At 48.2% G+C, this 230,686-nt stretch carries 210 protein-coding genes, 3 tRNA genes, 1 pseudogene, 3 riboswitches and 1 other annotated feature; of the genes and pseudogenes, 117 read left to right on the top strand and 97 right to left on the bottom strand.

Features of this window, described 5'->3' with window-relative positions; genetic code table 11:
* Positions 1 to 570: 570 nt before the first annotated feature.
* Positions 571 to 738 carry a hypothetical protein gene (locus tag AXX12_RS19250; protein ID WP_156478611.1) on the bottom strand — a complete coding sequence of 56 codons (168 nt, stop codon included), beginning with the start codon at positions 736 to 738 and terminating at the stop codon, positions 571 to 573.
* 436 nt (positions 739 to 1,174) lie between these two features.
* On the opposite strand from AXX12_RS19250, the gene AXX12_RS07580 reads away from it, so the two are divergent.
* From AXX12_RS07580 to AXX12_RS07590, 3 genes are all read left to right on the top strand, one after another.
* Positions 1,175 to 1,250: transfer RNA gene (locus AXX12_RS07580), tRNA-Val, on the top strand.
* Positions 1,251 to 1,263: 13 nt separating this feature from the next.
* Positions 1,264 to 1,340 (top strand) — tRNA-Asp (locus AXX12_RS07585).
* Positions 1,341 to 1,349: 9 nt separating this feature from the next.
* Positions 1,350 to 1,424 (top strand) — tRNA-Cys (locus AXX12_RS07590).
* 318 nt (positions 1,425 to 1,742) lie between these two features.
* Here AXX12_RS07590 and AXX12_RS07595 read toward each other — a convergent pair.
* Positions 1,743 to 2,093 carry an ASCH domain-containing protein gene (locus AXX12_RS07595; RefSeq protein WP_066240481.1) on the bottom strand — a complete coding sequence of 117 codons (351 nt, stop codon included), beginning with the start codon at positions 2,091 to 2,093 and terminating at the stop codon, positions 1,743 to 1,745.
* Positions 2,094 to 2,408: 315 nt separating this feature from the next.
* Between AXX12_RS07595 and AXX12_RS07600 the strand changes: the two genes are divergently transcribed.
* On the top strand, positions 2,409 to 2,912 hold the full coding sequence (locus AXX12_RS07600; protein ID WP_197470675.1) for a QueT transporter family protein: 504 nt from the start codon (positions 2,409 to 2,411) through the stop codon (positions 2,910 to 2,912).
* Positions 2,913 to 2,931: 19 nt separating this feature from the next.
* Positions 2,932 to 3,429 carry a preQ(1) synthase gene (gene queF, locus AXX12_RS07605; RefSeq protein WP_066240484.1) on the top strand — a complete coding sequence of 166 codons (498 nt, stop codon included), beginning with the start codon at positions 2,932 to 2,934 and terminating at the stop codon, positions 3,427 to 3,429.
* A 228-nt stretch (positions 3,430 to 3,657) separates the two neighbouring features.
* On the opposite strand, the gene aroH (AXX12_RS07610) is transcribed toward queF, so the two are convergent.
* Entirely contained in the window at positions 3,658 to 4,023 is a 366-nt protein-coding gene (gene aroH / locus AXX12_RS07610) for a chorismate mutase (protein ID WP_066240486.1), read from the bottom strand.
* 125 nt (positions 4,024 to 4,148) lie between these two features.
* On the opposite strand from aroH (AXX12_RS07610), the gene AXX12_RS07615 reads away from it, so the two are divergent.
* A complete protein-coding gene (locus AXX12_RS07615) occupies positions 4,149 to 5,969 on the top strand; it encodes a CAP domain-containing protein (protein WP_066240489.1) in 1,821 nt (606 codons plus the stop codon).
* Positions 5,970 to 6,198: 229 nt separating this feature from the next.
* Here the strand turns inward: AXX12_RS07615 and AXX12_RS07620 are convergent, their stop codons facing one another.
* Positions 6,199 to 6,621 carry a GlcG/HbpS family heme-binding protein gene (locus AXX12_RS07620; RefSeq protein ID WP_066240491.1) on the bottom strand — a complete coding sequence of 141 codons (423 nt, stop codon included), beginning with the start codon at positions 6,619 to 6,621 and terminating at the stop codon, positions 6,199 to 6,201.
* Positions 6,622 to 6,940: 319 nt separating this feature from the next.
* Here AXX12_RS07620 and serC point away from each other — a divergent pair, with 319 nt between their 5' ends.
* Together serC and AXX12_RS07630 are read left to right on the top strand one after the other, a co-directional pair.
* Positions 6,941 to 8,029, top strand: a complete 1,089-nt coding sequence (serC, locus tag AXX12_RS07625) for a 3-phosphoserine/phosphohydroxythreonine transaminase (RefSeq protein WP_066240495.1) — start codon at positions 6,941 to 6,943, stop codon at positions 8,027 to 8,029.
* Between the two features lie 167 nt (positions 8,030 to 8,196).
* Positions 8,197 to 8,796, top strand: a complete 600-nt coding sequence (locus tag AXX12_RS07630; protein WP_066240498.1) for a DsbA family oxidoreductase — start codon at positions 8,197 to 8,199, stop codon at positions 8,794 to 8,796.
* A 46-nt stretch (positions 8,797 to 8,842) separates the two neighbouring features.
* Here the strand turns inward: AXX12_RS07630 and AXX12_RS07635 are convergent, their stop codons facing one another.
* The 11 genes from AXX12_RS07635 to AXX12_RS07685 form a co-directional block, all read right to left on the bottom strand.
* Positions 8,843 to 9,673, bottom strand: coding sequence for an SDH family Clp fold serine proteinase (locus AXX12_RS07635; protein WP_231881840.1), 831 nt, complete (start codon positions 9,671 to 9,673; stop codon positions 8,843 to 8,845).
* Between the two features lie 238 nt (positions 9,674 to 9,911).
* The gene (locus AXX12_RS07640) at positions 9,912 to 10,913 is read right to left on the bottom strand and encodes an NAD(P)H-dependent amine dehydrogenase family protein (protein ID WP_066240501.1); all 1,002 of its coding nucleotides are present in this window, start codon (positions 10,911 to 10,913) and stop codon (positions 9,912 to 9,914) included.
* A gap of 222 nt (positions 10,914 to 11,135) precedes the next feature.
* Positions 11,136 to 11,459, bottom strand: a complete 324-nt coding sequence (locus AXX12_RS07645; RefSeq protein WP_066240504.1) for a DUF3870 domain-containing protein — start codon at positions 11,457 to 11,459, stop codon at positions 11,136 to 11,138.
* Between the two features lie 246 nt (positions 11,460 to 11,705).
* The gene (locus AXX12_RS07650) at positions 11,706 to 12,932 is read right to left on the bottom strand and encodes a sodium/glutamate symporter (protein WP_066240508.1); all 1,227 of its coding nucleotides are present in this window, start codon (positions 12,930 to 12,932) and stop codon (positions 11,706 to 11,708) included.
* 319 nt (positions 12,933 to 13,251) lie between these two features.
* Entirely contained in the window at positions 13,252 to 14,562 is a 1,311-nt protein-coding gene (locus AXX12_RS07655) for a sensor histidine kinase (RefSeq protein WP_066240512.1), read from the bottom strand.
* Between the two features lies 1 nt (position 14,563).
* Entirely contained in the window at positions 14,564 to 15,250 is a 687-nt protein-coding gene (locus AXX12_RS07660) for a response regulator transcription factor (protein WP_066240514.1), read from the bottom strand.
* Positions 15,251 to 15,277: 27 nt separating this feature from the next.
* Complete coding sequence (locus tag AXX12_RS07665) at positions 15,278 to 15,643, bottom strand: diacylglycerol kinase (RefSeq protein WP_066240517.1); 366 nt, start codon at positions 15,641 to 15,643, stop codon at positions 15,278 to 15,280.
* The gene (locus tag AXX12_RS07670) at positions 15,612 to 16,322 is read right to left on the bottom strand and encodes a phosphatase PAP2 family protein (RefSeq protein WP_066240521.1); all 711 of its coding nucleotides are present in this window, start codon (positions 16,320 to 16,322) and stop codon (positions 15,612 to 15,614) included. Before AXX12_RS07670 ends, AXX12_RS07665 begins: the two co-directional genes overlap by 32 nt.
* 222 nt (positions 16,323 to 16,544) lie before the next feature.
* Complete coding sequence (locus AXX12_RS07675; RefSeq protein ID WP_197470676.1) at positions 16,545 to 18,476, bottom strand: LTA synthase family protein; 1,932 nt, start codon at positions 18,474 to 18,476, stop codon at positions 16,545 to 16,547.
* A 324-nt stretch (positions 18,477 to 18,800) separates the two neighbouring features.
* Positions 18,801 to 19,679 carry an alpha/beta hydrolase gene (locus AXX12_RS07680; protein ID WP_066240524.1) on the bottom strand — a complete coding sequence of 293 codons (879 nt, stop codon included), beginning with the start codon at positions 19,677 to 19,679 and terminating at the stop codon, positions 18,801 to 18,803.
* 22 nt (positions 19,680 to 19,701) lie between these two features.
* The gene (locus tag AXX12_RS07685) at positions 19,702 to 19,986 is read right to left on the bottom strand and encodes a hypothetical protein (protein WP_066240526.1); all 285 of its coding nucleotides are present in this window, start codon (positions 19,984 to 19,986) and stop codon (positions 19,702 to 19,704) included.
* Positions 19,987 to 20,208: 222 nt separating this feature from the next.
* Here AXX12_RS07685 and AXX12_RS07690 point away from each other — a divergent pair, with 222 nt between their 5' ends.
* Positions 20,209 to 20,676: a universal stress protein gene (locus tag AXX12_RS07690; protein WP_066240529.1), complete on the top strand. Its 468-nt coding sequence runs from the start codon at positions 20,209 to 20,211 to the stop codon at positions 20,674 to 20,676.
* A 92-nt stretch (positions 20,677 to 20,768) separates the two neighbouring features.
* On the opposite strand, the gene AXX12_RS07695 is transcribed toward AXX12_RS07690, so the two are convergent.
* Positions 20,769 to 22,172 carry an FAD-binding oxidoreductase gene (locus AXX12_RS07695; RefSeq protein WP_066240532.1) on the bottom strand — a complete coding sequence of 468 codons (1,404 nt, stop codon included), beginning with the start codon at positions 22,170 to 22,172 and terminating at the stop codon, positions 20,769 to 20,771.
* A gap of 334 nt (positions 22,173 to 22,506) precedes the next feature.
* Between AXX12_RS07695 and AXX12_RS07700 the strand changes: the two genes are divergently transcribed.
* Entirely contained in the window at positions 22,507 to 23,187 is a 681-nt protein-coding gene (locus AXX12_RS07700; protein ID WP_066240533.1) for a heparan-alpha-glucosaminide N-acetyltransferase, read from the top strand.
* Positions 23,188 to 23,388: 201 nt separating this feature from the next.
* Here the strand turns inward: AXX12_RS07700 and AXX12_RS07705 are convergent, their stop codons facing one another.
* From AXX12_RS07705 to AXX12_RS07730, 6 genes are all read right to left on the bottom strand, one after another.
* On the bottom strand, positions 23,389 to 24,057 hold the full coding sequence (locus AXX12_RS07705; RefSeq protein ID WP_066240535.1) for an MgtC/SapB family protein: 669 nt from the start codon (positions 24,055 to 24,057) through the stop codon (positions 23,389 to 23,391).
* The gene (gene phoU, locus AXX12_RS07710; RefSeq protein WP_066240538.1) at positions 24,050 to 24,730 is read right to left on the bottom strand and encodes a phosphate signaling complex protein PhoU; all 681 of its coding nucleotides are present in this window, start codon (positions 24,728 to 24,730) and stop codon (positions 24,050 to 24,052) included. The genes AXX12_RS07705 and phoU overlap by 8 nt, the downstream gene beginning before the upstream one ends.
* A gap of 23 nt (positions 24,731 to 24,753) precedes the next feature.
* Positions 24,754 to 25,830 carry an ABC transporter ATP-binding protein gene (locus tag AXX12_RS07715; protein ID WP_066240541.1) on the bottom strand — a complete coding sequence of 359 codons (1,077 nt, stop codon included), beginning with the start codon at positions 25,828 to 25,830 and terminating at the stop codon, positions 24,754 to 24,756.
* Positions 25,831 to 25,850: 20 nt separating this feature from the next.
* Positions 25,851 to 27,497, bottom strand: coding sequence for an ABC transporter permease (locus AXX12_RS07720; RefSeq protein ID WP_066242939.1), 1,647 nt, complete (start codon positions 27,495 to 27,497; stop codon positions 25,851 to 25,853).
* A gap of 262 nt (positions 27,498 to 27,759) precedes the next feature.
* Positions 27,760 to 28,791, bottom strand: a complete 1,032-nt coding sequence (locus tag AXX12_RS07725) for an ABC transporter substrate-binding protein (protein ID WP_066240544.1) — start codon at positions 28,789 to 28,791, stop codon at positions 27,760 to 27,762.
* 115 nt (positions 28,792 to 28,906) lie between these two features.
* Positions 28,907 to 30,283: an aminotransferase-like domain-containing protein gene (locus AXX12_RS07730; RefSeq protein ID WP_066240547.1), complete on the bottom strand. Its 1,377-nt coding sequence runs from the start codon at positions 30,281 to 30,283 to the stop codon at positions 28,907 to 28,909.
* 114 nt (positions 30,284 to 30,397) lie between these two features.
* On the opposite strand from AXX12_RS07730, the gene AXX12_RS07735 reads away from it, so the two are divergent.
* Positions 30,398 to 31,579 (top strand): MFS transporter, encoded by a 1,182-nt coding sequence (locus tag AXX12_RS07735; protein WP_066240550.1) that lies wholly within the window; start codon positions 30,398 to 30,400, stop codon positions 31,577 to 31,579.
* A 14-nt stretch (positions 31,580 to 31,593) separates the two neighbouring features.
* On the opposite strand, the gene AXX12_RS07740 is transcribed toward AXX12_RS07735, so the two are convergent.
* The 19 genes from AXX12_RS07740 to AXX12_RS07830 form a co-directional block, all read right to left on the bottom strand.
* Positions 31,594 to 32,271 (bottom strand): response regulator, encoded by a 678-nt coding sequence (locus AXX12_RS07740; RefSeq protein WP_066240551.1) that lies wholly within the window; start codon positions 32,269 to 32,271, stop codon positions 31,594 to 31,596.
* 2 nt (positions 32,272 to 32,273) lie between these two features.
* Positions 32,274 to 33,686, bottom strand: coding sequence for a HAMP domain-containing sensor histidine kinase (locus AXX12_RS07745; protein WP_066240554.1), 1,413 nt, complete (start codon positions 33,684 to 33,686; stop codon positions 32,274 to 32,276).
* Positions 33,683 to 34,642, bottom strand: coding sequence for a substrate-binding domain-containing protein (locus AXX12_RS07750; RefSeq protein ID WP_066240557.1), 960 nt, complete (start codon positions 34,640 to 34,642; stop codon positions 33,683 to 33,685). Before AXX12_RS07750 ends, AXX12_RS07745 begins: the two co-directional genes overlap by 4 nt.
* A gap of 212 nt (positions 34,643 to 34,854) precedes the next feature.
* On the bottom strand, positions 34,855 to 35,286 hold the full coding sequence (locus AXX12_RS07755; protein WP_066240559.1) for a tripartite tricarboxylate transporter TctB family protein: 432 nt from the start codon (positions 35,284 to 35,286) through the stop codon (positions 34,855 to 34,857).
* A gap of 40 nt (positions 35,287 to 35,326) precedes the next feature.
* Positions 35,327 to 36,316 (bottom strand): Bug family tripartite tricarboxylate transporter substrate binding protein, encoded by a 990-nt coding sequence (locus AXX12_RS07760; protein WP_066240562.1) that lies wholly within the window; start codon positions 36,314 to 36,316, stop codon positions 35,327 to 35,329.
* Between the two features lie 353 nt (positions 36,317 to 36,669).
* Positions 36,670 to 38,193, bottom strand: coding sequence for a tripartite tricarboxylate transporter permease (locus AXX12_RS07765; protein ID WP_066240565.1), 1,524 nt, complete (start codon positions 38,191 to 38,193; stop codon positions 36,670 to 36,672).
* A 124-nt stretch (positions 38,194 to 38,317) separates the two neighbouring features.
* Complete coding sequence (locus tag AXX12_RS07770) at positions 38,318 to 39,466, bottom strand: mandelate racemase/muconate lactonizing enzyme family protein (protein WP_066240568.1); 1,149 nt, start codon at positions 39,464 to 39,466, stop codon at positions 38,318 to 38,320.
* A 73-nt stretch (positions 39,467 to 39,539) separates the two neighbouring features.
* Positions 39,540 to 39,971 (bottom strand): tripartite tricarboxylate transporter TctB family protein, encoded by a 432-nt coding sequence (locus AXX12_RS07775; RefSeq protein ID WP_066240571.1) that lies wholly within the window; start codon positions 39,969 to 39,971, stop codon positions 39,540 to 39,542.
* Between the two features lie 25 nt (positions 39,972 to 39,996).
* On the bottom strand, positions 39,997 to 40,977 hold the full coding sequence (locus tag AXX12_RS07780; RefSeq protein ID WP_066240574.1) for a tripartite tricarboxylate transporter substrate binding protein: 981 nt from the start codon (positions 40,975 to 40,977) through the stop codon (positions 39,997 to 39,999).
* 60 nt (positions 40,978 to 41,037) lie between these two features.
* Positions 41,038 to 42,555: a tripartite tricarboxylate transporter permease gene (locus AXX12_RS07785; protein WP_066240576.1), complete on the bottom strand. Its 1,518-nt coding sequence runs from the start codon at positions 42,553 to 42,555 to the stop codon at positions 41,038 to 41,040.
* A gap of 50 nt (positions 42,556 to 42,605) precedes the next feature.
* A complete protein-coding gene (locus tag AXX12_RS07790) occupies positions 42,606 to 43,559 on the bottom strand; it encodes a 2-hydroxyacid dehydrogenase (RefSeq protein ID WP_066240578.1) in 954 nt (317 codons plus the stop codon).
* A gap of 24 nt (positions 43,560 to 43,583) precedes the next feature.
* Positions 43,584 to 44,360 (bottom strand): HpcH/HpaI aldolase family protein, encoded by a 777-nt coding sequence (locus AXX12_RS07795; protein ID WP_066240581.1) that lies wholly within the window; start codon positions 44,358 to 44,360, stop codon positions 43,584 to 43,586.
* Positions 44,361 to 44,372: 12 nt separating this feature from the next.
* Complete coding sequence (locus AXX12_RS07800) at positions 44,373 to 45,275, bottom strand: dihydrodipicolinate synthase family protein (RefSeq protein ID WP_074431347.1); 903 nt, start codon at positions 45,273 to 45,275, stop codon at positions 44,373 to 44,375.
* Positions 45,276 to 45,287: 12 nt separating this feature from the next.
* Positions 45,288 to 46,007 carry a FadR/GntR family transcriptional regulator gene (locus AXX12_RS07805; RefSeq protein ID WP_066240583.1) on the bottom strand — a complete coding sequence of 240 codons (720 nt, stop codon included), beginning with the start codon at positions 46,005 to 46,007 and terminating at the stop codon, positions 45,288 to 45,290.
* Between the two features lie 252 nt (positions 46,008 to 46,259).
* Positions 46,260 to 46,910 carry an amino acid ABC transporter permease gene (locus AXX12_RS07810; RefSeq protein WP_066240588.1) on the bottom strand — a complete coding sequence of 217 codons (651 nt, stop codon included), beginning with the start codon at positions 46,908 to 46,910 and terminating at the stop codon, positions 46,260 to 46,262.
* Positions 46,907 to 47,578, bottom strand: a complete 672-nt coding sequence (locus tag AXX12_RS07815; RefSeq protein WP_066240590.1) for an amino acid ABC transporter permease — start codon at positions 47,576 to 47,578, stop codon at positions 46,907 to 46,909. Before AXX12_RS07815 ends, AXX12_RS07810 begins: the two co-directional genes overlap by 4 nt.
* On the bottom strand, positions 47,579 to 48,391 hold the full coding sequence (locus tag AXX12_RS07820; protein ID WP_066240593.1) for a transporter substrate-binding domain-containing protein: 813 nt from the start codon (positions 48,389 to 48,391) through the stop codon (positions 47,579 to 47,581).
* A gap of 37 nt (positions 48,392 to 48,428) precedes the next feature.
* Positions 48,429 to 49,154, bottom strand: a complete 726-nt coding sequence (locus AXX12_RS07825; protein WP_066240597.1) for an amino acid ABC transporter ATP-binding protein — start codon at positions 49,152 to 49,154, stop codon at positions 48,429 to 48,431.
* Positions 49,155 to 49,471: 317 nt separating this feature from the next.
* Positions 49,472 to 49,912, bottom strand: coding sequence for a hypothetical protein (locus AXX12_RS07830; RefSeq protein WP_066240599.1), 441 nt, complete (start codon positions 49,910 to 49,912; stop codon positions 49,472 to 49,474).
* Positions 49,913 to 50,096: 184 nt separating this feature from the next.
* Between AXX12_RS07830 and AXX12_RS07835 the strand changes: the two genes are divergently transcribed.
* Positions 50,097 to 51,428, top strand: coding sequence for an MFS transporter (locus AXX12_RS07835; protein ID WP_066240601.1), 1,332 nt, complete (start codon positions 50,097 to 50,099; stop codon positions 51,426 to 51,428).
* Positions 51,429 to 51,452: 24 nt separating this feature from the next.
* Here AXX12_RS07835 and AXX12_RS07840 read toward each other — a convergent pair whose 3' ends face one another.
* Positions 51,453 to 52,394: a DMT family transporter gene (locus tag AXX12_RS07840; protein ID WP_066240604.1), complete on the bottom strand. Its 942-nt coding sequence runs from the start codon at positions 52,392 to 52,394 to the stop codon at positions 51,453 to 51,455.
* Positions 52,395 to 52,634: 240 nt separating this feature from the next.
* Positions 52,635 to 53,282 (bottom strand): phosphoribosyltransferase, encoded by a 648-nt coding sequence (locus AXX12_RS07845; RefSeq protein ID WP_066240607.1) that lies wholly within the window; start codon positions 53,280 to 53,282, stop codon positions 52,635 to 52,637.
* 221 nt (positions 53,283 to 53,503) lie between these two features.
* Between AXX12_RS07845 and AXX12_RS07850 the strand changes: the two genes are divergently transcribed.
* The 14 genes from AXX12_RS07850 (at position 53,504) to AXX12_RS07915 (ending at position 70,682) form a co-directional block, all read left to right on the top strand.
* Positions 53,504 to 54,517, top strand: coding sequence for a TRAP transporter substrate-binding protein (locus AXX12_RS07850; RefSeq protein WP_066240610.1), 1,014 nt, complete (start codon positions 53,504 to 53,506; stop codon positions 54,515 to 54,517).
* Positions 54,518 to 54,851: 334 nt separating this feature from the next.
* The gene (gene dgoD, locus AXX12_RS07855; protein ID WP_066240612.1) at positions 54,852 to 56,000 is read left to right on the top strand and encodes a galactonate dehydratase; all 1,149 of its coding nucleotides are present in this window, start codon (positions 54,852 to 54,854) and stop codon (positions 55,998 to 56,000) included.
* On the top strand, positions 55,994 to 57,853 hold the full coding sequence (locus tag AXX12_RS07860) for a sensor histidine kinase (protein ID WP_066240614.1): 1,860 nt from the start codon (positions 55,994 to 55,996) through the stop codon (positions 57,851 to 57,853). Before dgoD ends, AXX12_RS07860 begins: the two co-directional genes overlap by 7 nt.
* On the top strand, positions 57,850 to 58,602 hold the full coding sequence (locus AXX12_RS07865) for a response regulator transcription factor (protein ID WP_066240618.1): 753 nt from the start codon (positions 57,850 to 57,852) through the stop codon (positions 58,600 to 58,602). Before AXX12_RS07860 ends, AXX12_RS07865 begins: the two co-directional genes overlap by 4 nt.
* A 20-nt stretch (positions 58,603 to 58,622) precedes the next feature.
* On the top strand, positions 58,623 to 58,856 hold the full coding sequence (locus tag AXX12_RS07870) for a DUF2164 domain-containing protein (RefSeq protein ID WP_066240620.1): 234 nt from the start codon (positions 58,623 to 58,625) through the stop codon (positions 58,854 to 58,856).
* Positions 58,857 to 58,932: 76 nt separating this feature from the next.
* The gene (locus AXX12_RS07875) at positions 58,933 to 60,786 is read left to right on the top strand and encodes a sigma 54-interacting transcriptional regulator (RefSeq protein WP_066240622.1); all 1,854 of its coding nucleotides are present in this window, start codon (positions 58,933 to 58,935) and stop codon (positions 60,784 to 60,786) included.
* 266 nt (positions 60,787 to 61,052) lie between these two features.
* On the top strand, positions 61,053 to 62,072 hold the full coding sequence (locus tag AXX12_RS07880) for a C4-dicarboxylate TRAP transporter substrate-binding protein (RefSeq protein WP_082816763.1): 1,020 nt from the start codon (positions 61,053 to 61,055) through the stop codon (positions 62,070 to 62,072).
* Between the two features lie 65 nt (positions 62,073 to 62,137).
* Positions 62,138 to 62,623 (top strand): TRAP transporter small permease, encoded by a 486-nt coding sequence (locus AXX12_RS07885; protein WP_082816764.1) that lies wholly within the window; start codon positions 62,138 to 62,140, stop codon positions 62,621 to 62,623.
* A 1-nt stretch (position 62,624) separates the two neighbouring features.
* On the top strand, positions 62,625 to 63,905 hold the full coding sequence (locus AXX12_RS07890) for a TRAP transporter large permease (protein ID WP_066240624.1): 1,281 nt from the start codon (positions 62,625 to 62,627) through the stop codon (positions 63,903 to 63,905).
* A gap of 21 nt (positions 63,906 to 63,926) precedes the next feature.
* Positions 63,927 to 64,940, top strand: coding sequence for a zinc-binding alcohol dehydrogenase family protein (locus tag AXX12_RS07895; RefSeq protein WP_066240627.1), 1,014 nt, complete (start codon positions 63,927 to 63,929; stop codon positions 64,938 to 64,940).
* A gap of 190 nt (positions 64,941 to 65,130) precedes the next feature.
* The gene (locus AXX12_RS07900; protein ID WP_066240631.1) at positions 65,131 to 66,660 is read left to right on the top strand and encodes a tagaturonate reductase; all 1,530 of its coding nucleotides are present in this window, start codon (positions 65,131 to 65,133) and stop codon (positions 66,658 to 66,660) included.
* A gap of 1 nt (position 66,661) precedes the next feature.
* Positions 66,662 to 68,146 carry a UxaA family hydrolase gene (locus AXX12_RS07905; protein ID WP_066240637.1) on the top strand — a complete coding sequence of 495 codons (1,485 nt, stop codon included), beginning with the start codon at positions 66,662 to 66,664 and terminating at the stop codon, positions 68,144 to 68,146.
* Between the two features lie 13 nt (positions 68,147 to 68,159).
* Positions 68,160 to 69,719, top strand: coding sequence for a tagaturonate epimerase family protein (locus AXX12_RS07910; RefSeq protein WP_066240640.1), 1,560 nt, complete (start codon positions 68,160 to 68,162; stop codon positions 69,717 to 69,719).
* A gap of 144 nt (positions 69,720 to 69,863) precedes the next feature.
* Positions 69,864 to 70,682 carry a PHP domain-containing protein gene (locus AXX12_RS07915; RefSeq protein ID WP_066240642.1) on the top strand — a complete coding sequence of 273 codons (819 nt, stop codon included), beginning with the start codon at positions 69,864 to 69,866 and terminating at the stop codon, positions 70,680 to 70,682.
* 120 nt (positions 70,683 to 70,802) lie between these two features.
* Here the strand turns inward: AXX12_RS07915 and AXX12_RS07920 are convergent, their stop codons facing one another.
* Entirely contained in the window at positions 70,803 to 71,834 is a 1,032-nt protein-coding gene (locus tag AXX12_RS07920; protein ID WP_066240646.1) for a zinc-dependent alcohol dehydrogenase, read from the bottom strand.
* Positions 71,835 to 71,991: 157 nt separating this feature from the next.
* Positions 71,992 to 72,087, bottom strand: coding sequence for a hypothetical protein (locus AXX12_RS20145; protein WP_407922263.1), 96 nt, complete (start codon positions 72,085 to 72,087; stop codon positions 71,992 to 71,994).
* Positions 72,088 to 72,231: 144 nt separating this feature from the next.
* Here AXX12_RS20145 and AXX12_RS07925 point away from each other — a divergent pair, with 144 nt between their 5' ends.
* From AXX12_RS07925 to AXX12_RS07980, 12 genes are all read left to right on the top strand, one after another.
* The gene (locus tag AXX12_RS07925) at positions 72,232 to 73,383 is read left to right on the top strand and encodes an ABC transporter substrate-binding protein (RefSeq protein WP_066240648.1); all 1,152 of its coding nucleotides are present in this window, start codon (positions 72,232 to 72,234) and stop codon (positions 73,381 to 73,383) included.
* Between the two features lie 102 nt (positions 73,384 to 73,485).
* Positions 73,486 to 74,352 (top strand): branched-chain amino acid ABC transporter permease, encoded by an 867-nt coding sequence (locus tag AXX12_RS07930; protein ID WP_066240650.1) that lies wholly within the window; start codon positions 73,486 to 73,488, stop codon positions 74,350 to 74,352.
* A gap of 9 nt (positions 74,353 to 74,361) precedes the next feature.
* A complete protein-coding gene (locus tag AXX12_RS07935; RefSeq protein WP_066240652.1) occupies positions 74,362 to 75,348 on the top strand; it encodes a branched-chain amino acid ABC transporter permease in 987 nt (328 codons plus the stop codon).
* A complete protein-coding gene (locus AXX12_RS07940; RefSeq protein WP_197470705.1) occupies positions 75,287 to 76,057 on the top strand; it encodes an ABC transporter ATP-binding protein in 771 nt (256 codons plus the stop codon). Before AXX12_RS07935 ends, AXX12_RS07940 begins: the two co-directional genes overlap by 62 nt.
* Positions 76,050 to 76,775 (top strand): ABC transporter ATP-binding protein, encoded by a 726-nt coding sequence (locus AXX12_RS07945; protein ID WP_066240658.1) that lies wholly within the window; start codon positions 76,050 to 76,052, stop codon positions 76,773 to 76,775. Before AXX12_RS07940 ends, AXX12_RS07945 begins: the two co-directional genes overlap by 8 nt.
* A 46-nt stretch (positions 76,776 to 76,821) precedes the next feature.
* A complete protein-coding gene (locus AXX12_RS07950) occupies positions 76,822 to 77,505 on the top strand; it encodes a GntR family transcriptional regulator (protein ID WP_066240661.1) in 684 nt (227 codons plus the stop codon).
* A gap of 26 nt (positions 77,506 to 77,531) precedes the next feature.
* The gene (locus AXX12_RS07955) at positions 77,532 to 78,572 is read left to right on the top strand and encodes a zinc-binding dehydrogenase (RefSeq protein WP_066240663.1); all 1,041 of its coding nucleotides are present in this window, start codon (positions 77,532 to 77,534) and stop codon (positions 78,570 to 78,572) included.
* 17 nt (positions 78,573 to 78,589) lie between these two features.
* Complete coding sequence (locus tag AXX12_RS07960) at positions 78,590 to 79,423, top strand: transketolase (RefSeq protein WP_066240665.1); 834 nt, start codon at positions 78,590 to 78,592, stop codon at positions 79,421 to 79,423.
* Complete coding sequence (locus tag AXX12_RS07965) at positions 79,423 to 80,358, top strand: transketolase family protein (RefSeq protein WP_066240667.1); 936 nt, start codon at positions 79,423 to 79,425, stop codon at positions 80,356 to 80,358. The genes AXX12_RS07960 and AXX12_RS07965 overlap by 1 nt, the downstream gene beginning before the upstream one ends.
* A 188-nt stretch (positions 80,359 to 80,546) precedes the next feature.
* Positions 80,547 to 81,767 (top strand): 6-phosphofructokinase, encoded by a 1,221-nt coding sequence (locus AXX12_RS07970; RefSeq protein ID WP_066240670.1) that lies wholly within the window; start codon positions 80,547 to 80,549, stop codon positions 81,765 to 81,767.
* A 259-nt stretch (positions 81,768 to 82,026) separates the two neighbouring features.
* Positions 82,027 to 82,947, top strand: coding sequence for a hydroxymethylglutaryl-CoA lyase (locus AXX12_RS07975; protein ID WP_066240674.1), 921 nt, complete (start codon positions 82,027 to 82,029; stop codon positions 82,945 to 82,947).
* Between the two features lie 29 nt (positions 82,948 to 82,976).
* Complete coding sequence (locus tag AXX12_RS07980) at positions 82,977 to 84,377, top strand: anion permease (protein WP_066240677.1); 1,401 nt, start codon at positions 82,977 to 82,979, stop codon at positions 84,375 to 84,377.
* 400 nt (positions 84,378 to 84,777) lie between these two features.
* On the opposite strand, the gene AXX12_RS07985 is transcribed toward AXX12_RS07980, so the two are convergent.
* Positions 84,778 to 85,974: a CaiB/BaiF CoA transferase family protein gene (locus AXX12_RS07985; RefSeq protein WP_066240680.1), complete on the bottom strand. Its 1,197-nt coding sequence runs from the start codon at positions 85,972 to 85,974 to the stop codon at positions 84,778 to 84,780.
* 151 nt (positions 85,975 to 86,125) lie between these two features.
* Between AXX12_RS07985 and AXX12_RS07990 the strand changes: the two genes are divergently transcribed.
* The 8 genes from AXX12_RS07990 (at position 86,126) to AXX12_RS08025 (ending at position 95,476) form a co-directional block, all read left to right on the top strand.
* Positions 86,126 to 87,994 carry a sigma 54-interacting transcriptional regulator gene (locus tag AXX12_RS07990; RefSeq protein ID WP_066240683.1) on the top strand — a complete coding sequence of 623 codons (1,869 nt, stop codon included), beginning with the start codon at positions 86,126 to 86,128 and terminating at the stop codon, positions 87,992 to 87,994.
* A 225-nt stretch (positions 87,995 to 88,219) separates the two neighbouring features.
* The gene (locus tag AXX12_RS07995; RefSeq protein ID WP_066240686.1) at positions 88,220 to 89,221 is read left to right on the top strand and encodes a 2-hydroxyacid dehydrogenase; all 1,002 of its coding nucleotides are present in this window, start codon (positions 88,220 to 88,222) and stop codon (positions 89,219 to 89,221) included.
* 87 nt (positions 89,222 to 89,308) lie between these two features.
* Positions 89,309 to 90,196 carry a DMT family transporter gene (locus AXX12_RS08000; RefSeq protein WP_066240690.1) on the top strand — a complete coding sequence of 296 codons (888 nt, stop codon included), beginning with the start codon at positions 89,309 to 89,311 and terminating at the stop codon, positions 90,194 to 90,196.
* A gap of 44 nt (positions 90,197 to 90,240) precedes the next feature.
* On the top strand, positions 90,241 to 91,194 hold the full coding sequence (locus AXX12_RS08005) for an aldo/keto reductase family protein (RefSeq protein ID WP_066240694.1): 954 nt from the start codon (positions 90,241 to 90,243) through the stop codon (positions 91,192 to 91,194).
* 146 nt (positions 91,195 to 91,340) lie between these two features.
* On the top strand, positions 91,341 to 91,853 hold the full coding sequence (mobB, locus tag AXX12_RS08010; protein ID WP_066240697.1) for a molybdopterin-guanine dinucleotide biosynthesis protein B: 513 nt from the start codon (positions 91,341 to 91,343) through the stop codon (positions 91,851 to 91,853).
* 111 nt (positions 91,854 to 91,964) lie between these two features.
* The gene (gene pfkA, locus AXX12_RS08015) at positions 91,965 to 92,927 is read left to right on the top strand and encodes a 6-phosphofructokinase (RefSeq protein WP_066240700.1); all 963 of its coding nucleotides are present in this window, start codon (positions 91,965 to 91,967) and stop codon (positions 92,925 to 92,927) included.
* Between the two features lie 256 nt (positions 92,928 to 93,183).
* A complete protein-coding gene (locus AXX12_RS08020) occupies positions 93,184 to 94,158 on the top strand; it encodes an MBL fold metallo-hydrolase (RefSeq protein ID WP_066240703.1) in 975 nt (324 codons plus the stop codon).
* A 106-nt stretch (positions 94,159 to 94,264) separates the two neighbouring features.
* Entirely contained in the window at positions 94,265 to 95,476 is a 1,212-nt protein-coding gene (locus AXX12_RS08025; protein ID WP_066240705.1) for a hypothetical protein, read from the top strand.
* 151 nt (positions 95,477 to 95,627) lie between these two features.
* Here the strand turns inward: AXX12_RS08025 and AXX12_RS08030 are convergent, their stop codons facing one another.
* Positions 95,628 to 97,040, bottom strand: coding sequence for a dihydroorotase (locus AXX12_RS08030; protein WP_066240706.1), 1,413 nt, complete (start codon positions 97,038 to 97,040; stop codon positions 95,628 to 95,630).
* Positions 97,041 to 97,333: 293 nt separating this feature from the next.
* Here AXX12_RS08030 and AXX12_RS08035 point away from each other — a divergent pair, with 293 nt between their 5' ends.
* Both AXX12_RS08035 and AXX12_RS08040 read left to right on the top strand, forming a co-directional pair.
* Positions 97,334 to 98,575 (top strand): DUF445 domain-containing protein, encoded by a 1,242-nt coding sequence (locus AXX12_RS08035; protein WP_066240709.1) that lies wholly within the window; start codon positions 97,334 to 97,336, stop codon positions 98,573 to 98,575.
* Between the two features lie 9 nt (positions 98,576 to 98,584).
* Entirely contained in the window at positions 98,585 to 99,889 is a 1,305-nt protein-coding gene (locus AXX12_RS08040) for a DUF445 domain-containing protein (protein WP_066240712.1), read from the top strand.
* A 454-nt stretch (positions 99,890 to 100,343) separates the two neighbouring features.
* Here the strand turns inward: AXX12_RS08040 and AXX12_RS08045 are convergent, their stop codons facing one another.
* Positions 100,344 to 101,804, bottom strand: a complete 1,461-nt coding sequence (locus AXX12_RS08045) for a hypothetical protein (protein ID WP_066240715.1) — start codon at positions 101,802 to 101,804, stop codon at positions 100,344 to 100,346.
* Between the two features lie 178 nt (positions 101,805 to 101,982).
* Between AXX12_RS08045 and AXX12_RS08050 the strand changes: the two genes are divergently transcribed.
* Positions 101,983 to 102,564, top strand: a complete 582-nt coding sequence (locus AXX12_RS08050; RefSeq protein ID WP_082816767.1) for a PAS domain-containing protein — start codon at positions 101,983 to 101,985, stop codon at positions 102,562 to 102,564.
* A 268-nt stretch (positions 102,565 to 102,832) separates the two neighbouring features.
* Here the strand turns inward: AXX12_RS08050 and AXX12_RS08060 are convergent, their stop codons facing one another.
* A complete protein-coding gene (locus tag AXX12_RS08060) occupies positions 102,833 to 104,218 on the bottom strand; it encodes a PhoH family protein (protein ID WP_066240723.1) in 1,386 nt (461 codons plus the stop codon).
* A gap of 396 nt (positions 104,219 to 104,614) precedes the next feature.
* Here AXX12_RS08060 and AXX12_RS08065 point away from each other — a divergent pair, with 396 nt between their 5' ends.
* From AXX12_RS08065 to AXX12_RS08125, 12 genes are all read left to right on the top strand, one after another.
* The gene (locus tag AXX12_RS08065) at positions 104,615 to 105,307 is read left to right on the top strand and encodes an NAD(P)-binding domain-containing protein (protein WP_066240726.1); all 693 of its coding nucleotides are present in this window, start codon (positions 104,615 to 104,617) and stop codon (positions 105,305 to 105,307) included.
* Positions 105,308 to 105,699: 392 nt separating this feature from the next.
* Positions 105,700 to 106,548: a pyridoxamine kinase gene (locus AXX12_RS08070; protein ID WP_066240729.1), complete on the top strand. Its 849-nt coding sequence runs from the start codon at positions 105,700 to 105,702 to the stop codon at positions 106,546 to 106,548.
* A gap of 129 nt (positions 106,549 to 106,677) precedes the next feature.
* Positions 106,678 to 107,199, top strand: a complete 522-nt coding sequence (locus tag AXX12_RS08075) for an ECF transporter S component (protein ID WP_066240734.1) — start codon at positions 106,678 to 106,680, stop codon at positions 107,197 to 107,199.
* A gap of 908 nt (positions 107,200 to 108,107) precedes the next feature.
* Positions 108,108 to 108,194, top strand: a complete 87-nt coding sequence (kdpF, locus tag AXX12_RS20150) for a K(+)-transporting ATPase subunit F (RefSeq protein ID WP_066240739.1) — start codon at positions 108,108 to 108,110, stop codon at positions 108,192 to 108,194.
* 1 nt (position 108,195) lies between these two features.
* Positions 108,196 to 109,902 (top strand): potassium-transporting ATPase subunit KdpA, encoded by a 1,707-nt coding sequence (kdpA, locus tag AXX12_RS08090; protein WP_066240742.1) that lies wholly within the window; start codon positions 108,196 to 108,198, stop codon positions 109,900 to 109,902.
* A 15-nt stretch (positions 109,903 to 109,917) separates the two neighbouring features.
* Positions 109,918 to 111,948: a potassium-transporting ATPase subunit KdpB gene (gene kdpB / locus AXX12_RS08095; protein ID WP_066240745.1), complete on the top strand. Its 2,031-nt coding sequence runs from the start codon at positions 109,918 to 109,920 to the stop codon at positions 111,946 to 111,948.
* A 64-nt stretch (positions 111,949 to 112,012) separates the two neighbouring features.
* Positions 112,013 to 112,588, top strand: coding sequence for a potassium-transporting ATPase subunit KdpC (gene kdpC, locus AXX12_RS08100; protein ID WP_066240748.1), 576 nt, complete (start codon positions 112,013 to 112,015; stop codon positions 112,586 to 112,588).
* Between the two features lie 29 nt (positions 112,589 to 112,617).
* Positions 112,618 to 114,657, top strand: coding sequence for a sensor histidine kinase (locus AXX12_RS08105; RefSeq protein WP_066240751.1), 2,040 nt, complete (start codon positions 112,618 to 112,620; stop codon positions 114,655 to 114,657).
* A gap of 24 nt (positions 114,658 to 114,681) precedes the next feature.
* Positions 114,682 to 115,368, top strand: coding sequence for a response regulator transcription factor (locus tag AXX12_RS08110; protein ID WP_066240754.1), 687 nt, complete (start codon positions 114,682 to 114,684; stop codon positions 115,366 to 115,368).
* Positions 115,369 to 115,708: 340 nt separating this feature from the next.
* A complete protein-coding gene (locus tag AXX12_RS08115) occupies positions 115,709 to 118,459 on the top strand; it encodes a sensor histidine kinase (RefSeq protein WP_066240756.1) in 2,751 nt (916 codons plus the stop codon).
* The gene (locus AXX12_RS08120) at positions 118,452 to 119,141 is read left to right on the top strand and encodes a response regulator (RefSeq protein WP_066240758.1); all 690 of its coding nucleotides are present in this window, start codon (positions 118,452 to 118,454) and stop codon (positions 119,139 to 119,141) included. Before AXX12_RS08115 ends, AXX12_RS08120 begins: the two co-directional genes overlap by 8 nt.
* Positions 119,142 to 119,554: 413 nt before the next feature.
* Positions 119,555 to 121,015: a glycosyl hydrolase family 18 protein gene (locus AXX12_RS08125; RefSeq protein ID WP_231881877.1), complete on the top strand. Its 1,461-nt coding sequence runs from the start codon at positions 119,555 to 119,557 to the stop codon at positions 121,013 to 121,015.
* Between the two features lie 188 nt (positions 121,016 to 121,203).
* On the opposite strand, the gene AXX12_RS08130 is transcribed toward AXX12_RS08125, so the two are convergent.
* Positions 121,204 to 122,571: an NAD(P)-dependent oxidoreductase gene (locus AXX12_RS08130; RefSeq protein WP_066240764.1), complete on the bottom strand. Its 1,368-nt coding sequence runs from the start codon at positions 122,569 to 122,571 to the stop codon at positions 121,204 to 121,206.
* Between the two features lie 247 nt (positions 122,572 to 122,818).
* Between AXX12_RS08130 and AXX12_RS08135 the strand changes: the two genes are divergently transcribed.
* From AXX12_RS08135 to AXX12_RS08150, 4 genes are all read left to right on the top strand, one after another.
* A complete protein-coding gene (locus AXX12_RS08135; RefSeq protein ID WP_066240766.1) occupies positions 122,819 to 124,117 on the top strand; it encodes a hexokinase family protein in 1,299 nt (432 codons plus the stop codon).
* A 36-nt stretch (positions 124,118 to 124,153) separates the two neighbouring features.
* Positions 124,154 to 125,146, top strand: coding sequence for a metallophosphoesterase family protein (locus AXX12_RS08140; protein ID WP_066240769.1), 993 nt, complete (start codon positions 124,154 to 124,156; stop codon positions 125,144 to 125,146).
* A gap of 67 nt (positions 125,147 to 125,213) precedes the next feature.
* Positions 125,214 to 126,599 (top strand): CCA tRNA nucleotidyltransferase, encoded by a 1,386-nt coding sequence (locus tag AXX12_RS08145; RefSeq protein ID WP_066240772.1) that lies wholly within the window; start codon positions 125,214 to 125,216, stop codon positions 126,597 to 126,599.
* 219 nt (positions 126,600 to 126,818) lie between these two features.
* Positions 126,819 to 128,576, top strand: a complete 1,758-nt coding sequence (locus AXX12_RS08150) for a glycoside hydrolase family 3 protein (RefSeq protein WP_066240775.1) — start codon at positions 126,819 to 126,821, stop codon at positions 128,574 to 128,576.
* Positions 128,577 to 128,829: 253 nt separating this feature from the next.
* Here the strand turns inward: AXX12_RS08150 and pbp4b are convergent, their stop codons facing one another.
* Complete coding sequence (gene pbp4b / locus AXX12_RS08155) at positions 128,830 to 130,467, bottom strand: penicillin binding protein PBP4B (RefSeq protein WP_066240778.1); 1,638 nt, start codon at positions 130,465 to 130,467, stop codon at positions 128,830 to 128,832.
* Positions 130,468 to 130,803: 336 nt separating this feature from the next.
* Between pbp4b and AXX12_RS08160 the strand changes: the two genes are divergently transcribed.
* The 5 genes from AXX12_RS08160 to AXX12_RS08180 all read left to right on the top strand — a co-directional run bounded on the left by AXX12_RS08160 (position 130,804) and on the right by AXX12_RS08180 (position 137,784).
* A complete protein-coding gene (locus tag AXX12_RS08160) occupies positions 130,804 to 132,699 on the top strand; it encodes a sigma 54-interacting transcriptional regulator (RefSeq protein WP_066240781.1) in 1,896 nt (631 codons plus the stop codon).
* A gap of 216 nt (positions 132,700 to 132,915) precedes the next feature.
* Entirely contained in the window at positions 132,916 to 133,902 is a 987-nt protein-coding gene (locus AXX12_RS08165) for a zinc-dependent alcohol dehydrogenase (protein WP_066240784.1), read from the top strand.
* A 17-nt stretch (positions 133,903 to 133,919) separates the two neighbouring features.
* The gene (locus tag AXX12_RS08170) at positions 133,920 to 135,188 is read left to right on the top strand and encodes an SLC13 family permease (RefSeq protein ID WP_066240787.1); all 1,269 of its coding nucleotides are present in this window, start codon (positions 133,920 to 133,922) and stop codon (positions 135,186 to 135,188) included.
* Between the two features lie 491 nt (positions 135,189 to 135,679).
* The gene (locus tag AXX12_RS08175; RefSeq protein ID WP_066240791.1) at positions 135,680 to 136,138 is read left to right on the top strand and encodes a DoxX family protein; all 459 of its coding nucleotides are present in this window, start codon (positions 135,680 to 135,682) and stop codon (positions 136,136 to 136,138) included.
* A 230-nt stretch (positions 136,139 to 136,368) separates the two neighbouring features.
* Complete coding sequence (locus tag AXX12_RS08180; RefSeq protein ID WP_066240794.1) at positions 136,369 to 137,784, top strand: two-component system sensor histidine kinase NtrB; 1,416 nt, start codon at positions 136,369 to 136,371, stop codon at positions 137,782 to 137,784.
* A gap of 84 nt (positions 137,785 to 137,868) precedes the next feature.
* Here AXX12_RS08180 and AXX12_RS08185 read toward each other — a convergent pair whose 3' ends face one another.
* On the bottom strand, positions 137,869 to 139,557 hold the full coding sequence (locus AXX12_RS08185; RefSeq protein WP_066240797.1) for a methyl-accepting chemotaxis protein: 1,689 nt from the start codon (positions 139,555 to 139,557) through the stop codon (positions 137,869 to 137,871).
* A gap of 202 nt (positions 139,558 to 139,759) precedes the next feature.
* Here AXX12_RS08185 and AXX12_RS08190 point away from each other — a divergent pair, with 202 nt between their 5' ends.
* The 3 genes from AXX12_RS08190 (at position 139,760) to AXX12_RS08200 (ending at position 142,097) form a co-directional block, all read left to right on the top strand.
* Entirely contained in the window at positions 139,760 to 140,398 is a 639-nt protein-coding gene (locus tag AXX12_RS08190; protein ID WP_066240799.1) for a YigZ family protein, read from the top strand.
* A gap of 77 nt (positions 140,399 to 140,475) precedes the next feature.
* Positions 140,476 to 140,560: riboswitch (cyclic di-GMP riboswitch) on the top strand.
* Between the two features lie 53 nt (positions 140,561 to 140,613).
* Positions 140,614 to 141,513, top strand: a complete 900-nt coding sequence (locus AXX12_RS08195; protein WP_066240802.1) for a GGDEF domain-containing protein — start codon at positions 140,614 to 140,616, stop codon at positions 141,511 to 141,513.
* A gap of 38 nt (positions 141,514 to 141,551) precedes the next feature.
* Positions 141,552 to 142,097 carry a 3'-5' exonuclease gene (locus AXX12_RS08200; protein WP_066240805.1) on the top strand — a complete coding sequence of 182 codons (546 nt, stop codon included), beginning with the start codon at positions 141,552 to 141,554 and terminating at the stop codon, positions 142,095 to 142,097.
* Positions 142,098 to 142,157: 60 nt separating this feature from the next.
* Here AXX12_RS08200 and AXX12_RS08205 read toward each other — a convergent pair whose 3' ends face one another.
* Complete coding sequence (locus tag AXX12_RS08205; RefSeq protein ID WP_066240808.1) at positions 142,158 to 142,799, bottom strand: sigma-70 family RNA polymerase sigma factor; 642 nt, start codon at positions 142,797 to 142,799, stop codon at positions 142,158 to 142,160.
* Between the two features lie 340 nt (positions 142,800 to 143,139).
* Between AXX12_RS08205 and AXX12_RS08210 the strand changes: the two genes are divergently transcribed.
* The 3 genes from AXX12_RS08210 to AXX12_RS08220 all read left to right on the top strand — a co-directional run bounded on the left by AXX12_RS08210 (position 143,140) and on the right by AXX12_RS08220 (position 145,003).
* Entirely contained in the window at positions 143,140 to 143,820 is a 681-nt protein-coding gene (locus AXX12_RS08210) for an epoxyqueuosine reductase (RefSeq protein WP_066240810.1), read from the top strand.
* 43 nt (positions 143,821 to 143,863) lie between these two features.
* Complete coding sequence (locus tag AXX12_RS08215) at positions 143,864 to 144,598, top strand: MBL fold metallo-hydrolase (RefSeq protein WP_066240813.1); 735 nt, start codon at positions 143,864 to 143,866, stop codon at positions 144,596 to 144,598.
* Positions 144,599 to 144,697: 99 nt separating this feature from the next.
* Positions 144,698 to 145,003 carry a hypothetical protein gene (locus tag AXX12_RS08220; RefSeq protein WP_066240816.1) on the top strand — a complete coding sequence of 102 codons (306 nt, stop codon included), beginning with the start codon at positions 144,698 to 144,700 and terminating at the stop codon, positions 145,001 to 145,003.
* 338 nt (positions 145,004 to 145,341) lie between these two features.
* On the opposite strand, the gene AXX12_RS08225 is transcribed toward AXX12_RS08220, so the two are convergent.
* Together AXX12_RS08225 and AXX12_RS08230 are read right to left on the bottom strand one after the other, a co-directional pair.
* On the bottom strand, positions 145,342 to 145,833 hold the full coding sequence (locus AXX12_RS08225) for a metallophosphoesterase family protein (RefSeq protein ID WP_066240817.1): 492 nt from the start codon (positions 145,831 to 145,833) through the stop codon (positions 145,342 to 145,344).
* A 34-nt stretch (positions 145,834 to 145,867) separates the two neighbouring features.
* Positions 145,868 to 146,347, bottom strand: a complete 480-nt coding sequence (locus AXX12_RS08230; protein ID WP_156478612.1) for a hypothetical protein — start codon at positions 146,345 to 146,347, stop codon at positions 145,868 to 145,870.
* Between the two features lie 253 nt (positions 146,348 to 146,600).
* Here AXX12_RS08230 and AXX12_RS08235 point away from each other — a divergent pair, with 253 nt between their 5' ends.
* The 3 genes from AXX12_RS08235 (at position 146,601) to trpB (ending at position 148,894) form a co-directional block, all read left to right on the top strand.
* Positions 146,601 to 146,885 carry a putative quinol monooxygenase gene (locus AXX12_RS08235; protein ID WP_066240822.1) on the top strand — a complete coding sequence of 95 codons (285 nt, stop codon included), beginning with the start codon at positions 146,601 to 146,603 and terminating at the stop codon, positions 146,883 to 146,885.
* A 157-nt stretch (positions 146,886 to 147,042) separates the two neighbouring features.
* Positions 147,043 to 147,171 carry a hypothetical protein gene (locus AXX12_RS20155; protein WP_407922264.1) on the top strand — a complete coding sequence of 43 codons (129 nt, stop codon included), beginning with the start codon at positions 147,043 to 147,045 and terminating at the stop codon, positions 147,169 to 147,171.
* Positions 147,172 to 147,214: 43 nt separating this feature from the next.
* Positions 147,215 to 147,475 (top strand) — a binding site (T-box leader).
* Between the two features lie 234 nt (positions 147,476 to 147,709).
* Positions 147,710 to 148,894: a tryptophan synthase subunit beta gene (trpB, locus tag AXX12_RS08240; RefSeq protein WP_066240825.1), complete on the top strand. Its 1,185-nt coding sequence runs from the start codon at positions 147,710 to 147,712 to the stop codon at positions 148,892 to 148,894.
* A 318-nt stretch (positions 148,895 to 149,212) separates the two neighbouring features.
* Here trpB and AXX12_RS08245 read toward each other — a convergent pair whose 3' ends face one another.
* The 3 genes from AXX12_RS08245 to AXX12_RS08255 all read right to left on the bottom strand — a co-directional run bounded on the left by AXX12_RS08245 (position 149,213) and on the right by AXX12_RS08255 (position 152,724).
* Positions 149,213 to 150,400, bottom strand: coding sequence for a hypothetical protein (locus AXX12_RS08245; RefSeq protein ID WP_066240826.1), 1,188 nt, complete (start codon positions 150,398 to 150,400; stop codon positions 149,213 to 149,215).
* Positions 150,401 to 150,769: 369 nt separating this feature from the next.
* Positions 150,770 to 151,468: a hypothetical protein gene (locus AXX12_RS08250; protein ID WP_066240829.1), complete on the bottom strand. Its 699-nt coding sequence runs from the start codon at positions 151,466 to 151,468 to the stop codon at positions 150,770 to 150,772.
* On the bottom strand, positions 151,465 to 152,724 hold the full coding sequence (locus tag AXX12_RS08255) for a hypothetical protein (protein ID WP_066240833.1): 1,260 nt from the start codon (positions 152,722 to 152,724) through the stop codon (positions 151,465 to 151,467). The genes AXX12_RS08250 and AXX12_RS08255 overlap by 4 nt, the downstream gene beginning before the upstream one ends.
* Before the next feature lie 589 nt (positions 152,725 to 153,313).
* Between AXX12_RS08255 and AXX12_RS08260 the strand changes: the two genes are divergently transcribed.
* The 9 genes from AXX12_RS08260 (at position 153,314) to AXX12_RS08300 (ending at position 163,742) form a co-directional block, all read left to right on the top strand.
* Positions 153,314 to 154,678, top strand: coding sequence for a sigma-54 interaction domain-containing protein (locus tag AXX12_RS08260; protein ID WP_066240836.1), 1,365 nt, complete (start codon positions 153,314 to 153,316; stop codon positions 154,676 to 154,678).
* 413 nt (positions 154,679 to 155,091) lie between these two features.
* Positions 155,092 to 155,847 carry a CoA transferase subunit A gene (locus AXX12_RS08265; RefSeq protein ID WP_066240839.1) on the top strand — a complete coding sequence of 252 codons (756 nt, stop codon included), beginning with the start codon at positions 155,092 to 155,094 and terminating at the stop codon, positions 155,845 to 155,847.
* Positions 155,848 to 156,046: 199 nt separating this feature from the next.
* Entirely contained in the window at positions 156,047 to 156,706 is a 660-nt protein-coding gene (locus AXX12_RS08270; RefSeq protein ID WP_066240843.1) for a 3-oxoacid CoA-transferase subunit B, read from the top strand.
* Between the two features lie 63 nt (positions 156,707 to 156,769).
* Entirely contained in the window at positions 156,770 to 157,924 is a 1,155-nt protein-coding gene (locus AXX12_RS08275; protein ID WP_066240845.1) for an acyl-CoA dehydrogenase family protein, read from the top strand.
* 21 nt (positions 157,925 to 157,945) lie between these two features.
* A complete protein-coding gene (locus AXX12_RS08280) occupies positions 157,946 to 159,193 on the top strand; it encodes a hypothetical protein (protein WP_066240849.1) in 1,248 nt (415 codons plus the stop codon).
* Positions 159,194 to 159,594: 401 nt separating this feature from the next.
* Positions 159,595 to 160,668, top strand: a complete 1,074-nt coding sequence (locus tag AXX12_RS08285) for a type II asparaginase (RefSeq protein ID WP_066240851.1) — start codon at positions 159,595 to 159,597, stop codon at positions 160,666 to 160,668.
* Positions 160,669 to 160,988: 320 nt separating this feature from the next.
* The gene (locus tag AXX12_RS08290) at positions 160,989 to 161,723 is read left to right on the top strand and encodes a FadR/GntR family transcriptional regulator (RefSeq protein WP_066240855.1); all 735 of its coding nucleotides are present in this window, start codon (positions 160,989 to 160,991) and stop codon (positions 161,721 to 161,723) included.
* 109 nt (positions 161,724 to 161,832) lie between these two features.
* Positions 161,833 to 162,465 carry a class II aldolase/adducin family protein gene (locus tag AXX12_RS08295; RefSeq protein WP_197470677.1) on the top strand — a complete coding sequence of 211 codons (633 nt, stop codon included), beginning with the start codon at positions 161,833 to 161,835 and terminating at the stop codon, positions 162,463 to 162,465.
* Positions 162,459 to 163,742: a four-carbon acid sugar kinase family protein gene (locus AXX12_RS08300; protein WP_066240859.1), complete on the top strand. Its 1,284-nt coding sequence runs from the start codon at positions 162,459 to 162,461 to the stop codon at positions 163,740 to 163,742. Before AXX12_RS08295 ends, AXX12_RS08300 begins: the two co-directional genes overlap by 7 nt.
* 178 nt (positions 163,743 to 163,920) lie before the next feature.
* Here the strand turns inward: AXX12_RS08300 and AXX12_RS08305 are convergent, their stop codons facing one another.
* The gene (locus AXX12_RS08305; protein ID WP_082816771.1) at positions 163,921 to 164,817 is read right to left on the bottom strand and encodes a hypothetical protein; all 897 of its coding nucleotides are present in this window, start codon (positions 164,815 to 164,817) and stop codon (positions 163,921 to 163,923) included.
* Positions 164,818 to 165,030: 213 nt separating this feature from the next.
* Here AXX12_RS08305 and AXX12_RS08310 point away from each other — a divergent pair, with 213 nt between their 5' ends.
* Together AXX12_RS08310 and AXX12_RS08315 are read left to right on the top strand one after the other, a co-directional pair.
* Positions 165,031 to 165,585, top strand: coding sequence for a GDSL-type esterase/lipase family protein (locus AXX12_RS08310; protein ID WP_066240862.1), 555 nt, complete (start codon positions 165,031 to 165,033; stop codon positions 165,583 to 165,585).
* A gap of 260 nt (positions 165,586 to 165,845) precedes the next feature.
* Positions 165,846 to 166,715 carry a DMT family transporter gene (locus tag AXX12_RS08315; RefSeq protein WP_066240864.1) on the top strand — a complete coding sequence of 290 codons (870 nt, stop codon included), beginning with the start codon at positions 165,846 to 165,848 and terminating at the stop codon, positions 166,713 to 166,715.
* A gap of 379 nt (positions 166,716 to 167,094) precedes the next feature.
* Here the strand turns inward: AXX12_RS08315 and AXX12_RS08320 are convergent, their stop codons facing one another.
* The gene (locus AXX12_RS08320; RefSeq protein ID WP_066240866.1) at positions 167,095 to 168,036 is read right to left on the bottom strand and encodes a helix-turn-helix transcriptional regulator; all 942 of its coding nucleotides are present in this window, start codon (positions 168,034 to 168,036) and stop codon (positions 167,095 to 167,097) included.
* A 94-nt stretch (positions 168,037 to 168,130) separates the two neighbouring features.
* Here AXX12_RS08320 and AXX12_RS08325 point away from each other — a divergent pair, with 94 nt between their 5' ends.
* Together AXX12_RS08325 and AXX12_RS08330 are read left to right on the top strand one after the other, a co-directional pair.
* A complete protein-coding gene (locus AXX12_RS08325) occupies positions 168,131 to 168,550 on the top strand; it encodes a pyridoxamine 5'-phosphate oxidase family protein (RefSeq protein ID WP_066240868.1) in 420 nt (139 codons plus the stop codon).
* A 521-nt stretch (positions 168,551 to 169,071) separates the two neighbouring features.
* Positions 169,072 to 169,713, top strand: coding sequence for a DJ-1/PfpI family protein (locus AXX12_RS08330; protein WP_066240870.1), 642 nt, complete (start codon positions 169,072 to 169,074; stop codon positions 169,711 to 169,713).
* Positions 169,714 to 170,159: 446 nt separating this feature from the next.
* Here the strand turns inward: AXX12_RS08330 and AXX12_RS08335 are convergent, their stop codons facing one another.
* Positions 170,160 to 171,374, bottom strand: a complete 1,215-nt coding sequence (locus tag AXX12_RS08335; RefSeq protein WP_066240872.1) for a DUF401 family protein — start codon at positions 171,372 to 171,374, stop codon at positions 170,160 to 170,162.
* A gap of 149 nt (positions 171,375 to 171,523) precedes the next feature.
* Between AXX12_RS08335 and AXX12_RS08340 the strand changes: the two genes are divergently transcribed.
* On the top strand, positions 171,524 to 172,057 hold the full coding sequence (locus AXX12_RS08340) for a hypothetical protein (RefSeq protein WP_066240875.1): 534 nt from the start codon (positions 171,524 to 171,526) through the stop codon (positions 172,055 to 172,057).
* A gap of 156 nt (positions 172,058 to 172,213) precedes the next feature.
* On the opposite strand, the gene AXX12_RS08345 is transcribed toward AXX12_RS08340, so the two are convergent.
* Positions 172,214 to 172,822 carry a hypothetical protein gene (locus AXX12_RS08345; RefSeq protein WP_066240878.1) on the bottom strand — a complete coding sequence of 203 codons (609 nt, stop codon included), beginning with the start codon at positions 172,820 to 172,822 and terminating at the stop codon, positions 172,214 to 172,216.
* Positions 172,823 to 173,114: 292 nt separating this feature from the next.
* Between AXX12_RS08345 and AXX12_RS08350 the strand changes: the two genes are divergently transcribed.
* Both AXX12_RS08350 and AXX12_RS08355 read left to right on the top strand, forming a co-directional pair.
* A complete protein-coding gene (locus AXX12_RS08350) occupies positions 173,115 to 174,077 on the top strand; it encodes a sugar kinase (RefSeq protein ID WP_066240880.1) in 963 nt (320 codons plus the stop codon).
* A gap of 43 nt (positions 174,078 to 174,120) precedes the next feature.
* On the top strand, positions 174,121 to 174,507 hold the full coding sequence (locus AXX12_RS08355) for a VOC family protein (RefSeq protein WP_066240883.1): 387 nt from the start codon (positions 174,121 to 174,123) through the stop codon (positions 174,505 to 174,507).
* Between the two features lie 264 nt (positions 174,508 to 174,771).
* On the opposite strand, the gene dapF is transcribed toward AXX12_RS08355, so the two are convergent.
* From dapF to AXX12_RS08370, 3 genes are all read right to left on the bottom strand, one after another.
* Positions 174,772 to 175,638, bottom strand: coding sequence for a diaminopimelate epimerase (dapF, locus tag AXX12_RS08360; protein ID WP_066240886.1), 867 nt, complete (start codon positions 175,636 to 175,638; stop codon positions 174,772 to 174,774).
* A 199-nt stretch (positions 175,639 to 175,837) separates the two neighbouring features.
* Positions 175,838 to 176,539, bottom strand: a complete 702-nt coding sequence (locus AXX12_RS08365; RefSeq protein WP_066240888.1) for an LrgB family protein — start codon at positions 176,537 to 176,539, stop codon at positions 175,838 to 175,840.
* A complete protein-coding gene (locus AXX12_RS08370; RefSeq protein WP_231881843.1) occupies positions 176,533 to 176,913 on the bottom strand; it encodes a CidA/LrgA family holin-like protein in 381 nt (126 codons plus the stop codon). The genes AXX12_RS08365 and AXX12_RS08370 overlap by 7 nt, the downstream gene beginning before the upstream one ends.
* Positions 176,914 to 177,009: 96 nt before the next feature.
* Between AXX12_RS08370 and AXX12_RS08375 the strand changes: the two genes are divergently transcribed.
* Complete coding sequence (locus tag AXX12_RS08375; protein ID WP_066240890.1) at positions 177,010 to 177,900, top strand: LysR family transcriptional regulator; 891 nt, start codon at positions 177,010 to 177,012, stop codon at positions 177,898 to 177,900.
* Positions 177,901 to 177,989: 89 nt separating this feature from the next.
* Here the strand turns inward: AXX12_RS08375 and AXX12_RS20005 are convergent, their stop codons facing one another.
* The 3 genes from AXX12_RS20005 to AXX12_RS08385 form a co-directional block, all read right to left on the bottom strand.
* Positions 177,990 to 178,112, bottom strand: a complete 123-nt coding sequence (locus tag AXX12_RS20005) for a hypothetical protein (RefSeq protein WP_269448395.1) — start codon at positions 178,110 to 178,112, stop codon at positions 177,990 to 177,992.
* Positions 178,113 to 178,593: 481 nt separating this feature from the next.
* On the bottom strand, positions 178,594 to 179,823 hold the full coding sequence (locus tag AXX12_RS08380; RefSeq protein WP_066240891.1) for a multidrug effflux MFS transporter: 1,230 nt from the start codon (positions 179,821 to 179,823) through the stop codon (positions 178,594 to 178,596).
* A 70-nt stretch (positions 179,824 to 179,893) separates the two neighbouring features.
* Complete coding sequence (locus AXX12_RS08385) at positions 179,894 to 180,295, bottom strand: helix-turn-helix domain-containing protein (protein ID WP_066240893.1); 402 nt, start codon at positions 180,293 to 180,295, stop codon at positions 179,894 to 179,896.
* A gap of 161 nt (positions 180,296 to 180,456) precedes the next feature.
* On the opposite strand from AXX12_RS08385, the gene AXX12_RS08390 reads away from it, so the two are divergent.
* Both AXX12_RS08390 and AXX12_RS08395 read left to right on the top strand, forming a co-directional pair.
* A complete protein-coding gene (locus tag AXX12_RS08390) occupies positions 180,457 to 181,221 on the top strand; it encodes an ATP-binding protein (RefSeq protein WP_066240895.1) in 765 nt (254 codons plus the stop codon).
* Entirely contained in the window at positions 181,211 to 181,906 is a 696-nt protein-coding gene (locus tag AXX12_RS08395; protein WP_066240897.1) for a GGDEF domain-containing protein, read from the top strand. The genes AXX12_RS08390 and AXX12_RS08395 overlap by 11 nt, the downstream gene beginning before the upstream one ends.
* A 333-nt stretch (positions 181,907 to 182,239) precedes the next feature.
* Here the strand turns inward: AXX12_RS08395 and AXX12_RS08400 are convergent, their stop codons facing one another.
* The 4 genes from AXX12_RS08400 to AXX12_RS08415 form a co-directional block, all read right to left on the bottom strand.
* Positions 182,240 to 183,061, bottom strand: a complete 822-nt coding sequence (locus tag AXX12_RS08400) for a ZIP family metal transporter (protein WP_066240899.1) — start codon at positions 183,059 to 183,061, stop codon at positions 182,240 to 182,242.
* A gap of 427 nt (positions 183,062 to 183,488) precedes the next feature.
* A complete protein-coding gene (locus AXX12_RS08405; RefSeq protein ID WP_066240902.1) occupies positions 183,489 to 184,805 on the bottom strand; it encodes a lipase family protein in 1,317 nt (438 codons plus the stop codon).
* A 238-nt stretch (positions 184,806 to 185,043) separates the two neighbouring features.
* Positions 185,044 to 186,894 (bottom strand): ATP-dependent zinc metalloprotease FtsH, encoded by a 1,851-nt coding sequence (ftsH, locus tag AXX12_RS08410; protein WP_066240904.1) that lies wholly within the window; start codon positions 186,892 to 186,894, stop codon positions 185,044 to 185,046.
* A 16-nt stretch (positions 186,895 to 186,910) separates the two neighbouring features.
* Complete coding sequence (locus AXX12_RS08415) at positions 186,911 to 187,363, bottom strand: MarR family winged helix-turn-helix transcriptional regulator (RefSeq protein ID WP_066240906.1); 453 nt, start codon at positions 187,361 to 187,363, stop codon at positions 186,911 to 186,913.
* Positions 187,364 to 187,596: 233 nt separating this feature from the next.
* On the opposite strand from AXX12_RS08415, the gene AXX12_RS08420 reads away from it, so the two are divergent.
* The gene (locus AXX12_RS08420; RefSeq protein ID WP_066240909.1) at positions 187,597 to 189,906 is read left to right on the top strand and encodes a PAS domain S-box protein; all 2,310 of its coding nucleotides are present in this window, start codon (positions 187,597 to 187,599) and stop codon (positions 189,904 to 189,906) included.
* Positions 189,907 to 190,076: 170 nt separating this feature from the next.
* Here AXX12_RS08420 and ytaF read toward each other — a convergent pair whose 3' ends face one another.
* Positions 190,077 to 190,703: a sporulation membrane protein YtaF gene (gene ytaF, locus AXX12_RS08425; protein ID WP_231881844.1), complete on the bottom strand. Its 627-nt coding sequence runs from the start codon at positions 190,701 to 190,703 to the stop codon at positions 190,077 to 190,079.
* 152 nt (positions 190,704 to 190,855) lie between these two features.
* On the opposite strand from ytaF, the gene AXX12_RS08430 reads away from it, so the two are divergent.
* Positions 190,856 to 191,347, top strand: coding sequence for a superoxide dismutase family protein (locus AXX12_RS08430; protein ID WP_066240912.1), 492 nt, complete (start codon positions 190,856 to 190,858; stop codon positions 191,345 to 191,347).
* Between the two features lie 94 nt (positions 191,348 to 191,441).
* Here the strand turns inward: AXX12_RS08430 and AXX12_RS08435 are convergent, their stop codons facing one another.
* The 12 genes from AXX12_RS08435 to AXX12_RS08485 all read right to left on the bottom strand — a co-directional run bounded on the left by AXX12_RS08435 (position 191,442) and on the right by AXX12_RS08485 (position 203,988).
* Positions 191,442 to 192,890 carry a sodium:solute symporter family protein gene (locus AXX12_RS08435; protein WP_066240914.1) on the bottom strand — a complete coding sequence of 483 codons (1,449 nt, stop codon included), beginning with the start codon at positions 192,888 to 192,890 and terminating at the stop codon, positions 191,442 to 191,444.
* A gap of 73 nt (positions 192,891 to 192,963) precedes the next feature.
* A complete protein-coding gene (locus AXX12_RS08440; RefSeq protein WP_066240917.1) occupies positions 192,964 to 194,142 on the bottom strand; it encodes an NAD(P)/FAD-dependent oxidoreductase in 1,179 nt (392 codons plus the stop codon).
* Positions 194,139 to 194,423: a (2Fe-2S)-binding protein gene (locus tag AXX12_RS08445; RefSeq protein ID WP_066240920.1), complete on the bottom strand. Its 285-nt coding sequence runs from the start codon at positions 194,421 to 194,423 to the stop codon at positions 194,139 to 194,141. The genes AXX12_RS08440 and AXX12_RS08445 overlap by 4 nt, the downstream gene beginning before the upstream one ends.
* Positions 194,416 to 194,928, bottom strand: a complete 513-nt coding sequence (locus AXX12_RS08450; RefSeq protein ID WP_066240923.1) for an NADH-quinone oxidoreductase subunit I — start codon at positions 194,926 to 194,928, stop codon at positions 194,416 to 194,418. The genes AXX12_RS08445 and AXX12_RS08450 overlap by 8 nt, the downstream gene beginning before the upstream one ends.
* Positions 194,918 to 196,018, bottom strand: coding sequence for an NAD(P)/FAD-dependent oxidoreductase (locus AXX12_RS08455; RefSeq protein ID WP_066240926.1), 1,101 nt, complete (start codon positions 196,016 to 196,018; stop codon positions 194,918 to 194,920). Before AXX12_RS08455 ends, AXX12_RS08450 begins: the two co-directional genes overlap by 11 nt.
* Before the next feature lie 2 nt (positions 196,019 to 196,020).
* On the bottom strand, positions 196,021 to 196,329 hold the full coding sequence (locus tag AXX12_RS08460) for a (2Fe-2S)-binding protein (protein ID WP_066240929.1): 309 nt from the start codon (positions 196,327 to 196,329) through the stop codon (positions 196,021 to 196,023).
* A gap of 68 nt (positions 196,330 to 196,397) precedes the next feature.
* Positions 196,398 to 196,553: a hypothetical protein gene (locus AXX12_RS19260; protein ID WP_156478613.1), complete on the bottom strand. Its 156-nt coding sequence runs from the start codon at positions 196,551 to 196,553 to the stop codon at positions 196,398 to 196,400.
* Positions 196,554 to 196,719: 166 nt separating this feature from the next.
* A complete protein-coding gene (locus AXX12_RS08465) occupies positions 196,720 to 198,138 on the bottom strand; it encodes a short-chain fatty acid transporter (RefSeq protein WP_066240932.1) in 1,419 nt (472 codons plus the stop codon).
* Positions 198,139 to 198,324: 186 nt separating this feature from the next.
* The gene (locus tag AXX12_RS08470; RefSeq protein WP_066240934.1) at positions 198,325 to 199,698 is read right to left on the bottom strand and encodes a sigma 54-interacting transcriptional regulator; all 1,374 of its coding nucleotides are present in this window, start codon (positions 199,696 to 199,698) and stop codon (positions 198,325 to 198,327) included.
* Positions 199,692 to 201,539, bottom strand: a complete 1,848-nt coding sequence (gene atoS / locus AXX12_RS08475; protein WP_066240939.1) for a two-component system sensor histidine kinase AtoS — start codon at positions 201,537 to 201,539, stop codon at positions 199,692 to 199,694. Before atoS ends, AXX12_RS08470 begins: the two co-directional genes overlap by 7 nt.
* 17 nt (positions 201,540 to 201,556) lie before the next feature.
* Positions 201,557 to 203,626 (bottom strand): DNA topoisomerase III, encoded by a 2,070-nt coding sequence (locus tag AXX12_RS08480; protein WP_066240942.1) that lies wholly within the window; start codon positions 203,624 to 203,626, stop codon positions 201,557 to 201,559.
* On the bottom strand, positions 203,623 to 203,988 hold the full coding sequence (locus AXX12_RS08485) for a winged helix-turn-helix transcriptional regulator (RefSeq protein ID WP_066240944.1): 366 nt from the start codon (positions 203,986 to 203,988) through the stop codon (positions 203,623 to 203,625). Before AXX12_RS08485 ends, AXX12_RS08480 begins: the two co-directional genes overlap by 4 nt.
* A gap of 115 nt (positions 203,989 to 204,103) precedes the next feature.
* Here AXX12_RS08485 and AXX12_RS08490 point away from each other — a divergent pair, with 115 nt between their 5' ends.
* Together AXX12_RS08490 and AXX12_RS08495 are read left to right on the top strand one after the other, a co-directional pair.
* Entirely contained in the window at positions 204,104 to 204,760 is a 657-nt protein-coding gene (locus AXX12_RS08490; RefSeq protein WP_066240947.1) for a flavodoxin family protein, read from the top strand.
* Between the two features lie 356 nt (positions 204,761 to 205,116).
* The gene (locus AXX12_RS08495) at positions 205,117 to 206,040 is read left to right on the top strand and encodes a DUF6612 family protein (protein ID WP_066240950.1); all 924 of its coding nucleotides are present in this window, start codon (positions 205,117 to 205,119) and stop codon (positions 206,038 to 206,040) included.
* Between the two features lie 214 nt (positions 206,041 to 206,254).
* Here AXX12_RS08495 and AXX12_RS08500 read toward each other — a convergent pair whose 3' ends face one another.
* From AXX12_RS08500 to thiM, 3 genes are all read right to left on the bottom strand, one after another.
* Positions 206,255 to 206,953 (bottom strand): SIMPL domain-containing protein, encoded by a 699-nt coding sequence (locus AXX12_RS08500; RefSeq protein ID WP_066240954.1) that lies wholly within the window; start codon positions 206,951 to 206,953, stop codon positions 206,255 to 206,257.
* A 138-nt stretch (positions 206,954 to 207,091) separates the two neighbouring features.
* A complete protein-coding gene (thiE, locus tag AXX12_RS08505) occupies positions 207,092 to 207,730 on the bottom strand; it encodes a thiamine phosphate synthase (RefSeq protein WP_066240957.1) in 639 nt (212 codons plus the stop codon).
* On the bottom strand, positions 207,720 to 208,532 hold the full coding sequence (gene thiM / locus AXX12_RS08510) for a hydroxyethylthiazole kinase (RefSeq protein WP_066242954.1): 813 nt from the start codon (positions 208,530 to 208,532) through the stop codon (positions 207,720 to 207,722). Before thiM ends, thiE begins: the two co-directional genes overlap by 11 nt.
* A 74-nt stretch (positions 208,533 to 208,606) precedes the next feature.
* Positions 208,607 to 208,719: riboswitch (TPP riboswitch) on the bottom strand.
* Positions 208,720 to 208,893: 174 nt separating this feature from the next.
* Between thiM and AXX12_RS08515 the strand changes: the two genes are divergently transcribed.
* A complete protein-coding gene (locus AXX12_RS08515) occupies positions 208,894 to 209,454 on the top strand; it encodes a DNA-3-methyladenine glycosylase I (RefSeq protein WP_066242957.1) in 561 nt (186 codons plus the stop codon).
* A 118-nt stretch (positions 209,455 to 209,572) separates the two neighbouring features.
* Here the strand turns inward: AXX12_RS08515 and AXX12_RS08520 are convergent, their stop codons facing one another.
* Positions 209,573 to 211,138 (bottom strand): ABC transporter substrate-binding protein, encoded by a 1,566-nt coding sequence (locus AXX12_RS08520; RefSeq protein ID WP_066240960.1) that lies wholly within the window; start codon positions 211,136 to 211,138, stop codon positions 209,573 to 209,575.
* 43 nt (positions 211,139 to 211,181) lie between these two features.
* Positions 211,182 to 212,357 carry a M20 metallopeptidase family protein gene (locus AXX12_RS08525; protein WP_082816773.1) on the bottom strand — a complete coding sequence of 392 codons (1,176 nt, stop codon included), beginning with the start codon at positions 212,355 to 212,357 and terminating at the stop codon, positions 211,182 to 211,184.
* Positions 212,358 to 212,636: 279 nt separating this feature from the next.
* Here AXX12_RS08525 and AXX12_RS08530 point away from each other — a divergent pair, with 279 nt between their 5' ends.
* From AXX12_RS08530 to AXX12_RS08535, 3 genes and pseudogenes are all read left to right on the top strand, one after another.
* The gene (locus AXX12_RS08530) at positions 212,637 to 213,308 is read left to right on the top strand and encodes a TVP38/TMEM64 family protein (RefSeq protein WP_066240966.1); all 672 of its coding nucleotides are present in this window, start codon (positions 212,637 to 212,639) and stop codon (positions 213,306 to 213,308) included.
* A gap of 248 nt (positions 213,309 to 213,556) precedes the next feature.
* Positions 213,557 to 213,664: pseudogene (locus AXX12_RS20280) on the top strand (VOC family protein); the annotation flags it as partial.
* 232 nt (positions 213,665 to 213,896) lie between these two features.
* Positions 213,897 to 214,757: an RNA polymerase sigma factor gene (locus tag AXX12_RS08535; protein ID WP_197470679.1), complete on the top strand. Its 861-nt coding sequence runs from the start codon at positions 213,897 to 213,899 to the stop codon at positions 214,755 to 214,757.
* 64 nt (positions 214,758 to 214,821) lie between these two features.
* Here the strand turns inward: AXX12_RS08535 and AXX12_RS08540 are convergent, their stop codons facing one another.
* Positions 214,822 to 215,625: a 4Fe-4S binding protein gene (locus AXX12_RS08540; protein WP_066240971.1), complete on the bottom strand. Its 804-nt coding sequence runs from the start codon at positions 215,623 to 215,625 to the stop codon at positions 214,822 to 214,824.
* 140 nt (positions 215,626 to 215,765) lie between these two features.
* Here AXX12_RS08540 and AXX12_RS08545 point away from each other — a divergent pair, with 140 nt between their 5' ends.
* On the top strand, positions 215,766 to 216,521 hold the full coding sequence (locus AXX12_RS08545; RefSeq protein WP_066240974.1) for an AAA family ATPase: 756 nt from the start codon (positions 215,766 to 215,768) through the stop codon (positions 216,519 to 216,521).
* A 129-nt stretch (positions 216,522 to 216,650) separates the two neighbouring features.
* Here the strand turns inward: AXX12_RS08545 and AXX12_RS19270 are convergent, their stop codons facing one another.
* From AXX12_RS19270 to AXX12_RS08555, 3 genes are all read right to left on the bottom strand, one after another.
* Positions 216,651 to 217,010 carry a hypothetical protein gene (locus tag AXX12_RS19270; protein WP_156478614.1) on the bottom strand — a complete coding sequence of 120 codons (360 nt, stop codon included), beginning with the start codon at positions 217,008 to 217,010 and terminating at the stop codon, positions 216,651 to 216,653.
* Positions 216,958 to 217,599: an NAD(P)-dependent oxidoreductase gene (locus AXX12_RS08550; RefSeq protein WP_197470680.1), complete on the bottom strand. Its 642-nt coding sequence runs from the start codon at positions 217,597 to 217,599 to the stop codon at positions 216,958 to 216,960. The genes AXX12_RS19270 and AXX12_RS08550 overlap by 53 nt, the downstream gene beginning before the upstream one ends.
* A 68-nt stretch (positions 217,600 to 217,667) precedes the next feature.
* Positions 217,668 to 218,270, bottom strand: a complete 603-nt coding sequence (locus tag AXX12_RS08555) for a nitroreductase family protein (RefSeq protein WP_066240977.1) — start codon at positions 218,268 to 218,270, stop codon at positions 217,668 to 217,670.
* Positions 218,271 to 218,470: 200 nt separating this feature from the next.
* Between AXX12_RS08555 and AXX12_RS08560 the strand changes: the two genes are divergently transcribed.
* On the top strand, positions 218,471 to 218,815 hold the full coding sequence (locus tag AXX12_RS08560) for a winged helix-turn-helix transcriptional regulator (RefSeq protein ID WP_066240980.1): 345 nt from the start codon (positions 218,471 to 218,473) through the stop codon (positions 218,813 to 218,815).
* Between the two features lie 231 nt (positions 218,816 to 219,046).
* On the opposite strand, the gene AXX12_RS08565 is transcribed toward AXX12_RS08560, so the two are convergent.
* Together AXX12_RS08565 and AXX12_RS08570 are read right to left on the bottom strand one after the other, a co-directional pair.
* Positions 219,047 to 219,751 carry a Bax inhibitor-1/YccA family protein gene (locus tag AXX12_RS08565; protein ID WP_066240983.1) on the bottom strand — a complete coding sequence of 235 codons (705 nt, stop codon included), beginning with the start codon at positions 219,749 to 219,751 and terminating at the stop codon, positions 219,047 to 219,049.
* A 105-nt stretch (positions 219,752 to 219,856) separates the two neighbouring features.
* A complete protein-coding gene (locus tag AXX12_RS08570; protein ID WP_066240984.1) occupies positions 219,857 to 221,026 on the bottom strand; it encodes an amidohydrolase in 1,170 nt (389 codons plus the stop codon).
* Between the two features lie 363 nt (positions 221,027 to 221,389).
* Between AXX12_RS08570 and AXX12_RS08575 the strand changes: the two genes are divergently transcribed.
* The 6 genes from AXX12_RS08575 to AXX12_RS08600 all read left to right on the top strand — a co-directional run bounded on the left by AXX12_RS08575 (position 221,390) and on the right by AXX12_RS08600 (position 225,728).
* Positions 221,390 to 221,989, top strand: a complete 600-nt coding sequence (locus AXX12_RS08575) for a DedA family protein (RefSeq protein WP_066240987.1) — start codon at positions 221,390 to 221,392, stop codon at positions 221,987 to 221,989.
* Positions 221,990 to 222,484: 495 nt separating this feature from the next.
* Entirely contained in the window at positions 222,485 to 222,949 is a 465-nt protein-coding gene (locus tag AXX12_RS08580) for a pyridoxamine 5'-phosphate oxidase family protein (RefSeq protein WP_066240991.1), read from the top strand.
* 181 nt (positions 222,950 to 223,130) lie between these two features.
* On the top strand, positions 223,131 to 223,499 hold the full coding sequence (locus AXX12_RS08585) for a cupin domain-containing protein (protein WP_066240994.1): 369 nt from the start codon (positions 223,131 to 223,133) through the stop codon (positions 223,497 to 223,499).
* 47 nt (positions 223,500 to 223,546) lie between these two features.
* The gene (locus AXX12_RS08590) at positions 223,547 to 224,371 is read left to right on the top strand and encodes a nitroreductase family protein (RefSeq protein WP_231881845.1); all 825 of its coding nucleotides are present in this window, start codon (positions 223,547 to 223,549) and stop codon (positions 224,369 to 224,371) included.
* 173 nt (positions 224,372 to 224,544) lie between these two features.
* Positions 224,545 to 224,889 carry a CGGC domain-containing protein gene (locus AXX12_RS08595; RefSeq protein WP_066240997.1) on the top strand — a complete coding sequence of 115 codons (345 nt, stop codon included), beginning with the start codon at positions 224,545 to 224,547 and terminating at the stop codon, positions 224,887 to 224,889.
* Positions 224,890 to 225,054: 165 nt separating this feature from the next.
* Positions 225,055 to 225,155: riboswitch (THF riboswitch) on the top strand.
* Between the two features lie 57 nt (positions 225,156 to 225,212).
* Complete coding sequence (locus AXX12_RS08600) at positions 225,213 to 225,728, top strand: folate family ECF transporter S component (protein ID WP_066241000.1); 516 nt, start codon at positions 225,213 to 225,215, stop codon at positions 225,726 to 225,728.
* A 449-nt stretch (positions 225,729 to 226,177) separates the two neighbouring features.
* Here AXX12_RS08600 and AXX12_RS08605 read toward each other — a convergent pair whose 3' ends face one another.
* Entirely contained in the window at positions 226,178 to 227,080 is a 903-nt protein-coding gene (locus AXX12_RS08605) for a LysR family transcriptional regulator (protein WP_066241003.1), read from the bottom strand.
* Between the two features lie 220 nt (positions 227,081 to 227,300).
* On the opposite strand from AXX12_RS08605, the gene AXX12_RS08610 reads away from it, so the two are divergent.
* From AXX12_RS08610 to aroH (AXX12_RS08620), 3 genes are read left to right on the top strand one after another with little or no spacing between them, the layout of a single operon-like run.
* On the top strand, positions 227,301 to 228,563 hold the full coding sequence (locus tag AXX12_RS08610; RefSeq protein WP_231881846.1) for an FAD-dependent oxidoreductase: 1,263 nt from the start codon (positions 227,301 to 227,303) through the stop codon (positions 228,561 to 228,563).
* 26 nt (positions 228,564 to 228,589) lie between these two features.
* Positions 228,590 to 229,816, top strand: coding sequence for an MFS transporter (locus AXX12_RS08615; protein ID WP_066241008.1), 1,227 nt, complete (start codon positions 228,590 to 228,592; stop codon positions 229,814 to 229,816).
* A gap of 32 nt (positions 229,817 to 229,848) precedes the next feature.
* Positions 229,849 to 230,220 carry a chorismate mutase gene (aroH, locus tag AXX12_RS08620; protein ID WP_066241010.1) on the top strand — a complete coding sequence of 124 codons (372 nt, stop codon included), beginning with the start codon at positions 229,849 to 229,851 and terminating at the stop codon, positions 230,218 to 230,220.
* Positions 230,221 to 230,686 lie beyond the last annotated feature (466 nt).

The raw sequence follows: 230,686 nt of genomic DNA on the forward strand, positions 1-230,686 counted from the left end.
GGATAGGTAGTCGCAGGTTTAGAAAAGCACTCACTGAAAAGTGAGTGCTTTTCGTTTTTGTATTTTACCCCTTGGCTCTCGTCATACGTCATAGTGCCAGCTGTCCTGTCAGTAGTCAGAACACAGGCGATCCAAAGCCTTATGCTGTAAGGATCGGTAGTTATTTGCGGTGGCGGCACGGGCAGGCATTAGCCCGCTTGACAGTACACCCTAACCTCCGCTAGGGCTAATGTCTGGCCCGGGCCAAATTTAATCATGCGAGAGTTAAGGATTGTAAAATGAAGGATTCTTTTACGATAGAGTTCAGAAGAGGAAATCAGTGTAACCCATATTGTCTCTGCGCCGTGAGGGTGGTAGCGGCAAATAAGAAAGCCGCTTATAAAGCGGCTCCTGGCCGTTGATAAACGCCCATCTGCGTTGTTAGACCCGCCGCCCCATTACTAGCGTACCCTTTAGTACGCGTCACTGCTGGGTCGATGGGTCTGCCTAGCATCTGGGCTATTTCTAAACGGCCTAGGAATAGGGTTTCTCTGCAACCTGAAGCCGCTTATAAAGCGGCTTTGTGGGAGATTACATTTTATTGTGCTTAAATTTGGCGCTAGCCTCTTCGGAAGCCTGATCGATTTTTGAGTTAAATTCATCAAGTATTTCATTAGTATCAGAGAAATTTACACCTCTTAGTGCTGCTGAAGCTTTATCGGTAGCAGTGTCTAATGTTTGTTTGGCTTGGTCGGACATTAGCATACACCTCCTAGATTGAATGGTGTTAGTGTTAACGCTTGATTAAGATTTATGCGGCGAATACAAAATTAGTGGGTTTGAGAATAATGTTCGCGCCGTCACAGGGGAAACTGACCCATGAAGGAGGTGTTCAATATGAAGCTCAATTTTAGAAAAACCTAGCGATACAGACCGAGTCATTCGAGTGGCCATCGGAGCAGCATTGATTTAGTCGGCAACATTTCAATATATTTCCACCTAAGAAGGGAGTACTAGCAATGTAGTCTCGACACCTCTTTTCCCAACATGTGAGTCGATAAAATTCGGCTCACTCCCGCACTCTGCAGTGTGCGTAGTGTTACCTTAAAAGTCTCCGCTTTTTAACATTATATGGATCATTGACAATCGCTATATTCTCATGATATAATAAATGCCTATCAAAGAGATATATTATGGGCGATTAGCTCAGCCGGGAGAGCGCCTGCCTTACAAGCAGGATGTCGGCGGTTCGATCCCGTCATCGCCCACCAGTTCTTCTTTCGCGGCCCTGTGGTGTAGCGGTCTAACATGCCGCCCTGTCACGGCGGAGATCGACGGTTCAAATCCGTTCAGGGTCGCCATTTATTTATGGCGACGTAGCCAAGTGGTAAGGCAGAGGCCTGCAAAGCCTCTATTCCCTAGTTCGAATCTAGGTGTCGCCTCCAACTGTATTAAATAACCCCCATCATTCACTGATGGGGGTTATTTTTTTAACGAAACAAATTTTATAAATTTTCTGAAGCGGTAACGCCTTGTGCCGTAAGGCTTGGTAGCTATTCCGCGGCAGGGTTTTACCAGGCATTAACCCTGTTCCGACGGTACACCCCTTAGCCTCCGCTAAGGCTAGCCTGGCTAAGGGTGTTCTGAAGCAGGGCGGGCAAGGGCGGGCTGATGTATTTGCCGATAAACATTAAATTTATTTGTCTTATATGCCAAAAAGCTGACACAGGCTGTTTGCCCAGGTCAGCTTCTCAAACAAGACTTTATGCGTCAACTATTTCTGAAAAGTAGATCACACTTACCTTATCGTTTAGAGTAATCGCTTTGCCATAGAGATGCTCAAAAAAACGAATTAACTCCTCTGGTGATTTAATGTCAGGATTCTGATGCGCCAGATCCTCAGCGGTGAGTTGGTTGAAGTGCTTAACCGATACTTTATCAATAATCGCTGTATACAGTTTTCGTCTTGGAGTATGCTTTTTCCCGAAAGTAATCCAGACAATGGAGTTTTCCGGAAATGCGCTGCTGACATCTCCCAACCGGACTGTACAATTTTTGGCCCGTGAGACTAGCATTTGCTCATGATGCTCAGATTGGAAGTTCAATGCGAACATAGTTTCCCTCCTTTACAGTAAATGCTGCAGGCAACGTGGCGTCTATCGTTAGTTTACAGTAAAATTGCTGCTATTTAAAGCGAAATTTCAGGAACTATTGGCTATAGGGCGTGTTCCGTTTAATCATGCTTCGCCTGTTCCTTGAAGCCTGAGTAAATATGTGATATAATACAATATAATTCAATAAGACAGTTCGTAACCATCCTGTCTATAAACAAAACTACGGGCATGCTGATAATAGAGGCTTATTTCTCTGTTGCGGCAGACGTGGGGCAGGTATGCTCCTTTTTGTTGCCCAAAACGTGGAGGAATGAAATGAATTCAGCAATGGCGGCTCAGAGACTTAAGACGATGACAATATCGCGGCAAATTGCGATTTCCGGCCTGGTGGCCGCAGTCTATATCGCAGTAATGATGCTTACTCAAGGTTTTGCTTTCGGGCAGTATCAGATTCGGATTGCGACCTCTCTGTATGCGCTTAGTGCGATTTATCCATTCTTGATTATTCCGCTGGCGGTAAGCAATTTGCTGAGTAATCTGTTGATGGGCGGATTGGGTTTGCCTGATATTATTGGTGGAGGAATAGTTGGACTACTGACAGCCTCGCTGGTGTATCTGGTGCCCCGCTGGCAGTTAAATGATTGGTTGATTGCTTTGCCAATTATCTTTTGCCCTGGTCTATTAGTTCCGGTTTGGTTATCTTATCTGATTCCTGTTCCGTATGAGGTTTTGGCAGTGAGCTTGCTTATTGGTCAGATAATCCCGGGAATCACGGGTGTTATTCTAGTCAAACAACTGCGCAACAAACTAGTAGGTTGAAGTAAAGGGGGAGAACACAATGCAAGGCAGAACTAAAGCAGAGCTTGCAGGAATCTCACTGCTTGGCAATCAGGCGATTGACTATAAATTCGGCTATGATCCGGCAGTGCTGGAGTCATTTGCGAACAAACATCCTGGCAACGATTATTTTGTCAAATTTAACTGTCCGGAGTTTACCAGCTTGTGTCCTATGACTGGTCAGCCGGACTTTGCGACAATTTACATTTCTTATGTGCCAGATAAACTACTGGTTGAAAGTAAATCATTGAAGTTGTACCTGTTTAGCTTCCGCAACCATGGAGACTTCCATGAAGACTGTGTTAACAAAATTATGAAGGATTTAGTGGAACTGCTAGATCCGAAATATATCGAGGTGTGGGGCAAGTTCACGCCGCGTGGCGGCATTTCGATTGACCCATATTGCAACTACGGCAAAGAGGGTACGAAGTGGCAGGCGGCGGCAGAGAAACGGCTGATGTATCACGATATGTATCCAGAAATAATCAATAATCGGTAGAAAAAGAGTCGCCATTTTCGCTGCTGCGAGAGTGGCGGCTTTTCTCTTAAAGCGTTTAAAAAGCACAGTTGTGAGGCCTCCGAAGCCTTGTAGCGCAAAGAACGGAACACTAGCGCCACTAAGGACAACGGCTTGTGTCGCTGGTGTAGCGTTAGTACCGCTCGTGTTCATCGCACTTTGATACACTGCGGTATCGCCAAGATTGCGCAACGGTTTTTCGTATGATTACTACTCCTGCGTTGCTAAGTCTGGCCGCAGTCTGGCTGCGCCGTACAAATAGGCATGTTGGATCGCTGCTTGCGGCGCATCTGTATTTAAAAGAATCAGCACCCTGATGCAAAGCGGCACGCCGTCTGGATTGTCGATTTCCTGGGTTCCAAACAGCGGCACGCTATCCCAGCCGATGCGGCGAGCGGCTGCGGCGGGAAAGGCGGCTGGCAGATCGGGGGTTGAGGCAAAGATCACTGCTCCAATGTCCTCAGTCTTAATATTATTGCTGTTAACCAATTCGGTCAATAACTCAGCCGTGCGGCTGAGGATTTGTTCACGGTCATTCTGCTCGACTGTGATTGCTCCTCTGACTCCTCGCAGCATGGTCTCACTCCTTTGGGCTTAAAGCTTGGTATTATTATCTCGGTCTTATTAAGGTTTTTCTCACTGACAGGAAAAATTAGATAAAAGGAGAATATACTAGGACGTAGTAGCGGAGGTTAACGCATATGAAACGCAAAAGATTTTCTGCCGTGGTTTGCGGCTTACTGATAGCAGGTTTTTTGTTAGGGGCTTGCGCGCCGGCTGTGGCCACCCCTGGCCGGGAGGCTGTCGTTGGCAATCCGACCTATGAAGACCCGCTGACGCCTGCTGATGGCAGTAATATTAGCGAGCGCAGGCCGTCAATTAGCTGGACAGTGCAGCCGAATGGACAGGAGATTGCGTCTTTTCGCATGCATCTCGACGGTCAAGCTGTGAAGCCGGTTCGCACGGTTCGCGGCTCTGCAGTAGTTTTTGCGTACAAACCGGAGCGAGAGTTACTTCCGGGCATTCATACAGCAAGCGTAACCATTACGTTTGACGGTTATCAACCATTGACTCTCACTAGCCGATTTACGATTGTTAGCAATCCGGTTAAGCCTTTTGCCGGTAAAGATTCGACTCAACTGCAGCTTATGGAAGCGGAGGCAGTCAGTCATCTCAATAGTATTCGCAAGACACTGGCGATTTCAGATCTTAGCACTAATCCTAGTCTGACCGCAGCGGCCCAATCTCATAGCAACTTTCTGCAGATCAATCATCTGGTTGGTCATTATCAAAATGAGCGCTATCCTGGCTTCACCGGCATTACCCCTCAGGACAGAGCGGCTTTCTTTGGCTATAGTGGAGTAGCGACAGAAGGGATCGACTATGGTATTTCCTCGCCACGAATGAGTATTGAGGGTCTGATCGATGCGCCGTATCATCGCTTGGGGCTGATTAACCCTAATGACAGAGAAGTTGGGGCCGGGTTTTCTCTGCAGTCCTATAACATGGTTATTAATGCTGGTAATTCCGACGACCGCAATGATGACCGGGCTATGCGATATCCCTATGCCGGGCAAACTGACGCCAAGTCTTCCTGGTTTGTCGCCGAATCGCCAAATCCGCTTGCCAGCTACCACAAAGACCGCATGTATGTCGGTTATCCGGTCAGTCTGAGTTTTCATGACACCAAGACACGAGAGTTGCGGTTGCTTGCTGCTTCATTTAAAGACAGCGCAGGCAACGATATCTCGCATTATGTTGTAGACTCTAGTCGTGAAAGCGAGTCTAAAAAATACATCTTCTTGATTCCGCAGTTGCCGCTTAAGTCAGGTGAAACCTATCAGATCAAGATTGAAGCTCAACGCATCCTAACAGATGGTAGCATCAAACCAATTTACGAAGCGTGGTCCTTTACGACCCGTGCCACAGTGGCTATTGATTACCTGGGTCTCGTTAATCTAGAGGGAGTCGAGAATCTCCAACTAAAGCTAAGAAATGGCGATATTGAGGATGTAAGCTATCTGCTGATCCGGGACGGCGAAATTGTCCGTAAATACAATGCTGAGCAAGGCTTCTCCTGGACGAATGCTGGTCCGTTGAGCCCAGGGAGATACCGTCTGCAGCTAGCATCGCCTTCGCTATCACCTGATTTAATCGAGTATACAGTGGAAATTCAGGAATCCAGCGGTAAGCGGCGAAGTGTGACCGTAGTCGACCAGGCCAACTTGGGACCAATTCCCGCCGTGCGAGCAGGACTAATGCGGCTAGCTGGCCGTGACCATATAGAGCTTTTCTGGCAAAGCGGCAAACCAGCAGGTGTCAGTTATGTCCTTAAGCGCGGCGGCGAAGTATGGCGTAGCTATTCAGCAGACCGCTACTATTCCCAACGCGGCCCGAGCCTGCCGGATGGTGACTATCTGCTTGAAATCAGCAAATCCGGCGCACCTGAACTCAGTCAGTATATCCTCAGCCTGTATACAGACAACGGCGAACGCCGAGTTTTGCTGACGCCGGTGAAGTGAATCGCATGTTATTGTGAGCAGCAATCTTCTTCGTTTTTTAATACCTCTGCAAGGGCGTTCAGAAGGGTTCAGATGTTGTTGCCTATGAGGTTAGGGATTTTTTGAAGTAAGCAAGCTGAATAGCATCACTAGGCAGCCCTGAAAACCCAGCAGCGACGCGTACTGGAATGTACGCTAGCAATGGATTTTCGGGGCTAACAACGCAGATGGGCCCCGGACTTGAAGAGCCCTAGTTCACGGGCTGCATTAAGACGCGCAATATCCTCGCCGCCACATCATCTGCCATCGCCTGATCCTGCTCTGAGGGACGTCCACTAATGCCAATCGAACCGATAATCTCACCTTCTTTGTTCACTAATGGTGCAGCACCAGGCAAAGGTGTGAGATCAGGGTCGCAGAAGTAGCGGATATCGAGATGTTCGCGTTTGATACGGGCGAGAAAGTCGGCCGTCCTTGCTTGCATTCTTGCTGCAGTATAGGCTTTGTGACGAGCTAGATGTCCTGTGCGCACCGCCGCACCATCCATTTTTAGAAAACCGGCTAATGAGCCATCCTTGTCGCAAACTGCGACAGACACAGGTGCACCACCATCTTGCTTTGCCTCATCAAGGATTTGATTGAGAATACGGTAAACGATATCGGTTGTCAACATAAAAATGCCCCTCTCTTATCAAGCCTGTGGTGGCAATTCGGCAATTCGGCGCGATTCTCCTGCTGACTAATGAAAACAGTGACAGTGGTCTTCAGGAGACGGGAATGTAATTTGAAGAGAATGGTGCGTTAACCACAGAGTACGCAGAGTTCACAGAGGGACCACAGAGGGCTACTATGTTATACTACATTAATGTAAGATGATATGTCCTCCGTAGCAAAACGCAATTCCGCTCTTAAGGTATTTGCAATTGATAAATCTAGCCAGACAAGGTAGAATAAAGACAATACTATGTAATATATACGGGGAGGCGAGCGCATTGACTGAGCGCGTTTTCAATTTTAATCCTGGACCGGCCACACTGCCGCTAGAGGTTCTCGAACAGGCGCAGCGGGAATTGTTATCCTATCAGAATACAGGAATGTCTATTCTGGAAATGAGTCATCGCTCCAAACCTTATGAGGCAATTCACCAGGAGGCGGAAGCCAGCCTTAAGGAAATGCTGGGAGTGGGTGAGAACTACCGGGTACTGTTCCTGCAGGGAGGTGCAAGTAGCCAGTTTTCAATGATTCCGATGAACTTTTTGACAGTGGGCCGTACGGCTGACTATATCGTAACCGGTGTCTTCGCCGAAAAGGCATGGCAGGAGGCTAAGCTGATCGGCAATACTCATGTTGCTGCCAGCACTGCAGATGTGAATTACCGCCGTATTCCCGCCTTATCGGAGATTGCGCTAAGCGATAATCCGGTGTATGTACATATGACGAGCAATAATACGATTTACGGAACACAATGGCAGGCTTTCCCGGATACAGGCGATGTCCCGCTAGTAGTCGATATGTCTTCAGACATTTTATCCTATCCAGTTGACGGGAATAAGTTTGCTTTGATTTATGCTGGCGCCCAAAAGAACCTGGGGACAGCGGGGGCGACCATCGTCGTTATCCGCAAGGACCTGCTCGAGACCTGCCCGAAACAGCTACCAACCATGCTGAGGTATGACATTCATGCCAAGAATGATTCACTGTACAATACCCCGCCCGGCTTTTCCGTGTACCTTGCCAATCTGAGCCTGCAATGGCTCAAGCGACAAGGTGGTCCGGCTGGCATTGAACGTCACAACCAAGCCAAGGCGGCTTTGGTCTATGACGCGATTGACAACAGTGGCGGCTTCTATCGCGGCCATGCGGAGAAAGATAGCCGGTCGTTGATGAATATCACTTTCCGCCTGCCTAGTGAGGACCTGGAAGCGACGTTTGCCAAAGAAGCAGGCGCGGTTGGTCTTGTCGGCTTGAAAGGCCATCGCTTAGTTGGTGGTATGCGAGCCTCGATCTACAATGCGATGAGTAAGGCTGGCTGCCAGGCACTGGCAGAGTTTATGGCAGAGTTTCAAAGGAAAAACGGCTAGCTTTGCTATCCTAAACGTATAATTTTTCGTGCCCTCTTTACTATTTCGTGACCTTCGTGGAATGGTTAAGAGTCAGATAAAGCAAGGTCGGTAGTGATTGCCGCGAAAACGCGAAAGGCGCTATGCGCCTGCGCGAAGGGAACGTAAAAACGAAGCGGGGGAGAGATATGGCTAAAGCATTACAGATCGTGTTCGATTTTTCTTGTCCGTATTGCTATATCACGTGGAATTACATAAAAAAGTTGAGGCAAAAGCTGACGTTTGAGGATGAGTGGTTGACATGGAATATCCACCCTGAGGTAGGTCCGGAGGGAAAGGACATTACCGAGGTTGTGCCTAATTTCGACAGAGAAAGCCGCCGGGAGAAACTCAATGGCCTGGGAGCTCCTGTCGGGGTGGCGCCTGGCGGAATGACGTTTGTACCTGATACTCGACTGCCCTTGCAGGCTGTGGAGTTCGCCGCCGCCCACGGACGGGCTAGGGATTGGTGCGACGCGGTATTCGCAGCTAATTTTGAACAAGGCAGAAATATTGGCGACAAAGCGGTGTTGTTTGACATTGCGATCCAACTGGGGCTGCCGGTCGCAGAGCTTGATCAGGCGTTAGCGTCATGTCAATATGCCGCTATTTTGGCGGAGCATGACCGACGGTTCACTGAACTGCAGGTTGAATGGGTACCCACCATCTTTTCCGGTGACAAGAAAATCCTTGAAGGCGCATTTACCTATGAAGAAGCGGAGAAAGTTATTCGGGATACAGTTAAATAATATAAGGCCCTTGCGCCAACTCAGCGGCGTCAAGGGCCTTCTCTCATTATGGAGTTCGTTTGCTATAAGGGAGCGGTATATACTGAACTGATGGACGCTGTTGTGCGGGCTGGGGATAAAGCTCCATTAGCTCGTATACTTCGAGCGGCATTTCATTGCAAATGGTTGGCAGTCCCATCTCGCGCAGTTTTTCACAGGTAATCGGATAATCGTGAGTCCAGCGGCCTTCCGATAGGGTGCGAGCCAACGCATCTGCTTTTTCTTCAGACAGTTTGTCAAGAAGCAGGGATTTAACAAATTCTTGAACCTGACGGAGAGCCTTTTCAGCCATGTCGGCCAGAATCAGGGTGTTATCATCAACTCGGTTGATTGATTTCTGCTGCACTGCCTTGAGAATAGATGCTGCGGGGTATTGTCCGAGTTGGGGATCAACCGGCCCAAGCACTGCGTTCGGGTCGAGTACGATTTCGTCTGCGGCCAGAGCGATCATGGTGCCACCAGACATCGCATAATGCGGTACAAATACAGTAATTTTAGCCGGATGTTGCTGCAGGGCTCTGGCTATCTGTTCTGAGGCAAGGACTAAGCCACCCGGAGTGTGTAAAATCAAATCGAGCGGCATGTCATCCGGGGTTAAGCGAATCGCGCGTAATATGTGCTCAGAATCTTCCACATTAATATAGCGGCTTAGCGGAATACCAAGCAGGCTGATTGCCTCCTGGCGGTGGATAAGGCTGATTACACGTGATTGTCGCTGCTGCTCAATCTTTCGCAAGAGAGACAATCGTCTGGTCGCGATGCTCCGCTGCTGGAGCATCGGAGTGACTGTAAATAACAGAAATACTATCCATAGTATATCTGTTATGCTAATGTTCAATGCCAGCACCTCCTTGTCCCTTAACGACATATTCCCCCCAAGAGCAGCGAATTCCTGCCAAGGAATGGGGTTAGTTTCGTAAGCATCAAAAACAAGCAACGCGTCAAAATAGAGGAGAAGATCGCCGCACTGCGCTCGCGATGACATTTTTCGCATGTCATTTCGAAGGCAGTAAAGCAATCCTCTCCCGATTTTCTTGCTAAGTAGTTTAGTATTGTTTTTGGCCAAGGCAACTGATTTATGCGAAGCAGGCAATCGGTTCAATATCCGCCATCGTCCGCAGACCGGGGCGTGCGTTAATCGTAACCGGGATGCTGTTAATCAGTATCGCGCAGGTGGCAACATCGCCATTGACACCGCCTTTTATGCAACTATCGATTGCCGGTGATCCATCGATAATAATACGGTCCTTGGTTTCCGGTTCGCCAATCGCGGCGCGGAAGACCATGCGGATAACCTCATTGTCGCCGACTAAGCCTCTGCCGATTTGCTGAACTCCCAAAGCCATGCCTGCTTTGATGTCAAGGTACTCGGTTTTTACGTCATGCCTGGCGACAATTGGCGATATGTTGTCTTCTGTGGCGTTAAGCTTCCAGCCGCGTTTGGCGGCGATAAGATGGATTGACTCAGTCAAGCCGACATGGCGCAGAGTGCCTTCGGCGATTTTTTGATCGAATTCAGCTAGTGTCAGGCCGGCACCAATCTTTTTCTGGAACGGAATACGGCGGAAGGTCGCATCTTGGATACGTTCAACCGTGATTTTGTTGACATGGCGGCAGACGCCAGTAAGAGCCATTGGCAAAAAGTCCATTAAGAAGCCGGGGTTGACACCGGTGGACAGAACAGAGACATTATGCTGTTTCGCTAAGGCGTCTACTCGTTTCGCAATTTCAGGCTGAGTCAACCAGGGGTAACTCAGTTCTTCACAGGATGACACAATGTTGACGCCATATGGCAAAATAGCAGTCAACTGGCTTTCCACTTTCACCAGACTGGAGGCGGTGGTCAGCAGAACAACATCAATATTGCCGTGGCTGAGGACGCTGTGCAAATCAGCAGTCACGGTTACCCCGAGCGGCGCTAAGCCTGCCAGCACGCCAACGTCCTGGCCGACTTTAGCCGGATCAAGATCAACGGCACCTACGATCTCAAAAGCCTGAGGCCTTTCTGCCAGGTAAATGGTTGATTTGTTGCCGATCGGGCCTAAACCCATTTGTACGACTCTGATTTTCCGTTCCATTATTCAATCACCTCTTTATAAAATTCCCTTTTTGGGTATGATACGTTAATTAAAGAAAAAAGATCAAGACCACAGTACGATGTACTGAACCTTGATCTCATCTATCTCGGTAGCTGAAGGTTTTTCAGTTACCAATAAATAAGAGGGTATGTAGTTGACGCTATTATGGCAACAGCCTGTCGATTGTTCAGCAAAATAGTATCCGCTCATTTTGTTGCGACTTCATAGCTTTTTAGCAATCGAATAACGATTGTGTGCATCCTTTAGCGCCACGATCAGTGCTTTCTGCAACAGGCCAAAGAAGCGGGCGCGGATTTCGGAGGTAATGGATTCAAGGTCTGTCTCTATATTCCGGTTGACAATTAGCGAGCAAATGAAATCCTCGGTCATTGGTCTGGCGGTATTACAAGCTGCACTAATTATCATGTCATTGGTTTTGTCGACAATCAAGCTTAGGAAAAATAGGTCATACTGGCTGGCCACAGGGTCATCCTTACTGGGTCTAGCTACTCCGGTAACAAAGATAGTGCTTTTTTTGTACTCCATTGCCCCACTCCCTATGTCGCTTCCCTTACTTCAGGCAAAGAGACCGTGAATGTGCTCTGTTACAGCAACTCTACCCCTGCTCGGCAGGTCATATGCATTCGGTGGCAACACTCAAAATTCCGTGTGTAAGTTTTTTCGCTATGACTGCCAGAATTCTGCCTGCAGGGCAATGTAGCGAGACAGTAATTTCCCTTACCTGGAGCATAATGAGCAGAATAATAATTTCCGTATTTATTTCCTTTTCTCTTAGCGGAACATATTACCCATTGTTGTGATAATAATCGCGTTAGTGAAGTCAATCAAGAAGGCTCCGACGATGGACACAATCAGCCAGGATTTTGGCGCCAGCCCGTGTTTCTGGCTAAGTGTCTGCATATTGGCCAGAGCATTTGGCGTTGCTCCCATGCCAAAACCGACTAGGCCTACAGACAACATCATGGCTTCGTAATCGCGACCCATGATGAAATAAAAGCAAAGCCAACAGAAGATCAGCATCAACAGACATTGCGCAACTAAAATGATCAGCAACGGTATGGCTAGGTTCACAAGTTCCCACAGCTTTAAGCCATTGATTGCCATAGTCAAATAGAGGCCAAGCGAGATATCTGAAATAATCTCAAGGGCGTTCACGTTAATCTCAAACTTTTTACTGATATCCCCAATATTGCGGATGACGGCAGCCGTAATCATTCCACCGATGTACAGCGGTAATGTAATGCCATTGCTGACTAATACGTAACTGACCACAGTCCCGAGGCCCATAGCCGCCAGCACGTATGCAAGCGTGCTCATCAGGACAGGTCCGTTGGTGACTGCTTCTGTTTCCTGAAAAGCGGCGGCAGACGCATCAAGCTCCACGCCCTGTGATTTGGGGGTGATGATATGGTAACGCCTGATTAGTCTTTCGCCAAATGGACCGCCCATGAGACTGCCGGCGACCATGCCAAACGTGGCGCAGGCAATGGCAGCAGCGGTCGCTCCTGTCAGTCCCCAGCTTTCAAACAATGGACCGAAGGCACCGCCTGTTCCGAGCCCTCCCATTAAGGTGACAGCCCCTGCGATTATGCCGAATAAGGAGTGGATACCTGTTAACTGTGCTAAAAAAATGCCGAGGAAGTTCTGTAAAATACCTAGAAAACTAGCAAGTCCTAAAAAGATGACAAGTGGCAGACCGCCGCGCTTTACCAGTGTTATGCTCGCGCCCATTCCCATTGTGGTAAAGAACATAATCATCAGGTTAGTCTGCATAGTGCTATCCAGGTCAATGCCAATTACTCCCTGCATACGGAGGAAAGTCGCGATGCTGGCAAATAGCAGGCCGCCAACAACCGGGGCAGGGATACTATGCTTGACGAGGAACGGCACCCGCTTGCGGATGACGACGCCTAAGTAATAGACAACGATCGCTAGCGCAACACTTTGGACTAGGCCTAATTTTAGAATCAGCATGCCGTTTAATGTTTTGAACTCCATAGAACACCCTCCTTTACTAATGCAGTAGCTTCACTTGTGTACGAATTTTACTTCTTTTTGTTCTTTCCTCTCCTTTTTTGTATTTTTCTACAAAGCATCATTAAGCTTTGCAGTACATCACAAATCAATCGTAAAATTAAAAGACCAAGAATAATGTGAGAAATTCACACCCATCTTGGTCTTATCTATTTTGGTAAAATGAAGGTCATTCATAACCAATAAATAAGACTATATTTAATGCAATTAAAGTGTAGCACTTTTGACGGAATATTCAATAGTTTCAAACTTTGTATTTTGTATTTTTGCCACGTTTAATAGCTTAGCGCTCCTGCTTGTTGTTTAAAGATCCCTGAGGTAAGATGACGGTGAATTTACTGCCGCTTCCCATGGTGCTTTCCACGCCAATGGTTCCTTGATGGGCTTCGACAATCCATTTGGCGATAGACAATCCCAGTCCCGTGCCGCCTGTTTCGCGCGAACGGGCTTTATCCACTCGATAAAACCGCTCAAAAATACGCAGTTGGTCTTCCAGGGCAATCCCTGCACCGGTGTCATGGACAACGATTTTTACCTGGTGGTGTGAAGCTGTTGCGATCTGTAGATTGACGCTGCCGCCGCTAGGAGTATGCTTTAACGCATTATCCAGCAAGATCAGCAATAGCTGCTCAATCCGTTCGCGATCTGCCTGCAGTACGGTGCGCCCTTCAGTAGTTACCTTTATGGTAATACCGTTTTTCTTAGCTAAGGGGTCTAGCATTCTGGCAATTTGCTGTGCCATGGTATCAAGCTCTAAGGGTTCTTTGATGATCGGGGCAGCGCCTGCGTCGCCTCTGGCGAGAGTCAGCAATCCGCCCACAATTTTCGACATGCGCAGGACTTCATCTTTCATGTCGGCTAGTACTTGTTGCGAAAAAGGTGAGAGTCGGTCTTCTTCGTTCTCCTCAAGGGTTTCAACTGAAGCCAGCATCACACTGAGTGGAGTCCGTAATTCGTGTGAGGCATCGGCGACAAATTCGCGTTGCCGGTTAAACGCCACAACTATGGCTTTCATCGCCCGGGATGTCAGCAGGTGCCCCAATCCGGATGCGGCGACGAGAAATACCAGACATAGCGCTAACATGACGAAGAAGAGTGTTTTTAAGACTTCATAGTAGCTGGTAATATCTATCCCTACATAGACAGCGCCCAGTGTTTCTATTCCGCTCTGAATGGGTTGCCTTGCGATCATGATATAGTAGGTTTGATCATCAGATAGGCTAATTTTTTCCAATTGCGCCTTCCCGGGAGGCTGATTCCACTTCTGAATCACGTCAGAAATCGATGTTTGGAGAGCGGATGGCGGTTTGGCGGTATTGACTAGCCGGCCGGAATTGTCATACGCGTAGAAGAATATTGAACCGCTGAATTCTTCCGAAGTTACTGTCGGTAAAGAGCCCTGTTTTTGCGCCTGAAGGAGAATTTCGGCGTGCTCGTGCGCTTCTTCTTCAGCAAACAGGAGTACTTGCTGTTGTTGTTGCGAGTAAATCACCCAGGTTAAAGCGGCGTAGCTGATGACAAAGAAAGAAAGCATGAACAGAATTAGTATGGCTGTATAAAATATCGTCAGACGGTTACGAATTTGTGAAAACATATTAGGCCTCCGTTGGCTCTAGACTTAGTCGATAGCCTACACCCCGGACATTGGTGATGGTTACTCCATCTGCTGGTAAGTTTAGCTTCTTACGCAGCAGATGAACATATGCGTCCAGAGTATTTGAAGAAACTTCTGTTTCGAGGCCCCAGACCCGGTCAAGTATCACCTCACGCGGCACGACGACGCCGCGGTTGCGCACCAACAAATCAAATAATTGGAATTCCCGTCCTGTCAGTTGAATTTCCTGGTTTTGGCGCATAACTTGGCGGGTAGCCTGGTTGATAACAAAACTCCCGACGGTTACTGTTTCTTCACGAACGGTTGTCAGACTGCGTCGCGATAAGGCACGCAGGCGCGCCAACAATTCAGCGAATTCAAACGGCTTAACTACATAATCATCAGCGCCTGTGTCTAATCCCAAGACCCGGTCGCCGATAGAGTCCTTTGCTGTTAACATCAAAATAGCGCCTTGATAGCCATTTTGGCGCAGACGGCCGCAGGCTGACAGTCCTGATTCCACCGGCATCATCCAGTCCATCATCACGACATCATAGGAACCGTGGATGGCATAGTCGTATGCGGCTTCACCATTTAACACCCAATCGACCTGGATGTTGTTTTTTAGTAACATGTGTTTAACAAGGTTTCCCAAGCGGTAGTCATCTTCAGCCAGCAGCACCCGCATGGTTATCCCCCTTTCAAATCGCGCCTACTATCGGTAGAAAACATAAAACAGAGTGCAGACCCAGATCAAAGTTGTTAATGTGATGGTTAAGAAAACGACCGAACTGCCAAGGTCTTTCGCTTGTTTGGCCAGCGGGTGAAGATCCACGGTGACTAGATCGACCGTACGCTCAATCGCACTATTAACAGCTTCTGCAATTAGCGGCAAAAATAACGATAGCCGGAGTATTACCATACAGACGTAAGGCAAATCAATAATAGACAGACTAATCTGCAGCAGGGTAATAACAACTACTTCCAGACGGAAGGAGCTCTCATGCCTAAGCATATCAGCTAAGCCTGCCAGGGCGTAACTGGTGTTCTTACACAGAGTGTAATTCGGTTTTGTTCGCATCTTCTTCACACCCCGCCAATCGATATATTATCAGGATAATTAGCCAGGCTCCCAACATAGTCACAACAGTGTGACTGAGAAAGTGAGCTCCTTTGAACATTTGATACAACCCCATAGCCCAGCCAAGGCCAAAGCCAAATAACCAGCCGATGAGCCGATGTTGCTTTTGACGGAAAAAGAAGTACAAGGCCATCAGCGCGAAGCCACCTGATGCATGTCCTGCGGGAAAGCCGCGCCCCCTGTCTGTTTGGTGAAAGTCCGGCGGGTATGATTCAAATACTTTCACATACGGCTTATCGCCGCTATAGCGTGCTAGTTGGTCAGGAGTATACACATTAGTGTAACTTTTTAGACCGGCGATTAGCAGCGGCACGAACGACATCGCCAACAGCAGTACGAGCAACCTGCGGCGGTGCGGACGCAGCTTCGCTGAACGGAAAGAAGCGATGTAACTAATGAGCAATCCTATTCCCATCAATACCAGCGCACCCTTGGGGCCATCATATAAGAGAAACCGCCATACGGGATCTTTCGCGTCAACCAGCCAGCGATGGGCCGGCTCTAAGAAAAGTCGGTCTTGCAGTAGTAAGTCGATGTTCGTTAATTCAAAAAGGGCAAGAGCCGCCAGCAACAACCCAAAGGTGGCCAGAATCTGGCGGGTTACCATGGTTCGATTCATTGTGCCACTCTCCCGTAGATTGGTTTTACGTCCTCGAAGAGGAGCGGGGTTACGTTTACCACGAAGGACACGGAGGATACATGGAGGAACACGAAGGGTACAAATATCTATTCTGTCAGCTTTGCTGATCCTAATTAAAGCCCTTCGTGGCCTCTTTATCTCTCCGTGGCCTCCGTAGAACAGTAATTCCTCAGAGATCGTCGAAAAGCGTTTTTTTACGCTCTAGTATTGATGTCGTTTAAAGAGATCATAGGCAGTCTGATAATATGCAGTCGCTAGGTCTCCTGATTGCGGGTCAACTGGGGTGGTAATTTGCTTGTCTGTTTTCGGATCATAACTGAAGCCAGATAGCTTTTTGCCCATGCCAAGCACAGTCAGTTGATTGTTCTGTAAGATGGCAACATTGTAGTTGTGATTAAACACAACCGTGTTTGGGTTGTTGCTCGGGGAAAGCACGTCATGTCCATAGAAGGGGGCGTGGTACGGCAATCCTAACATACCAAGAACAGTGGGAGCGATGTCGATCTGGCTGGTAAGTGTCTCTACTTTGCCAGGAGCGATCTTGCCCGGTGCGTAGATGAGTAGCGGAATTTCATAACTCTTAACGGGAATTTGCTCCCGTCCATACACTCGCGCGCCATGATCGGCCACGATGACAAACAGGGTATTGTTAAACCAGGAGTGATTCTTGCTTTGGTCGATGAACTTTCCAATGGCATAGTCTGCATAGCGGATGCCTGCGTTTCGGCCGCCGCCTGTGGCAGGAATACCGGGAATGCCTTCTGGGAAGGTATACGGCTTATGGTTTGAAGTTGACATTATAATCGAGAAGAAAGGCTTACCGCTGGTGGCGGCAGTATCAAAGTACTTCTGTGCATGATTGAACAAGTCTTCATCCGAGACGCCCCAGATATTGGCGAAGCTTGGCTGCGGAATCTCATTGCGGTCGCTGATGGCGAAGCCGTTCGACTGGAAGAAGTAATTCATGTTGTCAAAATAGCCGTAGCCACCATAGAGGAAGCTGGCTTGGTAGCCATTTTCGGCCATGACCTTGCCCCAACTGGTCATGTTTTCGTTGCCTGGTCGTTTGACGACAGACTCGCTGGGGATTGGGGGAAGTGATAGAGAGATGGCTTCCAGGCCGCGAACGGTGCGCGTGCCTGAGGCGTATACATTGGTAAACAGCAGGCCCTCTTTGCTCAGACGGTCGAAGTTTGGCGTCAAGCCACGTGTATCGCCTAAGGCACCCACAAATTCACTGCCAAAGGATTCTTCGACAATGACAACCACGTTCATTTTGCCGAGGCCATCCTTGGCCGGAAAGGTCCGTTCCAAACTGTCTGGTTTATTGGCGGTGAATTGGCCGCCGCTATTTTTTAAATGCTCCTGAATCAGCGCATAAGCGCGCTGCGAATCGATCATCCGGTAGTGGACGTCATAGTTAATCTCGTTAGTGCGAAATGCCCTAAAAAAGCTGGTAATGCCATTAGCGGCTAACTCATTCGTAACCCGGTTGGAAAACAGGGCAAGACTATCTGCCGAAACGCCGACAGAGATGATCACCAGCAAAACAAGATGAGCTGAAAGCAATTTGGCGCGTTGGCCAAACTTGGCAGCGCCCGACAGATTACGGCGAATTCTTGGCCAGAGGCCTTTAAGGATGCCGAGCGAAAGAACGAAGGTAGCCAGCATTACCCGAACCACCGGATAGGTTTCCCAAATGTTAACCAGCACTTCGGTCGGATAGATCAGGTAATCAACTGCGACCAGATTAAATCGGGAATCAAATTCTTCAAAGAAGAAAAACTCGGACACACATAGGTATAACAAACCGAAAATGACAGCAAATAAGGTAAAGACAATAAAGCGTCGGTTTGCCTTAGAGTCAAACCATTTTGTCGGCAACAGGGCTAAATAGAGAGCAGCCGGGAATGTTACATAAACCAAAGCTGTCAAGTCGTTGAGTAGCCCCAAGCCGAGAATAGTTGGCAGATGCCAAACGGGAACTCCTCCTGCTATGCCAAAGCTACCCCAGAGAATAAGCCGCAAGACTGCCGACAACATCAGAAAAAGCGCCGATATGGCAGTAATCGGAGCATATCTGCCTAACGCTGGGTTCTGCGTCCAAAGCCAAAGTTTATTTATATTACTCAAGTGAAAAACCCCTTCCTTCGCTAGTACATGTACAAGATTACAGCTGGATTCTGAAAAAAGTCTGAAAGAATGGAAGGGAGAGAAACAGTAATTTTTGGCTTCGGTAAAGAGGACTGGATTCAGATGGAGCTTTAACTCCATTCTGAATCCTAGTCGCACTTATCCAGGGACTTTGCCGCTCTTAGAGTGAGGCTCGAAATCTGTGATTTCGTTAAGCCGAAGACTCCCTTTAGGGACTCCCACTTAACAGAAGATGGGAGACTTAGGGAGCTTGGTATCGGGTGAACGGGAAAAACAGCAAAGAGCCACGCCCTATGCTATAGGTTAATCTTCAAAGACTCGGCACAGTTGAGTATGAATCAGTCGCTCTGCTTCCTCGGCCGCTTGTCTTGGTCCAAAGTGGGTGAAGGCGTGTATACAGCCGATAAACATTTTGCAAATCGTTTTTACCCCTGCATCAGTTAGCCGTTTCGCATATTGCTCAGCCTCTGGCCGCAACGGGTCGAGCTCTGCAGTGATGACCAGCGCTGCGGGCAGACTGGCGAGATTTTCGGCCAAAAGCGGTGAGACCAGCGGATTTAGAGCGTCATCTTGAGTTCGCAAGTAACAGTCGTTGAACAAGGCTCGCAACCTGGGGGTGAGGATTTTGTCTGCCGGTTGTGAAAAGGGATCAACCGACATATCGAGCGCCGGGTAGTTTAATACTTGATAGCAAAAGGAAAACTCTTGGCGAGAACGCGCTAAGAGGCAAAGGCCTGCTGCTAAATTACCGCCGGCGCTTTGTCCGCCGACAGCAATTCGCTGCGGGTTTATCCTGAGTGTTGCTGCATTATCGTGCAGATATTTTACCACAGCATAGCTTTCTTCAAGTGCAATCGGAAACTTGTGCTCAGGCGCTAGTCGATAATCGATATTGACAACCAGACAGGGAACAGCACTCGCCAGGCGGCGGCACCAGATGTCGTCGTCTTCAGCGCTGCCCATCATAAAGCCGCCGCCATGCAAATTCACAAAGACGGGGACCGGCTCGTTTTGCTCGCAAGAGATATATGTAAAAACTCGCGTCTCGCCGATACAGGTCGGAATCAAATGCTCGGAAAAATGCCTGACAGGAACAAAGTCTGTGATTTTTTGTTGCCCGGCGGCAAAGTTTTTTCTTGCCTGTACGGCGATTTTTGCTAATTGCTGTGGCGTTTTTGTCATAACGGCCTCCTTGCAAAAATAACTACTGGCTGACAATGCGGATATAACTCACGCCAAAAGTTTCTTGCATCAGTGGCAGATAACGGCTCATCAGTATCGAGCGATTCATTTCTCTTCTAGTGATCAGCAACAGCTGATCATCGACTTTGCGCAAAGAGCTTAGGGAATTGATGTATTTTTCAAAGTCAGCGTTGCCCATTGCCTGGCGCAATGCAGCCAGCGGCTCAACTAAGTGTGGGGCCTCTGCTGCAATCCGATCAGTTAGCGGAGTAAAGGGAATAGAGTATCGCGTATTATCGGTGGACATGTGCATCACTCCATTTACATAGTAAGGTGTATATTGAAGTCCTTTGTATAGTCTTCTATAAGTATAGCATATTTTACTCTCTATTCTAGCTTGGCGAATCGGGCAAAGGTCGGACAGGTATTGAAGGGCTTTCTCAGGATTGCAGGAGAATTACAGGCCTCCGCCGAATTTCTACAATAAGAGCCAAAAGATCCTAAAGAATTTATATGCGGAGGGATTTTCATGAAAAAAGATATTCTCGTTCCGTTCGATGGATCAAAGAATGCCCTTGAGGCGCTGCATCTGGCAATCAGCCTGGCCAAACTGTTCCAGGAAAAGCTGATTATCCTAAACGTTCAGCCAGATCTTCAGACTCCTAATGTTAAGCGCTTTTTTAGCGAAAAGGATGTTCGGCAATATCAGGAACAGATGTATAACGAGACAATCGCCCCAATTAAACAAGAATTAGACAACGCTGGCGTAGAATATGAAACGAAATTGCTGATTGGCAATGCCAAGGAACAAATAATTCAGCAGGCCGCTCCCGTTGAGTCTGCACAGCAAGGTTGTTCGACGGTAGGAGTGCGGATGATTGTTATGGGCTCTCGCGGCATGAGTCCTGTTATCGGCGGGATTTTAGGTAGTGTCAGCTATGGCGTACTGCAGGCTGCTCCTTGTCCTGTGACCATTGTTCCCTACGCATGCGAGTAATTGTGTAGACACTTCGAGCGTCCTAGAGGATGGGACACTCATGGAAAAGGACCTTACCTGTTGTTTTACAGGCAAGGTCCTTTTTGCAGGCTCTATTCTCTATCGAAAAGCTTATCAGGATTCAAAATCCAATTGGGGTCAAGTGCCTTCTTAATTGACCGCATCATATCCAGCTCAACCGGATCGGTATAGGTTTGCATCAAGTCTTTTTTCTTGTAGCCGATACCATGCTCACCTGACAGCTTACCACCCAGCGGATAGATAAAGTCGAAAATTTCGTGTTGGATTTTGTGGAGAGTATTGATCCACTGCTCCTCAGGGACATTGCCTTGCAAAATTGAGAGGTGAATGTTGCCATCGCCGGCGTGGCTGACGGTGCGAGCGGCGGCACCGTATTTCTCGCAGACTCCTGCCATGCGGTGCATAGCCTCAGGCATTTTGTCGATTGGAACAACAATATCTTCATTGGAGTGGATCAAGGTTTCATGACGGACAGCTTCAGCGAAGGATTTACGCGCCTTCCAGATCTTCGCTGAGTCATTTAGCATCAACAAGGTTGTTGCGCCATTGTCGGTACAGAGTTCATCCAACTGAACTGCGATGTCTTCCAGTTTTTCTTCATCATCTGCTTCGATTTGGATAATTAAGTAGTTACCATCATCATGCGGCAATTTCTCATTGATAAAGGCTTCAGAGCATTTGATAGCCACTGTATCCATAAACTCGACAGTTGTCGGGGTAATACCAGCTTTGGCCATAATGCCGATAAAGGCAATGGCTGTATCCGTATTAGGGAAGACGGCCAAGAAGTCAGCAAAGTGCTGCGGCAGCGGCACTAACTTCAACGTCACCTTGGTGATGATGCCAAGAGTTCCTTCTGAACCGATAATTAATTGATCCAGGCTGTAGCCGGTCGAGCTTTTATTCAGACGAGCGCCCAGGTTTGTGATGTCACCCTTGGGAGTAACCACTTCTACTGAATACACCTGATGGCGAGTTGTACCGTATTTAACTGCTTTGTTGCCGCCAGCATTTGTGGCGACATTGCCGCCGATGAAGCAGCTATCGCCGCTGCAGGGATCGCCGGCATAGAGCAGGCCGTGCTTCTTAGCGGTTTGTTGCACATCTTCCGTACGGGCGCCAGCCTCGGCAATCATATACATGCTGGCAGCGTTGACTTCGAGAATTTTATTCATTTTCTCGGTGCTAAGAACGATGCCGCCAAAATTCGGGACAGCACCACAGGCGAGACCAGTACCAGCACCGCGCGGCGTGACCGGAATCAGTTCGCGGTTGGCTAGTTTAACAACAGCGGCAACCTGTTCAGTGGTTTCCGGAAACACGACAACCTCTGGCATATGGTGATAGCGGCTTTCGGTCACTTCGTCATGACTATACGTATAAAGCTTGTCAGGATCAACAGTGACGTTTTTTTCGCCAAGCAGGGATTTTAACTCATCAAGAATTGATGAGGTTACAGGATTGTAAACAGACATGAGAAAACCTCCTCTAAACAATCGGCTTAAGGTATAAAGTATACAATTCGTCAACCAGGGAGAGAATCCCTTCATGTGGGCAGGACTTTGCGATGAGCAATTCAACGAATAACATTGTATAATAAGACTAGTACCTTGACCGTGTTAGAAGTTAGCTTTAGGTCGAGGCAAAACGGCAAAAGACAAGGAAGCACCGACGACGTATACTAGAAGGGGTCTGCTAGGAGGTGCTGACGCCGTATTTTGTTGTTTTGACCGTCATCAAGCCTAATTTATAATGCGGTCAAGGTACTAACGCAAACGATAACTACTGCAGAGATAGGGTGAGTTTGACATGAAACAGCGGATTTGGGAGATTGACTATTTCCGGGGAATAGCGATTATATTGATGGTGATTTTTCATCTCATTGTTGATATGAGAGATTTCCATGGCTATTCTTTCGAATATCAATCAGGTTTCTGGTATTATGAAGGCAAGCTGTCTGCCATTCTATTTATTTATATTGCCGGGATCAGTAGTACGTTCAACCAGCGGTCAACTCACCATGGAATAAAACTGCTCGCCGCCGCTATGTTGGTCAGTGGTGCAACATATTTGTTTAGTCCCGCGATCTATGTGCGTTTTGGAATATTGCATTTGTTAAGCTTGTCCATTTTACTGAGTCCTATTCTGATGAGACTGCCGTCTACTATACTAGGCGCCCTAGCGGCGGCTTTGCTGTTATTGCCCCGCTTGCTGGACCAACTTACAAATGATTCGGGTCTTCTGCTGCCGTTAGGAGTGACGCCAGCGACGTTTGTATCAATGGATTATTATCCCTTAGTTCCATGGTTGGCGGTATTTGTCCTCGGGTTGTTGACCGGGAGGCATGTTTACCGAGACCAACAGTCGATTTTGCCAGCGATGACAGGAGCGAATACTCTCAGCAAGTTAGGAAGGAACTCGCTGTTCATCTATTTGATTCATCAACCGCTAATGCTGGCATTGTTAGCTTTGGTTCTAGGAAGGACATAAAAGAGGGGAGAACGTTGGCGAAGTGCCGGGTTCTCCCCTTTTTTGCATAAGGCTGACTGGCCCAAGCCTGCCCTTCCTCGCAAGTAACCTTGTTAACTTGTAGACATACTGTTAATGAGATTTGGTCTTGCAGATAGCAAAAATGAAGTGATCGTCATCAATAGACCATTAATAACGGTACAAGCTGATTTTTCTAGACAACTAATCGAACTCCTGTGTAACCGAAATAACGCCTTCAACCTTTGACAGCTCAGCGATGACTGTTGTCAGGTCGCGGCAGTTCTTCATGTCGAGGATAATAGGGATGCCAATACCGCCGTTCTCCTGTTCCTCGATCTTAATTTGGGTGATGCGAATGCCGAGTGCGCCGAGGCGCGAGCCGATGCGGCCTACTTGTCCGGGTCGGTCGTCAGTATGGATGTAGAGGAGTATCTCTGAGGAGCGGTGGTGCAGCCACTTTTCAAGCTTGGGCAACCATTGCAACACGATTACAACTAAGATCGCTGTCGCCATGGCTCCAACCATCATGCCTACGCCAACAGCTAGACCAACACTGGCAACCACCCAGAGGCTGGCGGCTGTGGTTAGTCCGCGGATGGTTGGTCCTTCTTTGATAATCGCACCAGCACCGAGGAAACCGATGCCGCTAACAACTTGAGCTGCCAGACGCGCCGGGTCGGCATTGGTAAGTCCCTGCACGCCAGCATAGAGATTAACTGAAAGAATGGCGACCAGACAGGAGCCGAGACTAACGAGAATATGGGTTTTTAGTCCAGCCGGCTTGCCGCTATGTTCTCGTTCAAAGCCGATGATGCCGCCGAGGAGGACTGATGTGACTAAACGAATGATAATTGTTGCATCATCAATCATCGAAGAGGCCCTCCGGCAATGGTTTTACTTTGAAGGGTTTGCCGCTGGCAATATAATAGACCAGCTCAGCAATATTGGTGGCCCGATCGGCCATTCGCTCGATGTAGCGAACAGCGATATGATAGTCGAGGACAAGCTCCTGTGCCCAAGGGTTGATAGAAAGAATACAGAGAATGTCGCGGAAAACCTGCCGGTTACACTGATCAACCAGGCAGTCGCTGGCGTCAATCTTGGAGGCTGCCTCTGCATCTAACGACTGATAGGCACTGATCGCAGCCTGCAGCATGCCGACTGTTTCCCGTCGCATGGTGCCTACGACATCGGCTAAGCTGCTTGTAGGCTCAGTCGCCTGACGAGTAAATTTTCTTTGCACCAATTTTGCGATCTGGTTAGCATAGTCGCAGATCCGCTCCAGTTCATTAGCTATTTTTTGACTTGCGGCTAAGAAATTAACTTCCTCGCGGCTACGCTGTTGTTCAGACAGTAAATCAAGACAGCGTTCATTGATTACATAATACATGGCATCAACAGTTTTCTCGATGTCGCGAGCCTCAGCAGCAAGAGTGATATCTTCCTTAACTAGCGCGTCAGTCGCTTTTTCCACTGCTTTGGTTGTCTTCTCGCCCATGCGTAAAATGGCTTGATGTACCCAGGTGAAGCTAGGATCGTGCACAGTAATGTCCCCCTTTCAATAGACTACCGCTGGACGATATGTAGACTGCGTTCATCTAAACGCAGGTATACATCCGCGCCGACGGGATAGACTGAGCCTAACGCCGGGTTGGAGTCAACGACTAGTAGGCTCTTGTCTTGTACGCGTATTTTATAATCCTGATAGGCACCCATGAATACTGAAGACTCGACTTTAGCCGGAATTTGGCCGCTGTCAGCAATGGACAAGGCCTCTGGTCGGGCAACTAAGTGAACTTTCTGCCTAGCCTCCAGTGTAAGGTCGGTCGGCAGTGAGAACAAAGTGTCAAGGCATTTCACTGTCGCATGGCTACCGGATACGGCCATGACTTCGCCATCTAAGATGTTAGCTAGGCCGATAAAATCAGCGACAAAGCGACTAGCTGGTTTTTTATAAATCTCGTGGGGAGTGCCAACTTGCTCAACAAGACCGTGGTTCATGATGATGATGCGGTCAGACATACTCATAGCCTCAGCTTGGTCGTGGGTGACATAAATGCTGGTGATCCCAAATCGCCGTTGGATGTTGCGAATTTCAGCCCGCATGTGTACCCTCAGTTTAGCATCGAGGTTTGATAGCGGCTCATCAAACAGCAGTACAGCGGGCTCCATTACCAGTGAACGCGCTAATGCAATGCGTTGTTGTTGGCCGCCTGACAGTTGGTTTGGTGCCCGGTTTTCATAGCCGGTTAGTCCGACGATCTCGAGGATGCCGCAAACCTTGCTTTTGATTTCCTGGGTGGACAGTTTCTTAATTTTTAGACCATAGGCGATGTTCTCAAATACGTTGAGGTGAGGAAATAACGCGTAGCTTTGAAACACCATCGCCGTGTCTCGTTTGTCAGGTGTCAGGCTGTTTACCCTGTCTTCGCCAATAAAGATGTCGCCTTTAGTTGGGGTCTCAAAGCCGGCGATCATGCGCAGAATAGTGGTCTTGCCGCAACCGGACGGTCCCAGTAATGTCATAAACTCTCCTGGCTGGATGTCGATCGAGACATTATCGACCGCACGGACAGGTTTGCCACCGGTGCCCTCAAAAACCTTTTCTATGTTCTTTATGCTGACGCTCTTTGAAATACTCATCAGATGGGCCTCCTTGACTTCTACATATCCAGACTGGTTGTTGTCCCCATTTTACTTAGCAGAAACTTCAAGATACCGGTTACAACCAGCACGATGATGATTAAAACTGTGGAATAGGCGGCAGCGACGCCAAGACGGCCAACATCGACTTGAGACATGATGGCGACTGTCAGTAGGTTGTAGCTAGCTGATACCAGGAAGATGACCGCGCTCACAGCTGTCATGCTGCGAACAAAGCTGTAAATCAGGCCGCTAAAGAAGGCGCTCTTGATCAAGGGGATGGTGACCGAAGTAAAGACTTTGAAGGTATTCGCACCTAAATCTTGAGCCGCTTCTTCGATCGCAGGATCGATCTGCTGCAGCGAGGCGACGCCAGCGCGGATACCGACAGGCATGTTGCGAAAGATGAAGGAAAAGATGATGATGGCGGCTGTTCCGGTTAGTACTAGCGGGGGGTCATTGTAGGCAAGGACATAGCCCATGCCGATGACGGTTCCGGGAATCGCCATAGACAACAATGAAGTAAACTCGATCATGCCCCGCCCGATAAAGCGTTTACGGGTAATCAAAAAGGCGATGATCATGCCAAGTATACCGGTAAGAGGCATGGATAACAGTGAAAGATAGGTAGTATCAATGATCGGCTTCATTCCTAGTGCCCAAATATATTGGTAATGCTTGAGTGTCGGGGTGAAATCAATGCCCCAGAGATTGACGAACGAGCCGTAAGGTATCAAGATGTACAGAATGACGATAAACAGACTGATCAAGAAACAAGGGGTGCCAACCGTCAGCCTGACAATGAAATCTTCGTTCAACTGGCGTTGGCGGGAGGGCTTGCCAGTTACAGTGACATAGCTACCTGAGCCTACCCAGTATTTTTGCAAGACAAACATGAATACTGAGATCGAGAGCAATACAGTGGCCAGAGCGGTGCCGCCCTTAATATCATAGTTGCCCATAGCCTGCAGATACACCTGGGCAGCCAGAGTCGTGAAATTGCCGCCAATAACCATGGCATTGCCGAAGTCGGCGACTGTCTGGATGAATACTAACAAGAAGCTGTTGGCGATACCAGGCTTTAACAAGGGAAAAACAACGGTTTTGAAAATATGCCAGCGTGAGGCGCCCATATTGCGAGCAGCTTCTTCAAGCGCTGGATCGATCTGGCGCAATAGGCCGGCCAACACTAAATAGGCAGTTGGGAAAAAGGTTAAGATCTGTACGATCGATAAGCCAAGAAACCCATAAATATCTGCATCTTTGATGCCAAGCAGGGTGTGAGTGACAAAGCCGCGCTGACCGAACAGCATGATAAATGACATCGATAAGGCAAATGGCGGAGAGACGATTGGTAGGATGGCGAGCAGATTAAATAGTTTCTTGGCGCGGATTTTAATAAACGCGTCTGTATAGGCAAACAAAAAGCCGATCGCAGTCGATACTAAGCTGACAAACAAGCCGTTGTACATGGTGTTTCCCAGTACACGAATATTTTCGCTACGGCGGAATGCATCTTGGTAATAGCGGAGCGTGGGAGCGCCCTGGTCGGTCAGGAAGCCTTCTTTGAGCACTTCATATAATGGCCAGACAATAAATAGGAGCAGCGATATGAGGACAGTAATGATGGTGGCTAGTAGTATTGGGTCGCGCGCGATTTTTTTCATATCGTCAATTTGCGGTTGGATTAGTGACACGTTGTATCGCCTCCTAGGCAGGACGACCGCGGCGCGTCGCCGCGGTCGTCCTGCTGATGAGAAACCAATTAACGAGGTTGAGGACGTGGGTTCGTATAACCGCAGAGTACACAGAGGGTACGTCGAGTACGCCGAGGATGCTGAGAGTTACGATATTTTATAAAAGTAATCGCAACCCTCTACGGGCGCCCTCCGCGTACTCTGCGTACTCTGCGGTTCGGCAACTCTGTTCTTATTTCTTAACTGCTTGGCTCCACTTTTCAACTAGCTTAGTGCGGTTGTTTCCAGCCCAACTGAGGTCATAGTTGATCAGTTTGACGTCTTTGATTTCAGCAGCTTGCTTCGGTGCCGCTGCTTCCGGGTTAGTTAGGAATTGGTAGGAGCCGGCAGCTTGACCAAGCTCTTGCCCCTTTTTAGTCAAAATCCAGTCGATGAACTTCTTGGCTGCTTCTTGGTCAGGGCCGCCTTTAACCATGGCGACTGCGCCGGTTTCATAGCCGGTGCCTTCAGATGGAGCGGACAGCACAAGGTCTTTCATGCCTTCTTCACGATATTTAATGCCGTCATGCAGGAAAGTGATGCCGACGGTGGCTTCACCTGTGCCGACCATACGACCAGGGGCGGTGCCCGATTTCGGGTAGGTCTTAATTTGTTGGTCGAGCTGTTTCATATAAGCGAGTCCTTTTTCTTCGCCCATGAGTTGAACGATAGTGGCTAACATCGTGTAAGCAGTGCCGGAAGAACCAGGGTTAGCCATTGTGATTTGGCCTTTGAATTCAGGTTTTAGAAGGTCCTGCCAACTTTGTGGCAGACTGACTTTCTTTTCGTCAAGCAATTTCTTGTTGGAAACAAAGCCGAGGTATCCGACATAAATACCAGTCCAGTAGCCTTCGGCATCTTTGAACTTGGCTGGAATCATAGCTGCGTTCGAAGAAACGTATTTGTCTAGCAGGCCGTCTGCTTTGGCTTGGATGAAGCCATCAGCCGGGCCACCCCACCAGATAGAGGCCTTGGGTGAGTTTTTCTCGGCTTTCAGCCGGCCGAGGATTTCGCCTGAACTCATACGAACAGCGGAGACTTTGATGCCAGTGTCTTTTTCAAATTCTTTCACTGTCATAACCATGTGATCTTCCATCAGGCCGCAGTAAAGAGTGAGCTGAAGTTGTTTCTTGGCCTCTTCCTTGGCGCCGCCGCAGCCAGCCGCCAGACCAGCTAACATGACAATCGACAAGACGAGCGCAATCAGTTTTTTACTCCGGGACATGAAAACGCCTCCTTGATATTTAGTTGATACTATTTCAGCATCAGTATGGCATATCCAGAAAGTTCTGCCAATCAGAGGAAAACTGATTTCATTGTAGGATTTTATCTGACAAGTTTTACGATTGGAGAACGACCGGGGGCATATTTTGCCGCAGAGCAGATAGCTCCCTGTATATTTCCGGCATTCCCCTGTTAATATCGGCCACGCTTGTTCGTGCTACGCTAAGACGGATGCCTTTTTTATAATAGTGACTGTCAATGAAGCATTCAATTCCGGGAGTAACCAGGATGTTTCTTTTTTTCAAATTTTCAACGAGCTGTGCTTCATTGATGCAGTCAGGCAGTTGCAGATAGCAGTAAAATCCACTCTCGCCTCCTACCCATTCCGCTCCGTACTTTGCTGCATCGGTAAAATGTGTTTTAAGGCATTCAAGCCGTGCCGATAAATCCCTTTTAATGGACGAGATATGCTTTTTCAACAAATTGCTGCGTATGTAGATTTCTAACGTTGCTTGTGATACCAGAGACGGTGAGAAATAAGAGTTGTAATATGAATACCTAGCATATTCAGTAAAGATGGGTAATAGAAACGATGGAACGACAGTGATGCCTACCCGGATCCAGGGTATTATTTTAATCAAACTTTTCAAGTAAATATGATGCTTATGATCGCCGTAAGAGTATATCGGGTCTCCGTGGTCACCAAACAGGATATCGCCGAAATAATCATCCTCTACAATATATACATCGTATTTCTCCGCCAGTTGTGCAATGGATTTTCGTTGTTGCTTCGGGTAGCAAGTACCCAGCGGGTTATGGCTGTTGGGGACTGTGTAAAAAAATTTAATCTTTTCCTTTTTGAAAAGATCCTCAAGAAAATCCAGGTCGATTCCAGCCGGTCCCCGCGGTATGCCGAGGATCTTAGTGCCGCTACTTTTTAAAAATTGGTTATAGTACCTAAATGTAGGTTGCTCGATCAAGATGATTTCTTTCTTATTCGGAAAGGGCATATTGTTTAAAATGTTGAGAGCCTGCTGAACGCCAAGATTGACAAAGATATTCTCAGGAGTAGTGAATACTTGGTAATCTGCAAGGTATTTCGGCAACAGCTTTCTTAAAGAAGGAACACCGTAGAGCTCATGCCAATCAGAGCTATTGGTATTGCATATGTCAATCGCCCGGTCAAGGCAGTGTTTCAGGTCGGGCGTGTAGATAGTGTCCAACAATGGGTTGCCACGAGAAAAATCGATTATCATCGTCTCCGGCTGCTCTAGCCTAAGGCGGTGCCCTAGAATATAACACCCACTCTGTGGAACCGAATAAACTAAGTGTTTGCTCTTTAGGGTTTCATACGCCTTCACCACCGTATTTTTACTCACGCCATAGGTCGCAGACAATTCACGGACAGACGGCAGTTTTTCGCGCGGTTGAAATCTGCCTTCCCGTATTGATCGCTCGATCGCAGCAGCAATCCGTTCGTATGCTTTCTCCACCTTGTTTCAACCCCTAACTGTATTGGTACAGATTAAGTATAACACAATTGTCGATACGCTTTCCCAACGCTATAATAAATGTAATCCAGGTTTGCGCTTAGGGGGTAAGCGAAAGTGGCGAATCCGCAATTCGTACTTAATACGTCTCATATAATCATTGACGGCTTATTTGAGAGTATACCGATACTTCTTTCCTTTATCGCCATTTCCTTTGGGGCCGGCGAAAAGGAAATCGGTATTATTATCTCGCTCGCAATTATGGGAAGTACTCTTTTGGGCCTGTCTACAATATTCTTTTCCCGGTACTTTGGCTTGCTGCGCACATTAAGCCTTGTAATTGTATTATATGGTATTGGATTTTTCGCTAATGCTTTTTCCCGGAATATTTATTTTGCAGGATTTTGCTTCATTATCGCCATTGCAGGTCATAGTGTATTTCACAACACTGCATTTGCCTATCTTACATCAAACTCCGACAGACAGTCGTTGGGAAAGGCTATGGGGAATTTCACAGCGATCGGCGATATTGGCAGAGTTCCCTTTGCTTCCCTGGCAGGTTTTATTGTCGCAATTTCTGTATTTGGATTCCCTGGCTGGCGGATTGCTTGTTTAACATATGGCCTGGGAGCAATACTGTTCGCAGGTTATCTGCTTTTTACCTCTTTTACCATAAAAGAGACAGATTATCGGGGATTTTTGTCAACAACAAGGATAAAGCGGAATTTTCCTTCCTTTGCTCTGTTACGCAACCGTCAATACGCACTGGCAATAAGTGCGAGCATACTTGATGGCTTTAGCAGCGACCAGATATTTACTTTTTTACCTTATCTACTTTTTGCGAAAGGTATTGATCCAAAAATCATCGGAACGTTTGCACTTGCCTTCACATTGGGATGCTTTCTGGGAAAGGTACTATGCGGCAGAACGATTGATTTATTTGGTGCGCGGAATGTGTTCGTTGCAGCGGAAACTGTTATGGCGATACTGCTTGTGTCTCTTGTTCTGGGACAACAAGTGCTTATGATTGCCGGAACATCGCTTCTGCTTGGTGTTGTAACAAAAGGGACAGTTCCTATTGTTCAAACCATTATTACGGAAACGGTTAGGGAAAAGCACTGCTATGACGATATTTTTGCCATTAGCTCCTTCTTTCGTGGAGTTACCAGTATGATGACTCCTCTGCTTTTTGGCTTTATTGCTTCCTCACTCGGTGTAAATTGGATTTATGGTATCATGGCTGTCGCTGCTGCATCTGCTGTCATACCAGTACTCATCATGAATACGCGCTCAATATGATGCAGACTCTGTGGCTAACGTACTCGGCGTTCTGCTTCATTCGCCAACAATCCATGCTTTAATGCATAGCTCACTAACTCCGTCCGTTTGCTAAAGCCGAGCTTCTCCATCATTCGTGTTTTATAGGTATCTACTGTTTTGACGCTGAGCGTCAGCATGGCCGCGGCATCGCTGATTGAATGGCCGCGTGCCAGCAGTTTTAGCACTTCGCGTTCACGCGTACTCAAGACGACATAAGGATCATCAGCCGGTTCCTGTCCATGGCTGTCTGTCAACAGGCTGGTAAGCAAACACTGCAGGTGATTCGGACTGAGGAACCGCTTACCTTGCCTGACGCAGTTGATGGCTTCAAACAGCTCGGTATCGACGGCTCCCTTTTGCACAAATCCCATCGCGCCTGCTTGCATGACTTCGCGTACATAATTCTCATCCTCATGCATGCTCAATACGATCGCACGGATAGCCAAACCACGGCTTTTGATTTCGCGAATGCATTCCATCCCGTCCATATTGGGCATAGATAAATCCAACACGATGATATCAGCGGGAGTTGCTTCCATGATGTGAAGAGCCTCCAGGCCATCGGAAGCTTCGCCGACGACCTTCAGGCCGGGACGGCTTTCAAGCAGCATTTTCAGGCCTGATCGTAGCAGGATATGGTCATCGGCTAAAATAATTCTCACAGTTTGCATAGTCATTCCTCCCTAGGATTGGGGACGACAACAGTGATAACAGTTCCCTTCTGAGGTGCTGAACTGATGGTAAGTGTACCGCCCAATAGCGCGGCCCGTTCTCGCATACCATATAAGCCCAGGCGATTATCTTTTCGCGTATGGTCAAGAGATTTGACAATAAAGCCTTTGCCATCATCACTGATGATCAGCTCAATGTGATTTTCTCTGATGTCTATCGTGATTTCAACACTTTGGGCGTCGGCATGTCTGATGATATTTGTCAGACCTTCCTGGAGGATCCGGTATAGAGCCATGGCGGTCGGCCCATGCACGCGGCCGTCGATTGCGGTAAAAGATACTAGGATGCCGTGGCGCTGCTCAAATTGAGTCAGGTATTTGCGGACAGCTGGGAGCAGGCCTAGATCATCAAGCACTGGCGGCCGGAGTTCGACAGCTAGATCGCGAATATCGCGCAGTGTGTTGGCGGCGAGATCTCTCGCTCCCAACAGAATTTCGCGTTGTTGGGCATCGGTGGTTCGGTCTGCAAGCATTCGCATTGACACCAGCAGCGAGGTCAGAGCCTGACCGGTTTCGTCATGCAATTCACGGGAGATCCGTTTGCGTTCATCTTCTTGGGCGGAAAGAACCTTGTTAAGTAGGACTTTGCGCAGCCGCTCTTTACGAGCAAGCTCAGTCAGTAGCCTATCCCTCTCAACATTGGTGCGTGATAGACTCTGCGCCATCTGGCCGAACGCCTTTGCCAACAGTCCGACCTCGTCGTGGCTGCGAGCAGGAACCTGAACATTGAGTTGACCACGGCTAATTTGGTCGGCGCTGAGAGCCAATTGAGTGATCGGGCTGGCAATGCGCGAGGCCAAGTTGGCGGCTAGGAGCGCAGCCAGTAAGCAGACTGCTAAGGTAGCCAAAATTAGGTTTCTGAGGTGGGCGGCGATCTGGCCACGCATCGGATCTTCGAGCAGACCAACGCGAACATAGCCGACTTCGCCTTGCTCAATCGGAGCCAGGATGTCTCGCACCATCCCTTCGCTGGTATTCAGTCTGACAATGCTAACACTTGATCCGATGCCAGGATTGGCTTGCATGAGCCCGCGCGGTACGCCCTGGCTAAAGGTGTGGGCTAGTACACCCTGCTTTGCGTCTTGTACAACTACATAGGAGACATCAGTGTTGTTTTTACGGGTTTCGCTGATTAGTTCATGCAGTGAGTAGCGGCTATCAGTTAGTACATGGTCGGCGCTGAGTGAAGCGATATGACGGGTGACCTCCATGCCCCGCTGGTCAAGCTGTTGGCCGGTCAAATCATATAACGAATTCCACAGCAGTAATCCTAATAAAATCCCCAGCAGAGCCAGCATCGAAAGGGCGAGCAGCAAGATTTTGTGATACAGCGTCAGACGGGAGAAGTTCTTCAACTGTCTCGCCTCACTTCTCGCAGCATGGCGCGGATCCCATCGTATAGTTCAGGCTGAGGCGGCAAAAATCGATCAATATGCAGACCACCCAAGACTACAGCTACGGAATCTTCTTCATGCATGGAAAGAAATAATTGTCGCAAAGTGGTTTTCTGCTCTGTGCTCAAACCACGACGAACTACCACCGGCTCGGTGCCTGCCGCCTCAGATACGCCGATAATTTTGATCGCGTCAATCAGCTCCGGACTGCGCAGTTGAGTATATTCGTACACGAGGCTGTTGACAATCGCCCCGGCAGCGACATTGTTGGCAACTGCCCGCAACGATTTATCATGACTATAGGTGAATGTATATGAATGAAAAAAGGAGTCAGGAGTCTGGTGCATTTTTTCCAGTGTATACGCCAGCGCAATATAGCCAGAGTAGCTCAGCGGATCAGAAAAAGCAAAGGTTTTTCCGCGTAAGTCAGCCAGAGATTCGGCAGCACTAACACGGGGCACAATGATATAACCCCGGTAATAGGGCAAGCCGTTGCGTTGTTGCATTGCCAGTAGCTCAATCTCATTTTGACCAGACAGAGAAGCATAGGCGCCGCTAGAGAAAAATGCCAGGTCAGCCCCGCCCTTAGCTAGCAGGACTCCGACCTCAGCATAGCTTTGCCGCTGAATAAGAACTACAGGCCTCTCCAAACGGCGGCTAATATAATCGGCGATTTGCCGGTAATATACGATCGAATCCTTGGGCGAAAGCACAGAAGAGATGGCAAGCCGCAGCGGCTTTGGTCCGGATGCCGGACTAACCGCTGGGTCAGCATCTTCAACTTTGTTGAAATCAATATAGGGACCTGGGGTCTGGCGCATCTCGACAAAGGTAATCGCAGCGATGCCAATCACGAAAAGTAGGCTGATAACCAGACGGCGAAAAACGGCAGCGCGGCGCGATCGGAGGTTGTTCATGGTTAGTCTCCTGCCAAATGCTTGATATTTCAGTATTCGCTATCAGCGGTTTGTTTTCCTACCTGTTAGCCTGCTCCTTCCCTGTCTGAGCAAGACGATGCGAGCCTCAGTGCTCAACCCTATGAACCAACGCAAAGCCGGACTCAGCGTTCGACAGTAAAAGGCCCCCAGTATTGAAGTACTTCAATACTGGGGGCCTTTTTTGTGAGAAACTATGGTAATGGTACATTCAGCAGGACCGCAAATAGATAATACAGCGCGCCAGTAGTGACAAATGAGCTGATAACTACTTTTTTCCACCAGTAACTGATGCTGTCTGCAATGACGATGCCTGCTATTGTCAAGAAAACCGGCGTTGTCGTCAGGAAGCCAATGTGCGGCAGTAATGCGACATAGATAACCATGGCGACCATGATAACAACTAGTGGCTTTGATGGCAGGTCAGGAACAGTCTCTCCCTTTTTGCCAAGCACTGCGAACAGCAGGATGCCGACCGAAAACGCCGCCAGCAGCCCGGCCACCAGTTTCGGGAAAAAGGCTGGGCCGAGAGTGTCCGCAGCCACGGGAAACGTGCTGGCTTCCAGGTATACATATGCCGCCAGTAGTAGCAGCAAGATGGCGGTAGTGATATTTACCTTGCGCATGATCTAACCTCCATTACTTTGCATGCTGACAGGGAAAGTCTTACTTCTTCTTGGTCAGGCCGGCTTTTTCCATCAGCGGTTGGAACATCTTGGTTTGCTCATCCATGTATTGTTGCATTTGGCTGTTGCTCATATAGCCCCTGCCAAAGTTGCCTTTTTCCATAAACTCAACAAATTTAGGGTCTTCAATTGCCTTTTTGAATGCGTCATGCAGAGTTTTTACGACATCATCCGGAGTTTTCCCAGGGACGGCTAGGCCGCGCCAGGTACTGATGCTGACATCGACTCCCTTTTCTTTGGCAGTCGGTACATCAGGGAAGCCTTTTAGTCGCTCTGTTGCATGAACGCCTAACATGCGGAGTTTGCCGGCTTTGACGTGTTGGCTGACTTCAGCGGCGCTGACGGTGACAGCATCAATGTGGCCGCCTAAGAGATCCGTGATAGCAGGGCCAGCGCCACCAGGGAACGGAATCAGGTTAAACTTGACGCCGGCTTTATCTTGCAGACCGAGAGCGGCTAAATGCCAAATCGCGCCAGGAGCATTGGCACCGACTTTCAGCATGCCGGGGTTGTCTTTGGCTGCTTTTATGAAGTCTTCATAGGTTTTATACGGGCTGTCAGCACGGACAGTCAGAGCAGACGCGTCTGAATTGGCGAGAATGACAGCTTTGAAGTCACTCGGCTTCCAGGGAACCATGCCCTGAATCGGGTTCATGACCACTTCGACGGCAGTCATGGTGACCGTGTAGCCATCTGCCGCAGCGTTAAGGCCTTCTGTCATGCCAGTAGCGCCATTGGCGCCGACTTTATTGACAACTGTGACCGATTGGCCGAGGATAGGTTCAGCCGATTTGGCGAGCGCGCGGGCAACTGCGTCGGTACCGCCGCCGGCGGCAAACGGAACGATAATGGTTACCGGTTTGGTCGGGAACTTGGGAGCTTCGGCTTTCTTCTGGTCACCGCAACCAACTACGGCCAGAGCCACCAGGGAGAGGATCACAAATCGGAATAGGAACTTACGAGAGTTCATGCAGGATACCTCCGTTCAGTGGATTATTTTAGACTGACCTTACGATCAGGCAGCCTCACGGCGGTGGCTCGGCGGCGATAAGCGGCGCCTAGCTGTGTTGGCTTTGCCCTGCAATCCTCAACGTACATTCCATGTACGCCTCCGGTTGCAGTGCTGCAGCCGCCTTGCTATGCTTGCTTCTCGCCACCTCGCGCTCGGTGGCGATGAGAGGCGCCTAAGTTGTGTTGGCTTTGCGCTGTAATCATCAGCGTACATTCCATGTACGCCTCCGGTTGCAGCACTGTAGGCGCCTTGCTATGCTTGCTTCGCCACCTCACGTTCGGTGGCGATGAGCGGCGGCCGAATCACGGAATTTACGCTTCTTCTTTTGGCAGATCGACGCCAAGCTTTTTAGCCATGCGGTTTTGATACCATTCCTGGGCCCAAGGCCAAACCAGCGTAATGAGGCCAAGACTCAGCAGGACCAATGAAATCGGGCGAGTAAAGAAGACACTGGCATCCATGTGGTTCATCAATAGTGAGCGACGCAGGTTTTCTTCTGCCATTGGCCCCAGCAGCACGCCTAAAATCAGCGGTGCGGTGGGCAGGGCGGCTTTTTTCATTAGATAGCCGATAATTCCGAATACGACAACCGTATATGCAGGCATAATCGTGCCTTCTGACGCATATGTGCCGATTACACACAGGGTTAAGATGGTTGGCCAAAGGATGGGTTTGGGGACGGTGGTCATTTTAGCGAAGAAGCGGGCGCCGAACAGGCCGATCGGCAGTACCCAAAGGTTTGAGATGATTAGTCCGAGGAACAAGCCGTAAACAATCTCGGGATGCTCAGTAAACAGCATCGGGCCAGGGCGTAATCCCTGCAAGATAAGCGCTCCCATCATGATCGCGGTAACCGGGTCACCGGGCACACCCAGTGTTAACATTGGCACCAAATCGCCGCCGACCACTGAGTTGTTGCCTGCTTCTGAAGCCGTCAAACCCTCGAGCGATCCATGACCAAATTCTTCCGGTTTCTTTGACCAGAGTTTGGCTTGGGCCCAGGAAACAAAGGATGCGATATTCGCGCCAGCGGCAGGCATGATGCCAATAAACACGCCAAAGATGCAGCCGATGATCGTGGGTTTAATCATTTGCCTGACTTCGCTCATAGTTAAGGACATGCTATTGATTTCAAATTTGGTGAAAGTCTTTTGTTTGCGATTGCTGTTGTCAATTTGGTACAATACTTCCGCCAAGGCGGCTGTACCGACCATAACCGCTAGAAATGAGATTCCTCCTATTAAGTCAGTGCTGTCAAAGGTAAAACGGGCAAAGCCTGTCATCGGGTCCATACCGATAACCGCCAACAGCAGCCCAATCATGCCGGATGCGAAAGCCTTTAGAACCGAGCCTTCAGCTAAACTGGAGATGACGGCTAGACCGAAAACGGCGACTGCGAAGTACTCTGGAGCGCTGAAACGCAACGCAAATGTAGCCAGCGGCGGAGCTACCGTCATTAATACAAGAACGCCAAAAATGCCGGCGACGACTGATGCGATGCAAGCAATTGAAATTGCTTTGCCGGCGTGACCTTTTTGCGCCATCGGGTAGCCGTCAAAGGTGGTGCTAACAGCTGAGGGAGTGCCAGGTGTCGCCAACAGAATGGCAGGTATCGCTCCGCCAAACATGGCTCCGACGTAGATGCCGGATAATAGCAGCAGTGCGCTGACCGGAGGTATGCCAAATGTCAGTGGCAACAGTAGTGCGACAGCCATGGTGGCACTAAGCCCAGGCAAGCAAGAGACCAAGACGCCGGCCAGAGCGCCTAGGAGAATCATTAACTGTACGTCAAATGAGGAAATAGCCTGTAACCCTAAAAACCAATTGTCGAACATCCTGACGACCCCCATAAAAAGATAATTGCAAAAATTCAGTTATCTAACAAAATATTCTGCTTCTGCCAGCGAAATCCTGCTGTGTCCAATAATAAAAATCCCGCGCAACAGCGCGGGATTTTTATTATTTATTTGTTTGCCGTTTTTCCCAACCTTGACGGAATAGCGGCAGCCAGTTGCCTGGTTGATAGGGGTGTTTGAGAATCTCTTCAATGTTTAGATCAGTTCCCAGTCCTGGACTGTCTGGCGGGACGATATATCCGTTATCAATATGCATCGGATTTGTAAGAATCTCTTTTTCCCAAGGCTCATTAAATTCATCAAAGATCTCATGCAGAAAGAAGTTTGGTGTCGCCATGTTAAGATGCGCACAGACGATAGAGCAGATCGGCCCTTGGGCGCTGTGAGGCGCGATGACGCCATTGGCGGCATGGACCATGCCGGCCACTTGCTTCGAAGCAGAAATGCCCAAGAATTGCGGTTCGAGCTGGATGATGTGCACGGCATCATGTTTGAGCAGCTCCATGAACTGCTCGCGGCAATAATAGTCTTCGCCGCAGGCGATAGGAACCGGGCTACGTTTAGCGACTTCCACCATAGCGGAAATGCGCTGCGGCGGGACGGGTGCTTCAAACCAGGTTGGGCGATAAGGCACCATTTTTTCCGCAAACTGTAATGCTGTATGTACGCTGAAACGGTTGTGACCTTCGATCAGCAGATCAGTGTCGTCGCCGACAGCTTCGCGGACAGCCTTAATGATTTCGATTGCCAGATGAAAGTCTTTTGGCTCTACTGTACGCCAGGCGTCGCCAAACGGGTCAAACTTTAGAGCGGTGTAGCCTTTCTCTTTGACGATTTTTGCTTTTTCCGCAAAGCTCTCTGGCGTGCGCGGCCCACGATACCAGCCGTTTGCGTAGATGCGCAGTTTATCATGGCACTTGCCGCCAAGCAGTTTATAGAGAGGCTGGCCGGTGACTTTGCCCATGATGTCCCAGCAGGCGGTTTCAATTGCAGCTAAGGCCGAGCCCTGGATTTGTCCGCCGTCAGAGAAGACATCACGGAACAGGCGCAGCGACATGACTTCTACATCAAACGGGTCCATGCCGATGACAACGTGGCTAAGCTCATGAATAGCAGCTTCCACAGTCTTAGCAAAGCCGTTGAGCGTTCCTTCGCCGATGCCATGGATGCCTTCGTCGGTATGTACCTTGACAAACAACCAATTTTTCCAAGGGTTTCCGGCGATGAATGTTTCTATCTTCGTGATTTTCATCTGAGAGCCTCCTTGATTATATTGATAGTTGAAATAAAGGACCTGGCCTGCGCCAAGTCCTTTATTGATATTGTTAGGGCAAGGGAACGTTCAACAGCACAGAAAATACTGTATAGAGAACGCCAGTGGTCGCAACGCCACTGATCACAATCGCTTTCCAGCCTTGTTTTATGTCTTCGCTGATGACCGCGCCGCAGGCAATGAGAAATAGCGGCGTGGATATCAGGAATCCAACGAGTGGCAGAATCACCATATATACTCCGGTGACTGCGAAGATTTCCAGCAGTGATTTCCTGGGCCGTGACGGTGCGTCTTCGGATTTCTTCTTCAACAAAGCTGTAATCAGCTGCCAGCCTGCGAATGCTGCCAGCAGTCCGGCGATCAGTGTCGGGAAGAAGCCAGGCCCGAGAGTGCCGGCTCCCTGCGGAAAGCTGCCAGCCGTTACGATAACGTAAGCAGCTAGAGCGATGAGGATGACAGCAGAGATAATGTCAAGTTTACGCAACGGCTATACCCTCCTGAGTGAAGACTTATTTCTTCAGCAAGCCAGCCTGTTCGATCAGCGGTTTGAACATAGCGTCTTGTTGAACGATGTATTTTGACAGCTCATCAGCAGATTTGTAGCCAATGCCGAAGCCGCCTTTATTCATGAATTCGACAAATTTCGGATCTTCCATGCCCTTCTTGAACGTGTCATGGAGAACTTTAACGACTGCGTCAGGCGTTTGTTTAGGGACCAAGAGGGCACGCCAAGTAGCGATCTCGACAGCGACACCTTTTTCTTTGGCAGTAGGAACGTCTTTGAATTCTGGCAGGCGTTCAGGGGTCATAACAGCCAGGATGCGAACTTTGCCAGCTTTGACGTGTTGAGCAACTTCGGCGGCGCTGACGGTGATGGCGTCGACGTGGTTGCCAAGCAAATCGGTGATGGCGGGAGCTGCGCCGCCTGCGTACGGCAGGATGTTTGTTTTGATACCGGCTTTGTCTTGCAGACTAAGAGCCGCCAAATGCCAGATAGTTCCGGGAGCGCTGGCGCCGACTTTTAGCGTGCCGGGTTTCTCTTTGGCTGCTTTGATGAAGTCTTCCAGAGTTTTGTAGGGGCTCTCGGCAGGAACCGATAGAGCAGCAGCGTCAAGGTTTACCATCATAACTGGCTTGAAGTCTGTAGCTTTCCAAGGAACGTTGCCCATCAGCGGATGCAGCACAACTTCAACCGGTGCAAAGGTAACAGTATAGCCGTCTGGCTTAGCATTTAAGCCTTCAGTTAGACCAAGCGCATTGCCGGCGCCCGGTTTGTTGACAATAGTGACAGCTTGACCAAATAGGGGCTCGGTAGCTTTGCCGAGGGCGCGAGCTATGGCGTCTGTGCCGCCGCCTGCTGCTGTGGGAGAGATGATGGTGACAGGCTTGGTGGGGAATTTCGCCTCTTGTTTTTTGTCGCCGCCGCAGCCGCTCATGACAACGAGTGTGAACAGTGCTACAAGCAGCAGGGCCAGGTTTCTTTTTGACATGATTTCTCCTCCTCATACTTTTGTGTATATTGTGATCCCTTTGAACGGGACGGACACCGATTACTCAAGCGGACCTTCAATACCCAGCTTCTCAGCAGTGCGCTTTTGATACCAGTCCTGGAACCAGGGCCATACGAGAGTGAGCGCCGCGACCAGTAGCAGGCAAAGTGATATTGGGCGGGTAAAGAAAATGGTAGCATCCATATTTGATGACATAAGAGCCCGGCGCAAGTTTTCTTCCGCCATCGGTCCGAGCAGAATGCCAAGAATAAGCGGCGCAGTCGGCAGCTTTACTTTCTTCATCGCATAGCCGATCAAGCCGAACAAACCGAGGGTATATACGGCGGCCATATTCGATTCAGCGGCATATGAGCCAAGTACGCACAGCGCCAGAATCGTAGGCCAGAGGATTTCTTTACGAACCGAGCTCATCTTTGCGAAGAAACGGGCGCCAAACAGTCCGATTGGCAGGACCCAGATATTTGAAATAATCAATCCAAGGAATAGACCGTAGACGATATCAGGATGCTCGGTGAACAGCATCGGTCCGGGCCGCAAGCCTTGAAGAATCAGTGCGCCCATCATTACCGCAGTTACCGGGTCGCCGGGGATGCCTAAGGTCAGCATCGGAACCAGGTCGCCGCCAATAACGGAATTGTTGCCTGCTTCAGAGGCTGTCAGTCCTTCAATGGAGCCTTTGCCAAACTCCTCCGGGTGCTTTGACCACATTTTAGCCTGCGCCCAGGAAACAAAGGAAGCGATATTCGCTCCGGCCGCCGGCATGATGCCAATAATAACGCCTAAAACGCAGCCAATAATGGTTGGCTTAACCATTTGCCTGAGCTCCTGTTTAGTTACATGCATGTTGTCAATCGTGTATTTAACATTTGTCTGTTTGGTTTCGGTATCAATTTGATACAGTACTTCCGCCAGAGCGGCGGTACCGACCATGACTGCGAGGAAGGAGACGCCGCCGAGAAGCTCGGGAATGCCATAGGTGAACCGGGCAAAGCTGGTAATGGGGTCCATGCCGATTACCGCGAGCAAGAGTCCAAGCATGCCGGAGGCAAATGCTTTAACAACCGATCCTTCCGATAAGCTGGAGATGACAGCCAGACCAAATACAGCAACGGCGAAGTATTCGGGTGCGCTGAACTTGAGCGCAAACGCTGCAATCGGCGGTGCAATGAGAGTAAGCACCAGGACACCGAATATACCCGCTACTACTGATGCAATACAGGCTACACTGATGGCTTTGCCCGCTTTGCCGCTTTTTGCCATTGGATAACCGTCAAAGGTTGTGCTGACCGCTGACGGCGTGCCCGGCGTCGATAGCAGAATCGCCGGAATGGCGCCGCCGAACATCGCGCCTACATAGATACCGGATAAGAGTAAGAGGGCGCTGACAGGACCCATGCCAAATGTGAGCGGGAGCAGTAGAGCAACTGCCATGACCGCGCTGAGCCCAGGCAGGGAGGAAACAAGAATTCCAGCCAGCACGCCCAGCAGAGCCATGATTTGCACCTCAAAAGATGCAATTGCCTGTAGGCCCAGCCATAGGTTTTGAGTATCTACCATGGATTAGAAACACCTCCGTTTAAAGTAGTGTGTTGTTGGTTTGTTTTAGTTTATGGGTTGACGCAAAACCGGAGGGGTTTATTTTCAAGCCCGTTAATCAGGTTTTCAGCCGCAATCAGCGCCATGGCGGTTCGTGTTTCCACCGTTGAACTTCCCATATGGGACGTAATGACGACATTGTCGAGTGTCAGAATAGGATGGTCTGCCGGTATCGGCTCAGGATCAAAGACATCGAGGGAGGCAAAGGCAATCTTCCGGGTTTTAAGAGCTTCAATCAGAGCTGCGCTGTCGACAATCGGTCCCCGTGCCATATTGATCAAAATAGCGCTTGATTTCATCAACGCGAATTTTTCTTTTGAGATCAGATGTTTCGTTTCCGGCGTTAACGCTACATGCAGACTGATAAAATCAGATTCGGAGAGGAGTTTATCAAGCGGCATAAATTCGCAGTCGGACACAGTTTTCGGCATGGGGTCAAAGTAGGCGATGCGCATGCCGAACGCTCGTGCCCGTGCTGCCACTGCTTGACCGATCTGTCCGAAGCCTACGATACCGAGGGCCTTGCCTTTTACATCAGTTCCCAACATAAAGGTGGGAATATTATACTTCCATTCGCCGGAGCGGACAAAATTCCAGCCTTCACAAAACCGTCTGGCGGCAGTGAGAATATGGGTCATGGCAAGATCGGCTGTTGCATCAGTCAGTACGCCGGGAGTATTGCCGACCGGGATGCCGCGTTTGCTGCAGGCGGCAATATCAATATTGTCATAACCGACTGCTGGCTGGCTGACTACTTTCAGCTTGGGCGCGGCGTCCAGTAAAGCCTGATCAACCCGTTCGCCCACGCAGAACAGCCCATCGCAATCCTTTACCCAGTCTATTAGGGTTGCTGCATCAATTGGTGCATCCTGCTCCCAGACACGAACCTCGCATTTCGAGCGGATCAGCTCCATGGCAGGCGGCATCACCGGTCTGGTCATCACGACACGAAATCGTTTTGTCATTTATTATTATCCCCTAACTATTCGCTAAGATTCGATCTTGGCCACCGAATTGACTAATTGCGCGCAAGCCTCGTAATATAAGCCAACGTCGACCGAATACGACAAGTACTGAACACCAGCTTTTTTCCAGCGCTCCACCGCGGCAAGTGTGTCGGTAAAGGTGCCGACGACGACGCCTTTCTCTTTGCACTTAGCGCAAATTTTCTCCATTTCAGCGATGACAAGCGGATGGTCGACCTGTCCCGCGACACCGAGTGACTGCGAGAGGTCATATGGTCCGATAAAGAGGATATCGATACCCGGTACAGAGATGATCTCTTCGAGGTTATCAATAGCCTTTTTACCCTCTAACTGAAGAATAATTAAAGTCTCGTTTGACTCCCGGAAGTATACCTGCCGGTCTGCGCTTGAATAGCCTGCAGCTCTAACAAAGCGGCAAACGCCCCGATCGCCGCAGGGGGCAAACTTGGTTAGTTTCAGAACCTCTTCAACTTGTTCTTTCGAGTCAATTTGCGGAATCTGTACTCCGGCTGCACCGATATCTAGAGCGCGGGAGATGTCTGACGGCGTCTCGAACGGCACACGGACAAGAGGCAGGATGCCGGCAATCTCGGCAGACCGGATCAGGTTTTGCAGTGACAGGATGTTGTTTGGGCCATGTTCGAGGTCAAGGATGATGAAGTCAAACCCGGCATGACCGGAAGCCTCAACGAACGCCGGATCGCTAGTCTTGGAGAACGGGCCCAGAACATATTCGCCTTTGGCCAGTTTCTGTTTGAAAGCTTGCAGGTTACGGTTCATAACGATTCCCTCCTATTTATTGTACTTGCAGGGGAGTGTGAATTGCCGCAGGAATTCCATAATGGATTCCTCGTCTTCGTTTGATAGTGGATATGACGGACGGCGGCAGTAGTCACCGTCAATAATACCCCGCTTGCGTAGAACAGTTTTTTCAACTTGGATGATGTATTCGCAGTCCTGCATCCAGCGTGTAATGTAGTTCAGCAAGCGCTTATGATTCTGCCGGGCCTCTGGTTTCCCAGCGACATAATCATGGTAAATGGAAAGATATATTTCAGCAAAGGAGCAGCCTGGCATAACTCCTTTGCCGCCAATATCAAGAACCTCCAACATGTATAAGCCGGCGTAGCCGACCAAAACGGTCGCTTCCGGCCGACGGGCAAGAAGTTGGCTGATATAATCTATCGGCGGGTTAGCCTCAATTTTAAACATAGCCCGCGGAAATTGGTCATAAATGGCGACGAGTTCTTCCACAGCAATACCGACTTTGGTTTCCGCCGGTGCGTATTGAATGAGGACTGGAATATTTACAGCCGCGAGAACGGCGAGGATATGCTCTTTAACTGCCCGTATCGGCGGGTTCAGGAAGTATGGCGGCAGTACCATCAGGCAGTCTGCCCCAAGCTTTTCATAGTGCTTTGCCCGTTTTACTGCAACCTCTAAACTATGATCGGTTACAGAGATCATGCTGAATACGTCTGACGCTTTTGTTCGGGCAACAAAACGCTCAGCCAGTTCCTGCTTTTCCACATCAGTCAGCTTGTGAAACTCGCTGGCAATGCCGAAGAGCGTTAAGCCATGCACACCACTTGCGATCAGATGACCCAGCAATCGGTCAAAACCAATGAAATCGACCTCGCCGCTATCGGTAAAGGGCATGGCAATGACTGGACAAACTCCTTTGATTTGCTTCAAAGATTTTCCCCCTTAGCCATCTTTATTATCCTTCACACTCTGATATGCGTCGAGTTGTCCGATGAAACAGTTCATCATTTTCCGTACATTTTCAGCAGCTTGTTCAGGAGAGCGCGCCTTAATCGCTTCAAGGATCTGACCATGATAGTCAAAGCCGATTTCCGGTCCCATGGCTTTAATCATATCTGTGTAATGCATGTATAAGATATCTTTAAGGATTGTCATTACATCAACCAGCATCTGGTTGTGTGAGGCTTTCGCTATTGAAAGATGAAATGTAAAGTCGGCGGCAATATACTCGGCAAGATCGTCGCAATGAATGAGAACATTCATTCTCGAGTATGCTGCCTCGATTTGTTCGATCTCATTCATTGTTGCTCTCTCAGCGGCGAGCATTGCGCACTCAATTTCGATGCCGCGTCTGAGTTCAGATACATCCCGGTCATCCCGGTAGGTGAGAAGCATGGTGGGGATAAGCGAACGAAAGTAATGAGCAGGTGACGTCTTAAGTACAAATGTCCCTTCGCCCACACGTGCATCAAGCAATCCCAGTGCAATCAACTTTTGTAGCGCAGCCCGAATGGATACCCTGCTGACCGTAAATGAGGCTGCTAGTTCATTCTCTGATGGAATTTTTTCTCCTGGCAGCCACTGTCGATTTACGATAAAGCGGAGAATTTGATCAAAGGCTTGGTCGGTAACCGACTGTTTTTTAATTGGTTGAATTTCCATTTACCCTCCGACCGCCCGTATGCCGAGCGGAAGCTTCATGCGAAATAAGTGGCGCCATATCCTAAGAAATTGTCAGGAGTTGCGGTTGTATGTAATATTGTAATACAATCCGACATTTACGATTATTCAACACAACCTGTAGTATTCCTGCTAAATTGTTGTGTGAAGAAAAAAATATTCTTCATACAGAGTAAGTAAACCATAATAAAACACTAAGCTCCCGGCACGCCGGGAGCTTAGTGTTTTAGAGCTTCAATAGCTTTTTAGAATCAGCGATTTCTGATGTTGGCGTGCGTACAACGACAGGCCGTAATTCATCAGGAAGTAGATTAACGCGATCATCCCAAATAGGGTGAAGACTTGTGCGGAGGAACCGTATTTTCCCATGATAATCATGCCTTTGCCTGTTAGGTCTTCGATGCCGACCGCCCAAACGAATGAGGTATCTTTGATAATGGTGGTGAATTGGGACGCCAAAGGAGGAATCATGTTCCGCAGCGCTTGGGGTAAAATGATGTGTCGAAGTATCTGAAGATAGGTGAAGCCTTGCGATACAGCAGCTTCCCATTGACCTCTAGGAATCGAGTTTAGTCCGCCACGAATTATTTCGGCGATAACGGCAGATGTAAAGAGCGTCATCGCGCTAATTCCAGCGATCAGCGGGTCGAGCGGCGTCATAAAGCGGACTCCAAGGATAAACAGCAGGAGCGGCGTGTTCCGAACCGCCTCAATGTAGACAGCGGCGACAGTCGACAGCAGGCGTTTCTTTGAATAACGAGCTACCCCGAGTGCCATGCCAAACAGCATGCTTAACAGAATGGAGGCGACGGCGATATACAGAGTCGTTAACAGTCCTTGCAGCAAAAAACTAAATATCTCTGGCTTAAAGAGTTCTTGCATCATAGCGCCACCTCCGACTTGCGCTCCAGCTTGCGCGCATAGGTGGCCAGCGGCAAGCAAAGACTGAGATAAAGCAGGCCGGTGACGATATAAGCGGGACCGTAATACAAGTTGTTGCTGGACCAGGAGTCCGCATGGTACATCAACTCGCCGCCGGCAACCATCGCCAAGACGGAGGTGTTCTTAATCAAGGCCACTGCCTGGTTTGTCAGCGGCGGGTAGACGATCCGTTTGGCTTGCGGCAAGATGATGTGGCGCATTGCCCGCCAGTATGTGAAACCTTGCGACGCGGCGGCTTCCTTCTGACCGCGCGGTACGGCTTCGATACCGGCCCGGACAACTTCCGCGATATAGGCGCCATGGTAAACGCCGACTCCTAGAACGCCTACGATGAACACCGGCAGCATGACCCCCAGATGCGGCAGGCCGTGGAACAGGAAGAATACCTGGATGACGAGCGGCGTATTCTGAATGCACTCTACATATATCCGGTTGATAACCCGGAACGGTTTGTATTCCACTGTGCCTAATACGCCAAAGAGGATGCCGAGTGCAAGTGAGAGGACCAAGCCACAGACTGACAGGAGGATGGTTACGGCAAACCCCTCCGCGAAAACTGGCCATTCCTGGAACAGGGACTCCCACTTAAACCAGGCGAAGGGACCAGGCATTTACTTGAGACCCCACTTTTGAATCAGTTTATCCAGTTCACCTGACTTCTTCATGTCGCTGATGGTGGTGTTGACAAGTTTGGCCAGGGCTTCGTTGGATTTTTTCGAGGCAACGCCGTATTCCTGCGGGCTAAAGCGGTCGGAGAGAATGACAGTGCTGTCGTCAAGATAGCCAAAGAGGATGGCGGCGTCGACAGAAAACGCATCGACCCGGCCGGAGTCAAGCGCAGCCTTGATTTCCGGGTAGGTGCCGAATTCGAGGAAGCTGACCTTCGCGCCTAATTTATCGGCTGCGTCCTGAACTGCTTTCTTCGAGGTTGCGCTTTGGGCTACGCCGATTTTCTTGCCATTGAGGTCTGCAAGGCTTTTGGCGCCGGTGGCTTTCTTAACCATCAGAGCCACGCCGTCAGTAAAGTACGGATCGGAGAAGTTGTAGCTTTTCTTGCGCTCCTCAGTAATTGTGAATGTGGCAATAACTAGGTCGATTTCACCATTGTCAAGCAGCGGGCCACGAGTCTTGGCGGTGACGCCTTGTACATCGATTTTATTTTCGTCACCGAGTACCTTTTTCGCGATTGCTTTTGCTAAATCAATTTCCATACCTTCGGTTTTATTGGTTTTTGGATCTTTGAAGCCAAATTTTGGAACGTCGACTTTGACGCCGACCTTTAGAACGCCACGGTCCTTGATTGCTTTGATATCGGCAGGTGCGCCGGTATCTTTGGCGGCCGGTGCCGGCGTTGAACCGCAGCCAGCGGCGAAAAAAGCTGTGAGAACTAAGAGACCAGCCATACGAATGAGACCTTTTTTCATAAATAAGTCCTCCTTAATTTTTGCGTTATATAGGTGCTTAACGTAATATCCTGCTTAAGAACAATTTTGTCCGTTCGTGAGTCGGATTGGTAAAGAAATGCTCTGGCGATCCCTCTTCCAGTATCTGACCACCGTCCATAAAAACAACCCGGTCGGCGACTTGGCGGGCAAAGCCCATTTCGTGAGTGACGACAATCATTGTAATGCCCTCCTGAGCCAGGCTGATCATTACGTCAAGCACCTCTTGAATCATCTCAGGGTCAAGCGCCGAGGTCGGTTCGTCAAACAGCATGATTTGCGGCTTCATATTCAGCGCCCGGGCGATAGCCACCCGCTGCTGCTGTCCACCAGACAACTGGGCGGGATAGGCGGCTGCCTTATCTCGCAAGCCTACCCGCTCAAGGAAGACGAGGCCGGACTCTTCCGCCTCCGCTTTGGCGACGCCTTTAATCAGGATAGGAGCGAGAGTCACATTTTCGAGAACGGTTTTGTGCGGATAAAGGTTAAATTGCTGGAATACCATTGCCACCGATTCGCGGATTTTGGTGACAGGAGCGTTGGGAGCGGTGATGTCGATGCCGTTCACGGTAACCGAGCCTGAAGTTGGCTTCTCCAGTAGATTGACGCAGCGGATCAGTGTACTTTTGCCAGAGCCGCTGGGGCCAATCACAACTACTTTTTCGCCGGCGGCGACGGAAAGGCTGACATCCTTTAGAACATGAAGTTTCCCAAAATGCTTATTGATGCCTTTTAACTGTATCACGTAGCGATGTCTGCCTCCTTTCAATGAAGACAACAAAAAACCGCCCAGCTAAGCCGATAGGCTATAGCAGTGCGGCGTCATTGTCGCGTATGTTTCCTGCAGGATGTTTATATATTACATTCATCAGCTGAGTTTGTCAATATGATAATAAATATGTAATATGTAAAGGTGCTCTAAGGACTCCACAAAAAAAGATCACCGCGCTACACTCGCGTTGCGAATGTAGTGAAGCAATCTTCTCTACGGCTCATTTGCACCCGTATGTGTCACTCGCGGCGATCGCTAACGAACATTCTGCATCCCAGAGGGGCTATCGACTAATTTCCGCTGAACAACAGGCTCAGCAATACGATACCGCCCAATGTGTTCATCATTCTCTTGTGACGATCATTCTCGCGTTCTTGACGTTCATGCCATTCGTGATAGGATTCATAGTCATAACGTTGCATTTCACGCTCATGCCAGGCTCGTTCAGCTCGGATACGCTCACGGCGCTCCTGCTCTCTATCGTGACGATACTGCCTCGATATCCGTTCTTGTTCCTGGCGATATTGCTCTTCGCGTTGTTGTTGCGCCCGCCGAAACCGCTCCTGGCGGTGTTTCTGCTCTTGTTGATGCTGCCTCTCAAGGCGTTGATGTTCCCGTTGCTCTTGTCTATAGTCATTCCGCGGTGATGCTTCGAGAGTAGCCACGCCCATGCCTACCTGAAGGATACCGATCATCGAATACACGATCACATTCTTCACGATCTTATTCATGGATAACCCCTCCTTTATTTACTAACCTAATTATAGATTGGAAATATGACAAAATTGTGACTGCAAAGTCAGATTTTATCAAGTTTAAAAATGAAATTTCAGTAAATAAAAAAAGGACATCCGGTCAGGTTTTGCCGAATGTAACCAAAGACTATATTAACTATTGCAGGGAATGGGAGACGCGATGGAAGCCAATACAAGTACTTTGTCTGCAACTTTAACAGAAAAACCAACCCGGGCCCGTTATCTTATTCTGCTTCTGGTTTGCTTGATGACTGCTGCCAACTTCATTGGCCGAACCAATCTTGCTGTGGCGGCGCCATATATGCAACAAGAGCTTGGCATAACGCCCGCAATGATGGGCATTGTTTTTTCGGCGTTTAACTGGACGTATACTCTCATGCAACTTCCCGGTGGTTGGATTGTCGACCGTTTTGGTTCAAGAAAAATCTATAGTGCAACGATGTTTCTCTGGTCATCGTTTATCGGCCTGATTGGTTTAGTTTCAAATGTAACTGCTTTGGTGGTTTGCCGACTGAGTCTGGGAATTTGCGGCGCACCGACCTATATTGCGAATAGCCGGATTGTGACTGCGTGGTTTCCAGCCAAAGAACGCGGCCTAGCGATTGGCGCTTATATAGGTTCGCAGCATATTGGCTTGGCGTTCCTGACACCGCTGATTACTTGGCTGATTGTTGCTTTTAGCTGGCGATATGTTTTTTATATTACCGGCATCCTCGGTGTCGGCTTGGCGGTAATTTGGTATTTGGTTTATCGGGAACCAGCCAACTATTGTCGGATCAATGCCCTGGAATTAACACACATTTGTGATGGTGAAGCCTTGAACGATTCAACCAGTGAAAGCCAATTCAGTGGTAAAGATATCAGACAGATGTTGAAGCATCGTCAGTTATGGGGAATGTTTATCGGCCATTTCGCCATGAACTCTACCTTGTATTTTTTTATTACCTGGTTTCCGTCTTATTTAGTTAACGCCAAAGGTCTTACACTAATTGCCGCTGGCTTTTATGCCGCAGCCCCTTTTTTAGCCGCTATGGCTGGCGTAACCCTTGGCGGCAAGTGGTCAGACTGGATGCTCTCACGCGGCTATTCACTGGGAATGGCCCGCAAAATGCCAATGGCTGTTGGCCTGTCGTTTTCTTGCTGTATTATGCTGGCCAATTACACTAGTGACATTTGGTTAATCATCTTGATTATGTCAGTGGGATTTTTCGGTCAAGGCATAGGTACTTCCTGCGGTTGGGCGCTATTGTCTGATATTGTCCCCAAGCAATTGATCGGCATTTCCAGCGGCATCTACAATTTTGCTGCCAATCTTGGCGGCTGTATTACTCCGCTGGTTATCGGCTTTATCGTACAGAACACTCAATCGTACGAATTGGGGTTGGCATTCGTATCGTTTATCGCATTATTGGGGGTGCTGGCATACGTGTTCGTGATGGGGCGGCCTTATCGAATGGAGTTAAGGCAAGACAGTATCATAGGGAGTGAATGACATATATATGGCCCATCTCAAATGCTATTTCTCCGTTTCCTCTGTGTACTCTGTGGTAAAGGTAGCTTCGTTGCTTCCTGCGGGTACCCTTGCCTGATCAAGCTGCGGCAAAAGCATACCGGCCAGCATCAGTGCACAGCCCAGCAGTCCCCGCAGGCTCATGTCTTCCTGTAACAGCAGCCAGCCGCCTATAGCGGCAAAAATGGTTTCCATACTGAGGATAATTGCGGCATGAGTAGGTTTGGCGTTTTTCTGACCAACAACTTGTAGAGTGTAAGCGATACCGACAGAGGCAACGCCGCCGTAAAAAAGGGGGATCGCCGCCTGTCGGAGTGCTTCAAGTGTAATGCTCTCGAAGGCGAGGGCGACTCCTAAACTGAGAACTGAGCAGATAATAAATTGGATACAAGAAAGCTGCAAAACATTAACACGGCGTGAGAAGTGATCGATAATCAGGATATGCAAGGCCCAAAAAATGGCCCCAGCCAAAGCCAGGGAATCGCCATATGCAACTGAGAACTGCTCAGTAACGCTCAATAGATAGACGCCGCAGGCTGCGAGAAGGGCGCCTGCCCATGTACTTCCGGAAATCACGTGTTTAAAAAACAGGCCCATTAGAGGAACTAGAATAAGATAAAGACTGGTTAAAAAGGCGGCCTTCCCGGCAGTCGTATAGACTAAAGCGACTTGTTGCAAAGAAGCGCCGACGAATAGGACAGTCCCGGCAAGCACTCCCGGCAGAAGTGCTGATTGCTGTGGTTGAGGGACAGCAGCTGACTTTTGTCGGCTATGATATTCGTAGAGTAGCAGCGGTGTCAGGGACAAGCTGCCGAGAGCGAAGCGGACGCCGTTAAACGTAAACGGACCGATATATTCCATCCCTACGCGTTGCGCCACAAACGCAAATCCCCAAATCGCCGCTGTGAGCAGCAGCAACAGATTGGCCGTATATTCTTGCTGTTTCACTAGGTTCTCCTTCCATCGCATCAAAAGGCATGAAGCCGTCGCCAACGTCGACGGCTTCATGCCTTGCGTTATTAGCTGGGATATTTCAAGTGCAAGAGCGTATAGTTGACCATAAGTGTTTGAATTGATTAATAGAGTATTCTAAGGCATTTTCTATATTTCCTCCTAACCCGCGAAATTTATGAGAAGGCCTCCCAGCGTATTCTACAGGGAGGCCATTGCTGTTGTTCAATTTGTCTATTAGTATCCGAAGGCCTTGTTGTGGGAATCACGAAGGATTTTAATGACTTCCGATTCGGCGGTCTGTTCAAATTGCTGATAATACATTCCTACTGCAATGAAATCTGCAGGCTGTAATGGACAGATAAGGTCATCAATCTCACTACTCAATGACTCTGCAACGTCTAAAGGAGCCACAGGGACTGCAACTGCAAGATAGGAGGGGGCCTGCGACCGAAGCCAGTGAATGGCCGCTCGAATTGTATACCCTGTTGCTATGCCATCGTCAATGATCACGGTGGGCCTTCCCTTTACATGAGGCAGCTCTAAACTATTGGTATAAGCGGAGAGACGACGCTGAATTTCCTTAGATTCGGCTTCAATCCAGTATGCGAGCTCTTTTTCGGAGAGCTTGAGTCGGAAGACCATATCGTCATCTAAGATAGCGCTTCCGTCAGGCATGACGGCGCCAATGGCCACCTCGGCATTTCGCGGATGGCCAATCTTTCTTGTTACAAGAACATCAATGGGAACATGCAGAGCTTTTGCTACTGGGGCTGCCACTACAACACCGCCCCTCGGAACAGCCAGTAGGCAAGGATTCTTGAAGTTGTAATTAGCCAAGAGCTGGCACAAAATTTCTCCTGCGTGGGTACGGTTGTTGTACATGAGAATCCCTGCTTTCATCATAGCCAGTAGTTTCTGGTCTTGATTATAATATCCGGTGATAAAGCATTGTATTTTGTTTTGTTTATTAAATTGAAAAACCTAAAAAAAACGCAAAAATTTCTATAAAATAAGGGGTTACTCAATTTTCAGAATAAAGGTAAACTAGTGATGATAGAACAAATTGTCCAGAATCGGTAATTAAAAAACGGGAGGTAGAATTAATGTCTAAGCGTTTATTGGTTGCATTGATGATTCTTGCGCTGGCCGGCACTCTGGTGGCTGGTTGCGGTGGCAAGAAAGACGCCAAACCTGGTGAGCAGAAGGCTGCCCCAAAGCTTACTTTCCGTCTGGCAGAAACGCATCCGCCTGAGCATCCGACTGCTCAAACAGACAAAGAGTTTGCTAAACTGGTTTCCGAACGTTCGCAAGGCCGCATTAAAATCGATGTATTCGCTGGAGCGCAGTTGGGTGAAGAAAAAGCCGCCATTGAGCAAGTACAATTAGGGGCAATTGAGTTTACCCGTGTTAGTTCCGGTCCTTTGGCTGAGTTCAACAAACAGCTCGGCGTATTCTCCTTACCTTATATTTTCAATTCTGACGACCATATGTGGAAATACCTCAATGGCCCTGGCGGCGAGAAACTGCTAAAAGGCATTGAGTCCTCCAAATTCATCGGTCTGGCTTACTACACTGGCGGCTCGCGTAACTTCTACGCCAAAAAGCCGATCACTAAACTCGAAGATCTCAAAGGCATGAAAATCCGCGTTATCCAAAACAAAATCAACATGGACATGGTCCAAGCTCTAGGTGCTAGCGCCACGCCGATGCCTTGGGGCGAAGTATTCAGCGGTTTGCAAACCGGCGTTATCGACGCAGCTGAGAACAACTGGCCAAGCTTCCTGTCCTCTAACCACTACCAAGTGGCAAAATACTGGATTTCTGACGCTCACCAACGCGTTCCTGAAGTCTTAATGATGAGCAAGGTTGCTTGGGATAAGCTATCTGACGACGACAAGAAATTGATCAAACAAGCTGCTGCCGACTCAGTAAAAATCCAGCGCGAACTCTGGGCTAAATCAGAAAAAGAAGCTGAAGCCAAAGTCCGCGCCGCTGGCGTAACAGTAGTCGATGTCAAAGATCTGAAACCTTGGCAAGATGCTGTTAAACCGGTTATTGATAAGTATGGCACAGAATATAAAGAGACTTTAGCTGAGATTGCCGCTGCTGGCAAATAACCTCATATGACAGAGGCGCCGCACCTCCGAGCGGGGGTGCGGCGCCTTTTGGTTTAACTAACAGAGATTATAAGTTTTGGGGCTTCAAGCCTTGGAGCGCAAGAGCGGAGCACTGCGGCACAAAATGCACGAGCGTCATTACACGATAATCAATAATAATAAAGGATCTTTTGCTTCGCTAGTGTACCGCTAGTGCCGCTTGTGTTCGCCGTACGGTTATATCCCAGTCACACAAGGACCGCCATAGCGGTTTTTGTATCTATGGAAGGATTTGTGGTAATTTTGGAGAAACTAAACCCCAAATGCTAAGTACATTGACTGGGAGGTCGCATTCATGAAAATTACCAGCTATGAAACGTTTATTGTACCGCCACGCTGGCTGTTTTTAAAGATCATAACCGATGAGGGGATTGTCGGCTGGGGCGAACCGGTTATTGAGGGCAAGGCGCGGACTGTACAGACTGCTGTCGATGAACTGATGGAATATCTGATCGGCAAAGACCCGATGCAGATCGAGGACCACTGGCAGGTTATGTATCGCGGTGGCTTCTATCGTGGCGGCCCGATTCTGATGAGTGCAATCGCCGGGATTGACCAGGCGCTTTGGGATATCAAAGGCAAGTACTTCAACGCTCCGGTTCACCAACTGTTGGGTGGCGCCTGCCGGGATAGCATCAGAGTATACTCCTGGATTGGCGGTGACCATCCCAGTGATGTCGGCCGTGCTGCCAAAGCGGTAGTGGATGTCGGCTTTACAGCCGTCAAGATGAACGGCACCAATGAACTGCAGTATGTCGACTCCTATCGCGAGATCGATGCCGCCGTGGCCCGGATTGCCGAGGTGCGCGCCGCAGTTGGCCCGGATATCGGCATCGGCGTGGATTTCCATGGACGGGTACACAAGCCGATGGCAAAAATCCTCGCTAAGGAGCTAGAACCATATCGTCCGATGTTCATTGAAGAACCTGTTTTGCCGGAGAACAACGAGGCATTGCGAGAAATCGCCGCTCATACCAATATTCCGATCGCGATTGGTGAACGTATGTTTTCACGTTGGGATTTCAAAAAAGCCTTGTCTGACGGCTATATCGATATTATCCAGCCTGACCTTAGTCATGCGGGCGGCATCACCGAGTGCAAGAAAATCGCTGCCATGGCTGAGGCCTATGACGTGGCACTGGCACCGCACTGTCCGCTGGGGCCGATTGCGCTGGCTGCCTGTCTGCAGCTTGACGCGACTTGCCATAATGCTATCATCCAAGAACAAAGCTTGGGAATACATTATAATCAAGGAACCGATTTGTTGGATTATCTTACTGACAAATCAGTATTCTCCTATCAAACCGGCTCTGTTGCTATACCGCAGGGGCCTGGCCTTGGCATCACCGTCAACGAAGAGCATGTACGGAAGATGGCTGCCGAGGGTCATAATTGGCGGAATCCTGTTTGGAGACATCCTGACGGGACTGTTGCTGAATGGTAAATCCTTTCGGGCGGCTGCTCAGCCGGCTGCCTAATTTTTTGCGGCAAGCCTGGTTGGCTCGTCAGTCAATAGGTGTCAAACTGTTTATCTTTGCGGCGATTCTCATTCTGGTCCCTTTGACTATTGTCGGCGCTATATCGTATCACCGCTCAGCGGTTGAACTTGAAAATGAGGCGCGCGACTATAGCAGCCAAGTGACCGAGCAGGTAGAATCTCATGTTGAATACTATATTCGCGATTTTGAGATCAATGCGTTGAAAATCATGAATCATCCAGATATGCTGCAGTTTTTGCGCATGACCAATCAGGAGCAAATTGAACAATCGAACATTCGCCAGAGTGTCGAACGGGTATTAAAGAATGCTGCCTACTCGCGCTCGGATATCTCGAACATCACCATTGTTCTCGATAAAATGCAGGTCATTGACTGCTATGGGACAAAAAGTCCCTATCCGGCGAGCGAGCTAATAAATGAATACTGGTATCATTCGGTACCGGTTAACGCAGTTCCTATCATGGTTAGCCGCGTCATTTCCTGGCCTGACCACAAAGAGCCGGTATTGTCCTTGGTCAAGCGGGTCCATAGCCCGAATACGCTCGAACCGATTGGGCTGCTGATCATTGATATTAACTTTCGACGGATTCAGGATATTGCTCAGGGTGTCAACGTTTGGCGCAATGGTCAGTTCTTTATTCTTGACAGCCAAGGGCATTATGTCTATCATCGCAACGAAGCTCTGTTAGGTCAGCCAGCTGCGCTTTCTTATCTCAGCCAATTGTATGAGGAGCCAGAGGGCTCATTTGTTGGCGGTAATGCCTCCAGTTTGACGACCTTCAGCTATTCGTATTATCTTAATTGGAAGTTTGTGACCGCTATTCCTTACCGGGAGATTAGCAATAGGGCGGCTCAGGTGGGCCGGACTACGGCAGTTACCGCTGTCGGCGCGTTGGGGCTTGCTTATCTTTTGGGCCTTGCTTTTGCTCGAACCATTGTCAGACCACTCAGGCGATTGCAACGCTACATGAAAAATGTGGAGGTTGGGCACTTTAACGAGAAGATTGTGGTTGAGTCTGAGGATGAGATTGGTGAGCTGACTCGAGGCTTCAATCGGATGACTGAGCGACTTTCCGCCTTAATGGAAGAGGTTTACTTCTCAAAACTGCGGGAGACAGAATCGATGTTGCGGCAAAAGGAAATGGAGCTAAAGGTGCTGCAAGCTCAGGTCGACCCGCATTTTCTTACCAATTCACTCGAAACCATCCGCGGTATGGCACTGGCAGGAGGCAATGAGACGGTCGCGTCCATGGCCGCATCGCTCGGTACTCTGTTGCGTTATAATTTGCGCAACACGGCGCCGACGGCAACACTGCGGGAAGAAGTGCATTTTTGCCAGGTCTATCTACAAATCCAAGAATATCGTTTTGAAAAGCAATGCGAATGCCGTTATATCATTCCTGATTGGGCATTGGAACTGCCGATTGTGAAATTTTCTTTACAGCCACTGGTGGAGAATTGTCTGTTGCATGGCCGTTGGGAAGATGGGAGGCCGCTTGCTATTACCATCGCGGCTAGCGGCCAAGAACAGGATTTTGTCATTGAAGTCATTGACAATGGAGTAGGCATTGCGGCTGACAAGCTGAAAGAACTGCGGGTTTCACTGCAAAATGCCGATCCAGGACCGGAAGTTGGCAGTATCGGCTTGCGCAATTTACATCGACGGATTATTAACTTGTTTGGCGACAGCTATGGGCTTAGCCTGGAAAGTGAGCCTGGAGTAGGGACAACAGTAACTATCCGGTTGCCCGTCGTTAGGCGGCAACTTAGGCCAGCTATGCAGGGGGACGGTATATGAGCTACAATATTTTGCTAGTTGATGACGAACGCTGGGTCCGAGCCGCCCTTAAGTGGACGATTGAACAGACAGGGCTTTCATTCCGTGTCGTTCATGAATGCGCAAATGGCCGGGAAGCGCTTGATTGGCTAAAGCAGAACCCTGTAGATCTAGTGATAACCGATATACGCATGCCAGTGATGGATGGACTGACGCTGGCTAAAGAAATCAAAGCCTATCGTAACCAACCGATTGATGTAATCATTATCAGTGTGCATGATGATTTTTCTCTAGTGCAGCAGGCCCTGCGCCAAGGAGTAACCGATTACCTGTTAAAGCCTGTCGAGATAGATCAGCTTTGCACCTGCTTAACAAATTGGCTTGATAAGCGCAATCCCCCTGCTATGCTAACAAAGGAAGCCCAGGATTCCCCTATGACCAAGGCACTTGCGTTCATCGCCTCAAGAATGCCAGGCGATGTCACGTTAGCCGAAACGGCGAAACATGTTCATGTCAATTCCTGTTATCTTAGTCAATTATTCAAACAACAAACTGGCGTGAACTTTGTCGACTATGTGGCAGACCTGCGAATCCGAGCGGCTAAAAAGTTGCTGACAACAACCACGTTGCGCGTCGCGGATATTGCTGAACGGCTGTGTTTCGCCGATATTTCCTATTTCAGCACCCAGTTTAAGAAGCACACCGGTTGTACGCCAACCGAGTACCGGGGCAAAAATCAGGTGCCGGTTAGGCAAGAACGTTATGAGTAATTTTAACACAGGAGTAGTATATGGAGATTGTTCAGCTTAGCCGTGGAATGAAGCAGGATGTAATTGAACAGATAAAACGTTATTTTGCCGCCGAAAGAGACGAAGCTATCAGTGACTTCCAGGCGGAGAATCTCCTCAATTTTATTCTGGCTACAATTGGTCCGGCGATCTATAATCAAGCGATTGAAGACGCTTATACAGTGATGAATGAAAAAACTGAGGAGCTCTTTGGACTGCAGAAGCGGAGCCGCTAAGTGTATTATGTGGCGACGGCAATTACTGACCCAGGCGCCGCTCTGCGGCAGATTGCTGTAATGGAGGAAAGTGTCAATGACGTCCATTTTGTTCCTGGCGCCCTATCATAGCATGGCGGAATTGGCTGCCAGTACAGCCCGCCAATTAGGCGCTAATATATACATTGAGGTTGCCAAGGATACAGAAGCCAAGGCGGCTGTTGCGAAACACCCTAATGTCGGAGTGATTATTAGTCGCGGCGGCTTGGCGGAGGAAATCAAGTCAACGACAGGTGCGGGTGTTAGCACCGTCGAAGTCACTATGTCGATTAATGATTTGTTGAGTATTGTCAGCAAGCTGTCTGGTTTGGGCTTACGCCGAATCGGTATTGTCAGCCGGGCCAATCTGTTTGACGGTATTATCGGCGATTTCAATATTTCGGGAACTGACCTCTTTATCCGCTCCTGTCGGGATGAGCAAGAGATTGAGAAAACCGTGCGTTTCCTCCACCGGCAAGGAATCGAGGCAGTTATCGGCTGCCGAGCCGCTTATGAAACGGCGAAATTCTGCGGCATTGTGGCCGAATTTCTCGAATCAAGCGCAGTTTCCATCAAAAAAGCGATGGAAGAAGCGTTGCGGATTGTAGAGGCGACAGAACGGGACAAACTGCAGACCGCCCAACTCAAGGCGATTATTGACAACATCGAAGAAGGCGTCATTGCTGTCGATGACAGTGGAGAAGTCCGTTTCTATAACCATGCCGCCAGACGGATTTGCGCTCCGACGGGCAAGGGTTTGTCTGGCGAGCAGATTAGCGAACTGCTGCGCTATCGCAACCAGGAAAAGATTATTCCGATTAACGGCACTAGTGTGATTGCTAAGGTTATCCCGTTAGCGCTGAGTAAAAACAAGGGCGACGTCGTAACCTTTCAAGAAGTGAGCAGTATCCAGGCGGTAGAGCGAAAGATTCGCTTTTCTTCCTATGAGAAAGGCCTCTACGCAAAATTCACTTTTTCGGATATTATTGGCCAATCTGATAGCATGAAAAAGATGATTGGCAAGGCAAAGACCTTTAGCCAATATGATTCCAATCTATTAATCTATGGCGAGACCGGAACTGGTAAAGAAGTATTAGCCCAGAGTGTTCACAATAACAGCCCCAGAAGCAAAGGCCCATTCGTATCTGTCAACACAGCGTCGATCCCGCCTAGTTTGCTGGAAAGCGAACTGTTCGGCTATGTCGAAGGCGCTTTCACCGGCGCACGCAAGGGGGGCAAGCTGGGACTGTTTGAGTTGGCGCATGGAGGCACTATCTTTCTCGATGAGATTGGCGAACTGTCGCCAGAGATTCAAAGCCGGCTACTGCGGGTTTTGCAGGAAAAAGAGATCATGCGTATTGGTGACGACCGGATTATTCCGATCGATGTACGAGTTATCTCAGCGACGAATCGCGACTTATTAGAGTTGGTCAGAGAGGGAAAGTTCCGTCAGGATCTATTTTACCGGGTGCATGTGTTGGGTGTGAGGGTACCGCCACTGCGTGAGCGGACTGAGGATATTCCACTGATCTTTGAACACTATCTGACTCGTTTCACCAAAATGGCTAAGATGCATAAAAGCAAACGGTTTACATTGACACCTACCGCCATCAAAGCGCTTGATAGCTATCCCTGGCCAGGTAATATCCGCCAGTTGCGCAATGTAGCGGAAGTGATGGCCTGTAATTTGTCAGAGGGTGAGCTGATCGACCAGCAACAGATTATGGAGGTACTGGGAGAGCAGGAAACGCGGGTGGATGGTGGACGCTCGATCACGATTCGGGAGACGAATGATCTAAAGCAGATGGAAGCAGAGATCGTCCAGCAGCTATTGGCCCGTTGGGGGGCTGACGAGGTGTGCCGCCGACTCAACATCAGCAAGGTTACACTGTGGCGGAAAACAAAAGTATAATTTCAAATTTGAAAAACAAAATTTCATATTTGAAATAAAGTGAACAAAAAATTGCTTAGTCCAGGTCTATAAGGAGATTGCCGCGTCGTTTCGCTCCTCGCAATGACAGTCCGAAAAGGCTGTCATTGCGAGCGTAGCGCGGCGATCTTCTTTTTAAACAGACGTGCGTTGCTGATATTATTTCCCTGATAAGCCCAACTTGGCACACCTCTTGCATTATAGGAACCTTGATTTACAGTTTCGATAATATACGAGGAGGACGGAGAATGAATAAGAAATGGTTACTGATCGCTGTGGCTGTCGTTGTGATGGCTTCGCTGGTTCTCAGCGGCTGTGGCAGCAGCAAGCAAGACTCCAAGCTTAAGGCAGACGAGAAAATCGTCATTAAAATTGCCTATGGCAACAACGTGGGCGAGCCTAATGACAAAGCAGTCCGCGAGTGGGGCCGTCTGATGAAGGAAAAGAGCAACGGCAAAGTTGAGTTTCAGTACTTCCCAAGTTCTCAGCTGGGTTCCCAAAAAGACGTTACCGAGCAATTGACAATCGGCGCTAACGTCATCACCATCTCTGATGGCGGCTTCCTAATGGACTATGTGCCAGCATTTGGCGTCACCTACCTGCCCTACATCTATGACAATAAGGAACAGCTCTATAAACTGGTAGACAGCGATCTGTTCAAAGATCTGTCGAAACAGCTCGAAACTAAAGGTCTTTACATCGTCCATAGCAAATGGATCTATGGCAATCGCCACATTATCGCTACTAAACCTGTTACCAAACCGGAAGACCTGAAAGGCTTGAAAATCCGCGTTCCCAACATTCGTCTTTCCACCGAAATGATGAATTCGATGGGTGCTGTCGCTACTCCGATGCCGTTGGCTGAGGCGTATCCGGGAATCATGCAAGGTATCATCAATGGCGCCGAAAATCCGATTCCGGTTCATTTTGGCGGCAAGATGCATGAAGGTGCAAAATTCCTTAATCTGACCCATCACCAAGTCAATCTGTCTTCCTGGATCGCAGGTAAAAAGTTTATTGACAAACTGCCGGCTGATATCGTGAAAATGCTGAAGGAAACTGGCGAAGAAGCTGGCCGCTTCCTTGAGAAAGAAAACGAAAAGGCTGACAAAGAAGCTCTTGAAAAAATGAAAGCTGCCGGCGTAAAGGTTGTTGAAGTAGACCGCGCCGCATTCAAAGAAGTCATGAAGGATTTCCCGAAAAAGTTTAGCAAAGAGTTCCCGCCTGAGTTGATGGAAAAAGTATATTCCATTATTGGCAGCAAGTAATTAAAGTGCAATCAAACTCCGGCCCCGGTTTCATAACCGGGGCCGGAGTGCAAAGGAAGTGGAAAGTGTTGAAATTACTGCGTAATTTAGATGATATCGTTGGCATGTTTCTGATGGCATTTATCATACTGTTGGCTTGCGCCAATGTATTCATGCGCTATGTGGTTGGTAACCCCTGGGGCTGGGTTGAGGAAGTCACGATTTTCATCTTCGTGTGGCTGACCATGATTGGCGCGGCTTCGGTGATTAAAGCAGAAGGACACTGCAGCATCGACGTGTTAGCCAGAAAGCTGCCGCCAAAGGCCCGGCGCGTCCTGGATACGTTTGTTGACTTGTGTGTCATCGTCACTCTACTGCTGATGATATACTACGGAACAGAACTGACACTGTCAGCCGGCGGAAAAATCACTCCGATGCTAGGCATTCCCTATACCTATATCGATGCCGCAATTCCCGTATCCAGCCTGATCATGCTGTCCTACTACCTAAGGATTGCCTGGGATAACATCACCGGCAAAGGCCCAAATTCACAAACAGAGGAGTCACAATAATATGGCCATTTTAGCAGCAGCATTGATCATGTTGGCGTTGTTTGGCATCAATGTACCGGTAGCCTTTGCCATTACACTGTCAACGTTCGCCTACTTCTTTATTGCCAACGACCTATCGCCGGTTTTTGTTATTCAGCGCATGATTGGTGGCGCAGATAATGTGCCACTGCTGGCGATTCCTTTCTTCATGATGTTAGGATCAATATTAAACTATACCGGGATTACCACCCGCCTGTTAAAGCTGTCAGAACTATTATCAGGCCATTTGCGCGGTGGCTTGGCTCAGACTAACGTCGTGCTGGGCGCACTGATTGGCGGCCCCTCTGGCGCCGGTTTGGCTGATGCGGCGATGATCTGCAAGGTCCTGGTGCCGGAGATGGTGAAAAACGGCTATAGCCGCCCCTTCGCCGCAGCGCTAACCTCGGCCTCTGCTCTCTTAGGCCCGATTCTGCCGCCAGGCATTGGCCTCATCATCTACGGATTTGTCTCAGACACCTCTATTGGCAAACTGTTTCTGGGTGGTATGGGACCCGGGGTACTGCTGACCATTTTATTGATGGTCACGGTTGACTATATAGCCAAAAAACGCGGCTACAAGCCGACGCGCGATAAAAAACCTAGTATGAAGGAAGTCGTGGTGGCAACCAAAGACGCGGTCTGGGGCCTGATGTTGATGGTCATTATCCTGGGCGGTATTCGCTACGGAATATTCACCCCGACTGAAGCAGGCGCAGTCACTGTTATCTACTCGCTGATTGTCGGTATTGCCTATCGGGAAACAAAGTGGGCAGATATTAAACTGGCGCTGTTAGAGTCGGCGCGTGCGAATGGATCGATCATGCTGATTTTGATGGCTTCGGCCGGCTTTGCCTGGATTTTGACCTGGGAAGGCGTGGCTTCTGACGTCACTGGCATGATGACTGGTCTGACAACCAGCCCGGCTCTGTTCTTACTGATTATCAACGTATTCTTGCTGGTTGTCGGTATGTTCCTCGACGGCAATGCCGCGATTGTCGTGCTGACCCCGCTCCTGATGCCGACTGTACACGCCATGGGCATTGATCCAGTTCACTTTGGCATTACGATGATCTTTAACCTGTCGATCGGCGCCATTACGCCGCCGTTTGGCACGACTATGTTCTTGACCTGCAATTTATCCGGCGTCAAGCTTGATGACTATATGAAAGAAATTTGGCCGTTCTATGTAGCACTGCTGGTTGCATTGGCGGTTACGACTTATTATCCGCCGCTGTCATTGATATTGGCAGAACTCGTGAACTGATCAATTAAAGGGAGTTTAATGATGAAAGCAATTTGTCTACAGTCGCCTGGCGATATCCGGGTGGCACAAATACCTGATCCTGAGCAGAAGCAGGACCGGATTATCATCAAAGCGAAAAGCGTGGGCATCTGCGGCTCTGATATCGGCGCCTATCGCGGCGTGAATCCGTTGGTTAGCTATCCCCGTATTATCGGTCATGAAATTGCCGGTGAAGTGGTTGGCATCCCGGCTGACGAGAAAACATTTTCAGTCGGTGACCGGGTTATACTGGAACCATACGTCTATTGCGGGCATTGCTATCCCTGCAGCATCGGCCACACGAACTGCTGTGAGAATCTGACTGTGCTGGGAGTACACATCGATGGCGGTATGTCAGAGTATTTCTCCCATCCCCGGCAGCTCATACACAAGGTTCCTGATAACATTCCTTGGGCGCACGTTCCGATGGCTGAGCCACTCGGAATTTCGATGCATGCCGTCAACCGACCGCAGCTACAACAGGGTGAGCATGTTGTGATTACCGGCAGCGGCCCGATCGGACTGCTCGCGGCGCAAATGGCACTGACGATGGGCGCGATTCCGATCATGGTCGATTTGGTGGAGGAACGCTTGGCATTCGCGCGCAGCCTTGGCGTTGAGCATACTGTAAATCTTGCTGCTGTTGATGCAGTGGAAGCGATTAAGCAAATTACCGGTGGCCGGATGGCTGAGGTTGTCGTGGAAGCGTCAGGTTCGGAGAAAGCGATTCGCAGTGCTATTGATTATGTGTCTTATGCAGGCCGAATCTCGCTGGTAGGCTGGCCCAAGAATGAAGTGGCGCTGCCGACTGCTCTGTTTACGAAGAAAGAGCTTACCATCGTCGGCTCGCGCAATGCAGTGGGCACATTCCCGGCTTGCCTGCAACTGATTGCAGATAAGAAGGTCAATGTCGAACCGATCATTACAAAAGTGGTTTCTTTTGATGAAATTCCCGCCGCAGTAAAGGAACTTTCCGAGCATCCAGAGAAATATCTCAAAGTAATTGGAATGTTTTAGTAACTGAGAAAACTGCTATGTGTTTGAGGAGTCAGGGAATCGGAGAACGTTAACCGCAGAGTACGCGGAGGATATCGCAGAGGGTTATTGTTTTTTATAATAACTTGGCCTCTGCGTACTCTGCGGTAAAACGCAGCTTCGCCTCCCTGGACTGGGGATCTATATACTTAATATGGAGGAGGCTAAACTCATGACTAAACTTAGCAAAAGCATGCTCGCCTCGTATACGCCGCCTGCTGACCTGTCTGTATGGAACGATTCGGCCCAGTTGCCGGAGAAAGTGCTGCAGTTTGGTGAAGGCGGTTTTTTGCGCGCCTTTGTTGATTGGATGTTCCATCAGCTAAACAAACAGGGACTGTTTAATGGCCGCGTGGTTGTTGTTCAGCCCATTGCCCAGGGACTGGTCGACAAACTGAATGAGCAGGACGGACTATATACTCTTATCCTGCGCGGCCTGGAGAATGGCAAGCCGACAGAAAGAAACGAGATCATCAGCTCGATTAGCCGGGGTATTAATCCCTATACAGATTGGCAGGCTTATTTGGCTTGTGCCGAAAACCCCGACATGGAATTTATTGTTTCCAACACCACAGAAGCAGGCATTGCTTTTGATCCGAAGGACTCGATGGACAATACGCCGCCAGTATCATTTCCCGGCAAGCTGACTGCATTCCTCTACCACCGTTTCCGCCATTTTAACGGCGACGCTAAACGGGGCATGGCCATGCTACCCTGCGAATTGATTGATCGCAACGGCGATAACTTGAAAAAGACGGTTCTGCAGACCGCTGCCAACTGGGGCCTGCCACAAGAGTTCACAAACTGGGTTGAACAGCATAACACCTTCGCTAACACTTTGGTTGACCGGGTAGTTACCGGTTATCCACGTGACGAGGTTAATGAAATCCAAGCCAAGCTTGGCTATGAGGATGCACTCTTAGATACCGGCGAGCTGTTTCATCTCTGGGTTATCGAAGCGCCGCAAGAGTTAGCAGAGCGGCTTCCGTTCACCAAAGTCGGGCTTGACGTAATCTGGACTGACAATATGGCGCCATATCGTACCCGTAAAGTCCGCATTTTGAATGGCGCGCATACCGGTTCCATCCCTGCCGCCTTCCTCTATGGACTGGAAACGGTAGGGGAAATGATGGATCATCCCGTTTTGGGTAAGTATGTTCGCAGTTTGATCAGCGATGAACTGGTTCCTTCCATCAACCTCGACAGACAGATGCTGACCGCCTTTGCCGACGATGTGGTGGAGCGGTTTAAAAACCCGTATATCAAGCATTACCTGTTGAGCATACTCTTGAACTCTTCTTCCAAATTTAAGACCCGCAACCTGCCGTCCCTGCTTGAATACTATCAGCTAAACGGCAAACTGCCTGAAAAACTGACGTTCTCGTTGGCGGCGCTGATCTCGGTATACCGTCATGGTGTCGTTGACGGAATGCGGATGCAGGCTCGCCGCGACAAAGGTGAGTTTGTCATGCAAGACGACCTGCCGGTGCTGGAATTCTTCGTCAAAACCTGGTCTGTATTTGATGGCAGTAAGGAGTCAGCGCAAACTGTTGCCAAACAAGTGCTAGCAAATACCGCCATCTGGGCGCAAGATTTGAATACAGTTCCTGGTCTGACTGATAAAGTTGCAGCCTATCTGTGGCAGATTGACTCTCTGGGCATGCAATCCACACTAGAAAAGTTGGTTGAGGCAGGTAATTAGCATGAAACTGATACACATCCATGATCGCGATAATGTCGCGGTTCTGCTAGAGCCGATTGTAAAAGGTCAGACAGCCGAGATCAGCGGACAGATGGTGACGGCGACAGAAGATATCGATAAAGGCCATAAAATTGCTCTCACTGCGATTGCTAAAGGGGAGAATATCATTAAATACGGCTTCCCAATCGGCCATGCCACTGTTGATATCGCAGCCGGCCAATGGGTCCATACTCATGTGATCGCCACAAATCTTGGCGACATCCTGGAATATCAATACCAGCCTGACGTCAAGCAGGATATCCCTGCTGTCTGCGCAGGCAAGACCTTCCCCGGCTACCGCCGCCCAGATGGACGGGTCGGCACCCGCAATGAGGTCTGGATCATCCCGACGGTTAGTTGTGTGAATCGCAATATCCAACTGATCGCCAAAGCGGTGACTGCTCGCTACGCGGATGCCGCCATTGATGGCATTTACGAATTCACTCATCCCTATGGCTGTTCGCAAATGGGTGAAGACCAACTAACCACTCAGACTATTCTCGCCAATTTGGTTAACCATCCTAATGCCGGGGCTGTACTGGTCGTTGGTTTAGGCTGTGAAAATAACCATATCGCCGAGTTTCAGAAAATAATAGGTAAGTGGGACCCCGAGCGGGTTAAATTCCTCGTTGCCCAAGAGGTCGAGGATGAGATTGAGGCCGGAGTCGAACTAATCGGCGAGCTCATCACGTATGCTTCCAGCTTCAAACGGGAAGAATGTCCGGTAGCTGAACTGGTCGTTGGGCTCAAATGCGGCGGTTCGGACGGATTTTCCGGCATTACTGGCAATCCGTTGGTAGGCTACTTCTCTGACCGGCTGATTGCCTGCGGCGGTTCAAGCGTGCTGACAGAAGTGCCGGAGATGTTCGGCGCGGAGACCATCTTGATGAATCGCGCCACCGGACAGGACGTCTTTGATAAAACAGTCGATCTGATTAATGGCTTTAAACACTACTTCACATCCCACAATCAAGTTGTCTATGATAATCCGTCACCAGGCAATAAGAAGGGCGGTATTTCGACACTGGAGGAGAAATCGCTAGGCTGCACCCAAAAAGGCGGCGTCAGCCCGGTTGTCGATGTTCTGCCCTATGCTGGTACGGTCAGTCAGAAAGGGCTGAACTTGCTGAGCGGACCGGGTAACGATATGGTGGCTTGCACAGTGCTTGCCGCCGCTGGTTGCCAAATTATCCTGTTTACCACGGGCAGGGGTACGCCGCTGGGAACAGCAGCGCCGTGCATAAAGGTTGCCACAAATAGTGATTTGTTTGCTCATAAAGCTAATTGGATGGATTTTGATGCCGGTCGTTTATTGGTTGAACCGCGCGCCAAGGTCGTTGACGAATTCTTCGACTACGTGCTGGCTGTAGCCAGTGGCCAACGTACCAAATCTGAGGAAATGGGCTTTCGCGAAATCGCGATTTTCAAAAACGGGGTAACACTGTAAGGAGGGCAAAATCATGCATCCTGACTGCAAGGCCATCTGTGAGTACATCCTCAGCTCCAAGGAAATTGACACAGTGAAGTATAGCAAGCATATGCGTTCTTTTGGCGAAGGTGCTTGCCACCTGTATGCCGATTCGGTACATGCCTCAAATGGCTGTGTGCTGTTTATCGCTAAAACGCTTGGCGAGAAATTCCTCTGGGTCATTGAGAAAGAAGCTGGGGCTGACAGTAGCGAATTTGAGGGAAGAGTCATGACTGTTGCTGGGAGGAATGTGCGCAAGGCGCCGCTTTCCCACGCCAACGCAGTAGTCATTCGGCGTTGGTTCCCCTTTGCCCGTCCGACCGCGTTCGGCAGAGAGGGAGTAAGCATCGGGCTTGGTGACCGGCTGGGTATTGCCGGTCCGGGACATCTGCGGATTATTCGCAAAACTAAAGCACGCCCCGTCCTAGCGCAACAGTCGATTCGTGAACTCAACCTTACGAATCGTACCTATGAGGATGTGCTAGACAGTGCGACCTGGGCAGTTTTTCAGGAAGGCTATCATCTTGGCTTTGGCGCAGACGGCGATCATTTAAAGACTGCTGCCGAAGTCAAGCAAGCCCTTGACCTTGAATTCTCGATGATTACTCTTGACTGTTCGGAGAAGATTGATAATCGGGTCGCAACCATGACCAAAAGTCAAATCGCCGCCGCTTATTGGGCATTGCCAAAGGAACTGCGCGATGAGCTGGAGCCGCTGTATCTTGACAAAGGCTTTCAGGTTGGTGGCCAGGAATTGTTTTTTGATTCGACTACTCTGCGCGAGATCGTCCTGATTTATAGTAAGGCGATGGACTTTATCCGCCATATCTATTTTGACGTGGTCAAGCCCTATAATCGCGAGATTGATTTCGAAGTATCGATTGATGAGACCATGACTCCAACTACTCCGGAAGCGCATTATTTTGTCGCCGCCGAACTGCAGCGCCATGGTATTGTTGCTTCCAGTATGGCACCGCGCTTTTGCGGCGAGTTTCAAAAGGCGATTGATTACATTGGCGATATTGCGCAGTTTAAGCGAGAGTTCATCTTGCACTCAGCGATTGCTGACCAATTTGGCTACCGCTTAAGTATCCATTCTGGCAGTGATAAGTTCAGCGTTTACCCGATCATCGGCGAGATCACCGGTGGGCGGGTGCATGTGAAGACAGCTGGCACTAACTGGTTGGAAGCACTGAAAGTGATTGCATCAAAAAAACCGGCTTTGTTCCGGGAAATCTATGCTTTTGCGTTAGAGCACTTTGCCGAGGCTACCGTATACTATCATGTTACTACCGATTTGGGCAAAGCACCGGATGCGACAGTCATGCCAGATACTGACTTGAAGAAGGTCCTGCAACAAGCAGACGGCAGGCAGGTGCTCCACATCACCTATGGCTTGGTGCTGACAGCCAAGAACCCTGACGGCTCCTATCGCTTCCGCGACACCATCTATAAAGCACTTGACGTGGAAGAAGAGGCTTACGCAGACACCTTGTTCCTACATATCCAGAAACATCTGCTGAAGCTAGGCATGGAAGTCTTCCGCGCTTAAATAACAGTAATACTGCAGACTCGCGCCCGAGTGGCGCGAGTTTCTTTCGTCGAGGAGGATATGGCAGGAAAATACAGAATAAGTTCATTATATTTGGCCGCATTGAGGCAGACTAGGTAATATCACTTATCGTTGAGGTCAAACATGATTGTTGATTTACACATTCACACAACTGCGTCAGACGGCTCCTGGACACCAGCCGAACTGATCGAACAAGTCCGATTAGCAGGTATTGGGCTATTTGCTGTAACTGATCATGATAGTGTGGGAAGTCTCGCGGCGACGGCGCGACTGGCCCGGGAAGCTGGGCTGTCGTTTATTCCAGGAGTCGAGATCTGCTCTACGGTACGTGACCGGAATTTTCATATCCTTGGTTATGGAATAGACCATCAGTCTAAGCCGCTCGAGGGCCTGCTTAGGCATAATACAGAGCTGATGGAACAGGCGGATGAAGACAGTATCCACAAGCTGATTGCTCAGGGGTTGCCAATCAATTATGCAGAATACCACGACTACCGGCACAATCCGGCCAGAGGTGGCTGGAAATCGCTCAGCTACCTGACCGACAAGGGGCTGTGCGCTGATGTGAAAGAGTTTTTTAGCAAGCTATTTACCGCTGAACGCGGTATTGTCTTCCCAACTTTCCCCTCGCCTCAAGCAGTAATCGCTACTATCCACGCGGCGGGCGGCAAGGCTGTATTGGCCCACCCAGGCAGTGACTTCCATGGGACGATGCTTGAGGAGACGCTGGATTCTTTTGCAGAGGAAGCGATTGACGGGGTGGAATGCTTTCATCCCAGCCAAGACGACGCCACAAGCTTGCGGGCGCTTCGATGGTGTGAGCGGCATGGGCTGTTAATTACCGGCGGTTCAGATTGTCATGGTGTCTTTGTGCCGGAGCGGCGGCTGGGTCGCCCGGTATTACACATGGAAAGGTTAAAATTAGAGAGTCTCTTAGTATGAGAATGCGCAAACTCACATCACGGTCACGTGTGTAAGTTTGCGCATTCTTTGTTGCAAGTTCCCTTTTTTGCGGCTGTTGCCTGTTCGTCGGCGCATCTATGCCTCTGGCTTATTCGTCAGTCAATCGCGGACTTTTATTAGTACCTTCATGACCGTATTGCTATTTTCATCTATATATTGGTAGGCGGCGGGATAGTCCTGCAGGCCAAAATAGGCACTAATCAGGTCGCCGATCTTAACCTTTCCGGCATTGAGCAGAGAGATAGCTTCCGCGTAGTCTTCGCTCACATAATTCATCGCGCCAATGATATTGATCTCACGGCGCTGCGTCAACCCAAGCTCGACGGGAACTTTATCATAGAAGTTTCCGACGGTGACGATATTCGTGCCGCGTCGTGCAGACTTGACCGACTGGTCCATTGTACCGGTTGTAGCTGCGCAATCCAAAATTACATCGGCCCGGTCACGCCCATAATGAGTGACAATAGCGGTTTCTAAATCTTCAGTGGCGGTATTGACGATATGATCAATGCCGCATTTTTTTGCAATATCTAGCCGAAAAGGGTTAATATCGGTAATCATGACAGAGCGCGCTCCCATGCCCTTCGCCGCTTGGCCTACCAGGTTGCCAATCGGTCCAGCGCCAAGAATCAGTATATTCCCGTCATGATACCTTTGCCCCAATCTGATAGAGTGAACGGCAACAGCCAGCGGCTCGATCATTGCGCCAGCGTCATAATCCAGCCCGTCAGGCAGACGATGAAGCTTAGACGCATCTGTCAAGAAGTATTCTGATGCCATTCCGGTAGTTCCGCCGAGGACGCCGATGACTTTGTAGTCTTCGCAAAGATTGTAACGACCTTCGCGGCATAGCCGGCACTCTCCGCAATAAAGCTGCGGACGCAGCGTTACCCGATCACCAATGCAAACGTTTGTTACGTCCGGCCCGGTTTGTACTACCAAGCCTGATCCTTCATGTCCCTGCACAAGTGGGAACACTGCATATTTGTGTCGACCATGATAAACGTGGATATCCGAACCGCAAACGCCAATTCGTTTCACTTCAACCAACACTTGTCCCGCTTCTGGTATTGGAATCGGCGCCTCCCTGTATTCGATATTTCTTGGACCGCCTAGCACTGCGTGCAGCATACCTACCCCTCCTGTTTGCGGGATTTTCCTAAACTTCCAAATAATACCTTCTTAGCGCTGCATCAAATTCCTGCCTATGAAATGATCAGAAATAATAAATTTCAAGAAAATAACAAAATTGTATTATTTATGAAGGACTTTTTTCCTTTTAATGGAATTAAACCAGTGTGTTCAACTGGTATACAGCTAGCATACAACATTCGTTGCAAACTCGACTGGCAAGTAACCGTGCTATTGTTGCAAGGGACGTTATTTATGGCGTCGCATGGCAAACACCGAAAGCTATTCGTTCAATGATCTACAACTAGAAATATTCGGGCGCGGATTATAGAAAGGAGGAGAGAACAGAGGCTTGGTGTCACGTCTTATGGGCTAATTCAGAGAGGAGAGTGTGGATATGAAAAGGTTTTTGACTGTTATACTCGTTGTGACTATGATTGGTTCGTTACTGGTTGGTTGCGGGTCTTCGGAGAAAGCTACGACAGATGACAAGAATAAGCCGATTAGGATTGGCGTGGTCTCTTCATTGACTGGTGAACGGGCATTACATGGTCAATATACTAGAAATGGCATTCAATTGGCTGTTGAGGAAATTAACGCTCAGGGCGGGATCAATGGACGTAAACTGGAAGCAGTCTTTGAGGATGACAACGGCAATGACGCTGGCGCCGTCAATGCCTTTAACAAACTGTCAGGCAGCAATGTCGCAGTTGCTATTGGGCCTATCTTCAGCACAATGAATCTGGCTATGTCTCCTGGTATTAAAAAGGCTGAGATCCCCACTCTGGTTATCGGTAGCAGCAATGATATCGGCAATCAGAAAAATCCCTGGATGTTCCAAGCTCGTACTAATGACGCCATTTCAGCGACTGCTATTGCTAAATATGCCGCCAATCAGTTGAAACTGAAAAAAATCGCTATCATGCATGATACGGACAACTTTGCATCCGGTGCAGCTGCGGTAGCGAAAAAGGCACTCGAAGACTTGAACCTTCCGCCGGTTCTGATCGTGGCCTATAATTCAGGCGATAAAGACTTCACGCCGCAATTGGCGAAGATCAAAGCTTCCGGCGCTGACGGTATTCTTGCCTGGTCACAACAGACAGAAGCAGGATTAATCATGAAACAGAAAAAGGCCCTCGATTTGAATATACCTTTAATTGGTTCCAACTCGTATGTTACTAAGATCGCAATCGATTTGGCAAAAGAAAATGCCGAAGACGTATACTCGGTTGCTGACTATGTAACTTCAACCCCTATACCGAAAGGCCAAGAATTTGCCAAAAAATACAAAGAAAAATACAAGATTGATTCAGAGTTTAACGCAGCCATGACCTATGATGCACTGTACCTGGCAGCGGAAGCGCTGAAAAAAGCGGGTTCCACCGAGAAGGAAGCGGTTAAAAAAGCCATGTCCTCCATTAAGGATTTTGTTGGCGTTTCAACAACCTTTACTTTTGACGAGAACAATCGCGGCGGCACAGGTGTATGGATTGTTCAGACCAAGAAGGGCAACCCCGTAGTTATCGAGGCGGTAAAAGGACGCTAACACATAAGGCGATCTGGCGAGAAGTACTATAAAGTGCAGATGAGCTAGAATGATTGGGGAGCAGGAAACATCTTGCTCCCCTCCCAAGGGGGGAATATGTAGATGGTTTGGCAATTGATCATTGCCAGTTTAGCGATGGGAATTGTTTATGGAATGGTCGCGATGGGCATGGTGCTGATATGGCGGGCGGTTGGGGTAGTCAACTTTGCTCAGGGTGAATTTCTGATGCTCGGCGCCTTTGCCGCATACACGTTGACCCTGCAGCTCGGATTGCCTCAGGGCGCCGCGTTGGCGACCTGTGCGTTACTCATGGGGTTGGTCGGAGTTGTTTATCACTTTATTACCTATTGGCCACTGCGGAAATCCTGGGATATCACGGTCATCATCAGTACGATCGGCGCGTCAATTGCTTTAAAAGAAGTTGCCACCCTTGTCTGGGGTCCGGCGCCCCTGGCAGTGGATCCAATTGTGCACGGCATTGCAAAACTCGGTGAGGCGGCGATTGAGTGGCAATTCATCGTAACCATCGGAGTAGCCGCTCTCTTGATGGCTGCAATCTTTATACTGCTTGAACGGACGTATCTGGGACATATCCTGCAGGCAACCGCTCAGGACCAGTATGCGGCGGCTATGATTGGTATTCCGGTAGTATTGGCTACGGGGTTAACCTTTGCTATCAGCGCACTGATAACGGGAGTTGGAGGAATGCTGCTGGCTCCTTTATTCTTTGTTACAACAACGATGGGCGGCATCACGGGGTTAAAGGCATTTGCCGCAGTAATTATTGGCGGATTTGGCAGCGTTCAAGGCGCAATTATTGGCGGGTTACTAATTGGTTTTGTCGATACTTTCGCAGGAGCGTACATTTCCACGACATACCGTGACGCGATTGTATTTTTATGTTTGATTTTGGCTCTGGTCGTTCGCCCGCAAGGAATATTCGGCGAGAAGATCGCTGAAAAGGTATAGGTGGTCACGATGATGGCAAACAAGAAAGCGTTTTGGATAATCACCATACTAGCGGCTGTTTTAGCAATAACTATTCCGCTGACCGCTTCGAATTATATGCTGCGGGTTGTAAACATGACCATGATTACCTATATTTGTGTGCTGAGTATGTTCGTTGTTTTCGGCATGGCTGGGCAAATTTCATTTGCCCAAGCGGGTTTTTGGGGTGTAGGAGCATATATTACGGCAATCTTGACGACCAAGCTTGGGGTAAGTCCGCTGCTCGCGCTCATAGCCAGCGGGGCCGGCGCCGCCATAGTTGCCTTTATTATGGGCTTAGCTCTATTCCGCCTGCAAGGGCATTATTTCGGCTTCTCCACCATCGGATTAGTTATGATCCTGAACGGAGTTTTTCAAAACTGGAAACCGGTAACTGGCGGCGCCGATGGAATCGGCAATATTCCGGCCTTCAGTATTGGCTCTTTTGAACTTAGCTCAGAAACAAGCAGTTTCTTCTTAATTTTTGTCGTTTCAGTTACTATCAGCATAGTAACGCAGAAACTTCATCGTTCTGCTCTCGGGCGATCCTTCATGGCAATACGGGATAACGAAATTGCTGCAAAGTGCATGGGAGTGAATAGTTACCGGAATAAAATCATCGCTTTCACGATTGCGGCTTCGTATTGCGGAATCGCCGGGTCGCTGTTCGCGTTTTTGGCTAGCTACATCAGCGCGACCACTTTTAACTTTGCACAATCTTCGCTGTATCTCGTTATGTTGATGCTGGGTGGCTACAATTACCTAGCAGGGCCAATGATCGGAACTGCACTGCTGATGTTACTGCCTGAGTGGTTCCGACCTCTACAGGAGTATATCATGCTAATTTACGGAGTAGGCGTAATGCTGCTGATGGTGGTAATGCCTGAGGGACTTATCGGGGGAGGTAAGAAGCTGTATGCAATCATGCAAAGCAAACGAGGCTGGGCAACTACTCAAGCCAAGAATGACATTAGATAGGGTGTGCAAACGTTTCGGCGGTGTTGTTGCTGCGAATGAAGTATCCTTTTCTCTTAGTCCGCGAGAAGTGCATGGATTAATTGGGCCGAATGGTTCCGGGAAAACGACTGTGCTTAATCTGATTAGCGGTGTCACAGAGATGGACTCGGGGAATATTTGGCTGGACGGGCAGCTAATTAGCAAGCAGCCATGTCATGTAAGGGCCAGAGGAGGTGTATCCAGAACATTTCAGCATCCCCGGCTTTTGAAGCGCTGCGATATACAGACTAATCTTTATCTAGGTATTGATTTGGCGAATATGAAGCAAAAGTCTATGACAAGTTGCGGATACACCCTTAGTGAATTGCTTGACGCTGCAGGACTTAGCATCAACATGAACGACTCAATTACCACATTATCGTATGGGCAGCAAAAGTTGTTTGAAATTGTTAGAGCAATTTTGTCTCACCCCAAAGTGATTCTTTTGGATGAGCCTGCCGCTGGCCTGAATAGTAAAGAGATGGAGCGAGTAGTAGCACTAATTGATTGTGCAGTCAAAGGTGATGCAGCGGTTTTGTTGGTAGAACACTCGATGGATTTAGTCATGAGCCTTTGCAACGGCATTACCGTACTGAATTTCGGCCGTCCAATTGCTGAAGGCCAACCAGAGGAAATTCAGAGTAATGAGGCTGTTATTGAGGCGTATCTGGGGAGGGGCCGAAGTGCTTAAGATTAATAATCTGTATGCGCATTACGGGAATATCGAAGCTCTGCACGGAGTTTCCCTTGAAGTTGGCAACAAAGATATTGTAGCGCTGATCGGCAGTAACGGAGCGGGAAAGACGACGCTACTCAGAGCTATATCAAGCTTGGTGACTAGGAATGGCGAAATCTGTTATAACGGTGAAAATATCGAGAAGCAAAGTCCTAGATATATTGCCAAAGCCGGCTTGCTGCACGTTCCCGAAGGACGGCATGTTTTTCCGGGACTTACCGTACAGCAGAACTTGGAGGTGGGAAGTGTCTCCTGGCGTGGCATAAAAAATGCGTCTGTCGCAGAAGATCTTGAAAGAGTATTTTCGTTGTTTCCCCGGCTCGAAGAGCGGCGAAAGCAGTACGCGTGGAGCCTCAGCGGCGGCGAACAGCAGATGTTGGCTATCGGCAGAGCGATTATGGGACGTCCCAAACTGTTGATGTTAGATGAGCCTTCAATGGGATTGGCGCCGAAAGTGATTGATGAGCTGTTTGTGAAAATTCTTGAAATCAATTCGATGGGGGTGCCGATATTGCTGGTAGAGCAGAATGCACTTTTGGCGATGGAAGTGTCGCAAAAAGTGTACATTCTGGAAGGTGGCCGAATTGTGCTGCAAGGGGACTCTAAAGATATAATCAATGATGCTCGGGTTAAAGAAGCATACCTTGGCAAATTGAAGGAAAAGGTCGTATAGATTGGTTAATCTTAACGGTTGTTACGACTTTGCTGGCAGGTGAAGCATGGATTTGCTGAAAGTGAAGGAGAGCCTGAAAGAAAGGGCCTACCGAATAATTCATAAAAACATTATCAGCTGTACCTGGCCGCCAGGCAGTCTGTTGAATGAGAAAGAGCTGGCTAGCACAGTGGCAGTCAGCCGCACGCCAGTCCGGGAGGCGCTAAACCGGCTTGAACAGGAAAATTTGGTGAGAATCGTATCTCAAAGAGGGGTATTTGTTTCAGAAATAACAGTAAAGACAATCAACGATGTGTATCAAGTCAGAGAAATTTTGGAACCGTTCATTGTGCGATTGGTCACCCCTATTATTGATGTAGAGGAATTAGCCAGGTTTGATCAACTGTTTGAGTCTTGCTTAACAAGCGATTATGATCAACTGACCAGTCTGGACGATGAATTTCACCAGATGATCATTGCTGCCTGCGACAATTCCTACCTCATACAAATGATGAACAACATTTATGCGCAAAACGAGCGGATTCGCATTCTGTCGACCCGATTGCCTTGCCGCATGGAGGAGACCATCGCCGAGCATAGAGAGATTATTGCAGCGATGATGATTCGCGATGCAGATAAAGCGGCCCAGGCCATGCAGATACATATTGCGAAGTCTCGTTATGCGGCATTCCGGCTTAGTACGGGGAGATCTGGCTCAGATTATATGAGCGGCGCGCGGCTGTCGTTGTAATCTCTATTTAGAAAGGAGGGTGTCAAGTGAAGGGATTAGTCAAATATGCAAAGGGGCCCGGCAACATGGAAGTTCGCGACGTGGCCGAGTCTAAGGCGGGTCCCGGTCAGGTAAAAATCGAAGTTAAAGCAGCCGGCATCTGCGGATCGGATTTGCATATCTTCCATGATGATATTGCCGGTATTCCCATTAATCCGCCGGTCGTCACCGGACATGAGTTCACTGGCGTCATTGTGGAAGTTGGCGAGGGGGTAACCCAGTGGAAAGTCGGCGAACGAGTCACTTCAGAAACAGCTGTAAGCTTTTGTGGAGACTGTATGCACTGCCGGACTGGACGCTATAATCTATGCAACAACCGCCGCACGCTGGGCTATTGGTATAACGGGGCCTTCACTAGTTACACTGTTGTACCGAAGGAAAGAATCCACAAACTGCCTGACGCTATTGATTTTATTGCCGGAGCACTGGCAGAGCCTCTAGCCTGTGTAACTCATGCTGTCCTTGAATTGACCACGATCATTACTGGTGATGTTGTGCTTGTTAGCGGTCCGGGCTCGATTGGTATGCTAGCCTTACAAGTTGCCAAGGCGCAGGGGGCCATTGTAGTTGTTAGCGGCACGAACATTGACCGCGAACGCTTGGCGATGGCCAAAAAATTGGGCGCTGACTATACCGTGGACGTAACGGAGCAAGATTTGGCCGCTCTGATCAATGAACTGACATGCGGCAAAGGCGCTGACGTGACCCTCGAATGTTCAGGCGCGGCGAGAGCGGCTAACGATGCGCTGGTTCTTACCCGGAAGTTCGGCCACTATACTCAGATTGGACTGTTTGGCAAACCCATTCAAATTGACTTTGAGAAGATCTGCTTTCGCGAGTTGAAGGTGACTGGCTCGCTTGGCTCTACCTGGACGTCTTGGGAAAAGGCCATCCAGCTTATGGCCTCAGGCAAAGTCAATACACGTGACTTGGTCTCTCACGTCATGCCGATAACGGAATGGGAGAAAGCGTTCAAGATGTTTGAGGATAAAGAAGGCTATAAACTAGTTCTTACCCCAGTTGAATAAAAATAGGAGGCGGCATTATGGCTCTTGACGAAAAAACTGTTGCCGAACTGCGAGGTATCTGCGCAGAAATGCGCAAAACGATTATTCAGACCCTACACGGTGTGCAGACCGGACATCCGGGCGGTTCGCTGTCTGCCGTTGAAATTCTTACCACTCTCTACTTTAGGCATATGCAGGTGGACTGCAAAGACGCGCAATGTGCCGACCGTGACCGGTTCATTGCATCAAAAGGACACTGCGCACCCGCTCTTTACACCACGCTTTGTGAAAAGGGCTTTCTTGACAAAGCGGAGTTGGCGAATTTGCGGCAGCTTGGCTGTAAGCTGCAAGGACATCCAGACATGAAAAAGACACCTGGCGTTGATTTATCGACAGGCTCGCTGGGGCTTGGTTTATCGGCCGGCATTGGGATGGCTCTGTCCGCCCGGCTTAACGATCAAAATTACCGTACTTATGTGCTATTGGGAGACGGTGAACTGCAAGAAGGGCAGATTTGGGAAGCCGCGATGGCAGCGGCCAAGTTTAAACTAGATCATTTAACTGCAATTGTAGACAATAATGGCGTGCAACTAGATGGTACGGTGGAAGAAATTATGTCGCTGGGCTCGCTCAAGCAGAAGTTTGCGGCATTTGGCTGGCATGTCATTGAAGCTGATGGGCACGACCTTGACTCTCTTGATGCCGCGTTTATCGAGGCGAAGTCATTCCAAGGCGCTCCGAGTGTGATTTTGGCTAGAACCGTGAAGGGAAAAGGAGTTTCCTTCATGGAAGGAAAGAATGAATGGCATGGCAAGGCAATTAATGACCAGCAGTTTGCTCAGGCTATGCGGGACTTGGAGGTGGCGCAATAATGAAAGCGATGCGAGAAGCGTATGGTGAGGCGCTGGTAGAGCTTGGCCGCTCTAACCCCGATGTTGTTGTGCTGGATGCCGATGTCGCCAGTTCAACCCGTTCGATTCTGTTTAAAAACGCGTTCCCTGAGCGATTCTTCAATATTGGTATCGCTGAAGGCAATATGGTGGGGATAGCTGCTGGCTTAGCAGCGACTGGCAAGATTGCTTTCGTCAATACGTTTGCGCTGTTTTTTGCCCTGCGAGCGGCAGATCCGATTCGTAGCTTGGTTGCTTATAATCAGCTTAACGTGAAGATCGCCGGCGCATATGGCGGTTTCTCTGATTCCTATGATGGCGCCAGCCACCAGTCAGTTGAAGATGTGTCGATTATGCGATCAATTCCCAACCTGACGGTTGTCGTTCCGTCAGATGAGCACTCAACCCGGAAGGCTACGCTTGCGGCTGCGGCGTTGAAAGGACCGGTCTATCTGCGTCTTAGCCGGGCTGAAGTTCCGCCTGTTCACTCTCCGGGTATGAATTTCGAGATTGGCAAGGGAATCGTGGTTCGGACCGGAAAGGACGTCACCATTGTTGCTAACGGCTATATGGTGACAAAGGCTCTTGAAGCGGCGACCCTGCTTGCCGAAACAGGCATAGAGGCGGAAGTCATTGATATGCATACCGTTAAGCCGCTTGATGAACAGTTGCTGCTGGCGTCAGCGTCAAAGACCGGAGCTGTAGTAACGGTTGAGGAAAATACAATATATGGCGGACTGGGTTCTGCTGTAGCAGAAGTGCTGGCAAAGACCTCACCCGTGCCGCTAGAGATCGTCGGTATTAAGGACGTATTTGGCGAATCTGGTAGTTATGAGGGTATATTGAGCAAGCACGGACTAGATAAAGACGCCGTGGCAGAGGCAGTGCAAAAGGTTCTGAATCGAAAATTGAAATAGCAATCGCGGAACTTAAAGTCACGGTCATCGCCGTGACTTTAAGTTTATTTTCTAACGTATCCAAGTAGGAAATTCAAGAAATTTTCTTGAATAATAACAGTAGCCTTGGTATGTTTGATAATACTCAAAAATCTTAGCATGGTTAGATTGCCGAGAGGATAAAAAAATCCTAGGAGGAACGGACAAATATGTCACTAACAGGCAAAGTACTGATTGCGCAAGGGGGAGGCCCGACGGCGGTCATCAATCAAACATTGGTTGGCATCGTATTAGAAGCGCGAAAATACCCCCAGGTGACCAAAGTCTATGGCGCAGTCAAAGGTGTGGAAGGTATTGTAAGCGAGGAGTTTCTCGACCTAACTCAGGAAACAACGCACAATCTGGAACAAGTGGCTCTTACACCTTCATCAGCGCTGTTATCTACCCGGGTAAAGCCGGACAGCAAATATTGCCACGAAATTTTTAAAGTGTTAAAAGCCCACGATGTTAGGTATTTCTTCTATATTGGAGGCAATGATTCGGCTGACACTGTGCGGATCGTGAACGAAGAGGCTAAGCTGGCAAATTACGAAATGCGGGCAATTCACGTGCCGAAGACCATTGATAATGATCTGGTGATCAATGACCATACTCCAGGCTACGGATCAGCGGCGCGGTTTGTAGCGCAAGCCTTTATGGGCGCTAATCTTGACGTTCGGGCACTTTCCGGGATCTATATCGGTGTCGTCATGGGACGCAATGCCGGGTTCCTTACAGCAGCCTCGGTGATTGCTCAAAAATATCCGGAAGATGGACCTCATCTGATTTACCTGCCAGAGCGGGAGTTTAGCATTGACAAGTTTCTAAATGACGTTAAGCAGATTTATGATCGAACAGGAGTCTGTGTTGTGGCTCTTTCGGAAGGCATAAGGGATACCAGCGGCACGCCGATCGTAGCATCTTTGCTTAAGGATATTGAAGTCGATGCTCATGGTAACAGCACTCTTTCAGGCACAGGAGCTCTCGGTGACTTACTAACCAAGGAAATAAAAGAAAAGTTGAAGATATCTAGAGTCCGCTGCGATACTTTTGGTTATCTGCAACGCTCCTTTATGGGATGCGTTTCTGATGTCGATCAGCACGAGGCCAGGGAAGTCGGTGAGCGGGCGGTACAGATTGCCCTTTGGAAAAATGTCGATGGCTCGGTAGCTATTGAGCGTACTGGCTATTACTCGGTTGATTACCGCCTAGTAGAATTGGCAGAGGTAGCGGGAAAAACCAAATTAATGCCAGACGAGTTCATCAACACTGCAGGTAATCATGTCACCGATGCGTTTAAGTATTACGTTCGGCCATTACTAGGGTCTGGACTACCGTCGCCTTCTCTGCTCAGGGCACCAAAAGTCCCTAAATTGTTGCGGAACGATTAATCAAGTAATTTCCCAGAATGTTAATAATTTCGGTTTTCAGTTGCTCGCGCATTTTAGCGCGAGCATTTTTTTGTCCCATGATAGGGACGATTCGTCCTGGAAGCGGGACGTAAAAGGGGCGTATCAGATGTTTACAGAGGGCTGAAGCCATATACGTTGGATATAGCTAAGTACCGGGATGGGCGAGTGGACTACAGAACTAATCATGGCACATTTTTTGCATAATTCAAAAATTAAGGATTGTATAGGAGGTTGGACCATGGAACTTACAGCCAAAAGAATCGAAGTCACTGAGGTAGGCCCAAGAGATGGATTTCAAAATGTAAAGACATTTATTCCTACTCAAGACAAGGTTGAGATTATTAAAGGGCTAATTGAATCAGGCATAAAGAGTCTGGAGCTAACTTCGTTCGTTTCGCCCAAGGCGATTCCGCAATTAGCCGATTCGACTGCTGTCTGTCAGTCAATACTTGAACAGTACGGCGGCAGGATCAAGGCTAGTGCGCTAGTGCCGAATCTAAAAGGGGCGCAAGCAGCCTGGGACGCGGGAATCCGTGAGGTGGCCTGTGTTGTGTCGGTTACACCTGAGCATAATAAAGCGAATATCAACCGTACACATGATGAGTCGCTGGCTGAGATTGCGAAAATGGTAGAAGGCCTGCCAGGCATGAAGGTTCGGGTGGATTTGGCTACCGCGCTTGCCTGTCCATTTACCGGCTGGGTTTTGCCTGACGCAGTGGCCGCGCTGGCGAAGAAGGTTACGGCGCTAGGTATCAATAAACTGGTGTTGGCTGATACCATCGGGGTGGCAACACCTGACAGGGTGCACGCATTAGCTGTCCGGATGCAAAGAGATTTCCCTGATGTGAGCTTTTCGCTGCACCTCCACGATACCCGCGGCATGGGTCTGGCCAATACGTTGGCTGGAGTAATGGCCGGGATAACGACATTTGAGACCTCAGTTGGCGGGCTCGGCGGATGCCCGTTCGCGCCAGGCGCGGCTGGCAATACCGCGACAGAAGACATGGTTAGCATGTTCAATGAAATGGGTATTGAAACTGGGGTAGACATGGAGAAACTGCTGCAGGTGGTTGGCGTGGTTGGCAATAAAGTGGATGCGCCGTTGTCGAGTCACATGGCAAAAGCAAAAATCTACGATTGCTTCCAACGTGCGCGATAAGATCACAAGCAAAAAAGGGAGTGATACTGATGAACAAGATCAAGGCATTTGTGGCGATTTTTATCATCGGCGCGGCAATCTGGCTGATACCGGTACCGGCCGGTCTTAAGCCGCAGGCCTGGCAACTTTTGGCCATCTTTGTGGCCACCATCGCCGGGATCATTATGCAACCACTGCCGATGGGCGCAATGGCTATAATCGGCATTACGGTGGCTGCGATGACCAACACGCTAACTGTTCCGCAAGCGTTGTCTGCCTTCGCCGATGCTACGATCTGGCTGATTGTCTGTGCCTTTTTGTTCGCCCGTAGTTTTATCAAGACTGGACTAGGCAGTCGGATCGCGTATCTGCTGATGCGAGCAATCGGCGACAGTACACTAAAGCTGGGCTACGTGTTGGCGATCAGCGATTTAATTCTTGCGCCTGCCACACCGTCGAATACGGCCAGAGGCGGCGGTGTTTTATATCCGATTGTCCGCAGTTTGTGTTCGGCGTTTGATTCTGAGCCTGGTCCTACGGCTCGCCGGATTGGCGGCTATTTGATGACAACCCAGTTCCAGGTAAATGTCATTACCTCAGCGATGTTCATGACAGCGATGGCGGCAAATCCGCTGGTGGCGGTATTGGCGAAGAAGACGGCAAATATTGATATTAGCTGGGGGACGTGGGCGCTGGCTGCTTCGGTTCCTGGTTTAATTGCACTTGCTCTGACGCCATATTTGCTATATAAATTATATCCGCCGGAGTTGCAGCACACGCCGGAAGCGAAGCAGCTTGCAGCCAGGGAATTGGAGAAGCGCGGTAGTCTGAGCAAAGCTGAAAAAGTTGTCTTGGGTGTATTTATCGCAGCACTGCTGCTCTGGAGCACTTCCAGCTTTACGAAATTGAACGCGACACTGGTTGCGCTGATGGGTGTATGCGTACTGTTAATAACAGAAGTATTGACTTGGCAGGACATACTCGATGACAAGGGACCTTGGGATACCCTGATTTGGATGGGTGGACTTGTCGGTATGGCCAGTTTTCTCAATTCTTTGGGCTTTATTCCCTGGTTTGCCAAGACAGTTAGCGCTAACCTGGCCGGAGTTTCCTGGATACCCGCACTGACTACCTTATATGTTGTCTATATGTATGCCCACTATGGTTTTGCCAGCCTGACCGCACACGTGACAGCCATGTATCCCGCTTTCTTAGCGGTGGCAGTCTCAACTGGCGCGCCTCCTTACTTAACCGCTCTTGGTCTGGGATTCATATCAAATCTTTGCGGCGGTTTGACCCACTATTCGACAGGTACTGCGCCTATCTATTTCGGGGCAGGCTATGTTGATCAAAAGGCCTGGTGGCGACTGGGCTTTATGGCATCGGTGGTGAATATGATTATTTGGATAGGGATAGGCGGCATGTGGTGGAAAGTCCTCGGCCTCTGGTAAAAAGGCGCTGATATACCCCATCTGCGTTGCACCCGTAAAGGGTATGCCGCCAACTCTAAGGCACTAAAGTGCCAAGAGTTGCGCAATCAGCCCTGTTCCCCTTACAGTGACGCGTACTTCCAGTACGCGTCACTGTAAGGGGAACAGGGCTGCCTAGCATCTGGGGCATCTCAGCGCGTTTTTACGGCTTTGTTGTGTGAAGCTTGTCAATAGGATGGTGACGGACGGGGAGGCTCGTTCAGCGGGGCTGAACATCGGGATTGAACTGGCATGGATGAATCGTTGACTTGCTGGAGCGAAAGAACAGGGAAGATTGCTTCACTGCGTTCGCAATGACACGGTCTGCATCGCGAGCGCAGCGCGGCGATCTTCCCTACCTCTGCTGCTTGGCTGGCTTCTTTTAAATTACGCCTTCAGCTTTCAATGCTGCAATCTCTTCCTGACTCATATTGAGCATTGAACTAAGGACTTCCTCGTTATGCTGCCCCAAGTCAGGCGACGGGGTGCGGATAGACGGCTTGGTATCAGACAGTTTAATATGCGAGCCGGTGAGGGTGGTTGGGCCGGCTTTCGGATGCTCGACATTGACGAACATTTCCCGCGCTCCGGCGATATGTGGATCGTGGGCAACTTGCTCAATCGTGTAAATGGGAGCAGCGGGTATGCCTGCTGCTAAGAGTTCATCAACGATCTCGCTGACATTTTTGGTCATGGTCCATTCTTCGACAATCTTCTTCACTGCAACGTGATTCTTCACGCGATCGCGAGTGCGGGTATAGTCTGGATGTGTACTTAGCTCAGGACGCCCAATGTGTTTGCAGAAAAGTGTCCAAAGCTTGTCGTTGCCGCCGCCGATGATAACCAAGTCGTCCTTTGCCTGGAAGGAGTCGTATGGATATACCGACTCATAGCGGTTGCCGATGCGCTGCGGCAGCCGTTTTTCAGTGAAATAGATCATGTTGATGATTTCAAGGCTTGCTACGGCTGAATCGACGAGTGCCACGTCCACAACTTGGCCCAAGCCAGTATATGTGCGGTTGTGAATCGCGGCTAGGATGCCAATGGTGACTGACAATCCGCCGAGAACGTCGCCCATGGCGGTGCCGCTGCGGGTCGGATGGCCGCCCGGCCAGCCGGTAGTGCTCATTAAACCACTCATGGCCTGGCTGATGATGTCATAGCCGGGGCGTTTGGTATAAGGGCCGTATTGGCCAAATCCGGAGACGGCAGCGTAAATGATGCGGGGATTGACTTCTTTTAGTACATCATACCCCAGGCCCAACTTCACCATAGTTCCCGGACGGTAATTTTCCAGCACAACATCAGCTTGTTTAACCAATGATTTAAATATTTCTTTGCCTTTTGGCGATTTGAGATTGAGAGTTATGCCTTTCTTATTGCGGTTGAGGTTCATGTAGTAAGCGCTTTCACCGTTTTGAAACGGACCAAGTTGGCGCTCATCGGCGCCCTTGCCAGCTTCTTCGATTTTTATGACGTTTGCGCCCATGTCGGCCAACATCATGCTACAAAAGGGACCAGCTAAGACACGCGTAAGATCGAGAACAGTAATACCCTCCATAGCTCCTAAACGTTGCATCGTTATCCCCTCCAACTTATTGTTGACTAATAACAATGCAATTTTCATGCCGACTGAAAGAACTTTTTGCGGCGATGGAACTGGAGGATATTAAAAAAATGTATGGAATATTGCATACATTGGTAAATGATCGATGGAAGAAGGACGACGTATGAGTCGAATTGTGGTGTTATCACCGTTTCGAGATATGGGTTCGATGACAGAGGCATTGGCTAAGGAAATGGGCATCCAGGTTGAGGTATATGAGGGTTGGATGGATAATGCGTGCGAGGTCATCGATAAGCTGGCAGGGCCTGAGATTGATGTCTTTATTAGCCGGGGCGGCACGGCGGATGCCATTTCTCGCCGCTACGACGCTCCAGTAATTAAGGCGGATTCCGGCCTGTATGACATCATGGAGTGTTTTGATGAGGCTCGCAAAATTAGTCGCAAGATTGCTATTACCTTGTTTGGCAAGCACCTCACCGGCCTACCGCTATTGGAAAGAACCATGGATATAAAAATTACGGAGATCGTCTTTCCTAATTTAGATTATGTAAAGAATAGAATTGAATCTTTGGCTGCTGAGGGCGACTATTGCATCGTTGGTGGCGGTCCGTCTGTGCAGATTGCCAAAAGCTTTGGCTTGCCGGCCGTATTTCTGCGTACAGGAGAGAATACAGTTCGCGATGCACTGCAGCGGGCGGTGGAGGTCGCAGACCTGCGAAGGGAGGAAAAGCGTAAGTCGCACCGTTTGAAAGCTATTCTGGACTCTGTATATGATGGCATAATCGCCGTAGATTCTATGGAAAACATCGAGATTATTAACCCGGCGGCAGGGAGAATTCTTGGCTGTGAGACTGCGAACGCTGTCGGCAAAAAGGTAAATCAAGTAATTCCCAACTCGCGCTTAAATGAAGTCATAAAAACCGGCAACATGGAAATTGGTGAGTTCCAGGATGTTGGCAATTTGCGGATTGTTACGAACCGGGTTCCTGTTAAGGTCGGATCCAAGGTTCTGGGAGCTGTTGCCACATTTCAGGATGTGTCGCGAGTGGTCAAAGTCGAGCAACGCCTGCGGCGAGAGATGACAAAAAGCCAGTTTAAGGCGAAGTATCGGTTGGATGATATCATTGGACAGTCACCTGCTTTAGCTGAAACCAAGCTGATGGCAAAGAGTTTTGCCAATTCGGATTTGACGGTTTTAATCTATGGTCCGTCCGGCTGTGGCAAGGAAATGTTTGCTCAAGGCCTTCACAATGCCAGCGCCAGGCGCAGTAAACCATTCGTCGCCATTAATTGCGCGGCTTTGCCGCCGTCTTTGCTGGAAAGCGAGTTGTTTGGGCATGACGAGGGTGCGTTTACCGGCGCTAAACGCAAAGGTAAATTGGGGCTATTTGAGTTAGCGCATGACGGAACCGTTTTTCTTGATGAAGTCGAAGCATTGCCGATCGAACTACAAGGCCGATTGCTGCGGGTCCTGCAAGAGAGGGAAGTTTTACGGGTGGGTGGTGAGACCATCATTCCTGTAAATATTCGGGTCGTTGCAGCGACTAATCAAGAACCGCATGGCTTGGTCGCCGCCAACAAAATGCGAGAGGATTTATATTATCGTCTGAATGTGCTATATCTTGAACTTCCTAGCTTGCATGACCGCCAGGAAGATATTCCTCTGCTTTGCAAAAGCTTTCTGGCGGGGAGTGGTTTCGACCAGGTGGAATCAGTATTAGATGCAATGATGCCGCTGCTCATTCGTTACGCGTGGCCGGGTAATGTTCGGGAATTGCAAAATTTTTGTCAACGTTTGTTGTTCTATAAAGATAACTATTTGATTGACCGGGACATTGAAAAGTTAGTCCGCAAGATTGCGCCAAGTGTGCTTTCAAAGGCGAATGTCTCGACCGATCTTAACGCCCGCGTGGAGGCTTTTGAAGCTCAGATCATCCGCCATGCAGTGAAGGAAACGGGTAGCATCCGTAAAGCAGCAGAAAAGTTGGGCGTGGGTAAGTCAACCGTAGCTAGGAAATTGAAAAATCCATGAACAAGTCAAAATTCGTCCCTGTAATGGGACGGATGGTTTCTTGAACGGGACAATACAATTATCAACCTATCGAACATCGAACCTCGACCCAGCGGGTAAGACCGCCTCAGCGATTCTTAGCACTACTACTACCGATAGGTCTCATATGTAACGATGGGTTTTCTGCTTGGCATGCTTCTTGCTCGGGATCTTTGATACTTATATTAAAATTAGGAGGTATCCCCTATGTCGAAACGTTGGAACGTCTATGTAACCCGCATGCTGCCCCAACCGGCCATTGATCTGCTAAAGGAGTATTGCGATGTCGAGATCAACCCGGATGACCAGGTGCTTAGTCACGAAGAACTGCTGACGAAGGTCAAAGGCAGAGATGCAGTTCTATGTCTGCTGACAGACACGATTGATGATGAAGTATTCGCCGCAGCCGGATCGCAATGCAAACTATTTGCCAACTATGCTGTCGGTTTTAATAACGTGGATGTTGAAGCCGCAACCAAACGCGGCGTCATGATCAGTAACACACCGGATGTGTTGACAGATGCGACTGCTGACTTAGCCTGGACGCTGCTGTTTTCAGTCGCCCGTCGCGTCGTTGAGTCTGACAAGTATCTGCGGGACGGCAAATTCCAGGGCTGGGGACCGATGCTGCTGTTAGGGCGGGATATTACCGGCAAGACGCTGGGCGTTATCGGCACAGGCCGCATTGGCGGCAACTTTGCCAAGAAAGCCAAAGGCTTTGAGATGAAGATTCTTTATAATGATGTCACGCCTAACCCCCAATTCGAAGCCGAAACCGGCGGTGTATATGTCGATAAAGAGACGTTATTAAAAACAGCTGATTTCATTTCGGTTCATGTACCGCTGCTACCATCAACCCGTCATTTGATCAGCACCAATGAATTCAAACTGATGAAACCGACGGCAATTCTGATTAACACTTCGCGTGGTCCGGTGGTGGATGAAAAGGCGTTAGTTTATGCGCTTCAGACCAATGAAATCTGGGGGGCCGGACTGGATGTTTTCGAAAATGAACCAGCGGTTGAGCCCAGGCTACTCGAATGTGAGAATGCCGTGCTGCTGCCACACGTTGCCAGCGCCACGATTGACACCCGAACCAACATGGGGCTAATCGCGGTACGCAACATTTTGGCGGCGATGCAAGGGGCGGTCCCGCCGACATTAGTGAATATAGAGGTTCTGAGAGCGAAGGAAAGCAACAAGGCTTAAGGAATTCTTCTCTAACTCATCGGCAGGAGTAATTGTTTTTGGCGCGAATACTCATAGAATTACATGCCGCAAGGAGAGAAGTCGTAGATGCTTAACCTATTGCTGAAGCATGCCGGGTCGGAACGCCGACTGGCTGTCTTCTTGATGATGGCTACCAATTTGTTATGGAGTTCAGGCGGGCTGCTGATTAAAGGGGTCGATTGGAATCCGGTTGCCATTGCCGGGGCGCGCAGCGCGGTCGCGGCTCTGGTCATATGGCTGGCGTTTCGCGGTCAGCGTCTATCCTGGTCAAAGGCGCAAATCGGCGGCGCGGTTGCCTATGCGGCCACAGTGATCCTATTTGTCAGCGCAACTAAGATGACAACTGCGGCCAACGCTATTTTACTACAATATACAATGCCGATTTATGTTGCACTGTTTGGCGCTTGGGTCTTGAACGAAAAGCCGACAGCAGCCGACTGGGCGACTATTGGCGTGATTGCTGGCGGAATGGGTTTGTTTTTCCTGGACCAATTGTCAGCAGGCGGATTGATGGGCAATATCTACGGTGCGGCCAGTGGCGCGACACTGGCAGTTTTTTGCCTTTGTATGCGAAAACAGAAAGATGCCTCTCCGTTCGGTACGGTGCTTTTGGGCAACGTGTTGACAACGCTGATTGGACTTCCCTTCATGCTGGATTCGTCTCCAGGTTCAGAGGGCTTGATCAACCTTGCCCTGCTTGGTGTGTTTCAGCTGGGATTGGCGTATGTCTGTTATTCTGTAGCCATTAAACATGTGACTGCTCTGGAAACGGCATTGATCGGCGCGATTGAGCCGGTACTCAACCCAATCTGGGTGTTCTTGGTATTAGGTGAGAGGCCTGGAATGTGGGCGATGATCGGTGGCAGTATTATTCTGGTGGCGGTGACTATCCGCTGTATCAAGACAACGGCGGATCAGCCTATGGTGGAAGCTAAGCAAGCGGCAGTAGACTAAACAGGGCCAATTACATAATTACAAAAGAGATTGGGGGGAGATCGATGAAATATCGTAAAGTAGGCCGTACCGGCTTGAATGTGAGTGTCCTAAGCCTTGGCAGTTGGCTGACCTATGGCAATACTACTGATAGCGAAACCGCGACCGCGGTCATTCATGCCGCCTATGCAGCAGGCATCAACTCGTTTGATACTGCCAACGTCTATGCCAGAGGCGAAGCCGAAAAAGTGGTTGGCCAGGCGCTGGCCGCCTATCCGCGTGAGTCGTACGTCTTGGCGACCAAAGCATTTTGGCCGATGGGTGAAGGAGTTAATGATAAAGGCCTTTCCCGCAAACACGTATTTGAACAGGTTCACGCCAGCCTGCGTCGTCTGGGTACAGACTATGTGGATATTTTCTATTGCCATCGCTTTGATCCCCAGACACCAATTTATGAAACACTGCGTACGATCGATGATTTAATCCGGCAGGGGAAAATTCTCTATGCCGGAGTCAGCGAGTGGACAGCTACGCAAATCACTGAAGCGCTTGGTTTGGCGGATAAGTATCTACTGGATCGGATTGTTGTTAATCAGCCAGCCTATAACATGCTCAGTCGCTACATTGAAGATGAGGTCGTCCCAACTTGTGAAAAGCACGGTTTGAGTCAGATCGTCTTCTCGCCGCTGGCCCAGGGCATGCTGACAGGTAAATACCAAAAAGATCAACCTGCCCCCCACGGCAGCCGCGCGTCTGACCCGCGCACAGCGCCGTTTGTCGAGCGATACTTTACCGAAGCCAACTTCGCCAAAGTGGAGAAATTAAAGACTTTGGCAGGCGAGCTCAGCCTGCCGTTATCTAATCTCAGTTTGGCCTGGGTGTTGGCTCAGCCCAATATTACCTCAGCGATTATCGGCGCGAGTCGTCCGGAACAAGTGTTGGAGAATGTTAAGGCAGCTGATGTGAGACTGAGTCAAGATGTGGTTGAAGAAATCGAAGATATATTGGACGGAGAATAGAAGGAACACCGAGTTGCGTTTTACCATAGAGTACACAGAGGGATCGATGTTTAGATTAATGTCATTAGAGAAAACGGCATCCTCTATGGGTACCCTCTGTATACTCTGCGGTTGAGGTGGCTACTATTTTTTGCCAGGAGGACGCCATGATTCCCGTCATTTCCTTTGTTGGTTATTCTAACAGCGGCAAAACTACAGTTTTGACTCAGGTTGTGCGTGAGCTGAAGTCGCGCGGCTATCGAATCGCGGTGATTAAGCATGACGCGCATGGCTTTGACATTGATGTTCCTGGCAAAGACACCGCAAAGCATGCTGAGGCTGGCGCGGATATTGTCTGTATTAGCTCAGCGAATAAGCTAGCCTATATCGAAGCCCGGCAGGCAGAAATACCGCTTGATGAAGTGATTCATCGTATCCAGGACGTTGATGTGATTTTCACAGAAGGCTATAAGCGAGAGAACAAGCCAAAGGTTGAGGTGTTCCGCTTGGCGGCGGGCCAGCCTCCATTAGGGCCTAGTCCAGATTTATTGGCAACAATATCTGATACACCCTTATATCCAGATGTACGGCATTTTTGTCCAGAACAAATTTCTCTGCTGGCCGATTTTCTAGAAGTCAGCTTTCTGCAAGTTAACAAAGATATGTCTGACAACGAATAGAATTATCAGCTGATATTTAAGTGTGTCAGGCAGGATATTTGTTATATTTCCGGAATTAACTCTATAACGATGTGATCGGCATATAGTTACAGTTATAGAGGAGGACTTATATTGCAAAAGATTGGCGTTTTAACAAGCGGTGGTGACGCACCTGGCATGAATGCTGCAGTGCGGGCCGTCGTTAGGAAGGCTATCTATCACGGGGTAGAGGTGGTGGGGATTAAGCGCGGCTTTGCTGGCTTTATCGAAGGTGATATGGCGCCGATGAACCGCAGTTCGGTAGCTGATATCATTCAAAGAGGCGGCACGGTTCTACGCACTTCTCGGTCTGAAGAATTCCGCACTCCGGAAGGACGAGCGCTTGCGTTTGAGAATGTAGAACGCTATGGCTTGCAAGGCTTGGTTGTCATTGGTGGTGACGGCTCATTCCGGGGAGCGAAATTGTTTGCCGAGGAATACGACATTCCGGTTATTGTGATCCCTGGAACGATTGATAATGATATTAATGGCACAGATTACTCCATCGGCTTTGACACTGCAGTCAATACCGCAGTTGGCGCAATTGATAAAATTCGCGATACTGCAACCTCGCATGAGAGAACTTTCGTGATCGAGGTCATGGGGCGTGATTCAGGCTTTATCGCTCTGTCAGCCGGTCTCGCTGGCGGCGCGGAGACGGTAATTATCCCTGAACAGCCGGTTGATGTTGACGTTATCTGTAAGAAAGTCAGCAAAGGCTTTAAGCAGGGTAAGCTTCATTCCATTATCGTTGTGGCTGAAGGTGCAATCAGGGGTATTGAATTAGCGAAACAGATTAAGCTGCAGACCGGCTTTGAATGCAAGCCGACTATTCTCGGTCACTTACTCAGAGGTGGCAGTCCGACTGTGTTTGATCGTGATTTAGCCAGTCGTATGGGCGCGAAAGCTGTAGAACTGCTCTTAAGCAAGGTCAGTTGCCAAATGGTTGGCACGCTCAGAGGCGATATCATCGGCGTTGACTTTTGTGAAGTGATTTCGGTAAAGAAACCTATCGATTTGGAGATGTATCGATTGGTGGATATATTAGCAATCTAGTCCGTCGTTGCTTTGGGCATGAAATAATTCACAGGCAATACGAAAAAGGTAGACTGGCTGAGGAAGATCGCTACGTCACTTCGTTCCTCGCGATGACACATAATTGTTTGTCATCGCGAGCGAAGCGCGGCGATCTTCCTTGCTTTTACGGCCAGACTGCAGCAATCTTCCTACGAAAATTCACACAGTTTTTCAATTTCCTGGACAATGTGCTACAATATATTTAATAGTCTTGACAGCATGTGGAGGGGAAACTGTGGTTGATGAAATAGTAACAGGCATATATCGAATCGAAGTTCCTTTGCCGAAGAATCCCTTGAAGTATATTAACTCGTATCTGGTAAGGGGAACCGAGCGGTGTTTGCTAGTCGATACTGGTCTTAACCGGCCGGAGTGCCTGGAGGCGCTGCGTAACGGCTTGGCTGAGCTAAACGTGGATATGAATCAGACCGATATTTTTATTACTCACATGCATGCCGATCACTCCGGTTTAGTCGGCGTGTTGAAAAATACTGGCAACCGCGCCTATGCCAGCGCTCTAGATGGCAATGTCATTAACCATTTCGGTCGTGAACATTGGGACCGTTTGGCAACTTGCGCTAAGCATCAGGGCTTTGATCCCGATCTACTGGAAACAGCAATTACCCGCCACCCGGGATTCCGTGGCGGCAACAAGGATATGATCGACTTCCACTTCGTCAGTGACGGCGATGTGTTAGAATACGGCGATTTTCAATTTAGTTGCATTGCTGCTCCTGGTCATACTGCCGGCCATATCTGCCTGTATGAGCCTAATCAACGAATATTGTTTGCTGGAGATAATATCTTAAATGATATCACCCCCAATATTACCGCTTGGGCTGAGCATGAAAATCCATTGGCTGAATATCACGCCAGTCTAGATAAGTTGGAAAAGCTTGCTATCGACCTCGTTTTGCCAGCTCACCGGACGCAGATTGCTGATTGGCGCGCCCGCGTTGCTGAACTTAAACACCACCATGAACTACGGTTGGCTGAAGTTGAGACCATCCTGCGCCAGGGAGAATTTAGCGCCTACCAAGTGGCGGCGAGGATGAGCTGGGACATTCGCTGCAATTCGTTTGACGAGTTTCCTGTACCGCAAAAATGGTTTGCCACCGGTGAGGCGATCGCCCATATTCGTTACCTAGAGGAAGCCGGACGGGTACGTCGGACGGTCAATGATCCGATAGCTTTTTTTAAGGCAGTATAAGTCTCAGGAGGAACGAGGCTGAGTTTTACCGCAGAGGTTAACGTACCTCGATCCCACAATAGTAATGGTTTCTTTGACGCCTGACAGGTAGGACGGAGGGCTATGTATGCGTGAATTTTTACAAGGTTTGCGTTTGCTGGGGCAGAAGCTAAGAGGCGGAACACCTGAGCAGCGTACAGATATTTGGCCTGCGCCACATCGGTCATTTCGACTGGATATCGAGGGCGGCCGACTGACCGTTGCGGAAAAGGCGGTTAATGCCTGGTTGCGTCAGGAATTTCTCAGACATCAATTTATTCGCTATGTATCTGTCGAATTTGAGGATAACAACCGGATTAACGTGCAGATTATTAGCCGCTACTATGTGCAGATGATTATTGAAGCAGAGTTAAGCGATGCCTGGCATGATCACAGTACTTCGACCCTGCAGTTGAAATGGAAAACTGTCCGGTTTCTGCGGATGCCGCTGCTGCCGGATTTTATAACCGAGAAGCTAACTTATTACTTGTTAAATATCATCGGCTTTTTGATGAATCCTGTAGCTGTCAGACCGGGAATCGAACTGCGGATGGACGGAGGCAGTTTGCGGATTGACTTTTCCCGCTATTGGGATACTTGCCGTCGTCGTGAAGTATATTCGTTATTTCATGATGAAACCGGGGCGCCGCGCCCTAGTGAATTTTTTGTCATTGCTGCCGGCACAGACAAGGGGTTTATCACGCTCCATTTGCATCCTCTATCGTCCGAGGCGAAGTCTATCATCCACTCAGATTATGGACACAAGGAACCGGAGCGCTACCGACGAGCTATCTATCGCCTGCAGTGGGCAGATGCGTTATTTTTGTCCGGCATCGCGTTAGGCGTGTCGGCTATCGTTGTTCTGCTGCGGGATTATTTCGACATAGACGGTCTGACGTTTAGCTTTTCACGTTACTTTTTTCTGTCACTGATCATTATCGGCATCAGTCTGATGCTCGTCAACATTCCGCGCTGGCTGTATCAATTCTTTACCGGCAAAACGGTCAATAAGCTACAGTCAGCCAGTGAAAATATTATGTACCGCATGGAACGCTACAAGCGGGACATTGAGCTTGAGATGCGTGATTTGATCCGTCACTATGGCAAGATTGGAAACCAGACTGATTTTGAGGGGCGGCAAGAAATGGAACGCTTGCTGCTAAAAGCAGGACGCCAGCGATTCCTTGCCTGGCGCATGGAACGCACCATGGAAAGCCTGAACCGCTGGCGTAAACTGAAGTATGGGCTGGCGTATGTTATTACGATTGTGAGCGAGTATATCGCCTTCCGCTGGCTCTAGGGCGGCAGACCGTTGATAAAGCACCATCTGCGTTGTTAGCCCTGCGGGAGCGCGCTTGCCGTACCTTCGAATGTACTGTCTGCACGCGCTTCCTCGGGCTGCCTAGCATCTGGTACTTTCTGAACGGTCTGCTGGGCAGACTTACGTTAGGCTACTGCCGGCCTTGGTAGAAACCGCTTTTTGCCAAGTCGACGATGACTGGCGTCAGGCCTCGGGCGTGGACGGCGTCTGCGCCGGTGGTGGTGGTGATGATTTTGCTGCCTTGGCCGGAGACGTAACCGGCATGCATGATGACTTTGCCGCCGGCGATAGCAGTGCGAGGTTTTTGACGTTCGAGATCAAGGATGCTGATATCGGCGTCAGCGCCTGGAGTGAAGTGCCCTTTGTTTCCAAGACCCAAAATGCGAGCTGGGTTGGTGCTAGTTTTGGTGACGAATTCAGCCAAAGTCAGAGCCTGCAATTTAACTAGGGAAAGACCTAGTTCTACGATGACGTTGCGCGGTATGCCGCCGCCGTCAGTACTGATGGCGTCTACGATAAACCCGCCGGTTTTACGCTTGGCCGCCGCTAGGCAAAATCGCGGTTCGGCCGGGTTGACCGGGAAACTGACAGCCGCGTCAGTGTTTTGTTTTCGCCAATAGTCACAGCCTGCTTGCCCGACTGCCAGTGTCATGGCCCCGCCGGCAGGGAGATTGATGTGGGCCCAACCGGCCAGGATTGCGTCTTCCATGCCTTGCTCAGTGGCTGGGAAGCCACCGGTTAATAGACAGCGCTTGGTGACTAGGCTTTCCGGCTCACCGCCGCTGCATTTGGCGTTAGTGCCATTAAACGGAGAAATATAGGCTTCAGAAATAATCCGCGGATTGGACTCCAGAGCGCGGATGGCTTCTTCGGTTTCAGTCATAGCAGGACGGATTGAGCCCCGGCAGTAGCTGTTGACATGGGCCAGATGCAATGACTGACCTGCCGCTAACTCAATGGCCTCTAAGCAGCCTTCGATCGTGGAACCGGTTTGGTTAGTCCCGGCATGGAAGGCAATATAGGCATGTTGCTGGTTGGCGACAGTGATGGCCCGTGCCGTTGCCTCTGGAGTTAGCGGATAGTGACCGCCCAAGAGTTTCAGTCCGATGGCGCCTTGACGTAATGATGATCCCAACAGTGAGTCCAACTCAGCCATGTTCGGATTATCGCTTTTTACCGTATGCCCGGGTCGAACTGCATTCAAACTGGCAATTGTCAGACCTGCACCGTAGTCACGTGCAATATCAAGCACGCTGTCAACCGGGCCAGACATATCGAGAGCGGTCGTAACTCCGGCCAGTGCTAACATCTTATGAGCATAGCGACCACCCAGCCAGGATGACATATGGGTATGCAGGTCGATGATGCCAGGCATTACGCAATAGCCGCGCGCATCAGATAGCTCGTCTGCTAAGGTTGGATCAAGCTGGGGTGATACTTCAGCAATCAGTCCATCTTTAATACCAATGTCAAAATACCCTTCACGTTGGTTAAATGGGTCGACCACGAACCCGCCGCTGATAATCAGGTCAAAGCTGCTCATCGTTTCGCTTCCTTTCGTTCGATAGTTGTTACTTTATTATAGCAAGCCTAAGCCGGCTGTGGAAAGCGAAAGCGACGAAGATACGCTTTACCGCAGAGTACGCAGAGTAAACAGAGGGCAGCTGAGGGCTACGGTTTATATAATAATTATATAGTTCGCATATTCGCAACCCTCCGTGAACCCTCTGCGATCTCTGCGTACTCTGCGGTTCGGCCCCCCGTCTATCTCAAGATTCCCGCAGCGTTTTTTTCTTAACATCATGGCTACACTACCATGGAAAGGGTGGTGAGAACTTGTCTGGCAAAAACCGCTATCTGGCAACTGGGACGCTTGGCGTTACCAGTTTGTTGTATTTTGCTGCTTTGCCGTTCGCGGGCTCGTTTACCGGCGGCCTGGCTGTCAGTACATTCGGCGCGGCAATGGTTGGCGGGCTGGCAGACTGGTTCGCGGTAAGCGCCTTATTTCGCAAGCCGCTAGGCATTCCCTGGCGGACGGCAGTGATTCCGCGCAACCGGGAACGGCTGTTTTCCATGATTGTGGAAATGGTGCAAGATGAATTGTTGGCAAAAGATAATATTAAACGCAAGATTGAGGAACACGATATACCTCGCGTTGTTTTGAGCTATCTTGATGAGCGCGGTGGCGCCAAAACCGTTAAACGAATGGTACATAAACTGCTAAGTGATATACTTGATAAAGTTGATCCCCAAGAGGTAGGGCGGTTTATTGCTAAATTTGTCCGGCAGGACGCTGGCGTTATTCAGCTGTCGCCACTGCTGCGCAGTATTGGTGAATGGACAGTGCAAACCGGCTATGACCAAAAGATTATTAGCTTTGTCGCAGTTGAATTGGGCAACATCGCTGCAACAGCAGAATTCCGCGGCTTACTTGCAGAATTCTTGGAAAGGGCTTTGTCGCGTTACGAGGCAGACAGACGCAGGCGTAAACTCTTTAACCATATTGCCAGGCTCTCACCTGACAATATGGCCGTTTTTGTCCAGCAACGATTAGTTGCCTGGTTGGCAGACATGAAACAGGCAGACCATCCTGTACAGATAGCTCTGCGTCAACGCCTTTGCCGCTATCTACGGCGGCTGGAACTGGAACCGCAGGCAGCGCAAGAATGGGAGAACTACAAAAATGATCTGCTGGCTGAGCTCGATATTGTCGGCCTAATGCAAAGGTCTTTAGATTGGCTGCTGCGTCAGGTGGGCGAGCATCCGCAGCAGATGGCTCAATGGTTTCGGCAGGCTGATCACTGGGTTGATCAACTGTTGATAGATTTTCAGGCTGATTCTGTTCAACAGCAGAAAGTAAGTGACATAGTCAAACAGGCATTACTGAATTTCATTGATGCGCATCACGATAAAATTGGCGATTTGGTACGTGAGCGTCTGGCACAGCTCTCTGATGCTGAACTGGTAGCGTTCATCGAAGACAAAGTTGGCGAAGACCTGCAGATTATCAGGGTCAATGGTTCAATTATCGGCGGATTTACTGGCAGCATGCTGTACTGCCTGACATTTTGGCTATAGGTGATGGGTATGAATCGGCAAAAAGCGGATAAAGCGCTCGCAATCGCCTTTACCTTGTTTGTGACTGCGGTGGCTGTGCGTTGGTTTTACCGTGAGGCCGTCTGGTCTCAGGCATTATTTCGCATGGCGGAAGCTGCGCTGGTTGGAGGGGTGGCTGACTGGTTTGCGGTGACAGCATTGTTTCAAAGACCGCTGGGAGTTGCGTTTCATACGGCGATTATTCCCCGCAACCGGGAAAAAATTGTTAGAGCGATGTCCTATATGGTACAAGAGGAATTCCTCAGCCGTCAGTCTATTCAACGCCATTTGCAAAAGATCCGACTGGTCTCGCTGCTTATCAACTGGATGGAAAGCGGTGGGAAACAGGTAGTTTTTCGTCTGCTGACTCGAGGGCTGGCTGCTTGGCTGCGAAATGCGGATAGGTCCCGACTGGTGAGCACTCTGGCTAAAGTCACCCAAAATCGCCTGCGGGCAATCAAGTTTCACTGCTATGCGACTGTTCTGGGGCGCTGGCTGATTCATTCTGGCAAGGCCGATTTCTTTTTTAATCTAGTGTTGACAGAAGCAAAACAGGTAGCTGTCCGACCTTCGCTACGACAGGAGATTTATCGCTTTCTCAATAATGCTACTCACCAGGCGACTGGCGAAAGCACGCTCGGACGGCTATTTGGCACGTTTCTGCGAACCTTTGACTTTATTAATCTCGACGAGGCGGCAGATGCGCTTTATCAGCGGTTGTTGTCTGAATTAGAGGCACTGGAGCAGACGCATCACCCGCTTAGAGTGTGGCTTAACGAACGACTGGTGCAGTCGTTGAATGAATTAGAGCACAACCCAGAGTGGCAACAAACTCTCGAACAATGGAAAACCGGCTTAGTCGATCGAATTCCGCTTGAGGATATCTTGCGGCCGTTAGTTGATGGCTTGCTCGGATCGGCTACCGAGCAGAATCTGGGCAGCATTGATGAATCACATACGCTGATTGCCGGTGTGTTGCGATTCGCGGATAGGTACTGGGTAGCTTTGCGCCAGGATACCGCGCTACAAGATTGGCTTGAACGTCATTTGCAAGAAGCCGCTTCCGAGGTGGTGCTAAGTGAGCACAGCTTGATTGGCGAATTAGTCGGGCAAGCGATGGGGACGTTATCTGACGAGGAATTAAATGTATTTATTGAGGACAAGGTGGGCGAAGACTTGGCCTGGATTAGGATCAATGGTTCGGTTGTCGGCGCCTTGGCCGGTCTAGTAGTATTCTTTGTTGGTCAGTATGTATACCTACCCTATATCTGGCCGTTACTAGTGGGCGGGCGTTGATAAGGGCCCATCTGCGTTGGCACCCGCAAGGGGTATGCCGCCAACACCATTGAACAGGACGTTCAGGTGCCGCGTAGGCCATGGACGGCCGAGAACGGCGAAGGCGCTAAAGCGCCAAGAGTTGCGCAATAGTCCCACCGATCCATTGCTAGCGTACCCGCTAGTACGCGTTGCGGCTGGACCAGCGGGCCTGCCTAGTGATGCTATTCTGCCATGTTGCATCAAACGTCTAATCAGTCTCATAGGCAACAACACCTGAACCCTTCTAAACGCCCTTGGAGACGACTCAACGGATAGGATGGGGGACACAATGAAGCGTGTAATGATTGGATTGGTTATTATCGTGGTATCCTGCTGCGAGGCGCTAGATATGGCGATGAAGTGGCTGACGGACAGGTTTCCTAAGCATAGATAAAGTCCCCTCTACAAAGTGCAGAGGGGACTTTACCTATACTTAGCGACCTTTTACGTTTGCATACGGTTCGTTAAGATACGCCTGTGTCTTCTCTAAGGGCAAAGACAGGTACCGATATTCCGGATCTTGGCCGCTTTCCTGATCATACAGCACGATATCCTCGTTGGTGATATACATGCCAATCCAGTCGCCTAAGACCGGGCTATCAACTATACCGGCTTGCTTGGCCGCAGCGGCGATGAGCGAGTTGATAGCGCGGTGAGACTGGCGGTCGGAGCGGAACAGCTTGTCCACAGAGAGCATATCACGGCTTTTCAGATCGATGTTGACCGCTTCGAGAACGGGGGATGGGTTATTCGCCTGGTTTTGGCTGCTGTCTTTAAAAATGACACTGAGGATTTCTGTATCGTTCCTCGTGACTTCATACTCGACGACAATAGGGTTGTCGCCAGTGCCCTGATTGACTAACTTGCGAGCGGCAGTCTCTAATGCCTGATTGACATAATGGCGTGTGCTCAGGTCAGATATGTCTTCAAACTGCGGGTAAGATACACTAGCGTACTGAGATTTCATTTGCTTGGACACAGATGATTGAGAGGCTAGAACGCTAGCCGGCGGATTTTCTTGGCTTAGTTCGAACAATATGCTAGCTACTTCCAGCTGTTGCAATGTCCAATCTTGGTTACTGCTATATTGCCAATAAGAATAAATATGAGCCACTACATCGGTATTATCAATGCCGATAATCCTCTGGATTCCTTTGAGCTCATATACGCCATCGCGGTTCAGATCGACAGCCTCAAGGCTGCTGTAAGGGTATGCGTGAGGCGTGATGGAATTTAACAGTTTGCCATCTTCACGATAGACGCCGTTTTCAATATAGCGAGACTTAGCGTCTGTGATATCGACGCGGGTTTTGCGGCCCGTATCGTCATTGACCAGCTCTACCTGAAAGCCATCTAGGAAACGTCCGCTAAACGCGGTGCCGGTGTTGTCTTTACTGCTAAACAGAACTGAGGGGACAAAGTCAGGAAAAGCGGCAATGGTGTGGTTGATGCTGGCGCCACTGGGGGCAGTAACCATCACGTCCTTCACTTTATCGCCGTTAAAGTCGCCGATAAATAGGTTGCTTTCATCACCTGAGACGTCAGATAGACCGGCGGCGGCAAAACGGCCAGACTTGCCGTCGCGGACGATGATGTCAATATTGCGGGCGAAGCGATCCTCCACCGCTGTCTTAATTCCTACCAGCAGCACGGCGTCGGGGATGCTATCGCCGGTCACCTCATCACTGGCTGCAGCCAGCAGATATATATTATTGGCTAACCCTAGCTGTCGCCGAGCGTCATCCATCCATTCAGTGGCATCAGACGTGGATCGTATTTTTTGGATATCAATTTGTGCATGACTGACTGGTTCTTGACCAGACCAGGCAGCAACTAGTAAGGCAATAAGTAAGGCAATAAGTGCGCTCACAGTAACTTTTTGCTTGTGATTCATGATTGACGCTCCTTTCCGGGCAGACCCTTAGTCTTTTCATTAAGATAAACGCCAGTGAGGTCTAAAAGTAACGGGCTGTGGCCAAGCAATTTTTTGGAAGAATTGACAGAATTCGATAAACTATTAACAGAAAAAAGTGTATACTGGTGATATCGCAAGAAAAAGGTAGGAGATTTTTGTGCAGGATTTGTTGAAGCGGCATGATTTATTTAGAACACTGTTTCAGGTTATGCCTACATCAGTTATTCTAGTTAACATTGAGGGGCGAGTTATTGCCATTAATTCCGCCGGACAAAAGTTCTTTCAGATCGGTGACAGCGAAGCCTACCTGCGGCCTGGCGGTGAAGCTCTTCGCTGTGTGAATGCCGCGAACCCGGGAGACTGTGGACAAACTACCTTTTGTCAGGACTGTATTCTCCGCAAATCTGTCAAACTGGCTTTCGAGGGGCAGGAGATTTCCCGGAATAAAGGCAGTTTCCTTGCGTGGCATAATGGACAACCTGTCAGGCTGGATATTCTGGTGACGGCAACGCGACTGGAGTATCAAGGTCACAACCTCGCCTTGGTCATTGTTGAAGAAATATCAAATATCACCCAATTACAGGGGCTGCTACCTATCTGCTGCTCCTGCCATCGCATTCGTAACCAAGAGGGTAACTGGACTCGGCTCGAGACGTTCATCGAGAAACACTCAGAGGCAGACTTCACCCATGACCTGTGTCCTGTATGCTCAGAAAAGGCCAAGCAGGCTGCGCGCTGAATAATTACAACAAGCCGAAGTCGATTGACTCCGGCTTGTTTGTTTTAAGCTATCCCAATTTATAAGATTTTGAGGCAGAAAGATATAATAAAACTAGGGACGATAGCATTAGCCGCGAAAACACGAAGGGCGCTATGCGCCTGCGCAAAGGGTAGGTCGTCTTTTACAAATAAAAAATGTTTACCGTCTATAATGGCGCTTGTGGCGTTCGTGCGGCTTGTGCTATACGTACCTAACTTACTAAAAATTGCCGTATTTTTCTGCGTTATCACAACCGCATCGCCGCTTCTGCTGCCAGTGGCGAGCGTTCGCATTCTTCTGGCAGCATTGTCACTTGAAAACACAGCTTACTACCCATCATCTTCTCGCCGGCGTAGCTTAGGCCATTTGACTGGCTGTCTAGCAAGGGATTGTCGATCTGGGCAGGATCGCCCATCATAATAATCTTAGTTCCCAGTCCTGAACGAGTCAGAACGGCTTTGGCCTGGCGGGGGGTGGAGTTTTGCATTTCATCAAAGATGACCCAATACTTCTGCAACGAACGGCCCCGCTGGTAGGCAAGTGCTTCTGTCTGAATGATCCGCTTTTCAAACAACATGTTGACGGTATCTTCTGCTTGAGCGACTTCCTTTTCCTCAACCAGGGAGTTTCCTGACATCAACGTAAACAAGTTGTCTTTGATCGAACGCATGTAGGGTTCGAGTTTTTCCGCCTCGCTGCCTGGCAGGAATCCGATGCCTTCATCCAGCATAGCATGGGGGCGGCAAATCAGCAGATGATGATACTCCCTAGGCCTGATCTCCATGTATTTGTAGAGACCGACAGCTAACGAATAAAAGGTCTTAGCCGTGCCAGCAGGACCTTTGATAATAACCATCGGTGCTTCTTCTGCGCTCAGCATCAGGCATTCTTGCATAAAGATCTGGCCGACATTGCGTGGTGTGACTCCGAACGGATTGCGGTTTCGATAGCGCAAATGAATGACCTTTTGTCCATCAAAGCGCCCTAAGGCGGTATGACGGTCGTTGTCAGTCGAGCGAATGACAAGAAACTGATTGGTCACTAGTGATGCGGCGGTTACGAGGCCGGCTGACTCATCATACGAGCACAACTTCTCTGGGGCCAGCCAGTTAGCTTCATCTTTGTGAAATTGGTTAATTACCTCACTAGAGGTATATACCGTCGCTCGACCCGTATATTGCTGATCAATTTTGGCGACTTTATCGTTGCGGAAGTCCTCGGCCTGGATTCTTAATATGGTCGCTTTAACCCGCATATTGGTGTCACGGGAAACCAATATGGTTTGGTGGCCAGACTCCAGTAGTCCTTTACAAACCTGGAGAATCCGGTTGTCAGCCTTTTCTCGTTCCCAATGGGGCGGCATTTCGGTATTCATATGATTGGATTCGAGCCGTAAGATTCCGCCTAATTGGTTGATATCGACTCCCTCGAGCAGGTTCCCCTGCAATCGCAGTTCATCGATTAATCTGCTGACCTGGCGGCTATTCGCGCCACGCTCAGTGGCTTCTTTTTTAAACCGATCGAGTTCTTCAATCACTACTTCGGGAATCACTACCATGTGCTCGCTGAAGGCAAAGATAGAACTGGGTGAATAGAGCAGAACATTGGTATCTAGCACATAACATTTGGCCATGTAGAATCCCCCTTAGCTATGCTTTTTTAACTAAATGATAAACGGCGCTTCATCCATGCACAGCAGGCGCTTTTTCGCAAAGCTCTGCGATGCACGGCGAAACGCCGGCGGGGCTGCAAGTTTGATTTTCATTGAAATCCCCCTTCGTAAATTGACGTTCATGCTACTGCGTCGTAACAAATGGATTGCAGTACACCTTCCTATCTTTACTTCTGGTTAAAGTTCTTCCTATTCTATTATATAAAATGCCGCAGAAGGTGTGATTATGCGCACTTTAAATTGACGTTAACTATACATATTTCTTACACTTGACGGTCGTTGGAAATAGGCTTAGCATATTCTACAGAGGGAAAGTAACCCTTTTTGTGGATAAGATCGTTGAAAGGTGGATCACTGATGCGTATTGGTATCATAGGCATTGGACGAATGGGTCGGGTTTTAGCCGTAAAGCTGGCAGAAGTGGCTGAACTGACTCTTTATGATGTAAACACAGATCGGCTGGCAAAGGTCGCTGCCGCTACCGGCGCGAAGGTTGGCGCAAGTTTGGAAGAAGCAGCATTGGGTGACGCAGTTATTCTTGCCTTGCCTGATCGGGAAGTGATTGATTGTCTAAAGGATTTTAACCAAATTCGCCGCAGCCCAATTACCGTGATTAATGTGGCGACAAATGTAGCACAGTCGGTTCTTGAACATACGGCAGCGCCGCATGTCCACTGTATTAGCGCCAAATTTATCAGTCAAGCAGGCGAGATGGCTGCAGGCGCGCGACCGGTCATCATTGTCCATGATACTCCAGAAGAGCTGGTGCCTCTGGCCACAGAAATCTTTTCCCATGTCGGCGATGTGCTGACAGGAAATTCAGACGTGGTCACCACGATTAATACCGTTGCCGCCGAAAAGGCAATTGAAGCCGCTGTTCTGATTGAGGAGAGCCTGCGCATGAAAGGCTTTTCTAACCCTGCCATCGCCAAAAGCGCCGTCGGTCAAGTTGCAGCAGGCATCGTCAAAGCGTATGCCACGGATAATCTGGGGCCGTTTGCACGTGAAATCGTATACTCTGTGAAAAAGAAACTCCACCCTGGACGCTGATAAGGGCCCATCTGCGTTGTTAGCCGCCCAACCCCCTTGCTAGCGTACCCTTTGTACGCGTCGCGGCGGGGGATTGTGCGGCTGCCTAGCATCTGAACCCTTCTCAGCGTCCAGGGCTCTGCGGTGTTTGGCTGAGCAGAAGCAGGAAAAGTAGTTTGCGGGGCGAATAATACTTATTTTATATCACATTCTGTAAATGAAGAGGCTGTTAGAAAATGTCCAGATGCTAGGAACAGCGAGGCTTGTGCCGCGCCGCGTACATAAGGTACGCAAGCAAACGTAATCGTGATTGCGCAACTCTTGGCGCTTTGGCGCGGTAGAGTTGGCGGCATACCCCTTGCGGGTACAACGCAGATGGGCGTTTTGTAACAGCCTCTAAGAAGGGAATTGCTATGATCCCGAAGATGCCAAGAGTAGCGGCGGTGCATGATCTATCTTGTGTCGGACGCTGCTCATTAACCGTTATTATGCCGATTCTTTCCTGTATGGGAATCCAGGTATGCCCACTGCCGACTGCTGTGCTGAGCACACATTTGGGCGGCTTTTCTGATGTTGCCTTTTGCGACTTTACCGATCATATGCCCCAATTTTTCGTCCAATGGCAAAAAGAAAAGATTGACTTTGACTGTATATATACCGGCTTTCTTGCTTCTGAGCCTCAGATTGATGTCGTTTCCGGCTTTATTGATGCATTTTCCCATAATAAACCGCTGGTTCTGGTTGACCCTGTTATGGGCGATCATGGCAAGCTGTATTCTGTTTATACGCCAACTATGCAAGAACAGATGAAGAAGCTGATTCAGAAGGCTGATGTTATTACTCCGAATTATACAGAAGCCTCTTTCCTGCTGGGAGAACCTTACTGTGAACAGATTGACGATGTTGCTCAACTGCGGAGTTGGCTGGTCCGGTTGGCTGGATTTGGTCCGTCGCGAGTTGTCATAACCGGCGTGCAGACAAACGGCGAGATCCTGAACATCGGTTATGAACGTGCGAGTGACAGCTTTTGTGAAGTTGCTAATGAGTTTATTCCTGTCAGATATCCAGGAACTGGCGACATCTTTGCCAGTGTGCTGGCTGGATCACTATTGAGAGGATACGGTTTGCCGCAAGCCATGCGGCAGGCAGTAGACTTTGTATCACTTTGTATTCAGGCTACATTTCAGGCACAGACTCCTGTCAGAGAAGGCGTTTTGCTGGAAGCCGTGTTGCCAAAACTTTGCCTAAACGAGGCACGTTAACCGCAGAGTACTTGTTATTTAATATTGTCCCTCCGAACCCTCTGTGTCCACTCTGCGACCTCTGTGCACTCTGTGGTAAAACGTAGGCGCGCAATTAATCTCTGACTCATTAAAAGGAAGGTGTAACCTATGGAAAATAAACGTCAGTTTAATATCCGGGATATAGTGACAATTGGGGTGTTGGCGGCAATGTGTACGATTGCCACGTCGATTAAAGTACCGTTTGGCGTTGGCGCGATGGTGCATTTGGGGACCGGCTTTGTATTCACCACCGGCATTGTCTTTGGTGGGCTGTACGCTGGGCTGGCGGCTGCCATTGGTTCTGCTTTCTTTGACCTCTTGATGGGTTTTTCTCCGTACACGCTATGGTCTTTTGTCATCAAAGGAATTGCAGGCTTGATTGTCGGGGTAATTGCCAAGGGCTTTTGGCCTGAGGCTAAGCCTGACCGCTGGCTAGTTCGGGCGGTCGTTGGCTGCACCGCAGCCGCGGCCTGGACCTTAGGCGGTTACATCGTGGCTTGGTCGCAGGTAACAGGCAGTATGGCTGTTGCCCTGTCGAATATTCCTAGTTCGCTGATGACGTCAACGGCTGGGTTTTTGGTGGCGATGGTACTAGCCCCCAAACTCCGCAAAGTTATCCCTGGGCGCTGATATACCCCATCTGCGTTGGCACCCGTAAAGGTGATGCCCCAACTTCATTGAACAGGGCGATCAGGTGCCGCGAGGGCCATGGCCGTTCGAGAGCGGCGAAGGCGCTGGCAGCGCCAAGAGTTGCGCAATCAGCCCCGCGATCCCTGCCGCGCCGCCTACGATGCGCGGCAGGGATCGCGGGGCTGATTGCATCACTCTGCTACCGAACTTCATAGGCGAAAAACATCTGCAACGCAGAGAAGGGTTTTATCATGGTAATGGTAAGCCACATCTGCAAAAAAATTGCTAATAAAAAAGACGAGGGTATGGCTCATGGGGTTAGTTGCTCACGAAAGTGAGTTAACTCGGCTCTGAAGCGCCGCCCTCGTTTTCTGTTTTTCGTAGCATTGACCGGGATGATGCCGTCCGTTATGAAGTGGCTCTGTTGGTAGACGTAATGGTGGATAACAAGTCTCGAACTCAAGCACGAGTGGGCAACAGTTTTGGACACGAGCGATACGGAATGCATTGCAACCATTGAAACTGCTTACGCATTTTAAGCAGTAAACGATATTTATGTCGTAGTTATTCCCTGGAGGCATCGGAGCTTAGCCTGTAAAGGTGATGTACCCTCGGAGCGTAGCATACGCCTAGTTAAGGGCTCCGCTAAAAATCTCGCTAAGCCTTAAATTGAAAGGCTTAATGAAAATCAATATTTCTGGATGTGATTAGTAAGACTTGTATTATAAGTTTTATGGTAACCAAATAAGACAGATAATTTTTTCTCCGTCAACTCCCAAATAGCGGTGGCGTAAATGTAATCATTTTGACACTTTCTTTACAATGCCGAAGATATCCCGTACACCATCTTTATTCCAATGTAAGCTACACTATATGTAGTTTCCAATGAGACACTAGGAGGGCAATATATGACTGAATTATTGATAGCCGGAGCTATTACAGTCTTTCTGTTAATTTATTTAATTTATGCGTTAATGAAACCGGAGGAATTTTAACATGATTAGCGATTTGTTTTTGTTTGTCCTATTCCTGACGGTGCTCTTTATTTTGGCATGGCCGCTCGGGAAATATATGGCTAGCGTATTTTCCTTGGAAAAAACAGTAGTTGATCCTTTCTTTAAACCAATAGAAAAAGTAATCTACCGGCTAACCGGTGTGAACGAAACCGAAGAAATGAACTGGCGGCAGTATGCCTGGTCGGTGATGTGGTTTAATTTGTTTGGCATACTGACAGTGTATCTGATTCAGGTAATGCAAAATCTCTTGCCATTCAACCCGGAAAGCATGCCGGACGTAGATCCCTGGCATCTGGCTTTTAATACGGCTGTGAGTTTTGTGACCAATACCAACTGGCAGGCGTATGGCGGCGAATCCACCATGAGTTACTTTACTCAGATGGCGGCATTATCGGTGCAAAACTTTTTGTCGGCCGCTACCGGTATTGCCGTAGCAGTCGCGTTAATCCGGGGCCTTACGCGTAAGACGGCGAAAACAATTGGCAACTTCTGGGTGGACTTGGTGCGGAGCACGCTCTGGGTGTTGTTGCCACTCTCTATCGTCTTTACTCTCGTTTTGGTACAGCAGGGTGTTCTCCAGAACCTATCGCCCTATGTTACGGTGGAAACTCTGGAAGGAGTGGAGCAGAAACTGGCCATGGGACCAGTGGCATCGCAGGAAGCGATCAAGCTGCTCGGGACAAATGGCGGCGGATTCTTTAACGCAAACTCTGCCCACCCCTTTGAAAACCCCACGCCGCTGACAAATTTTCTACAATGTATTAGCATATTGCTCATTCCGACCGGACTAGTCTTTACCTTTGGCCGCATGGTCCGTGACCGGCGTCAGGGTATCGCCATTGTTACTGCCATGACCTTGCTCTTTGTGCTTATGCTGGGTATGAACTATTACAGTGAACTCTATGGCAACCCCATTTTGGGCGATCTGGGGCTTAGCGGGCCGACGGCAATGGAAGGCAAGGAAGTGCGGTTCGGTATCGCCGGGTCCAGTCTGTTTGCCACCATAACCACGGCAGCGTCCTGCGGCGCTGTTAACTCAATGCATGACAGCTTTACACCGCTTGGCGGACTCGTGCCTATGTTGCAGATGATGCTGGGCGAAGTCGTTTTCGGCGGCGTCGGCGCAGGCTTTTACGGCATGATGATGTACGCGGTCATGACGGTGTTCATTGTCGGCCTCATGGTGGGCCGTACGCCGGAATACCTTGGCAAAAAAATTGAAGCCTGGGAAATGAAAATGGCCACCATCGCGATACTCGTTCCTGCGGTAACCATTCTGATCTTAAGTGGTGTCGCAGCTGTTATCGAAGCTGGCACATCGTCCATCGCCAACCCCGGACCGCACGGCTTGAGTGAAATTCTCTATGCATTCGCCTCCGGCGCGGGCAATAACGGCAGCGCTTTTGGCGGACTTTCGGCAAATACGCTGTTCTATAATGTAACCATGTCTGCCGCCATGTTTATTGGCCGCTTTGGTATTATCATTCCGGTGCTGGCCATAGCTGGCTCCATGGCGGAGAAGAAAATAGCGCCTCCGGGACCAGGAACGTTCCCGACAACAGGCTGGCTGTTCGCCGTACTTTTGGCGCTCGTCGTCTTAATCGTTGGCGCACTTACCTTCCTGCCAGCGCTGGCGTTGGGGCCAATTGTCGAGCAATTACTCATGCTTCAAGGCATTACGTTTTAAAAGGAGAGTCAAGATATGAGCACTCGCAGCAGTTTTAACCGCGAAATTCTGGGGGAAGCCATTCGTGATGCATTTCGCAAGCTCAACCCCAAGACGCAAGTCCGTAATCCAGTTATGTTTATCGTCTATATTGGCGCGTTTCTGACCACCGGTCTATTGGCCAGGGACCTAATTAGCGGCAACGCATCCAACAATTTCTTTACTCTGCAGATTACACTTTGGCTGTGGTTTACCGTCTTGTTCGCCAATTTTGCCGAGGCGGTGGCCGAAGGGCGAGGCAAAGCACAAGCCCAGGCTTTACGAAGCGCCCGCACCAAAACAAAAGCGAATAAGGTCGTTAACGGCAGCGTTAAACAGGTAGACGCCGCAGAACTCAGGAAAGGCGACGTGGTTCGTGTGCAGGCAGGCGAGTTCATTCCCGGTGACGGCGAAGTTATCGATGGCATGGCCTCAGTGGACGAAAGCGCCGTTACCGGTGAATCTGCTCCTGTTATCCGCGAGTCAGGCGGCGATCGGTCGTCAGTCACCGGCGGTACGCGGGTGCTGTCCGACTGGATTAAGGTGCGCATCACCGCCAACCCTGGCGAAACCTTTCTTGATAAGATGATCAGCCTCGTGGAAGGGGCGAAGCGGCAGAAAACACCGAATGAGATTGCTCTCACCATTTTGCTTGTTGGTCTTACCATCATCTTTTTAGTGGCTGTCGTTACCATTGAACCCTTTGCCATCTATTCCGGCACGCTTGTTACGGTCGCTACGTTAATTTCTCTTCTGGTCTGTCTCATTCCAACCACCATCGGCGGCCTCTTATCCTCTATCGGTATAGCCGGGATGGACCGTCTCTTACAACGTAACGTGCTGGCCATGTCCGGCCGGGCGGTAGAGGCAGCAGGCGACGTAAATGTGCTGTTGCTTGACAAAACCGGTACTATCACCTTAGGCAACCGCATGGCGACCGAGTTTATCCCCGCGCCTGATATAAGCGAATCCCAGCTTGCCGATGCGGCCCAACTGGCGTCGCTGGCTGATGAAACGCCTGAAGGGCGGAGCGTTGTCGTGCTGGCTAAAGAAAAATATAATATCCGGGAGCGCGACCTGCACGCCATCGATGCGGACTTTGTGCCATTTACCGCTCAGACCCGCATGAGCGGTGTCAACATGAAAGGGCAAGAAATCCGTAAAGGCGCCATTGATGCCATTCGAAAATATGTAGATCGGCAAGGCGGCATGTTTCCCGAAAAAGTCAAGGCAGCCTGTGAAACGATTGCCAAGGCTGGAGGCACGCCGCTGGTCGTAGCCCAAGGTTCACAGGTGCTTGGGGTTATCTATTTAAAAGACATTGTCAAAGGCGGCATTAAAGAACGATTCCGCGAACTAAGACAAATGGGAATTAAGACGGTCATGATTACGGGCGACAATCCGTTGACCGCCGCCGCTATTGCCGCTGAGGCTGGCGTGGATGATTTCCTCGCCGAAGCCACACCGGAGGCCAAGCTGGCGCTTATCCGCGAGTACCAGGACAAAGGAATGCTGGTTGCCATGACTGGTGACGGTACCAATGATGCGCCGGCGCTCGCTCAAGCCGACGTGGGAGTAGCTATGAACAGCGGCACTCAGGCGGCGAAAGAGGCCGGCAATATGGTGGATCTTGACTCGAATCCAACCAAACTGATTGCGGTTGTGGAAATTGGCAAACAGCTATTAATGACGCGCGGCTCGCTGACGACGTTTAGCATCGCTAATGATGTGGCTAAATACTTTGCGATTCTTCCCGCCATGTTCGCGGGCACATACCCGGTGCTCAACACCTTTAATATCATGGGCCTGGCAACGCCGGAAAGCGCTATCTTAAGCGCTGTGATCTTTAACGCGATCATCATTGTTGCCCTAATACCATTGGCCCTCAGAGGCGTGAAATACCAGCCCCTTGGCGCAGACGTAATTTTGCGGCGCAACCTATTCATATACGGCCTTGGCGGGCTCGTCGTCCCGTTCATCGGGATTAAACTCATCGATATGCTGATTGTTGCTCTCGGGCTAGTGTAGGTCGATTCTATGAAAAAACATCTGGCGTCCTGATGTTACTATAAGAAAGGAAGTCAAAAAATTGATGTTACGACAAATGATAAATTCTTTCCTCATGTTAATGGTATTGACCATTATTATAGGGTTAGCCTATCCATTGGCTGTGACCGGGGTGGCGCAGGCGCTGTTTCCTCATCAGGCCAATGGGTCGCTAATCAGCAAAGATGGTAAACCGATAGGATCAGAGCTAATCGGGCAGAATTTTGCCAACTCCGGCTATTTCCACAGTCGCCCTTCAGCGGCTGGCAAGGATGGCTATGACGCATCGAGTTCGTCCGGCTCCAACCTCGGGCCGACCAATAAAAAATTAGTGGATACCACGTCTGATACTATAAAAAAAGTGCGGGAAGAAAATGGGCTAGATGAAAAAGGGCTGGTTCCTGCTGATTTAGTGCTGGCGTCAGGCAGCGGCCTTGATCCGCATATTTCTCCGGCAGCTGCTTATCTGCAGGTGGAACGGGTAGCTAAAGAACGCGGCCTTTCAGTCGAACAAATAAAGAAAACTGTTGACAGTTATGTGAAAGGCCGTCAGTTTGGAGTGTTTGGTGAACCACGCGTCAATGTGCTAAAACTTAATCTGGCTCTTGATGCTGTAAAGTAAAGGCATAGACCGGCGACAGGGGGGAGGATATGGCGGAAACTAAAGAAGAAAAGCGCCTGAATCCTGATGAACTCTTAGAGCAGATTGCCAAAGAATCTCAGGGAAAACTAACGGTATTTTTAGGTGCGGCAGCCGGGGTAGGTAAAACCTTCACTATGCTGGAAGCTGCCCATAACAAACTGAAGGATGGCGTCGATGTCGTCATCGGCTGGATTGAGACGCATGGCCGCCAGGAGACCGAGCAGATGGTAGTAGGGTTGCCGCGCATTGAACCTCTGATGATAGATTACCGGGGAAAAAGCCTGGCGGAGATGAATATTGACGCCATCTTGGCTCGCAAACCCGAACTGGTACTGGTTGATGAATTGGCGCATACCAATATTCCAGGCTCACGCCATGTGAGGCGCTTTCAGGATGTGGAGGAAATCCTGTATGCTGGCATTGATGTGTATACCACACTCAATGTCCAGCATATTGAAAGCCTTAACGACGTCGTGGCCCAAATAACCGGCGTTATTGTCAGGGAGACGGTTCCAGACCATATGGTCGAGCAGGCGGATACCGTCCAACTTATCGATATTCCGCCGCAAGACCTGATTAAACGTTTAAAGGAAGGCAAGGTCTATGTACCGGGGCAAGCCGAGCAGGCTTTGCGAAAGTTTTTTCGTCCCGGCAACATCAGCGCTCTCCGGGAACTGGCTCTTCGCTTTACCGCCAACCGGGTGGACAAAGACGTAAACCAATACATGCGAGCTCATCGCATCGAAGGGCCGTGGCCTGCCGCCGGACGTGTCATGGTCTGCGTGAGCGGCAGCCCCTTCTCCGCCCAACTCATCCGGGCGGCGCGGCGGCTGGCCGGCGGACTTCATGCGGACTGTTTAGCCGTACACATCGAAGCGGCTAAACGGCGGTTTCCCATGGGCGACAAAGAGCGTGACCGGGTGGCGCGCAACATGCAATTGGCGGAAGAACTCGGGGCCAAAACGCTGACCGTGGTTGGCAATGAGCTCACGCAAGAAATACTTGAGGTGGCCCGCGCTCACAATGTGACAGCCATCGTCATTGGAAAACCGCGCCACAGCCGCCTTTGGGAACTGTGGCATGGCTCGGTAGTAGATAAACTTATTCGGCAGAGCGGCGGCATCAACGTATATGTCATTCAGGGCATAGAAGAACCGGAACAGGTTTCTGCCATCAAGGCCGCGAACCCCATAGCCAGCCCTGAGCCATGGCATCACTATGCGGTGGGGCTTATCATGACGGCTCTGATAACACTGGCCAGTCTGCTCTTAAAGAATAGGATTGAGCTTGTCAATATCGTCCTGCTTTACCAGTTGCCGGTGACGCTGAGCGCCTACTGGTGGGGGCGCTGGCCTTCCTATTTCACCGCGTTATGCAGCGTCATTACTTTTGATTTTTTCTTTATTGCGCCGACACTGAACTTTGCCGTGGATGACATCCGCTATCTATGGAGTTTTGTCACCTTTTTAATTGTGGCCTTTGTTATTGGCGGGCGGACTGAGCTTCTCCGGCATGAGGCGCTGGAGGCCAGACAGAGGGAAAAAAGTACCCGCGCCTTATATGAATTTAGCCGTGAGATTGCTGCCGTCAGCGACCTGCAGGTTATTGCCGCCGGTATGGCGAGGCAGGCGTCAGAAACGCTGGATCGGGAAGTAGTCATCCTGCTTCCTGACAATGGCGGCAAATTGGTCCTCAGGGGTGAGCATAACCTTAAAACAACTGGACCAGCCAATGTTCTGGGGCAGCCGCTGCTTGACTCGGCTGAGGCTGCTGTTGCCTCCTGGGTCTATGAACACGGGCAGAGCGCCGGACGTTCCACCGAGACCCTGCCTGGGGCGAAATATTTGTATATTCCTCTTAAAGCCCATGAAACTGTGGTAGGTGTATTTGGTATACAAGTGATTGCTAAGAACGTTACTCCCGAGCAGCGGCGGCTCATGGACGCCTGGATTGGCTTGGCTGCCATTGCGGTGGAACGGGTAAAATTAGCCGAACAGACCCGCGAGGCTACGCGGCAGCCGAGCTGTGCCTGTATAAGAAGTGAGTAGCTGCGGCTGAAAGAGGTGATAGCTTTGTCTGGCAAGGGACCGCAGGTTCTCGTAATCAATCAGGAGCCGCGGGAGTGGAAACTGCTAACAAGAATTTTTGCGGCTAACAACTATCAGAGTGAAATAGCCCGAAATGGTGCTGAAGGTATCCAGTATGCAGCAACGCATAGACCAAACATCATTATCTTGGATTTGTGCCTGCCGGATATGGATGGACTTGAAGTTATCCGCCGCATTCGGCAAGAGTCGAATGTACCGGTGATGATGCTGAGCGAGAGAAACAAAGATGGAGACAAGGTTGCATCGCTAGATGCCGGGGCGGATGACTATTTAACCAAACCTTTTAGCGCCGATGAATTGATGGCTAGAATACGTGCACTCTTAAGGCGGGTTGTCGTGATTGACAGTAGACCGATCGTTACGTGTGGTGACCTATCAGTCGACTTGGTGCGCCGCTACGTGACGGTAGGCGATAAATCAGTGTTCCTTACACCCAAAGAATATCTTGTTTTGAGTGCCTTAGCACAGCATCCTGGCAAGGTCGTTGCCCGGCAACAGCTGAATGCAGTCCTTCGGGAAGATCGAACTGATGATGGCCATTACCTACGAGTCTATATATCTAAGCTACGCCAAAAACTTGGTGATAAAAAGAACCAGCCACGCTATATTATCACCGAAAGCGGTGTTGGCTATCGGCTGGGATACCAATAAATAATTGGCGAGCTGATCATGGTCATAAAAGCCGAACGAGTTTAACGATTGGGGCGCAAAATTGTTACGGCGAAAGGAGAGGGAATATGAGTGGCTCAGAGGTTCTTACAGTAGCCATAGGTATGTTCTTTTTTGGGTTTACTCTAGGATTGATGCTGTACCCGAGGATTATTCGGAGATAGTTATAACTATGAATTGAGTACTGTACTAGCCGATTTGGTAACAGTCTCTGATAGCGGATTACTGTTCGGTGAATTGCGCGTCAACGTATTGGAAACTGAATCTAGCGCTGGATGCCTTAAAACGTTAAAGGTGACAGCAAAAGTGTTAGGAGTGCGAAATGCAAAACAATAAGAGACAAAAACAACGCCCAGACCCTGATGCGCTTTTAGAGAAAATAAATAGGTCATCAAAGGGTAAGCTCACTGTTTTTCTCGGCGCTGCAGCAGGAGTGGGAAAAACATTTACGATGCTGGAGTCGGCTCATGAACGTCGCCGCGAGGGCGTGGATATAGTAATCGGATGGGTGGAAACCCATGGCCGTCAAGAAACAGAAAATTTAGTCGCCGGCTTGGAGATAATCCTAGCCAAAACGTTACAGTATCGTAATAAAGAACTGCAGGAAATGGATATTGACGCTATTATCGCCCGTGACCCCGAACTGGTACTGATCGACGAGCTAGCTCACACTAACGTATCTGGTTCACGTCACGTGCGACGGTTTCAGGACGTAGACGAGCTATTAAAAGCCGGTATAAACGTTTATACCACTTTGAATATACAGCATGTTGAGAGCCTCAACGATGTAGTGGCTCAAATTACCGGCATTGTGGTCAAAGAGACTGTACCTGACTATATCATTGAGCAGGCGGATAGTGTTCAACTCATCGATATTCCGCCCGAGGACCTCATCAAGCGCCTCAAGGAAGGCAAAGTATATGTTCCTGGGCAGGCAGAACAGGCACTGCAACGATTTTTCCGGCCAGGCAACATTAACGCGCTCAGGGAACTGTCCCTACGCTTCACCGCCAGCCGAGTCGACAAAGATCTTAATGAGTACATGCGAGATCACAACATTAATAAGCCTTGGCCGGCGGCGGGAAGGGTCATGGTATGCGTTAGCGCCAGCCCGTTTTCGACACAGTTAATCCGGGCAGCCCGGCGATTATCTGCCGGGCTGCAAGCTGAGTGGCTGGCGGTTCATATTGAAACAGCCAGACGTTTCGCCGCTGGAGATGCAGAACGGGATCGAATCGTCCGCAATATGCGTCTGGCGGAGGAATTAGGCGCTAAAACGCTTAGCGCTAGTGCCTCGGATTTAGCATCGGAAATACTGGAGTTAGCCCACGTTCACAACGTTACGTCGATTGTCGTTGGCAAACCCCGGCATGGCCGGTTGTGGGAACTTTTTCACGGATCAGTTGTCGACAAGCTGATCCGGCGCAGCGGCGGTGTCAATATTTATGTGATTCAAGCCAATGAAGAACAGGTGCAGGTGTCTAACATCGCCACTGAGCCAGCCGGTAAAAGGGCAATTTGGCTACCCTATGGCGGCAGCTTTCTAATGGTAGCGGTGGTGACGCTTTTCAGTTGGGCTCTCAGAGGGGGAATAGAGAATAGTAATATCTCCTTGCTTTATCAACTGCCGGTTGTGTTCAGCGCCTTTTGGTGGGGTCGGTGGCCGTCGTATTTTACAGGTATCTGCAGTGTGCTGGCTTTTGATTTCTTGTTCATTCCGCCGATATTTACTTTTTCCGTGGATGACATACGGTATCTATGGAGTTTTCTCACTTTCCTCATTGTGGCTTTCGTGATTGGTGGGAGAACGGAACTATTACGGTATGAAGCGGTCACGGCCAGATTGCGGGAGAAAAATACCCACGCCTTATTCGATTTCAGTCGCGAGATTGCTGCGGCAATCGATTTGGACAGCATTGTTCGGGAGCTAGGCAGCCAAATCGCCGATGCCCTTAACCGAGGAATAGTGGTTTTATTGCCAGATGAAAATGAAAAATTGGTAGTCTGGGCGCAACATGAACCTGGCGTGGAAAGCCGCCAGGAATCAGGCGACTATAAAAACACCTCGTTAATCGACAATGACGAAACAGCAGTTGCTACGTGGGTTTATCAGCACAAGCAGGTAGCGGGACGGTCAACCGACACGCTGCCTGGCGCACAATACTTATATTTTCCGTTGCAAACAAGAGACAATGTAGTCGGCGTACTCGGAATTTGCATCATTGAAAAATTAATTACACCTGAGCAACGTCGTCTTATGGACGCGTGGGCTGGCTTGGCCGCCATTGCAATTGAACGGGTTAAACTTACTAGAAAAGCGAGAGAGGCCGCTTTATTATTGGAATCAGACCGCCTGCACACTGCTTTGTTTAACTCCATTTCCCATGAACTGCGCACGCCTATGTCTTCGATTATCGGCTCTGCAACGACATTATTGGAATCGGAAGCTATGTACTCCGCGGAGGAACGCCGGGAGCTCATCGAGAACATCAAAGTAAGCTCTACCCGGATGAACCTGACTCTTATCAATCTACTAGACACAGCCAGACTTGAAAGCGGCATGATGCGTTTAAAAGTTGATTGGTGTGATATCGAGGATATTATTGGATCAGCGTTAAGAAATCTCACTGAGCAGATCAAAGACAGAGCTCTGGATATAATAATTCCAGATGATACACCTCTATTGCGCGGCGATTGTGTACTACTGGGACAGGTGATTATCAATTTGGTGGATAACGCCGCAAAATATTCTCCACAGGGTAGTAGTATAGAAATTAGGGGAAGTCGTGATAAGAATAGTCTACAGGTATCTGTAGGCGACCGAGGCATTGGAATACCTGAAGCCGATTTACCCCGTATATTCGAAAAGTTTTATCGAATACAGTTTGGCGAAAATACTATTCCCGGAACTGGTCTTGGCTTATCCATTTGTAAGTCTATAATTGAAGCGCATGACGGTAAAATATGGGCCGAGAATCGTAGCGGCGGCGGTGCTAAAATTAGCTTTAGTGTTCCACTTACTGGCAACAAAAATGATTTTGCGTTGACTGAAGGTGAAAGAGCTTATGACTGAAAAGGGAATGCGAATCCTGATTATCGAAGACGATCCTCAAATTCGCAAACTACTTAAAGTGTCATTGCGAGTATATGGCTATGATATCGACGAAGCTGTTACCGGCCGAGACGGTATTAACCGCGCCGCCATTTTTATTCCCGATTTAATTATATTAGATCTTGGCCTGCCAGACATCGACGGCAAGGAGGTTGTTCAGCAGATAAGGGAATGGTCCCAAATGCCGATCATTATTCTTACTGCTCGCGATCAAGAACAGGAAAAAGTTCAGACTCTTGATTCCGGTGCTGATGACTATATTACCAAGCCGTTCGGGGTAAGCGAACTTATGGCTCGAATGCGGGTTTCTCTTAGACGGGCATCCCATACCGAAAAAGAACTAATTCTTACATGTGGGGACTTAAAGGTAGATATTACGCAGCGACGGGTTACCGTGGGCGGGTGGGAAGTAAAGCTGACACCGACTGAATATAACATTTTGAAAGAACTAATTCAACATGCTGGAAAGGTGCTTACTCACAAACAGTTATTAGGCGCGATTTGGGGCAAATATCATATTGAGGATACCCATTATATCCGTTTATTCATTAGTCAACTGCGTCACAAGATTGAAGAAAATCCGACTCAGCCACGTTATATTATCAGTGAGCCAGGAGTAGGGTATAGGTTGATGTGTAAATGATATAAGTGGTGTGATGCTTTGTTGATGAGATAATTGACTCAAGTTTCGCAGTAGCTCAGAAACATGGGGACAGGGACATTGTTTATTTGCTAGTCCCCTTATCGTCAGTACCGATTATGTTAGTCTTATCAGATGGTACTTCCGCAGCGCCACAGTCTCAGCCCGATCCTTTCTCCAATTTACTCGACTCTATACTCAGCATGGATAGATCGTTGGATAAACTAAAGATAAAATAACCTGCAAGTATGAGGAATGCTTGCAGGATTTTTGTAGTTTGCCCGACATGGGCAGTAACTTGGATTCACCAGAATCCGGCAACAGGATTTTAACGAACGAATATGGAATGTAACTATAGGCTGTCTCATAGAAATAAATATGTACGAAACGTTACAGGAGGGTTTGTGTTGAAACGAATGGTGTTCTTGCTCCTGCTGCTTATTATTGGATTGGCTGAGCCGGGAATGGCCAGCTCTACCGACGATATGCAATATGTTGAGGTATATGTCCGGCAGAAGGATGGTGCGACCGAGATCGTGTCCAGCGGTAGAATCAGTCAGACACAGATCCTTGTGCCTGCGTTTATTTTCCCTACCCATATTGCGCCAGGGACGTCCTCATTTGACGAAAAATCGGGGCGGCTTAAGCTTGCGGTCAGTAAACCGGATTGGCAGCTGGAGACTGCGAAACTTGACGCCAATCTGAAAAGCGGTGTCACCCTGAATTTCTTGGCGACCCTTCACGAAAATGAGTATTTCGTCAACATTAAAAATATGGAGAAGATACTTGGGATCCGGCTCCGCCATGACCAGGAGGCAGGGCGGTTGTACATTGAGCGGGGGGCCAGCTTCGCCGATAAGCAGCTTAATAAAGTGCGTCCTGCGTGGTCGCCGAAAGGCAAATTGAATCTGGTCTGGGACTACATTCCGCGTTTTTCACCTGACTTGACGAAACAGGCGACGATTAGCGGCTTAGATGTCATTTCCCCTACTTGGTTCTCGATCTCCGCTGATGGGCGGTTGCTGATCAACAATGCGAACCTAAAGTATGTGCAGGACGCGCATGCCAAGGGATATAAGGTTTGGCCACTATTTAAAAATGGTGATTTTGATCCAGACCTGACTAAGGAGTTTCTTGCCAGCGAGACGATGCAGGACCTAATTATCAGCCAATTGCTGGTTTATACTGCGCTTTATGATCTTGACGGCATCAACATTGACTTTGAAGATGTTTATGAAGAGGATCGCGATCGCCTAACTGGTTTCGTTAAGCGTTTGGCTGACGCGTTGCGCGAGCAGAATGTCATCAGTTCGGTGGATGTCACTGTCCCCGGTCCGTCGCCCAATTGGTCCAAGTGCTATGATCGAAAGGGTTTAGCACAGGCGGTAGATTATGTCATGGTCATGACCTATGATGAGCATTGGGGTGCAAGCCCGGTGGCAGGTCCGGTATCCTCACTGGGGTGGGTTGACCGCAATCTGGACTTGATCATTAACAACTATATTCCCCGGGAAAAGTTAGTTATGGGTATCCCATTTTATACGCGAGAATGGCGCGAGACGATTGACGAGCACGGTAAAGTAAAGGTACGCTCCAAAGCATACGGAATGGATGACATCCAGAAAACACTAGAAGAGCATAATCTAAAGCCAATTTGGCTTGATGATAAGGGGCTTTTCTATACCGAGTATAAAAAGGATGGTAGTCTGTATCGGATTTGGCTGGAGGACGAAAAGTCCATCGCCAAGAAAGCCGCCTTGGTAAAGAAATATGACCTGGCCGGTGCCGCCTCCTGGCGCAAGGGCTTCGAAGCACCGCATATCTGGCCGGTACTGGAGAAGGAATTAAAAGCAAAACCAAAGGTAAGCAAAAAATAACAAAATCCCCGGCCAATCACATTGATTGCCGGGGATTTACATTATAACCATTTCATATCCCGCAGACCGTCTAGAAGGCCCCAGATGCTAGGCGGCCCCGTGAGCCCAGCAGTGACGCGTACTGGAAAGTACGCTAGCCATGGGTTCACGGGGCCAACAACGCAGATGGGGTGTTATAGGCGGTCTGCTCAGCAATCTTCGAGGAGTTTTTTCGCCTCAATATATACTGCCATCCCTGCAGCAACCTTCTTGGCTTCTTTCATCGCCAGTACCACTGTGGCAGGTTCATGGACGACGTCGCCGCCTGCAAAGACGCCTTTGCGGGTGGTCATTCCATAGGGACGGTCTTTTGTGATGACATAGCCATAAGGGTTGACCTCGATGCCAGTAGTGGTGGATACGATGCGAGCTGCTGGTCGTTGCCCGATTGCTAACACGATTTTATCAACTGGCAGAGTGCCATGTTCGCCGCTCGGGCAAAGCTTGCCTTCGCTGTTGACTTGCATGACTTCAAAGTCAAGTTCGGTAACACGGTCTTGACCACGAAAATCCACCGGGCTGGCCAACCAGAGAAAGTTCACTCCCTCAGCGGCTGCTTGCTCATATTCTGACTGCAGAGCAGTCATATCTTGTTGTGTGCGGCGGTAGACTACAGTAACACTCCTGGCGCCAAGGCGGAGTGCTGTCCGCGCCGCATCCATAGCTACGTTGCCAGCGCCGATGACGGCCACCCGATCGCCATGGGCGATGGGAACCTCGCGACGGTCAAACTCACCGCTGTTGGCGAAGTTGACCATGCTGAGAAGATAGGTAGCCTGAATAACGCCAGGCAAATCGTTGCCTGGGACATCTAGGGTTTTGGGTAAAGCAGTACCTGTGCCGATAAAAATGGCGTCATACTCTTGAGCAAACAACTCATCCACTGTGATGTCAGGACCAACAAGCACTCCTGTTCGCACTTCAACTCCCAGATGCGTTATTTTCTCAATCTCACGGCGAACCACCTCTCGACTGAGGCGGAATGCGGGAATGCCATACATCAAGACTCCGCCGGCTTCGGGCTGCGCCTCAAATATCGTGACCGCAAAGCCTTGTTTGGCCAGATCGCCCGCCACTGTCAGGCCGGCGGGACCGGAGCCGATTACAGCGACTTTTCCTTTGTAGGCCTGCGCGTCAGGTGAGGCTGTGACTCCCATTTCGGCGGCAAAGTCGGCGATAAAGCGTTCTAACTTGCCAATGCGTACCCCGCAGCTTTTCTTCGTCAAAATGCAATGGGCTTCACATTGCTTTTCATGCGGACAGACGCGGCCGCAGACTGCAGGCAAGCTGCTGCGTTGAGCGATGATCGCGCTGGCTTCGCCAATGTTGCCTTGAGCTAAGGCCTGAATGAAGCGGGGAATGTCATTTTCAATTGGACAGCCGATGCGACAAAGCGGTTTGGGGCAGTTTAAGCAACGTCTAGCCTCGGCAATAGCTTCGCGGACGGTGAGGCCCTGATCGACTTCATCAAAATCCCAGGACTCACCATCAAAGTCAGTTTTCTTATCAATTAACATTTGTAATCATCCTTTACAAATACAGGTTGATGGGTGGAGCTACGTTTTACCGCAGAGTGCACAGAGGTCGCAGAGTGAACACAGAGGGTTCTCTTCCAGAGGACTGGCGTAGTATATTCTCTTCATCATACAGCACCTGCTTTGTAATGGCAACAGATTCGTCTTTTTCCGCACTGTTGCGAATCTTCTTGCAGGAATCAGGCTGGATAAGGGGAAGATATGTTGCAAGGGGATTGGAGGGATATAGATGAATGAAATGTTCCGGGCAATCGCCACCCTATATGGTCAGTTTTCTATTTCAGCAGCCGAGTTAGATGCTGTTGCCGACCGCTTTGCAGTGGAAATGGAAAGCGGTCTGATGGGTTTGCCCTCGCGGCTAAAAATGTTACCTTCCTTTATTGATGCTCCAAGCGGCCAGGAGACAGGTGAGTATTTGGCTTTGGACTTTGGCGGCACTAATCTTCGCCTGCTTGCTGTTCTGCTTGAGGGTAACCGCAAAGCCCGGGTGCTGCGGCAGAAGTCCTGGCCGCTGCATGACCCAGAGTCTGGCGTAGATCTGGCTGCAAGCAGCATGAGTGGCGATGCGCTGTTTGACTCGATTGCTTCAGCCATCGGCGAATTCGCGCCAACTGGCGAATGGCAGCTTGGTCATACCTTTTCGTTTCCCTGTCGCCAAGTTACCGCCAATAAGGCTGAACTCATTCGTTGGACAAAAGAAGTGCGTACAGCTGGCGTCGAAGGCAAAGATATCACCAGTTTGTTGACTGATGCCTTAGCCAGTCGCGGGCTTAACCGTATAAAGCCTGTGGTTGTGATTAATGATACGGTGGGGGCCTATCTGACGGCAGCCTATGCAGGGGAAGGGGTAGTCGCCGGAGCAATTTGCGGTACTGGTCACAATGTGGCCTACCTCGAACCAGAAGCGCATGGCGGGCGGATGGTTATCAATATGGAGTCAGGTAACTTTGACCCCGGTATGGGGACAGCCTTTGATGCTGCACTGGATAAAAGCAGTGAAAAACCTGGTGAGCAATTGCTTGAGAAGCAAGTGTCTGGCCGCTACCTCGGCGAATTATTCCGGTTGGTTTTGATCAGTCTAAGTAATGCTAAAATTCTGCAGTTTAATTCAGACCGTATCAGCCAGCCGTATTCGCTGCCAACCGAGATGATGAGCTCCTTGCTGACGGATGAAAGCTCGGCTTTGCTGCGAATCGGCGATTTTTGCCGAGATCTGCTGGAACTGGAGACTGCACTTGCAGAGCGCCGGGTAGTCAAGACCACCGCGGTGCTCATTGTCACCCGGTCGGCCCGATTGACAGCAGCCGCCTTGTTGGGGGTTCTGCGTCGGCTTGATCCTTCGATGACTGCCAGACAGATGATTGCCGTCGATGGCTCCTTATATGAAAGAATGCCTGGTTACCGGGAGACAATAGAAAGGGCGCTGGTCCGTCATTTGCCATTAGCTGCTGCTCGCACTTGTCTGGTCAAGGACGGATCAGGCATCGGCGCGGCTGTAGCGGCAGCGATTAGTTCGTCGCGGCGTTAGGCGCTGCGCTTGGCTGGTGAAAAGGAGGCTAGATGTATGAAAAGCAGAGTCTGGGCGCTCTGTGTAGTTGGAATCATAGTCTTGACGACGGCAGCGTTCCTGCTGCTGCCTGACTTGAGCGGACGCCGGAGCGTCTCCATAGAAGGACGTGCCTATTCGCATATTGCGCTACTGTCAGACCTGCATCTTCCCGGCAACCAGCGAGACGCAAAGACGCGAGTGATTGAGAATCTCAATAGCTGGAATGATCTCAATGCTGTTGCCGTGTTAGGCGATACGGTGCAAACCCGGGGAACAACGGCAGAATATGCCTATGCAAAAAGCTTCTTTAGCCAACTTAAAGCGCCGGTCTTCGCTATAACGGGCAATCATGACTTCATCTATGACGATCAACTAGGTCCGAGTGGCAAAAACCGCAAAGCGCTGCCTGAGCAGCGCCGAGAGAAGCTGCTGCGTTTTCGCCAACTTTTTTCTCTGGAAGACCACTTTTATAGCAAGAAGCTGCAAGGCTATTTGCTGGTTTTCCTATCAGCCGATGATCTCGACAGCGCATATCTAGCCTCTCTGTCAAAGGGACAGCTCGACTGGCTGAAACAAACTCTGACGATTAATCGCAACTTGCCTACTCTTATCTTTTTTCACGCTCCGCTACAGAACACCTACTCAGGCAATGGTAACAATGTCGGCAAACAGGACTTTTGCGCTCAGCCGTCGGTAGTGATCGCTGAGATGCTCCAAGCTAACCCACAGGTTTTTCTCTGGGTATCCGGTCATATCCATCTGGCGCCCTCGCATCGGTCGAATAACTCACCAGAAAACCTGTATCAAGGCAGGGTGCTGAATGTTCATAATCCAGATCTGAATGGGTCAAGCTATCTAACATCAGACGATGTGCAGGTCTCCCGTCACCAAGGCTTGGCAACCAATTCGCTGTTTTTATACCCCGATCGGGTAGTCATACGTATGTATGATCATAACGCTCAGGCCTGGCTGCCGGGCGAGCGAGTCATCCCAGCGCCAAAGCTCTAAGAGGGGATGAGGTAGATCAGTACATTGCAGATTTGAGGCGATTTCTATATTACAAGCAAAACAAATTATGAAGGCGCTGCTCGACAGCGGATATCAAGCATATATCGTCGGCGGCGCGGTGCGCGACTATGTCCTTGGTAAGCCTGCAACCGATATCGACATTGCGACAAATGCCTTACCGGAAAGCATCCGCGAAGTGGCTAGCGCATACAACTGGAAGATCGTTGAGGTCGGCGCAGCGTTCGGCGTCATGGTTATTATCATTGGTCAAGACAGTTATGAAGTGACTACCTATCGCAGTGAAATCTATGGCGACGACAGCCACCGACCAGCTAGCGTGACGTACTGTACTAGTCTAGCTGATGACCTTTCGCGCCGTGATTTTACGATAAATGCGTTAGCCATGGATATCGACGGTCAGATTGTCGATCAATTTGGCGGTTTGCGTGATATCGAGAAGAAATTCATCCGAACCGTTGGTACCCCCCGACTCCGCTTTGCTGAGGACGGCTTGCGCATGTTTCGCGCTGCCCGTTTCGCTGGCCAGCTTGGGTTTGCTATTGAGCCAGAAACGCTTAGCGCCATATCGGCTTGTCTAGCGAGGGTTAGCGGATTATCGGTCGAACGGGTGAAAAGTGAAATCGAGAAGACCCTGCTATCTGACCATCCTGACAAGGGGCTGACAGTGATGCTGCAGTCTGGCCTGCTTGATTGTACTTGTCGCTCACGGGAGAATGGGCAAGATATCTCTGTTCCCATTTTGCCAGAGCTGCGGCATCTTGATGGATTGCCACAAAACCCGGCCTATCATTACTTTGACGGTTGGGGCCATACGCTGGCAGTTGTTTGCGAAGCGCCGCGCCAACTGACTCTGCGTTGGGCGGCACTTTTGCATGATGTCGGCAAAGGCTGGCAAGGAGTCCGGATTATCAATAAAAAGGGGAATTACTCTGATCCTGGCCATGATGCTAAAGGCGCTGAATTGGCTCGCGACATTCTAGAACGCCTCAAGTTACCTCCAAACGAGGTAAAGCGGATTGCTTGGCTGATTCGTCGGCATATGCAAATGCCTGAGCCGGACTACAAAGCCGTGCTGAAATGGCTGCGACGGTTGTCTCAACAGTTTTCCCGAGCAGAAATTATGCAGCAGGCCATTAGCCAACTGCTTCAATTGCACTGGGCTGACCGGGTGGGCGGCCATGTCGATCCAGGAGTCGAGGACTGGCGGGAAGTCAATGCGTTGACCACAAAGATTCTCGATGAAGTCCCATTTTATCCTAGTCAACTGGCAATAACCGGCGGCGATATCGCCAAAACGCTGGGAACTGGCGAACAGGTACGCCTGTTTCAAATCGACCTGCTAACCCGCGTCCAGTCCGGCCAGCTAGTAAATAACCGTGAGAACTTAATAGAGGCGTTGGCGGCGCGGGCGAGGCGGCAGGAGCCGCGATAGGTCGCGTGTTACCGCAGAGTTCATAGAGGGCTTGACGAGTACATCGAGGTACCGTTTAGCGCAAAGCCCGCAAAGCGCGCAAGCGCCGCAAAGCAAAGGCAGAATTATCCCTTCGCGCGCTTTGCGTTCACTTTAACCGTTCTTTGCGCTATGTTCCCTGTTCACCAAAAACCGCCGCAGTGGCTTCCCTTATTTAACTTCACGAGAGGCGGAACATTAATGTGTATAGTGAAGCGTATTGCGCTACTATTTGCGGTTTTTCTGGCAATAGCCGTCTCTTCTCCGGTTGCCGAGGCGCGCGATGTCGATGGCCTGCTGCGCTCCATGACACTGGAAGAAAAGATCGGGCAAATGCTGTTTCCAGCCTTCCGCACTGAGGAAGGCCGTGCTGTTACGGAGATAACGCTCCAGGTGTCGCAAGCTCTGCGTCAGTATCATGTCGGCGGGGTTGTTTTGTTTCGGGAAAATCTCGTCACCGCTGACCAGACTATTCGACTGATTGGCGATTTACAGACTGTAGCAGGAATTGAGCTGCCGCTGTTTATCGGTATCGACCAAGAAGGCGGCAGAGTAACCCGTCTGCCCTATGGAACTGTCATGCCAGGAAATATGGCTCTGGGGGCGACTGGCAACCCTGAAAATGCCTTCTTGGCTGCCAAGGCAATTGGCGAGGAACTGGCCGAACTGGGTTTCAACCTCAACTTTGCGCCAGTGCTGGATATTAACAGTAATCCTGACAATCCAGTGATTGGAGTGCGCTCGTTTGGCGAAGATCCTGATTCAGTCGCAGCCATGGGCAAGGCCTTTATCCATGGCTTACACGCTGCCGGTATCGCAGCGGCAGTCAAACATTTCCCGGGACATGGTGATACCAGTGTGGATTCCCATCTCGGCTTACCGACACTGCCATATAGCGTTAAGCAATTAGAGGACCGTGAGTTGAAACCATTTCAGCTAGCACTGAGCGAGTCGCCTGATATGATCATGACTGCCCATATCGCGCTCCCGGAAATCGAGTCAGCCACGGTTAGGTCTGCCAAGGACGGCACCGCCGTTTATTTGCCAGCCACACTTTCCCAGCCTGTTCTGACCGGACTATTGCGACAGAGGCTGGGCTATAATGGAATTATCATCACCGATGCGTTAAACATGAAGTCAATCACCGAGCATTTTGGGGCTGGCGAAGCTGCTGTGCGGGCAGTTCAGGCAGGAGCGGACATCTTACTGATGCCAGACCTCGAGAAAAGCCATGCCGCCTTGGTGACAGCCGTCCAGCAATCTGAAATAGCCGAAGCCCGGATTGACCAGTCGGTTCGCCGTATTCTGGCTGTGAAGAAAAAGCAGGGCTTGTTTGCTGGTGTAAAGCGGAAAGTACAGCCAGAGGCAAAAAAACAGCGCGCTGCTCTGGAAGCCCGTTTAGCGGGGCAAGCAGTCACGCTATTAAAAAATGACGCTAAAGTGCTTCCCTTTGCGTTGCAGCCGAATCGTCGGGTCTTATTGCTGGCGTCCAAGGCTGAGCAGCTTGCCGCTATGCGCCAGGAGGCTGAAAGAATCCTCCAGTCAGCCGGATTACCTGCCGAATCAATTGTCGCGCTTGAATACCAGAGAAAAGTCAGCGCGGTTCACCAGACCGCCCTGGCCGCGGCAGATCAGATTATCCTGGTGACTGAGAGCGCAGACGCTGCTGGACGCGATCCGGTCAGGTCGTCAATCGCGGCAACTGCCGCTTCTCTCGCCAGCCTGGCGGCCAAAGCAGGCAAACCGCTTGTTGTCATGGCGATTCGTAATCCGTATGATATTATGTATTTGCAGGCAGCTCCGGCATTCCTAACCGTATACGCCCCGGTCGCGCCAAACATAGCCGCTGGATTGAAGGTGATATTTGGCCTGGCCGAGCCGCAAGGGAAATTGCCTGTGACGATTCCGGGGAAGAATGGAAGTGTTCTATACCCGCGGGGATTTGGAATAGGGTACTGAGAAACACACCCCGACGCTACGCGCCACCCCTCTGCGAAGGGGAATTTTACCCCAAGATTTAGCCGTCTTTTTTAAAAACTTCCTACCAAGGCGTTCAGAGGTGTTTCGCAATATTCTCCGTGGTTCGTCGCAGATGGCCCCTGGGCGTTCAGAGGCCCCAGATGCTAGGCAGCCCGAGGAAGCGTGCGCGGACAGTACGTTCGAAGGTACGGCAAGCGCGCTCCCGCAGGGCTAACAACGCAGATGGGGCCTATCAACGCTCAGGGGGATTTTCCAGAAATGCCTCATATATCAGCGCCATTATACTCCCATACTTACCTGTCTCAAACTTTGCCGTCGTAAATCGGTCCCGGTCCTCCGCTGACACAGGCGCGTGGATCTTATTTGTCAAAAGTATAACGACTAAATCATGCTTAGGATCAATTAGAGTCACTGTGCCGGTCCAGCCGGTGTGGCCGATCGTCTGCTCACTGGCGTAGGGGCCGAACTCCCAAATGTTATTCTTGTCCCAGCCCAGACCGTAGTGTAGGTCCTGATCACTTGGTTTGGTGAATTGCTGCAGGGTAGCGAAGTTACACAGACGATAACTGCCATAGCCACCACCATTTAATAAGGTCTGGCCGAGTACGGCCAGATCATATGCCTGTGAGAACAGACCGGCGTGGCCAGATACACCACCGAGAGAGTAAAAAGCCTTTTCGTCATGGACTTCACCTTTCAGAGTGTGTCGCCTTATACCAGGGAAATTGACGCGGCCATCGCGGCTGTTACCCAAACGCTCGGTAGCAGCAAACCGATCAGGACGAAAGCCTTTGGCTATTGGATTATACAGTATATGATTCAGACCAAGCGGCTGATAAATTTCAGTTTCGACATAGCTATCAAGCGAATGACCGCTGACTGCTTCAATGACAAAACCGAGAATAATGTAATCGGTATCACTGTACACTGTCTTTTCCCCTGGTCGATAGGCAAGAGGAATTTTCGGCAGCAGGGCGCGGGTTACGGCTTGATCGCGTGAGTACAGTCCTTTTTCTTTTTGTTTTGGGTCGAAGAAATGCACCTCTGGCGCAAAGCCGGCCGAATGGGTGATGACTTGTCTGAGAGTAATGGCTTCTCGTCCGTCGCCGCGAAAGTCGCTAATGTACTTTGCGACCGGGTCGTCAATTTGCACCCTGCCTTCGCTGACTAGCTTTTGCAGCGCCAAATTCACTGCAAACATCTTCGTATTTGAAGCCAGGTCGAACAGGGTATCAACTGTCATTGGCGGCGGATTAGGCAACAGCCTGTCACCGTCATATTTCTGCTGGTAACCGTATGCCTTCTGTTTAACGATTTGGCCGTTTTTGGCGATTAGGAGCACAGCGCCTGGGAAGCCTTCGGCTATTTCCTTGTTAATCAGGGAGTCTACTTTGGCCAGCTTTTCCGCAGAAAAGCCAACCTTCGTCGGTTCGCCCCAAATCAGTTCCGGATACGGGATCCTGACGTTGACATGTGCGCTGGCCGGGGTGACATTGAGTACCTTCAGTGTATTGATGCCGTCAACAGTATACTCGCCAATGTCGATTGTCGCGCAGCCGTCTGGCTGACCAAGGGCAGTTTTAGCCTTGACTTGATAGCCATTGACATAGATATCGGCGCTGGTCGCTCCTGCGTTTTCAATGATAAGAGAGCCACGGCCGCGGTAGCCTTTAAACGTCTGTCGGCTGCGTGCGAGGACGCGCGAAGTAGGCTCCGGCTCAGGGAACAAAGCAGGATTCTGTCCGGCAGCCAGAGTGGAGTTAAGCGGTAAGGCGTGAGCGATCTTTGGCTCGGCAAAGAGGGGGGCATAAACTAACAACGATGTAGTATAAAGTGCGAGCAACGTGCGGGTGGCACAGCGAATAAACATCTACAAAACCTCCACCATCTTTTCACCTTTAATCAAGTGTAACAAGATTTTACCAATGACTCAATAGAGAAATATTTCGCAACCTATTCAGTATATTATTGTCAACAGAATCTGTCCGGACCTATACTATAAAACGTAGGCGCCATATATCCGATATGGCCGCAGCTGGAGCGAACTCAGCCGTTAGGCGACACGTAGAACGCTAATCAAACGCTGGTTTTGGCAGAAATGCCTGACCGGCGTTTTTGCTTTCAGGAGGAATATAAAAGTTACGGTTGAATTCTAACTACAATATAGAATTGCTTTGTACAAGCACTGGCGAAGGTGAGGAATTCCATGATTCGGATCGCGCTGATCGCTCCTTACGAAACTCTAAAGAAGCTAGCTGATGACACGTTTGCCGATTACCCGGATAAAGATGTTACATTGACTACGATTTATGCTATCGGTGTGAAAGTCGTACCATCACTGCAGCTGGATTGCGATGCGATTATTGCCCGTGGTGCTACGGCGGCGGCAATTCGACAGATATATCGTGATATTCCGGTCATCGATTTGCAAGTAACCGGCTATGACATCATCCGGGCTGTCTATCGCTGCCGACAAGATCACGGCGCCGGCAAAGTCGCGATTATCGGCTCAGGCAATATGATTTATGGTGTTCAGAGTATCCTCGACGTGTTAGGTGAGGATATTTGCTGTTATACGATTAGCAAAGAAGACGACGCGGAATTTTGTGTGCTTCAGGCCAGGCACAGCGGTGTAGAAGCTGTGATTGGCGGTGCTATGACAGTAGAAATTGCTAAGCGCCTTGGTCTAAAAACCGTTTTGATCCAATCCGGTCAAGAGGCTGTACTGCAGGCCATCGATGAAGCGGTTCGCACTACCCGAGTCGCCCTGCAGGAGAGGGCTCACGCCGAACGCTTTAAGGCCATCATGGATTATGCCTATGAGGGCATCATCGCGGTTGATGGTGAGGGATGTATTACCGTATTTAATAAATCAGCGCAAAGGGCGACCGGAGTGCCGCGTCAGATTGCCCTCGGCAAACACATCCAGGGAGTTCTGCCAGATATTCGTCTTTCCCGTGTCCTAACCAGCGGTGAGGAAGAAATAGGAGAACTCCAAAGTATTAATGGCGTTATGGTCGCTGAAAACCTCATCCCGATCAAGATAAAAAATAAAGTAGTTGGTGCGGTGGCTACGTTTCAAAATGTCGACAAATTGCAGGAGCTAGAGGGAAACATCCGCAAAAAGATTCATCAGAAAGGACTGACGGCGAAGTATACCTTTCAAGACTTTATTGGCGATAGTCAAGAAATTCGCGATACAATCGAGATTGCCCGTCAGTTCAGTCAGGTTGAATCCAACATTCTAATTACCGGTGAGACTGGCACTGGCAAAGAACTGTTGGCGCAGAGCGTCCATAACGCCAGTGACCGCCGCAAGGGACCGTTTGTAGCGGTAAACTGCGCCGCGCTGCCAGAGAGCCTTTTGGAGAGTGAACTTTTTGGCTATGTCGAAGGCGCCTTCACCGGTGCGGCGAAAGGCGGTAAGGCTGGTCTGTTTGAATTAGCGCATCAAGGAACGATTTTCCTTGATGAAGTCTCAGAGATTCCCTACCGATTGCAAGGGCGGTTGCTGAGGGTCTTGCAGGAACGAGAAATCATGCGACTGGGCCATGATCGGGTGATTCCAGTCGATGTTCGTGTTGTTTCTGCTACCAACAAAAATTTGAAGCAATTAACCCGTCAGGGTTCATTCCGTCAAGATTTGCTGTATCGCCTTGACGTATTAGGCATTTTTATTCCGCCTTTGCGAAAGAGGCGAGAAGATATCCTCATTCTCTTTTTCCGGTATTTGGCGATAAATAATGATAAATTCGATAAGCAGGCGCAGCGCCTAACGCCCGAGGCAAAGAAGTTACTGCTTGATTATGACTGGCCTGGCAATGTCCGTGAATTAAGCAATGTCTGTGAGCGGATCGTCGTTTTGTCTGCCGGGCGCACTATCGATGTTTCAGATATCAGACGGGTGTTAGCAGTGGACGAGAGCTTGCCTGAACATGAAGAGCAGCAACCGCGCAGGCTGAACCAGGCCACTAATCTGCGTGAGGAGGAGCGACTAAGCGTCCGCAATGCACTAGCTGCTACCAGGGGCAATAAAACAAAGGCGGCCAACTTGTTGGGCATTAGTCGTACTACACTATGGCGGAGAATTCGCGAACTGTAACAAAACTAAGTTTCAATACTGAACATATGTGAAACGATGAGACGGGTAAAAATGAAACATTCTGCGAATTGAAAATAATATGAAATATGAGCCCTTGCGTGTCTGGCCTTAAGGCAGCAGCCGCAGGGGCTTTCTTTTTGGCATGAATTGTGCATGGTTTAATTGTCTGAACCATCGCATAGTTCCTATGTAAAGATGAATGAAGGAGGCAGTATTATGTCAATTATCACACGGGCCGCCCTGCTTAAAGCTCCCTATGACATTGATCTCGTCGAACGTGAGCTAGTATGCGGCGAAGATGAAGTCATTGTCAAAAATCACCTCATCGGTATCTGCGGATCAGATAAAAGCTTTTATCGCGGCCAGATGCCACCTAAGACGGCTGAATTCCGCCAAGACCCTAAATTCCCGTTCTACCTAGGTCATGAAAGCGGCGGGGTTATTGTCGAAGTCGGTTCAAAGGTCATCGACTACAAAGTAGGCGATAAAGTAATTGCATTCGGTTGGAACAACAACTACGCAGACTACTTCCTGTCAAAGACTTGGCAATTGCAGCCCGTCCCTGAAGGAATGGATATGGACTTGGCCAGCTTGGGAGAACCGATTGCTTGCGGTATGTACTCTGGCATGAACTCTGGCGTGCAGATGGGCGATGTAGTCGTAGTCATGGGTGGCGGCTTTGCCGGCCAAATTATCGCCCAGTGCGCTAAGAAAAAAGGCGCCTCGACTGTCGTAGTCGCTGACGTACTTGACGGTAAACTAGAACTGGCAAAGAAGCTGGGGGCAGACGTTACCGTCAATCTCAAGAAGCAAGACGCCATGGAAGTGGTCATGGGGCTGACTGACGGACTTGGGGCTGATGTCGTGGTTGAGGCGGCTGGCTCGGAGAGCTCGTTCAACATGGCCTCTGAGATCATTAAGCACAATGGCAAGTTTGTTTTCTATAGTTGGGTCACACAGCCGATTACGCTAAATATCAGCCGTTGGCATGATGACGGAATCGAGTTTGTCAATACTTGTCTGGTCCATCACAGCTGGCGTGAGCGGTATGTCTGGACTCCTGCTACACTAAAACCAGTCGTCAAGGGCTTGGTTGATATCAAATCCTTGATCACCAACGAATTCAAGCTTAGCGACATCAAAGCCGCATTCGAGCTAGCCGATAAAGACGACACCGCTATTAAGATTGTCCTTAGACCATAATTGAGGAGGGAGAAACTATGTCATTGGCACTTATCTCGGTTATTAGTCTAATTGTCGCCATTGTAATCAGTTGCATATCCACGCTAAATATTGGCACACTTGCCTTTGGGATGGCACTTGTTATTGGACACTATATTGGCGGTATTAAAATTGACGATCTGATTAAAGGTTATCCGACCAGCCTTCTGGTCATGCTCGCAGGGACCACGTTCCTGTTCTCTATCGCTCAGGTAAATGGCACGCTCGAAAAAGTCGCGAAATACGCGATTAAGGCGGTAAAAGGCAACACAGCTTTGCTGCCTATCGTCTTGTTCTTCGTAGCATTGATCATGGGTGCTGCCGGTCCTGGACCGACTGTTGCGGCCGCACTCATGGCACCCACTGTCATGCTGCTGGCCAAGGAGATGGAAGTTAATCCACTACTGCTAGCGATTGTTGTCGGTAACGGTGGCCACGCAGGCGGCATGTCGCCAATTGCGGTTGGCGGCGTCATTACCACTGGCTTGACTACCAAGCTCGGTCTGACTGGAGTCAGCGCCCTTATCTGGTATAACAATGTCCTGATTCACTTCGTCGGGGCTATATTGGCGTATTTCTGGTTTGGCGGCCACAAGCTGTGGAAGAGCCAAAGCGCGGCCCATAAGCAGATGCTAGCTGCTATCCCTATCGAGCCTTTCAGCCGCGACCAATGGATTACCCTCACCGGTCTGCTCACCTACATTTGCGGTGTGGTATTCTTTAAAATGGACATCGGTATGGGGGCGTTCTTGATTGGTACTATCCTCACTCTGCTGCGGGTTGTCAATGAGGAAAAAGCCATTAAAGGCATGCCATGGGGCGCTATTTTGATGGTCACCGGCGTTACGGTTCTGATCAGTATGATGAGCAAAGTCGGCGGCATTGACCTATTCGCCGGCCTAATCGCCAAACTGTCAACCACAGGCACGATTACCATTGTTACCGGTACGATTGCTGGCGTTATCTCCGCCTTTGCCAGCACCACCGGCGTTATCCTGACTACCTTTATCCCTATGGCTCCGGCGCTGTTGCAGAAAGTCGGCGCTCCGCCGACCGAACTAATCCCCCTCATATCGACAATTGTCGCCACCGGCTTCATTGTCGATATGAGTCCGCTCTCTACCAGCGGCGCCATTTATTTGGCCAATGCCCATGAATCGCAGGATAAATCGAAACTATTCCGCGATATGCTGGCCTGGGGTCTGTCGATGTCTGTAGTCGGTGCGTTGCTGTGTTGGCTGTTCTTCTCAGTCCTTCGAGTTCCCTGAGACAAGTGAAGTGATTGTCTATTCAGAATAATTCTTGAAACTAAGGTTTGAGTGTGCTATCATAGTGATATATCTTAGATCGTATTTCCTTTTACCTACGCCGCCTTGTCCTAAAAGGGATGAAGGTGTAGCGTAAACCGCTTAAGCTTATTCGAAATTCGTCTGGCTATTTGCTTGATGATGGGGTAAGCTGAGTTTACTCGAAGGAGAAAGGAGCATGGTTTATGAGAGTTGCTATGACGGCTTCATCCACCCGGGATGAAATGGAATATGACAAAGATCTAATTGTAAAAAAGCAGTTGCCTGGGGAACTTTGCAACTGCTTTTTGTGATGCAATTAAAAGTATAGCAGGGGGTTCCGAGGGCAACTCTACGTTTAACTGCAATAGTCACAAGGCGGCCCTCCGATGGATCCGCGAGCCTTAGTGAAATAGGGTTCACTAGTAAGTGGAATTATCCTTTGAAATTATTCTTGAGGGAGATGTTGAAACATGAAATCAGCACTAACAGCATTGGCAAAATTTCTATCTACTTATCGTGACCTGGGTCTTCTCGTATTCAGACTTGTGCTTGGCGGCATGTTTATGTGGCATGGCTGGCCAAAAATTGTCGGCGGACCGGCGGGATGGGAGAAGCTAGGGCAAGCTATGGGCACATTTGGAATTACGTTTGCTCCGACATTCTGGGGTTTTATGGCGAGCTTTTCTGAATTCGGCGGGGGTCTAATGGTTGCCCTGGGACTGTTTTATCGGATTGGCGCTTTGCTATTATTTTTCACCATGTTTACCGCTTTTAACACCCAGATGGTTGGAGGGAAAGGTTTGTCTAAAGCTTCCCAATCGCTTGAAGATGGATTCAGTTTCCTCGCAGCCGCTTTCATCGGGCCTGGCAAGTATAGTTTAGACTACCTCTTCCAACTCGAGGAGACTGAGAAACGCGGACCTAGGTAAAAGAACGCTTTTTTGCCTTGTGCTACACGTATCTCGCCTTGCTAAAAGACCGCCGCTCACGCGTGCGGTCTTTTCTTTTGCTTTTTTGTCGGTTTGTGTCAGTAAATGTTTATCAAGTTCTTGCAGGGATTTTGGAATTTTTACATAAATATGCAATTTATGGTCATTGCTATTGCTGACAGCTTTGATCGTAGAGTACAGAAATTTCTATATCTAGAGGAGTGTTTTGGTTGTTTAGAGGTAGCCTGATAAAAAGAATTTACAGTGCTTTAAGTCTCATTTTATTGCTGCCCTTTCTGGGCTTCGGTATATACTCGGCTCATAGGGAAAAAGAATATAATCTTCTGGTCAAGGCAGACGAGATGAGTAGAATTGCCAACGTAGACTGGATTCTCCTTTCGTTGATGATATGGTTTGTGCTGATGTTGATAATCGCTTACTTTTTTCAGAGAGTTAACTTGTCGATCGCACACCTGGCATGCCAAATATCACAAATAGATGACGATCAGAAATCATTAGCAGATCTACCTCAGTTTATTCCTGTCCTTGATGCTATTCGCAACAAATACTGGGGAGAAGTGCAAAGGCTTAAGCGACTGAAAGACGCTTGTCCGGTTGCTGCAGTTGTAGTTGATAAACACGGGATGATCACAGCGCATAATGATATGTATGCTACTATCATCGAACGACATGTAGGCAAATGCCAGAAACTAATAGGCATGTCGCTGCGACAACTAATGAACTCGGTGGGAATTCCTGAGGAGGAACTAATCTTCCCCCGTGTACTTCAGGGAGAAAGCAATGTAGAAAGTCATCAGAAACTGGTGGGCGCAGAATGGATCACACGCGGCAGGCCTTTAATTGATGAAGACACAGGTGAAATTCTGGGGGCAGTCATATCAGTAACCGACATTACGGAAAGAGAGAACTTCCGACGGGAAATGGGGAGGCAGGAGCGGCTCAACGTAGTCGGTGAGATGGCCGCAAGCGTCGCCCATGAAATTCGTAATCCGATGACTGTGGTGAGAGGTAATCTGCAGCTCATGGCCTTGAAATCTGACGATAAGAATCGTTATAGCCTAATGATTGACGAGTTAGACCGAGCAAACGATATCATTGAAGACTTTCTCTCTCTGGCCAGAAACAGGCCAGTCCCGAAATCTCTTTGCGATATTAACCAGATCATATCTCGTCTTCAACCATTACTCTATTCCGAGACTGTGGCAAGAGGAGGCGTCCTAGAATTAGACCTAGAGGAGAATTTGCCCGATCTACTGCTCAGTGAAAAGGAAATCAAACAACTGATCTTACATCTGTTTCGAAACGCTAATGATGCCATCGAGGATGACGGCCGGCTGATCCTTCGGACACAGAGGGTTGGCAGCTTTATTGAACTGCAGGTTCAAGACAACGGCTGCGGTATTTCAGAAGATTGCTTAAACAAACTGACTGAGCCTTTCTACACGACTAAAAGTAATGGCACTGGACTTGGTCTGGCCATCTGTCGCAGCATAGTCGAGCAGCACAATGCTGCGCTTAGCATTGATTCACTTGAGGGCGTTGGTACAACCGTCACTATTCGATTCCATTCGTCCAATCGAATTAGTCTCGTAAATTTAGCCGAATGCCCCTCGAAAGCATGCTGACACGCACGAATAGCTGACAAGCGAAAAGGAAAAGAGGGCGTCTCAAAAGCAGTACTGCTTTTGAGACGCCCTCTTAAAATAACTTTATACCCGGAACTTACTGATGATCTCGTTCAATTCAGTGGCCATGTGGGCTAAGGATTGGCTGGATGAGGCAATTTCTTGCATCGAAGCTGACTGCTCCTCGGCAGCAGCTGAGATCGTTTGCGCATTGCCGGCGATTTCAGCAGATCCGGTTCTAGAGCTGTCTGCTGCATGTAGAACATTGTCACTAGAGGCAGACAGTTCCTCAGCGGCGGCGCTGATCTCTTGGATTTGGTTGTTCAGCGATTGGACCATTGTCGCGATTTGGCTAAATTGGGTGCCGGTTGAAGCAATAACTTCAGTTCCTCTAGCTACTTCGTTAGTTCCCTGTTCCATTGTCGTGACGGCCGAGCACGTCTCGTTCTGGATATCTCTAACGATAACTGTAATTTTCTGCGCCGCTTCGTGTGATTGCTCAGCTAATTTCCGCACTTCGTCGGCAACCACGGCAAAGCCGCGTCCCTGCTCACCGGCTCGAGCGGCTTCAATCGCTGCGTTGAGTGCCAGCAAATTTGTCTGTCCGGCAATGCCGCTGATTACGTCGACAATCTCGCCGATTTGCTGTGAGCTTGCCCCGAGGGATTGAACAACTTGTGCTGACTCAGCAACGCATTTGCTGATCGATTGCATTTGGTTTGTAGCCTGACGGACCGCATCGTTGCCGGCATCAGCCGCCCGGGCCGTTTCGCCAGATTTCATCGAAACATTATTGGCATTGGCTGCAACATGATTGATTGCTGAAGCCATTTCGCGCACCACGGATACGGACTGTTCGGCACCGCTTAGTTGGCTGGCAGCACCGCTGGCTATCTGGGAAATCGTCTCAGCCACCTGATTGGACGCTTGTGCTGATTGATCCGCGCTGGCGGTGAGTTCCTCGCTAGCTGCCGATACCTGCTCAACTGATTTAGCCACTTGGCCGACCAGATGCCGCAGGTTGTCTGTCATTTGCGTAAAGGCTTTAAGCATATCAGAAATTTCGTCATTTGCGTTGTAGGCAATGGCGCGAGCTCGCAAATCGCCATCGGCAATAGTTTGCGCTGCTTTAGCCACTTCATTAAGTGGACGGGAGATGCGGCGGGATAAGAAAATCGCTAGCGCACAACCCACCAAAAAGATAACAACATCAAGTATACCAAGTATTCTTTGTATCTTGTCTCCAGCAGTAACATTTTCTTTGGTGCGCAGATGCATACGCTCTGTTAGGAAGGTTACGGTATCAATCATCGTTTTATCAGCTGCTTCAACCTTTGCTTTTGCCGCGGCTACAGCAGCTAAAGCATCGGTTTGTCCTTTAGTCTTTCTGAGGAGAATCCCTTGATCAGAGACTTGATGATAGTCGGCAAGCACGTTCTTAAGAGCAGTTACCTTCTGCTTGCCTTCTGGTGTAATCAGCTTTTGTTCAAGGCTGGCTACCGTCTTGTCCATTCTTTGCCGGGACGAGTTGTAGTCCTGGACATACCTCTCATCAGCTGATAGAATAAAGCCGCGAACCAGTGCTGCTTGGTTGTTTAGTTCAATATTTAGATCCTTTACTTCAATTACCAGTGGCACGCTACGGGCGATAACTCCATCATAGCCAACCTGAACTGCGTCAATTTGGAAATAGGTGTAGATGCTAAGACCGGAAAAGGCTATCACGATCATGATGCAAACTGCTAGAATTTGTGTCCCAATGTTGATACGCATGCTGTCCTCCTGCAAAAGTAGTTTCTTGGAATACGGCTTAATAATTACATTGCTTAACGATTTAGATAACGAAATTCGACAGCAGAAAAGGAAAATCCTGCTTAATTTGTCAATAGTATAACAGAATGCTGAAGTGCTAATGGCTTCTAAGTAATTTAGGATATGCTTAATTCGCCATAGTATAACAGAATGAGGTGTCGCCGTGAGCATTCTCTTCCATACAGTCAAAGAACAAAGCAAAATTCGCATTGAGATTAACCGCTCACTATTCATCGGTCATGTTGCCCGCGTCGAATCAGAAGAAGCGGCGACTTCCTTTATCAACCAGGTAAAGAAAGCGCACCGGGATGCCAACCATAACTGCTCTGCCTATATTATCGGCAAACATTCAGACATACAAAAGGCGGATGATGACGGTGAACCCTCGGGTACAGCAGGTAAACCCATTCTCGAGGTTCTCAAAAAACAAAACCTAACCAATACAGTCATTGTTGTCACTCGTTATTTTGGTGGTATTAAGCTGGGAGCAGGCGGTCTGATCCGCGCTTACGGCAAGGCCGCTTCAGAAGCAGTCTGCGCTGCCGGCATTGTCGAGATGCAACCCCATCTGCGGCTAGCGGTCAACTGCGACTACTCCTTGCTGGCGATACTGGAAAACCATTTGCGGAATCACGGTTATACAGTCACAGACAAGACATTCAGCGAGCAGGCGACTCTCTATGTCTTACGACGACCTGATGACACTAGCTTTGACCAGCAGATCGCCGACTGGACGTCAGGTCTGGCAACCCTTCAGGAGGCGGGAGAGGAGTATGTGGAGGTTGCAGTATGGCTGAACTGAGGCGAATAATGCTATTGCAATTTTAAAAGAAGGAAATAGGGACAAAAAGAAGAATATTCTTAACAAGCCTTAATTTTAAACTCCATATGCAAACTTATCGAAAGGTAAGGACGCAAAGCCGTGGGTCTAAGAACATTTGTTTACGACTGCCAGGTTGCGAAGAACGCAAAATGGGAGTTTTTTATTATCCATTTTTTTAATCGGAGGCGGTTTTGATGGATTTTCCGAATTCGATTTGCAAAAATTTATTGGACAATTTTTATGAAGGTGTATATTTTCTTGACACAAGCAAGAAGGTAATCTACTGGAATAAGAGCGCTGAAAAAATAACTGGTTTTACCAGTGAGATAGCGCTTGCTAACTGCATCGATATGCTTGCGCATATCGATGAAAACGGCGATAATCTTTGTGAAGTCCGTTGTCCGGTAACACAGACGCTTAGTGATGGTATGATACGAGAAGAAGAAGTATTTTTCAGACATAAAGAGGGACATCGCGTTCCTGTATCTGTGCGAATAATCCCTATCAGAGATGAGACCGGGACTATTGTGGGGGCAGTAGAAGTTTTTGTGGATAACTCGCCACATGCCGCATTATACAGCGAATTAGAGCAACTAAAAGACAAAGCGAACATCGATAAACTTACCGCATTATTTACTCGCTCATACGGAGAATTTTTATTGAGTGCAAAAGTTTCTGAATGCCGAAAAGGCGGACAATCAATAGGGGTTTTATTTGCCGATATCGATAATTTTAAGAATGTTAATGATGTCTACGGACACGAAGTTGGCGATTTAGTACTAAAAATGGTGGCAAAAACGTTGGCTAGTAATGTTCGGAATGGCGACCATGTTATTCGGTGGGGCGGTGAAGAGATTATTATCCTGTTTTCTGGCTGCTTCGACAGTGTTAAGCTGGAACGTATCGCTAACAAACTCAGGGTTCTCGTCCAGCAGTCAGAAGTTAGAACTATGGAACAGACGATTACTGTCACGATCTCGATGGGAGCAACCTTAGCTAATGAGAATGATACCAACGAAACCATTGTCAAAAGGGCTGACGATTTGATGTATCAAAGTAAAAGGGCAGGACGAAACCGGGTGACAATTGGTTGATTATCGTAGAGCATTTAAATTGCGAGGGGAGGATTACGATGAACAGCCGCTCTACAAATAGCCGGACTCAGCCTGTTATCAGTCAAACGTTTACCGCCATCGACTTTGAAACTGCTAATCACCAAAGAAACAGTGCCTGCCAGTTGGGAATCGTTGTTGTTGAAAACGGAAATATTGTTGATACCCAATCCTGGTTAATTAAGCCGCCATCGACAACGTTTACCTTCACCGATATTCACGGGATTACATATGAGGTTGTAAAAAATCAGCCATCTTTTCAGGAACTGTGGCCAACTATTCAACCGTATATCGGCAACCAGATTCTGGCGGCCCACAATGCCACCTTTGATATCAGCGTACTGCGGGCAGTACTTAGCCATTACCGGCTGCCAGCGCCGGAGTTTCAGGTAATTGATTCGCTGGCAGTTGCCAGAAGAATCTGGCCTTGCTTGCCAAATCACAAGCTGAACACCGTCGCCAACCACCTGAACTTTCAGTTTCAACATCACGATGCCGCCAATGATGCCAGAGCTTGCGCGGAAATCATCTTGCAGGCGGCAAAGGAAGTCGCCGCATCTTTTTAAGAAATAAGCAGCCTGCATTTTGCTTTTCACATGTTGCAGGCTGTTGTTATTAGATAGCTATTAACTTAACATGCCAATCGTATAATTTTCGTTCTGCTGAACAACGTGCTGATAGATCTTCTTCTTTGCTCGTTGAATGGCATTGTCTACTACTTTTGTATTAATGTTTAATTCTTCGGCAATATCCTGCTGTTTATAACCGCGCATATATAAAAGAACTGACCTTCGCTCATATTCAGATAAATAGTACTTAATATAATGAAAGAGTGTTTCTGTGAATTCTCTGTCTATAAGTATTCTTTGCGGGTCATACGCATCGTTGTTTATAACCAAACGATCGATAAGTTCCACGCTGTTTTCTTGCATGTGAATAGGCTTAGCATACAACGACTCCGCCTCATTAACCAATTTATTTTTTTGGCGATTGGACATAGTAACTGCTGATTTAATCATATTTTGTATATTTCTACTGGCAATAAAATCAAATGTATACCGATCATTTTCATCATAATAGAGAACCGCCTTATAAAGACCCAAAAGCCCCCATTGATATAAATCGTCGCGGTCTCCTCCCGGCAAGTAGTATTTTCTGATACAGGCTGTAATCTTGCCGTTTAGCTTCGCCGCCAATTGATTAAATTTATGATTATCTAGATTGCCTTGATTGTCAAAACAATATCGTAACACGTTTCCACCATCCATAGCATGCTCTTGCTGAGATATCCAGAATAGTCGATTTTCTGCATTATAGCATAGGTCTGTAGTGGGACGTAAATAGGACTTAACTCCTTTATGTGTCTGATTTCACAATAAGAGGCTTAGTGCTTTGCGCCAGCAAACTTGACATCTACTTCAACTGGCGAAAAATCTTGAAATAGTGGGACGCGGCCCCCCTGAAAGATAGCTCCCCATCCGCAAGGTTAAGATAAGTTAGCAAGAACAAAGTAATCCTGCAGGAAATGTGACGATAACGGAGAAAAACAATGCAAACAGAAAACGGCGCAGTCAGTGAAGCAGCGTTGCGCCAGGGGAGGATTTTGGATTGAGAGTTTCTGCAAAAGAAATTAAATGCCGCGCGCAAGAGTTGGGGGCAGATCTATGTGGAATTGCTCCTGTCGAGCGATTTGCCGAGGCACCTTCCGGCTTTCACCCGTCTAATGTTCTCAAAGATTGTAAAAGTGTAATTGTCGTCGCACTTCAGTTTCCTACCAGTACTCTTGCCTCTTCTTCGCCAGCAGCGTATACGTTTGTTCGCAATCGCCTGGTTGATAGGACTGATTCGATCACCTTTCAATTAGCCTTAGAGCTTGAACGTTTGGCAATTCGCGCTCTCCCCATTCCATCATCAGATCCTTATGATTACTGGGACGCAAGTCGTCGCCGTGGTCAAGGCATTCTTTCGCTCAAACACGCTGCTGTACGTGCTGGTCTGGGGCAGATGGGGAAGAATACCCTGCTGGTGAACGAACAATACGGCAATATGTTATGGCTGGGTGCAGTTTTGCTTGATCAGGAACTAGAAGCTGACCCGGTAGTCACACAGCAATTCTGTCCATCTGAATGCAGCATTTGCCTGGAGGCTTGCCCCGCCCAAGCACTTGACGGGATAACCATTGAGCAAAGCAAGTGCCGCGCGATCTCGGCCCAATATACCGAAGGCGGTGGCGGCGTATATGCCTGTAAGTTATGTCGGTCCGTGTGTCCGAATTGCGAAAGAACCTGATACTTACCCTATGCAATCACTCCGAGTAAGAGGAGGATAAAACATGAAAATTAAGTTCTTGGGCAGTGGTGATGCTTTTGGCAGCGGCGGAAGATTACAGACCTGTATCCTGATTTCAACGGAAGATAAGAAGATTTTACTCGACTGTGGAGCATCTTCTCAAATCGCAATTCGCAAATTTAATGTCAATCCCAATGAAATTAGTACAATTTTTCTTACTCATCTACATGGAGATCACTTTGCTGGAATCCCATTCTTTATTCTGGATGCTCAGCTAATTAGTAAACGGACAAGTCCTTTAGTCATCGCAGGCCCATCAGGAACCGAACGGCGGATTATCGAAGCGATGGAAGTTTTGTTTCCTGGCTCATCAACGTCGCAGAAAAAATTTGAGTTACGTATTGAAGAATTGCCACTGCAGCAAGCCAGTGTCATCGATGGTGTAAAGGTCACTCCCTTTCCTGTTGTCCACCCTAGTGGAAATCCTTCCACTGCGTTAAGAGCGGAATTCTGCGGCAAAATAATAACCTATACAGGCGATACAGAATGGGCTGCGACTTTGCTAGACGCAGCAGCGGACGCAGATATTCTTATAGCAGAAGCCTATGCTTTTGATAATAAAATCAAGTTCCATTTAGATGCGGCAACCTTGTCTGAAGAATTTGGCCGGTTAAAGGCCAAAAGAATCATCCTTACACACCTAGGGCCGGCTAGCTTAGATCGATTAGCTGACCTGCCATTTGAGTATGCAATTGACGGTAAAGAGATATCGATATAGTGATCGCGCTTGAGCTAGGAAAAAGGAACGGTTTTTATTTAATGGCAGTAAGATTAGTGATAAGGGAAAAAATGATATATGAATGAGGCGGAGTATACTATGAGTAGAGAAAAAATGCTAAATAGAGAAATAATTGTTTCTACAATTAAAAAATTCTGTTCTGTAAATTATAAAGAATTTAACGTTTCAGATCTGATTCATAAAGGTGGACACCGGCATAGAGTAGAAATAGAAGCCGACGGTTCGAGCTTTTATGTGGATTTTCACTTCAAGGAGAATGGAAGCACCTCTATTGATATATCTAGTGGACATCATGTTGATAAAAAGAAACAAATTAAGGATGCTATACTAGGCGATGCTACATGCTTGATAGCAGATAGCGAAAAGAAAGTGACTAGCGTATGAGGCGAGGGGACCGGTTTGAACCAGTTCGATGAGCCGCTCAGCCATCAAATGTGAAAGTTATTCACGATCATAACTAAGTAACATTTTGGATTAACCGGAGAGAAGCGTATCACTGGTAGGCGAAAAGACTTGAAAGTAGAGTGTACGATGTCATTATCGCGTAAAAGTATAACCGCGTGATAGAGCTTTCTGACCAATCTTCTCGGTTAACATTATTTCACAGGTCTGTTTAAATAATAACGCAAAGACTATACGAAAATACCAGTTGAGTTGCAGAGATTTCGCAACTCAACTGGTATTTTCAAACTATTATTGCTTTTTCTCACAGCCTGACGTCATCAGCAGTCATTTAGAAACACTAATCTCGCGGAAACGCCGGTTGGCTCAAGGTCAAGCACGATATATGAAAACCATCTCTCTTTACGTTTTGCGGTGATAGAGCCCGGATTTAACATGATAATCTTGTTACGAGTGAATATGCATGGCTGATGGCTATGACCAAAAATAATAATATCTACATTCTCATTGGCAAATGCCCGGAACGCCCTGTCCGCCGTTGTGCCTCCTGTTCCGTGACCATGATATAGACCAACCTGATATGAGGCAAGCGGAAAAACTCGTTTCTCCGGAAGAGTACTTTTTATTCGATCAGAATCGACATTGCCCCATACGCCCCAAAAAGCTTGCTGGCTTTGCAAGAACGTGAGGACAGAGCTATCGGTATAGTCGCCGGCATGAATGATCATGCTGGCATCGGTGTGCTTGCGGGCTAGCCATGTTAGCTTCTCCGGGGATTTGAGATGAGAATCGGAAATAACAATTGCTTTCATGGGGACAGTCTTTGAAGGCGATAGAAGCTGCTATTCATTTAGTTTTTTCAGCATCAGCGCTTCTCTTAACAGTAAGCGCATTGTCGCTGCCAATAGTTTCTCCTAGGTTTTTGATCGTTTCCCGCATTTTTTTCTGGTAATATCCCGTTAGGGCAAGCATTCTGGTATCCATGAGAAAATCAGGCTTGGCGATTTCTTCTTTTCTACCGCCGTTTTGTCCGTTTACAGCCAACCCATTCATGCTGTCTGAAACAGCATTATTGCTGGCCCCATTAGTATTCTCCACTTCACCGGCAGCGTCATTATTGCCGTCTGCCGTTTTCTTGTCCTTATCTTCAGTTTTCTTGTCAGAAGTCTCGCCAATCAAAATCCGCATGTTTTTGCCGATCACGATATAGGTATATACTTTGCCGCCTTGCCGGACGGTAAGATACTTCCAGCCACTAGCGCTATCGCCCGTATCCTGGGAGGACTGGCTGCCCTGTCTCCTAGCGGCGACCTGAGTTTTCGTCATCGCTGAAACTCCGTGAAAATCCATGCAAATCATCTCTCCCGCACAATTTATATCTCTAAGTAACTATCGAATTTTTTGAAAAAATTCTTAACCGAGTTATCCGAATTTTATTTGTTTCGTTTTTGTTATTTATTTTGGGTATCTTGCAAAAAGGATTGCACGGTGATTACTTTTACAAAGGATACTTGATGTTTATGTACACATATATTTTTTGCTGGAATCAATATATACTGATAAGAAAAGGGGGATGTAAATGCTAAAAGTGATTGCAGAGGATTTCATTAAAGAGGAATATCTTGATGTTGTTGCACCGATGTACGCTGAATTGATCGCTGCAACAAAAAAAGAACAGGGTTGCGTGGAATACAATCTTTTTATCGATGAAAATGATAAAACACATTTTATTTTTATTGAGGAGTGGATTAATCATCAGGCGCTGGATGCGCATTGTGCATCTGAACATTTTACACGCCTTGTTCCTTTGATCAACCAGTATCAGTATAAAGAAGGTACGGTAATACTGATGAGATCATTTTAATTGAGACCTGATAATCGAAAAGGGAAGTCAATCTGGCCTACCCCTGCGGACTGGACTGCCTTCGTACTTCGTTTTCAACAGCCGTCTAAGGAGCATCATGCTTTTTTGACGGTCTCGCAGACAGTAGCGCATACCGGACAATTCAGAAACAATCGCCATCTGTTGCGGGATTCATTTTGATAATATTACAAAGCAAGAAATTGCAGATGTCATGGAGATAGTCGGTAAGATGAGGATTTATGTGTTTGAGTTAAGGACAGTTAAGAACATTAAAACGGGAGGTTGACAACGGCAACCGTTCCTTGTTACAATTGAATTAATTTAACATCTGAGTGTCGATGACCAGGAAGAGTACACATGAAAAGAGAGTTTCAGCGAGCCAATGGTAGTGGGAGTTTGGCACTGCTCAACATGTCGAATGGGCCTGGGAGATGTGGTCCGAAACAAATCGATTGTTATCGAATAGTAGGCGCCGCCGGGAACTTCCGCCGTTACCAGGAAGCGGGTATCGGACTTTTGTCCTGTACCTTGTAGAGCCGGGCCGTATGGCCAATTAGGGTGGCACCGCGGGTTAACCCCTCGTCCCTTGTTATATTTCAAGGGATGAGGGGTTTTTGTATTCCCATTTAAATTTCGTTAATGAGGCTGAACATGTATCGATCAGACCCCGGTTAAGCAGGAAGGTTTCGACTGAAAAGCCTGCATTGCCTTCTTGCAGCGTTCAAGCAGCCTAGTGACGGGAATGAGTCCCATCAACAGTATGAACGAGTGGGGGGCGCTAAAGCTGTTGCCTAACAAAATTAAACAACGTGGAGGGTAAGATAATGTATGATGAGAAAAAAGGATTCTTCGGCGATTTTGGCGGTCAATACGTTCCCGACGAACTAACGCCGATACTCAATGAGCTTGCTGCTGCTTTCGAAGAGTGCAAAAGCGACCCGGATTTCCAAAACGAATTGGAACACTATTTGAAAACCTATGTCGGCAGACCATCGTTGCTGTATCACGCGGAACGCTTCAGCGAGAAACTAGGCGGCGCAAAGATCTACCTGAAACGGGAAGATCTTAATCATACCGGTTCGCATAAGATCAATAACGCCATTGGCCAAGCGCTGCTCGCCAAGAAGATGGGCAAAAAGCGTGTGATTGCCGAAACCGGCGCAGGTCAGCACGGAGTTGCCACAGCCACTGTCGCTGCCTTATTCGGTATGGAGTGTAAGATTTTTATGGGCGCTGAGGACGTTGAGCGGCAGGCGTTAAACGTATTTCGCATGCAAATGCTGGGCGCCGAAGTCATCGCTGTTACTAGCGGCACACAGACGCTGAAAGAGGCTGTCGATGAAGCGATCAACTACTGGGTGGAAAACTGCCATGACACCTTTTACGTTTTAGGCTCTGCCGTAGGCCCGCATCCCTATCCTAGTATTGTACGCTACTTACAGCGCTATATCGGCCTGGAAGCCCGTCAGCAAATACTCGAACTTGAGCGCAGGCTGCCTGATAGTGTCATCGCCTGTGTAGGCGGTGGCAGCAATGCGATTGGACTGTTCCAAGGCTTTCTCGATGACGCCAGTGTAAACATCTATGGCGTTGAGGCCGCCGGCAAGGGCGTAGATACCGACCAGCACGCCGCCACGATGACGCTGGGAAAAGTGGGCGTTTTACACGGCTTCAAGAGCTATGTATTGCAGGATGACAACAACGAGGTCAGCCCTGTCTACTCTATATCGGCCGGCCTTGATTACCCCGGCGTTGGCCCTGAGCATGCCTACCTGCGGGACAAGGGTAGGGTGAACTATGTTGCCGTCACCGATAAGCAGGCTGTTGACGCTTTTTACCTGCTGTCGCAGACGGAAGGGATTATCCCCGCCCTAGAAAGCTCTCACGCACTTGCCTATGCGGTTGAATTAGCCCCTAAGCTGCCGAAAGACCATATCATGATTGTTAATTTATCCGGACGCGGCGACAAAGACGTTCAACAGATCGCCGCATTAAAGAAATTCGATTAAGTCAGTTTTTGCACCGTTCACGCTGATTCCTGTTTTGGCGTAAGCCAATTAATAGCCCCGCCGCTCTGCTGTAACCGTATTGTCTAAGTGCGTCGTGCAGGGTCGGCGGGGTTGCCTGTGTAAATTAGGTACAATAAACAGGAGGCCAAAAACCTTTGTGATAAGGTTTTTGGCCTCTTGCCGCTCTAAGGTTCACTTTAGTTATCTCGCCCTTTAATTCCATTTTTTTATCCAGAAGTCAACGTCTGTAATCATGACGTCTGCTTGACCAGACGCACTATGCCGGGATGCAGGCTGTTTTATTGTTTACACTTGGTACTATTTTTTTATTGTTGTCAAGAGATCAGCGGATTGGTTTTGGATTTCCTCCGCAACGGCATACGCCGCTTTGATATAGCTTTCCGGCAGTTTTGATACAGCGTCGTTGATGATCAGCTCGCCGTCTGCCACATTTAATGAGGCATCATAGAACATATTGACTTCCTCGCGTTGAACCGTTGCTACATCACCAATGGGTGCAATGAGGTTCTTACCGCTTTTCTTATAGGCTACGAGTTTGCCACCCTCAAAGTAGTACTTCTCGATGCCGCTCTCATAATCTTTGGTTAGGCTTTCCTCGGCATAGACTAGTTGGTCGTTCTCGAAATAGGCGGTAAAGTCGGTGGCTGTGTCGCCTTCACCGCGTTTGCCGCTAACGCTTTGATAACTTGCCAGTGATTTGTCGATATCGGCGATAACCTGACGCGGATCTTTGTTTACTTCATTGGTAACGGCAAGCGTGCGGTATTCATCAGACAAATAGGGTCTAAGCAGATCGATGGACACCGGCAGCTCTACGAACTTCGCGGGGGATTCACTCGGCTGGTAATAGAATACGACATACTTGCCAGTAAGATAGTAGCCAAGCTTGTCACTGAATCCAGGCAGGCCGGTTGCGGCCGGGTTGGAGATTGCCGCCTGCTGCAGCAAACGATTTACGCCTTGTCTCGCCTTGTCGGTATCCTGGATCAGTCGGTTAGAGGTGATTGGAATACGGGTTTTCAGGTTGTAATTCACCGACGCCATGAGCGGCTTGCTGCTGTTATCCTGTGTTTGCTCACCGCGAAATACTACGCTGATCAGGTTCTGCTCCTGCCGGGTTACTGTATAGTCCATGTTCAGCTTAGCGGACGGGGCGAGATCAGCCATAAAGCGTCCCGGGACTTGGAACAGCTGATAATTTACCAGCACCGAAGTGATCATGTTTGACAGATCCACTTGCGGATAGAACACGTCAATGGTATCGGTTTTGTGCGAAAGCTTGGATAGCTTATAACCAGGGTCTGAAACGGGAACGGTGGGACCAGGGGCAGCGTTCCGCGTTTGGCCGATGATCTGACCTTTGTCATTATAAATGTCTTGCAGGATTCTTTCTTGAGAATTGTTGTTCGCCCAGGCGAGCGGAAGTGGCGCTGCCAAAAGTCCTGCCAAGGCTAATGCAATCGGTTTGATATATGTTAATTTCATTTAAATATACCTCCTATCGTGTACGCGTACATACTGAAAAAATTCATCTGTAGAATTTAACGACTTAGCATGAAAAAAGTAACGGATAACAAAAAACATCCTTGGGGGTGATTGGAAGCATACGGAAGGCTTAGTAAAGTATCAATAGGACCAACTTCCGGCTATTCATCCGCCGTGCCGCCTGTAAAGAAAGCAATGGCGTCTCTAAGAGAGTACCCTTAGAGACGCCATTGTCCAACATAAACAATGCCTCCGCAGCGTTTATTCTGTAGAGGCATCATCGCCTATTTATAATTTAGTATATTATAGCCATTATTTAAAGAAGTGCCAATTACGCATTACTTTCAGTTGCAGAAGTATGAAACATTTTTATTTTAATCGAACCATTATATATTCAACTTTTTGACTAGACTTTCCAACTGCAAAGCGTAATACAATCGCCGTATTTCCTTCATACTCATATAAATCATAACTGTTAAAAGGCGTACTTGCGGTTTTTCCATAAGCAGCAAATATTTGAGCAGCAGTAGCATCAATCCCTATGTTTCTATTGGTGCTTATTGTATTGTTGCTGCTAGAGACCGCTATAATCTTTCCTTTTTCAGTTATTACTTTAACATCTTTAGGATAAGTATATACAATATAGTCTTTATCGGCTCGATAATCCTTTGATTTCTGAGTTTGCAGCGGCACTCCCAGTTTTTGTTCAACTTGTGACAAAGAATTACTTATTTCAATACCGGCAAGAATAAAATCTTTTGGGGTTAGCGGTGTTATTTGGTTCACTGATGCCGAATTTGCTGATCTTTGCTTTGCTTCATTTAAAGCAGACATTCTTGCAGCTTCAAGAATTCTTTGATGTGATACTCCGCTACTTGTATCTGGAGGAACTTGCTGATTGGTCTTTACAGCATTACTGCGGCTTTCTGTAGTTTTAGTGTACTGCTTAGACATATAATAAGCAGCAACTGTTTCACCAGCAAATAGAAAAATAATATATACTATTATAAAATTAACTATGCCCCATTTTACATAAGGATTGAGTTTTGTTATATACTCCTTTATCATTTGCTGCCTTCACGCACCTTCCCGATCGTCATGCCTTGTTGATCAAGTATTGCTCCAGTTGTACCATCAACATGTCCTACTGACATACCCATACTATCAGTCAGTGCTATATTATTACCTACATGTTTTATGTGTCCCACAGTAAAAGATTGCGCATTTTCAATGGTTCCCTCTGCGGTCAAGCGACCAATATAATGTTTATCCGGACCTTGAATTGTATGTCCGCCACTGCCGTCAGAATAAAGGTAAATATTCGTACCATTAGCGTCGGTAATAGTAGTATGAGTAGCTGATTCGGTAATTGTCGCTGTTGAAAAACCAAAGCTATTTTGAATGTTATGCCTTATTTGATCATTAAAATGAGGATGAATATCCTGACCTATATTATAAGTTGTAGCTGTTACCGGTGTTTGTTCGGCATATGCCTGGTGATCTAACCCGTGATTAAAATTATCGGGAAAAGGCTTTATACTTGGATCGATCTTAGCATAGGCATCATTATGAATGTATTTTTCATGGAGAGTGTTGCTATCGCTAAGCATCGATTCATGATGCCCAGTATCTAACCCGTGATTAAAATTATCGGGAAACGGCTTTATACTTGGATCGATCTTAGCATAGGCATCATCATGAATGTATTCTTCATGAAGAGTGTTGCTATCGCTAAGCAACGATTTATGATGCTCAGTATCACTTGCGTCAACTTGTGCAGCATCACCTAAATGATCTAATCGATATACTAAGAAGCCTAAACAAACTACTCTCAGCAAAACAGAGAAAGCAAAGCGAGCCTTACGATTTTCAACGATAATACCAAACCATACAAGAATACCCGTGCTTACTAAGAATAATAGTTCGTTGGGTATCTGAATATGAATCACGTATTCACCAAATACCTGAATTATAGCCAGAATCACGTTAACAACAATAAATACTATTAAAGCAATTGAAATGCGTGATACTGCGAGAGAAAAACACTTGCTTTTTGGCAGCTGTTTTTGTTTGCTATCAATCTCAAATTTAGCAAAAACATATGTTGCAACAAGCCAAAGGGGAGACAAGACGAGAAAATTTACTGCAAAAGTCGGTGATACATGCATAAGAAAACTGGAATCTAAAATAGCATAAATTACAAGAACGAAACTAGCGTGAACTGCAAGTCCTTCCCAGAAGTCAGATGTGGACATCAATTTCAATAAATTTATTAAGCGAAAAATGATTAAAATACTTAAGACGATAGCAATAATACTTAGCATGAGAGAGAGAGTTCCTCCTTTAATTTTATTCGTACTCTCATACTTTACCACAATTAGACAGTATTCTCTAGTTTAGCAGGCAATTAGGAACGACTTCCGGGGCCAGGCCTTACTATTTAGACTTTTTCATTTTGCATAGTTTCGAATAGTTTAATTGTAAGGCCTGACCCTAAAAATCCTCTAAAAATCCCGCTCCGCTTCCATTACGAAGCTTCTTCGTTACTACGGCTGTTCCACCCCTATATCCTGCATTCGTACTTTCGTCGAACGGGATTCATTATTGCGGCAGTTGAAAGAAAAAGAAGGCTTGTCTATTCGGCAAATCGAGCGAGCAACCGGGATATCGCGTGGAGTAGTAGCGAAGAGTTGACAGAATAGGAATGTCAGACTTGTCAAACTTTGTAATCATTGCAGACACTATGTCGTAGCAGTATGTCCCTTTTGTGGACATACTGTCTGTAAAGTGTACATCGACATCTTGCCAATCGGTCGAAAAACGAGGGGTTCTCTCGTTCATTGCGATGGCATAGTTATTGCAAAGGACTATCTTACCTGAGCGCTGAATTGTCTATGTGAGGAGAGGTGTGTTATGAATGTGACAATGCCGGAACAACAGGACTATTCAACCGATGTCCGATTGAGGTCGATTATTGATAACCCATTCGAGGGTATTATGGCAATTGATGCAACCGGGGTTGTTTTTTTCGCCAATGCTTTTTTTCTGGATATTCTCAATTGCAGTCAGCAAAATGTAATCGGAAAGAAAATATGGGATATCATTCCTAGTTGCCGATTATTTGAAACTATTGGCCAGGGCTACTCGATATGGGGCGAGACGTTAAAAATCAACGCGAAAGAATTCTTAGTAGCCCGCTTCCCGCTAAAAGTCGATGGGAAGACAGTCGGCGCGATGGTAAAAACCGTTTTTCCCGACCAAGCTATTGCTAAAGAAATTGTTCATAAACTATCACAACCTGCCAATGTTAGCAGCTCTTGTATGCAACTGATGTGGACCTGCCGGGATATTATCGGCGAAGCGCCGCCAATGTTGTATGTCAAAAAGCTGGCCAGGCGGGCATCGCGAACCAGTTCTACTCTGCTGATCACAGGCGAGAGCGGCACCGGCAAAGAAATTATCGCCCAAGCAATTCACACTCGCTCGGTAAGACGTGAAGCGCCTTTTATTAGTGTAAACTGCGGGGCGATACCGGAAAACCTTTTGGAATCAGAACTGTTCGGCTATGTTGACGGTGCATTTACTGGCGCAAGAAAGGGCGGCAAGCCGGGCAAATTTGAACTGGCCAATGGCGGAACGATATTATTGGATGAAATCGGTGATATGCCGCTATATATGCAGGTCAAGATTCTGCGGGTGCTGCAGGAAAGAGCGGTTTGGCGAATCGGCGCTACTACCCCCACAATGCTTGATGTGCGTGTGATGGCTTCCACCAATACAGATCTCAAACAACTCATTAAAGACAAGAAGTTTTGCGAGGATCTATATTACCGTTTAAATGTACTGGAAATCAATCTCCCGCCGCTGCGGGAACGAGTCGATGATTTGCCACTTCTGGCTCAGGCTTTGATTCAACGCATTAACAAAAAGATAGGATCAGACGCCCAGGGCATCACTGAGGAATCTCTCGATATCCTGAAGTCCTATAGTTGGCCGGGCAATGTGAGAGAACTGGAGAATTTGCTCGAACAGGCAATTAATTGGAGCGACGACCCGCTCATTGATATTTGCAAGATTCCCGTCAGACCGTGGGAAAGTAATCCGCGCCAGTCCCTGGTTGGTCTGGACAGTCCCTTCCGCAACCGGGTTGAAGAAACCGAGCGGGAACTGATCATTAATGCGCTGGAAAGAACTAACGGCAACAAGGCAAGAGCCGCGCGCGCATTAAATATGCAACGCTCGGTATTATATAAAAAGTTGGAGCGAATGAAGATTTAGCAGATGTAGTGTAGCTCTTCCATACAAATGTCTGCAAAAGGTACAGTGTATAGAGCCTCTGGGCAAACCGCCCGGAGGCTTTTTTACGTCTAGAAAGTATAAGTTCGCGAAGAGGACGAGGTTGCGTTTCCACGGAGTAAACGGAGGATACACGGAGGGCACGGAGGGGTGCGATATCTATTTTTGCCAGCTTTGCTGGCCCAAAAATTGTAACCCCCGTGCCCTCTTTACCACTCCGTGACCTTCTTGGAATGGTGCCCCGTACTTCCCCAAGGACTGTCGTAGCGGTTTTCTTAATTTTAAAATCAGGTTTTCAGAGTATTCCGGTAGTTTTGGCACGCTTGTTGCAAGATATCTAAGGTGCTGATGGCCATCAGGAAGTACAAATACTTTGCCATGAGGAGGGAACGTAAGTGTCCAAATTAGGGAACAAAGTTAAATCTATCGATGAAGCCTTGAGTGCTATTCCCGAGAGCGGTGCGACGATTATGATGGGTGGATTTGTCGGCGCAGCCGAACCAACCTGTTGCATCGAGTGGTTGATTAGTCATGCGATCCGTGAGATCACCCTGATTACCAACGAGCCAGGGTTAAGCGGCTTTGGCCGCGCTATGCTGTACAAGAATGGATTAGTAAGAGAAATCATTTCTTCTCATGTCGGGACGACTCAGGAATCTACCGACGAATACCTGAAAGGCAACCTTAAAGTAGAACAGTTTTACCCCATGGGTACCTGGATTGAGAAGGTAAGAGCCGGTGCGATGGGACTAGGCGGAGCGCTGATCCCGGTCGGCGTAGGCATACTCGATGAGCCCGGCCTGTTTGCCGAACTAAAGGAGCCTAAACAAGTTATTGAAGTTAACGGTGTAAAATGTTTTGTTGAACCGCCGCTGCGAGCGCCAATTGGTCTGGTTAAAGCCTGGCGGGCTGATGAGATGGGCAATTTAGAGTATCGTCATACCAGTGTAAACTGCAATCCCATGGTGGCGATGGCCTGCGACTACACGGTCGCAGAGGTGGAAGAAATTGTTCCTGTCGGCACAATTGCCCCTGAAAGAGTAGGCACATCGGGAGTATTTGTTCACGCGGTTGTTAAAGGACTATCCTTGGAACAGCATAATGAGATATATCGGAAGCACTGGCTCAAGATCGGTAAACTAGTACCTTGACCATGTTAGAGTTTAGTTTTAGGGCGGAGACAAAATTGCAAAGGGCAAGGAAGAGCCGACGACGCATACTGGAAGGAGTCTGCTAGGAGGGATGACGCAGCAATTTGCAATTTTGGCCGTCATCAAACTAAAAATATAATGTGGCCAAGGTACCAATTCCTGAAAAATAAAGAAGACTTGATTTTTGGGAGGGAAAAACATGGACGCGAGAGTATTGATCGCGAAACGAGCCGCGCAGGAAATAAAAGACGGCCAATTAGTCAATTTGGGATTCGGTATGCCAACCCAGGTTTCGAATTATTTGCCGGAAGGCATTCATGTGTTATTTCACGCTGAAAACGGAGTATTCGGCGTTGGCCCGAAGCCAAAAGCCTCAGAGGCACTCGCAGACATGACTAATGCCGGCGCTGAGCCGATTACCTTAGTTCCAGGCGCGGCTATCATGGATCTGGCGACCTCGCTCGGCGCTATGCGCAGCGGCCGGCTGGATGTTACCATCCTCGGCGCTTTGGAAGTTGACCAAATGGGCAATATCGCCAATTGGGCTGTGCAACGCAATGGAAAATGGTGGCCTGGCATTGGCGGCGCGATGGACTTGTGTTACGGAACGGAAGTGGTTATTGCTTGTCTGATGCATGCCGATAAAGGCGGCGAATCGAAAATCATGAAAAAGTGCGCACTGCCGCTGACTGGAAAAGGCTGCGTCAAGACCATTATTACCGATAAGGCGGTATTTGAAGTCGGTGAGAATGTGTTGATTTTGAAAGAACATGCGCCGGGAGTTACCCTGGAAGAAATTAAGACGCTGACTGAAGCTGATTTTGTTGTCGCTGACACGTTCTGTGAGATGAAACTTTGACGTGCGGCAGACCGGGGAGGTCCGGTAAACCGGCCTCCCTCATCAACCACAGGGGGTGTAAATATGGACGGTTCAGCTAAGCGTGCTGACAGTGAGATAGTGACAAAAGCCAGAGAGTTTTGTAAAAGTCATTTGCAACCAATCGCCAGACAACTGGACAAAGAAAATCGATTTCCCACGGAATTACTGGGGCAAATGTCGGAAGCAGGATTTTTGGGCATGAATTACCCTGTCGAATATGGTGGCGGTGGCTACGATTCAGTTAGCACCTATGCCGTGGCTAAGGAATTCGCCAAGGCTAGCGCGGGGGTTGCCCTGACCTTTCACGTTCATTGGATGGCGGTTGATGTTTTGCTGAAATTTGGTTCAGAAGAGCAAAAAAGTCGCTATCTTCCTGACTTGCTGCAGGGCAAGAAAATTGCCGCTTATACCATCAGCGAGCCGCAGGCCGGCTCTGATGCCGCCGCGATTAAGGCTGAGGCTGCATTTCGCGATGACGGCTGGATACTAAATGGAACCAAGTATTTTTGTACAAATGGCGGGCTGGCCGATCTGTATTTCGTCGCCTTCAAAACAGCTCCGGATGCGGGCGCTAAGGGAATCAGCCTGTTCGTCATTGAAAAAGGAACACCAGGCTTTCAAGTCGGCCCGACGGAAGAAAAGATGGGCTGCCGGAGTTCTTTAACCACAAGTCTGATTTTTACTGATTGCTGTGTCGCTGCGAATAGTATGATTGGTAATGCCAATGAAGGCTTCAAAATTGCTATGTATGGGCTGGTCGGCGGTCGACTGGGCATGGCTGCCATGGGTCTTGGAATAGCGGAAGCTGCCATGGAAACAGGAGCGCGCTATGCCAACCGTAGAGTGGCTTTCGGCAAGCCGCTAAGCACCTTGTATGCAATTCAGGCCATGCTGGCAGATATGTATGTGAAGTTGGAAGCGGCAAACCTGCTGGTAACTGAGACAGCCCGCAAGCGGGATAGCGGCGCGGATTATTCGCTGGAGTCGTCGGTGGCAAAGCTGTTCGTGTCAGAGGTCGTAACAGAAGTATGTCATAAAGCATTACAGGTGTACGGCGGACATGGCTATATGAAACATAATGATCCGGAACGCTATGTGCGCGACGCCAGGTTATTAGATATCGGCGTTGGCGCGTCGGAAGTGCTGAAGATGGTTGTCGGCGCCGCTGTCGCCAAAAACATTGGCAATAGTGGATAATAATCGTAGGGAGGAACACCAATGGACTATGTTACCAAAAGACGATTTGACAGCAAACTGACAACCGGGATTGTCGGGGTTGCGCTTTGCTTCGTGTATGCTATGCTTTACTGGCCTGTCTGGGCTTCAGTCGCCAAGGCGTTTATTTCCGCCACCGCGGCGGCGGGACTGCAAGCCGCCGATCCGGCTATCGGTAAAAAGTACATCACGGCTTTCGCCGAAGGGACCTTTTTCTGGTGCAGTATTTGCGCCTGGATCTGGCAAACCTTGATTTTTGGCAACTATGGCAAATATAGTTTGAGCGACCTCCAGCCTCGCGCTGGGATATGGTACACGTTCCTGAGCTTTGTCTGCGGTTCTGTTGCCTTTTTGGTACTGATCGCTTTCCTCGGAATCTGGTGGAAACCCTTTAGCCTGGCGATTCTGTTTGCACCAAGCAACGCGGACGAACTTAAGCTGGCGTTAGAAGGCTGGGAGACCTCCAACTTTTACGTCTTGCCAGTCATCATTGCTCAGATTCCCTTTGTCTCCTTATTCCAAAAGAAGCCATGGGCCGGTAATCTGAAGCCGCCGCTCGACGGGTTGGCGGTTATGATGACAAGTTCGGTATTTGCCATCATTGTCTGGGTGGGGCTGTTTATTCCGAGCTTTATGCATCTCCAGTTAGGAGGTCATAGCATTACCTCTCAGCCTTTCGGATCTTGGCCAGCTGTGCTTGCTTTTTGCCAAGGGTTTATCTTCTGGTTCCTGATTCCGGCCGAAGGCGGCGAAGGTTTCCCGTATAAGCTGTTTACCAGCAAACAGCCGTGGATGGGGCTGATCGGCGTTGTGATTGCCTTGGTATGCGGCGGGTATTTGATGCCAGCGTTCTACGTATCACTCATCAAGGCATTCAACATTAACCCAGGCGTAAATCCCTACATCACAGCGGCATCTCTCGAACTTTCGCTGATTGTTACCATGCTGTGCTGGCATCACTTGTTCGATGACTTTCCAGGCGCTGACAGTGAACCCAGTGTTGCTAAACGAGTACTCCTCAGGGTTGCCATCTGGCTATCAGTCGGTACAGTTTTTGGTCTGAGCTGGCTAAAGCTATATAAAGTATTACCTTTTGCCGGTAATGATTTGGGTATGGGTTTTCCAGTCATGGGAGTCCTCGCGGGTCAATTCGCCTTGCTCATGGTTTTCCTCTATTTTAATACCTTCTTTGACAAATGGCCTATCGTCTACAAAGAGGCTGTAAGTAAAAGAGATTCGATTTCTGGCTAGATAACAGGTAGCTGAATGCTGTGGAAGAGCCGGATGCTTTAATCGGGCTCTTCCGGTTCTGAGAGGGGGCCACCGTGAGGTAGGCCTCTTCTTGTTCAAAACGTATAGAAAGTACAAGTTCGCGAAGAGGACGAGGTTGCGTTTCCACAGAGGAAACGGAGGATACACGGAGGGCACGGAGGGGTGCGATATCTTTTGCCAGCTTTGCTGGCCCCAGAATTGTAACCCTCCGTGCCCTCTTTACCACTCCGTGACCTCCGTGCAATGGTGCCCCGTACTTCCCCAAGGACTGTCGCAACGGTTTTTCTTACTTGAAACATGACTAAGAACGCAACGTATTTACATTGTTCGGAAAATTGCTATAATTAGGATAAGGGCTAGAAACGAAAGGGGCGAAAACGATGAGGAAAAGGTTAGCTTTGTTGCTCGTGGTTTTGTTCGTATTGACGTTCTCCATGCAGGCCGCGGTCGCTGCTCCCGATGATGCCAAACTGCCGAGTGTCAAGATTTTAGCTACAGGGGGAACCATTGCCGGTAAAGGGGCCTCTAGTACCCAAATGACAGGTTATAACCCTGGCGCCATCGGCGTTCAAGTACTAATTGATGCAGTGCCGGAACTAAAGCAGTACGCCAATGTTTCTGGAGAGCAAATCGCCAATATCGGCAGTTTTGCGATGAACAATGAAGTATGGCTTACTTTGGCCAGAAGAACGAATGAACTGTTAGCTTCTGATGATGTGGACGGCATAGTGATTACCCATGGCACGGACACATTAGAAGAGACCGCATACTTTCTAAACCTCGTTGTTAAAAGCAATAAACCGGTCGTTTTGATTGGCGCGATGCGCCCAGCCACGGCGATGAGCGCAGATGGCCCGGTCAATATTTTGAATGCTGTTCGTCTGGCCGGCAGCAAAGAGGCGCGAGGCAAGGGGGTCTTAGTGGCGCTTAATGATCAAATTAATGGTGGACGCGATGTGACAAAAACAAACACCACACATGTAGAGACGTTTAAATCGTGGGAATTGGGCGTGCTGGGCTATATTCAAAATGGAAAACCCTATTTCTATCGGGAATCGACTCGCAAGCACACTACACAGTCTGAGTTTGATATAACGGGTCTAACTAAGTTGCCGTATGTTGAGATCGTCTATGCGCACACGAACCATAACCGTCTGTTTGTGGACGCAGCCGTTAATGCCGGAGTGAAGGGGATTGTCCATGCAGGGATGGGACATGGCAGCATGTACCCGGCGACTAAAGAAGCCTTTATAGACGCCCAAAAGAAAGGTGTCGTTGTCGTTAAAAGCTCTCGCGTTGGCAACGGCATGGTGACACGCGTAGCGGAAGATGATAAACTGCACTTTGTCGCCGCCGATACCTTAAACCCGCAAAAAGCGCGTATTCTGCTAATGATGGCTCTTACCAAGACCTCGGACCCGGTCGAAATCCAGCGGATGTTTGATGAATACTAAGGTGTTTCCTTGATTATAGGCTGCATGCAAAAGAGATTAATTCTCCGATAGAACAACTACAAGGAAATCCCCCACGAGTGAGCTCTGTTCACTTTGTGGGGGATTCTTTTCGTTTGAGATAAGCACTAATCTCGAAATCTGGCACATAACAGTATATGATATCAGCTAATATGTAGCTAGAGGAAGAGAAAATGCTCCATTGGGATTATCTTCCCAACAATGTGTTGACAGAATTTACATGCTATTCTATAATTTAGCCATCAGACCACATGATGGCATGACTGGTAATTGAATTTTTTAATCATAATAAGGAGATTAGTATGATATCCGATATTTCATTAAAATCAATTTCGAAGAAAACCAGTATAGTTGAAGATGTGATTCAAGAATTATCAAATTATATATTAGAAGGAATAATGAGAGGTAGTATAAAAAAAGGGGATCGGATTCCGTCTGAGCGAGAATTGTCGGAGAGTCTTGGCGTTGGCAGATCCACTCTTCGTGAGGCGATAAAAGTTCTTATCATGCTAGGCTTGCTTGAAGTGAGGAACGGGCAAGGAACTTACATTACGGTAGGTACTTCTGACTTTTATGCGGCTCCCCTTGCATGGGGAATTATCATTGGAGATAAGTCAATAGCTGAGTTAGTCGAGGCAAGACTTCTCCTCGACTGCGAGGCTGCGTTTCTTGCAACGACCAGAGCAAATGATGTTGAGCTTCGCGAAATTGAAACAGCATTACTTGATATGAAAGAAGCTTGTGAAAATGAGAATATCCAGAAGTTTATTGACGGGGATGTTCGTTTCCACATGGCTATCGCAAAAGCAGCGCATAATGCCGTAATCTTTCAAACAGTAAAAGCCATTCGCAAGCTACTTGAGCTATGGATAGAGAAAGTATTGATCGATATGGATACGGTTCGCGCGACTCTAAGCGAGCACGATGCAGTTTATAAATGCATACTAAGCAAAGATGCCGAAGGCGCCAGAGAAAGAATACGCTATCATGTCAATTCCGCCATTACCCGCCTGCAATTGAGTACGAGCGGTAAGTGATTTAGACTTCTTCGGCAATATAACAAATAATATACTAAATATGGAGGTATGATGGAGAAAGTTAGTTTTAGTGTGCAGTCTCGGAATGATTTTAGCGGAGGTATGCAATGTGATTGATCTCTGTCAATTACGGACTGAAATTGCGCTCACATCTCAAGCATTGTATAAAAGTGGGCTTACTTGTTCTACTGGCGGTAACATCAGCGCTCGGTCAGGTGATATCATTTTGATTAGTAAAACTGATACATCCTTTAGCCGATTGCGGCCTGAGGACATTATTGCCTGTGATTTATTCGGGAATCCGCTAGAGGATGGTAAACCGTCAAAAGAAGTGGGATTTCACGCTGCGGTTTATCAGCAATCCGCTGCTTTAGGAGCGGTGGTTCATTTACACTCTCCTTATTCTATTGCTCTGGGAGCTTTTCCACTGAATGAAAGTGATGTGTTGCCGCCTTGCACTTATGGGGCAGTCACACGAGTTGGCAGAGTGCCGCTGGTTGAGTTTCATCCACCAGGGCACCCTGATCTGATTCGGCGTATTACTGAAGAATTGCCAAATGCAGAAAATGCTGTTTATTTAGCTCAGCACGGAATTATTACGTTTGCCAAAGATTTAGGGCGAGCCTGTGATATCGCGGAAGAATTCGAGCAGAATGCAAAAATTTACGTCCTTACTGCAGGCAAGGCGCCGTTACTTACCTCAGAGGATGTGGCAAGCTTGCGGGGAGTAAAGAAATGCTAATCGGTGTTGTTGCAGATGATACTACCGGTGCTAATGATATTGGCATCATGTTCAGCAAGAACGGCTATTTGACCAAAATTGTGGCATTTGACGCGGGAGCGCGTCTACAGGCAGACGCCGACGTTATTATTATTGATACAGACAGCCGCCTGGACCCTAAGGAAATAGCCTATGAAAAAGTACTGACTGCCACGAAACAACTACAGATAGTGGGCTGCAAAATATTTCATAAGAAAACCTGTTCCGTATTTCGGGGTAATATCGGAGCCGAATTTGACGCAGTGCTGGATGCCTTAGGCGAACAGTTTATGATTATTAGTCTTGCCTTTCCCAAGAACGGGCGGCAAACGGTGCATGGCATTCACACGGTGCATGGCAAGCGACTAGAATGCTCGGAATTTGCTCATGACCCCGTCCACCCGATGCATAGTTCCGATCTAGTTGCAATTCTCCAAGAGCAAACACAGCACCGGGTTGGCAGAATTGATCTTGACATAGTCAGAAACGGCACAATTGCTTTGCGGCAGGCGCTTGAATCGGCGCGAACTGAGGTTAACTATTGCATTATTGACGCACAAAACCAGGATGATCTTACGCTGCTAGCCAGTGCTTTGGATGGTCTTGCCGTCTTAGGCGGTAGTTCCGCTCTTGCTGAAGAACTACCAAAGTATTGGCCGACTCATAAGTCATGTGATGCACTTGAACAGGTCGATTTTCAAGATCACAACGGCGTTCTTATTGTGGCGGGCAGTTTAATGCCGCAAACAGCGGCGCAGATTGCACACCTTCAAGCAATTGAAATGCCAGTATTAAAAATAGATACTAGAGAGATATTTGATCTACCGTTAATAGAACGAAAAAAGCAAGAAATAATTGATCAGGCCGTAACTCTAATTATGGCTGGCACAGATACTTTGCTGATGGCGGATAATAGTCCAGAAATTGTTCGCGATACGAAGGCCATTGGGCAAGCATCTGGTATTGCCGAGATGACTATTAGCAAAATGGTATCTGCAGTTCTAGCTGATATCACCGCAGATGTAGTAGCAAAAACGAATCTCAAGCGACTGATTATCGCAGGCGGAGATACGTCAGGGACTCTATGCCGGAAGCTTGGTATCACAGGTAATATTGTCTTACGGGAAATTGAGACTGGGTTACCCTCAGGCTTGGCATTAGGACGACATATGCTTATAGTTCTAAAATCAGGTAGTTTCGGAAAACCGGAATTCCTTCAGACCGCTGTGGAGCACTTAAAAACAATATGTTATCAATGAGACTGGGGCGCTATAATAACTTTTAGTAGATATTAATTGAATGAGACGTCAATGAATTAAAGGTTTTGTTGGCTATACCGAGAAGTTTATACCGGGTCCTACTGCTGTTCAATAAGGTGACCGGGACTGTCCCCTCGAAAGCCCGGCTCTGCATTCAGCAGGCCGGGCTTTCAATTACTTAGTAATATGCACTGTTCACGGTATAAGCCACTAATCTGACGCCATTCTGGTCATAAACGGTGATATTGGTCGGGCTTCCGTTAGCGAGGACTGAGCGATCGAGCGTGATATACGTGTCTAATACCGAAAGAGCAGATGAATCAGCAGCCCTTGGGCTTTTGGTTCTCAGTGTTACGGCGATATCATTACCATAATGCACGACTTTCTCTATGGCGATCCCGTAGCCCTTCGGAGCTACTGTACCTAGGTGGGCATATAGTACAAACTGGTGGCTGAAATTGACGGCTTTCATCTGGTTCAGCACATTGGCCGGAACGTAATCAGCTGACCCGTCTGTGCGAGGGTCTTTCATCAGCAGGCCGAAAGACATATCTTTCGGGTATGCGCTTTCATTCCACGTCCAGTCCCCGAGGTTAACGTTATGGTAGAGTATCTGGCTTGCCATCTGATCAGTGGGCGCTAATGTTGCATACGACGTAAACAATTTGGCCGGGGTGTAGGTGGCGGGATGCGTAGAGTCGCCGATACCTCGAATAGTGGTGATCGTCCACTCGCCATCTTCACGCGTTAAGTCAACCTTAAATGTCTGACCGTTGGAACGAACCTGGACGATGGCCTTGGATCCTGACGAAGACAGCAAGGAAAACCGGTCGTGCTGTGAGTCGAAACCGAAGGTAGCAGCATTGTTCCGAACGACAAGGACAGGGTCGCCGGCGCGACGATGCTTGATCTCCTCTGACTTGGCAGAGGCTTCATGAATCTCCTTAGGGCTTGACAATGCCTGAGCCTTTGCCGGCATTCCCGGCAGCATCGTCGCAGAAATCACCGCTGCCCCCGCTACAGCGGCCATGATCCGCTTGTGTTTCATGCCAAATTTCATGATCCTGCGTCTCATTACCATTCTCCTTTCTGAGCAATTGCGGCGAAAATAGATCATAGATAGTATTTGCTCATGGCGAGATGCAAGACGAAGCAATAATTGGGTGGTTGTGCAAATGGGAACAATTAAAAGGAAATCACAAAGATGAAATGCGCGATAATGCTTCGGCTGAGAAATCGAGACGCGCAATAAAGTACGACTTGAAATACTTGCAGGAAGAGGGACCATATGCCAATAACCTGTCCAAAAATCGTCGCGCTAGGCGACTCGATAACCTATGGCTTTCCCTATTTGCCGGATCGTTCCTGGGTTCGCCTGGCTGCTGACGAACTCGGTCTACAGATGATCAACAAAGGGATTAACGGGGACACCACTTGGGGGATGCTGGAACGCTTCTCCGCCGATGTGCTCGCGCACCGGCCGTCGCATGTAATTATCGTGGGTGGGGCAAACGATGCTTTTGAGCGGATTGCTGCTGAAGACGTAGTGAACAACATTCGTCAAATGGTAAAGGCAGCAATTGATAATGCCATTGTGCCGTTCCTTGGACTGCCGACTCCCTGCAACTTTGCGGAAGAAACGCTTTTGGCAAAGTATCGCCAGTCGCTGCGACAGTATGTAGCGACTGAGGGTATTGATGTGATTGATTTTTATTCAGCAATGGTCAATCTAGTCGGTTCTGGGATTCGCGAAGGGCTTCATGTAGATGGCATTCATCCCAACGAGGCCGGATACCAGATAATGGCCGGAGTAGCTGTTGGTTTTTTGCGCTATCGGGTGTGAAAACAACAGTGCTGGAAACAGACGATTCAATATTGTGGCGACATTGCAAGAAAAGGGAGGGATTGCCGTAAAATAGATCGATCACCCGGGACATCTTGCGGCGTAGTGACAGAGAGTTGACAAGATTGAACGTCCCGCCGTCCTAAGGCCTAGTTCTTTTTGAAGAGAAAGGCCTTATTTATTTTTCAGAAGGCTAAACAGTCAGGAATGGCGAATGGTAAGTGTTATGTATTGTAATAAACTATTCAACGGGGGAAAAAATGAGAACACGGGCATATGCCTTGATCGTGATAGCTGCTATCTTGTGGGGTATTATTTCTATCTTTGTGAAAGGCTTGGCGGAACTTGGTTTTTCTACATTGCAGATCGTTGCAATCCGGGTAGCTCTTAGCGCTATTCTTCTGGTGCTGTATATCGCCATGAAAGATAGGAGCTTGCTGAAAATCCGACTGACTGACAGTAAATACTTTATTGGGACAGGTGTCTTCAGTATTGCTTTCTTCAATTGGTGCTATTTTACCGCCATCCGAGAAACGTCGGTGGCGGTAGCCGCCATTTTGCTCTATACTGCTCCTGCTTTTGTACTGCTGTTATCCCGAATTTTTCTCGGTGAATGCTTGAATGCCGGGAAAATCACCGCTCTTACCGTAACCTTCATTGGTTGTGGGCTAGTGGTAGGCATCTTGCCCGCCGGGCTGAACGAGTCAATTTCGCTCTACGGTTTAGCTACCGGTCTCGGAGCCGGATTTGGCTATGCGCTATATAGTATCTTTGGCAAATTCGCGCTGCGTCGCTACAGTGCCGTGACAGTGACAGTCTATACCTTTATCTTCGCAGCTGTGGTCATGTTACCGGTGAGTGGGCTCTGGGAAGCGCGAGCACTGCTTTTTAACGGGCAAGCAGTCGCCTACAGTGTCGGCTTCAGCCTTTTCTCTACCGTATTTGCCTACCTGTGCTATACTGTTGCTCTGTCTCATATCGAGACAGGCCGCGCCGCCATTGTTGTTACACTGGAGCCAATAGTGGCAGCGATTGTCGGGACAATGCTTTTTGACGAGGTCCTGAATAACTGGCAACTCTTCGGCATTATTCTCGTGATTGCTGCGGTAGTATCTGTTCAACGCACGTAGAGGAGATAATAATGATGACGTATTGTGGTCAGAAGGGAAAATAATACGGTTTTACTACAAGATGTTGTGGTTTTGGAGCAAAAATCGATCTTAAATCGGGGCAAAAAAGTGCGTTTTTTAGCTCGTTTTTTGGGGGAATTTTATAGATGATATCGGTTATTTTTGATGATAACAGATGAAAAAGTGGATTTTAAAGGAAAAATCGATTGAAACCTTTTATCGAAGAAGCGTATACGTTTTCCAAAGAAAAGTTTAGTAAAAGAAAATAAATATACTATTATATAACACAGAAAATCCAGAGGCATTGGAAAAATCTTAATGCCTCTGTTTTCATATAAACCCAAAATACAATTTAATAAATCTGCTATCGGGTAAACAACTATAGCTTGCTGTAATGATTTTCCAAAATGGAAATTTTATCTTGTAAGAGTTTCTTTAATTTTTGTGGTTTAATGGAAGTAATATTGTCCGTATAATTTAGGAAATAGTTTGAAATAAAGCTTTCTTCTCTTATATTGTAGAATCCTTTAATAATATATTGTTGCTCTTCAATGCAGAGATGCATAGAGGGATAATGTTCCTTGTAGAATAAATCTACTCCTTTGGGGGATATTTCAACCTCAAAATCGGTTGCTCCTTCATGTTTAAATATAGTAGCTGAGAGATTCGTCAATTCATCTATAGATTTTGGTTGATAATATATATCCTCACAAAGAGAACTGATCTTATCACAACGAAATACTTGTACCTTATTTGTATTAAAATTAAATGCGGTTACATACCATTGACCATAAGTTGCAGAAATATCAAAAAATTGTACAGAGTATTGTCTTTCTGCACCTCGTTTATTGTATGTTATTTTACAAACAGTTTCCTCGATTGCCATCTTTAATATATCTTTTAAAAGGGGACTACTGTTGTGATGTTTTGAAACTTCTAAACTTAAGATGTTTTCCATTTTATGAATTATATTAATTTGTTCATTAGAAATACAAGTTTCAAATTTTTGTTTTAATGCTGTTACGCTTAGATGAAATGGAGTTGATTCATAAGCTTTTAACGTAATCATAGCAAAATACAACGCATACATTTCTTCAATGGTAAAAACAATAGGAGACAGTAATCTGTTTTTTAAAATACCGTATCGTCCATTTCTTCCTGTTTCAGAAAAGATTGGCATGCCTATTTCCTCAAGTGACTGTATATCCCTTAATGCAGTGCTTTTAGAAATGTTATATCTTTCGATAATGTCTTTTAAGTTAAAATAATTTTTATTATTAAGATATATCATCATATCATTTATTCTTTCTGATTTACGCATAGATATTTCCTTTCACAATTATTCAATGGTATCATAAAATGACACCATTAAGAAATATACTATAGTTATAAAATAAAATCAAAGGAGAAATAAAATGAACACAAAAAATGAATTTAAAAGAATTATGGAAAGCCAAACGGAAATAGCTCTTGCTACAAGTGTTAATGATGTGAGTAACGTTAGAATTGTAAATTTCTTTTATGATGAATCTGCTCAAACTTTATTCTTTGCAACTTTCGGTGATAACGATAAAGTCAAAGAATTTGAACAAAACAGTAAGGTGGCTTTCACTACTGTGCCGCACAATGGAAATGAACATGTTAAAGCAAAAGGAAATGTCAATAAGAGTAGTCTAAGTATCTATGATATAAAAGATAGTTTTATATCAAAAATCCCAGATTATAAAGACACCATTGAGCAAGCAGGTCAATTCCTTATATTGTTTGAAATTAAGTTTGATACTGCAACGATTACATTAGACTTTGAAAATATTGATACATATTTCTTAGTTTAGTTTAAAATCATTGATATAGAAAAAATTTCTATTAGACTTGCTATAGTGATAAATAAAAAGCCTCTTAAAGAGCGGTGGTGGACCTGACGGATTCAGTGAATGGATAAAGATCTATGGCTTATTAGGAAACAAGGATGTATGTATAAATGATTTTGATACAATGTTAAATTGCATAGAATTCCTATTATGTTAGTTGTATGATGTGTTTGTTGTTGCTAATATATGATGTCCAATAAAGAAAATATACCCTGACGCCAAGGGGAGACCAGGTTCAACGGGCATCTTTTTTGTCTCCTCAAGGCATGTGGAATCCATAATCCTGTTGCAGAAGAAAAGCAGTTAATTTTTGACCCCGAAAATCACATACATCAATGATGTACCTTGATTTTTTACCTGAATTCATCATCGCTTAGCTTAGGATAGAATAAAATTCTAATTGATCGCATCGGTTATGAATGTATAATCTTGTTATAGGAGATATGAATAGTTTTATTATATTTAATGTTATCAGGAGGAATTACATGAGAAAAGAAGTATTGATGGTTTTGTTACCTTTATTTGCTGACTGGGAGGCCGCCTTTACTTCTGCGACCTTAAATGATCAGATTCAAAATAAGCAATCTGAATATTTTGTAAAAACAGTAGGTCTTACAAAAGAACCCATAAAGTCCATTGGTGGGCTTACGGTATTGCCAGACTATTCCATTGCTGATGTTCCAGATACTTATTCTGCTTTGTTGCTGATTGGAGGTATGAGCTGGTGTACAAAAGATAGAAAGCCAACAGAGATATCCTCAAAATTGGTTCCCCTTGTACAACGTGCCATGGATAAGGATATTCTTGTCGGTGGAATTTGCGATGCCTCCACCTTTCTTGGTGCAAATGGATGGTTGAATGATAAAATGCATACAAGTAATACATTGGAAGATTTAAAACGAGTTGCAGGAGAGGCTTACACTAACGAAGCCAACTATATAGAGCAACAAGCTATACAGCACAAAAATGTAGTAACAGCCAACGGGACAGCATATTTAGAATTTACAAAAGAAGTTTTGCTTACTTTAAAAGCCTACCCCAAAGAGGATATTGAAGCACATTATGATTTTTACAAAAGTGGATATTATGAGGCAATAAAAGAACACCACATTGCAAAAGGAATATAGGACACAATAATACCAATTATTTTGGGTGATGGGATTACGCTTTTTATAAAATAGAAGAGAGTTTTTTATTTCCTAAAAGGAGATTAAAGGAAATGTATTTTTCAAAGGAAAGCTTTACGAACTGGTAGTTTAGTTTTAGATTATTAATGCAGAAGTATTAAAACGGTTCAAGGTTACTTAACTAGAATATGTCTGAAGTAATATTTCAACAAAGAATTGTATGCCATTTACTAAAAAAGTTTAGAATGTTGGAGCTGCTTTTTTAGAAATTACCGTACCGCCAAGGGGTTATCAGTTTCAAAGGACATCTTTTTTGTCTCCTCAAGGCAGCAAGTACTAGCAATTCGATCAAGACCCATTACACTTAAAAAGAGTTTTGCGAAGCTAATTAAAGCTTCGTAAAACTCTTTTTTTGAACAGACAAACCACAAATTATGACCTTCGGACTAGCCCCAGATACTAATGACGCCATAAGAGACAGCGACCATTATAATCTCTAAGATCAGGACAGGCCGGATCGATTTAAAGAAACTGGCCTTGAAATAATCCAGCGTAACAACCAGACAAAGATGGGCGGGAGATAGCATGTGCCCTGCGGTTCCCATGAGGAAGCAAACTATGACCAGCGAGATGTCACCCGGTGATAAGAGCGCGATAAAGGGGAACGCGATGGCGACAAATCCTTGGGATGTACCGGTCAGGATACCACCCATGAAGGCGATAATGCCAACTACGACTGCTGCAGGAATTGCTAGGTTATTCAATAGCACCGAAATATCACCAACTACGCCTGACAGCCGTAAGATGTTCTGGAAAAAGAGGATTCCGAAAACCCCCCACAGCAGTTTGCGGTCTAGGGCATGGCTAAGCATGGCACGGATATCGGAGACCCCTTGCCGCAGAACCAACGCCATTGAAGCTACTACTGCTGCCATCGATACGGACGCGCTTACGTTAAATAGCACCACCAGGGCTAAATTCGATAGGATGGGCGCAGTCGCTAGGGCGATATAACGCCAATTGCAACTACTTTCTACGGGTGTGCTGTCTGCAATGGCTGCCGCGCTGTTAGGCTTAAGCGGAGAAATAAGCAATACCCAGCCGGTAATAAGCGCTAGCACCGTGAGCCAGGACATGTGGGTCACAAGATCGCCGAGTGGTATGCCGGAGAGCTGACTGGCAAGCAGCATGCCTGTAAACAGCGGGTTTGTGAACTCCCATATATGACGAAACCAATAGTTAATGACTGTCTTCTTTTCCGCAGTGAGATCGTACGCTCTGCTTGCATTTTCTACCATCGGAGCTGAAAATATAGCTCCGCCCAATGATGGCAAAAAGCCCAAGAAGGACGGCATCAGGACAAGGAGGAGACGCTCACTTTTGAAAATATTGCGGGCCGAAGACATAAACCCATCAATAATGCCGCTGGTACGAAGTTGGTATTCGAGACACATGACAAAATACAGCGCAATAGTGATCTCCCAAGTGCTTGGGCTAGTTACGGTGGTTGAGCTAGCCGCTGTAAGTTTGCCCAGCGTTGGTCCGGTCAAGAAGAATAGCAGCAGCGAGCCGGCCAACATCGCATTGCCCATCTTCACCTTGCGGTTCAGAAGCCCTACAATAACGACCAAAGTGATTAAAACTTTGATTACAGCTACCATAAACTAAAACATAGCCCCCTATCATCTATAACCAATATCATATACTTCGCCGGCGTTAGCCATGCTCCTGCAGAATAGCAAGCGACAAGAAGGAATCCTCCAAATTCTCTAGAAGATAGTTGATAGAAAAACAATATGGAGATGATCACGTGAAAAAAGGTATATTTTTTACTATTTGTCTCATCGTTTTTGTCCTTTTGCAAGCGATTGCTGTGGCTGCGCCTGTTCCGGAACAAGAAACTAAACAGCTTATGAGTCAATATAACGAGGCGCGGCAGAAAGTAGAGGCTGGCATAGATTATCGTGCTTTTTCTGTGCTCAGACAAGAACTCAGCATGGCGACTCAAAAGTTCAGGGAACGGTATCCTAATGAGGCGGTCACTGAAGATTTTGTCTATCTAAATCAAATATACGCTGACATAGAAGAAATTTGGCAGCTAAAAGTTGAACAAAGAGTTCAGTTTCTCCCTAACAATAACGAGCAAGGCAAAGAAAGAGGAACAAGCAAATATTTTATTCATACGGTAATGCTAAAGATGCAATATCCTGCAGTATTGAATGCAAGCTTAGAGAGTAAAGAAAATGGCTATTTTGTGAATAGTGTCTTGGATAATCTCTTGCATTATGCAACCAGAGAGACAAAAACAATGAATGACAAACTCGGGAAAGCACCTGTACTCTAGCCCAGTAAAGTAAGAAACAGTAGTGATGGGTCGCGAAAACGCGAAAGGTGCTGCGGACCTGCGCGAAGGGAACGCGCATTTAGCTGTCAAACGAGGAGGCTACCCTATTATAAAATAAGGTAGCCTCCTGCTTAATTGCTGAATTCGTATGGAACTCTATAATGCGCGTACCTCAACTATTCTCCAATCATGGTCACCATCTCTTGCTAGCAATACGTCGAATAATCTTCCTGTATCATGACGTGTTACTTCAACAAGGGCTTTGTCACTTGATACAGTGAGGAGCTTAAACGAATCAAGAGATGGATCAAAACCGTAGATTTCGGAGCTGGATTTTACAAAATTCACAGGATGGCTGAGATAATCGGCATATTCAGTACGATACTGATCGTTATCGCTGCGATAAAAAATACGCCCGTTTTCATACCAACCCTGGTTTTCATCAGAGCTTGGCCAACTGTTGTTATGCTCGTGCCAGCCACGGCCGGGAGGGCTATTTTTGTCTTCTTGCAGGGTTCTTTCGGTGAGGACTTTCTTTATAGGGTTTTTCGTATCTTTATCAACTTGGGTCGTTTGGTTCATGGTGATGGTAGGTTCAGCTGAGGGATTTTCAGCAGCTAACACTTTTGCGGCTGGGATACCGGGTAGAGCAACTCCGGCCATGATGGCTGCTCCTGCTACAGCGGCGGCGTAGCGTTTGTACTTGCCATGCAAACGGCCAAGATGATGAACGTGCCTGTACTTTCTCGCGATTTTTCTTTCCATTTCTTTCCCTCCTTTATTTATATTTTGCGGTCCCTTTTTAGTGTTTCATGTTCTTGCTATCATAATCCCTGGTAAATATATTAGCTGATGGTCTGGAGAAAACACGGCTTTTTCACAACTTTCTACTAAAATTTAGCCAGAATGGCGGCGGAGAATTAGTTGTTGTCGGTTAATCCAAGGGTTTGCGTACTATCTGTCGAATAAATACTTATTGTTATTTGAATAATCAATTTTACAAAACCGTCAATGCAATGAAGCTATTCGTAAACTAGTGCCGCAAGGAGTGAAACGTATGCCAGACCTAATTACCCTCGGTGAAAGCATGGTTATGATGGTGGCTGATCAAACAGATTCTCTGCAATTTGTCACAAACTATACACGCAAGATTGCAGGCGCCGAATCGAATGTTGCTATCGGGCTGGCTAGGCTGGGACATCATGTCGGTTGGATAAGCGCTCTCGGTGAAGACCCCTTTGGTCGTTATATTCGAAATACAATCCGCGGTGAAGGGGTTGACACATCGCAGGTAGTTTTCGCGGAGGACGATCCCACCGGATTGCTGGTTAAAGAATTGAACCAAGCAGGCGATCCCAGAGTGTACTATTACCGCAAGAATTCGGCAGCCAGCAAAATGACGGCAGCGCTGCTGTCTGACGATTATTTCGAGAGTGCGAAGGTTCTACATATCACAGGCATCTTCCCCGCCCTTAGCGAATCCTGTTGTACCACAGTATTACAAGCGATTGAGATGGCAAAGGCCCACGGCATGATCGTTTCCTTTGATCCAAATTTCCGACCTCAGTTGTGGTCAGAGGCTGAGGCGCGTAAAACGCTGCTGCGCATAGCAGAACGCTCAGACCTAATTCTTCCTGGCATTGCTGAGGCACGGATTCTCATCGGTACGTCTGACTGGAATACAGTGGCCGAATTCTTCCACTCGATAGGAAACCAGTATGTCGTCATGAAAAATGGACCAGATGGCGCCTATTTTTCTCACCGCTTTCCAGACGGTACAATTGAAACTGGCTATCAACAAGGATTCCCGGTTAAAGTCGTTGTTGATACGGTTGGCGCTGGCGACGGCTTTGCTGTCGGCGTGCTTTCTGGTTTGCTGGAAGAACTGCCGCTGCAGGAATGTGTCAGGCGTGGAACTGCGATTGGTTCGATGGCAGTCAGAGTCCGCGGTGATGTCGAGGGTTATCCTGATCGCCGCAGGCTGTTGGGATTTCTCCAGGAAAACGTCCAGCAGGCCTAGTTTCTTTAACGTATTCTTTTGTGTATAGAAAGGAGAGATAGCGATGGCTTATCAGAAAAAGTCATATTTGGAGCATGCCGCAATTCACGTCAAAGACATTCACTGGCACGTTCGTTTCTTTCAGGAAGCCCTGGGCATGACTATCCGGAAGATTGACGGTCCTGTCGAACAGCCAAAACAGGTGTGGATGTTCGGTGGTCCGCAACTCGTATCCGATCCTGGTTTTGCCGGACCTGAGGGGCGAATGGCTCATCTTGGGATCATGGTTGAGGATTTGGAAGCAGCTCTCGACGAGGTATATACCTGGGGCGTGAGCCAAATGCCGCAAGGTCGGAACTGGATTACCCTGCCGGACGGGCTTTGTATTGAACTGATGCAAGCGACAGGGGAATCAGTTGCCCAAGTGCTGGCAGTCGATCCTAGAGCGTAAGCACAAGACCGCCACAACCACGTATACATAACATAGAGTGCGACTAAGACTCAGACGGATTTTGACTCCATCTGAATCTTAGTCGCACTTATGACTGAAGAGCAAAGTCTTGGTATAAAAAGGGGTAGCGCATAAACACTCGTAAGAGGAGATTTACGCTACCCTTGTTCAATTAGCCTTCAGCAACCTGTTGGGAGGCGATCAACTAGCTTAAAAATCTTGTAAGCAAAGCCAGATGCTAGCTTATCTGTTTGCGTGACTAGCTTATAGGCCGGACAGGTCCCTGATTTGTGCGGCCAGATCGTCCATGAATACACCCTTGCATACTGCTGTGACAGAACCGGTCATACGCACGTGACCGTCCTGGCCAATCTTCACATTGATCGCGCCGCCGGGCATGTGCACATTGATATCTTCAGCAACCAGGCCAAGCTTATACGCCGCACTGGCTGTGGCGCAACTGCTGCTGCCGGAAGCTAGTGTATAGCCGGCGCCGCGCTCCCATATTTCGATTTGAATATTGTTACGGTCAAGCACCTTTAGCAATTGAACATTGATTCGGTTAGGGAAAAGGGCATGGTTTTCAATGATAGGACCGATCTCTTCTACTAATTCCCTGGAAATATCGTCAAGTAGCACGACGCAGTGAGGGTTCCCGATCGAAAGGCAAGTCACATTGAACGAACGTCCATTGATCGTTAGCTCTTCGTTAATCACTTGACGGGGTGGGCCGGAAACGGGTACTTCAGCGCTAAAGAAAGTGACAGTCCCCATATCTACCCGGATTTCACCGGCGGTTGCGTCGAGTAACTCAACATACACTCTGCCGCCGAGAGTTTCAAGCTGAAATTGGTTGGAATGAAGATAGCCGGCATCAAAAAGATAGCGGGAAAATATTCTGATCCCATTGCCGCTTTTCTCTGCTTCACTTCCATCCGGATTAAATATTCTTAGCTGCAAATCCTCGCCTTTAATAATCGGTCCGTACAATATGCCGTCTGAACCCACTCCGAAATTACGGTGACAGATGAGTCGAATTATTTCCGGTTCAAGAGAAATGTCGGCGTTTTGAGGATCAATTACAATATAGTCATTTCCCAAGCCATGATACTTAAAATAATCAAATTTCATTAAGCTGTCCTCCTAAAATTTACCAGATTAGTGAAACTGCCGTGCACTGTTCCGTGCAGCAGATGGGAGCATGCATAGTCTGCCTCAGATATTAACTTTTCAGCCAGAGCTATCTGATAGGTATAATTCCCAGATTAATAGAAAACTCCTGCAACTTTCTTGTGTCGCAGGAGTGGATGAGGTCTGAATGTTATGCTGTTCAAGACGAAAATCTGCTGAGAAGATGGAAGCCAAAAGGCACTAGTGCGGGTGCGATTACTGTCGTAATAATGCCCATAAAAACCATGGCAAGACTGGCGATAGCGCCTTCCAGCGAACCAAGCTCGTAAGCTCTTGAAGTGCCGGTGCCATGAGCAGATGCTCCGAACATCATCCCCTTGGTAATAGGACTTCCCGCCGGCGTCCATTTGAGCAGCACTGAGGTTAATAGAACCCCGGTCAATCCGGATACAATAACCAGAACCGCTGTTATTGCCGGATCGCCGCCGAGCAGTTGTGAAACATTCATTGCCATTGGCGTGGTAATGGATCGGGGCACTAGACTGCTGATCATGTGTGAGTTCATGCCCAGCAGCTTAGCGGCTCCCATTGATGTAATAATGGCAACAATGGATCCGACGGTGACACTGATTAAAATTTCTACGATATAGGTTTTTAGTATTGATCGGTACTTATACACAGGAACTGCCAGAGCCACCATCGCCGGTTGCAGCATCATGCTTAAAAGCTGTCCGCCGCTGTTATAGGTTTCATAGGAAATTTGAAACACGGTTAAAACGGCAATCACAATCAACGGACAAACCAGCAATGGCGAAAATATCAGGTTTGCAGATTTTTGATACAGCCGTTTGGACATACAGTAAACGGCAATTGTCAGTAACACGCCAAATAACACTAACATAGTTCGTTCCTGGCTTTCCGGTAATGGCTTACCAATTCGGTTGCCAGGCCTACAAAGACGATTACCAGCGCGGTACTGAACACGATAACAAGCATTAGACCCAGCGACTCCTGCCTAAGCAGGTCTTTAAACTGGATGATGCCAATGGCGGAAGGGATAAAAAAGAGCAGCATTTCGGCAATCAGAAAGTTCGCTCCTGTTTCGATCCAACTCAGCGGCAGCAGCTTTCGCTCTAATAGTAGCAAGAGAATTGCTATGCCGATAATATTTCCCAGCATATCCAGATGCAGCATCTGGGCCAACGTGTTACCAAGCCAGCTTAAGGAGCTTAACGCGGCTATTTGCAGTACTGTTTTATAAAATTTCATCATCATCGCGATCACGCTCCTTATTTTTTTGCAGGAAATAGGATTATCTTTGTTATATATAGAGTGTATGAATGTGGAAACACTAAAAAAGGCGGTTAAACAATGGATATTTTGCATTTGACCTACTTCCTGGAGGTTGCCCGCCAAAAAAGCTTCACAAAGGCATCACAAATGCTTCACGTTAGTCAGCCGTCTATCAGTAAAGTGATCAAAACCCTGGAAAACGAGTTGGGCGTAACTCTGCTGGAACGTTCAGGCCGGGAGGTAGAATTAACTGATGCCGGTGAAGCAGTGTTTAAACGCGTCCAGCGTGTCGTTGTTGAATTTAAAAATCTTGCCAGCGAGTTGTCTGATGTAATTGACCTGAAACGAGGGGAGCTGACTATCGGTCTGCCGCCAATGATTGGGTCGAGATTTTTCCCAAAGCCTATCGCTCAGTTTAGACAAGCCTATCCACTGATTCACCTTAAATTAATTGAGGAAGGCGCCAAGCAAATAGAATTGGCTGTTCAGGACGGAACTCTGGATTTGGGGGTAGTTGCCCTCCCTGCAACCAGGGACGACTTCGAAACCTTCGCTTTCGTCAATGAGCCTTTGCGTGTCGTTTTATATCATGACCATCCATTAGCGCAAAGCGCTAGTCTGACCTTAGCTATGCTTAGCAATGAATCTTTTGTTTTATACCGGGAGGACTTTTCTTTATTTGATCATATTCTTAGGCAGTGCCAGCTAAATGGATTTATGCCGCGGATAGCCTGCCAAAGCTCGCAATGGGATTTTATTGTTGAAATGGTGGGCGCCAAACTAGGGATCGCATTACTACCGGAAACAATATGCAAAGAATTAGATCCGCAGCGATTCGTAACTATCCCCATGAATGACCCCATCATACCATGGAATTTGGCGATTATATGGAAGAAAGACAGGTATATTTCATTTGCAGCGCGTGAATGGCTGCGACTTACAAAGAATTATTTTAGTAAACAAATCTGATAGTAGTAGTAAAAGCTAATGATGGCAATACCGCACATCATTAGCTTCTGAAATCAGAATTACAGCAGATGTAAGGCGTCTTGATCGAATCAGACACAATTTGCATTCAGCGGTATTGGCCGGTTAACAGTGCCGGTAAAAAACAAATTATCCATTTGAATATCAGTGGGCACCAGTAGCTGACCATTCCAATTAAAAATCAGATAAAACATTCTTTGTCCCTCCCTTCGCTAAAACCATTCTTTTCTTCCAGTTAGTTTCTATGGCCTTAGTGTACAGCGGAGGGCGGAAATAATAAAATACTTGCTATATATAGGCTTCATGCGTCTGGGCTATAAGAAAAATTTCATTTCAGGGGGAAAATATCGCGTGGCATAGCGGTGAAATGTTGACAAGATAGGAGATAGCACGTAATAAAAAGAAAACACCTATGACCGACCTTGCTAATGGTAGGTCATGGGTGTTTTACATAGTAGAGATTCGACATAAGAGGTTGTCGGTTTGGGACGCCTCAGAATGGTTATCCTTCGCACGGCCTGTAAGACCCCGCCCTCTTAGGTCGGGATAACAGGCCGTAGCTCGAATCCCCTAAAGGGAGCCTTCGGCTTAACGAAATCATAGATTTCGAGCCTCAGTCTAAATTTCGGCTAAGCTTCAGATGGAGTTAAAACTCCACCTGAAGCAAGTCTACATTTATGATGAAGGCTGGCGTTTGACCAACATCAGGTAAGATAATACGGCGGCCGTTTCCGATGATGCAATAATCATGCCCATCGGCAAGGCGGAAAAGCTCCCGGCAATTCCCACAAAAGGCGCCATAACGCCGCCTAAGATGAAAGATAAGAGACCAAGGAGTGCAGCCGCGCTGCCTGCTGCTTTTGCTTGTTCCTGCATTGCCAGTGAAAAACTGCTGGTTCCGATAATCCCGACACTGGAAACAACAAAAAACAGTGGGACTAAGATGGTAATCAGGCTGCCACCGGCAAGAATCATTGCCAGCAATGATATACCGCCTAAAAAGGCAAGAGTTAGACCGGTTGCCAGCAAGTTCTTTTCGGGTATCCGTCCGGCCAGGCGTCCGGTAATTTGCCCCGCGAAAATAATTCCCAGTCCATTAATGGCAAAAAACACACTGAACATTTGCGGCGAAACACCGTAAATGTTTTGAATGACAAAGGGGGAACCTGAAATATAGGAAAACATAGCGGCGTAAGCAAAGCCTTGGCTAAGTCCGTAGCCGATGAAAGTCTTGTTTTTCAATAAAGTCTGGAAGGTTTTCAGTGTATTGGCAATACCGCCTCGCGAACGCCGTTCAGCGGGCAGTGTTTCATGCAGACCGAAAAATACGGCAAGCAACATAAAAATCCCAATGGCAGCCAACACCAGAAAAACACCGCGCCACGACGTAAATTGGAGAATCTGTCCGCCGAAGATGGGCGCTAATATCGGCGCAGCACCGTTAACCAGCATCAATAAAGCGAAAAAGCGTGTCATTTCAGTGCCGGAATAGAGATCACGCACAGAGGCGCGTGAAATAACGATACCAACAGAGCCGGCTAATCCTTGAATAAATCGCATCAGTAAAAATAACTCGATGCTGAACGAAAAAGCACATAACAAGGAAGATATCACATACGCGGCAAGGCCGATGAGCAAGGGACCACGCCGTCCGTGTACATCGCTGACCGGTCCGGCGAAAATTTGCCCCAGTGCAATGCCCAGCAAACAGGCTGTCAGGCTTAATTGCACCAGTGATGTGCTGGCATGAAGATCTTCCGATAAATTGGGTAGTGCAGGCAGATACATATCAATGGATAAAGGTCCAAAGGTAGATAATGAACCTAAGATAAGTACCAGCCGCAAAACGGATGAGCGGGATTTTTGGTCAGCGGTCGCTGCCGGCTTGCTGGCTGTAAGATTCATATGATAATTGTTGCTCCTATCTTCAAGTGGATGTGACTCAGCTTTTATTCGAAAAAGAACTCCATGATTATCACGGAGTTCTTTTCTTTGCGGGAGGGTTTACAGCTAATACTATTTTTGCGTTTACTTCAATCAACTGAAGTACATTATCCGGTTTTAATCCGTAATATTTGGCAGTATCTATTACCTTATGCCAAGCTGCATCTTCAACTGTCTGGTAATGGGTTGCGTTCTCCTGCAGTAAGCCAGTCCCTGCTTCTGATGAATGCCCTGGGTCTGGTGTATAACCTACCAGCCAGTCAACGCTTACCTTAAAAAGGGCTGCTAACCGGCAGAGCGTCCTGATATCGGGTTCCCTGCGATTGATCTCCCAAGAGGCTAAGGTTGAACGGTCTACCTGAAGGATGGAAGCCAATTCTTCCTGCGTCAACTTACTTCTCAGTTGTTTGATTTTATCGCCCAGAGTTTCCATGAGTCACTCTCCTTACCACTACGATAACGTGCCTGGGCAAACAGTTCAAATATTGTGTCAAAAAGGCTCGTAACGGCAGGAATAACAGAAGTGAGTGCTGAAATAGTGTCATATTGGCACAAGAAGCATTTGCAGAAGTGGTGGAAAGGGGAACTGTTCTGATGCGGTCAACGACGAACAATCAGTATATACAGCCAGGGAATAGCAAGCTGTCAGGGAAAAGGGCAGCCGGTTTTTGCCACAGTCACCGGCTGGACGCAGTAGAGCAAATCGCCGCCGGTTTGGCGTATGGCATTAGGAATCCGCTTACCGTTATCAAGGGTTACCTGCAGGTCTACCAGCGCAATCCTGCCTATTGCACACGTGAGGCCCTCAACCTCATGCTGCGGGAAGTGGAAGATATCGAAGCAATAACCAGCAGTCTGATATCATTAGTGCGAAATACGACGACTGAGAAGAGTCCGCAGGATTTGAATCAAATACTGAGCAAACTATTTCCTGTGATTCAGGCAGAGGCTATTCAGCATGGAGTTGCCGCCGAGCTATATCTCAGCGACAGACTGCCGCTGCTTGCGGCGAATAGGGAAGAAATGCAGCAGTTGATCATAAACCTGGCGCGCAATAGCCTGGAAGCGATGTCTGGCAGCGGCAGGCTGGCAATTGGCACAAGCAGTAAGGAAAATAAAGTGGTTTTATTTGTCCGGGATGAGGGCAGCGGCATACCGCCGGAACAGATAAAGAAGATTTTCACTCCGTTCTATACGACAAAAAGCGGTAATGCCGGCCTCGGATTGACGGTCGGGCTCAGCATTATTAAACGGCACCAGGGGCGGATGCAGATCACTTCAACTATCGGTGCAGGAACAACTGTCAGAGCAGTATTTCCTGTTTGGCAACAGCGCAAGGAGTCTTACAATGGAGAATAACCAGTGGCGTTCACCAGAAGCCCCCTATTGGCTCTATCAGCATGCACGGTCTATTTTTGCCCTGGCAGGCATAATCGTGGGAGGCGGCGTTTGCCTTGCGCAGGAGTATTTGTTTTTCCCGCCTCAAATGAAAAGACTGCTTGGCTGGCTGATTATGCTGTTCATCGGAATGCTTGGCCTGGTGACCGGAAATATGGTGCAAGCACTTTACCGGGAAGCAGATACTGATCCGCTCACACGTCTTGGCAACCGGAGGCGCTTTAACCGGCGGCTGACAGAGGAATTGCAACTGGTCAGGGAATTTGAGCAGTATTCAGTATTAGCATTAGTTGATGTTGACAATTTTAAGCACATCAATGACACTGCCGGCTATAATACCGGCGATCAGGTGCTGGTGAGGATAAGCAATATTTTTAGGAGAAATCTGGGATTGCATGATAGTGTCATGCGTTGGGGCGGAGACGAGTTTGTTTTCATCTTTCATGGAAGCAGCGCAGGGGAAGGCAGGCTGGTCCTTGAACGTATCCGGGAGCAAATTCATGACGATCCGGTTATCCGCGAAGTTACGATCAGCGCCGGGCTGATAGAGATTAAAAAGCAGATGACTCCTGACCAGGTACTGAATCAGGCGGATTGCTTGTTATCAAAAGCCAAACAAATCAAAAACTCAATTGAGATATGCTGAAAGGGGTTGTGAAACGGTTATCAATACGTTTCACAACCCCTTATTTCAGCCGATTGTTTGTAATTCTGATTCTAACAAAACGTAAGAGGGTCATTGATTGCTGTTACTCGCTTTCTGTCGATACCGGGGGTGAGATGAATTGATACGCCCTCTGTATTTACAATGCCATTACAAATAGCAAGAAGCCATCGGGCAGTCCCAGAGGGCTTCTTGCTGATAGAGTATGTGTATGCTAAAGCTCAAGCGAGCAGCGGTAACGCTAACCACTGGTTACTACCAGGCATCGACGGTGCGATTCGCCAGGATCAGGGAATGCAAGGGCTGTCTACAGTTCTACCCCAGTGCAACATCCAAAATCATCATGATGGTAAATCCGATCATGCAGCCAATTGTCGCAACATTGGTGGCGGTGCCGCCCTCATTATGCTGTGCTTCTGGGATGAGTTCTTCCACCACAACATAAATCATTGCGCCTGCGGCAAACGCTAACGCATAGGGCAGCACGGGTTGCATCGAAACGACGGCAAATGCGCCGATGACCCCGGCGATGGGCTCAACAATACCGGATGCCTGACCATAGAGAAATGCTTTGGTCCGGCTAAAGCCTTCTCGCCTCAATGGTATAGAAACCGCGGCGCCTTCAGGGAAGTTTTGCAGTCCGATACCAATAGCCAGAGCGACCGCCCCTGTCAGAGAGGCTGACGGCAAGTCAAACGCGACTGCGCCAAAGGCAACTCCAACCGCTAAGCCTTCTGGTATATTATGTAGTGTAATGGCAAGCACCAAGAGGATGCTTCTTTGCCAACTGGTCTTAATACCTTCTGCCTTGTCTTTCTCAAGTCCCATGTGTAAATGTGGCAAGGTGATATCGACAAGCCACAAAAAAGCGCCTCCAGCTAAAAAGCCAACCGCTGCAGTGATCCAAGCCGTTTGGCCCAAGCCTTCAGCCATTTCGATAGCTGGTGCCAAAAGTGACCAGAAACTGGCTGCGATCATAACACCGGCAGCAAAACCGAGCATGCCATTCAGCACCGTTTTATTAATCGACTTAAAGAAAAAGACCAATCCCGCGCCTAAAGCAGTAACACCCCAGGTAAATAGGGTTCCCATCAATGCTTGAATTGTGGGTGGAAGCGCAGATAGCCATTCGATCATTATTCAGAGACTCCTTTCTAAGACGAAACTAATCCTATATCTTAGTATATAAGAAATAGTATATGTAGAGAAGTCGTTTGAACGATTTTCTCAAAGCTATAGAATTTATCCTTCGCACAGCCTATAAGACCCCGCCTTCTTAGGTCAGGGATTAACAGGCTGTAGCTCGAAATAAGTGCGACTAAGATTCAGATGGAGTTAAAACTCCACCTGAATCAAGTCTTACTTTATAAGTTGTGAAACAGACGAGGTTACATTTCCACAGAGGAAAGGAGGTCACACAGAGGTCGCAGAGGAGTAGTGTCTATTTTGCCAGCTATGGCTGGCCCTAAACCTTAGTCCTCTGTGTCCTCTTTATCACTCTGCGTCCTCTGTGGAATGGTGCCCTGTACTTCCCCAAAGACCGTCGCCTGGCTTTTCTTATTTGTTACTTTTTAAGCCATATGACTTGTTCGGAAGTCATTTCTCTCAAAGAATGGATAAAGGCTTCTAATGGGGTTAGGTTGTACGTTGCCGCTGAGTAAATGGCGACATCGACGACAGCACCGCTGGCTACCTCATAGACAGTCTGCGTTAAATTAACATGATATATATTTTTTTCTTGTTTTAGCGTCATAGAGCTAACCTCAGGAACGATCGCCCAGCGACAACCGGCAGCGATGGCCTTTTCTCGCCAGCTACCGCCGCTATCTTTACTTTCAATTACATATTCAGGCAGTTTTTTTCGGTATTCATCCCAAAGCGCTTCGCGCATATACCAAAAGTCTTTTTCCGGAGTACTAGAGAGGTTGTTGTTCAGCGAGGCAATATAAACTCCACCGGCTGTTTTAATATTCTCTGTGGGCAGCTCAACGCCGTCGTTAATCGCTTGCTGCCGTTTATCATAATAGTTTTTAATTGCTAAATCCACATAGCCAACTAGTTTATGCGGTTCATCAAGCGTGGGCGGTATGGTCCATTTTATTTCCCGGCCAAATTGTGTATAACCGCCGGATATGGTTTGCAGTACGCCGGTTACCGGATCGCCGTCTATGACCACACGTGTCAAGTTGAGAACCGGCTCATATTGGCTGGAGAAGGCGTCATTACCTACTGCGGGAGCACCGAAGGTGATGACTTCGATTTGCTCAGGATTTACTCCCATGCTGATGAGCCCGGCGCCAGCCAGTGTAGCTGCTGCACCACCTAGGCTGTGGCCGGTGAGATACAAGGTATAGTCTTTATTATTAGCAAGTAGGTCAGGCAGTGAGATCAGGGAGACGTCGCTTACTTTGCGTAGTTTTGCAGTCGGCCCAGCCTGCCATAACTCATTAAAGCCGCGATGAACTTTTGGCTGTGTATCCGGGACATCCTTTTTGGCAGCGTTGGCGACAAACTCTTCCGGCGCGGCGCCGGCAAAATACACTTTTTCTACCTTAAGATTCTGCTTTATATCTTCTGTAGTTTCTGTACCAGCAATCGCAACAATATATATGTCTTTGCCGTCTGCACCTTCTTTGTTGGCGATAAGAAAACGCGGACCAGGGTGTCCTTGATCCTGTACGTAGTGGTTAATTTTCCAGCCATCTTGCTGTAAATAGCGGCTAGCCAGAGCGCCGGTCCTATCGTTGTAGGCGGCAGCGCTGGCGCCGGCTGCAATATACAGTTTATAGGCTGTCTCATATTCTGACTTCGCTTCAGTATGACCAGTTGTTGGTGCATATAGCATCAAGCTGCAAAGCAGCAATAGTAAAAATCGTTTCATTTCTAAAACCCCACCTGTAGTGTTACCTAGTATAAATGAGAGGGAAAGGACGGGTTACGCTTAACCGCAGAGTACGCAGAGTACGCAGAGTTCGCAGAGGGAACTGCAGAGGGCTACGGTTTCACCCTTCCAGCTGATCTGGAAAATAAAGGCCAGTAACCCTCATCGGACCCTCCGCATACTCTGCGTACTCTGCGGTTAACGGCGCCCCGTACTCCACAACCGCTAGCGGCCTTTCTTACTTGTTAAGCGCCGACTGGGGATTTTGCTCGCCTGCGAGAATTTCCATAAACTCTTCGCCGGTAATGGTTTCTTTTTCTAACAAGTAGCGAGCCAGCTCGTGCAGTTTATCTATGTTGTCTTTAAGAATTTCGGCTGCTTTTTCGTGTGCCTGCTTGATAATGGCCAGAACCTCTTCGTCAATCTTGGTTGCTGTCTCGGATGAACAGGCCAGAGATGCATCGCCGCCAAGATATTGATTGTTGACTGTTTCTAGAGCCATCATGTCAAACTTTTTGCTCATACCGAATCGTGTCACCATCGCTCTCGCGATCTTTGTCACCTGTTCGATGTCGTTGGCTGCGCCAGAGGTAAAGGTATTAAAAATTAACTCTTCTGCCGTGCGACCGCCGGTAAAGGTGACGATCTTGTTGAAAGCCTGTTCTTTGCTCATCAGCACGTGTTCGCTTTCCTCTACCTGCATGGTGTAACCGAGTGCGCCAGAGGTACGGGGAATGATAGTGATTTTATGCACAGGTGCAGAGTCGGACTGCTTTGCTGCTACTAGTGCGTGGCCAATTTCGTGGTAAGCGATAATTTCCTTTTCCTTAGGAGCAATGACCGCGCCCTTGCGCTGATAGCCTGCAATGACCACTTCGACACTTTCTTCCAGATCGTTTTGGCTGACAAGTGTTCTGCCACATTTGACAGCACGCAAAGCACCCTCGTTGATAATATTGGCAAGCTCTGCGCCTGAAGCGCCAGCGGTTGCTCGGGCAATAGCGTTAAAATTAATATCTTGGTTCATCTTAATCTTCTGGGCATGTACCTTCAAAATCGCTTCACGGCCAGCGAGATCCGGCAGTTCCACCGGAATCCGGCGGTCAAACCGGCCGGGGCGGAGCAACGCTTTATCCAAGCTTTCCGGTCGATTGGTAGCAGCGAGGATGACAACGCCCTTTTTACCGTCAAAGCCGTCCATCTCAGTCAATAGTTGATTCAAGGTCTGTTCGCGTTCGTCATTGCCACCAATGCCGCCGTTGCCACGTTTTTTGCCAATCGTGTCAATTTCATCGATGAAGACAATGCACGGCGCTTTTTCATTGGCTTGTTTAAACAGGTCACGCACCTTGGCAGCACCCATGCCGACAAACATTTCCACAAAATCCGAGCCAGATATCGAGAAGAACGGGACCTGGGCTTCGCCTGCAACCGCCTGTGCCAGCAGAGTTTTACCTGTGCCGGGAGGGCCGACCAACAGCGCCCCTTTTGGTAGATTTGCGCCAATTTCAGCATATTTGTCAGGATTGTGCAGAAAATCGACAATCTCATTCAACGCTTCTTTTGCTTCATCCTGGCCAGCTACGTCAACAAACGTCTTGCCAGTCTGCGCTTTCACATAGATTTTCGCATTGCTCTTGCCAAAGGTCATGGCATTGATACCGCCACCCATGCGCTTTTGCATTTGACGGGCAAAGAGTTGTCCAATGCCAACAAAGAAGATAATCGGTAGTATCCAGGTTAAGAGAAAGTTTAGTAAGGGTGAATTTTCTCTGGGAATAACTTGATGGAATTGGACGCCCGCATTGTGCAGACGGTTGACCAACTCAGGGTCGTTCATCCGGCCTGTTAGAAACGCGCTGTCTTTGCCAGATTCGTCTTTTACGACAAATACGATCTGCGTATCATGGATTTCTACCGATTTGACAACTCCGCTGCTAATTTGCGTGAGAAAAGTACCGTAATCTACCTCGGTAGGCTTTTGTTGTAGCAATCCCGGTAAGCCTAAAGCATTTAGAACCATGAGAATTAGCATAGTTACAACATAATAATAAATCAACGGCTTTTTCGGTGCCTTTTGTTCTTCCATAAAGCTTTTCCTCCATTTACTTATGGCTCAGTTCGCTCATTTCCTGAATAAACGAACTGAGCTTTTTCATTCCGGCAATAACCGCTCTGAACTCATCTTCTGGTTTATTCTCCAAAAAGGAGCCATATTTTGCTTCTAGAGCATCGCCGATTTTTTGAACTGTTACGACGCCAAGATTAGTGAGCGTCAAATTTACACAGCGTTCATCTTCTGGGTTTCGAATACGTTGTATAAGCCCCAATTTTTCTAATTTCTTGCACATAGCAGAGGCATTGCCGCTGGCAAGGCCAATTGCGGTGCCAACGCTTCCTACTGTATGATGTCCAATTTGTTTAATTTCAACAAGAATACGGGTCTGCATCATGGTCAAACCTTGCTCTTCGACAATCGGACGAAACGTACTATCCATATATTCCGAAATCGTTCGTAAGAAGTCCCACATTTCTTTTTTAAAAACCATGCTGTTCATGTTGGCCTCCAATGATTTACAAAGCTCTAACAATTTATCTATATAATATATATAATATGTTATATAGATAAAATTGTCAATCATAGTAGCTAATAGTAATAGTAATGCGCGATTCCTGCCAGATTTCGGCAGGAAACTAAGTGCTGATGTCGAAAGTTGTTGTTGATTTTACAAATATTTCTGATAAATAGCAATGACGAGGCTGTTAAAAAGAAGCATGGAGGTACGCGGGTATGCAAATCGGGAAATGGGGTCGGGGAGATCGCTCGAGGAAATCGTTTTCGATAGCTTCTCCTAACCCGCAGGACTTCTGTGACAATCTGAAGGATAAACAATTTCGACAACTTTTCGAATCGATGAATGAAGGCTTCGTGCTGTACGAAATGATTGTTAACAGTCAAGGTAAGGTCGTCGATGCCCGCATTCTAAGCACCAATCCGGCCTATGAACGGCAGTTCGGCTGGAGGCGTGAGCAAGTTATTGGCAAGCGCCTCTCTGAGCTAAGCCCTATTGTGAATTCCGCTTGGCTTGAGAAGTATGAGCAGATTGTCAAAACCGGTCAGCCCTTGACTATTGAGGAATACTCGCCGCTTGCAGACCGATGGTTATTGGCAAACGCTTATACACCCGGCCCCGGCATGGTAGCTGTCGTCTTTACCAATATCACCGAGCATAAGCGGATGCAAGAAGAGCTTGCCCGGGCGAGGGAAGATCGCTTCAAAAAATGCTTTGATAATTCACCAGACTGTTTTGCTATTCTGCGGGCTGAACGCAGTGCTGCAGGACAGATCATCGATTTTGTCCATGAATATATCAATACGGCGGGTTGCTTGGAAACCGGTGTCAGCGAGAAAGACTATAGCGGACGCAGGCTGCTGGATTTATACACGGGGTTTGGAACAGCTTCGCTGTTCGAACAATACTGTCAGGTGGTCGAGACAGGAGAGCCTCTGAAGATAGACGCGATTAGTTACTCCGGAATGGGAATAGCCTCACTTGATGGGGTATGCGGCGCCAACGTAATCAAACTGGATGACGGGATCGCGGTTACCTGGCGGAATATAACCGATAAGATACGCCTGGAAGAAGAACTGAGACGGCGCGAACGGCAGTATCGGACCTTGATCGAGAATATTCCGATGGTGATTTGCCGCTATGACAGGGACTTTCGCCATATCTATGTCAGCCCAGCAGTGGAAACGGATTTTGGGGTCAACGCTGAACAGGTCATGGATAAGACATGGCAGGAAATTGGCATCAACCAGACCTTATATCGATCCTGGCAACGCGAATTCGAGAAGGTTTTGCGGACTGGCCAGGCTGTAGCAGGCGATGTGGAATTACCTGATGCGCAAGGTGCAACTGGCTATTATCATGTTCAAGTTCTGCCGGAAACAGATGAACAGGGGCGGATTGAAACGCTGTTGACGATTGCCCAGGATATCACTAAGCGCAAGCAGGCTGAGGAAGCTTTGCGCCAGTCGGAGGAACGCTTCCATAAGGCATTCCACGGCAATGGGGCTATGATGTGTATTGTCAGGACAGCTAATGATCAGATTGTCGAGGTGAACCAGCGGCTTTTGGATGTTATCGGGTACACACGCGACGAGTTGGTAGGACACACATTTCAGAAACTCAATTTGTGGGCCGAAGATCACAAGAGAGCAGAGTCTTTGCTAGGAGAGATACGAGTGAAAGGGAACCTTCAAAGCTTCGAATTCTGTTTGAGAACGAAATCCGGAAAGATCGTTACCCTACTAGCATCGACTTCATTACTTACTCTCCATGATGAACTATGCCGGATATATACAGCTCAAGATATAACCAAAGAAAGGAGACTAGAGGCGGAGATGCAACGACTGGACCGCCTCAATCTGGTCGGCGAGATGGCTGCCAGCATCGGCCATGAGGTTCGCAACCCGATGACTACGGTACGTGGCTATCTGCAGATGTTTCAAAGACGGGCAGAACTCGCCAAATATGGGGAACAGTTGACGACAATGATCGAAGAACTCGATCGGGCCAATGCGATCATCAGTGAATTTCTGTCGCTCGCCAAGAATAAGGCGATTGATCGGAAACGCGGCAATTTAAACACCATTATCCGCTCACTGTTCCCGCTGATTGAAGCTGATGCGTTACGTATGGGTCATGAAGCTGCAGTCAGGACCGGAGATATTCCGGATAATGAGTTCGATCCCCAACAAGTGCGACAGTTGATCTTAAATCTGACGCGCAATGGGTTGGAAGCGATGCAAGGCGGCGGCCGGCTCACCATCAGGACTTATCTTAGCAGCCAAGCCATCGTTCTCGAGGTGCAAGACACCGGATCGGGCATACCTGACGAGATCTTGCAGCAGTTGGGGACGCCTTTTGTAACTACAAAGGAGACTGGCACAGGATTGGGCTTGCCGGTTTGTTTTCGCATCGCGGAGAGACACGGTGCGAAGATGGGGATACAGAGTTCGTCGCAAGGGACAACCGTTTGTGTTGCTTTTAGCGACGTGTTGGACATAGACGAAACGAAGCGCGAACGCCACTAAACGCACGAGCGCCACTATGATACTACTAGGCGATCCGTTTGTGTCGCTAGTGTACCGCTAGTGGCGCTCGTGTTCATCGTACTAAACGACCCTCTAGTAACCTCTGCGATTGTTCAGGGAGAGCGTTGGCACCGGGGTCTGCCCCTAAGTGATTGCGTTTCCAGCCTTTTTTATTTGACAATACGCAGGACACTCATGATGATCAACAGGGTTCCCGGCAGGTAGGGGAAGCGTTCTTTCACGCTTTCCGGGAGTAAGCGACTGGCAAAGGTAATCCCGCTCCAAATCAACCCCATCTGAATAACGGCCATCACTAACGGTGTATAGAGGGGAAGTACTCCGAGCAATTCTGCGGCAAACGTTGCCACCATATTATCTAAGCCTAACGCAAGGCCGAGAAAAATCGCCTCTGATGGACTGATTGACCGGGAGTGGTCTATATCAACGGCCTCAGGATCGGCAAGAATATTGACGATAAGCTTTCCCAGCTTAATACGTAGTTGGGGAAGGTCATCTGATCGCCTTGGAGTTAGCCGTTTGATCAAGTACTCTTGAAATACGCTCCACAGACCGATCAGCAACAGCAGGAACGCGCCGATCATGACGGCCGATTGCGGAGCTATCAACATGCCAGTTCCCTGGGCGGCAATCATCGCGACCGCTGTGCATACAGCAGTCACAGCTCCTACGACCAGCAACGAACTAAATGGTACGGTAATTTTCCTTACTCCATAAGCAACTCCGGCTAGGAGTGCGTCAAAGCTTACTGCAAACCCCAAAAGTATAACATATAGCATTTGTATAAAGGACACCTCCTCGGATATACTGTATAGCCGTTGATACTATATGGCATATTTGCTGAGAAGGTGCTGAGCCTACTTTTCTACACACAATCATCATAAAGACTACATAAAATATAGAAAGAAGGAGTGTGAAGGAGAGGAAGTCGATGAATATGGAGATATCCTGCAGGGCTGCCTGTGCAGAGATGTGCGGCAGTGAACTGGCGCCAAATCTAACCGGCCGGGTTTGCTTTTTTGACGTTCGGGGCGGCACCTGGATAGAAGCAGAAATTTGTGGCTTACCAGCATATAGAGCTGCAGGGAAGGACGGTCAACCGATAGGGCCGCATGGCTTTCACATCCACGAGGGAGCTAGCTGTGAGTCAGCCCATGCAGCAGACCCGTTTACATCGGCGGGCGGTCATTGGAATCCAACAAATCAGCCCCACGGTAATCACGCTGGCGACTTTCCCGTTCTATTTTCAAATCATGGTGTGGCAATCATGCATTTCTTCACAGACCGCTTCTCAGTTGAAGACGTGATTGATAAGACTGTCATCATTCATCAGAATCCAGATGATTACCGCAGCCAGCCTGCAGGGAACTCTGGCAAGCGACTGGCCTGCGGGGTTATCCGGCTATGCAGCGGTTGCCGATAAATCAGATAAGCCCCCGGCTGGGGGCTTATCTGATTTATGATACTCCTGGTAGGGTAGAGCCGGGAAGTGTAAAACCCTCTCCGAGAAGTCTTCTTTATTTAGTTACTGATTGAGGTGTGGAAGCAGAGCGATCTTGGGTGAGAAGGGAAACGACGTAGATGACCACAAAGTTAATGGTGATGGCGATCAAGACGCGATTGGGCCCCAACTCAGTGATCTGGCTCAGGATGACGCCGGAGATAATTCCCAGGCGAGCGCCCCAAGGCGTAATTTTGCTGTTCTTTTTCCCCATTTCATGGGCTTCTCCGCTACGCTCTTTCCATAAGAGGCCCAAAATGATCAGGGGTACCAAGCCGCTTCCCACCATGCCGTAAGCCTTGGCGAAGAGACCCATGATAGTGGAGGCTTGCATGGCCACCACGCAGGCGAAAATGCCGACAACGACTGTGAGCCAGGTAGCCAGTTTGACGAGTTGCGCGTCATTCAGCTCGGGACGGAAAGGCCTGATGAGGTCGTTGACAATTAAGACGGTCGCAGAATTCAAGTTGGCGTCGGCTGCAGACATGCCGGCCACCAGCATGAGTGCGAAGATGATAGTGCCCAGCCAAACGGGCAGATGATTGTTCATGTACCAGGGAATGACGTTATCTGTAGCCAGCCCTGGTTGCAGGGTAAGAATGGTCATGCCGGTCAGGGCGGACAGGCAGCAAAAGAGCAGAGCCAGGCAGCCGCTGATTACAATCCCCCGGCGGGCTATGGAGCCGCTTTTGGCGGCAAAGCAGCGTTGCCAGTATATCTGGGCAGCCAAGATTCCTACACTGGCCGTGACAAAGTTGGTAACCATGATCACTGGATTAACCTTGCTGAAACTGAACAGGTCCCCTTTGCCCACGGCAGCTAATTTTTGGCCCAGGACCGCAAGACTGAAGTCGATGTTGGTGAAGGTGATGTAGTAGAAAACAGAAGCAAGAACCAGCACGATACCCCCCTGAAACAGGTCGATCCAGATTACGGAATACATGCCGCCCAATGCGGTATAGGTGATAAAGATGACAGAGAAGAAAATGATGATGGGAAGAGGATCAACCCCGGTAACCACGTTGAAAACGTTGCCGAAGCCTTTAACTTGACCGGCCACCCAGGAGATCATAATGATGGAAGACAGGAAGCCTACCAGAGCCCGGGTCCATTTATCGCGGAAAAAGAGGTCGTCAGACATTTCCGCCACGGTGTTGTAGGTAAACTTGCCGGCGAAACCGGCGAAAACCAGACCGAAAATAATCTTGGAGCCCTGCTCCCCGAGAATAAAGGAAAGCCAGCTTAGACCTTCGGTATAGCCCTTGCCGGTGTGCCCGACAAAATTGCCAACACCCATGATCGTTGCAAAGTCTGTGAAGAAGATGAAGACAAGAGGCAGGGTGCCACCGGCAATGGCGTAGTTAGCAAAGGAAGCCGTAGCTTCGCCTTTTACCTTTAAGGAGATTCCAACAAAAAGTAGGCACACAAGCACGGTAATTACCCAAATACCGACACTTAAGCTCACTAAAAAACACTCCTTTCTAAAACTGAAATAAGAGAACTTGCGAATGATGCCGTGGGGATAACGGGAAAAGCGCTTACTGAGCAAACCTTTCTAAGTGAAGTTTCTGTATCGCGGGGGATTCAATGCCACCGGCTACATAGTCGGCCATCATTTTGCCGGTTAACGGCGCCAGAGCAATGCCGTCGCCCTCATGTCCTGCAGCCATCAGGAATCCTGCCAATTCAGTCGGGCCGAGAATGGGCATGCCATCTGGAGTGTACGGACGCAATCCGGAGAATACCCGAATGATATGAATATTCTTCAGCCCAGGGACGATATTGACAGCATGACGTAAGATCGTGGATAAAGCTTCTGGCGTCGTACTCGAATCGTAACCAACAAGCTCACGCGTGCCGCCAATGAGCAGAGTTCCTTCCTGCGTTTGGCCTAGGGACAGCCCGACGCCTAGTTCTGCCGCTTGGGGGTCTTCTTGTCGTATCAGATCTGGCGTGTGTTTGGCAACAATGTAGCGGGCACTCCAGAGTGTGCCGAAAATGGTTGGCGGCATGGCTTCGGTAACGATGATTTGACCGCGACGGGGTTTAATCGGTATCTCAAGGCTGACGAGTCTGCCGATAAAAGGTGCATACGCGCCGGCGGCGTTGATGATAATATCGGCGCGGAAGGCGCCCTTGCTAGTTACAACGCCGCTGACCCGGCCGCCGCTTGATTCAATATCTGTCACCTTCGCCCCGGTATGAATGATGGCGCCTAACTTTCTGGCCGCTCTCGCGAAGCCGAAAGTCAGCTTCAGCGGGCTGACCTCTGCGTCAGCCGGACTATAGGTTGACGCAAGCAGGGAAGGGGATAACGCCGGCTGATGCCGCCGCGCTTCTTCGATAGAGAGCAAGTCAACCGGTAGACCGAGTGCTTGCTGTCTGGCGACGAAGTTTTCCATGATGGCCATTTGCTGCTCGTTTTCGATGGCAATCATGCCGCCACTGGATCCGTAATCTATATCATCATCCAGTTCTTCACCCAGTCCCGGAAACATGGCCGCGCTCTCCATGGCCATGGAAAGATGCAGCCCGGGATTCTTCGACTGCATACTGATGGCCTTATCACAGGCGCCAGATGAGCCACTGCAAACATCGCATTGATCTAGCAGCAGGGGCTTGATTCCGTGTTTCGTCAAGTAGTAGGCGATGGCTGAGCCGATTACTCCGGCGCCGATAATGACAACTTCTCCAGGTTGTGTTCTCGCTATATTCATGGTCTTATCCTGCCTTCCTTTGCAGTCAGTAGGGTATCGACCTTCACTGGGCGTACAGGCGGTCGCGTGGTTGGAGGCTCAAGGTTTGCCGGGTCTATGCCGGCCTGCTGCGTTAGCATCGCGCTGATCAGACGGCGGCAAGTCCGTCCCTGACACAATCCCATGCCTGCGCTCGTCCGCCGCTTAACGCCGGTAAGGGTGGTTGCGCCGTCAGCAATAGCCTCCCGTATTTTCCGCTCGCATACTTCTTCGCAACGGCAAATTAATATATCATCAGCCATGTTCTTCCCCGCCTTTCACCCGGATGCCGCGAATCATGTTCAGGGTTGATTTTGGCGCTTCAATGGTTACAACAACCGTCTTGTCAGCCCTTGGCGATACGGTTGTTTTCAGCACTTTCGCGTCGGCCACCGCATGACCGCTGCGATCTAGCCCTATCACAAATTCACCGGCTTGAGGGACAGGACAGTATTCATACGGCATCTGTACAGTACCCATTTCGCCAGACAGAGAAGCATCGACGACAAAAATGGCTAAGCCAGGACACTGGGCGATGCAGGCTCCGCAGCCGGAACACTTGTCTACGGCGAGTTGTGGCAGAGAGGTGATAGGCTGTCCGACGCTGATGGCGTGAAATGGACACGCTGCCTCACAGGGATTGCAGGGAATATCTTGAATACATTCGATCACCGCGACCGGGCCCTTTTCCATTCGTTCCTGAGAGGGTAAGACTGTGGATAGTTCATCGCCGGACAGATAACCATCGGTTGCCAGGCTAGATTGCATGGAAAATCCTCCCCTTCTCGATGACCTCTTCTTTCATTTGCCGCCGGTAGCTGCCAAAGTCACCGCTGCGCAGCATATGCAGCCGTTCCCATACCTGGGCCTTACGCTTTGCCGCTGCGCCGGCATCAATATAGCCAAGCGCCTCGGCTGCAGCGATGCCGGCGAGTCGGCCTTCCTCCATAGCGCTACTGGCTTCTTCCACTCCCGTTAAATCGCCTGCCGCGTATATGCCTGGCACGGTTGTTTCCATGTTGTCATCATGCACTGGTAGCATTCCGCCCAGCCGGGAAATGAAGGTTAGTTGACAGCCAGCCAAATGGGCAAGTTCTGTTAAGGGAGTCAGGCCAACGGCGATCGCGATTGCCCCGCATGCGATCATACGCTCCGAGCCAGGAACCGGCTGCACATTATCATCTAGTTGGACAACAATGGCTCCTTCAACGTGCTCTTCGCCTAGCACCTTTTGAACCGTGTGACGAGTTAGAATGGGAATACCTGCCCGACTAATTTTGGCGGCATGAACACCGTAGCCGCCGATCCGCGGTGCGGCCTCAAGCAGAGCATTCACTTTGCCGCCTGCCTGCACTATCTGATAACTGACGATCAGGCCGACGTTGCCGCTGCCGATCATCAGAATTTCTTCTGCCGGAAGCACTTGATACACATTCATCATGGTCTGCACAGCGCCGGCACTCATTACCCCAGGCAGGGTGGATCCAGGAAATGCCAGAACGTTTTCGGAAGCGCCCGCCGCTAAAATAACCTTTTTGGCCCGGATTGTCTCCTGATGCACTCCATCGGCAATCAGGGCAACCTGCTTATCCGGATAAATTGCATATACCGTAGAATTAAGCTTTATCTGGGCACAAGGCTGAGCCTGAGCCAAGAGTTCCTGACCAATATCAAAACCGCGAATGCCGGCTAAGTGTTCGCGTGAACCAAAAAATTTGTGAATCTGCTTAAACAACTGTCCGCCTGGCTTGGCATTTTCATCGACCACTACGACCTGAGCGCCCAGACGGCCTGCTTCGACTGCCGCCGAGAGTCCCGCCGGACCTGCGCCGACTATGATAATATCTGCTTGGCGCACGCTTATTCCCCCTTGTCTGGTTTGTTTTGGGTTTCCACGATCATGCCGGCGCGTACCGGGGTAACGCAGGTTCGCACATTCGTCTGCCCATCCACAGTCATGACGCAGTCAGTACAGCGTCCGATACCGCAGAATACGCCTCGCGGCGAGCTGGTTTTATGGGTATGGCGGAGTTTTAGCCTTCCCAACGCCATCAGGGCGGCGGCGATTGATTCGCCTTCCCGGGCAGGAACGGCGATGCCGTCTACAATGATCTCCACCACTGGTATTCTATCCAAACTGCTGAGTATGGGATGTTCCTTTACTCTCACTCTCTCACTCCCTTATGAAAAACCGTGTTTATGCCGTATACTTACATCTTATTTACCTCTCCTAATCGTTATGCCACTTCGATGCCGGCTTTTGTCATCACATCCCGCAATTTACCCAAGTCGGCTTCGCCCGGATATACCAACGGCAGTCTAACGTCGTCGACCAGGAATCCGCTCAGGTTGATTGCCACTTTAACGGACGTGGTGAATTCTAGCCGCTTCAATTGTCTGCCTGGGGAAGAATGCAAAAAAAGCGCCTATATAGGCGCCGATAAGGCGAAAGATTGAACTGGCTAATAAACCAGACACGCGTAACAATTAGGTCGCAGTACATAGTAGTAGCAAAAGGGCTTACGGGGGAATCCCCGCAAGCCCTTTTACGAATTCTTGCTATTGCATAATCGGCGGAATATAGGGCAATGTTTTTGCCAGGAGATACAGCATGATCAGAACGGCAGGTGTATGGAACATCAACTGCAAAATTGAATATCCTGCCAGGTCTCTGGCTTTAGCGCCGGTAAGCCCTAGAAGCGGTAACATCCAGAAGGGGTTGATGAAGTTAGGCAATGCTTCTGCCGCATTGTATACCTGTACAATCCAGCCCAGGTTCACGTGCAACTGATTAGCCGCCTCAAGCATGTACGGCGCTTCGACGATCCATTTGCCGCCGCCGGAAGGCAGGAAGAGGCCAAGAACCGCGGAGTAAATGCCGACAATTACCGGCAGCGTATCATGAGTCGAAATTGACACGAAGAAATGCGCGAGAACATCGGTCAGACCTGAACCCATCAGCACACCAAATATGCCGGCATAGAGCGGGAATTGCAAGAGAACGCTGCCCACCATGGGCACAGACTTAGCTGCTGCTTTAAGAAATGCTTTCGGAGTCCAATGCAGCAACATGCCGAGGATCAGGAACATAAAGTTATACACATTCAAATCGAGAGCTGCCAGGCCGCCTTGGGTTGAGAATACATGATAAAGGTAGCCAAGACCTAAGAGGACGATGGGAATGGTGAGGATTGGGCTATATTCCAAGTATTCGCCCGGGGTTTGCGGTGTACCGACTTCATCATCGGTATCTTCTGCGTATCGTATGCCAGCCATCTCGGCTGTTTTCGCTCTTTCGGCAGAAGGGCAGGATACATAGCAAATCCAGCAGGAGAGTACGATCAGGACAACAATCATGACAAGGTTTTGCCAGGTAAATAAGGTTTCTTGCAACGGGATTGTGCCGCTAATTTTATACAATGCCGGAGGAATAGAGCCTTTGGTGGCCATCAGTAGTGCTGCGGAAGATGACAAGCCTAGCGCCCAGACGCTGCCCAGTCCTAAATACGCAGCAGCGCCCATGGCGCGATAGTCAATGCCTTTAACGCGTTTGCTAACTTCGCGCGTCAAAATGCCGGCGAAAATCAAGCTGAAGCCCCAGCTTAACAACGAGGCAACCATAGCCATGAATGCCACATAAGTTACTGCTACCTTCGGGGTTTGGGGGAAAAGAGCGAGATAACGCACCAGTCTTTTAACTGGTTTCGATACAGCTACAATGTAACCGCTAATGACGACAAACGCCATTTGCATGGTAAACGGAACTAACCCCCAAAAAGACTTGCCAAAGTCAACGGATATCTGGGAGGGAGTACGCCCAGCCAGCAGGGCAGCAACACAGATGATGACAACAGCGATAGCGGCAAAGACGTAGGCGTCAGGAAACCAGCGTTCGCTCCAATCTGCTAGTGAGGCTCCCCACCGCGCCATTAAACCTCCTTCGACTTCTGATTTTGTGGATTGTTTTTTTGTCTGCATTCGATCAATTCTCCTTTGATTAATACTTTATTTAAAAGTGCTTCTGGCTAATTACATAGCAAAAACCGTGCCAAGATTTATTCCTGCACGGTTTGCCGGTCTTTCGCCTATTAACGTTATTTTTTTCCCAAAGGAACTGAGCGTTAAGCGCCTACTTTTTACACACAACGCCTATTGTTTCGCCAGTCACTCCTCTCCCTCGGTCTGCAATCCATACTCTTCGATCTTATAATGCAAAGCTCTTCGACTCATATCCAAATCTCTCGCCGTCTTCATCCGGTTTCCCTTATTCCGTGCTAACATCTCTCTGATCACTCTGGATTCAGTTTCCTTAATAATCTCCCGTAGGCTTTTTTCCTGCCAAGGTGCGACTTCTTCAGTATCTCTGGACAGTAACTGCGGCGGCAGATCCTCAGGGAATATCATCCGGCCAGTACTCATAATCACTGCTCTTTCCACCACATTGGACAATTCACGGATATTGCCCGGCCAATCATACCTCTCTAAAATAGCCAGAGCCTCAGGGTCAAAGTCATCCATCTCCCGCCCGGTTTCTCTAGCTATTTTTTGGAGAAACAAACGAGCCAGCAAGAGAATATCTTCTCTCCGTTCCCGTAGCGGCGGAATCTCTACCGTGACAACCGCAAGACGGTAGAAGAGATCTTGCCGAAATTCGCCGCGAGCGACCATCTCGGATAGTGAGCGATTGGTAGCTGCGATAATGCGGATGTCTGTCTTGATGGTTTGACTGCCTCCTACCCGCTCAAATTCTTTTTCCTGCAGTACTCTTAGCAGTTTGACTTGCATTGCCAGCGGCATTTCGCCAATTTCATCAAGAAACAGCGTACCCTTGTCAGCAAGCTCAAACCTGCCAATACGCCGGGATGTTGCATGCGTAAAAGATCCCTTCTCATGGCCGAACAGCTCGCTTTCGAGAAGTTGTTCCGGCAAGGCGCTGCAATTCACTTTGATTAGCGGCCCGTTTGCCCGCTGACTATTATAATGAATGGCGTTAAACAGGACTTCTTTTCCTGTTCCGCTTTCGCCTGTAATCAGTACGGTAGCTTGGGTTGGCGCCACTCTGGCCACCATCTCGTAAACCTTTTTCATCTCTGGAGAGTTTGTCAGTCCGTTATGCAGGTTATAATGGGAAGTTAGTTCTTGTCTCAGCAGATTGGCTTCGACAGCTAAGCGCCGGTTGTCTAACGCCCTTCGCAGCAATAATTTTAGTTCATCAATATTAAACGGTTTGATAACATAATCATAAGCTCCCGCCTTCATTGCCTCTACGGCTGCATTAACAGCGGCAAACGCTGTCATTAAGATTACTGTTGCATTTATTCCCTGTTTACGCATGGCGCGAAATGCCGTCATTCCATCCATTTTAGACATACGGATATCCATCAGGACAATATCGGGCTGCTCGCGCTTGAAAATTTCTAATGCCGGTTCTCCGTCATCTGCTTCGAGTACCTCGTAGCCTTCACTGCGCAGTACCACCCGCAACATTGCGCGTACACTTTCTTCATCATCAACCACCAATATTTTTCCTGTCAACATATAGTATCCTCCTTGCTGCCTGCGCGGGGTATGACTATTCGGATTAAAGCGCCACCGCCAGGGTTGTCGCCGATATCGATAGTTCCACCCTGGGCGATAACGATCCTTTGCGTGACTGCTAAGCCCAAACCGGTACCGGCCTGCTTAGTTGTAAAGAAGGGATCAAATACTTTTTCCCTGATATCGGGAGGAATGCCAGGGCCTGTATCGGAAAACGTTATCTCTACTTCATCCGTGTCAGGGAGATATTGCGCGCTCACCGTGATTTTTCCTTCATGGTCAATCGCCTGCAGCGAGTTGATCAATAAATTGAGGAAGACTTGTTTAAACTGCTCTCCATCTAGATTAACTAGTGGTACATTCGGCTCGATCGCCACTTCGAATCGAACTCCGTGACTTTTTGCCCGACTTTGTACTAAAAATAGTGTTTCCTGTAATACAAGGGCTACATCTGTCTGCACCACGACCTTCTGGCAAGGCCGGGAGAAATACAGCATTGTCTCAATAATCCGGTTCATCCGATCGACTTCGCCAATGAGCATGGGCAAATATTGCGCCCGCTCCTCGGCGCTTCCCGCATTTTGAAAATATTGCAGAAATCCTTTTATACTTGTCAAAGGGTTGCGAATTTCGTGAGCCACGCCGGCCATCAACTCGCCGAGAATGGCCAGACGGTCAGCATGACTAACCTGATCCTCCAGTTGCTTACGTTCGGTCAAATCCTTAAAAACAGTGACCGCCCCCAAAATATTTCCGTCAATATCTTTAAGCACCGAACTAGTGACAGATATCCACAACTTTTTATTCTTGACTGGGTATTCCATCATTCCTTCAAAATGCGCCTGTCCTGTCTGCAGGGTATCCAGCAATCTGCTATGAAAGCTTGCATCCTCGGCAAATAAGTCGCCATAGTGTTTGCCGATTGCTTCAACAGCTCCGTAACCGGTGAGCGTTTCCGCAGCTCGATTAAAAGCTGTTATGTTCCCAACGGTATCAACCGATATGACTCCGTCGCCAATGCTGTCCATGATGTTCTCGCTCAATGTCCTGGCATTTCCCAATGCGGACGCCATGTCATTAATGGTCGAGGCTACTTCGCCCAGTTCGCCGCTCACGCCCGTGATTGGCTCGTGGAGGTTAAATCGTAACTTCCGCAGGCCTCGGATGACTGTCTGCACATCTTTGACCATATCTTCTGTTACCCGCAGGATCAGTAGAATACTTAATGTCAGCCCGATTGCGACAGCAATGACTAACCCTCTGTCCATTTGTGCGACTTGGCTGTGAATATCACCAGTCAATTCGTTGACAAAAATATAGCCGATGACTCGTCCGTCACGAGCTAGCGGCCGCATCGCGTTCAAAATGTTGCCGCGCACCAATGAACCAAATTCCACATGAAGCTCATTGGTTTCCATGACCTCACGACCGGGGTGAGTATCGCCGATCGACTGGCCTACGGTGTAGCCGAATTTGTCTGATGGGCTATAGGTGATTATTGCATCAAGGTCTCTCGAATAGAAACCGACCCCTAAGCCCGGAGCAGACAATGCAAGTGAATCAGTTAAACCGGTGAGTGCCTGATTTAGAACTTCGATCTTCTGCTGCCGCGAGGCGCCAAGTGCTCCGCGCTCTGATAAAATCTTGTCAAAACCGCCCTCACCAAGATTGACATCTACAATATAAGCGATTGCCGCCAGCTTATTTTTTTTCTCGTCCAAAAGCGATTGTTCTGCGCTTTTCTCCATAACCAATCCGGCGACGAGAATAGGGACACTGACAATAATCAGCGCGAGAAGAATCAGCCTTCTGCGTAAACTTTTTGCTAAGAAGTCTTTCATGATTGCCCCTTTTACACTTATTGTTCTTTTTTACTTAGGGCGAGTTTGAATAAATCGCCGAGATTACTGCCGACAGGGCTTTTGTCGCTATATTGCTCGATTAACTTTTGGTTGATGCGGCTTTCGTGTTTTGATGTTCGTAGTCCGCCGAAGGCATTTTCCTTTTCCGGTTGTCGGTGACCGCAGGCGCGGTCAGGGCAGGAAAGCATCTTGCCGCGTTTGCCGTTGACGAGGAGCATATATTTGCCGCAGAGCGGGCATTTCGTCTTTGAGATGTTGTCCGCTTTGTAGGCTGCTGTATCGGCGATGGTTTCTTTGATAATGGCTACTGTGTAGTCCTTGATTCTAGCGATGAAATTGGTGCGTTGCTCTTTGCCTTGGGCGATATTGGTCAGCGATTGCTCCCATTGGGCGGTTAGCTCTGGAGTCTTAAGGTCTTTGGCGACCAGACCAATGAGCTGTTTGCCTTTGGAGGTTGGCACCAGTTCTTTTCCCTGGCGCTCAATATAGCTGGTGTGAATTAGCTTCTCGATAATCTCGGCGCGAGTGGCGACTGTGCCTAAGCCGCCTTGCTTGATCGATTCGCGCAATTCTTCGTCAGCAATGAACTTGCCGGGGCTTTCCATCGCTGTCAGCAGAGTCGCCTCTGTATAACGAGCCGGCGGTTTAGTCTTGGCTTTGTTCACTTTGCAGTTCGCGACCTGAACACGCTCACCTTTGCTATGCGCAGATAGCTTCTGGTCGGGGAACTGATCAGCAGAGTGTTCGCTTGGCTCGGCTTGCCGCATGCTGACGGCCCGCCAGCCACGCTCTAGCTCCACTTTGCCTGTCGAATAAAAGCTCTCTCCCTGGACGGTCGTAACCAGAGTGGTTTGTTGATAGCGATAGGGGGGATATAAAACAGCGATAAATTGTCTGGCGATCAGGTCGTACAGATTCTTCTCATCTGTGCTGAGCGCCGATAACTGGAGGGGTTGCTCAGTGGGGATAATTGCATGATGGTCAGTGACCTTTGAGTTGTCAACAAAACGTTTGGTTGGCGCTAGTGGCTTTTGCAATAGCGGTTTAACGAGCTCGGCATATTGACCGACGGCAATGCCGCGCAGTCTGGCGGTCAAAGTTGGCACAATGTCTGTCGTGATATAGCGCGAGTCAGTGCGCGGGTAAGTCACTAGCTTGTGCTGCTCATACAGTCCTTGCAGTACGGAGAGGGTCTTTTGGGCGGAGAAGCCATAGCGTTTGTTCGCATCGCGTTGCAGCTCGGTTAGATTATAGGCCAAGGGCGGCGGTTCGTTCTTAGCCTGTGTGGTCAGATCTTTAATGGCGCCAGCTTGGTCTTTGAGCTTAGCGGCAATGGCTTGAGCCTGCTGAATATCAAAGAGACGGCTATTACCGCCGCCATCGCGCCAGTCGCCAAAGTAATCGCTAAATTGGGCTTGGACAGTCCAATAGTCCTGGGGGACAAAGTTTTGAATTTCGGTTTCCCGGTTGACGATCATCGCCAGGGTCGGTGTCTGGACGCGGCCGGCGTTTAACTGGGCATTGTATTTACAAGTTAAGGCCCGCGTAATATTGAGTCCAACCAGCCAGTCTGCTTCTGCTCTGCAAACAGCTGCATCGTAGAGATTATTGTAGGCTGTTCCCGGCTTTAAGGATGCAAACCCTTCGCGAATGGCGGCATCGGTTTGTGAAGATATCCAAAGTCGTTTAAAGGGCTTTTTCCACTTCGCCATCGCCATGATCCAGCGCGCGACTAATTCGCCTTCACGTCCAGCGTCAGTCGCAATGATCAGTTCCCTGATATCAGATCGCTTCATCAGTTGATTGACTGCATAATATTGTGATGACGTTTGTTTAATGACTTTTAGGTCTAGGGTTGTCGGCAGCATCGGCAGGTCTTCGAGACGCCATTCTTTATAGGCCTTATTGTAATCCTCAGGCTCAGCCAGGGTGACAAGGTGGCCCAGCGCCCAGGTTACCACATAGTTCGGCCCTTCGATAAAGCCTTTGCCCTTAGTGGTGCATTTCAAGACGCGGGCAATTTCACGGGCGACGCTTGGCTTTTCTGCCAGTACGAGTGATTTCATTGTTCATTCCTCAATTCTATATCTATTACTTCAACTTCCGGCGGTTTGTTATTCTCTCCCCACTCAGCCATGCACTCCAGTATTGGGAGTAATGTTTTTCCTTTTGCTGTTAGCGAGTATTCTACCTTAGGCGGAATCTGATGGTATTCTTCCCGATGCAACAAATGATCAGCTTCTAGTTCTTTTAGTTGCTGGCTTAACATTTTATGCGTAATCGAGGGTAATGTATTTTTCAGTTCACCATATCGCAGCACTCCGTTTTCAGACAGTCGATAAAGTATAAGCCACTTCCATTTACCGCCGACAACGGCTAGTGTATAGTTGATCGGACAGCTGCATTCGGTTCTCGGCCATGTTGTCATCATTACTCTCCTCTTGTATAGTATCTACCAAAAAAGTGCATACTTTTCTTTTTACTAAAATACTATATAATTTGTGAGTAATAAGCAAGAATAAAATGATAATGGGGGTCTGTTTGTGAACGTGATCGCTATTAACGGGAGTCCGAGAAAAAATGGGAATACCTCAACTCTTCTGGGAAAAGCCCTGGAAGGGGCTGCTTCACAAGGGGCGAATACTGAGCTCATCCATCTTTATAATCTCAATTTTAAAGGATGTGTAAGCTGCTTTGCCTGCAAATTGAAAGATGGAAAAAACTATGGCAAGTGTGCGTTTAAGGATGATTTAACGCCTGTTTTGCAAAAGATTGAAGACGCCGATGCGGTTATTCTTGGTTCGCCAATTTACTTTAGCGATGTAACTGGTGAAATGAGGTCATTCATTGAGCGGATGGCATTTCCATACTTAGTATATGATGCAAATTATACATCTCTTTTTACGAAGAAGATATCGCTCGGATTTATATACACCATGAATGTGAGCGAGAGCAGGGCGAAAGAATTTGGTTATGATCATATTTTCACTCGGACTGAGATGTCACTGGCGAGGCTCTTTGGAACACCAGAATCGCTATTTTCTTATGATACCTATCAATTTCCCGATTACTCCAAATATGTTGTTACAGCATTTAATGAAGTGGATAAGGCCAAAAGACGCCAAGAGGAGTTTCCCAATGACTGCCAAAAGGCTTTCGAAATGGGAGTGCGCTTCGCAACACAGGGAGTTGCGGGGTAGCCGCAGCTTGTTTTCTCCAAACTGGTGTCCTGTTCGATCTCTCGTCATACGCTTTACAAATCTGGAAAACAGGCTACTAGGGCGACGTTACGACCAAAGAAGTGGGTATGATGTCGTAAGTCCATTAAAGTGACTGAGAGATCGATGGCTGATAACGAGCTTCATGGAGCGGTTCATCAAGACTATTAATTTAAAAAAGAATGACCTTAAGTTAGTAAGCTTACGGTCATTCTTTATTTTATAAACCTCAGAAATATCCCTAACTGTCTTGACATCTTGGATTGTAAACCATGTTTGAATATTTTATACTGGTAATGTATGGTTGCCGAGGAATTGATTAAAGGGGGTTTGATACTATGATGGGATTTTTGCGAAAGATCAATTGGGGAGTTGCTTTGGTATGGGGATTGCTGTTTGTGGCAATGAACGGTTCGTCTGTTTTTGCTGTTGAAAAGCTACCACCGGAAAAGGCGTATTTGAGTGATGTATATATAAATATGATGGATGTAACCAGCTTACACTATGACTTAACGATTAAGGCTGAAACCCCGATGGGAGAAATACAAACTACAATCAATGGGGAAGCTCGGGAGAAACCGCTAAGCCTTAAGCACGATATGAACATTTTCTATCGTGACGTACAGAATAAAGAAAATACAATGTTGATAAAGCAGTATCTAGAAGAAAATCAAGGCAATCTAGTGATCTATTCGTTACATAATGAAACATGGATCAAACAGATCCTGCCGCTTGATCCTTCTATGACCAAAAAACCTTCAGCAGATGAAAAGGTCACTGCCCAGATGAAAATGTTGCAGTTGATGAAATCCGTGAAGTTGAAAAGAGAAACACCATCCTACAAATATATGGAAGTAACGTTGGATACTATGCAAATAAGTGATGCTATTGGTGAGGCTGTCAAACTAAATACTGTGCAGGATAAGGATATGTTGAGAGCGATTGCGGCAGGACGGCTTGGGTTGTTATCTGCTGGCAATATAAAATACAATGTTAAAGTTGATAAAGTGACTAAGATGGTAACAGAAATAGATATGGATTTAACAGAACCGATTCGAAAAGGGGTAGGCTTGTTTTTGGATATAACCAATCCAAAGAGTAAAGCGGAAATCGAAGGTTTTTTAACAAAATCGACATTAACTATGCAGATAACGTATTCGAAATATAATCAGGTAGATCCCATAGAGATTCCTCAAGATGTGCGAGATAATGCAAAAGAAATGAAACCGGCAGTTAAGGTAGCTCCTAAAGAAAGTGAATAAATGCAGCTCAAAATGACCGGAAAAGCAAGATTGTGAGTTACCTTCTGATGCTGCAAGGCAATTTAATGGGAATATATTCCAAGAGGCTTTTAACTTCTTATAGATCCGGGCCTTCGCAAAGATTCAAATGTGCCATTAGGTTGAATGTGATAAAGAGGACCACCACCTGTTCCCAGGCGGTGGTCCTCTTTATCCTTCGTACAGCGATAGCTGCTTATTCCAAAACAACTGTTACCTGAACGTTTGCGCCGATGGTTACCTTGCCGGCGGGGATATTCGGAGCAGCCGCGCCCGCATCAGCTGTTTTCAACAATCTGTTATCCATCATAACCGGGTGATAGTATACGCCAGACTCATTTACCAGTGTTACATTGGCGATTTTCTTATTTAGCGTAGTCGCAATCACTTCCGCTTTTTTCAAAGCATCTTCAACTGCAGCTTTTAATGCTTCATTTTTGCCGTCTGCTTCATTGGTGGTTTCGAAACGGATCGAGTTTATCTCATTAGCGCCTGCGGCTGTTACTTCATTCACCAAAATCCCCAGGTTTTCAATGGAAGTACGGATTTCCAGGCTGTTGGTTACACGATAGCCTTTTAGTTTAGGCAACCGGTCTTTTTCATAGCTGTAAATCGGCTCAACCTGATATGTATTTGTTTTGATTTGTTCGTTTGACACTCCCTGAGCATTCAGCTTAGCCAAGACCTGATTGCTGTTTTGCGTATTTTCAGCTTTGGCTTTTTCCAGATTGTCGTTTACCGAGCTTATTGAGATAGTCATTCGGGCAACATCAGGGATAACTTCTTTTTGACTAGTTCCAGTCACCTGTATCAGCGTTTTCGCAGCCTCATTGGCAAAGGCCGGAGCGGCTAACAGACAACCCATTGTCAGTAGGATAGCAACTTTTTTAAACATTTTCATAACCTCCAATATTTTACCTTCTATGTTATCAAACGTCTGATTTTTGAAAAGGTAACGGCATTTAAATCCAAATTGTTTTTTGGAAACGGTCGATAAATGCAGATACGGTTTCTATTTTCGCGCAGATAGTCGTTAATAGGCTAGTGCTATCAGTTGACGCAAATAGGCAGCGGCCCGCAAGGGGTCGGGCCGGGAGAGGATCGCCGAGACGACGGCGGCTCCATCTACCCCAACCGACATGACGCTATTGATGTTGGTCTCATTGATGCCTCCGATGGCGACTATAGGAATTCTCACCTTTGCCTTTATGGTTCGCAGTTCCTCCAGGCTGACACTATCCGCGTCGCTTTTCGTGCCTGTAGGGAAAATCGCTCCAATTCCCAAGTAATCCGCACCCGCTGCTTCTGCTGCCAATGCCTGCTCCAGAGTCGCAGTGGATACGCCGATAAGCTTCTCCGGTCCTACTATCTGCCGCGCAATATGCAAGGGAAGGTCCTCTTGCCCGATGTGCAGTCCGTCTGCATCGACCGCCAGGGCGATATCGGCCCGGTCATTAATAATCAGCGGCACATGATATTTGCCGGTGATTTGCTTGATCAAGACAGCCTGCTGATAGAAGTCTCTGGTTGATGCGTCCTTTTCCCGAAGCTGCACCAGAGTTGCTCCGCCGAGAATGGCTTGCTCGACTGTTGCCGCCAAATCCTTGCCGGCTAGCAGCTGCCGGTCAGTCACCAGATACAACGAGTAGTCGATACTTTGGTTACAGCTCATCAATTTTGCCACCCTTCTTCAGGATATCCGGATTTATTACTGAAACAGCATCAAATAGCCGGATATGAAAAGTGCCGATGCCGTCGCCTGGCTGCAACGAGGCATGCGCGAGTTCACCAGCTAATCCCATCGTCACAATTCCCGCCGCCGTTGCGGCGAACCAATCGTCGGCAGCCCCGCAAAAGCATCCGATCAGCGAGGTGGCCATACATCCGGATCCGGTTATTTGCGAAAGCAGCGCATGCCCGTTGTCGATACGGTAAATCCGATTTCCTTGCGCGATAATGTCTGTCTTACCGGTTATAGCAACCACGCAGTCAAGTTTGTGGGAGAGATTGCTCGCTACGCTTTCTCCGGCGTCTTCGCTTGCCACTGAATCAACTCCCTTGATTGCTACATCCAGGCCAGCGATGATTTTGATTTCCGACATATTGCCGCGAATCACCGTGGGACGAACCTCCCGAATAATTTGTTTAGCAGTAGACGTCCGCAGGCTTGTCGCCCCAACTCCAACCGGATCGAAAACAACAGGAATTCCTCTTTGACGCGCCTTTTGGCCCGTTGCCAACATCGATTCGATCGTCCGGGCATTTAGGGTTCCCATGTTGAGTACCAGAGCGGAGGCGAAAGAGGCCATTTCCTCTACTTCCGCAATATCATCGGCCATGACCGGGGAAGCGCCGATTGCAAGGGTAATGTTGGCGCAGTCGTTCACCGTTACGTAATTCGTTATGTGATGAACAAGTGGTTTTCTCTCTCTTAATCGCAGTAGATTGTCAGCAATTTTTTGCAGTACTTCCATTGTCTTATATACCCCCCATATCATCGTTTCTCGATAATAATAAAAGCGCATCCGGCTGGATGCGCTGCAGAAATATACAATCACTTCGCTCATCCCTACGCTGGCGTTATCCAGATCAGGTCATAGGGTCACAAACATCCTCGGGTTTGTATCTCAGCCGGCCTTTCCAGCTCCCCTGAACTTTCATTATTCTATTTAGTTATAGTTTACCACCTTCCAACAAGAAATCAACTGTCTTGGGAAACGATCGTCCCTTGTGGCGAAATAGCAAAAATTGTACGATGACATACAGGTATCTTATCGTTTTGTATATAATAGAGGGAGGTATTCGATGGATTTGTGAATAGGGAGGTTAACCATGCTGCAACGGTGTACTTGGGCTGGTCAAGATGAATTAATGATACGTTACCATGATGATGAATGGGGAGTTCCGGTATATGATGACCGGAAGCTATTTGAAATGTTAATACTGGAAGGAATGCAGGCAGGACTTAGCTGGACTACTGTTCTAAAAAAACGGGAGAACTTTCGTCAGGCTTTCGATGGGTTTGATGCCCGTAAAATTGCTCAGTATGATGCTGGAAAAGTGGCAGAGCTTATGGCTAACCCCGGAATTATCCGTAACCGGCTTAAAATCAATGCTGCGATTGAAAACGCCAAACAGTTTTTGGCGATGCAGGAATTGCATGGCAGCTTCAGTCACTTCATTTGGCAATTTGTTGATAGCAAACCGATAACCAACCATTGGACAAGCTCGTCTGAAGTACCGGCTACTTCGATCGAATCAGACAGGATGAGTAAGGCATTACGTAAACTGGGTTTTAAATTTGTCGGCTCGACAATCTGCTATGCGTTTATGCAGGCCACAGGCATGGTAAATGACCATACAAAAGATTGCTTTGTGCGAAAACAAGCTTATTGACAGACTGGGCAGGGATGTTGTTTACGACGAAGAGGATGCAGAAGAGACCGCCTAAAAGCGTTGATGCTTTTTAGGCGGTCTCTTCAATCGCGAATTAAACTGACCAAGCCGGTATGTATTATTTACTCCACTGAATATCAGAAGCGTAAATATACTCGTCTTTGCGTGGCGTGAAATTGATTCTCTTGGAAAAGCCATATGCATTTTCCTGGAAGTACAAGGGAAGAAGCGGCAGGTCCTTCTGCAACTGGCGTGTTGCCTGTTGCAGGAATTGAGCCCGCTCGTTCAGCCTGGCAGTACTGTCAGCCTGATCAATATAGTTGTCAAATTCGGGATTGGTATAAAAAGAGCGATTGGATGTCCCGTATCCCGGCTTTTTGTCTTTGCTATAGAAAAATGCCCGGTACCAAAAACCGGCGTCCGCATTTTCCGACGTCCAGCCGATTAAGCTGACGGTCGTTTTGTCCGCAAGCCGCGTGTAATCAAAATACAGTGCTTTAGGCATCAGGTTCAGTTTAACGTTAATGCCGATTTTTGCCCATTGGCTGGCGATAGCTTCAGCAACCTTAGAGTCATTGGGATACCGGTTGTTCGGCGCATCCAAAGTTACGGTAAAGCCGTTCGGATAACCGGCTTCAGCCAAAAGGGCTTTGGCTTTTTCCGGATCATACTTGACTGCTTGCAAGCCCGATACAAAACCGATTACCTCTTTCGGATTTCCCTGTTCAGCAGGATAAGCGCGACCGTTCATCACATTTTTTATGATCGAGTCGATATCAATGCCCAGGCGGACGGCCTGACGCACCCGCTCATCCTGGAAAGGATTCTTAGGCAGGTCGACTGCCGGCGTCCTGTCCCGGCCAATATCGAGAATCAGATAGATAAGCCGCAGGCTTGGTTCCCGGACCAGCTTGAGCTTGCTGTCTTTTTCAATTCTTTCGGCATCCCTGACAGGAACATCAGCAATGACATCCACTTCACCGCTGAGCAAAGCCGCCGTTCTCGTCGCCTCATTGCTAATCGGCCTGAAAATCACCGTTTTGATTTGCGGCGAGCCTTGCCAGTATTTTTCATTTGCTTGCAGCGTGAGATGGTCTTCCTTAATCCATTCCGTCACTTTATATGGACCGGTTCCTACCGGTTTCTGATTGAAGGTTTCGTTGCCGACTTGCGTCACATACTCTTTATTAATAATACGGACTTTAACCAAATCGTTCGGCAATATGGGATACGGCGTTGGAGTTTTGATCTCCACTGTGTAGTCGTCAATTTTCCTGACGTTGGCGATCCCACGGGCAAAGCCGCTGACTACTTTCTGCTTTTTCAGCCTGTCAATCGTAAATACAACATCGTCAGCGGTAAACGCTTTCTCATTGTGAAAGACAACATTTTTGCGAAGATAAAAAATCCAGGTAAGATCATCTTTCTGTTCCCATTTTTCGGCAAGCCCGGGAACGATGGACAAGTCCGCTTGCCGGTTAACCAAGCCATCATAGATATTGCATAAAATAGAATTCGTGCTTCCGTCATCGATAACCTGAGGGTCTAAATACATAGCGTCTGAGCTCTGAGCGATGACGATCTTTTCTTTTGCTGCAGAATGGCTGTCATTCTTACCGCATCCGGCCAATAGAAACGCCGCTGTGACAATAACCAAAAGCACACTTACCCATTTTTTGCTCATCCTAGACATCCTCCCATATCTGCATTTTTGTTATCGCTGCCTGCTAATTTACACTATGAAAATCAAACGCTAACTGGGCCAGGGCGGCTGCACCGTAAGCCAGGCTTTCTTCATCCACATCAAATTGGGGATGATGCCACTGATGATTATATCCCTTTGCAGCGTTTCCTGTGCCCAGCCATAAAAATACACCGGGAATATTCTCCTGATATAGGGAAAAATCCTCCGCCCCCATTGTTGGTTTCGCTTCTTCAACAGAAGCAGCGGGAAAAACGCGGTTCAGCGATTCCCGGCAAAAGCTGATTAATTCCGGAGCATTATCGAGCACAGGAAGACCTTCATGAATGACCAATTCCACTTCCGTCTGCGTCGCCGCCGCCGTATAGGCAAGAAAATCCCGCAACTGCTGCAGTACGCTCTGCCGTGTTATCTGATTGACAGTGCGAATCGTTCCGGCAAGTTCCACTTGATCGGGAATCACGTTGCCGATGCGCCCGCCATGAATAGATCCGAAAGAGATGACCACTGAATCCAGAGGATCAATCCGCCTGCTGACAATAGCCTGCACTCCCTGAATAATTGCCGCGGCGGCCACAATGGGGTCTCTGGTCCTGTGGGGAATGGCTCCATGCCCCCCTTCACCTTTGATACGAATGGAAACCGCATTGGTTGAAGCCATCAAAGCTCCTGATTTCAAACCAATCTGCCCAACCGGAATATCAGGCTGAGTATGTAACCCGAAAATGACATGAACTTCGGGGTCAGTCAAAACTCCTTTTTCTAGCAACTTTTTTGCGCCTTCGGCAACTTCCTCCGCTGGTTGAAAGAGAAATTTCACCGTTCCTGACAACAGATGCCTTTTTTCTCTCAATAACTTAGCGGCGCCGATAAGGCATGTCGCATGGACATCGTGTCCGCACGCATGCATGATTCCAGGATATTCCGAGCGATAAGAAACCACATTTTCTTCTTGAACAGGCAAAGCATCGATATCTGCTCTCAATGCCACTACTGGCCCAGGCGATTCGCCGCACAGGATTCCCATTGCTCCGGTGCAATCATTCCAGGATATTACGGGAATCTCTATTTTCTCAAGATGGTCTTTGATACGCGCTGTTGTCTGGTGTTCCTGCCAACTGACTTCAGGGAAGCGGTGCAGTTCCCGGCGGATTTTTACCAAATCCGGTAGTAATTCTTTTGCTCTTGTGATAAATTGCATACTACTGATATCTCCTTATTTACCAAATAGTATTTCTAGGCCGCAATAGAAGAGAGTCATTTGAAAAATAAAATGACTAAGCAACATCCCTGTGAGAGATAGTCTTAGCCTTCAGTGTACTGATCAGCATATATATGTTTCATTAAATACTTTACCGCTGCCTTGCGCTTTCGTCAAGCCGTTTCAATAAGTTACGTTCAAGTTGCGTTTCGTACCCAGTTACGAGTTGTAATAATTCTTCTTTACATTGTAGAGACATATTGGCTATAATTAACACCTATGAGATATTACGATAAAACAACGGTTAAGCCGTCATTAACGAGCTATTTTGCAGGATTTATCATAATCGGGGCTATCTATATTTACGGAATCGGCACAGAACGGTTTAAACCGGAGACTATTCGCGACATGATTCTGGCATGGGGTTATTGGGGTCCGCTCCTATATATTTTATGCAATATTATTCGGCCGTTTTTTTTCTTTCCGGCTATTGTATTGGGCGTCGCAGGCGGCTTGACGTTCGGACCGCTATGGGGGACGATATATCTGATTATTGGCACTGCTTTCGGAGCCGCGCTTTGTTTTGGATTAGCCCGTCTGTTGGGATGTGACAGGCTCAAACGTTCTTGGCCTAAGTGGATACCGATGGAGGAACTCGATGACCAGGCTGTCAGACATGGTTTTAGAACAGTGCTGCTCTTGCGGTTAGCTCCCGTTTTGCCTTGGGATGTTGTTAGTTTTATGGCTGGACTGTCAAAGGTGCGGTTTTGGCCATATTTCGCGGCAACAATCATTGGCAGCATGCCAGGAGCCATCGCTTTTAGCTATTTGGGAGATAGCTTGTCCCAGTCTTTAGCCAGGGCTGCTTTGGTTGCCGGCGGCATTGGCGTAATGGCTATTTGCCTATGCTATGGAAAACGTATCAACACTCGTAACACATCAACCGGCTGATAAAATCCCGTCCGTGGACTAGCGCCAAAAAACAGCACAAGCGCCGCGTCCATGCAGGTCTGGAAGACTGAAACATAAACCCTGTCCCTAAGTTTTTCGTAGGTAATGATCACTCATGTTTTTAAAACATGAGTGATTTTTTGTACCGGGAAGATCGGGTAGTATTTCAAAAAATAAGGGACGACAAAATGAGATAGTTTTATAATCAAATTCGGATCACGCGCGGATCTGTGTATTTTTGGTGTAGGGGCGGATATAGTGGTTATTTCAGAGATTTGGACGGGTATTATTGAGAAGTGGCCTATGCTGATTCGTGGAAGTTTGATGAGAATGATATGCTGGTTATTGAAGAATAGCGTTTTTACATGCTGCAGCAAGAGAGGACGGGCGATGCCCGCCCTCTCTTGCCGGCTGAATGGCAGTGAACGCCAAACTGATTGATCGCTGCCATTAGCCTGGGCGAGTCCGTCCCGGAATAGACATAGCAATCGAAAGTGGAGGTAGTTCTTAACAAACAATATTGGCAGAAATAGGTTACTGTGATACAGTAAAAACAAACCGTCGCTCCGCTCTGATGGGAGTGGCCGGTTGAACCGGATTCGATGGTCGATTTCACCAGAATACGTAATAGGCCTGCGATATATCCAGCTTGAGGTGATTACCATGACAACCCTGGGAAGCAGCGTAACTTTTAGTCGTCTTTACGATGAAAACTATCCCAAGGTCTACCATTTGGCGCTTGCTCTCGCCGGTAATGCCAGCGATGCCGAGGAAATAACCCAAGAGGCCTTCCTGCGGGCATTCCGCGCCTTTTCCTCCTTCCGCAATGACAGCGCTTTCTTTACCTGGATATACCGCATTGCCTTGAATGTCGCTCGCGACTACCTCAAATACCGCGACAAGCTGCCCATCCAGACTGTCACCGAAGACCTCGGCTACTGCCTGGACGACATCATCGACACCAACCCGGCCAGTGACCCGGAAGCCGAAGTGCTAGCCAACGAGGCCCGCTTCCGGTGTCTGCACTACTTCACTGAATGCCTTACACCCAGCCAGCGTATCGTATTCAGCCTCGCCGTCAGCCTGACCCTGCCGCAAAAGCTAATCGCCGAAATTCTGGGATGCTCGCTGCCTGCCGTCAAGATCACCCTTTACCGCGCTAAAAAACGTATCGCCGCCTTTCTGAGCGGACGCTGCAAGCTTATCAATGAAGCCAACCCCTGCCGCTGCGACCAATGGGTACGTTTTGGCCGTGCTCAGGGCTGGCTCACGGCGGAGCATCCGGCCAGCTCCCGTCCGCTCATCGTTATCCAGGCTGTCGCCGACATAGGTAAAATTCAAACGCTGAGCGCCATCTACCAGCAGCTTTATCCCGAAAATGCCGACGAAGCCCTGGCCAAACGGATTAAGCAGGCTTTAGAGAAAAAGGAGTGGACGATTTTTTCATGACACCAGTTCGTTTTCAGTCTTACAATTATAAAGGCAGAAACGGGGAGTCTGATAAAAATGATCGTTACTTTTTTGATTGCCCGACGGGGCAGGAGTTCCGGCAATTGAAACAAACATACATGTTCTTTACAATTCCTGCCTGCCACAGTTCCATAAAATAATTATCCAGAAACATTTCTTTCTGCTCTTCTGGCGCGCTGTCTACGAACTTACGCCAGAAAGAGATGGTACCCCTCAAGCCATGAGGCTGAATATGCGGGCTGCATTTGTCGACATCGGTTTTACCCGCCGCATTGAGAGCCCCTACAGGACAGCTTTCCACGCAAATGTTGCACCGGTTGCATAAATTCTCTTTCACCGGAGGATCAGATGGCAGATCGATATCGCAAAGGATCGCCGTAAAGATTAACCGAGCGCCATGTTTTGGGTGGATCACCAGGTTGTGCCGGCCAAAAGAACCCAACCCCGCGGCAACCGCCGCATGGCGCAGGGACACGTCCGCGATCCCCCTTTTGTTCATGTCTATAGGAAAGGAATATGGTACGGTCATGGCTCTGGCGTCATATTCCTTTTCTAGAAACCGTGCCAGCCTGTAATTACAGGATTGAGAGAACTCGATCAGATCCAGCCTGCCGTTGATGGCGATCTGCCTGTTCGGACTATCGCAGTTGGAAGGCTCCTTGTAGGCGAGTACGATCATGGATTGGGCTTCCGGGAAGATCGATTCCATTTTCGCCGACTTGGGGCTGTTGTAGCTAGATACCGCCGCTATACCGACATCATCCACGCCCAGTCCCAGCACAAAATCCTTGATTCGTTCCTTTTGGTCAGGTAAATTAGCCGTAACCTCCAATTGCCTGTTGTTCATGTCTTTGCCTCCTGTTTTTTGATCCTAAAGGTTAGACTGTTGCAAGAGGCTAAAGGTTACAAAAATAATCAAGAAAAAATAGCCCTTCTTTGTTTTTTATGCCTTCCCGGATTCTTTGGGCTAGTTGAGGTGGCTTAGCGATGCTGCAACAGAATGAGTCTTTTATTCGCAGTATTCAACTGCAAAAGGAAAATATCCAGGATCCTTCCCGCTATCCTTTTTGCTTGCCGGTCTTTGAAAATATAACTGAGATAAAACTTCACCCACGAGTCACCTTTTTTGTTGGCGAGAATGGCACTGGCAAGTCAACTATTTTAGAAGCAATTGCCGTTACCCGGGGATTTAACCCTGAGGGAGGCACGCTCAATTTTAATTTTTCATCAAGAGATTCTCATTCGGATTTACATAATTATATACGGTTGATTAAAGGCAGCAAACGAATGCTTGACGGATTTTTTCTGCGGGCCGAGAGTTTCTTTAATCTGGCAACCGCTATCGAAAAAATGGATGCCGAAGGCATTGGCCGAAGCGTGATTGATTCTTACGGCGGGCATTCTCTTCACGAACAATCGCATGGAGAATCCTTTTTTTCCGCTATCCAGAACCGGTTTGGCGGCAATGGTTTGTATATTCTGGATGAACCTGAAGCGGCGTTGTCGCCTGTCAGACAAATGGCATTGCTAGCGAGAATTCACCAACTGGTAAACTTAAATTCACAATTTATTATTGCAACTCATTCACCCATTCTCATGTCCTATCCGGACTCAATTATTTACCAATTGGCAGCGGACAAAACTGGTTTGCGTCAGGTCGCGTATGAGCAAACAGAACATTACATAGTGACCAAGCAGTTTATCAATAACTATAATAAGATGTTGAATATATTAATGAGCTAACGGTAATCAATGCGTCTTTAAGGCCGACGGGGATACAGTAATGCTTTGGCTGTCCAATTAGCTTATCCACCGGAAATCGTCAATGAAAAAACGCTGGTTCCTGTAGAGTTTTTTACAGATTTAATGAAGCTAAAGATAGAAATCAATAATAGCCATATCTGACAACAATGCCTGCCGACAGGGTGATACCTCTGTCAGGCAGGCATTGTTGGTCTGGCTTGAATTTTTCCCGGAGTTACATCCCGTTTTTACGGCGAACAGCTGGAGCAAAAGGGATAAAAAAGAATAACCGCCCAGCTCAAAGACGGCGGTTATTCTTAATCCTGTAGCATGAGCTAACCGTTCCCGGTTAGGCAACCTGTAGGGCTGGCGTGCCAATCTGCCAGCCTTTTCCACCGCTTGCTGCAGATTGCCGGTTGGATAAGAAAAAGCAGATCTAATAGCCGGCCGTAAAACGCTGACGGATAAATTGCGGTTTTTCAATCTCATCCAGAATGGCAACCGCCAGGTCGCCGACTGAGATTTTGCTTTCACCCTTTTCATCTGTGACCGGATTATCCCTGCCAATCCGGAAGCGGCCGGTCTTATCCCCCTCGGTCAAATTAGGCGCGGGGCTGATAAAGGACCAGTTCAGTTCCGTTTCATGGCGCAGTTCCTCCAACAGTTCCAGCGGACCCTGTACGGCAGCTTTGAAATCTTCCGGGATGTTCACATCATACACCCGTTTACCGGAAGGCAGTATCAGGCTGGCCGCGCCGCCCACCACCAGAATTCTTTTTACATGGGCTTTCTTGGCAGCCTCGAGAATGGAGGCGTAGCCCCGCTTGAAATCCGCGTACAGATTGGGATTTTGCCAGCCGGAGTTAAATGCGCTGATGACCGCATCCTGATTTTCTAACACAGTTGTCAGGGCCTTGCTGTCGTATACATCGACCGCGGCAGGGATAAGCCCTGCCCCCTGCGCAGTGATTTTGGCACTGTCACGGCTGATTGCCGTCACCTCATGGCCTCTTGAAAGCGCCTCTGCAAGCAGCTTCGAGCCGACAAAGCCCGTGGCGCCGATTAAAGCAATTTTCATAATAACGACTCCCTTACGTTGTGATACAAACATCCTGAAAATCTATCGCTCCGTCACGAACGAACCTGTCATCTGAAAACCTTCAACCGGGCATCAATATCTGATATTTGTTTTTCAGCAGGTTCTGCCAAAGCTTTGCCGAACGGAATCTGCGCGACCAGCTTCCAACTAGCCGGAACGCCCCATTCTGTCTGAATGGCGTTGTCAATCAGCGGATTATAGTGCTGCAGGGACGCGCCAAGACCTTCGGCCTCTAGCGCTGTCCATATCACAAACTGGTGCATCGCATTCGTATGCTGCGACCACACCGGAAAACGGTCGGCATAAAGCGGGAATCCGCTGACAAGACCATCTACCACGGTTTGATCCTCAAAGAAAAGTACTGTTCCGTAACCGGACGCGAAGGCGCCGGTTATCTTTTTCTCCGTATCGGCAAACTGTTCCTTACTGGTCAGCTTGCGCAAAGTCTCAAGCGTAACCTGCCACAACTTCTTGCTTTGCTCTCCGAAAAGCAGGACAATTCTTGTGCTCTGTGAATTGAATGGTGAGGGAGTAAGCCTGATAGCATCCCTGACGATTTCCTCAATCCGTTCTTCGCTAACCACTTTTTCATCACTGAAGCCGTAAATGCTGCGTCTGGCCTTAACCGCTTCCCAAAATGTTTTTGACATAATAACCTACCTCCTTTTAAATTGGATTGCCGGAAAGAATTCAGGCGATAAATACGATGTGCAGCGTCATTACTATCTTGCATTTTCCCGGCTTTACAATGCGTGTTTAATTGAATATAATACTAGCATGATAATAAGTAATGAACAAGTACTAAGTTTTTTGTTACATACTATTAAAAAACTTACCGTTGGAGGCTGTTATGAAAAGACGTGAATTATCATCTATCCCTTGCCCTATCGAATACACGATAGAGCTATTGAGCGGCAAATGGAAGATGCATGTTGTATGGCAGGTGGCGAAACAGGAAGTTATTCGGTTTAATGAGTTGCGTCGGCAATTAAACGGCATTTCAAATGTGATGCTGGCACAGACTTTGCAAGAGTTGCAGGATGCGGGAGTCATCAACAGAAACCAGTATAACGAAGTCCCGCCAAGGGTCGAATACTCATTGACCGATCTTGGCAAGGGACTATTACCGGTGTTTGATGTTTTGGAGAAATGGGGCAAGCAATGCGGCTGGGCAAATCCGGATCGGTTGCCTTGATATCCAATCGTCTGGATGCTGTAAACTGCTTTCCAGAAGACGCGAGGGTTTATCCTCGCGGGTGCAAGTCCCGAACGGGGAAGTTCCCGCTTGGCATGCTTTAAATAGCGCGAATAACGGTTCTATCACTATGCGTGCTAGTGAACAAAAAAAGACCCTAACGGCATATTGTGTCCGTAAGGGTCTTGCTCTTTTGTCAAAGGGGCATAGTGTTTTAACGGCAAAAATTAGTCACCGTCGTTTACCGAAAATTCGTAGTAAATACAGGAATAGATTAATGAAATCAAGATATAAGGTAAGCGCGCCGAGAACGGCAAACTTGCCCACCGTCTCTTCGTCATCAAGATTGTAGGCCATTGCCTTGAGCCGCTGGGTGTCATAAGCGGTCAGACCGACAAAGACCAGAACCCCGGCATAGGTCAGAACCCACATCAATGCGGGGCTTTGCAAGAACATGTTAACCAGAGAAGCAATGATGAGGCCGATTAAGGCCATAAACAGAATGCTGCCCCACTTGCTTAAATCAGCTTTGGTTACATAGCCATAAGTGGTCATTGCGCCAAAGGTGCCAGCCGTGATAAAAAAGACGGTGGCGACTGATTCATGTGTGTAAAGTAAAAAGATTGACGCCAGAGTCAGCCCGTTCAACGCTGAGTACACAAAGAATAAAAAACTGGCCGCTGTTGCGCTGAGAGAATGAATCGAACGGCTCAGACCAAAAACAATGCCCAAATTCGCCAGCAGCAATCCGTAAAAAACCAGCTTATTGCCAAAGATCATGCTGAGCAGGAACGGTGAGTGTGCGGTATAGTATGCAAGTATGGCTGTCGCTAAAAGACCGGAGGTCATCCAGCCGTAAACCTGCATAAAAAAGCTTTGTACAAGAGCGATAGCTTTACTATTTCCCGCATCATACGGGGAAGGCTGATTTTGCATTGTATAGCAGCGCTCCTTTAACGATAGTATATTTCTAATATACTATAGGACAGGATATTTTTCCAACTGTTTTCATCGCTTGATCCGGAAGAAGAGCCTTTTGCGTTAGTTTAGCTTGGATTTGGCGTGGACAAAAAGCTTTATGCCGACACTAAGCGCCTTTTCGTCAAAATCAAAGCGGGAATGATGTAAAGGATAGTTATCCTGGTTTGGTTCGCCGACACCGACGCGAAAGAAGGCTCCGGGAGCTTTTTGCAAGAATGCCGAAAAATCTTCCCCGCCCATGCTGGGCTTCATGGTTTCAAGGACCGTATCGCCAAAAAGTTCACAGGCGGCTCTCTCTAGTATTGTCGCGACCTCAGCATCATTTATGAGCGGATCGTATCCATCCTGATACTTGAACATATAGCTGGCCCGGTGCGCCTCTGTTATGCCTTTAATTATCCGCTCCATGGCTTGGGGGGCATATTCGCGCAGTTTGGGATCAAAGCTGCGCACTGTGCCGCACATTTTTACTTCATCCGGTATGATGTTATCGGCTGTGCCGGCATGGAATTGAGTGATTGAGATGACAACATTATCCAAGGCATCTATCTGTCTGGCAACGATGTGTTGCAGATTGCTTACAACTTGCGCGCCAATCGCGATCGGGTCGACAGAGGTCTCCGGATGGGCCGCATGGCCGCCTTTGCCGATAATCGTGATTTCAAACGTGTCCGGCGCAGCGCAGCGGATGCCGCGGCCAACGCTGACTTTTCCCTTTTCTAAGCCAGGAAAGACATGGGCGCCAAGGACATAATCCACCCCGTTCATGACGCCGGCCTCTACCATCTCTTTAGCGCCTCCGGGGAACAATTCTTCTGCGTGCTGAAAGAAGAAGCGAACCTCACCTTCGAGTTCCTCCTTCATGCCGGAAAAGATGCAAGCTGTACCAAGCAACATGGCAGTATGGCCGTCGTGTCCACACGCATGCATAACGCCAGCATTGTTCGATGCATAGCCGACTGCGTTTTCTTCTCGCAACGGCAATGCATCCATATCTGCCCGCAGTGCCAGAACTTTGCCTGGCTTTCCGCCAATCAGGCGCGCCATAACACTGGTTTTCGTTGGACGGGATACTTCCAGATTACCAAAAGATTGTAGAGTATCATGGACAAACTGAGCAGTTTTGATTTCTTGAAAGGACAACTCAGGATTGGCATGAAGCTGGCGCCGCCAGGCAATTACTTTGTCTTGAATTTGTTCTACCTTAGCATGTAGTTCCCTAAGCTCCATGAAACAGCCTCCTAGTGAACATATTTTGGATACCCTTTCCATATAAAACTAGTCTATGAGAAAAAAGTATCCTTGTAAAGTAAAAAACCGACAAAGCTTGCGATGGGGAGGGAAACAAGGGAACAGACTAAACAACTGCTAATGAACAAAAAAGGATCCTTACGGCACATGGTGTCCGTAAGGATCTTGCTCTTTGCCAAAGAGGTATTGGCAAGATCCTGAGATGGTTTCATATACCCAGACAATTTGACCTTTACGTGCTTTGCAATTTAAGTAAGTGATAAGCACTCGAATGATAAAGAACCTGCGAAACTTAATTATTTAATACTTTCTTCAGCCATAATAGGCTGGGGAGGGGATATTTTGTTTGACAGGATTCTTGAAATTTTAAGCAGCATGGGATTGCCAGGGGTGTTTGCAGGAGTTTTTTTAGAAGCAATAGGATTGCCCTTTCCAGGCAGCGTGTTGGTAGCCCTGGCAGGTTTTTTGTCAAAACAAGGAGAGTTTAATATTATCATAGCCTGGCTGGTATCTCTGCTAGGCTACCTGCTGGGCTCACTTTCTGCCTTTATGATCGGGCGTCATATTGGAGAACCCTTTATAAAGAGATGGGGGCGATACATTAAACTAACCCCGGAACGCATTGGCAAGGCGCAGGAACTTTTGCAGAAGTCGGCCGCGGCTTATGTTATCGGCGGTCGCTTTATACCGACAATAGGCAATATTACCCCCTACGTAGCTGGCATCAGCGGTATTTACATTGTCAAATTTCTTATCTACGACATGGTGCACGCGGTGCTCTGGCTAACCATCTTTTTAGGTGCTGGGGCTGTGCTAGGCAGCAGATGGCATAGTATGGCAGACAACCCATTGTTTAAGTGGGTTGCTATCGGAGGCGGTTTATTGATTTTGGTATATGTGTTTAGAAGTTTCCTTCCCGTACATAGTAAAAATAGGCTGTAACATGCTAAGTTAAGTGCTAGGCGCCTGGCAGAGGCATTGCCTAATAAATGTTGTCAAACCGGGGAACGCTCCCGCTTGTCACATAATGTCTATTTTGGGATTCAATCATCAGTTTGGATTTCTCAAATGCTAATTAATCCCTGGCAGGGATAGCCAGGAAAAAGAAGAACATTGTATTAAATAACATCCCTGTGAACAGCAAACCGCTTGAGGAGATGCACCAGATGATAGTTAGCGGGAGAGCAGAAGCGTCAGTGAATTTAACCGTACTACGGGACAATAAAGAATTGTCGTTCAAAATTACAAAGCAATGCGGCGCCCAGTAATAACGGGGCGGTTCTCCTAAGCTTAGAGCCCATCTGCGTTGCACCAGTCATTTTGGAGTCATTCTGGGGGGAGCTCGTACTCGGGATTCGATATAATGGCAGGATGTTGTAGGGCCGCCAATGTCGCTCATATCTGGGTGAATATAAAATGCTTTAGGAGGCGATAAAAATGTTCAAAGCAATCAGACGTCAGGATAGAGAGCTGACTACCGCTGAAGCAAACGATATTTTGGAGAATGGATCCTATGGTGTATTATCTGTTAGCGGCGATAATGGGTATGCCTATGGCGTGCCGCTAAGTTATGTATATACAGGGGGGCATATCTATTTCCACTGTGCGTCCGAGGGCCAGAAGCTAAGCTGTATCCGCATGAACAATAAAGTGACGTTTTGTGTCGTTGGCAAAGCGATTCCTTTACCAGATAAGTTTAGTATGGAATATGCGAGCGCTATTGTCTATGGCGAAGCGACTGAAGTGAATGAACAGGAAAAAAAGGCAGTTTTAAAGGAATTTATTGAGAAATATTCTCGTGATTATATAGAAAAGGGTAACCAGTATATTGAAAATGCCCACCACAAAACCGTAGTCATAAAACTACATATTGAGCACATTACGGGGAAAGCCAGAAAATAGAAGCTGTGAGATACTAATTACCGCTTTAGATTATCCGCATACGGTATAGCCTACTTGTGTTTCGCTAGGAGAGTTAGCATGTTCGATATAAAGACAAAATGCTGACAAAGTAGGAATATTCCCTAATGTCCACTGTTTAGTTTTTAGTGTAGGAGAAGTATGCAGTGATGGAGGATAAAAGATGAAAATTAGTAAAAATAACGCAGAACATTATATTTGGGGAAATATATGTGATGGCTGGCATTTGGTCAAAACCGAAGAATTAAGTATTATACACGAAAAAATGCCTCCGCAAACTTCAGAAGTTAGACATTTTCATGAACAAGCAAAGCAGTTTTTTTTTATTTTATCAGGACAAGCAACCCTGGAAGTTAATAGTGAAATAATATTGTTAAATAAATATGAAGGATTAGAAATACTTACAAACACACCTCATCAGATGATGAATAATTCGAAAGCGCCAATAGAATTCATTGTAATATCGAAGCCGAGCAGCAAAGGAGATAGAGTTTTAGTCAAAGAACAAGCGGTGAAAGTATTGGCTGACTAAAAGTCAAATCCAATAAGGGGAAGGTACATCTACCCGGCAAAGAAGTAATGAAGTATTTAAGCGAATTAGGGGTTTCCAGTAGTAGTGAATTGCATAGACTGGAAAAGGAACAGGAAGATGCTATAATAAAAAAGATGAAGGCAGTGGAGGATGCCTCGATAAGGCAGTTAGCAAGTATCACAGGGATATCGAAGAGTGTGATTGATAAAGATAATCAAATTGACTGGGAGGTAGTATTAATGGAATTCGAGTTCATTTATAAACGTCATAGTGTGCGGCAGTTTAAAGAGGAGCAAGTGCCTGAAGCAACGATTAAAGAACTTATCAAGGCTGCAACCTATGCTCCTTCCGGTAATAATCAGCAAAATTGGCATTTTGTTGTTGTTACTGATAAAAATAAAATTGCCGAGATTGCCCAACTTGTCGTGGAAAAAAATGCTGAATTGAGTACTTACTTACGAACTGAGGCAAAAATCAAGGCATTTAAAGGCAAAGTCGGCTACCACACCGTTTTTAAGGGAGCGCCTGCACTTATCCTGGCTTACGCAGGTCCTTATGAAACAATTGCTGATATGCTAGTGGCTGACGGCATGCCTCAGGCGGAGGCGATGCAGTATGCTAAATCTAATCCCGGTATCCAAAATGTTGCTGCTGCCCTAGAGAATCTGCACTTGGCTGCTGCCAGCATCGGTTATGGCACTTGCTGGATGACCGGACCGACTTATGCTGCCCAGGAAATCTCTGCATATATTGGCTTTAACAAACAAGGTTACCATTTGGCAGCTATCACACCGCTTGGTATTCCGTTATCAGATAAACGATCGTCCCCGCCGCGCAAGCCGGTAGAAGATGTGTTAACCATTATCGGGTAAAAACTACTATTTCAAAAACAAATATCCGAGTTGCCTCGGATATTTGTTTTGTGTACCAAGGCAAGCTCGGGAGTGAAGCAGGAACGGGATATATCATGTAATACTTAGGGAATCAATCAGCAAACTATCTTTGAAGAGAATGAAGATTATTGTTATTTCGTAAGAGGTGAACTATGAAGATTGCAATACTGGTCAGGGAAGAAACCATGCAGCGCTGTACGGGCAAAGGCTGTCTCAATGCTTTTTTCCAGCGCAAAGATGCTTTTGCAAGATATGGGGATGAGGCTGAGCTTGTAACTTTTTCTCACTCCGGTGGAGATATTGATCATAAGATTGAGATGATGCTGAAAAATGGCGTAGATGTGGTGCACTTATCCTCCTGCACGCGGGGTAAGTCGCCTAATTATGAAACACTGGCTCAGCGGTTGGCTGAGCACTTTGATGTCGTCGGCTATACTCACGGGCCGGAGACAGGTAAGGAACGAGCTACGGTTTTCCTCCGGGCAAAAAGACTCTAAAGGCCGGTTTGCGTGGGGTGCAGCCTTAATAACTGCTCGATTAGCCCGGTGGCAATGTTCTTACCGCCAATTTTATTTAGCAGCCGCAAATGGGAACAGACTTTTTGGTAGGCGTTTGCTTGCTTTATTCATGTGAATTGGCTAATATACTTATAAACCTAATTAGGCAGAGTAGGAAATTGTGCGTTAAGTGCTAGCTGGACAGGAAGTTGCCGCTAGACGAAAGATCACTTTGATTTGCGGTGCAATTTCCGCATTCCGCTGCCACAATAGAGTGCATCTCTTTGCGTGGCTAAATGGTTATGTAAAGGAGGCGCTTTTTTTTGAGTAAAACCCGCGTGATTGTTATTTTGGGGCTGCTGATTTCGCTGGATATCATTCTAACCAGATTTCTTTCTATTCAGACCCCCATTTTGCGAATCGGCTTCGGATTTATTCCGATTGCATTGTCGGGTATGCTTTTTGGTCCTGTTATTGGCGGCGTGGCAGCTGCGGTGGGAGATATTCTGGGAATGCTCATTTTCCCTCATGCTCCCTACTTTCCCGGCTTTACTGTCAGCGCATTCGCCGGCGGATGTATTTACGGTTTGTTTTTGCATAAACAAAACCCTTCTCTGATAAGGACGACTATAGCAGTCTCGCTTATCGTCGCAGTAGTTGATCTAGGCTTAAATACAGCATGGCTTTCATTCCTAACAGGCAAAGCGGCAATGGTTCTTATCCCGGCCCGTCTTGCGAAAAGCCTAGTTATGCTTCCCGTTCAGATATTCTTAATTTATAGCGTTTGCCGTTATTTTACGGGCGGAAAATTTTTGAAGTACAGCCGGACTGATCACTAGGTATTTGTAGATTGATTTTACTATGAGAGCCGCTATACCTCCGGCACTAACTTGGCTCTGTTTAACAAAGGAACCGCCTTTCAAGGAAAATACTACAGACGGACCTCTTATTTTACCATCTTGAAAGAAGGCGGAAGTTATTTCTTGAGAAATAAAGTTCTTTTACTGCTCACTGCCGAACTAACACTCACAAACGCGTTAGCCCGCATTGAGGAAAAGCATTTAATTGAGTGAAAGTGAAGTATTAACCAGTACTGGTTTTAAGGTTGAACATATATAAGCCATGTCCCTGCGATTCCTCCCTTGTTTTAAGATTTTTCAATAAATTGAAGGGACTGTACCAAAAGCATCAGTACTTTTGGTACAGTCCCTTCAATTTATGCGATATGCCAGCGGAGAATATGAGAACAAACCCTAACAATAGGTTTGCAATCAATGGCTGATCGAGTTCACTGCTTGCATTGCGGCGCTTTTACCCACTCTAAAGCAAAGTTGCGAAATGCGGTGACAGCCGGGAGTTGCTGCGTACGTTTCAATGTGGCGAGAACGATAGATTTGTCGGGAGCATTATTTAACCTAACGATGCTGATTTCAGGCTCAGAGTAGGAATAAGCAACGCGCGACGAAAAAAGCGCTACTCCGACCCTGTCGCTGATTAAGCCCATCACGGTTTCGACCTGACTGCAGTCGCAAGCCGCTTGTGGCTCGAATCCCGCAGTGTTACAGGCTTGCATCATGATGCCATAAGCGCCTGTTGTGCTGTTGGGGAATATAAATTTCTCGCCTGCCGCTGCCGCTAAATCAATTACTCCTTTGGCTGCAAAAGGATGCGAGGAATGCACAACCAGCACTAGCTCATCGGTGATTAGCGGATGAAAATTCACCATGCTTGTATCTTGTGTAATCGGAGGAGTAAGCATCGCCACATCAATTTTAGACTGGCAAAGTTGCTCGAACAGCACACAACTGCCACCTTCAATGATATGGATATCTAATTTTGGATGGATTCGTTGAAACGATGCGATCAGTGTCGTTAGTTTCAATTTTCCGATTACCGGGATTGCGCCAATAATGAATTTGCCTTTCAGCAATCCGGCATGCTCCTGCATCAAATGCCGGATTTGATCAATCTCGGCTAATATGTTTTGGGCATGCTCAATAAACGTTCGTCCGGCAGAGGTCGGAACAACATTGCGGGTATTTCTCTCAAATAATGTAACACCTAACTCTTCTTCCAGCTTGGTAATTTGCTGCGATAAAGAAGGCTGGGAAAGGCAAATTTCTTCTGCGGCGCGAGTGAAGTTTTGGTGCTTTGCTATTGCCACCGCATATCGCAATTGGTGTAACTCCATAGACAATACAACTCCCTGCCACATTAATAGGATTGACTTATTAATTATATAACAGAAATGTATTTCCTTGTCTGATTTTTTAGATATATGATGAAATCGAAAGATTCAAAATTATGAACAAAAAATTCAGCAACATAATGTAGACAGAAAGTAGGCGTTTACTAAAGTAATTAAACGGAGATAGCTTGCTGATACTTATGTGAGGTAAAGGATGATAGTAGTGGTTGAAAAAAGATGTCGGGTTTATGATGTGGTTATTGTCGGCGGTGGTTCCGCAGGCATTGCTGCTGCAGTCGGCGCTGCAGCGCTTGGGGCGAAAACTCTGTTAATCGAACGCAGCTCATTTCTTGGCGGCCAGGCGACAAACTGTTCCATTCCAACCTATGACGGCTTTTTTACGCGAGCTGAGCCTAGCGAGCAGGTAGTCGGCGGCGTTGGCCGGCAGATTATCGACAAACTGTCGATGATGAATGCCTGTCAAAAGCCACTGCGATCTCCCTGGGGCAATGTTATGCTCCCGGTGAACAACGAAGCAGTTAAGGTTGCGCTGGACGCATGTATTGAGGAGTCAGGGGCGGACTTTTTGCTGCATACCCGGGTTATTGGGGCAGAAGTCAGCGATGGCGGAATTACAGCTGTTGAATGCGTTGATGATGGCGGGGTATTTAGCATTAAGGCTGCAGCGTTTGTAGACGCGAGCGGTGAATGCAATTTAACTGCGATGGCTAGGGGAGGATTTTTCACTCCTGATCCAGCCGATATGCAAGTGGGGACTTTGTTAATTCGATTTGGTGGTGTGTCGCAAGGGGCAGATCTTCGGCCTCAGTGCTTTAAAACGGCAATTGCCAGCGCAAAAGCAAGCGGCATCGGTCCGCTAAGTAAGGATTCCGGGTTTGTTATGCGGGTTTCCGGCTCAAACGACGTTATAGCCACTCTTGCCAACGAGAGGGTTAATGCACTCGATTCTGCCAGTTTGACTGCCGCCGAAATAGCGGCCCGCAAGCAAGCCAGAGCATACTTACAGGCACTTCGCCAATTTCTGCCTGGATTTGAAGACGCGTATATCAATCAGACTGGTCCGCAACTCGGGATTCGGGAGACCAGGCACGCTATTGGCGAATATGTGATTACCGGCGAAGACGTAGTACAGGCAAGGCGACATGAAGATGCTGTTGCCCGTGGCTGTTGGCCTGTGGAAAGGCACTCGAATGCCGGGGCGTTAGCGGCATATGAATGGATCTTGAACGATTCATACTATGATATTCCGCTGCGTTCGCTAAAAAATAAGGGATTAAGCAATTTGTGGGGAGCTGGCCGGACGGTTTCTTGTGACCTAATTGCGTTTGCTTCAGTCCGAGTTATGGGCACAGCTTTCGCAACCGGACATGCTGCCGGCGTTGCGGCAGCACTTTTTGCCCAAAAGGGATATGCGGAGATCGCGCAGGTCCAAGCTGAATTAGTAAGACAGAAAGCGATCATTTAGTTATAGAAATAGGAGGGAAAACACAGATGAATATCCGGGGAATAGAAATTACCAAGACTCAAATCGGGGTTTTTCTCATGGTATGGGCGATCTATCTATTATCGTTTACTGAACGGTTAGCGTTACCGCCAGTTTTACCGCTTATTGCGAGAGATCTAAAACTTTCTGCGGCGCAAGCAGGCAGCTATATGACGGCCTTTTATATTGGTTACGTTTGCACTCAACTGCCAGGGGGGCTTTTAACCGACCGGTTTGGTTACCGGAGGGTTCTGCTCGGCTCTTTGTTGGCCATAGGGGGATCAACTGCGCTGATGTATACAGTGTCAAGCTATGAAATGGGATTTTTCTTCAGAGTGCTAGCCGGTGTGGGATCAGGATCAATTTTTTCTTCCTGCATGCGGGCTATCTTCGAATGGTTCCCCGGGAAAGGGCGCGGGACAGCGGTTGGTATTCTGCAGACAGCCACTTCCTTTGGTTTAATGTTCGCTAACTTGCTGATCCCATTTGTATCCAGAGAGCATGATTGGCGGGTTGCATTTCTTGTCACAGGGATTCTTCCACTATTTGTACTTGGCTTTGCCTGGCTGTTCTTAAAGGAACGGAGCACTGCCGAGGAAAGAGCGGAAAAGCGGCAAACGCAACCGGCTGAGTTTTGGAAAGATGTATTGAGCCTCACAAAAAATCGCAACCTGATGGTTTTAGCACTTTCCGGTTTTTTTGCAATGGCGGCTACCTGGGGAACGGCTACATGGGCGAACACGTATATGAATAAATCATTGAATGTCTCACTGGTAACTGCAGGAGCATTAATGTCCACCTATGGATTAGCCGGTGCACTGTGCAAACCTATCTCAGGGATACTGGCAGATCTGTTTTACAATAAGAAGAAATATTTGATCAGCATATTACTGTTTTGCCTGGTTCCGTCGCTACTCTGGTTTGGATCAAATACCAATGCTCAATTGTTATATATTCTCGTCCCGATTTTGGGGATATTTGCTTTTGTTTACAGCCCGGTAATGAACACCTTGATCGGAGAACTGGTTCCGCTGCGCCTGGCAGGGACTGCTGCCGGTTTTGTCAACGCCTGCTGGCAGCTAGGTTCTTTGTTTGCGCCTTTCACGATCGGTCTGGCGTTAGACTTGACGAATAACAATTATTTTTATGCATTTGCTATATTAGCTTTGTGCGCGTTCTTATCAGGTGTAACCATACTGTTTATCAGACAAGATCATATTGTAAAAACAGTATAAAATGTAACACTACGATATCTAGGAGGTAACTTATGCTAAGAGGCGCCAGGGGTGCTACTACGGTTGAAACCAACGAAAGGCAAGAAATAATAGCGGCGGTAGGGGAACTTCTATCGGCGCTTATTCAAGAGAATGACATTCAAATTCAGGATATTGGGGCAGCTATTTTCAGCTCGACTCCGGATATTGATGCTGCATTTCCTGCGGCAGGGGCCAGGCAGTTAGGATGGACGGAGGTACCTTTATTTGGAACGCAGGAAATTGACTGTCCGACTGGAGTCCCGCAATGTATCCGGGTATTAATCCTGTGGAATACAGAGTTGTCCCAGCAATCGATTAAACATATCTATTTGAAGAATGCTTCGGTTCTTCGTCCGGATATTCCATTACCTAAACACCAGTAGCTTGGTCAGTAAAAGCAGATAAGGAGAGGCAGAAGGTACCGCTGGAAGCCGCATTCGAAAAAGCTAAAAAAGTGAAGAGGTTTTGTTACGAAATATGAGCTAGAGCTCAAAACGCGCATAGTTTAGCTGCAGTGAGTAGGGATATGACAGAATAGGCTTCTCGGTCTTTTGACTGAGAAGCCTATTTTCGGTGACGATCATTGAGTCAATCTGGGACGCTCCCTTTCCGTCATTACCGGGCAAATCAATCGGAGTGACGCTGGGATTCGTCGCAAGATATTCCAATGCGCAGGCGGCAGAGAACCGCACGAGTACCTGGAGAGCCCGGCAGCCACCGGAATATCAAGTATATTCCGTCAGGGCGTTGATAAAGGCCTGCTCCCGTAATAGAATACCTCCAGGCGGCCGAAAATGGGCTGCCTGGAGGTATTCTATTTCCTTTTTTCCTTTCATCCAGATGCCGCAG

It is taken from the genome of Anaerosporomusa subterranea, from assembly GCF_001611555.1.
Taxonomy (GTDB): Bacteria; Bacillota; Negativicutes; order Sporomusales; family Acetonemataceae; genus Anaerosporomusa; species Anaerosporomusa subterranea.

Coding starts and splice junctions, on each gene's coding strand:
- AXX12_RS08520 (WP_066240960.1), bottom strand. CDS start 211,138: ATGAGCAAAAAATGGGTAAGTGTGCTTTTGGTTATTGTCACAGCGGCG.
- AXX12_RS07935 (WP_066240652.1), top strand. CDS start 74,362: ATGATGGCAAACAAGAAAGCGTTTTGGATAATCACCATACTAGCGGCT.
- AXX12_RS08450 (WP_066240923.1), bottom strand. CDS start 194,928: ATGCAATCTAGCCTGGCAACCGATGGTTATCTGTCCGGCGATGAACTA.
- queF (WP_066240484.1), top strand. CDS start 2,932: ATGCAAGGCAGAACTAAAGCAGAGCTTGCAGGAATCTCACTGCTTGGC.
- AXX12_RS07620 (WP_066240491.1), bottom strand. CDS start 6,621: ATGTTGACAACCGATATCGTTTACCGTATTCTCAATCAAATCCTTGAT.
- AXX12_RS08400 (WP_066240899.1), bottom strand. CDS start 183,061: ATGATCGAATGGCTATCTGCGCTTCCACCCACAATTCAAGCATTGATG.
- AXX12_RS07790 (WP_066240578.1), bottom strand. CDS start 43,559: ATGACAAAACGATTTCGTGTCGTGATGACCAGACCGGTGATGCCGCCT.
- AXX12_RS08590 (WP_231881845.1), top strand. CDS start 223,547: ATGAAGTATTTAAGCGAATTAGGGGTTTCCAGTAGTAGTGAATTGCAT.
- AXX12_RS07785 (WP_066240576.1), bottom strand. CDS start 42,555: ATGGTAGATACTCAAAACCTATGGCTGGGCCTACAGGCAATTGCATCT.
- AXX12_RS08105 (WP_066240751.1), top strand. CDS start 112,618: ATGGCGGAAACTAAAGAAGAAAAGCGCCTGAATCCTGATGAACTCTTA.
- AXX12_RS08215 (WP_066240813.1), top strand. CDS start 143,864: ATGAAAATTAAGTTCTTGGGCAGTGGTGATGCTTTTGGCAGCGGCGGA.
- AXX12_RS08380 (WP_066240891.1), bottom strand. CDS start 179,823: ATGAATCTTACAGCCAGCAAGCCGGCAGCGACCGCTGACCAAAAATCC.
- AXX12_RS08355 (WP_066240883.1), top strand. CDS start 174,121: ATGGCTTATCAGAAAAAGTCATATTTGGAGCATGCCGCAATTCACGTC.
- AXX12_RS07830 (WP_066240599.1), bottom strand. CDS start 49,912: ATGAATAAGATCGTGAAGAATGTGATCGTGTATTCGATGATCGGTATC.
- AXX12_RS08130 (WP_066240764.1), bottom strand. CDS start 122,571: ATGTTAATTGATAAGAAAACTGACTTTGATGGTGAGTCCTGGGATTTT.
- AXX12_RS07870 (WP_066240620.1), top strand. CDS start 58,623: ATGGAGATTGTTCAGCTTAGCCGTGGAATGAAGCAGGATGTAATTGAA.
- AXX12_RS20005 (WP_269448395.1), bottom strand. CDS start 178,112: ATGTTTTATCTGATTTTTAATTGGAATGGTCAGCTACTGGTGCCCACT.
- AXX12_RS07780 (WP_066240574.1), bottom strand. CDS start 40,977: ATGTCAAAAAGAAACCTGGCCCTGCTGCTTGTAGCACTGTTCACACTC.
- AXX12_RS07630 (WP_066240498.1), top strand. CDS start 8,197: ATGGCTAAAGCATTACAGATCGTGTTCGATTTTTCTTGTCCGTATTGC.
- AXX12_RS08175 (WP_066240791.1), top strand. CDS start 135,680: ATGAAATCAGCACTAACAGCATTGGCAAAATTTCTATCTACTTATCGT.
- AXX12_RS08330 (WP_066240870.1), top strand. CDS start 169,072: ATGAGAAAAGAAGTATTGATGGTTTTGTTACCTTTATTTGCTGACTGG.
- AXX12_RS07715 (WP_066240541.1), bottom strand. CDS start 25,830: ATGAGTATTTCAAAGAGCGTCAGCATAAAGAACATAGAAAAGGTTTTT.
- AXX12_RS08160 (WP_066240781.1), top strand. CDS start 130,804: ATGATTCGGATCGCGCTGATCGCTCCTTACGAAACTCTAAAGAAGCTA.
- AXX12_RS08250 (WP_066240829.1), bottom strand. CDS start 151,468: ATGATAAAGGAGTATATAACAAAACTCAATCCTTATGTAAAATGGGGC.
- AXX12_RS07895 (WP_066240627.1), top strand. CDS start 63,927: ATGAAAGCAATTTGTCTACAGTCGCCTGGCGATATCCGGGTGGCACAA.
- AXX12_RS08615 (WP_066241008.1), top strand. CDS start 228,590: ATGAATATCCGGGGAATAGAAATTACCAAGACTCAAATCGGGGTTTTT.
- AXX12_RS08335 (WP_066240872.1), bottom strand. CDS start 171,374: ATGGTAGCTGTAATCAAAGTTTTAATCACTTTGGTCGTTATTGTAGGG.
- AXX12_RS07900 (WP_066240631.1), top strand. CDS start 65,131: ATGACTAAACTTAGCAAAAGCATGCTCGCCTCGTATACGCCGCCTGCT.
- AXX12_RS08145 (WP_066240772.1), top strand. CDS start 125,214: ATGAAGGCGCTGCTCGACAGCGGATATCAAGCATATATCGTCGGCGGC.
- AXX12_RS07965 (WP_066240667.1), top strand. CDS start 79,423: ATGAAAGCGATGCGAGAAGCGTATGGTGAGGCGCTGGTAGAGCTTGGC.
- AXX12_RS08230 (WP_156478612.1), bottom strand. CDS start 146,347: ATGACGAAAACTCAGGTCGCCGCTAGGAGACAGGGCAGCCAGTCCTCC.
- AXX12_RS07750 (WP_066240557.1), bottom strand. CDS start 34,642: ATGAACAACCTCCGATCGCGCCGCGCTGCCGTTTTTCGCCGTCTGGTT.
- aroH (WP_066241010.1), top strand. CDS start 229,849: ATGCTAAGAGGCGCCAGGGGTGCTACTACGGTTGAAACCAACGAAAGG.
- AXX12_RS07985 (WP_066240680.1), bottom strand. CDS start 85,974: ATGCAACGTTTAGGAGCTATGGAGGGTATTACTGTTCTCGATCTTACG.
- AXX12_RS07860 (WP_066240614.1), top strand. CDS start 55,994: ATGGTAAATCCTTTCGGGCGGCTGCTCAGCCGGCTGCCTAATTTTTTG.
- AXX12_RS08325 (WP_066240868.1), top strand. CDS start 168,131: ATGAACACAAAAAATGAATTTAAAAGAATTATGGAAAGCCAAACGGAA.
- AXX12_RS08205 (WP_066240808.1), bottom strand. CDS start 142,799: ATGGATGGTGGAAACGTGTTACGATATTGTTTTGACAATCAAGGCAAT.
- AXX12_RS19270 (WP_156478614.1), bottom strand. CDS start 217,010: ATGAGATTGAAAAACCGCAATTTATCCGTCAGCGTTTTACGGCCGGCT.
- kdpB (WP_066240745.1), top strand. CDS start 109,918: ATGAGCACTCGCAGCAGTTTTAACCGCGAAATTCTGGGGGAAGCCATT.
- AXX12_RS07770 (WP_066240568.1), bottom strand. CDS start 39,466: ATGAAAATCACGAAGATAGAAACATTCATCGCCGGAAACCCTTGGAAA.
- AXX12_RS07755 (WP_066240559.1), bottom strand. CDS start 35,286: ATGCGCAAGGTAAATATCACTACCGCCATCTTGCTGCTACTACTGGCG.
- AXX12_RS08465 (WP_066240932.1), bottom strand. CDS start 198,138: ATGCAGACAAAAAAACAATCCACAAAATCAGAAGTCGAAGGAGGTTTA.
- AXX12_RS08445 (WP_066240920.1), bottom strand. CDS start 194,423: ATGGCTGATGATATATTAATTTGCCGTTGCGAAGAAGTATGCGAGCGG.
- AXX12_RS08580 (WP_066240991.1), top strand. CDS start 222,485: ATGTTCAAAGCAATCAGACGTCAGGATAGAGAGCTGACTACCGCTGAA.
- AXX12_RS08280 (WP_066240849.1), top strand. CDS start 157,946: ATGGACTATGTTACCAAAAGACGATTTGACAGCAAACTGACAACCGGG.
- AXX12_RS08430 (WP_066240912.1), top strand. CDS start 190,856: ATGAATATGGAGATATCCTGCAGGGCTGCCTGTGCAGAGATGTGCGGC.
- AXX12_RS08390 (WP_066240895.1), top strand. CDS start 180,457: ATGCGGTCAACGACGAACAATCAGTATATACAGCCAGGGAATAGCAAG.
- AXX12_RS08560 (WP_066240980.1), top strand. CDS start 218,471: ATGAAAAGACGTGAATTATCATCTATCCCTTGCCCTATCGAATACACG.
- AXX12_RS08040 (WP_066240712.1), top strand. CDS start 98,585: ATGAATCGGCAAAAAGCGGATAAAGCGCTCGCAATCGCCTTTACCTTG.
- AXX12_RS07960 (WP_066240665.1), top strand. CDS start 78,590: ATGGCTCTTGACGAAAAAACTGTTGCCGAACTGCGAGGTATCTGCGCA.
- AXX12_RS08540 (WP_066240971.1), bottom strand. CDS start 215,625: ATGAACAACAGGCAATTGGAGGTTACGGCTAATTTACCTGACCAAAAG.
- AXX12_RS08140 (WP_066240769.1), top strand. CDS start 124,154: ATGAAAAGCAGAGTCTGGGCGCTCTGTGTAGTTGGAATCATAGTCTTG.
- AXX12_RS08235 (WP_066240822.1), top strand. CDS start 146,601: ATGCTAAAAGTGATTGCAGAGGATTTCATTAAAGAGGAATATCTTGAT.
- kdpF (WP_066240739.1), top strand. CDS start 108,108: ATGACTGAATTATTGATAGCCGGAGCTATTACAGTCTTTCTGTTAATT.
- AXX12_RS08285 (WP_066240851.1), top strand. CDS start 159,595: ATGAGGAAAAGGTTAGCTTTGTTGCTCGTGGTTTTGTTCGTATTGACG.
- AXX12_RS08605 (WP_066241003.1), bottom strand. CDS start 227,080: ATGGAGTTACACCAATTGCGATATGCGGTGGCAATAGCAAAGCACCAA.
- thiM (WP_066242954.1), bottom strand. CDS start 208,532: ATGGAAGTACTGCAAAAAATTGCTGACAATCTACTGCGATTAAGAGAG.
- AXX12_RS08005 (WP_066240694.1), top strand. CDS start 90,241: ATGAAATATCGTAAAGTAGGCCGTACCGGCTTGAATGTGAGTGTCCTA.
- ytaF (WP_231881844.1), bottom strand. CDS start 190,703: ATGCTATATGTTATACTTTTGGGGTTTGCAGTAAGCTTTGACGCACTC.
- ftsH (WP_066240904.1), bottom strand. CDS start 186,894: ATGGAAGAACAAAAGGCACCGAAAAAGCCGTTGATTTATTATTATGTT.
- AXX12_RS08500 (WP_066240954.1), bottom strand. CDS start 206,953: ATGTTTAAAAAAGTTGCTATCCTACTGACAATGGGTTGTCTGTTAGCC.
- AXX12_RS07680 (WP_066240524.1), bottom strand. CDS start 19,679: ATGACAAAAACGCCACAGCAATTAGCAAAAATCGCCGTACAGGCAAGA.
- AXX12_RS07905 (WP_066240637.1), top strand. CDS start 66,662: ATGAAACTGATACACATCCATGATCGCGATAATGTCGCGGTTCTGCTA.
- AXX12_RS07910 (WP_066240640.1), top strand. CDS start 68,160: ATGCATCCTGACTGCAAGGCCATCTGTGAGTACATCCTCAGCTCCAAG.
- pbp4b (WP_066240778.1), bottom strand. CDS start 130,467: ATGTTTATTCGCTGTGCCACCCGCACGTTGCTCGCACTTTATACTACA.
- AXX12_RS08075 (WP_066240734.1), top strand. CDS start 106,678: ATGGAAAATAAACGTCAGTTTAATATCCGGGATATAGTGACAATTGGG.
- AXX12_RS07970 (WP_066240670.1), top strand. CDS start 80,547: ATGTCACTAACAGGCAAAGTACTGATTGCGCAAGGGGGAGGCCCGACG.
- AXX12_RS08310 (WP_066240862.1), top strand. CDS start 165,031: ATGCCAATAACCTGTCCAAAAATCGTCGCGCTAGGCGACTCGATAACC.
- AXX12_RS08420 (WP_066240909.1), top strand. CDS start 187,597: ATGCAAATCGGGAAATGGGGTCGGGGAGATCGCTCGAGGAAATCGTTT.
- AXX12_RS07725 (WP_066240544.1), bottom strand. CDS start 28,791: ATGTCCCGGAGTAAAAAACTGATTGCGCTCGTCTTGTCGATTGTCATG.
- AXX12_RS08595 (WP_066240997.1), top strand. CDS start 224,545: ATGAAGATTGCAATACTGGTCAGGGAAGAAACCATGCAGCGCTGTACG.
- AXX12_RS08185 (WP_066240797.1), bottom strand. CDS start 139,557: ATGCGTATCAACATTGGGACACAAATTCTAGCAGTTTGCATCATGATC.
- AXX12_RS07600 (WP_197470675.1), top strand. CDS start 2,409: ATGAATTCAGCAATGGCGGCTCAGAGACTTAAGACGATGACAATATCG.
- AXX12_RS08530 (WP_066240966.1), top strand. CDS start 212,637: ATGAGATATTACGATAAAACAACGGTTAAGCCGTCATTAACGAGCTAT.
- AXX12_RS08440 (WP_066240917.1), bottom strand. CDS start 194,142: ATGAATATAGCGAGAACACAACCTGGAGAAGTTGTCATTATCGGCGCC.
- AXX12_RS07880 (WP_082816763.1), top strand. CDS start 61,053: ATGAATAAGAAATGGTTACTGATCGCTGTGGCTGTCGTTGTGATGGCT.
- AXX12_RS08135 (WP_066240766.1), top strand. CDS start 122,819: ATGAATGAAATGTTCCGGGCAATCGCCACCCTATATGGTCAGTTTTCT.
- AXX12_RS08025 (WP_066240705.1), top strand. CDS start 94,265: ATGCGTGAATTTTTACAAGGTTTGCGTTTGCTGGGGCAGAAGCTAAGA.
- AXX12_RS08555 (WP_066240977.1), bottom strand. CDS start 218,270: ATGTCAAAAACATTTTGGGAAGCGGTTAAGGCCAGACGCAGCATTTAC.
- AXX12_RS08300 (WP_066240859.1), top strand. CDS start 162,459: ATGCTAATCGGTGTTGTTGCAGATGATACTACCGGTGCTAATGATATT.
- AXX12_RS07660 (WP_066240514.1), bottom strand. CDS start 15,250: ATGCGGGTGCTGCTGGCTGAAGATGACTACCGCTTGGGAAACCTTGTT.
- AXX12_RS08120 (WP_066240758.1), top strand. CDS start 118,452: ATGACTGAAAAGGGAATGCGAATCCTGATTATCGAAGACGATCCTCAA.
- AXX12_RS07595 (WP_066240481.1), bottom strand. CDS start 2,093: ATGTTCGCATTGAACTTCCAATCTGAGCATCATGAGCAAATGCTAGTC.
- AXX12_RS08405 (WP_066240902.1), bottom strand. CDS start 184,805: ATGAAACGATTTTTACTATTGCTGCTTTGCAGCTTGATGCTATATGCA.
- AXX12_RS08305 (WP_082816771.1), bottom strand. CDS start 164,817: ATGAGACGCAGGATCATGAAATTTGGCATGAAACACAAGCGGATCATG.
- kdpC (WP_066240748.1), top strand. CDS start 112,013: ATGTTACGACAAATGATAAATTCTTTCCTCATGTTAATGGTATTGACC.
- AXX12_RS07875 (WP_066240622.1), top strand. CDS start 58,933: ATGACGTCCATTTTGTTCCTGGCGCCCTATCATAGCATGGCGGAATTG.
- AXX12_RS08170 (WP_066240787.1), top strand. CDS start 133,920: ATGTCATTGGCACTTATCTCGGTTATTAGTCTAATTGTCGCCATTGTA.
- AXX12_RS07820 (WP_066240593.1), bottom strand. CDS start 48,391: ATGAAAAAAGGTCTCATTCGTATGGCTGGTCTCTTAGTTCTCACAGCT.
- AXX12_RS08480 (WP_066240942.1), bottom strand. CDS start 203,626: ATGAAATCACTCGTACTGGCAGAAAAGCCAAGCGTCGCCCGTGAAATT.
- AXX12_RS07810 (WP_066240588.1), bottom strand. CDS start 46,910: ATGATGCAAGAACTCTTTAAGCCAGAGATATTTAGTTTTTTGCTGCAA.
- AXX12_RS07645 (WP_066240504.1), bottom strand. CDS start 11,459: ATGGAGTACAAAAAAAGCACTATCTTTGTTACCGGAGTAGCTAGACCC.
- AXX12_RS08000 (WP_066240690.1), top strand. CDS start 89,309: ATGCTTAACCTATTGCTGAAGCATGCCGGGTCGGAACGCCGACTGGCT.
- AXX12_RS08225 (WP_066240817.1), bottom strand. CDS start 145,833: ATGAAAGCAATTGTTATTTCCGATTCTCATCTCAAATCCCCGGAGAAG.
- AXX12_RS08030 (WP_066240706.1), bottom strand. CDS start 97,040: ATGAGCAGCTTTGACCTGATTATCAGCGGCGGGTTCGTGGTCGACCCA.
- AXX12_RS08415 (WP_066240906.1), bottom strand. CDS start 187,363: ATGAACAGCATGGTTTTTAAAAAAGAAATGTGGGACTTCTTACGAACG.
- AXX12_RS08165 (WP_066240784.1), top strand. CDS start 132,916: ATGTCAATTATCACACGGGCCGCCCTGCTTAAAGCTCCCTATGACATT.
- AXX12_RS08585 (WP_066240994.1), top strand. CDS start 223,131: ATGAAAATTAGTAAAAATAACGCAGAACATTATATTTGGGGAAATATA.
- dapF (WP_066240886.1), bottom strand. CDS start 175,638: ATGAAATTTGATTATTTTAAGTATCATGGCTTGGGAAATGACTATATT.
- AXX12_RS07925 (WP_066240648.1), top strand. CDS start 72,232: ATGAAAAGGTTTTTGACTGTTATACTCGTTGTGACTATGATTGGTTCG.
- AXX12_RS07805 (WP_066240583.1), bottom strand. CDS start 46,007: ATGGAAATTCAACCAATTAAAAAACAGTCGGTTACCGACCAAGCCTTT.
- AXX12_RS08545 (WP_066240974.1), top strand. CDS start 215,766: ATGCTGCAACAGAATGAGTCTTTTATTCGCAGTATTCAACTGCAAAAG.
- AXX12_RS08365 (WP_066240888.1), bottom strand. CDS start 176,539: ATGTTAGTGTTATTTGGCGTGTTACTGACAATTGCCGTTTACTGTATG.
- AXX12_RS08245 (WP_066240826.1), bottom strand. CDS start 150,400: ATGAAATTAACATATATCAAACCGATTGCATTAGCCTTGGCAGGACTT.
- AXX12_RS08370 (WP_231881843.1), bottom strand. CDS start 176,913: ATGATGATGAAATTTTATAAAACAGTACTGCAAATAGCCGCGTTAAGC.
- AXX12_RS08220 (WP_066240816.1), top strand. CDS start 144,698: ATGAGTAGAGAAAAAATGCTAAATAGAGAAATAATTGTTTCTACAATT.
- AXX12_RS07740 (WP_066240551.1), bottom strand. CDS start 32,271: ATGCAAACTGTGAGAATTATTTTAGCCGATGACCATATCCTGCTACGA.
- AXX12_RS08275 (WP_066240845.1), top strand. CDS start 156,770: ATGGACGGTTCAGCTAAGCGTGCTGACAGTGAGATAGTGACAAAAGCC.
- AXX12_RS08495 (WP_066240950.1), top strand. CDS start 205,117: ATGATGGGATTTTTGCGAAAGATCAATTGGGGAGTTGCTTTGGTATGG.
- AXX12_RS08350 (WP_066240880.1), top strand. CDS start 173,115: ATGCCAGACCTAATTACCCTCGGTGAAAGCATGGTTATGATGGTGGCT.
- atoS (WP_066240939.1), bottom strand. CDS start 201,539: ATGAAAGACTTCTTAGCAAAAAGTTTACGCAGAAGGCTGATTCTTCTC.
- AXX12_RS08315 (WP_066240864.1), top strand. CDS start 165,846: ATGAGAACACGGGCATATGCCTTGATCGTGATAGCTGCTATCTTGTGG.
- AXX12_RS08375 (WP_066240890.1), top strand. CDS start 177,010: ATGGATATTTTGCATTTGACCTACTTCCTGGAGGTTGCCCGCCAAAAA.
- AXX12_RS07705 (WP_066240535.1), bottom strand. CDS start 24,057: ATGATTGATGATGCAACAATTATCATTCGTTTAGTCACATCAGTCCTC.
- AXX12_RS08260 (WP_066240836.1), top strand. CDS start 153,314: ATGAATGTGACAATGCCGGAACAACAGGACTATTCAACCGATGTCCGA.
- AXX12_RS07665 (WP_066240517.1), bottom strand. CDS start 15,643: ATGCGAACAAAACCGAATTACACTCTGTGTAAGAACACCAGTTACGCC.
- AXX12_RS07930 (WP_066240650.1), top strand. CDS start 73,486: ATGGTTTGGCAATTGATCATTGCCAGTTTAGCGATGGGAATTGTTTAT.
- AXX12_RS07815 (WP_066240590.1), bottom strand. CDS start 47,578: ATGCCTGGTCCCTTCGCCTGGTTTAAGTGGGAGTCCCTGTTCCAGGAA.
- AXX12_RS07700 (WP_066240533.1), top strand. CDS start 22,507: ATGAAACAGCGGATTTGGGAGATTGACTATTTCCGGGGAATAGCGATT.
- AXX12_RS07765 (WP_066240565.1), bottom strand. CDS start 38,193: ATGTTCGACAATTGGTTTTTAGGGTTACAGGCTATTTCCTCATTTGAC.
- AXX12_RS07795 (WP_066240581.1), bottom strand. CDS start 44,360: ATGAACCGTAACCTGCAAGCTTTCAAACAGAAACTGGCCAAAGGCGAA.
- AXX12_RS07940 (WP_197470705.1), top strand. CDS start 75,287: ATGCAATCATGCAAAGCAAACGAGGCTGGGCAACTACTCAAGCCAAGA.
- AXX12_RS08045 (WP_066240715.1), bottom strand. CDS start 101,804: ATGAATCACAAGCAAAAAGTTACTGTGAGCGCACTTATTGCCTTACTT.
- AXX12_RS07915 (WP_066240642.1), top strand. CDS start 69,864: ATGATTGTTGATTTACACATTCACACAACTGCGTCAGACGGCTCCTGG.
- mobB (WP_066240697.1), top strand. CDS start 91,341: ATGATTCCCGTCATTTCCTTTGTTGGTTATTCTAACAGCGGCAAAACT.
- AXX12_RS08270 (WP_066240843.1), top strand. CDS start 156,047: ATGGACGCGAGAGTATTGATCGCGAAACGAGCCGCGCAGGAAATAAAA.
- AXX12_RS07640 (WP_066240501.1), bottom strand. CDS start 10,913: ATGGAACGGAAAATCAGAGTCGTACAAATGGGTTTAGGCCCGATCGGC.
- AXX12_RS07655 (WP_066240512.1), bottom strand. CDS start 14,562: ATGTTTTCACAAATTCGTAACCGTCTGACGATATTTTATACAGCCATA.
- AXX12_RS08525 (WP_082816773.1), bottom strand. CDS start 212,357: ATGCAATTTATCACAAGAGCAAAAGAATTACTACCGGATTTGGTAAAA.
- AXX12_RS07720 (WP_066242939.1), bottom strand. CDS start 27,497: ATGAAAAAAATCGCGCGCGACCCAATACTACTAGCCACCATCATTACT.
- AXX12_RS08115 (WP_066240756.1), top strand. CDS start 115,709: ATGCAAAACAATAAGAGACAAAAACAACGCCCAGACCCTGATGCGCTT.
- AXX12_RS07695 (WP_066240532.1), bottom strand. CDS start 22,172: ATGTCTGTTTACAATCCTGTAACCTCATCAATTCTTGATGAGTTAAAA.
- AXX12_RS07975 (WP_066240674.1), top strand. CDS start 82,027: ATGGAACTTACAGCCAAAAGAATCGAAGTCACTGAGGTAGGCCCAAGA.
- AXX12_RS07920 (WP_066240646.1), bottom strand. CDS start 71,834: ATGCTGCACGCAGTGCTAGGCGGTCCAAGAAATATCGAATACAGGGAG.
- AXX12_RS08395 (WP_066240897.1), top strand. CDS start 181,211: ATGGAGAATAACCAGTGGCGTTCACCAGAAGCCCCCTATTGGCTCTAT.
- AXX12_RS08485 (WP_066240944.1), bottom strand. CDS start 203,988: ATGACAACATGGCCGAGAACCGAATGCAGCTGTCCGATCAACTATACA.
- aroH (WP_066240486.1), bottom strand. CDS start 4,023: ATGCTGCGAGGAGTCAGAGGAGCAATCACAGTCGAGCAGAATGACCGT.
- AXX12_RS08255 (WP_066240833.1), bottom strand. CDS start 152,724: ATGCTAAGTATTATTGCTATCGTCTTAAGTATTTTAATCATTTTTCGC.
- AXX12_RS08565 (WP_066240983.1), bottom strand. CDS start 219,751: ATGCAAAATCAGCCTTCCCCGTATGATGCGGGAAATAGTAAAGCTATC.
- AXX12_RS08470 (WP_066240934.1), bottom strand. CDS start 199,698: ATGTTGACAGGAAAAATATTGGTGGTTGATGATGAAGAAAGTGTACGC.
- trpB (WP_066240825.1), top strand. CDS start 147,710: ATGTATGATGAGAAAAAAGGATTCTTCGGCGATTTTGGCGGTCAATAC.
- AXX12_RS07950 (WP_066240661.1), top strand. CDS start 76,822: ATGGATTTGCTGAAAGTGAAGGAGAGCCTGAAAGAAAGGGCCTACCGA.
- AXX12_RS08125 (WP_231881877.1), top strand. CDS start 119,555: ATGGTGTTCTTGCTCCTGCTGCTTATTATTGGATTGGCTGAGCCGGGA.
- AXX12_RS08060 (WP_066240723.1), bottom strand. CDS start 104,218: ATGGCCAAATGTTATGTGCTAGATACCAATGTTCTGCTCTATTCACCC.
- AXX12_RS07850 (WP_066240610.1), top strand. CDS start 53,504: ATGTCTAAGCGTTTATTGGTTGCATTGATGATTCTTGCGCTGGCCGGC.
- AXX12_RS08290 (WP_066240855.1), top strand. CDS start 160,989: ATGATATCCGATATTTCATTAAAATCAATTTCGAAGAAAACCAGTATA.
- AXX12_RS08200 (WP_066240805.1), top strand. CDS start 141,552: ATGAACAGCCGCTCTACAAATAGCCGGACTCAGCCTGTTATCAGTCAA.
- thiE (WP_066240957.1), bottom strand. CDS start 207,730: ATGAGCTGTAACCAAAGTATCGACTACTCGTTGTATCTGGTGACTGAC.
- AXX12_RS08385 (WP_066240893.1), bottom strand. CDS start 180,295: ATGGAAACTCTGGGCGATAAAATCAAACAACTGAGAAGTAAGTTGACG.
- AXX12_RS19250 (WP_156478611.1), bottom strand. CDS start 738: ATGTCCGACCAAGCCAAACAAACATTAGACACTGCTACCGATAAAGCT.
- AXX12_RS08065 (WP_066240726.1), top strand. CDS start 104,615: ATGCGTATTGGTATCATAGGCATTGGACGAATGGGTCGGGTTTTAGCC.
- AXX12_RS08345 (WP_066240878.1), bottom strand. CDS start 172,822: ATGGAAAGAAAAATCGCGAGAAAGTACAGGCACGTTCATCATCTTGGC.
- AXX12_RS08070 (WP_066240729.1), top strand. CDS start 105,700: ATGATCCCGAAGATGCCAAGAGTAGCGGCGGTGCATGATCTATCTTGT.
- dgoD (WP_066240612.1), top strand. CDS start 54,852: ATGAAAATTACCAGCTATGAAACGTTTATTGTACCGCCACGCTGGCTG.
- AXX12_RS07760 (WP_066240562.1), bottom strand. CDS start 36,316: ATGAACTCTCGTAAGTTCCTATTCCGATTTGTGATCCTCTCCCTGGTG.
- AXX12_RS07670 (WP_066240521.1), bottom strand. CDS start 16,322: ATGAATCGAACCATGGTAACCCGCCAGATTCTGGCCACCTTTGGGTTG.
- AXX12_RS07835 (WP_066240601.1), top strand. CDS start 50,097: ATGGAAGCCAATACAAGTACTTTGTCTGCAACTTTAACAGAAAAACCA.
- kdpA (WP_066240742.1), top strand. CDS start 108,196: ATGATTAGCGATTTGTTTTTGTTTGTCCTATTCCTGACGGTGCTCTTT.
- AXX12_RS07990 (WP_066240683.1), top strand. CDS start 86,126: ATGAGTCGAATTGTGGTGTTATCACCGTTTCGAGATATGGGTTCGATG.
- AXX12_RS07995 (WP_066240686.1), top strand. CDS start 88,220: ATGTCGAAACGTTGGAACGTCTATGTAACCCGCATGCTGCCCCAACCG.
- AXX12_RS07650 (WP_066240508.1), bottom strand. CDS start 12,932: ATGGAGTTCAAAACATTAAACGGCATGCTGATTCTAAAATTAGGCCTA.
- AXX12_RS08550 (WP_197470680.1), bottom strand. CDS start 217,599: ATGAAAATTGCTTTAATCGGCGCCACGGGCTTTGTCGGCTCGAAGCTG.
- AXX12_RS07980 (WP_066240677.1), top strand. CDS start 82,977: ATGAACAAGATCAAGGCATTTGTGGCGATTTTTATCATCGGCGCGGCA.
- AXX12_RS08320 (WP_066240866.1), bottom strand. CDS start 168,036: ATGCGTAAATCAGAAAGAATAAATGATATGATGATATATCTTAATAAT.
- AXX12_RS07845 (WP_066240607.1), bottom strand. CDS start 53,282: ATGTACAACAACCGTACCCACGCAGGAGAAATTTTGTGCCAGCTCTTG.
- AXX12_RS07690 (WP_066240529.1), top strand. CDS start 20,209: ATGAAAAAAGATATTCTCGTTCCGTTCGATGGATCAAAGAATGCCCTT.
- AXX12_RS07890 (WP_066240624.1), top strand. CDS start 62,625: ATGGCCATTTTAGCAGCAGCATTGATCATGTTGGCGTTGTTTGGCATC.
- AXX12_RS08195 (WP_066240802.1), top strand. CDS start 140,614: ATGGATTTTCCGAATTCGATTTGCAAAAATTTATTGGACAATTTTTAT.
- AXX12_RS07685 (WP_066240526.1), bottom strand. CDS start 19,986: ATGTCCACCGATAATACGCGATACTCTATTCCCTTTACTCCGCTAACT.
- AXX12_RS08150 (WP_066240775.1), top strand. CDS start 126,819: ATGTGTATAGTGAAGCGTATTGCGCTACTATTTGCGGTTTTTCTGGCA.
- AXX12_RS08570 (WP_066240984.1), bottom strand. CDS start 221,026: ATGGAGCTTAGGGAACTACATGCTAAGGTAGAACAAATTCAAGACAAA.
- AXX12_RS07615 (WP_066240489.1), top strand. CDS start 4,149: ATGAAACGCAAAAGATTTTCTGCCGTGGTTTGCGGCTTACTGATAGCA.
- AXX12_RS07865 (WP_066240618.1), top strand. CDS start 57,850: ATGAGCTACAATATTTTGCTAGTTGATGACGAACGCTGGGTCCGAGCC.